Below are 230,686 nucleotides of genomic sequence, written 5' to 3' on the forward strand. Positions count from 1 at the left end.
ATGGCAGATAAAGAGAGTGAAAACAAGGCGTTACTCGAGCCTTTTCTGTCGGTGACAAAAAATAGCGGTGAAGTTATTCAACTCCACCCCAATAAAAATAACACCGTACAACCGGTCGCTTTAATGCGCTTGGGTCTGTTTGTTCCTACATTGAAGTCCACCGCGCGCGGTAAATCAGGCGCGATGGCATCGACCGATGCAACGAAAGAGCTGAAGAACCTTTCTTTAGTGAAATCGGAAGGCTATGAAAAAATTACCATTACCGGCGCAAGGCTGGACATGGATAATGATTTCAAAACCTGGGCCGGTATTATTCAGTCTTTCTCGCGTTATCCCTCAAAGGGCGACACCGTGACGCTGCCGTTTATCGATTTCGTTAAAATGTGCGGGATCCCTTCGGCAAACTCTTCGGCTGCGCTACGTAAGCGCTTAGATGCCTCTCTGCGACGCATTGCGACCAATACGTTGTCCTTTGAAGGTAATGGCAAAGCCTATCACACTCACCTTGTGCAATCGGCGTATTACGATCGTGAAAAGGATCTGGTGCGCATCCAGGCCGATCCAAAGTTATTCGAGCTCTATAATTTCGACCATAAAGTGTTACTGCAGCTGCGAGCCATTTCGCGTTTGAAGCGTAAAGAATCGGCTCAGGCGCTGTATACCTATCTCGAAAGTTTGCCAACGAATCCGGCGCCCATCTCTCTGGCGCGTTTGCGCATGCGTTTAAACCTGGGCTCGAAAACCACCACGCAAAACCACGTGGTGCGACGTGCGATGGAGCAGCTCAAAGAGATCGGCTATCTCGACTATTCGGAAGTGAAACGCGGCCGCTCAGTGTTCTTCATCATCCACAGCAGGACGCCAAAACTCGACGGCATCAGCAATCTTGAAAGTATCGATTCGCTGGAAGATATCGAGTTTGAAGAGTGATCTTGCCCGTTCACTGTAATAAGTAATCCCCTTCAAGCTGTGTCACTTTTTGAGCAAAAGTGACACATGCTCTTCCGCTAACATTCACTGCAATCAGCTGTCCTCGCGTCATTCACTGTAATCAGCAGCGTTCACTGTAATCAGAAGCCTTCTGCTTTTGCCATGTCTTCTGAGATGTCTTCAACGGCGTTGTGCCCTTTCTAAGCTACTTTTAAAGATAGTGAGTACTTACAAGGGCGGTGATGCAGTACTCAAATTCCTTTTTTCACTGCCTTTCTACTGATCGTAGTGAACGTTTGTTCGAGCGCTCGCTTTCACTGATTACAGTGAATGCTAATCACAGCGCTGCATGCTGAATACAGTGAACGATCAAATGCAACTTCATGATTTATAATTATTAACAAAACCTGTTCTAACGTAATTCACTGTAATCAGCAGTTTGACTGTGAATACAGCCAGTAAAAGTGACAGGGTTGGTCACTATGCTGATTACAGTGAACGTTTGGTCTGTCTTCTCACTACAGTGAACTGTAACGAGAGACGTTCGTACTGACGCTCATATGCCGCTTGAATAACATGTCACGCTGTCACTGATTACAGTGAACGTTTCCAACTCGTCCCCTACCCTGCCAAGTTTGGAGCATGAAACAAACTCGCTCAGCGCATCGTTTTTTACTGAATACAGTGAACGTTGGGCGTTTAAATCAACAGCGCACTTTTACTGATTACAGTGAATGTTGTTGACGACATTCTGGATATTTCGCTGTATCGCACATGGCGATTCCGGGCATATCAGCTTGTAGGCAAATAACACTCCACTGATTACAGTGAACGTTCTGTATAGCGTCATAACTTTTACTGATTACAGTGAATGTTATCTCGGTCTGGCCAAATTGACTTACTGATTACAGTGAACGTTTTATCGCAGTGCGACAACGTCTACTGATTACAGTGAATCTTTGCCGATGAAGAGTACAAGGCTTTTACTGATTACAGTGAACGTTTGGCGTTATGTGAAAACGTCGCGAGGGTTTGCTGATTACAGTGAACATCTCACCAGCATGGCACTTATCGTTGCTCTCTCGCCTATTTTTACTTCCAGGCATCATCTACTGATTACAGTGATTCTTCAGCCATCGCTCGCTGATTACAGTGAACCTTTTACTGATTGCAGTGAATGTTAGTCATCGACGCATTTTTGCTAGCTGATTACAGTGAACGTTCAAGCAATTTCAGCCGCCACAACCCTTCTCCTTTCTCTACTTAAAGCATACAGAATACAAATCAGCTACTGACTACAGTGAATCTTTGCCCCAATAAACAATAAATCAGCCGTTCAATATTGAACAAAAAACCAATATAGCTAAATTACGAACGCTGATTACAGTGAATGTTTGCGTTAAACCGCTCTTAATCAAGGTGTTTTCACATAACTTATTGTTCCTGAGCAGAAGAGATATATTTGCCTCGTGTGCTGGATTTATGTATAAAGTCATAAATCCTACATGTGTGGAGCAAGTATGGCTAACGATGAGAAGCAAGTTCTGAAGGTCGCACAACGTTCAGAAAGAATGCTGATGAGCCTGACTGAACAGATTCAGGCGCAGAAAGAAGAATTGCGGGAAAACACGTTCTATCAGGTTTACGCTAAAGCGGCGTTAGCCAAACTGCCCAAATTGACGCGTGCGAGCGTGGATTACGCTGTCAACGAAATGGAAGAAAATGGTTATCCGTTCGATAAGCGTGCAGCGGGCAGCTCAACCAAGTATGCGATGTCGATCCAGAATATCATCGATATCTATCACCATCGCGGTGTGCCCAAGTACCGCGATCGCCACCATGAAGCCTTTAGCATCTTTGTTGGCAACCTCAAAGGCGGCGTTTCGAAAACGGTCTCTACCGTTTCGCTGGCACACGCATTACGTGCGCATCCGCATCTGCTATTTGAAGATCTGCGTATTCTGGTCATCGATCTGGACCCGCAATCTTCCGCCACCATGTTCCTGAACCATCAACGTTCAGTGGGATTAGTGGAAGCGACCGCCGCACAAGCGATGCTACAGAACGTCAGCCGCGAAGAGTTGCTCAACGAGTTTATCGTTTCCTCGATTATTCCGGGCGTCGATGTGCTGCCGGCGTCAATTGATGACGCCTTTATTGCCTCGCGTTGGGAAGAGCTGTGTGCTGCTCACCTGCCCGATCAAAACATCCACGCGGTGCTGTATGACAATGTAGTGGCCAAGCTGAAGAAAGATTATGACTTTATCTTTATCGACAGCGGCCCGCATCTTGATGCCTTCCTGAAGAATGCCATTGCAGCTTCAGACTTACTAATGACGCCAGTGCCGCCCGCGCAGGTGGATTTCCACTCCACGCTGAAATACCTGACGCGTTTGCCGGAGTTGATTGGCATCATTGAAGAATCGGGCGCAGCCTGCCGTTTGCAGGGCAACATTGGCTTTATGTCTAAACTGTCGAATAAAGCGGATCACAAGCTGTGTCACAGCCTGGCGAAAGAGATTTTTGGCGGCGATATGCTTGATGCTGCGTTGCCGCGTCTGGATGGCTTTGAGCGCTGTGGAGAGTCGTTTGACACGGTTATCTCAGCCAATCCATCAACCTACGTGGGCAGCACCGAAGCCTTAAAGAATGCGCGTTCAGCGGCGGAAGATTTCGCGAAAGCCGTATTTGATCGCATTGAATTCATTCGCCTGAACTGAGGTTACTATGAGCGCAAAAAGAATCACTATTGGCCGAACCTTCAGCCAGACACCATTGCAGACTGAAGAAAGCGCCGATGGCCATTCTCAGACATTTATTCTGGCGACGGGTAAACGCGCCCTGTTCACGCTGGAGCACATCCCGGCGAAGGAAATTGAAGAGAAAACCTTCGTTAAGATGGAAACCAATGGCCGCGATCAGTCTGGACTGACGCCAGAATCGCTGCGCGACATCATTCGCACCATCAAATTGCAGCAGTTTTTCCCGGCGATTGGCGTAAAGCGTGACGACCGCATTGAGATTCTCGATGGTTCACGTCGTCGTGCAGCGGCTCTGCACTGCAAAACTGGGCTTGATGTGTTGGTCACAGACGTGGCTATCTCGGCGGAAGAAGCGCGTCGTTTAGCCCAGGATATTCAGACCGCGCGCGAGCACAATCTGCGTGAAGTGGGCATGCGCCTGCTATCGCTTAAAGAGAGTGGATTGTCGCAGAAAGAGATTGCGCAAAGCGAAGGCTTATCGCAGGCCAAGGTAACGCGTGCATTGCAAGCGGCGAGCGTGCCGCTCGAACTGGTGACGCTGTTCCCGAATCATTCTGAGCTGACCTATCCAGATTATAAATCGCTGTTGCAGGCGTATGAGAAACTGCAGGAAACCGGACAAACGGTTGATGCCCTGATCGATACTATCGGTATGGATGTTGATACCGTATGCGCGCGCGATGGATTGGCGGAAGACGAAGTGAAGAATGGCATTCTGCGTTTAGTGCGTAACGGCAGCCAGACGCTGATTCAGTCACCGGCGAAAGACAAAACCGTGGCGACGCCATTGTGGAGTTTCGCCGATAAAGATCGTTTTGCGCGTAAGAAAACGCGCGGACGCATGTTCAGCTACGAGTTCAATCGCCAGTCAAAAGAGTTGCAGGAAGAGCTGGATAAGGTGATTAACGAGACGCTAAACAAGTATCTTAATCAGTAAGTGAAATGCCGCCTCCGGGCGGTTTTTTTATGCCCTTCTCAATGCCTCGCCAGTGCCATTTCATCGCTAACTGTATGAAATATCGATTGTCGCTGCGGAAATTTCAGCCTGAAATCGCCACAGTTTCAGCCAGCAGCCCAAAGGTATTCGTTAATAAATCACCAATACCGATTAACTAACTGCAGCCAAATTAACCAGCTGTGCGCTAAAGCGGCAACATCCAGTCACAGCAGAAATACCGTCAATCCACCGAGTGAAATTTCATCTGCTCGCCTATGTGATTTCATGTCTAGTTATATGAAATGTAAGGAGTTTTAGCTAAAATTTCAGGCTGAAATCGCCAATTAAGCCTGAGGTTTCAGCCATCATCAAAAGTCCCTAAGCGAGATTAGCCAGATGATATTCAATGATTTATCCACAGAAAACGTGGATAACTTTCAAGACTCACCTTACTCAATTAACGTTAAAGCTGATGAAAATTGCCAGACCGCATCCCGCACGCGCACCGGTTTATTAATCAGCCCCAACGCATAAAATCGATCGGCGATGGTCTGCTGCTCTTTGATCACTTCGAAGGCCATCGCACGCGTTTTGTGGCTGCGACGAGTCAAGGCACGTTCTACTGATGCGATTTCCAAACCAAGCTCCTGAGCCAATAACATAGACGCTTCGTGGCGATGGCTATCGATGAACAAACCCGTTTGCTGCAAACTTTCCACCAGCTGTCTGAGGATGTCATGGTGCTGTTCAACGTAATCACGCCGCGCCAGATAGAACTGATGATTACGTACGCGCCCTTCACCATTAACCAAAACCCGCAGCTCGGGATTGCTCTCTGCAGCGCTGAGCAACGGATCCCACATCATCCAGGCATCAACCGAAAGATAATCACTGGCGGTGAGCGGATATTTCGGCGGCGTATACACCACTTTGAGTTCATCCAGACCAATGCCCGCTTCTTCCAGTAACTGCAGCAGTAGCCAGTGAACGTTCGAGCCTTTATTAACCGATATGCGCTTACCGCGCAGATCGTTGATGGTGCGAATATCGCTGTCATGCGGCACCACAATGCCAACGCTGCTCGGCGCTGGCGGCTCCCAGGCAATATAAGTCACCGCATTGCCGCTCGCCTGAGCGAAGATCGGGGGTACTTCACCGGTCGTACCAAAGTCAATTTCGTTGTTTTGCAGCGCATACAGCAGCTGTGGCCCGGCGGGAAACTCGCTCCACAACACGCTAATGCCTCGCTGAGCGAAACAGTGTTCGAGGCTTTGACGAGCTTTTAACACCCCGAGATTGCCAAACTTCTGATAGCCAATGCGCAGCTCACGCTCCTGCGTCCCGTGCACATTGGATGTCGATGCAGTTACCGGCGCTTTGCGCCTTCCTTTAATCATTCCCTGATTCGCCAGATGCGTGCGCAATGTGTGGCGGCTGATACCTAATAGCGCCGCAGCCTGGGTTTGATTGTGATCTGTCATCGATAGCGCATTGCTAATGAGGCTGCTGATAACGCGATCAAACAGTTGTTGCGGCTGACTGGTTAGCTGCTGCTGAAGAAAACTGTCGAGCGTTGAATCGTTTGACTCGTTAAAGCCATGTTCACTGTAACCAGCAAGTCGCAACTGTGCGGGCGTCAGCGTCTCTTCGCGGCTCAGCAATACGGCGTTATGTAGCGTGTTCTCCAGTTCACGGATATTGCCCGGCCAGCTGTATTCGCGCAGCGCTTCAAGCGCATCAGCAGAAAGACGCCGTGCCGGGCGCCCTAAACGTCGTGCGTAGAGGGCGAGGAAATGTTGCGCCAGCAACGGAATGTCTTCACGGCGCTGACGCAGCGGCGGTAATGGCACCACCGCAATATTCAGCCGATAGAACAGATCTTCGCGAAAGCGTCGTTCTCGAATCGCCTGCGCCAAATCCACATGCGTAGCCGCGATAACCCGCACATCCACCTTGATCGCTTTACGCGAGCCCACGCGCGTAATCTCACGCTCCTGCAGCACACGCAGCAATTTAACCTGCAGTGAAGGACTGAGCTCGCCAATCTCATCCAGCAGCAAGGTGCCGCCTTGCGCTGATTCAAACCAGCCGGGATGTGACTGCGTCGCGCCGGTAAAAGCGCCTTTCTCATGGCCGAACAATTCGGCTTCAGCCAGGCTTTCCGTCAGTGCGCCGCAGTTGACCGCGAGGAAAGGGCCGTGACGCCGTTGGCTGTGATGATGCAGATAGCGCGCCACCACCTCTTTACCTGTACCGGTTTCGCCGACAATCAGAACGGTGGCATCCGTGGGCGCGAATTTATCCAGCAGCGATTGAAACGCCAGAGAAGCGGGATCGACTAAGCGCGGTGAATCGGTGTGGTTATAGGTGGTTAACATGGTATTGAGTCCTGTAACGAGCATATCGTTAACCTAAATGCTCACGCTGACTATTAACACCATATAAAAAGCATAAGCAGTTGCATATGCAGCAATAGCTGTTGCGCCAGAGTCGCAAATGCAACTGTTTTGGTTGACGGCGACAAGGCTAACCGCCTGAAATACGGCGATTCGCGCCAGTTAACAACCTGGCACGCTTTCTGCTAACAGCTATATAACCAAATAAGCAGTTCAAAATGATCATTTTTTAATAAGGTTATATAGGAAAAGCATAATGGCCGATTCCGCGAACGATAAAATTAATGTCTTCTGGTTTTTACCGACGCACGGTGATGGACGCTACCTCGGCACCACGCAAGGCGGACGCCCGGTTGATTTACCCTACTTACAGCAAGTGGCGCTCGCCGCCGACAATCTTGGCTTCTATGGCGTGTTAATTCCTACCGGCAAAAGCTGCGAAGATTCCTGGCTGGTGGCCTCCGCGTTAGCGCCGATCACCAAACGTCTGCGCTATTTAGTGGCGGTGCGACCTGGCCTGCAGCCGCCAACGCTGGCAGCCCGCATGGCGACCACGCTTGATCGTCTATCTGAAGGGCGTTTATTGATTAACGTGGTGACCGGCGGCGATCCGATTGAGAACAAAGGCGACGGCATTTTTCTCAACCACAGTGAACGTTATGAAGTCACCAAAGAGTTCCTCGACGTCTATAGCCGCCTGATGCGCGGGGAGAAAGTGGATTACGAAGGCAAACACATTCACGTCGAAGGCGCGGAAGTGCTGTTCCCGCCGGTGCAGGAAAAGGGTCCGCCGCTCTATTTTGGTGGTTCATCTGAGGCGGCGATTGATGTAGCAGCGGAACAGATCGATACCTATCTCACCTGGGGCGAGCCGCCAGCGCAGGTTGCTGAGAAGCTGGAAGTGGTGCGCGCACGTGCAGAGCAGCGCGGACGTAAACTGGAATATGGCATTCGTTTGCATGTGATTGTGCGCGAGACCGAAGAAGAAGCCAAAGCGGCGGCAGATAAGTTGATTGGTCATCTTGATGAAGAAACCATCGCGCAGGCGCAGAAAATCTTTGCGCGTATGGATTCTGCCGGTCAGGCGCGTATGAGCGCGTTGCACAACGGCTCGCGTGACAACCTCTATATCTCGCCAAATCTGTGGGCGGGCGTGGGTCTGGTGCGCGGTGGCGCGGGCACTGCGCTGGTCGGCAGCCCGGAGCAGGTGGCTGAGCGTATCCGCGAATATCAGGCGCTGGGCGTCACCAACTTCATTCTGTCCGGTTATCCGCATCTGGAAGAAGCGCATCGCGTGGCCGAATTGCTATTACCGCTGCTACCGCTGGCTAATGCGCAGCAGCAGCGTGAGCGCACCATTAACACTGGCCCGTTTGGTGAAACCATTGGTGGCGATAAGCGTCCGTCAAAACAGACGAGCGCCAGCTAATGCAGGAGAAGGCAATGGCACGGGTAATCATTGTTGGCGGTGGCTTTAGCGGCACAGCGTTGGCGATTCATCTCGCACGAACCTCATCGAGCAGATTACTGATTACAGTGGTCGAACCGCGCGCCAGTCTCGGCGGCGGCGTTGCCTATTCCACGCAGGAGCCGGCGCACCGCATCAACGTGCCCGCTTCGCGCATGCAGTTAAGCGGGGAAGAGCAGGGCGCGTTTGACCGCTGGTATCGCCAACAGCCGGAATGTTCACTGGATTCAGTAGCACACTGCGACGATGGCGCGGTCTATCCGCAGCGCAGCCTGTTCGGTCGCTATCTGGCAGAACAGTTTGCGCAAGCTGCGCAGGCGTATCCGCACATCACGCTGCGCCACGTTCAGGCCAGCGCCGTGGCCTGGGAAGGCGAGCAGCTGTTGCTCAGCAACGGCGAAACGCTGCAAGGTGATGTGCTGGCGTTAGCGATCAGTCATCCGCCGCCATCATTGCCGCGTGCGCTGCAACCGTTATCGGCGCATCCGGCGCTGATTGCCAATCCGTGGCAGCACGGCGTACTGGACGCCATCAATCCTCAATCCGCGGTGGCGATTATCGGCACCGGTTTGAGTATGGCGGACGTGGTGGCTTCATTGGGCACCCGACAGCATCGTGGCCCGTTAATCGCCTTCTCGCGCCGTGGACAGCTTTCACGCGATAACCTGAGCGGTGAGTGGTCTGAATGGACGTTAGCACCACAGCAAGCGTCCAGCACACGTCTGTGGCTGCGACATATCCGCGCCGAGGTTGCGCGTGCCGCTGAACAGGATTTGCCGTGGCAGCGCGTGCTCGATCAGGTGCGCGTGCAAGGTCAGGATATCTGGCAATCGCTGCCGCTGCGCGAGCAGCAACGTTTTGTCCGTCATTTGCGCTCGTGGTGGGATGTGCATCGCTATCGCATCGCGCCGCAGGTGTCAGCGGTGATCAGCGCACGTCGTCAGCAGGGCAGTTTGAAGTTGCTGGCCGCGCGCCTTAGCGAAATCTCTGATGTCGGCAACCAGCTGGACATCACGCTACGCACGCGCGATGGCGGCAGCCAAACCCATCGCCTCGATCATCTGATTGTCACCACTGGTCCCGGCCATGAAGCCTTAACCGCCAGCCAGCCGCTGCTGCAGTCGCTCAGCCAGCAAGGGCTAATCCGCGCTGACCTGCTCGGTTTTGGTATTGATGTCAACAGCCAGTCGCACACGCTTAATGTTACCGGTCAGCCCAATGCGCGACTGTTTGTCGTCGGTCCCGCTGCGCGTGCGCGCTTCGGTGAACTGATGGGATTGCCGCAGGTTGCCGATCACGCCGCCGCTGTGGCGCAGCATATTTTACAAGAACTGCAAATCGCTCCCGCCGAGCGATGTCCCCCTTCAGCGCTTTAATCTCTCAACATCCTAAAAATTAACTGACGAACGCCGGGTCGTAACACGATCACGGCCTCGCTATGGAGATTGCTATGCCATCGCAACGTGAAATTCGCTTGAACGCATTTGATATGAACTGTGTCGGACACCAGTCGCCGGGCCTGTGGGCGCATCCGCGTGACCGTTCCTGGCAATACAAAGATCTGGAGTATTGGGTCGATTTGGCGCGCCTGCTGGAGCGCGGCAAATTTGACGGCCTGTTTATCGCCGACGTGCTCGGCGTTTACGACGTACTGAACGGCAACGGCGATGCGGCGATCCGCCAGGCGACGCAGGTGCCGGTCAATGATCCGCTAGCGCTGATTACGCCAATGGCGCTGGTTACCGAACACCTCGGCTTTGGTCTCACGGCGTCGCTGTCGTTTGAGCATCCGTATCCGTTTGCGCGCCGCTTATCCACGCTCGATCACCTGACCAAAGGTCGCATCGGCTGGAACATCGTCACCTCATATCTGGAGAGCGGGGCGCGCAACATTGGGCATAAAACCCAAACCGATCACGACAGCCGCTACGATTACGCCGACGAGTATCTGCAAGTGGTGTACAAGCTGCTGGAAGGCAGCTGGGAACAGGATGCAGTATTGCGTGACCGCGAACGCCGTATCTTCAGCGACCCGCGTAAAATCCATCCCATCAATCATCAGGGCACCTTCTTCAACGTGCCGGGCATTCACCTGTGCGAACCCTCACCGCAGCGCACGCCGGTGCTGTATCAGGCAGGCGCATCGAGTCGTGGCAAACAGTTTGCCGCAGAACATGCCGAATGCGTGTTTGTTGCCGCGCCGTCGAAAGTGCTGCTGAAGAAAACTGTCGCCGATATTCGCCGCCGCGCGGCAGAAGCGGGGCGCGATCCTTACAGCATCAAAATCTTCAATCTGCAAACCGTGATTGTTGGCGAAACCGATCTGGCGGCGCAGGCGAAATGGAAAGAGTACACCGGCTGGGTCAGCTACGAAGGCGCGCTGGCGCTGGTATCGGGCTGGACCGGCATCGACTTCGGCCAGTATCAGCCGGATCAGGTGCTGAAATATATCCACACCAACGCCATCCAATCGGCGGTCGAAACCTTCTCCACCGCCGATCCCGATCGTCAGTGGACGGTTAAAGCGCTGGCGGATTGGGTTGGCATCGGCGGTTTTGGTCCGCTGATTGTCGGCAGCGCGGAAACCGTCGCGGATGAGTTGCAAAGCTGGGTTGAAGAGACCGACGTAGATGGCTTCAACTTCGCCTACGCACTGACGCATGAAACCTTTGAAGATGTGGTGGAGTTGCTGATCCCGGAGCTGCAAAAGCGCGGCGTCTATAAAAAAGAGTACGCGCAGGGCACGTTGCGCGAAAAGTTATTCGCCGCCGGCCCGCAGCTGCAAGCACCGCATCCGGGCGCGGGCTATCGCGTTAAATCCTCCACGCCGCAGGAGGTCTTATGATCGAAATAGATCAGCTCAGCAAACACTATCGCGCGCCCGACGGCCGCATCACCGAGGTGCTGAAATCCATCAGCCTGCAAGTACCGCAAGCCAACATCACCGCGGTAGTTGGGCCGAGCGGCGCGGGTAAATCGACGCTGGCGAAGTGCATCAGCCTGCTGGAGCAACCGAGCGCCGGCAGCATCCGCGTTAACGGCAACGATCTTTCTCGTCTGGATGGCGAAGCGCTGCGTCAGGCGCGTCGCTCAATTGGTACCGTGTTCCAGTCTTCCGCGCTGCTGCAACGCAAAACCGCGTGGGAGAATATCGCCTTGCCGCTGCACTATCTTGGCGTAGTGGATCGCGATATCGCCGCGCGCGTGGGCGAACTGCTCGATAGCGTCGGCCTCAGCCACAAAGCCAAAGCCTATCCGGGCCAGCTTTCCGGTGGTCAGCGGCAGCGTATTGGTATCGCGCGTGCGCTGGCATTGCGCCCGTCGGTGTTGCTGGCAGATGAAGCCACTTCAGGGCTCGATCCCGAAGCCACCGTCACCGTGCTCGACCTGCTGAAAAAACTGCGTGATGACTACAAGCTGGCGATTGTGCTGATCACCCATGAAATGGACGCGGTGCGTCAGGCGGCAGATGCGGTAGCGGAAATTCGCGACGGCCAAATCGTGCAGTACGGCGTGGTGAAAGAGCTGCTGGCGCAACCCGATTCGCTATTGGGGCAGCGCCTGTTCCCGCTGGCGGCGCAGGCGGGCGATGCCGAACTGGTGTTGCAGCTCAGCTATCGCACCGATGTGCCGGTTGTCAGCGACTGGATTTCGCGCCTCAGCCAGCAGTTTGGTTTGCGTATTGATCTGCTCGGCGCGCACGTTGAGCAGGTGAATGGTCTGCAAGCTGGCCGCCTGAGGGTGGGCATTCACTATCAGCAGGAACGCGTGCCGCTGGCGCGTTTGCTATCGCAGCTGGAACAGTTGGGCTTAGTTGCCAGCGTTTCGGGCAGCGTGTTGCCATTGCGGGAGGCGGTATGAGCATATCAGTGATAAGTCAGGATACGCCGTGGCCAGAAATCCCGGCGCTGATGCTGCCCGCTCTGGGCGAAACCGCGTTGATGGTGGCGATCGTGATGCTGTTCGTGGTCACCTTCGGCGGCATCGTCGGCGTGGTGCTGTTCAACACCTCCGTGCGCGGTCTGTTTCCCCATCGCGGTATCAATCGGGTGCTGAGTTGGATTGTCAACATGGGGCGTTCGCTGCCGTTTCTGGTGCTGATGGCGGCCATCATTCCGTTCACCTTCTGGCTTACCGGCACCACCATCGGCATTCCTGCCGCCGTTGTGCCGATGATCGCCGCGGGTATTCCGTTCTTTGGCCGTTTGGTGGACAACGCGCTGCGTGAGCTGCCCGGTGAAGTCACGGCGGTGGGCTTGGTGTGCGGCGGTTCGCGCTGGCAGATCATCCGCTCGGCACAACTTAGCGAAGCGCTGCCGGCGATTGTGGCGGCAGTGACGCTCAACCTGATCTCAATGATTGAGTACTCCGCCATTGCCGGCACCATCGGCGCGGGCGGTATCGGCTATCTGGCGGTGGTGTACGGTTATCAGCGCTTCGATAACCACATCATGATCGCCACCATCGTGGTGCTGATCGCCTTAATTCAAACCATTCAATTTCTCGGCGACCGTTTGGTCACCGCATTACGCCATCCTCAGGGGACATCGTTATGACAACACAAGATTTCGAGCTGCGTAAAACCCGCCGCTGGCCGTGGCTGTTACTGATTATAGTGGTCGTTTTACTTGCAGCAGGCGGCTGGTTCTGGCGCAGCCAACAGGCGCAGGCGGTGGTCTTTGGCACCACGCTGAAGGTGCATTTTGAACCGGCGATGGCGGGCGAGCAGAAGCTGATTGAATACGTTGGCGAGCACATCGCGCCCGATTACGGCCTAAAGCTGGAGGCGGTTGGCATGCAGGATCCGGTGCAAGCCGACCGCGCGGTAGCGGAAGGGCAGTATGCCGCCACCGTATATCAGCATCAGTGGTGGCTAAAGCAAGTGGTGGATGCCAACGTTTTTGCGCTCACCTCAACGCTGCCGCTGTTCCAGTGGGCGTTTGGCATCTACTCCGATCGCTACACATCGGTGGCGGATCTGCCGCAGGGCGCGACCATCGTGGTGCCGGATGATGGCGCCAATCAGGGCCAGGCATTATGGTTGCTGGCGCGTCAGGGTTTAATCACGCTCGATCCCAACGTCGAGCCGCGCACGGCCAAACTGAAGAACATTGTCGGCAATCCGCACGGTTTCGTGTTTAAAGAGCTCGATTTGCTGACCATGCCGCGTGCGCTCAACTCGGTGGATGCGGCGATTGGTTACGTCTCGCAATTTGATGCCGGTAAAGTGCCGCGCGAAAAAGGCATTCTCTTCCCGCCTGCGCCGCGCACTTTCGCCTCACAGCTGGTGATTGGCACGCCTTATCTGGACCAGGAAAACATCGAGAAGCTGAAAAAAGCCTTCTCCGATCCGCGCGTCCAGCAGTGGTTGAAGACCACCGACGATCCGCTGGTAAAAGGCGTGTTGGTGCCGGTCTCAGCCGAATAAATTGTTGTTGTTTGAACACCCGGACGCGTCAGGCGCGCCCGGGTTTTTGTGTTGGCTAAAAACCATTTATCTAATTGATTTTAATGTAAATTAATATCAAGAATTGTTGTTTTGGCGCAGCCAGAAAAACGCTTATAACAACCTCACCTGCACTACAAAACAACAACGTGAGGCGTTATGAGTTCTCTTCCTTTAGAAAACACCATTCCGGTTTCCGAACCGGTACGTTCGGTCAGTGATGTGGCAAGGCTGATCAACACTCGCACCAAAAATGACAACTACGCGCGCATGATTGTGTTCCTCGCGCTCGGCGGCGTGTTCCTCGACGCCTACGATCTCACCACGCTGTCGTACGGCATCGATGATGTGGTGCGTGAGTTTCAGCTCTCGCCACTGCTCACCGGCTTAGTCACTTCCTCAATTATGGTTGGCACCATCGTCGGCAATCTGGTGGGCGGCTGGCTGACGGATAAATATGGCCGCTATTCGGTGTTCATGGCCGACATGCTGTTCTTTGTGGTTTCAGCGATTGCGGCGGGGTTAGCGCCGAATGTCTGGGTGCTGATTGGCGCGCGCTTCCTGATGGGCGTGGGCGTCGGCATCGATTTGCCGGTGGCGATGTCATATCTGGCGGAGTTCTCCAAATTCGCTGGTAAAGGCAACAAGGCATCCCGACTCGCAGCCTGGTGCCCGATGTGGTACGCCGCCTCAACGCTGTGCTTCCTGCTGATCTTCGCGCTCTACTTCCTGCTGCCGAAAGAGCATCTTGACTGGCTGTGGCGCGCGTCGCTGCTGTTCGGTGCGGTGCCGGCGCTGCTAATCATCGCGGTGCGCAGCAAATTCATGAACGAATCGCCACTGTGGGCGGCGAATCAGGGCGACCTGAAATCCGCGGTGCGCATTCTGCGTGATTCCTACGGCATTCACGCGCACGAAGCGGAACACGAAGCGCCGCCGGCTGCTGCGGCACCGAAAGTGAGTTTCCGCGTGCTGTTTGAGAAGCCGTGGCGCGAACGCACCATCGTCGCGGGTGTGATGAACATCTGTATCTCGTTTGAATACACCGCCATTGCTTTCTTCCTGCCGTCGATTCTGGCGCAGTTCCTCGGCGCGGGCGTGTTTGAAACCATCTCGGCATCGCTGGGACTCAACGCGCTGTTCGCCTTTACCGGCGGCCTGCTTGGCATGCGTCTGGCGTGGAAATATCCGTCGCGCCACGTCGCGATTGCTGGCTTTGCCCTGCAATTCTTTGCGCTGATCGCGCTGGCGTTAATTGGTCATCCGCAAGCCATCGCCGGAATCGTCTTTGCAGTTTTGATGCTCGGCTTGTGGCTGTTTGCCGAGGGCTTCGGGCCGGGCGCGCAGCTGATGGTCTATCCAGCGCTTTCCTATCCAACCTCAATTCGCGCCACCGGCGTGGGCTTTAGCCGCGCGCTTTCCGGCATCGGTAGCGCGTTAGCGCTGTTCATCCTGCCGCTTCTGCAGGCCGCGCTCGGCACCAACATGTTTTGGGTGGTTTCGCTGGCAGCGATCATCCCGATCTTCTTCCTGCTGGCGGTGCGCCACGAGCCCACGCTGCATGACATCGACGATCTTTCACCTCAGGAGTCACCATGAGCTTATTGGCAACAGGCACCGATTATGAGGCGCTGGCGGCGCACTTCCGGCCGATCTTCGCGCGCATCGCTGAAGGAACGGTGGCGCGCGAGCGGGAACGTACTTTGCCGCATCAACCGATTAGCTGGCTGAAAGAGGCGGGATTCGGCACGGTGCGTATTCCGCAAGAGAAGGGCGGTTGGGGCGCATCGCTACCGCAGCTGTTCCAGCTGTTAACCGAGCTGGCAGAGGCCGACTCGAATCTGCCGCAGGCGCTGCGCGCGCATTTTGCTTTTGTCGAAGATCGATTGAATCAGCCGGATAGCGCGGAACGCGATCGCTGGTTTGGCCGTTTTATTGATGGCGAGCTGGTGGGCAGCGGCTGGACGGAAATTGGCACGGTAAAACTCGGCGATGTCATCACGCGCGTCACGCCAAACGAAAGCGGCTGGACGCTGAGCGGTGAAAAGTTCTACAGCACCGGCACGCTGTTCGCCGACTGGATTGATGTCTATGCGCGCCGCAATGACAATCAGGGCGACGTTATCGCTCTGGTGAACACTCACCAACCCGGGGTGACGCGTGAGGACGACTGGGACGGCTTTGGCCAGCGCTTAACCGGCAGCGGCACCACGCGTTTCGCTAACGCCCATGTCGAGCAGGAACACGTCTACGATTTCGCCACCCGCTTCCGTTATCAAACCGCCTTCTATCAGCATGTCTTGCTGGCCACGCTGGCGGGAATCGGTCGTGCGGTGGCGCGCGATGGTGCGCAGGCGGTGGCGGCGCGAAATCGGGTTTACAGTCACGGCAACGGCGGTGTTGCGCGTCAGGATGCGCAGATTCTGCAGGTGATCGGTGAAATCACCAGCCTGGCGTTTGCGGTGGAAGCCACGGTGATCCGCGCGACACATTCACTGCAATCAGCATATGTTGCCCACGTCAGCAACGATGAAGCGCAAATTGCCGCCGCGAATGTGCTGGCCGAAGCAGAAGCGGGGCAGGCGCAGGTGATTGCCAGCGAATGGGTGACGCGCGCCGCCACCGAGCTGTTTAACGCATTGGGCGCATCAGATACGCGCGTCAGCAAAGCGCTGGATCGTCACTGGCGCAACGCGCGCACCCTGTCGTCACATAATCCGGTGGTGTACAAAGCGCGTGATATCGGCGACTGGAAAGTGAATGGCACCGCACCCACCAGTGTGTGGCAGATTGGCAGCGGAGAGGGCTGATAAAACCCGGTGCGCATAAATGCGCACCCTACAAATGCTCGAATCGTAGGGTCATTCCATCATGGAGTGACCCCGTTCCCGTAGACATTCACTGTCCTCACGACGAGGCCTTTTCGAAGGCCTCTGGACTGACGCCTCCCAGGTGGCTGTGGCGTCGTGTCCGGTTGTAGAACACTTCGATATAATCAAAGATATCAGCCCGGGCCATGTCCCGGGTTTTATAGATCCGCTTTCTGATACGCTCTTTTTTTAGCGAACTGAAGAAGGATTCTGCCACTGCATTATCCCAGCAGTTGCCGCGTCGGCTCATGCTGGGTGACAGGTTATTAGCTTGGCAGAAACGTCGCCAGTCATCGCTGCCATACTGGCTTCCCTGGTCGCTGTGTACGATAACGGTTTCCTCAGGCCTTCGTCGCCAGACGGCCATCAGGAGAGCATCTAGCGCCAGTTCGCGCGACAGTGAGGGTTTCATTGACCAACCCACCACATTGCGGGCAAACAGGTCTATCACCACGGCCAGATACAGCCAGCCCTGCCAGGTCCGTATGTAGGTAATATCCGTTACCCAGACCTGGTTCGGTTTAACGACTGTGAACTCCCGCTGTACCCGGTTAGGAGCAATGACTGACGGACGTCCCCGTGCTCCTCGCGGGATTTTATAGCCATGTACGGCCTTGATTCTGTTCTGCCGCATAATTTTCGCTACCCTGTTTTTACTGCATACCTCTCCGATTTCTCGCAGGTCACTGTGGACCCGTCGGTATCCATAAACGCCGCCACTCAGGGTATAAGAGTCGCGGATAAGCGTCAGCAGCCGCTGATTATCCTCCTCTCCGGCTGATACCGGGCAGTGGAGCCAGACGTAAAAACCGGAACGGGCAACCTTCAGAACCCGACACATTAGTGTGATCGACCAGACCTGACGGTGATCGTTAATGAAGCGGTACTTTAGTCGGGCTCCCTTGCAAAGTACCGCGCCGCCTTTTTCAGGATATCCCGCTCCTCCTCAGTTCGCTTGAGCTGCGCTTTCAACCGGAGGATCTCCGTCCGGGCATCCAGCAGATCCTGCGCCTGGTGCCCGCTAGCATCAGGTTTTATAGAGCGGATCCATTTATAAAGGCTGTGTTGCGAGACGCCCAAGCGTTCAGAAACGTCGGCGACGGAATAGCCCCGCTCCGTGATCTGGCGGACGGCTTCTTCTTTAAACTCAGGGGTAAATCGTGGTGTGCCCATAGACTCCTCCTATGCTCAAAATATAGGGCAGATTTGTCTATGGGCTCGGGGTCACTCCATCAATGTCAGATTATGGTCCAACATTTGGGGTGCAGTTCATGAATGGCGAGCATAACTTACAAACCCATTAAATCATCACGTTACATCACTATGTGAACCACAATCCAAAATTCAAAACTGTTCAATATTAAGCCAAAATTTACATTCGTGATCGCTGATTTATTAATTATGATTGGTCCTGTTTTTTTAAATGGATATCAGTAACAGGGAGCAACAGAATGCAATCAGCTAGCTTTCAAACGGGTATTTTTGGTTCACATAGCACCTGTCCCCACGGCATACAAACCTTCATTAGTGAGATGATTCTCTACACATTCTGAAAAAACTAACTGTTTAAATGATCCGAGATTCAACGCGGATATTCGTTGAGATATCCCCAACTTGGGGATATTGTATCTCTTGGTTGGGGACAGGTACAAACATGCACGCGACATTTATTGAGCTGTCCAGCTTTCAGAAGTACCGGGTGGAATACCTGAGCGATGATCAGTTTAGGCTTTTCCAGAATATGTTGATGGCCGACCCTGAAAAGGGCGACGTGATCCCAGATACGGGCGGCCTGCGTAAAGTCCGGTTCAGGGATGAGCGTCGAAACAAGGGCACAAGAGGCGGCATTAGGGTTATCTATTACTGGACGAACGAAAAAGGCCAGTTCATCCTGTTTACCATTTACGATAAGGATCAACGCGACGATCTGACCAAACAGCAGCGCGACGCCTTGGGTTCGGCGCTGAACGTGATTAAAAAGGGGCTGAGACATGACTGAACGCGATATTTTTAGTGAGCTGATGACGGGAATGCAGGAGCTGAAAGATCATAAGGACGGAAAAATCACGCTCAAGACCTACAAGGTCAGCAAGCGCGCGCCCGTCACCATCGCGCCACAGGAGCTGCGTGATGTACGCGAAAAACTTAACCTTTCTCAGGCCGTTTTTGCGCACTACCTTCACACAGGTGAAACCACCTATCAAAACTGGGAGCAAGGCAGGTCCAGGCCTAACGCCCAGGCTGTTTTGCTTATACGCATGGTTCAGCAGAATCCTGAAACCCTGAAAACGCTCGCACAGCTTTAACACACGCGGTTGGTACTCATCGTACCGTCAAAGTTTGAACCTATTGCACGAGGCAAAAAAGCGTTTGAATAATGACTACCATTACGAATAAAAGATAAATCCGGGCCAATAGTCAGGCCCGGATTTATTTATTTTTACTTCTTATCCAGCGACCAGGTCGCGCTGCGCACATCCACTTTCACCGGCAACAGTCCCACGCGCGTAAAGGTATCCGCTAACGCCTGCTGCTCATCAAACACCTGCGGCGACATGCGTGACGCGCCGTAAGGCAGACGTTTAATGGTGGTTTGCCAGATGGCTTTATCCAGGCCGGTTGATTTCGACAGAATCGCTGCCGCATCATCCGGATTCTTGTTGGCCCAATCGCTGAGCTTGCTCAACTCATCGACAACCTGTTTCGCAGTATCAGGATGACCTTCCGCGAACGGACGGCTGGCGAGATAGAAGGTGTAATGTGGCACTAATCCTTCCGCATTGCGGATTTCACGCGCACCGGCATTGGCTTCCACTTCGGCAAGGTATGGATCCCAAATCACCCATGCATCAATCGCGCCTTTCTGGAAAGCCGCGCGTGCATCGGCGGGCGGCAGATACACCGGCGTCACATCTTTGTAGTTAAGCCCCGCATCTTCCAGCGCTTTTACCAGCAGATAGTTAACGTCAGAGCCTTTGTTCAGACCGACACGTTTACCTTTCAAATCCGCTACGCTTTTAATGGCAGAATCTTTTGGCACCACGATGGCTTCGGTTTTTGGGTTAGCCGGTGAATGCCCAAGATAGATCAAATCGGCTTTCGCTGCCTGGGCGAAGGCAGGCGGCGCATCGCCGGTTGCCGCCAAATCAATGCTGCCAACGTTTAAGCCTTCCAGCATCTGCGGGCCCGCCGGGAACTCCACCCAGCGGATAGCGATGCCTTCCTTCTTAAAGGTTTCATCCAGCGTGCCGCGATATTTCAGCAGGGCAAAGATGTTGGCTTTTTGATAGCCGATGGTTACGGTTTCTGGGTTAGCGGCAAAAGCGTGCGTGGAGAGCAGGCTAACGCTGAGAGCTAAAGCGCTCAGGACAGGAAGTTTTGCTTTCATGATGATTCTCACGTGGTTTTTTTGCCACCTTAGCAAAGCCCTTATATAACCAATAAATAACTAATTTCGATCGCTTATAACTATTATCTATGTGATCTGGATCATTCACTGTAATCAGCAAACGCGTCCGCCATTTCCATAGATGCCCATATAATTAGCACGGTAATAATTTGTATAACAAATCAAAATGCCATTGCCAAATGCTTCTGTCAGGATAAGCCATTCCGCTGCCTGCATAAGGTTTTACCCGTTCTATGAAGTGGTTTTCACGAAGCGCAATGCTGTTCTCTGCCAAAACCTGTCTTGCTGCCTTTCTGGCTTTTTACATTGCTCTGGAACTCAATCTCGATAAACCGGCCTGGTCACTGACTACAGTGTACGTTGCCTCGCAGCTCTATTCGGGATCGACGGTATCGAAATCGGTTTTCCGTTTCTTCGGCACCCTGCTGGGCGGCTTGTTTACGCTACTGATCTACCCCGCCACGGTGCAGGATCCGCTGCTGTTCAGCCTGTGCATCTCCCTTTGGGTCGCGGTTTGTCTCTATCTTTCGCTGCACGACCGCACGCCGAAAAGCTATGTGTTTATGCTGGCGGGCTACAGCGCGGCGATCATGGGTTTTCCCGATGTGGTGTCGCCCTCGGCCATCACCTACACGGTGATCTCGCGTGTTGAGGAGATCACTGTCGCTATCGTCTGCAGCAGCCTGGTGCATCGCCTGCTGTGGCCGTTCTCGATGCGCAATCTGTTAGAGCAGAGCGTGAACCTGTGGTATCAGAACGCGCGCAAGCTGTGCAGCGAACTGGTCACGGCGATGCCCGCTGAGAAGTCGGTGGAGCGCGAAGATATCCTGATTCAGATGGCCAACTATCCGCTTAACGTCGAAACGCTCATCACGCACTGCGTGTATGAAGGCGATGCCGCGCGGCGTCTGGTGCGCTTAGTCAGCGTGCAGTATCAGCATCTCTCCTATTTCATCCCCACGCTGACGGCAATCGAATCGCGCCTCAATTTGCTGGCGCAGCATCAAATCCGTTTCCCCGACTTTATCGCTGAGGTGTTTCAGCAATTTTTGCTGTGGCTAAATGGTGAAGATCAGCTGCCGGTGCGCGACCAGCTCAGCAACGCGCAAGATCAGCTGAAACGGGCGTGGCAACAGGGCAGGCTCAACAGCGAAGAGAGCATTTTGCTGAGCGGATTGCTGGAGCGCTTACTCAATTTTGTGCGCATCGTTGATGCCTACCAAAGCGTGAGCGAGCGCGTCAGTGAATGGACGCCCGCGGTCAAAGCCGGAAAAATGGCGCGCGCGCACAAACACGTCGATAAGGGTTTGTTGCTGTTGTCGTCGTTTACCGCGTTTATTGCCACCTTCGTTACCTGCGTATTTTGGATCGGCAGCGGCTGGGTGGATGGTGCCACCGCACCAATGATGGCGGCGGTGCTGTGCTCCTTCTTTGCCGGCATGGACAGCCCGATTGCGCCGATGAAGCTGTTCCTGAAAGGGGTGCTGATTTCTGTGGTGATCAGCCTGCTGTATATCACCTTGCTGATTCCGCAGGCGGTGACCTTCGAAGCGCTGGTGATTTGCCTTGCGCCGGGCTTGTTGGCGCTGGGATTGGTTATCGCCAATCCGTCAACCAACCTGATTGGTCTGATTGTCGCCACGCAGATTCCCGGGCTGATTGGCATGAGCCACAACTTCAAGCCCGATCTACAGCTTATAGTGAACGCTATTCTTTCGACGCTGGTGGGCATTACCTTCGCGGTGGTGATCACGGCGCTGATCCGCAACAAGCGCCCGTCGTGGACCGCCAAACGCGCGGTGCGCAAAGGTATCCGCGAGCTGCTGCAGTTTATCGCCACGGTGCGCCTCAACAGCGTCACGCTGACCGCGCGTCAGCAGTTTGTTTCGCGCACGCTGGATAAGGTCAACATTATTCTGCCGCGTAAGCGTGTCGATCCGGTGCCAGAGTTGGTCTCCGGCGGCAATCTGATTGCCGAAGCCTGGCTGGGCGCAAACTGCTACGACTATTACACGCGTCATCGTGAACTGCTGCTGGCGCATCACATCGAAAGCGCGGCGATGTTCCATGAGCTGAGCCAGTTTCTTAAGCGTCGGTTAAAATCGCTGCAAACCGCGCCGCAGCCGGAATTGTTAGCGGAATTGAATACGTTGTTGTTGCGGCTGGAAGCGGCAGCGTTGCAGGAGAACACGCTGTTTGCGCCAATGTTCCACCTGTTCAATATTCGCTTATCGTTGTTTCCTGCAGCGCGCTGGCCGGAAAACCATTACAGTGCTGAGCAGCATGTTTAAAACGGAGTTAAGCAGATGAAAATGATCGGTTTGATTGGCGGGATGAGCTGGGAATCCACCGCGCTCTATTACCGTATTATCAATGAGCAGGTGAAGCAGCAGCTGGGCGGTTTGCACTCCGCGCGCAGCCTGATGTACAGCGTCGATTTCCATGAAATCGAAAAGCTACAGGTGGCAGGCGAGTGGCAAAAAGCCGGCGAGATCCTGGCAGAAGCGGCGCTCAGTCTGGAAAAGGGCGGCGCGGATTTTATTGTGCTCTGTACCAATACCATGCACAAAGTCGCGCAGCAGATCACTGATGCGGTCCGCATTCCGCTGCTGCATATCGCCGATGCCACCGCACAACGCATTCGTCAGGCGGGCGTAAAAAAAGTCGGCTTGCTAGCAACGGCGTTCACCATGGAACAGGAATTCTACAAAGGCCGACTTAATCAGTCGGAGATCGACGTTTTGGTTCCCGATGCAGCCGGTCGTAAAGTGGTGCACGACATCATTTATCAGGAACTCTGTCTTGGCGTGATCCGCGATGAATCTCGTGCGCAATACCGCAAGATTATTGCTGAGCTGGTGGAGCAGGGCGCAGAAGCGATCATTCTCGGCTGCACCGAAATCACCTTACTGGTAAAAGCGGAAGATGCCAGCGTGCCGCTGTTCGATACGACCTTGATCCACGCAGAAGACGCCGTAAAACTCGCACTCGGGTAATTACGACCAGGTGCGCAAATTTGCGCACCTAAACCTATTTATGAGGTGCGCTTTAACTTGCGCGCCAACACCTGCAACTGCTGCGCAATCTCCGCCACATCCACCTCATCTTGCTGCGGCGTCGCCGTGGTTTCCCGCAACACTAACTCGGTTTCCAGCGTCTTCTCTGCCACATCGCCGCCTTCCAGCTGCGCCAGCAAGCGATCAACGCTTACCGCGCCCAACTGCTGCAAATCCTGACGCACGGTGGTTAATGGCGGCTGATACCACGCGCTTTCCGCGGTATCGTCGTAGCCAATCAGCGAAATCTCCGCCGGGATCTTCACGCCGTGCTGATGCAGCGCGCGCATCGCGCCGAGCGCCATTTGATCGTTAGCCACCAGCAGCGCTTGCGGCAGAGTGTTGGGCAACTGCGCCTGCAGCGCCTGATAACCCGATGCCGCGCTCCAGTCACCGCTCAGCACGCAGAATGGCTTGAGCTGGTGCGCCGCCAGCGCCTGTTGCCACGCGGCATAACGCGCGCGCGCCGAGGCAGAACTTTCCGGTCCATTTAACACGCCAATCTGGCGATGGCCGAGCGCCACCAGATGATCAACCGCCTGCTGCGCACCGGATTCGCTCTGATACTGGCATTGCGCCACTTCAGCACTGCGCTCCACATCGAGAAACAGCACCGGCTTGTTGTCGCACTGTTGCTGAATCTGCGCAGCCTGCGCCGCATCGAGCGGCAGGTTAATGAGTAGCGCATCCACGCGCTGCGCCAGCAGTTCATTCACTGTATCCTGCGGCGCATTATCGGGATTCGCCATGGCGATCACCAGATGATAACCCTGCGCCGCCGCCCGTTGCTGAATCGCCGAAGCGATCTGCGCGGGCGCCATCAAGGCTAAATCGCTGGTGGCGAGACCCAGCGTGCGGGTGTTTTTGCCCGCCAGCTGCTGCGCCACGCGATTCGGCACATAGTTGAGCTGCTGCATCGCGGCTTCTACTTTGGCGCGGGTGCGCGGCGAAACCTGCTCGGAATGGTTGAGGACGCGGGAAACGGTTTGATAAGAAACCCCAGCCAGATGAGCAACATCGTCGAGGGTTACGGAGCGCGCAGTCATGAATCTCTCCTGAAGATTGAGCTGCGAGTGTAGCAAATTTTTCCCTGCCGACACGCACTTAAGCCGCTACACTGCCAAAGGTAAAAAGAGGAGAACCGGATGCAGCTCAATAACCATCAGATTCAGGATATCAACACCCTGGCGGCCTGGCTGGCGCTGGATCAGATGCCACAAGATGGCACGCTCGACATCGATTTAGCCATTCTCGCTGGTCACGCGGTCCTGCCGAACGTGGAAGCGGTGATTGCCGTGGCGAAAAAGTATCAGCTGCCGTTATTGATCAGCGGCGGCACCGGTCACTCAACCTCGCTGCTGGTGGAGATGCTTGCCGCACATCCGCTGTATCGCCAAATCGACAGCAAAGGCAAAAGCGAAGCCGAGTTGCTGGGCGATGTCGCCCGCGTATTTGCCGCGCTGCCGGACGATTTGCTGCTGCTGGAAACCGCATCACGCAACTGCGGGGAAAACGCCGCCTTCAGCCAAAAGCTGCTGGATGAGCACAGCTGGCAGCCGCAGCGCGTGCTGCTGGTGCAGGATCCGCTGATGCAGCGTCGCACCTGGGAAACCTTCCGCTATCAATGGCGCGATCGTGCGGATGCACCGGAATTTATCAGCTGGCCGGTATTTGTGCCGCAGGTGATGATGGACGCGGGCATGCTGCGCATCATCGGCGCGCCGCCGCAAGGATTGTGGTCGATGGAGCGTTTTCTGTCGCTGCTGATGGGTGAAATCCAGCGCCTGCGCGACGATGAAAACGGCTACGGGCCGCGCGGAAAAGGTTTTCTTGGCCACGTCGAGGTGCCAGAAGCGGTGGAAGCCGGTTGGCAACGCCTGAAGCAGTTGCCCGGCGTGCAGTCACGGTTGTGATGTTTCGGTCGCCATGAATGGCGACCAACGTTATCGGTTCTGCACATACACCTGCAAATTGACATACACCGCGTTTAGCAACGGCGTCACTACGCCGCTGCGTGCGCCGCGCACCAGCAGATCGCCAATCACCTGATCGGCCTCAATCTCAAAGCCCTGGGTTAAATCGCGGTACATCGACGAGGTCATCGCCGCTTGAGGATTGTTCAGCGTCTCATAAATCTTCGCCGTCACCGCCGGACGCTGCTGATAACCTTCCGCACTCAGCACCGCCAACACTTCGCCAAAAACGCCTTGCAGCAGCGCTTCGCCACCTTTTGACGTCAGCACCTGTTGCGTATTGCCACGCGCGATACAACACACCGCACCCAGTGTGCTGAGCAGCAACCATTTTTCCCACAGCTCGCTGATGATGTTGTCGGCAAACACCGTATCAAACTGCGCCGCACGCAGCGCTTCATCCACGCGCTGCAAACGCGCATCGTTGTGACCGTCCAGCGCGCCGTAATAGAGAATATGCAGCGGTGTCATCTGCATCACTTCGCCATTTTCTCCCAGCGTGGCGTTGATTTTGCACAAACCGCCAATCACCTTGTCGCCAAAGCGCGCGCGCAGCGTATCGAAATGGCGCATGCCGTTGAGGATCGGCATGATCAGCGTGTCCGGACCGACGGCGGGCGCGATGTCACTCATCGCCTGATCCAGCGCGAAGCTTTTCACCGTCAAGATAATCAGATCGTAATGGCCATCAAGCGAACCGGCCTGCGCCAGCTGCGGCTGAATCACTTCGCTGCCGCCGGGGGTTTTCAGCACCAGACCGGTTTGCTGCAACTGTTGAAAACGGCGCTCGCGCACCAGAAAAGTCACATCACGTCCTGCTTGCGCCAGACGCGCACCAAAATAGCCGCCGGTGGCGCCGGCGCCGACTACCAGAATACGCATGGTCAATTTTCCCGTTGAGAGTGAAAGTCTTACCTTAAAGTGACCGGCGACGGCTTTCCAGCCCGTAAATGCTGAATCACCTGCAAGTTTTTAACGATGTTTAAAAAAGGCTCAAACTGTTCGTATTTACTCGTACAATAGGTTTAGGCTGTTGCGCAGCGGCGGGCAATGGTGCGCGCCGCAGAACGAGTCGAATGACTAAGGACGCATCATGCCCCGAACCCTCCCCATCGAACGTTATCGCAACATCGGCATCTCCGCGCACATCGATGCCGGTAAAACCACCACCACCGAGCGCATCCTGTTTTACACCGGAATGAGCCACAAGTTAGGTGAAGTGCACGATGGCGCGGCAACCACTGACTGGATGGCGCAGGAGCAGGAGCGTGGGATCACCATTACCTCGGCGGCGGTGAGCTGCTTCTGGCCAGGGATGGACGGCAGCTTTACGCCGCACCGTATCAACATCATCGATACGCCCGGACACGTCGATTTCACCATTGAAGTTGAGCGCTCAATGCGCGTACTCGATGGCGCGGTGATGGTGTATGACGCGGTTGGCGGCGTGCAGCCGCAGTCTGAAACCGTGTGGCGCCAGGCCAACAAATATCATGTGCCGCGCATCGCCTTCGTCAATAAAATGGACCGTCAGGGCGCGGACTTCTTCCGCGTGGTGCAGATGATGAAAGATCGCCTGCACGCCAATCCGGTGCCGATTGTCATTCCCATCGGCGCGGAAGAGCACTTTAGCGGCGTGGTCGATCTTAACAAAATGCGCGCTATTTACTGGGACGACGCCAGCCAGGGCATGAGCTTTAGCTATGCGCCGATTCCTGATGAGTTGCAGGCACTCGCTGCTGAGTGGCGCGAGAACATGGTGGCAGCGGCGGCAGAAGCCAGCGAAGCACTGATGGATCGTTATCTGGAGCAGGGCGATCTCAGTGAAGAGGAGGTGGTTGCCGGATTGCGTCAGCGCACCTTGCTCGGTGAAATCCAGCCGATGCTGTGCGGCAGCGCGTTCAAAAACAAAGGCGTGCAGCGCATGCTCGACGCGGTGATTGAGCTTATGCCTTCGCCGCTCGACGTACCGGCGGTGAGCGGCGTCAACGAGCAGGGCGAACACGATGAACGTCATGCGGATGACAGCGAGCCGTTCTCGGCGCTGGCGTTCAAGCTGATGAGCGATCCCTACGTGGGTCAGCTGACTTTCGTGCGCGTCTATTCCGGCGTGCTGCGTAAAGGCGACAGCGTGTGGAACGCGGTGAAAGGGCGCAAAGAGCGTATCGGTCGCATCGTACAGATGCAGGCCAATGACCGTATTGAGATCGAAGAGATTCGTGCCGGCGATATCGCCGCCTGCGTGGGTTTGAAAGAGGTCACCACCGGCGAAACGCTGTGCGATCCCCATGCGGTGATCACACTTGAGCGCATGGAGTTTCCTGATCCGGTGATTTCGCTGTCGATTGAGCCGAAAACCAAGAGCGATCAGGAGAAAATGGGCCTGGCGCTGCAGCGGCTGGCGGCCGAAGATCCGTCGTTCCGTCTGCACACCGATGAGGAATCGGGCCAGACGATTATCTCCGGCATGGGCGAGCTGCATCTGGAGATTATCGTGGATCGCATGAAGCGCGAGTTTGGCGTGGAAGCCAACATCGGTCGGCCGCAGGTTACCTATCGCGAAACCATTCGCAAAACGGTGCGCGAGGTGGAAGGCAAGTTTGTGCGCCAGTCGGGCGGTAAAGGTCAGTACGGCCATGTGGTGCTGACGCTGGAACCGCAGCAGGCGGGTGGCGGATTTGCCTTTGAAGACGCCACCAAAGGCGGCGTGGTGCCGCGCGAGTTCATTCCTTCGGTGGAGAAGGGGATTCGTGAAGCGCTGAACAGCGGCGTGCTGGCTGGTTATCCGGTGGTGGACATCAAAGCCACGCTGACGTTTGGTTCGTACCACGATGTCGATTCATCGGAAATGGCATTCCGTATGGCGGCGATCTTTGGCTTTAAAGCCGCCGCGAAACTGGCCGATCCGGTGATCCTCGAACCGCTGATGCAGGTGGAAGTGGAAACGCCGGAAGAGTATGCCGGTGGCGTGATGGGCGATTTGTCGGCGCGGCGCGGTACGCTGCAAGGCATGGATGAACGCTTTGGTGCGCGCATTATTCGCGCCGAAGTGCCGCTGTCCGAGATGTTTGGCTACGCCACCACGCTGCGATCGATGTCGCAAGGCCGCGCCACCTACAGCATGGAGTTTGCGCACTATGCGGAAGCACCCCGCAACGTGGCTGAAAGCATCATCGCCGCGCGCGCCTAAGCTTTAGTGTGAAATCAGACCGGGCACAGAGGTAACACTTTGTACCCGGCCTACTTTTAAATCGACCTGTCGACCGCGTGAGTCATTTAGCACCAAAAATGGACAGTTAATTTCCGCCAGGAAGCCGATAGTATTCGCAGAATCAGGAATATTTATCGGAAATTAATCATGGATGTCATTTATCTTGATCAGTCTTGCTATCACCAGCAGGGTTTAATTGCGCTGCTGGAACATTCAAGTATCACTTGCTGTAATACGCTTCGAGAAATGAAGACGCTGATGCTTGACAGGGAAAAAACCGCCACTCTTTCACCGATCATTATTTTTGATCTGCCAGAAAACTTCCGCACGGCGCTGGCTCAGATAGATTATCTGACCAGACTGAAAATCACCTTGAACGCGACGCTGATTTTCTTTTCGGATTCAGTGAAAAACAAGATTAACTACAGCAGTCATGCCATCGCAGCCGATTGTTTTATCGATAAAAAATCTTCAACCGGTACCATTAGTACTAAGCTGGCAATGATGCTGTGCCAACACAAAATCGACCAGCTAATGACGACTCCCGGATTAAATAATCATTTAACCAGGAAAGAGTTTAACTTTCTGCGATGCTTATTCACTTACGAATCGATTGAAGATGTGGCGAAAATAACCGGAATAAATAAAAAAACGCTCTATAGCCATCAGAATAAAATCGTTAAAAAACTCAATCTGAAAAACAGCCTGCATCTCTACCAGCGTTTTACTAATAACTTTTAAACCACCAATCGATTGCCTAATGCTGATAATATAATAATCGCATCAAATCATTGCACATTCCTTAGCGGCGCGATTTATCGCGCAATAAATTGCGCCGCTACAGTGTGTGCGCTCGGTAATTGCAGTTTTTATAACATCACCGTCCGCGCCATTATTGCGTCGTCGGGGTATAAATAATTCTCAACGTCCCCTGATAACGGCCCGCTGTTTTTGACGATAACGTGAAGGCGGGTGTAACAAGCTGCATCGGCGCAGGAACGCACAGCACTGAATTGCTCTGTCCCGGTAACACCACCCGTCGCAACACACCTCTGTTGGTGCCACTCCAGATAATCTCACTGCCGTTCTCAACCACCTGACGCGCTTTGGTCAGCGGGTTGATTACTTCAATCGCATAATCGAGGCGATTTTGCGCCAGAGTTTTATCCGCGCCTGTGCGATATAGCGAAAACAACCCTGTTCCCCGGCCGGGCGCGGCTGCACCTTCGTCCTGAAACAACAGGCTAACCCGGTTGCTGTCAGAATTATTGCCGTCGTACAGGCACATATCCAGCGAACGGCTGCCGCTGACGGTGGTAGTGGCGCGCCCACCGGGGAAGGTTTTTAAACCGAGATCCACAGTGGCGGCCGCATTGCCAAACTCCGGCAGATAGATCTGCTGGTTGCCGTAATCTGTCACCTTAAAGGTCATGTTGGCGATCCAGTCACCCATTTTCGTCACATTGGTACAACCCACGTTTACGTTTTGGGAATTCCCGGTGCAGGACGTCACTGGCCACTGCATCAGCGACATTTTCAGCGTCGCGCTCCAGGTGCCCGCCGATGGGAATTTACTCAGCTCGGAAGAGGGAAGATAGGCAGAATAATCGGTGCCATCGCCACGTGGCGTGACGGCCCCGCCAAAGGCATTCATCGGCACCAGATTGGTCGCCACCACCACATTATTCAGCGAGCGTCTTTTGGTGAGATAGACATTCAGTACCAACGTCTGTTTGGTGCTGCTTTCGGTAAACAACAGCGGCACGGGATAGGGTGACGGCGACGCTTCCAGCCAGACAGGTAATGTCAGGCAGGCACCATATTGATTGCTGGTGCGCGACTGGCAAACCAGCGTATTGCGGCCCCATTTTGGTGCGTCATTGGTATCATAACCGCCATTTTCATTGGTCCAGATCGGCAATTGCGCCGGTACTGACATGCGGTCAAAGGTTACGGCAACGCTGGTATTGCGCCCTGAAGGCGTGAGCATGGCGGCCTGCACCTGCATGCCCGCGATGAGGGCCAATAGCGTCAACGCGCTAATAACTCTACTTTTCATTTAAAATCCCTATTGTTGTTCCGGCGAAGACGACGTGGTGCGTGCCAGCGGAACCTCATCCGCCTGGCGGGTGACAATCAGCATTTTTGCCCGTTGCTGCACATCCTGCGGCACTGAAGCCAGCTCGATGGGTTTGCAGTCGCTGTCGCCGACATAGCGCACTACGTCATGGGTGCTTTTCACCTTCATTTCACAGCGGTACATCTGCATGCCGCGCACCATGTACAGATTTTTTATGCGGTGATCGGTCTCAGCGCTGAATCCGCCCTGGCCTAAACCGGACCAGCTGGCGACATTCAGCGGCGTGGCACCTTCCAGTGGACGCTGTTGGTTGATCATCAGCCTGCCAAGCCAGGTGTAGCGCGAAACAATATTCACTTTGCTCACCAGCATGCGGCCCGGCGCGATAAACAGCGTGCGTCGTCCGGCACCCTGGGTGATTTCACTGCGCATACCGTCGGTGGATTCGATGGAATCGTTGATGCTGATCGCGCTCTGGGTGTAAGCCGGTACGCTGAATAAAGTGCGGCCGGTGCCATGCAGGCTGGCGCTGCCCGCGCCATCAACGGAGACATCCACGCGTGTGTCGCGGCTTTCATCGCTGCTTGCCACATGTACGCCCACCGCCGCCCCGGGCAGGCCGTTGCCCCATTTGCCCCAATAGAGGCCGGAACGCGCTACCGCCAATGAGGAGTTGTAGCTGCCGCTGCTGCTGAAGCGCTGAGCGGATGAACCGGACGACGCAGAGCTGAATGCCAGGCTGCCGCTGCCGTATTCGCCCGCAGTTTTGCCGTAAACGGAAGCATTCAGAGTATTTTCCTGATTACCGTTGAGGTTCACGCCGATCTCCTGCTGATTCTGCGCATCGAAATACCAGTTTTGCGCCACGTTATAGCCAACCTGATCCTTGTTGTTGCGATCGGTTTGGTAGGTCATGCCGAGCGAACTGTAGCTCGAACGTGAATCGATGGTTGGCGTGCTGACGCGCGAGAGTGAGACGGAAAGGAAGCCACCGTTGTCGCGCTGAGTTCCGCTGCTGCTGGTGCGGGTAAAGAGATTGGCGCTGGTATTAATATTGAGTCCGTTGACGCTGAAGCCGCGCCCCAGGCCAGCCTGCCAGGTGGTAGTCTGCGTTTTACTGTAGATGTTGCGGCGCGCCCACTGCGGCACGACGCCGTTATCATCCCACTGCACCGGAAGCACATTGCGGCCCTCGTTCTTGCTGGCGCTATAACCGGCATTCAGATACCAGCTTTTTACCGGCACGCTGAACATCAGGCTGCTGCTCTGGTAACACCCGCTGAAACCGTACTGCCCACCGTTGTTGCTATAGCAATCCTGCGCATACAGGGCGCTGCGGTAGAAACTGAGGGAAAATCCGTCATTATAAGCGACCTGCTGGATATTGCCGCGTGAGCCTTCGCTGCCTTTCAGGTAGCTAAAGCGGGTGGTGAGGATGCCGTCGAGCAGCGGATTATCAAATCCGTGGCTCCAGTCGAGTGCGCTTTCGATAAAGCGGTTGCGGTTGGTCACGGCGACACCGCCGGTCAGCGCAGCGTCTTGCATCACAGGCACTTTGATGCCCGCCTGCATCACACGGCGATCGGCACCCGATTGCGATGCAGCGCCGTTGCCCTGCATCTCGCGATCGGGAATGGAGCCGCCTTGCACAAACCATTCAATGTTCTGGCTGGTGGCATTACCGGTGCGGCTAAAAGGAACCTGTTGGGTACGCGACAACTGATTATCTTCATAGATACGTAGCGTCACGCTGTAGCTACCATTGGGAAAGGCGCTGGTATCAAGATTTTGCGTGCCGGCATTGAGGTAAAAGGTGCCAAGCAGTTGCTGCCCGCGATAAGCATCAATACGCGACGGGCGCGTAATAAAGACAGTGACCGGCGTGCCTTGCGCCGCCTGTGCGCGGTTCATCCAGGCGAGCGTCGAACCGACGCGCGCACCTTCGATGGTGCTGAGCGGCAGTTGGCTTAAGGTAATGTTGCCGCCGGCGTTGCTGAAGATATCGCGCGAATCCATGCGTCCGGCCTGCACATAATAGCGTTTGCCGAGATCGCGGCGCAGAAACACGTTGTTAAAACGCACTTCCTGATGACTTTGCTGCCGGTATTTTTGCGCCAGATAGTCCCAGTCAATTCCGGCATAGCTGTTTTCAGTGAATCCTAGCGCGCCCGCCCCCTGCAGCGATAACGTCTGGTCATCGCGGTTGGTGACGAAGTTAATATTCTGCTGATGAATAAACGCCGCTTCCGTTTCGGCGGTCTGCTGGTAGTAGGGCGATGCGTTGTCAGCCGCAAGCGGCACAAATTCCGGGCCGAGAAACAGCGCCACTTTGGCATTATTTTCGTCATAGATCAGCGCGAGGGAATCGGTCTCCAGATAGTCACAGCCCGCTGCGCCGCCGTTGCTGCTGCATGCCTTATTACCGTTGCGTGCCAAAGGTTCACTGATGAGATGGTCTAAGCGCTTTTCCTGCTGCGGATCCTTTTGATAATGCTGCATCACCGCCCGCGCAACCTGATGCGGTTTCAAGAACCTGACGCTATCCAGCGAAACAGAAGCTTCAAACAAGCCAAGCGATTGCCCGTAAACAGAAAGGTTGACCCACAGCGTCTGGCCGGTGACCAGCGATTCGAAACCAGGCGGAACCTGCGTGGCAGCACGAGGAGCGAGAGAAGGGATCAGGGTAATGAAAGAGGCTATTAAAGCGACGTGAATATTGACCTTCATTACAGCATCCTGCTGAAAAAGAATAATAAGGGGGCCGAGCGGCCCCCCGAAATAATTGATCAGTCAATGCCGACAAATTAGCTCTGCGTGGTGGCCTGTGTAATTAACAGGCTCACTACGCCGGTATAGGTGCCGGTTGCCAGCACGCCCGGCGTGGTCTGCGAAATTTTCAGTGGCAATACTGACGAACCGTTTGCGGTGCCCGCCGGGAACAGCGAGGCGTAAGTCAGGGCCGTGTTCGTGGTGGTGATCGGTTTTAAATCCGCACCCAGCGTGACGGTCAAAGGTACCGCTGTACCGGTAACGGTATTGTTAAGCTGAGCGGCACTCACCAGCGCAACGTTGATATTGGCAGTTTGCGAGTTCGACCAGATTTTGGTGTCCAGAGAATAGGTAGATAAACCACGGCCCGGAATATATTGCATATTAATGGTGCCGGGTAATGCGGTTCCGTCCGCCTGCGTCATATCCACCGTCGAATCAACATTCGCATTCACCGTAATATCTTTCTGCACCGCCTGTGCATTAAATACAGCCGTTAACGCAGCAGCGATGACTAGTGGTTTGATTAATTTTTGCATTTGTAGCTCCGTGAAAATCCTTGTACTGGCCGTAAATGACCGTCTCATGGGTAATGAACTGCTTTATAACAAACAGGTTGTTATTCCTTTAATACGTGTTGATCAGTGTCCGATAACGTACTCGGCGATATTCCGCGTATTGAGATCAACATGTTTTATTCTGACTTCCTGAGCAGCAGCTAATTCTGCCGAACTCCAGGCTTTAAAACGCAATGTCTCATCCGGATAAACCGTGGCGTGTTCTTTTTTCCACTGACAGCTGCTGCTGCTATGTTGTTTTGAGCAAACCGCGACCTCACGAATCACTACGCGAACCGTGCCAGCGTTTTTGACTTCGCCTGATGCTGATTGCGTGAGCGATAATCTGGCATTACGCGGCGGAATATGTACCAGCACGCCCCAGACTAAATTGATGCCGACCTGGTTGCTGATGTTATTATTCTGCGGCGATTTATCTTTCAATTCATCCGGGGCAGCCACGGCCTCGAAGTAAACGCGCCAGGCAGTTTCTTTTTCTGGCGGTTGTAATGAAATTAGCCGAATAATGCGTTGTGAACCGGAAGCCAGCGCGAATTTATCCGGGGTGGCGATAAGCGATGGCGAAACGGCATCTTCAACCAATATTTCTTTTTCAAAAGGTGTTGCAGGGCGCTCAATTCGCTTGATGCTGACGCGAATAAACTGCGCTTCACCGCTTTGCGATAATGTCTGCACCTGTGCCGCACCCTGATTATTTAGGGTGACTTCCATCGGATAGACACTCATATTCGCCCATGCCGCTGGCATGGAAATAAAACCCATGATAATCAGTGGGTAAGCGAGTTTTTTCACCAGAGTGTTATGGTTTAAAATAGCCATTGAAAGGCCGTGGCGCAGTGTCTTATGCGGTGAGTCGTCCATGATAAATCCTTATAAATTCCATCAAAAATCTGTCGGATATTCCCTGTATGAATCGGCTTAGCTATAAACCAGTCTCACTTAACCAAGTGGAATAACCGTGCGTTAAGAAAGTTCTCATAGGGGCTTTGTTAAGTCACTGTCCATTTTTGTGGTTAATTTTTTTAAGCCGTGCTACAAAGGGAATACTTGAGGAAATATCGCGACCTAACTTAATGAAATAATTGTAAAAACAAAGATCAATTTTCAGGCTTAGAAATGGGCATGTCAGCTCAGAATAAATCAAGCTTTACATAAAATAGTCTATTGATGGTAAGATCGTGCCCAGAAGGGCAAAAAGACCCATGTTAATCTTAAAATATTAACCTCAGAAATAATACCTCCATAAAGCATCATAAACCGCCTCTCAACAGGATTTAAATAAATCCGGGAGCATGAGGGTGATTTTTTAAAAAATTTTATAATTGATAACCAGGCACACCACACAGCAATATGAAAAGCAAACAGCAACTCACAGCATTAATTCACCAACGCGCAGCCGAGATTAAGTCAAATGACAACATCTCATTAGTTATGCAGAAGCATTACAAACTATTGTTCAGACTGTATCTGACTAAGCCGCTCTATTTTAAAGTCATTTTCAAAGCTAATCGCTTTATTATTGGCTCGGCCATCATGGCGTACGCCTTCACCTCAGCAAACCCAACGCTGCGTGATGTTAAAGACTTTTGTAAAAAAACCGGTCTGATTAGCGACAACACTATTGATTCCTTTCTGCTCTTTATTCGGGTAGGTGGGCGTATGGAAGTTAAAAAGGACGCGCAGGATAAACGAAAGTTAACCTACACGGTGACCCGCAAAGCGCTGGATGAAACGCGGGCTTTAATTAATACCATGATGATTCCTTACGGTATGTTGTACGACGATTTCGATGTTTCGGCTTGCCTGAAAATGGAAAACTTTCATGCCGAATACTTCAAAAAATACGCTGAAATCACGCTCAAGCATGTTTACTTGTTCGATATGGTGCCAGAGAGTAAAGCCTTCATTTTCAGGGATGCCGGGCACATGCTGTTGATGGATCTGTACATCGAGAGTCTGCAACAAAAAACCACTGTTATTGAGTACAACTACCTGAAAGCGTCAGTAAAATGTGGGGTTTCGCGTTCGCACATCAAACGCTGCCTGCAGGACGCTGAAGCAGCCGGGTTGCTGACGCTGAACAAAACCAGTAATACGCTCATTTTGCATCTCTCCTTTATGCACATGGCGCTGGATTATTTTGCGGTTTATATGGCCATGGTCGAGTACGGATTACGCGGTTTATCGGGTGTGCCTCCACTACCGGCGAGCCTGTCACGATAATCTGTTTTTTTGCTGATTAGTGATTTGCCAAATTCAACAAATCGATTGCCACTATTGTCGTTTTACATTTTTCCCTGTTCCTCAACGTGGAATATGGCCCGACGCAGGATGTGAAAGTGCGCCAGGCGTTGCTGCAAGGTCTGGATATCGATCCGCTGCTGAAGTCGGTGTATCGCGGCGAACGCACCCGCGCGTGGGGCATCACGTCGCCCATCGATCCGCTTTACAACAAAGAGCTGGAGGGCAAATACGGCAACAATCCGGATGCGGCCAATACCCTGCTGGATGAAGCAGGATGGAAAAACCGCGATGGCGAAGGCTTCCGCACCAAAGATGGCCAGCGTCTGCGCATTGAGCTGATTCAGGCACAGGCAACGGTGCGCGACCAGCGCGATGTGCTGCTGCAGGCGATTCAGGCGCAGGCGCGTCAGCGTCTTGGCGTGGATCTCAAGCTGAACTACGTTGATTCTGGTACTTATGCCGATGTGCGTAAAAGCGGTAAGTTCGGCACCATCGCCAACTCCAACACGCCAACCGATGGCGTGGATATCGAAAACCACTATCGTCCGATCGCTCAGGGCGGCGCAATTAACTATAGCCGCGTCAACGATGAGAAGATCAATGGCTTGCTGGATAAAGCCGCCAGCACGCTGGATCTTAAGAAACGCCGCGATTTCTACAGCCAACTGCAGCAGGTCGCATTACCGCAACTGGCATTGGCAGTGCCGCTCTACGAACCGGAAGATCAGTTAGCCACCGCCAGCTACGTGCACGGCTACGGTTTCCGCAGCTATAAGCAGATGCCAGAAAGCGTTTACGATGTGTGGGTAACTAAACCGTAATATCGCCCGTTCGGTCACCGTAGGGTCGCCACAAATGGCGTAATGCTTGTCAGTTAAGCCAACGACGAGTGCGCAGACCGGGACCACTTTTGGTCCGGCGGTCCTCGCGCCGCTAGCGCGGTACCTTCACTTTGCTCGTCTGCCTGACGGACCAGCGGAGACGGGACGTCCTGTCCCGGCTCCGCCTTTCGCCCGCGTCCTGCGGGCTCTCCTGGCTTCCTCGCTGCGTTCAGCGCTGCGGATTGCCTGCCCAAAAGTGGCCCCGGCCTGCTTAAACTTCTGTGCGTGTTTTTAGAAAGGGCACATTTGCTAAAGGCGCTGGCGCGTCTGCTGCGGCAAAAGGGCTATCCGCAGCGCTGAGGCTTTTACGTTGGGCCAGGAGCCTCACGCAGGGATGCGTGAGGCAGTTCGGGGCCGGCCAGGACGGCCGATCCGCGAACGGTCCGTTTGGCACAACGTTGAAGCCGAAGGTACCGCGTAAGCGGCGCGAGGACGGCCCGTGACGCAGCAGATGTGTCAGAGCCTGCTACCTGTTCAAAGCAAAATGCTTGCTTAACTGACAGTCATTACTCCATTAATGGCGACCCTACGAGAGTTTTATTTCCGTGGGCATTATTGCATCGCAATAAAATACCATTTCCCATATTCAACAAATCGATTGCCGTTATTCTCGGTTTACTTTAATCCGCCGGATTTTAATACTTTCGGCAGGATTGAATAAGGAAATGGTCACCATGTGTCAGCTAATTGAAGTTGCCAAGCCCGACGATGCGGAAGAAATATTTGCGCTATTGCAACGCGCCTATGCTGCGCTGGTGGCGCTGGATGTGCATTTCACCATTTCACAGGGCAACGTCGAGCAGGTGCGCCGCGTCATCGAGCAGGAAACCGTGCTGGTGCTACGCAAATGGAAACGCGCGGTGGCGACCGTCACGGTGCGTTTTCCGTGGCAGCAGGATGAACATGCGCCTTCGTCGCTGCCGTTTATCCACTGGTTCGCCGTCGACCCTGATTACAAAGGACAGGGCTACGGCCGCGACATCATCACCTACGCGGAAGAAACCCTGCTGAAAGAGACGCTGAAAGCGCCGGGCGTCTATCTCGCCACCGCCATCAAGCATCCATGGCTGAGCGAACTCTATCTGCGTCGCGGTTATCAACCGTTCCATCACCGTACCAATCCATTAGGCGAAGCGCTGGTGTTTCTGAAAAAGGAATTCAACCCGCCAGCCTTTCAACCCATCGCCAAAATCGCCTGAATAACTAAAAAAGCACCTGCAACCACCAAGGATCTTATGAAAGCGAATTCAATCACTCTCGCGCTGGGTGTGACCTGCCTGCTGGGAAGCGCATCTCTTTTTGCCGCTGAGCAACCGCGCAGCGGCGGCAGCTTAACCTTCGGCGTCGAAACTGAACCCGTGCCGTTTAACCCGCAGCTAAATGGGCAATCCAAAGCGGAAGTGACGCTGCGTAACGTGTGGGAATCGCTGCTGGCGCGTCGAACCGACGGCAGTTTCGTACCCTGGCTGGCAGAAAGTTATGAGGTCAGTCCGGACGGCAAAGTGTATCGCTTTAGCCTGCGCCGCGACGTCACCTTTTCCAACGGCGAGAAGCTGGATGCCAATGCGGTGGCCGAGAATTTCCGCCATGTGCAGGATGCAAAGTATTGCGCCGGCAGCAGCATCTGCGCGTTGGGCGCGAGAATTGCCAGCGTGGCGACGCCAGACGATCACACCGTCACCATCACGCTGAAGCAGGGCTATTCGCCGTTCCTGTCGTTCGCCGCCAAATTGCAGATTCTGGCACCGGCCAGCTGGAACTCGCCGCAGCTGAAAGCCGGTGGCAAAGAGATTGCGGGCACCGGGCCGTTTATTATCGAGAGCTACGAAAAAGGCCAGCAGGTGACATTCGTACGCAACCCGCACTACAACTGGGCGCCCGCCACCGCTAAGCATCAAGGCCCGGCCTATCTGGAACGCGTGACCTATCGCTTCCTGCCGGAATCCTCGGTGCGAACCGGCGCGCTGCTGTCCGGGCAGCTGGACGCGATTGAAGGGATTTCTGGCAATGACGCCGGTGAATTCAAAGACAATCCCGACTTCACTTATCAGCACGCGCTGAATACCGGCACGCCGTATTCACTGTTCCTTAATGTGGAATACGGCCCGACGCAGGATGTGAACGTGCGTCAGGCGTTACTACAAGGGCTGGATATCGATCCGCTGCTGAAGTCGGTGTATCGCGGCGAACGCACCCGCGCGTGGGGTATTACTTCGCCGGTCGATCCGCTCTACAACAACGATCTCGAAGGTCAGTATGGTAACAATCCCGCTGTCGCCAACCAGCTGCTGGATGAAGCGGGCTGGCAAACGCGCGACAGCGACGGTTTCCGCACCAAAGACGGCCAGCGCCTGAGCATTGAAGTGATTCAGGCGCAGGCAACGGTGCGCGACCAACGCGATGTGCTGCTGCAGGCGATTCAGGCGCAGGCGCGCCAGCGTCTCGGCGTGGAGATCAAACTGCGCTACGTCGATTCTGGCACCTACACCGAGGTGCGCAACACCGGCCACTTCGGCTCGATTGCTAATTCGAATACCGAAACCGACGGCATCGATATCGAAAACCACTATCGCCCGGTAAAAGCTGGCGGGCCGATTAACTACAGCCGCGTCAACAGCCCGCAAATCAACGGCTGGCTCGATCAGGCGGCAGCGACGCTGGATATTAATCAGCGCCGTAAATTCTACAGCCAGCTGCAGCAATACGCGCTGCGACAGCAGGCGCTGGCGATCCCGCTGTATGAACCAGAAGACCAGATCGCCACCGCCAGCTACGTGCACGGTGCCGGTTTCCGCAGTTTTAAACAGATGCCGGAGAACGCGTACGACATCTGGATCAGCGACCACTAACAGGAGGCGAAGATGAGTCTGGAAAGCATTGTCACCCGCACGCCACGCGCGCGTCGGCCATCGGTGTGGCGCAGCGACCTGACACGCCGCATCGTCAGCCGCCTGCTGGGCGGCGTTCTGGTGCTGTGGGCGGCGGTTTCGCTGGCCTTTCTCGGCGTGCATCTGGCGCCGGGCGATATCGTCAGCCTGCTGATCGGTGAGCAGTTGCGTACGCCAGCCATTGAGGCGGCGATCCGCGCCGAATGGGGCCTGAACGAACCGCTGTGGTGGCAATATCTGCACTATATGTGGCGCGTGCTGCACGGCGATTTTGGCCGTTCTTACATGCTCAACACTGAAGTCAGCCATCTGCTGGCCACGCAGCTGTGGCCCACCATCAAACTGACGCTGGCGGCGCTGCTGGTCAGCATTATTTTTGCGGTGGTGATTGCCGTCGGCACCGCGCATCGTCGCATTGGTCGCCGCGTGGCTAACGGTGTCGAGCTGCTGCTGGCCTCCACGCCCTCTTTCTGGATGGGCATCGTGCTGCTGTTTATTTTCAGCTTCACGCTGCGCTGGTTCCCGGTGGCGGGCGATCGCTCGCTATCGTCGCTGGTGCTACCGGCGCTGGCGCTCGGTCTGGCGCAGGGCGCGGTGATCGCTCAACTGCTGCGCCGCGAGCTGGAGCGCGCGCTGGATGCGCCATTCACCCTCACGCTGCGCGCATGGGGCGTGGGGGAAACCACCCTTCGTCTGCGCCACGCGCTGCGTCATGCGGCGCTGCCTGCCGTCACGTTAACCGGCTGGCTGGTGGGCGGATTGCTGAGCGGCGCGGTGATTACTGAACAGGTATTTGGTCGTCCCGGCCTTGGCAAACTGACCGTCGATGCGGTGCTGGCGCAGGATCTGCCGGTGGTGCTGGCGGTAGCGATTCTCTCGGCACTAATCTACGTGGTAATGAGCACCCTGGTTGACATCCTGTCGCTGTGGATTGATCCGCGTCTGCGCGGGGAGAGCAAATCATGATTGCCGTGCTGCAACGCTTTCCGGTTACGCTGCCCGCCGCGGTGTGGGCAGCGATTCTGTTTCTCATTGTATTGGCTATCGCGGTGATCGCGCCGCAGTGGCTGGCGCACAGCGATCCGCTGCTGGCCGATCCGGTTAACGCGCAGCTGCCGCCGTCGGCGCAGCATTGGTTAGGCACCGATCAGCTGGGACGCGATCTGCTGACGCGCGTGATCTACGGCAGCCGCTATTCGCTACTGATCAGCGTGGCGGCGATGGCGCTGGCGGTGGTGTTTGGCACTTTGCTGGGATTGGTGGCGGCGCTGGCGCGTGGCGTGGTTGATGAGCTGTTGAGCCGCGCGGTGGATGTGATTTCCGCCTTTCCCGATCTGCTGCTAGCGCTGATGCTGATCGCCTTTACCGGGCCCGGCACCAACAACCTGATTATCGCGCTCGGCGTTGCGTCGGTGCCGCGTTTTGCCCGCGTGGTGCGGGCACAAACCTACAGCGTGATGACCTCCGGCTACGTTGAGCAGGCGCGTACCTTTGGCCTGTCACGCTTCACGCTGATCACGCGCCACATTTTGCCGCACGCCATTGCGCAGGTGCCGGCGCTGGCCACGCTGGGGCTCGGCACCGCGATTATCGGTACCGCCGGACTGAGTTTCCTCGGCATGGGGCCGCAGCCACCGACCGCCGAATGGGGCCTGATGCTGGCGGAAGGACGCAATTATCTGCGTAACGCATGGTGGATCGCCGTGTGGCCGGGCGTGTTTATCACGCTGACGGTGATTGCGGTGAATACGCTGGGTCGTTACTGGCAGGCACGTTTTGAAGGACGATCCGCATGAGCCAGCCGTTTATTGATATCCAGAATCTCTCGATTCGTTTCGGGCCGCAGCAGGTGGTGAAAAACCTCAACCTGCAGGTCGCGGCGGGCGAATCCGTGGCGCTGGTCGGGGAATCCGGTTCCGGCAAAACCCTGACCGCGCGCAGCCTGCTTGGCCTGCTGCCGGAGGGCGCAGTATTAACCGCCGACCGTTTCACCATCGACGGGCGCGATATGCGCCACGCCAGCCGCAGCGACTGGCGCGCGCTGCGCGGTCGCCGCATTGGCTATGTGTTGCAGGACGCGTTGGTGTCGCTCGATCCGCTGCGCCGCATTGGTCAGCAGCTGAGTGATGCCCTTAGCGCCGCCGGTCATCGCAACAATTTGCAGGACAAAAGCCTCGCACTGCTGAAGGCGGCGGGCATTCACGATGCCGAAAGCCGCCTCGAACGCTATCCGCATCAGCTCTCGGGCGGCCAGCGCCAGCGTGCGTTAATTGCTACCGCGCTGGCCGGTACGCCAACCTTATTGATCGCCGATGAACCGACCACCGCGCTGGATATGACGGTGCAGCGCCAGATTCTGCAACTGCTGGCGCAGCGCCGCCGCGACGGCCATGGCCTGCTGCTGATCAGCCACGATTTGGCGGTGGTGGCGGAACTGGCGGATCGCGTGCTGGTGATGCGCGATGGCGAAGTGGTGGAGCAGGGCAACAGCGGCCCGCTGCTCCATCGTCCGCAACACGCCTGGACGCAGCGCCTGCTGCGCGCGGTGCCAACGCCCGCCACGCGCGGTCTGCGCCTGAGCGCGGCTGAACCGACGCCGCTGCCGCCGCGCCCGACACCCAGCAGCGCACCGTTGCTGGAAGGCATCGGCCTGCATAAAGCCTATGGCGATCGCCTGGTGCTCAACGACATCAACTTCACGCTGCACGCCGGAGAGACGCTTGGCGTGGTCGGCGAATCCGGCTCCGGCAAAACCTCGCTGGTGAAAGTGGTGATGGGCTTAACCGAACCGGACAGCGGCACGCTGCTGCTGGAAGGTGAGCGCTGGGATCGTCTGCCGGAGAAAGCGCGCCGCGCCCGGCGTGCGCGTTTGCAGCTGATCGCGCAGGACCCGTTCAGCTCATTCGATCCGCGCTACACGGTGGAGAAAATTATCGGCGAAAGCCTCGACAGCGCCGGAATTTACGGCGATGCGCGCCGTCAGCGCGTGCGTCAACTGCTGGATGAAGTGCAGCTCGGCGACCGCTTCCTGCAGCGCTATCCGCAACAGCTGTCCGGCGGCCAGCGTCAGCGCGTGGCGATTGCGCGCGCCTTTGCACCGAATCCGGCGCTGCTGGTGGCCGATGAACCGGTCAGCGCGCTCGATGTATCGGTGCAGGCGCAGGTGCTGGATCTGCTGGCCGATATGCAGGCCGAACACGGCACCGCGCTGCTGTTTATCTCTCACGATCTCGGCGTGATCCAGCATCTGGCGGATCGCGTGCTGGTGATGCAGAACGGGCAAGTGGTGGAGAGCGGGGCGCTGCAGCAAGTGTTCGCCGCGCCGCAGCATCCGTGGACGCAAAAACTGTTACAGGCGCTGCCGGTCATCCCTGACTGGCAGCCCGCGAACGCATACTAAGGAGAGCAGAATGAGTCAGACACAACGCCAGCTGCGGCTGGGCGCGATTATTCAGGGCGTATCCGGCAACATGTCGGCATGGCGTCATCCCGATGCGGTGGCGGATGCCAGCATTAACATCGATTACGTGCTTGATCTGGCGCGTAAAGCTGAGCAGGCGAAGATCGATTTCCTGTTTGTCGCCGATGGCTTGTACATCACGCCACAGTCGATTCCGCACTTCCTCAACCGTTTTGAGCCGATCACCTTACTGTCGGCGCTGTCGCTGGTGACCCAAAAAATCGGTCTGGTCGCTACGCTTTCTACCTCCTACAGCGAGCCGTTTACCGTGGCGCGCCAGTTCGCCAGCCTCGATCATCTGAGCGGCGGTCGCGTCGGCTGGAACGTGGTGACGTCGCCACTGGAAGGATCGGCGAAAAACTTCTCGCGCGGCAGCCATCCAGAACACGACGAACGTTACCGCGTTGCCAGCGAGTATTTGCAGGTGGTGAAAGGGCTGTGGGATTCGTGGGAAGGCGATGCCTTTGTGCGCGACAAACAGAGCGGAGAATTCTTCGCCGCCGACAAGCTGCATACGCTAAATCATAAAGGACACTACTTCTCGGTGCAGGGACCGCTCAACGTCGGTCGCTCGCCGCAGGGCCGCCCGATTGTGTTCCAGGCGGGCGCGTCGGAAGCGGGCAAAGCCTTTGCCGCCGAAGCCGCCGATGCCATTTATACGCGCCAGGAAACGCTGGAGCAGGCGCGCGAGTTTCGTGAAGACGTGCGCCGCCGGCTGGTGGCACGCGGGCGCGATGCCGATGATATCCGTGTGTTCCAGGGCATCAGCGTGATTATTGGCGAAACGGAACAGGATGCCGAGCGCCGCTATCAGCAAACCGCCGAGTTGGTGACCATCGATAAAGCGCTGGAGTATCTTGGTCGCTACTTCGAACATCACGATTTCAGCCAGTATGCGCTGGATGAAGCTTTTCCGGACATTGGCGAGCTGGGCAGCAACAGCTTCCGCAGCACCACCGACAAGATCAAACAGAACGCGCGCGAACGTGGCTTAACGCTGCGCCAGGCGGCACTGGAAGAAGCGACGCCGCGTCCGACTTTCCTGGGTACGGCGCAGCAGGTTGCCGAAGGGCTGGCAAACTGGTTCCTGCAGGGCGCAACCGACGGTTTTATCGTGCGTGGCGGTACGCCAACGGCGTTTGATGATTTTGTGGCGCAGGTGATTCCGCTGTTGCAGGCGCGGGGTATTTATCGCAAAGAGTATGAAGGCGAGACGCTGCGTGAAAATCTCGGCTTGCCCGAACCCGAGAATCAGTTTGCGGCGCAGCGGCACAGGGTCGAAGTGGCTTAAAGGTCAAATGAACGCGATGAATCGCGCCGCTACGAATATGTGCGCTTTATGTGTACGGTAATCAATCACCGCACATTCCGTAGCGGCGCAATTTATCGCGCAATGTTGAACATCACAACGCCGTCACGCCCAGCGCGGTGGCGCGATCTTTCCACTCCCGCACTTCGTCATAAAACGCCCGATCGCTCACGCTGAATCCACTAATCAAACTTTCCGCTAACAGATCCTGATAACGCTTATCGCTGGTCAGTTCGCTCAACGCACTGCGCAATTTCTCAAGGGTTGCTGCATCGGTTTTGGCTGACGTAATCAGCGGCAGCGCGGCGCACAGCGGTGTTTCGCCGATGATCTCCAGCCCCGCCAGCTCCTGCGGGAAATTGCGGCGCAGCAGCGCCCAGGTGATGCAATCAATCGCCGCGATATCCGCCTCGCCCGCGCGCAACGCCGCCAGCGACTGACGATGGCTGCCGCTGAAGCGGGTTGCGCTGAAGAATTTCCCGTCCTGCGCCAGCGGCGCAATCACGTAGCGCAGCGAGTTGAAACCGGAGTGGGAATCGTTGCTGTTGCACACCGCGCGCCGTCCACGGAAATCGCTCAGCGTCAGGTTCTCATCTGCGCTGCGCACTACCAGCCAGCTGCGATAGCGCTGGCCGTCGCAGCCCTGGGCGCTGGAGAGGAAGGTGCCAACCAGCTGCACATCGGGCAGCAGCTCCACCAACGGATAACCACAGGTTTGGCTCAGCAGCAGCTGGTCATCGCGCCAGTGCGGCAGTAAATCCTGCGGCCAGCTAACTTCAGCTGGCACGCCGCGTTGTTGCAGCAGCGTTGTTAGCGCTGAGGTCAGGCCGAGAGTCGCCTGATGGTTGATGTCGTACATCGGTAACGAAAGAGTGGGCATCCTGTGCATCCTTTTGCGTACCCGGATGGGCATTAACCTCGACCGATTTGCGCCAGAAGCGGGTTATCCATTCGCCATAACCGGCGACGCGAAAACCGTGGTTACGCTGGTGATAACCATCGCGATACAGCAAATAGACTTTGCGTAATCCGTACCACGGCAAACCGGGCAGATCGTGATGTACAGAATGGTAGTTGAGATTGAGGAACAGCAAACGCCATGGCAACGCGGCTTCGTTATTGACCGAGCGCGCCAGCGGCTCCTCGTCGGCACGATGCTCGTAGAAGGATCGTACTTTGGTCAGCATCAGCGCCGGATAACTCACCGTCAGCACCAACCACAGCGGCGAGAAGCCATGCAGCGTCATCCAGTAAAACAGCACGCTCAGTAAGGTGAGATGAATAATCCACATCGCCATCGCTGGTTTATCGCGCTGGATAAAGGCATACACCAATGTTTTGAGGGTCGCGCCCATATCCAGCAGCGGACCGATCAGTAAACGTCCGGGAAAGGTGTTGCGCAGATGAATCACCTGCTGCTGCCACGGCTTGAGTTGCGCCCAGCGCGCCGGCGAAAGGTAGTAGGTTTCCGGATCTTCATCGGGATCGGTCAGCGTGTGGTTGCGGTGATGCGCCAGATGCGAGTCGCGGTATAAGCCATACGGATACCACACCGCCAGCGGCAGCGTGCCGAACAGCTGGTTGAAACGGGGAAAACGCGTCGGGTGGCCGTGAATCAACTCGTGCTGCAGCGACATATACCAGGTGGTAAACAGGATCAGCAGTAGCGTGCTCAGCGCTAATCCCAACGTTTGCCAATAGACAACGCTGGCGAACCAACCGCCGTACACCGCCACCATCAATAGCCATGTTGGCAATTCGCTGCGCCACAACCAGCTGCGCGCCAGTTGATGCACCACTTCACGCTGTTGCGCACTGAGATAGGCGGATGTCCCTTTACTCATGGTGAAGCCGAACCTGTAAACAGTAATTAGGCTTTTGACGATGATTGATCACCGTGATGAACACAAAGAATCTCTTTTTCTTAGTTATGCAAAAAAGTTGATGAAGCGCGCGAAATCTATTGGCTATCAGTCACCTCGTCTGTGGCGTAACCTTGCTGCATTGAAAACGTTCGAGCCGGCGCGGCTCACGAGGAGAATTTCAGCATGAAAAAGATTGGCTTCTTATCTTTTGGTCACTGGACCCCATCATCACAATCCGCTACCCGTTCGGCGCAGGACGTACTTCTGCAATCGATTGATTTAGCAGTGGCCGCCGAAGAGTTGGGTGCCGATGGCGCTTACTTCCGCGTGCACCACTTTGCGCGTCAGTTGAGCTCACCGTTCCCGCTGCTGGCGGCGGTCGGTGCGCGCACCAAAAAGATTGAAATTGGTACCGGCGTGATCGACATGCGCTACGAAAACCCGCTGTATATGGCGGAAGATGCCGGTGCGGCGGATCTGATTTCTAACGGTCGTCTGCAGCTCGGCCTGAGCCGTGGCTCGCCGGAGCAGGTTATCGAAGGCTATCGCTACTTTGGCTTTGATCCGCAAAACGGTGAGAGCGATGCCGATATGGGCCGTCGCCATACCGAGGAACTGTTGGAAGTGCTGCGCGGTGAAGGTTTTGCTAAACCCAATCCGCAGCCGATGTTCCCCAATCCACCGGGCTTGCTGCGTCCTGAGCCGTTCTCGGCCGGTTTGCGTGAGCGTATCTGGTGGGGTTCTGGCTCCAACGCGACATCTATCTGGGCGGCGCAGCAGGGCATGAACCTGCAAAGCTCCACCCTGAAAGATGATGAAACCGGCGAACCGTTCCACGTGCAGCAGGCGAAGCAGATTCGTGCTTATCGTCAGGCGTGGGAAGCGGCGGGCCATCAGCGTACGCCACGTGTTTCGGTGAGCCGCAGCATTTTTGCGCTGACCAATGACACCGACCGCGCGTACTTTGGTCGCAGTGGACAGGATCGGGATTCGGTGGGTTTCCTCGACGAGAAAACCCGCGCCATCTTTGGTCGCAGTTATGCCGCCGAGCCGGATCAGTTAATCAAACAGCTGGCGCAGGACGAAGGGATTGCCGAAGCGGATACGCTGTTGCTGACTATACCGAATCAGTTAGGCGTGGATTACTGTGCGCACGTGATTGAGAGCATTTTGACCCACGTTGCACCGGAGTTGGGTTGGCGTTGATGTAATAAATTGCGTCGCTACAACAGATGCACCATTCAGTAGCGGCGCGATTTATCGCGCAATAAATTGCCCCGCTACGAACACCGACTAATTACCCATCAAAATGCTGTTTCCAGTGAATCTGTGACGCAATAATCATCATCCACCAGCGGCAGATAGCGCCATTTATCAAAGGCGGTACAAGGATGCGAAATACCGCAGCCGACCCAATCGCCCACCTGCAGCGGCTCATTCTCCGGCAATAACAGGTAAGCATGCTGATCGTTCACATCACTGATACGCAAATGCGTCGCCGCGCGTGGGGCGCTGCCATCGGCGTTGCGGATCCACAGCGGATTGGGCAGATCCTGATCGAACGGGACATCGCGGCGGCCAAAATCTACGAATGCCAGGCCCGGCTCCGGACGCGACAACACGCGGCCCCAAATCTCCAGCGCGGCAGCAAAATGATGCGTTGCGCCCGGCTGAGCAAAGGGTGCGATGCGTGCATAGAGTCCGCTGTCGTGCGCCATATAGGCGCCGGAGCGGATCAGCGGCGTCACCGGCAGCGGCAGTTTCGCCGCGGTGAAGCACGCTGTCACCACATCAAACCAGGCGCCGCCACCGGCGCTGAGGATGATGTGATCGCTGGCAAACAGCTGCTTTTCCGCCAGCAATTCAGCGGTAGCGATCATCATCTGGCAGTAATCTTTCACGCGCTGAATGCCGCTTTCATCGCGGCCTGCACCGAGCGCGCCTTCATAACCGGCCACGCCCACCAGCTTGAGCGCCGGGCAGGCGGCGATCGCTTCGGCAATCGCCAGCGCATCTTGCTGAGAACGACAACCGGTGCGGCCGCCGCTGACAGACATCTCCAGCAGCACCGAAATCTGGCTGTCGCCGAGGTTCTCCGCCAACAGCTTCACGCCTTGCAGCGAATCGACGTAGCACAGAAAGCCATGATCGGGATGCTGCTGCTGCCATTGCGCAATCCAGCGAATACCCGCCGGATCGACCAACTCGTTGGCGAGAAACACATTGCGGATACCGAACTGACGCAGCGCGCGCACCTGCGCGGGCGTGGCGGCACCCAAACCCCACGCGCCGCCTGCGCTAATCGCGCGGCGCAGAACGGCAGGCGACATCGAGGTTTTCCCGTGCGCGGCCAGCATCACGCCGTTTTCGCGGCAGAAGTCTGCCAGCTGGCGCAGATTGTTCTCCAGCGCCGACTGTTTCATGATCATCAGCGGCGAAAACACCTGATCGCTGTTCAGCACCGCCGTGCCGAGAGCCAGCGGCGACTCGCCGGCTCCGGCAACCGATTTAAAACGTGGCGCGGTTTGCTGCGCATCCAGTAATCCATCCGCCTGCAGCGGAAAGCGAATCGACATAGATCCTCCTGTTAGTGCTCAAGTACGCGCGATAAAAACTGCTGCGTGCGCGGGTTCTGTGGATTGACGAAAATCTGCTCGGGCGAACCTTGTTCGGCAATCACGCCCTGATCCATAAACACCACGCGGTCAGCGGTTTTGCGCGCGAAGCCCATTTCGTGTGTCACCACCACCATCGTCATGCCTTCACGCGCCAGGCTGCGCATCACTTCCATGACTTCGCCTACCAGTTCTGGGTCCAGCGCCGAGGTAGCTTCATCGAAGAACATGATTTTCGGTTCTACCGCCAGCGCACGGGCAATCGCCACGCGCTGCTGCTGACCACCGGAAAGCTGCGCCGGATAGTAATGCGCGCGCTCGGCCAGTCCGACGCGCGTCAGCGCCGCCATGCCGCGTTTATTGGCTTCGGCTTCCGACAGCTTTTGCGCTTTGATCAGCGCCAGCGTGACGTTGCCGAGCGCGGTTTTGTGCGGGAACAGGTTGAACTGCTGGAACACCATGCCAACGTGACCGCAGATTTCGCTGGCGCGCTTGCGTTGGTGCAGCGGCACGTCGTTGACCCACACTTCACCGCCGTCGGCCACTTCCAGCCCGCTCATGATGCGCAGCACGGTACTTTTGCCAGAGCCGGATGCGCCAATCATCACCAGCACTTCGCCCGGTGAAACATCCAGGCTGATCTCTTTCAGCACCTGGGTTGCGCCAAATGATTTGGTTATCCGGCTTAAGGTAATCGCGGATTTGCTCATGAGATTTGGCTCCTGGTTTGATGATGTTGAACCCAACGGGAAAGCGGGAAGCAGACGGCGAAGTAGAGCAGGGCGACCAGACCGTAAACCACCACCGGCTGACCGATGCGATCGACAATCGCCTGGCCCTGATGCATCAGTTCGGACATGCCGATCATGCTGACGATCGAGGTGTCTTTGATCAGGGAAAGATACTGGCCCGCTAGCGGCGGCAGCACGATGCCGCGCGTTTGCGGCAGGATCACGTTCATAAAGGTCTGACGCTTCGACAGGCCCAAAATCCATGACACTTCCCACTGGCCTTTTGGCACCGCTTCGATGCCGGCGCGGAACACTTCCGCGATATACGCGCCCTGATAGATGCTCAGGCCAAGAATACCGGCGGCAAACAGGTTGATGTCATAGCCGAAATAGGCGACGCCGAAGTAGATGAACATCAGCGTGATCAGCACCGGCGTGCCGCGAAACAGCTCGGTGTAGATCACCGCAATCTGCTTCAGAACGGGCAAGCGGCTGGTGCGCAACACCGCCGCCAGCAAGCCCAGCAGCGTGCTGCCAATGATCGCGGCCACCGACAGCAGCAGCGTGATACCGAGCCCTTTTAGCAGAATCGGTAACGAACTAATGATTAACTCGTTCATAGCGCGTTCTCACGTTTCACTGGATTAGTCAGCCATTTTCTTGCCCACCACCAGGCGGACTTTTTTACCGGGGTCACCAGCGGCGGGTGGAACATGCGCCGTCCTGCCATCGTTCCCAGCCAGGAGAACAGGTTGCTCAGCACCAGATAGACCAGGGCAACGACGCTAAATGTCTGGATATAAAGAAGCGTGCGCGCATTAATCACTGTGGCGGTGCCGGTCAGTTCAGGCAGCGCAATCGCTGACAGCAAAGAGGTGCCGAGCAGCAGCTGAATCAGGTTGTTGATAATGGCGGGCCACACCGCGCGCGCCGCCTGCGGCAGCACCACGGTGAGAAACACCTGACGACGGGGAATGCCCAGCACCCATGCGGCTTCAAGCTGGCCTTTCGGCACCGATTGAATGCCTGCGCGGAAGGTTTCGGACAGGTAGGCACCGACGTTAATCCCTAGCGCCAGCACGCCAGCGGTAAAGGCGCTCATGGTGATGCCGAGCGATGGCAGACCAAAGAAGAGGATGAAGATCTGCAGCAGCACCGGCGTGTTGCGGATGAACTCAACGTAGCAGTGACTGATCCAGCGCAGCGGGGCCAGCGGCGACGCTTTCGCCAGCGCCGAGAGCAAACCGAGCGCCACCGCCAGCGCAAACGCCAGCAATGTCACTTGCAAGGTGAGCCACGCGGCGGCAAGAAAAGTGTCGGCGTAGCGCCACAGGGTTAGCCATTGATAACTCATGGTTCTGCTCCTTCGGGCGGCGCAGCAGCAGTTGCCGCGCCGCGTGGGGATCAATATTGCGGATTCAGCGGATAACGCGGTTTGTTGCCGAACCATTTCTGATACAGCTGGGCGTTTTCACCGGAGGCGTTAATTTCAAACAGGAATTCGTTGAGGTAGTTGGTCCAGACCTGATCGCCTTGCTTCACGCCAAAGGCGTTGTATTCCAGCGGCACCAGCGCTTCATTGGTCACGGTTAACGTTGGGTCGAGCTTGGCCTGATAGGCGAGGAAGTTGTTATCCTCGATCATCGCATCAGCTTGGCCCTGTTTCACCGCGAGGATGGCAGCCTGCGATGAGTCGTACTCCTGAATCTTCACGTCAATGCCCAGGTTGCGCACTTCGTCACCGTTGGTCGAGCCTTTCACCGTGGCGATGGTTTTGCCGCCCATATCGTGTGCGGACTGGATGCCGCTGTTCTTGCGCACCAGCATCGCTTCACTCGCCACCACATACGGGTTGGTGAAGCCGATCTCTTTGGCGCGTTCCAGATTGCGGGTGAAGTTGCAGAACACCACATCCACTTTATTGGTTTGCAGATTAGGAATGCGGTTGGCGCTGGTGGTGTTGACCATTTCCAGTTTCACGCCCATCTCTTTGGCCAGCGCTTTGGCGAGATCAACATCGTAGCCGTCCGGGTTACCGTCTTTATCGTAAAAACCGAACGGGGCGAAACTCAGGCAGTCACCGACGCGCAGCGTGCCACGTTGCAACACGGTCTGCAGCGCTGATTGCGGCGCGGCGCCCGCTTCATTTTTCTCTTCGGTTGGCGTACAGCCCGCCAGCGTCAGTAATACCAGCGCGCCGGCTAGCGCGTTGAGGCTCACTTTTAGCGATGTTGTCTTCATTGTTATGCTCTCTTTAGAAATTTTGACGAGACGGTGTAATACCGTTATTTCACAGCAAAATAGAAAGGCATCAATTAATAACAGGCTGTCCTGGTGTGGGCGGAGAAAGTAAAAGTTCGCCAGCCTGTTTTAACCGTAATATTTATTTACGATCGGCGCGGAAGCATTTCATATCGACTTCGACTTTGCAGTCGACGACTAAATCCTGCACGCTACAAATACGCGCCGGGGGATTTCCGCTAAATATCTCACTGAATACTTTATTAAATGAACTGAAATAACGCGCATCAGTCAATACCGCCGTGACATGCACCACATCCTCGACGCGATAACCGGCTTCGCGCATGATGGTGAGACAGTTTTCGAACGCCAGCTGCGTCTGTTCGATGATGCCACCTTCCACCACTTCACCGTCGCGCATCGGCGTTTGGCCGGAGATGTAGAGCCAGCCATCGGCTTCAACCGCGCGGGCAAACGGCAGTTTCTGCCCGCCGGTACCGGTTCCGCCTTCTACGCCATAACGTTTAATCGTCATCCCTTTCTGCTCCTGTTGCAGCGAAAATCTGCTTACTGTGTTGTCTGATATACCAGACTGCTATCTGCAATACTGGATAGGGCAAGATTTGCACAGGAAATTTTCTTTTGCAATATGTGCACAGCGATTTAATTTTTTGTGATGTCGTCGGGATCGCAAAATAAAATTAACTTTTATCTGTGTTTATATTGGAGTGTGATCTTTATCGTAGTTTTATAAACGTTGAGTGAGCGTATTGCGCCATAATGAGGCACCAAAATTGATCGTGCTAATTAATGGCAGGTAATTAATATTTATTTAATCCGGGATGGGTAAAAGCCGATGCGCGGTGTATCATGCCCTTCTTTCATTGCCTTTAGCTGTTGTACCCATGCCATCAAGGAGTGAGTTTATGCCGGACGAAAAATCCTCGCGGGCGCGCGGAGTTGACCGGGTTATTGAAATCTTTCGGCAGTTGCACAGCGCACGTCAGCCGATGTCGATGCGCGCGTTGATCGACGCCACCGGCGCACCCCGTTCCAGCATCTATGAATTAGTCAGCCTGCTAAGTGAAGCCGGTTTGGTGGAGCTGGATGCCGAAGGCGCAGTGTTCTTTGGCCGTGAGATGCACTATTACGGTGCGGATTATATGGCGCATAACGATCTGATCCGTCGGGCGCATCAACTCATGGTGGAGATTGTGGCGCGCCACGGTGAAACCGTGCAGCTCTGCATGCTGGAGGGCAACAAATACACCGTGGTGCTTTCTGAGAGCAATGCGCATCCGTTCAAAATCACTTCGGATATCGGCGTGCGTGTGCCGATTACCTGGACCGCGACCGGGCGTTTGCTGCTGAGTAACTGGTCGGACAGCGCGATTCTGGATCTGATCCCGGAAGAGGATTATCGCCTCGCCAGCGGCCAGATCCTCGATAAGCAGGCGTTTCTTGATGAAATTCATCACGCTGGAAAACTCGGTTACTACATGACGGAAGGATTATCTGAAAGCTTCACCTGCTGTATGGCGGCGCCGATCCGTTCACGCAGCGGTCAGGCGGTGGCGGCAATCTGTTTTATGGTCAGCCGCGATACGCCGCAGGAGCGTCGCCAGATGCTGCTGCAGGAACTGATCACTTCCGGACAAAAACTCTCTGATTTCACCTAACATCATCCGCATAAAACTCTGTTACAACTGATTGAAGTGGCGTTTATTCTCGCCACTTAAGGTTGTGTTAAGGTAATTGATAATAATAACTATTCTTTTTACCACGGAGTTTTGGCATGAAAACGCGCCTGCTTTTGGCAATGGGATTACTGGCTTCAACGGCGGCGGCTGCCTCCACGTATCCGCTGACCGTCACCGATATGGACGGCAACACGCAAACCATCAACAAAGAGCCGCAGCACATCATATTGCAGGATGGGCGCGACATTCTTACGCTGGCGCTGCTGGATCGCGACGATCCGTTTAAGCGCGTGGTGGCGTGGAATAATCTGCCGAAAAAGCAGGACACGCAAACCTGGGATGTACTGAAAGGGCGCTGGCCGGAAGCGACGAAAATCGTCGATATGGGTTTTAACGATCAGGGCCAGGTCAATCTCGAAAGCGTGCTGGCGCAGAAACCTGATTTGATGATTGCGCAACTGCGCGCCAAACCGGCGTTACAGCAATCGGGCGTGCTCAGCACCTTGCAAAATCTGCATATCCCGGTGGTGTTCCTGGATTATGAACTGCATCCCGCGCAGAACACCGCGCCGAGCGTGACGCTGCTTGGTAAAGTGCTGAACCGCGAAAGCCAGGCCAGGGCTTATACCGATTTCTATCAGCAGAAATTCGCGCGCATCACCCAAGGCGTGGCGCAAGTAAAAGAGAAGCCAACGGTGTTTATCGAGCCGATAGCCGGGAATAGCGACAACTGCTGCTTTACGCACAGCCACAATGGCTGGGGCGGATTGGTGGAAGCGGTAGGCGGCAAAAATATCGGCTCTGAACTGCTGCCGGGCAATGCCGGATTTGTGGCGCTGGAAAAAATCATCGCCATGAAACCGGATGTCTACATCATGACCGGATCGAAACGTCCAAACGCCAATGTGTTGCCGTTTGGTTATGGCGTGCAGCCGGAAGAAGTGAAAGCCACCTTCCAGACGCTGCTGAAGCGCACCGGCCTGGCGCAGATCGAGCCGGTGAAACAGGGCCGCGTGTATGGCGTTTACCACCACTTCTATAATCATCCGTACAACATCATCGGCATGGAAATTCTGGCGAAAGATCTCTATCCGCAGCAGTTTGCCGATCTCAAACCGAACGCGGATTTCCGCACCATCGTTAAAAATTTCACCACGTTGCCGGATAACGCCATCGATTTGAGTTATCCCGACAACCAGTAATCGCAGGTTTTCCCCGTTCGCCGTAAGGTCGCCATTCATGGCGACCAATCCGCTCCATCAACATTCCTCAATGACAACGTTAATTGTTATGTTATAACATAACTAAAAACACCATTGCGCGTATGCCTATACGTCTTGTGAACCTTGTCATTCAGAGGAGTTGCTATGTCAGCATTAACCCAAAATCAGGATGGTTTCAAAAAACTTCCCGTCACCGTGCTTTCCGGCTTTCTCGGCGCAGGTAAAACCACGCTGCTCAATCATATTCTCAATAACCGCGAAGGCCGTCGTGTGGCGGTGATCGTCAATGATATGTCGGAAGTGAATATCGATGCCGCGCTGGTGCGCGAGGGCGGGGCAGAGCTGTCGCGCACCGACGAAAAGCTGGTGGAAATGAGTAACGGCTGCATCTGCTGCACATTGCGTGAAGATTTGCTGCTGGAGGTCAATCGTCTGGCGAAAGATGGTCGCTTCGATAATTTGGTGATCGAATCGACCGGCATTTCTGAACCGTTGCCGGTGGCGGAGACCTTCACCTTCGCCGATGAAGAGGGGCAGAGTCTGTCTGAAGTTGCCTCGCTCGACACCATGGTGACGGTGGTCGATGGCTTTAACTTCCTGCGTGACTATGAATCGAATGAGAGCATTCAGTCGCGCGGAGAATCATTGGGTGCTGAGGATGAGCGCACGGTGGTGGATTTGCTGGTCGATCAAATCGAGTTCTGTGATGTACTGATTCTTAACAAAACCGACCTGATTAACGAGACGGAAAAAGCGCGGCTGATGGCGATCCTGACGTCGCTCAATCCGCGCGCCAACATTATCACCTCTGAATTCGGCAAAGTGGGATTGGAGCAGGTGCTCAACACCGGTTTGTTTGATTTTGACGCCGCCGCGCAGGCGCCGGGCTGGCTGCAGGAGTTGCGTGGAGAACACACGCCCGAGACCGAAGAGTACGGCATTCGTAACTTCGTGTTCCGCGCGCGTCGTCCATTCCATCCGATGCGCTTTGCTCACTTCATTGAAAATGAGATGCACGGCGTGGTGCGTTCCAAAGGCTACTTCTGGCTCGCCAGCCGTCCGCGTCATGCCGGTTCATGGTCGCAGGCAGGCGGCGTATCGCGTCAGGGTTTAGCCGGCCTGTGGTGGGCCAGCGTGCCAAAAGATCGCTGGCCGGAAGATGCGGATAACCTTGGCTACATCTTAGAGAACTGGGTTGACGGCAGCGGCGACGCGCGACAGGAACTGGTGTTTATCGGCATAGAAATGGATGAAAACGCGCTGCGAAGCAAACTGGAAGAGGCACTGTTAACCGATCAGGAAATGGCGCTCGGACCCGATAACTGGGTGGAATTCCCCGACCCGTTCCAGCCATGGTTCAACTGATTAGTCAGGTCGCCATTCCTGGCGACCTTCATAATTACACATTCCCAACCCACATCGACACCTCAACCCCATCGTTAAACGGCAGCGACATAAAACCACGATTACTGTGCACCAGCTCCAGATACTCCGGGCTGAAGTCGGCATCGTCGGCAACAATCAGCGCGCCGGGACGCAAAAACGGCTGCACCAACGTAACAATCTCCGGGTAAATCGCTTTTGCACCGTCCAGCACCAGCATATCGATGGTGGCCGGTAGATCGCGGCTCAATGTCTGCAACGCATCGCCCACGCGCACCTCAATCAAATCGCTGACGCCGGCATCGGCGAAATGGTTACGGGCTAACGCCACTTTCCCCGGTTCAAACTCGCAGGTGATGATGTTACCGCCGCCGTTATCGCGCAGCGCCGCCGCCAGATGCAGCGTGGAAATGCCGAATGAGGTGCCAAATTCAACGATGCTTTGGGCATTGCTGCTGCGCGCCAGCATATACAGCAACTTGCCGGTTTCACGCGATACCGCTAACGGCACCTCTTTTAGATGTCCATAAAGTTCCAGGTAATCGGTTTTGCTGTGTAGCAGGCGATGTTGCTCGGCGTCAGTCATGGTTCTGAAGGCATTATTGGTTGGATGCGCCATATTATCGGCCAGCTCAAACAGGTAATTCAGCAGCGGCGCCAGTGGCGCAGAGGTTAAGGTATTCATGTTGTTCTCCGTGCAGACAAATGGATTTTGCTGTGCCAACAGAATACGATGAATCATTCGCATTTCACTATTCGTGTTCAGGAGATGATAGTGACTGAGCCACGTAACATTAAGATTTCAGAGAGAAAAAGACCCAGGCAGGCGCGTTCCAGCGAGCTGGTTTCCGCCATTTTGCAGGCGGCTACTCAGGTTTTGGAGCTGGAAGGCGCCGCGCGTTTCACCACGGCGCGGGTGGCGGAACGCGCGGGCGTCAGTATTGGATCGCTGTATCAATATTTTCCCAATAAGGCAGCTATTCTTTTCCGATTACAAAGCGAAGAATGGCTACGCACTAGCGATTTGTTAGGTGCGATTCTGCGCAATACCGCCAACACGCCGCGTCAACGACTGCACGATCTCACACTGGCGTTTTTGCATTCGGAATGTGAAGAGGCGGCGATGCGCACCGCGCTGAATGACGCCGCACCTTTGTATCGTGATGCGCCGGAAGTGCAGGAAGCGCGCGCAGCGGGTGAAAATGTCATCAGCGATTTTCTGCGTGAAGTATTACCGCTCTCGGAGGAAAGTGAACGATCGCGCGCCGCAGATTTATTGAACAGTACGCTGGGCAATGTTGGGAAACATTTTTCCGAATCGCCGCGCACGCCAGCTGAGATTCAGGCTTACGCGCAAGAGATGGCGGCGATGTTTTGTGCCTGGATCAGGGAAAAAGGCGCCGATTTACAGTAAAAGATGGACTGGAAATCTCTGAAAGCGGTTAACAAACTCATTATTCACATTCTCAATAATCCACACCGCGAGTAAGCTTAACAAAACCTTTATAGAGCCGAATGAGCAAACGGGAGAGCAAAATGGCAGTGAAGATGATTGCGGTGGATATGGATGGCACTTTTCTCGATGACAACAAACAATACAATGCGCAGCGCTTTGCGCGTCAGTATGCGTTGCTGAAAGAGAAGGGCATTCGTTTCGTGGTCGCCAGCGGCAATCAGTATTATCAGTTGCTGCGCTACTTTCCTGATATCAAAGACGAGATCGCTTTTGTTGCGGAAAACGGCGCCTGGGTTTCTGACAGCAATGAAGAGATCTTCTGCGGCGAACTGGCGCAGGAGCGCGTGCATCAAATTCTTGACATCCTCGCCAAAGAGCCGGACATCAGCACCGTGGTCTGTGGCCGCAACGGCGCGTACGTGCACACCTCAATGTCCGACGAAGTGATTGCCATGTTGGCGAATCACTATCATCGTCTGGAAAAGCGCGACAATCTCTACGATATCGACGACACCATCTTTAAGTTCTCGCTGAATCTGGCGCATGAAGGCGTTGATGCCTTGATGGAACGTCTGCACGCTGAGTTGGGCGCGATTGAAAACATCATGCATCCGGTTTCCAGTGGTTTTGGGTTTGTGGATTTGATCATTCCCGGCTGCCACAAAGCGCATGGCATCGCGCTGCTGCAGGAAAAATGGGGCATCGATGATTGTGAAGTGGTGGCGATAGGCGACAGCGCCAATGACATCGAAATGCTGCGTCAGGCGTGCTATAGCTTCTCAATGGCGAACGCCGCCGCGCCAGTCAGCGCCGTGTCGCGTTACAGAACCGAAAGCAACAATGACGAAGGCGCGCTTAACGTGATCGCCCGCATTCTGGCGCGCGAAGTGCCGTTTGGCTGATGTTATTGATGCGGAGCGTCATTGCAGGCAATGACGCTCAAGCAGAATGGTAGTTGTTAATTCATCTCACTTACTAGTACCCGTCATATACCTCATTGAGAAAGGGTTATAACGCATAAACCCGCCTGATTTGTCAAAAGTGACCAATGTTGTCGCTCTAATCTTTCCTTTATATATAAGACAATAAAGTATTATTGGAGTTGAATCCGAAATTTACTGATAAAATAAAAGCATTATAATGCAATGGTTTGAGGGCTTTTTTACCTTCAACACATCTTGCGATAACTTCACTTGTCTTATAAATGGGTAGGAAAATTCCCTCGAATTAACTTATTACTCTGTTTTTATAAGTTCATCCAGTTGAAAAAATAATGATTACAATTGAAAGGCAATTTAATACTCGATGCTGACTCGATTAACTGAGTGTTTTTTTCTTTTAATTTAAAAGTAATTAAATAATGGTTACAGCTTTAATTATGCTTTGATAAGCTGAGATTAACTTTTAGATCGCAGAGGATTGATTTTAATCTTAAGAGGATATCTTTATTCAATCTTATGCATTAATATTCAACGCAAGGAGTGCACGAGTTATGTCATCTCCATTTAACTTTATAATAAGAATTCGTGTTTATATGTTTTTCATCCTTCTTTGCTTTATTGGAGGCACAACATGGGCATTGCAAAAGCTTGGGCTAAATAATAGCCTTCCATTGTGGTCAGCAGGGATGCGGTTTTTGATTGCAAGTGTAATTATTATTTTTTATTTGATTTTAAGTAAAAGAATTTATATTAATTACGCCGTTTTCAGTCTTGCTGCAGCTAACGGCCTGTTTTATTTTTCGATTCCATTTGGAACAGTTTATTGGGCATCAACATATATACCTAGTGGATTGGTAGCTGTTTTAGCTTCTGGAATTAGCGTATATGCACTGCTTCTAAACCATTTCTTACGCGGAAAGCCAGCAACTGGAAGGCAATTATCAGGTGTTTTCTTTGCCATCATAGGTGTATGTGTGGTTTTTGGTGAAGGAGCATCTTTACCGGGCAATGAAAAAAGTATAATTGCTATGTTAGCAGTGTTAGGAGCTATGGGGAGTTCAGCCGCTATAACGCTCAAAGTTCAAAAGCATATTAAAACTCTTCCACTTCTTAATTTTGTTGCATTTTCCATGCTGAGTGGTGGTTTTTTACTCTTGATTACGAGCTTAATAATTGAAAGTGGTAACCGTTTCTTTTATGGGGAGAGCTTAGGAGCGCTCCTTTATTTAGCAGTAATAGGATCAGTATTAGGATTTACGCTTAATATTACTTTGCTTAAACATTGGCATATTTCTAAAGCTACATCTCATTTATTCATCTCCCCAGTTATTGCATTGTATATGGGCTTCATACTTCTTGATGAAAATATTACCACGACTGTGATTATAGGCACCGCGGTTGTTGTTCTCGGAGTAATGTTAATCGTTTTGCCAAAACGCGAAAAGGAAACTCTTAATGTCAACTCTACAAAAAAACCTGGCCATAATCTGTCAGAATAGAAAGCTACCATTTGTGTTTGAAGAAGCTAAGGCAATGGGTGTCGAAATTACATTTTTTTATAACGATAATGAGTCTCCACCGCCGGAAATTCCCGGTGTTGTGAGAAGCATTGCTTTACCATTGTTTGAAGATGAAGATAAAGCACTAAATATAGTCATGTTAGAAAATAAAGTGCGCCGAATTGATGGTGTTTTAACACTATTTGAACCGGCGTTAGATTTCGCCGCTAAAATTGCTAACAGGTTGGGATTACCTTTCTTACCTGAATTCGTAGTAGAGCAATGTAGAAACAAAAATATGACTCGGCGCGTTCTGTATGATAACGGATTAAATACACCCTCCTTTATCGAAATAAAAGAAGAAAAATACCCAGACATTGACCAAATTAAATTTCCGCTTGTAGTGAAGCCTACTAATGGCTTTTCCAGTCAGGGTGTTACCCGAGCTAACAACCCTGATGAATTGAGAAATGCTATTGATAAAGTATGGGAAATTAACCGCACGCAATTGAAAGATTTCATCTATGACAAGGGTGGTGTTTTACTTGAGTCATTTATCGATGGGCCGGAGTTCGCAATCGAAACATTTTCGCATCGTGGTGAGGTGACAGTGCTCTCAATCGGCGATAAAGGTAATGGCAAAGGTCCATACTTTGAAGAAGGTGTTTATATCGCACCTGCTGATATTGATGAGAAACTGCGAGATGAAATCGTAGATGAAGTTAGACGTGCAGTTAAGGCGCTAGGAATTAATGAGGGACCAGCACATGTGGAACTGCGTATTGACCAAAAGCAAGTGCCTTTTGTTATAGAAGTCGCACCACGCGTGGGTGGATCCGGAATATCACATTATATTGTGAAAGCAAGCACGGATATAAACTTCCTGCAGTTGGTTATTTGCCACGCTTTGGGTATGGAATTTTCCCAAAAAATGGGGGCATTAGTAAAACCGATATCTACTGCCGGAAATTATATTATTCCTGTGCAGGGGGATGGAATCTTTGTCGAGATTGATGGATTAGCAAATGCCCGTGAGAAATCTGAGGTGGAATATGTTTTTGAATTTATGGAGCCTGGGCATAAAGTTCTTCCATACCCTCATTTTTCAGGTTACCCAGGATTTATTTTAACACGTCATACTGACCATGAAGCTTGTGAATCTTTTTATAACGATTTGCAAAAAAATCTAAAAATAAAATATTTATAGATTCCATAGTTAAGGAGAATGATATGGATCATAAAATAATAATTCACACTTTGGGGCTAGAAGGAACTAATTGTGAGAAAGCAGGTTATCTTTGGCTGGAAAGTAAGAAGGTTTATGGTGATGCTCAGCTTTATTCAACTCTTGAGGATGCTCTCATTGAAGTCAGGAAGAATTCACATGATCTATTATTAGGATGTGCCGTCTATCCAGACTTACATAAAATTGTATTTGAGAACTTAGACTTTTTAGAAATTCAGGATAGTTTTGTAATGCCAACATGGAACATGGTATTAGCAAAAAATCATCGTAGTTCGTCAAATATGGAACAATTTACAATTGTTTGTCATCCAGCGCCATCCCATCTCGCGTATACATACAGCCAGGATGTTCGTTTTGTATCAAGTAATGTACAGGCAGCGCTGGAGTGTGTTAGTGGGAAGGCTTCCGCGTGTATAACAACATTAAAAGCTGCACAAGATAATAATTTAAAGGTCATTCAAGACTTTGGTGAAGTGCCAATGTGTTTCACTCTTCATGGTCATAGACGCTAAGGAGTATTTTTATGGAATGGGTTAAGGATAAGGTTATTATTGAATTATGTCCTCGAATACATGAGTTCAATAAATTGCAAAGTGCTACAGGCGCGGTAGTATGTAACATAGATAAAGCTGAGTATTTGCTGGATGAAATTATAGGTTTGGCTGGTGAGATATTGTCTGCTCTGAAGCAATCCGATTATGCCCTACAATTGAATACCGACCTTCGTGAATGGAAAAGAGCTGGATTAAATACTGTACCATGTTTTAAACGGTCATTAGATAGCTATGAACCACCTGTAGATGGCGGCAAAACTTTTTACCTGGCTACAATCATTACACCTAATAGTCATAAAGAAAAAGGATATTGGCTGGAGTGCTTTTTGGCTCAACGAAAACAACCCGATGTCTTGCTGCCAATTATGTCTGATTTACCACATCCACAAAATGTCAGCCAAACAATGCACCTGATTGCTTCGTCTTCTGGTTTCAGTGTTGGACACTGCTTAGTCTTCTTTCCAGAAAACGTTAAAACAAAAAATAGGGTTGTTAAACAACATTTTGCGATGTTCTTTTTTAATAAATTTCATGCTATCTATCAAAAAGACACATTGCGTAGAGTAGAATCATTATTGGAGTTTGAAGGGAAATCATCTCATTTACTAAGCGCAGAAAATTGCTATGCAGCGCGCTCGGCATGGGGATACTTGCACGACTATTATCACCACTGCGGACCCCGTCCTTTTAATACAAATATTCACGTTAAAATGAATTTTGGGTAGGTGTTTTAGAAGAAATAAAAGTTGATTGCCAAACCATTATTAGAGTGCAACAGCAGCACTATCCTTGGTGGCGAGAAGTGACCGAGTTTATTTTATTTGAGAGGTTGGTCCGTTACCCTGCTCAACACGATGCGACGAGTAATTTTGATGCGGCAACTGGGGTTTTATTGTTCTCCTGGCTTAAACGCCGAGGGCACGGTATTAGCATTTGCGATTCTTCTGGCAAAGCTATAATGGATTTTGAAAAGTGTTTGACTGGCTTGCATGCCCTTGTTAAGGAAATAGAAGGGCTTGAAGAGATCGAGGATGATGCAACTTACAAGCAAGAAGTTGAAAGTTTTGTAATGAATGAACTGGAGCCAGGTAATCTGAATGATCGATATATTATCCCTGATGATTATCTTATTCATGATATGAATATGAAAGTTAACATACCAATTCTCTTTTTTTAACCACCCTATATTTTTGAAATTTTTGATAATTAAAGTAGACATAAGCGCACCAATCAAGGTGCGCTACTCATTCTTTTAAACCTTATGCAAAGTACCCGCCTTCACGCATATCCTGCAATAACCCTGGCCCGCTCGGCTGCCAGTTAAACGTCTGACGCGTCCACGCGCTGGATGACGGATTATCAGTAGACGCGAAAAATGCCATCCAGCCTAACCACGCTTTTGCTTCTTCCAGCGTCAGGCTTTTCACCGGCAGTGATAATCCGGTGCTGATGGTTTCGGCAATCTGCCGGAATGGCACCCCTTCTTCCTGCACTGCATGCAGAATCGCGCCCGGCTCAGCTTTTTCAGCCGCGAGGCAAAACAGTTCAGCGGCATCATCGCGATGCACCGCGGGCCAGCGATTCTCACCCTCGCCGACATACACCGCTGCGCCTTTTTCCTTCGCCATATTGATGATCATCGGAATAAATCCGTGATCGCCTGCGCCATGTACGGTTGGCGGTAAACGCACCAGCGCCACGCGCACACCGCTGTCGGCCAGCGCCAGCGCGGCGACGTTGGAGTTGGAACGTGGATGCGCCCCCGCTGCCGGTTGAATCTGTTCGGTGGCGAGACGTCCCGGCGATACCAGCGCGGTGCCGGTGGTGACAATCAGCGGGCGATCTGAACCTGCCAATACGTCACCCATCGCCAGAATCGCGCGTTGGTCGACCTCGGCGGCATGATCCATGCGGCTGAAATCATGAATATATCCTGCGTGGATCACGCCATCGCTCTGTTCGACCGCCTTACGCAGGCCGTCGAGATCTTGCAGATCGCCGCGAATTACCTGCACACCTTGTTGCTGAAGTTTTTCTGCGGAAACTTCGCTGCGCGCCAGACCTTGCACCTGATAACCGCGCGCCTGCAGTTTTTTTACAATGGCGGAACCGATAAAGCCGCTCGCCCCGGTCACAAAAATTCGCATATTGGTGCTCCACTTTTTCAAAGTTGAAGCACTATCATAAAAGTCTGCAACGCGACGAAAAGTCGTGAGCTTATACAGGTATACGCACTAACAGGGTAAAGGTATGACTTCCCAAGATGATAACCAGCTCGGCAACTATCTGCGTGAACGTCGCCAGCGGCTGGATGCGGCGAAACTTGGTTACACCTTACTTCGTCGCCGCACGCCGGGCCTGCGCCGGGAAGAAGTGGCGGTGCGCGCGTGTGTCAGCACTACCTGGTATACGTGGCTGGAGCAGGGCAGAGGCGGCGCGCCATCGGAAGAAGTATTGGAACGCTTAGCCCGCGCATTAGAGCTGAGCGCCGCCGAGCGCGATCATCTGTTTTTGCTGGCGCAAAATCGTCTGCCTGGCGTGACATGGCAGGCGGGCGTGGATGTTTCGCCATCGCTGCAGCGCGTGCTCGACAGCATGGAGAACACGCCAGCGCTGGTCAAAACCGCAGAGTGGCAAGTGGTGGCGTGGAACCGTGCGGCAACCAAAGTGTTTGTCGATTACGCTGAACTGCCGCCTGCGCAGCGCAATATCCTGCTGATGATGTTTCGTAACGAGGAGATGAAAAAGCGTCTGCCGGACTGGCATAAAGTGACACGCGGCATGGTGGCCAACTTTCGCGCAGATGTGGCGCGCACCGGCGCCAGCGAGCATGTGCGCGCGCTGGTGGAGGAGCTGTGCGAGATGAGCGACACCTTCCGCCAGCTGTGGCAATCACAGGAAGTGAGTCAGCATGGCGAAGGTATTAAACAGCTGTGGCTGCCGGACGAAGGCGTGCTTGAGCTGGAATACAGCACCTTTGCGGTTGAAGGTAAACCGGGTTTGAGCCTGGTGGTGTTTAATCCGCGTCAGCAGCACGATCGGGAATGTGTGGCGCGGCTGATGGCGCGTCCGTAGCGGCGCGAAAGTGGGCTTCCATCTCATCCAGCGCCGCCTGATTCTCCAGCCCCCATTGATACATCTGCTCGATCGGTGCCGCGAACGTCATGCCGAGCGGTGTTAGGCGATAATCGACTTTCGGCGGCACCACATCATAAACGTGACGCGCAATCAGCCCGCGCTGCTCCAGCTCTTTCAACGTCTGAAACAGCATCTTCTTCGAAATTCCCTGCAGGCTGCGCTGCAGCTCGCCGGTGCGCGCGCGATGGTTAGGCCAATGATAGAGCGCATGCAGAACCATGCTGCTCCATTTCACCGAAAACAGATCCATTAACCGTCGCGGCGGCGAATCCGCATAAAAAAACAGTTTACCGTCTACCATCGCGGGCATAGTTCTCGTCTCCTGAATGGTTACCAAAAGGTAACTACTATCAATTTTGCACCATGTTCACTATAGTCTGCCGCCTTCAGCTAGCCAAAGCCAACTCATTTCGGAGGCCCTATGAAAATCAATGCATTAGTCGCGCACGACGCGGCACAACCGCTCTCTTCAGGCCAGATTGCATTGCGACCGCTGCAACAGCAGGATGTCAAAATTGAAATTCTGTATTGCGGTGTGTGCCATTCGGATCTGCACATGGCCCGTAACGAATGGGCGGTCAGCCGCTATCCGCTGGTGCCGGGACATGAAATTGTCGGACGCGTTGTTGAAACCGGCGCGGACGTAACGAATTTCAAAGCCGGCGATGTGGTTGGCGTCGGCGTGATGGTCGATTCCTGCCGCGAATGCCATTTCTGTCAGCAGCAAGAAGAGCAGTATTGTGAATCCGGCTTTGTGGCGACCTATAACGGCATCGACAAATACACCGGCGACAGCACGTGGGGCGGCTATGCGCAGAATGTGGTGGTCGATCAGCACTTTGTGGTGTCCGTACCGCAAACCTTGCCACTGGCTGGCGTTGCACCGCTGCTGTGTGCAGGCGTTACCGTATGGTCGCCGCTGCGTCACTTTAACGTAAAAGCCGGCGATAAAGTCGGCGTAGTCGGTTTGGGCGGATTAGGGCATATGGCAGTTAAGCTGGCAAGCGCAATGGGCGCGGAAGTCACGCTTTTCACCACTTCACCCGGCAAAGGTGAAGATGCGCTGCGCTTGGGTGCGACGCGCGTGGTGGTTTCACGTGACGCCGGGCAGATGGCCGCCGCGCAAACTTCACTGGATTTCATCGTAGACTGCGTCTCGGCTCCGCACGATCTCGATCCTTACCTTGCCACGCTGAAAACCAACGGTCGCCTGGTGCTGGTGGGTATCCCGGAGCAACCGCACCAGTCTCCAAATGTGACGCCGATGGTAAATCGTCGTTTGAGCATTAGCGGCTCATCAATTGGCAGCATTCAGGAAACTCAGGAGATGCTGGATTTCTGCGGCAAGCACAATATCACTGCTGATATTGAAGTGATTGCCGGTCAAGAGATCGAAACAGCCTTCGCGCGCATGTTGAAGGGCGATGTTAAGTATCGTTTCGTTATCGATATGCAAGCGACACGCTGGTAAAGCGTTATTGCCCGCACGTTGTGGCGGGCGATTTCATACTGAAATCGCCTGGGTAAACAAACTCATGCTATTGATATCATTCATTTTAAGTCCCTAATTCGCAGTGTTAGCTCGCCAGAAAAAAAATGGCTCTTATAGTTACAACATACTTTTAGAAAACTACGTAACAACTCGCGGGTTTAACTCTTTTGCGGCCTGCCAGTCGGACAGCAAAATCTGACTTCTACATGCCCAACTGGGGCAATCCATCCGTTCACAACTCACCGCATCAATCATTTCCGCGTACATGGAAAAGTCACTTCCGCTAAAAAACGAATTTCACCTATCTTATTGAAAATAGGTCTTTATTTTTGTGGCATGTAAATTGCTACATTTGGGGCCAATTTTTTAATCGATATCAAACCCATGAAAAAAATCATCACCTTCGGAACCTTCGATGTGTTCCATGTTGGGCACTTACATATCTTACAGCGAGCAAAAACGCTGGGTGACTGGTTAACCGTCGGGGTCTCTTCGGACGCCTTAAACTTCCATAAAAAAGGGCGCAACCCGGTTTACGATGAAAGCGACAGAATGTCGATTATCGCGGGTATTAAATATGTCGATGAAGTGTTTCTTGAAGAATCGCTGGAATTGAAGGCTGACTATATAAAAAAATACAACGCCAATACGCTGGTAATGGGTGATGACTGGAAAGGGAAGTTTGATAAGTTTTCTTCACTGGCTGAAGTCATTTATCTTGAGCGCACGCCTAGTATCTCCACCACGTCTTTAATCGAAATAATAAAGAAGCGCTAATGCCATCAGCCCGCATACAAGGCTATTTTATCGCATCAGCGATAACCTGCGCTGCACGCTCATCGGCTTTGCCGTCATTTAATGCATTGCAATACTCGGATTTTAAAGGGATTTAGTGAACGCGCGGAAATGTTATTTCCATTTGCGGAAAAGATGATGCCTAACATTAATACAGCAATCGTTACGTTCCATGTCGTCGCGGCACGTCACATCCTGCAATCACTTTTTGCACCATCCTGAATAAACATTTCCCGCAACGCTCCGATAACTCCCTTACAAACCATACAAAAATAATTAACGCAGGAGCAGGGAAGATGGGGCTGGTATCCCGATTACGTAATGTGCGCATCACGCGTAAACTGTCGGCAGGATTCGGCATCGTGCTGTTGTTAGTGGCGCTGGCAACCGGATTAAGCGTGCAGCGCTTTAACGCCATTCATGACATCTATCAGAAAACCAACCTGATTTATGACATCAACATTGAAGTGTTCCAGGCCAAAATTAACCGCCTCAAATATCTGTATGGCGATGACAAATCCGGCCAGGTGATGGCAAATTACGTCACGCATGCGCAGCAACTCACCAGCGATGCCAAGCAGCTTTCATGGTCGGAAGGTGCCAGAGCGCGGGTGGATGAACTGGGAACGCACCTCGGCAGTTTCCAGAACAGCATTGGCGCGATGAAGCAAGCCACGCAACAACTCAATAGCCTGCGCTCGCAACTTGATGTTTTAAGCCAGCAAGACATGACTTCGCGCTACACCCAACTGATTCGCACTCCTGTTACTAATCCTGAACTTACCAATCAAATTTACCAGCAGCTGTTCGCTATCAGCAATGTGCGCGAAGAAGCCTGGGCGCTGCGTTTTAACGTCAGCGATGCGCTGCGTAAAACGCTGGAGAATCATTTCCAGCATGCGGATCAAGGCATGAAAGCGCTGCTGGCGCAGTTGCCGCCGGAACAGCAGGGCGAATTCACCGCACTGTGGCAGGACACCGAGAAATTCAAAAACCTGAGTCTGCAAGCGGCGGATGCCTATGGTCAGCTACGTGCGGCGGAAGACACCGTCAAAGTGGCGGGCGACAAGAGCAGTGCAGCGATCAAACAGGTCATTACCATCGTTAAAGCGCGTAACGATGAACTGGCCAACGGCTCGGCGGCAATTTCTCTGCTGATTGGTGGTCTGGCGATTTTGTTCGGCGTGCTGGTGGCGTGGTACATCATTCGTCAGATCACGCGTCCGGTATTCCATAACCTGGAACTGGCGGAGCGCATTGCCAATGGCGATCTCAGCTCGCAGTTTGCCACCGATCGGCATGATGAACTCGGCAAGCTGACTTCGGCGATGGGACGCATGAACGAACGGCTGCGCAGCATGATCGGCGATGTGCTGAGCAGCGTTAGCAGTGTATCGCAGGCGGCCAGCGCTATTAATCAAGGCAATCTCGATTTGTCTTCACGCACCGAACAACAAGCGGCGGCGGTGGTGGAAACCGCTGCCAGCATGGAGCAACTCACCGCCACGGTGAAAAACAACGCCGCCAATGCGCGACAGGCGAGTCAGATTGCGGCGGAAGCCTCGTACAACGCCAATAAAGGCGGCATCGCGGTGCGTGATGTGGTGAACACCATGGGCGAAATTTCTGACAGCTCGAAGAAGATTGCCGATATCACCGCCGTGATTAACAGCATCGCGTTCCAGACCAACATCCTCGCGTTGAACGCGGCGGTAGAAGCCGCGCGTGCCGGCGAGCAGGGACGCGGTTTTGCCGTGGTCGCCAGCGAAGTGCGCAATCTGGCACAACGCAGCGCCGGGGCGGCGAAAGACATCGAACAGTTGATCAATGAATCGGTCGGACGCATCAGCAATGGCCATCAGCAGGTGGCGCGCGCCGGTGAAACCATGGATCAGATTCTCGGCAGCATTGCGCGTGTGAATCAAATTATGGAAGAGATTTCCGCCGCGTCGGATGAACAGAGCCGCGGCATCGAGCAAATAGCCCATGCGGTCGGCGAGCTGGATACCACCACGCAGCAGAACGCCACGCTGGTGAGCGCCTCTTCGCACTCGGCGAACTCCCTGGAAGAGCAGGCGCTGATGCTGGAGCGATTGGTGTCGCAGTTCCGCCTACAAGGTGCTACACGTTAGAAAAACAGCGTGGAAGTAGCTCCAGATTTACTTCCACGGTCTTTCTTTGGGTCAGCTTGCAATACTTTTTTGCGGCCGCAGAAATGCAAGGTAAATATTCTTAAAATAAAGCGATCTGCCGCCGATATTTCCCGTTAAACTGCAATTCTTGTCGTCCTGATACTTTCCCTGCATGAACTACTACTCACCTGACGATAGCCATTTGAAGCGGCGCTCCCAACGCTTCGTCCGCCGCATGTTTATCATGCGTCAGCTCGGCACGATTTTATGTTTTTTCCCGATTCTCTCAGTACTGATGGAGCGGGATCGTGGCCTGGCTTTTAGCGCCCTGTTATTTGTGAATGCGTTTCTCTGGCCGTGGCTGGCTTATCAGCGCGCGCTGCGGGCCGAAGATTCCACCGCTACCGAGCGGCACAACTTAACCCTTGATGCCGCCTTTGGTGGCATTTGGGTAGCGCTGATGGCGCTGAGTCCGCTACCTTCCTTTGTCATCATGGCGGTGCTAGCCTCGGACCGCTATGCAGCGGGCGGTGCTGCCCAGTTGATTGCAGCGATGCAGGCATTTCTCTGCGCCTTTGTGCTGGTATGGCTGGTAGATGGCGCAGGCGTTGATTTGGCGTTCAGCACGCGAACCGTCTGGCTGAGCCTGCCGCTGGCAACCTGCTACATGCTGGTACTCAGCGTCACCTCGTACAATCTCACCTGGCAACTGCGCAAACGCAACCGCGAGCTGGAGCGCATTGCGCTGATGGATCCCGGTCTGGGGATTCCCAATCGTCGCTTGTTTGAACGTCGGCTGGAGAGCGAATTTCTCAGCACGCGTCGTGGCGACAGCGCTGGCTATTTACTGCTCATAGACCTCGATTATTTCAAATCGGTAAACGATACCTGGGGCCACGAAGCGGGGGATTTCCTGCTGGCGGAAATTTCATCGCTGCTGCGAAATCATGTGGGATTGCAGGATATTCCAGCGCGTTTTGGCGGCGATGAGCTAGGCGTGATTGTGCATCATGCCAGCGACGAATCGGTGGTGGCGCTGGCCCAACGTTTGCAGGAAAAGATTGCGCAGGTGCGTTTACCGGTATCGGCGGAGTTTCGTTGTTCGGTAAGTATAGGTATTGCATCGGCAGCGCATGCAGAATCCATACGTCACTGGTTGCGGCATGCCGATGAAGCGCTGTATGAGGTGAAACGCGCCGGACGCAACGGCGTACGCTTGTGGCAACCGTCGCTGGCCGGCGCGGCCTGAATTACACGAACTCGGGTTCGCAGTTCACTGGGAAGTTAAGCGAGTTAGCTATAAAGCAGGCTTCGTGGGCCTGATGATGCAGTTCACGCGCGCGGTCCGCATCCGCCGGATCGCGCAGCGCAATGCGCGGTTTCAACGTTATGTTGGTAAACCGACCGCGCGTGCCCTCAATCATTGTCCCTTCCGCTGCATCTTCATAAGCTTCCACCACAATTCCGGCGTCAGAACACAAATGCAGATACCACAATTTGTGGCATGCCGAGGCCGAAGCCAGCAATAACTCTTCCGGATTCCAGCGCGTCGCATCCCCGCGAAACGCTGGATCGGCGCTCAGCGCTATCGTCTCTTTGCCAGCGGCAATCAGCTCCGCGTTACGACCGTAAGCGGTATAAGATGCGGTGCCGTTGCCGCGGTTGCCGGTCCAGCGCACCGTGACCTGATAATGGTGTTCTTTTGCTGCCATTACTGATGCTCCTTTTAAAATAAACATGACATCAGCAGACTATCAGGAATTGCTGCTACAACGCCTGCGATCGGTGATATCGATTTTCATGAAAGGAAAGGGGCCGTGTAATTTGTTTATAGCGAAAGCTGTTAGGTAAACTTAAGGAATCGGATAACGTTTAAGGGAAAATTTACCATGTTAGAGACAAACCGCCTGATCCTCCGACAATGGCAGCAAACAGACTTACAACCCTTTGCCGAACTCAATGCCGATCCCGAAGTGATGAAGTATTTCCCGAAAACGCTGAGTCGTCAGGAAAGCGACAACGTCGTTGCAAGATTTAAGGCGATGATTGTTGCAAACCAGGGTTGGGGTTTTTGGGCCGTTGAGATGAAAGCCACCGGCGAATTTGTCGGCAGCGTGGGTTTTGCACAGCAGCCAGATCGCTTCGATTTTTCTCCCTGCACGGAAATTGGCTGGCGTATCAATAAAAAGTTCTGGGGGCAGGGAATCGCCAAAGAGGCCGCCCAGGCATCGTTGGCTTACGCGTTTAATGTTTTGCATCTTCCCGAGGTCGTTTCGTTCACCAGTACTCATAACACGCCATCTGAGAAGCTGATGCAGCGATTGGGGATGCAGAAACAAACTATCTTTCTCCATCCCGCGTTACCTGTCGATCACGCGCTAGCTGAGCATGTGCTGTATAAGATTTTCAACAACAACTTCATTGACTCGCCTCTCTAAACCCGGCATCAGTCAGTGTCGCCCGCACATGAGGAAGACTCTGCGGATAATTTTGCTGAATAAACTCAATCATCTTTTCCCGCACGTAACAGCGTAAATCAAAGGCGGTGGGGGAATTCTGCGCCGTCATTAATAATCTGATGGTCATGGTTTTGTCAGTGGTATCCGTAACCTGAAGCACCTGAGTTTGTTGATCCCAGAGTTTAGTTTCACTGAGGACTTTTTCAAAATGCTTACGCAGAGGATCTAATGGCATCGAATAATCGAGGTAAAGAAAAACAGAGCCTAATATTTGGGCGTTATTGCGCGTCCAGTTCTGGAAGGCATTTTCGGTAAAGTAGGTGATGGGCAAAACTAAACGACGCAGATCCCAAATACGCACCACAACATAAGTCAGGTTGATCTCTTCAATCCAGCCCCATTCATTTTCCACCACTACAGCATCATCAATTTTTATCGGTTGGGTAAAGGCGATCTGAATCCCGGCGAATAGATTAACCAGCGATTTCTGCAGGGCAAAGCCAATGATTATACCGGCAACGCCGGCACCAGCGAGAATGGTGGTGCCGAATTTTCGCACGCCAGGGAAACTGAGCAAAATTAGCGAAAGACACAATGTCACCAGTACGACAATCGCGACTTTTTTCACATACATTATCTGCGTGCGAATTTTTCGCGCACGAAGGTTATTCGAAAGATTGATGTCATAGCGAATAAATAGCATATCCTGCGCCACATTGATCAATCGAATAAGCACCGAGCAGAAGGATAAGATAATGAATATATTAACGGTGGTGGTAATAAAGCTCAGGGAGCCTGGCTGGATATTAACATAACTAAGTCCAGCACTAATTAACAGTAAAGGGATAAACAGAAACAGCGATCCGCGCAGATGCTTTTCCAGTGACTTGAACAGTTTTCTATCACGTTTTTGCCAGTAGCGAATAAATCTAAGGAGGATAAATCGCGCCAGAAATCCTATTGCGAGTGAGAGAGTGACAAGCAAAACAGCAGGCACCCATGTTGGAGCACCAGATAACTCATCAAATAATAATGGCATTACTTTCCCTTTTATTAAGCCAACAACCGTGGTTGTCAGATAAGTCAAAAAATTCAGTAACCATTCTGTTATCGGTTATCTGCAGATTATTTATTCATGCTTATCAGTATAGACGCTGTGGCAGGCTTGGTTGTCAGGGGATGGGTGGCGTATGCATCGGTCGCCACCAATGGCGACCCTTAGGCAGTTTGGCGAGGTTTGTGTAGGGTGCGCAGTGATGCGCACCTGTTACGAAAGGAAGTAAATCAATCACTTTGAAACTACAACTTTAGCTGGCTGCCTAAAATAGCATCGGCTTCCTGCAGTGTCACATCGAGTCCCGCAGAGGGCGTAAATGTCAATTCGCCAAAAATAACCTTACCGTTGAGAAGGTAGAAGTCAGCACGAACAAATTTAAAATCAGCGGCCAGTTTAACCGCGTACTCTTTCATGTTATTGAAACCTTCCGGCATCTTTGGATAGCTGTTGGTATTGATTAATTCAACAGTATCTTCAAAGGGAAGCGGATGCCAGTTCATATCAAAATAATAGAATTTCGGTGTGCCTTTCTCTCGCTGCATGCACACCATTACCGCATAAGGTTTTCCATTGAAACAGTAGAATTTATAATCCTCTGGGAATCCACCACGTTCATTCTCAATGTATTTTTCGCATAAGATTTTGCGGTCAATTTTCTTATACTGCGGCTCAATGAAATGGGAGGAGAAATCCTGCTTCAACCATTTACTGAGTTGCTTGTTGGTTTTTTCAATGTCCAGCGATGCTTTGCTATCACAGATTATGTTGTAACCTGCGCCATGGTTACACTTAAGTGCGAATTTATTGGGTAATGCGCGGTAGTCAATATCCATTGGGTCATCATACACGCCGTAGAGTTCATTCAGGATTTCACCACACCCTTTCGCTATCACATACTCCCGAACCTTATACTTGTCCGCGCACAAGGTATAAATATCGCCATTTAACTCATTGAATTTGAGCCACTGAATTTTTTCATTGAAATTGATTGGATTGGTTAAGTTCAGCTTTTTCTTGAACTTAATATAGTAATGTGTTTTAGCGCAAAATTCTGGGTACATATATGCGCTGATTTTTAACGCTGATTTGACTGTGTGTTTTATCATTTTCATTAAAATTATCTCAGTTTGAAAATGTTAAGATGCATTTTGATGATTGTTTTATTTCTGAAGAAGTAATTGAGTAAAGTGCAAGACATAATCTCAACGATCAAAAAACAGTATGCGGCCCCATTAATGCCGAAGGAATTAATCATTAGCCATGAAAGCGGTATGGTTAAGACACAACATAAAAACATCTTTTTAGCCAGGTAACTGTATCCGGACTCTTTGATCATATAGCGATAACAAATTGTACCTAATGCAGAGAACATAGTGCCGATGATAATGATGGGAATGATACTCACGGAATCCATATACTTATCGCCATACAATAAATGGATGAAGTATTCACCAAAAAAGTAGAATCCAGCTAACGCTATAAGCGAACACAAGATGACAATTCGGTTGATTTTAATGAGTAGCATTTCAACGGTGATTTGATCTTTTTCACTGTATATCTTTGAGAAGAAGCTTGTTATTAATGCCAATACGATAAATGACCAGGCACCTCCTATGGTTAACGCGACGCTATACACGCCCAGATTTGAGTAAGAAAGGATTTTTGCCAAAAAAATGCTCGATATCTGCGTATAGATGTCAGCCGATAGACTCGATAAAATCAGCGCACCGCCGGTGAATAACATATGACGGTTATACATTCCGGCGCCTTTACGATTCTCATTTATTTTTGTGGTGTAGTTAAAATAGATAAGACGCAGGAAATAAGGTATGAGCGGGATGATAATAATAGGAATGGTGAAGTAGTTCACGGGCATTTTGAAGTATGAAATAGAGAATCGAATCAACAAGGCAACAGATAAGCCGATCACATTGGTGATAGTGTTTATTTTTGATTTTAATTGCGTGTTGTTGTAGATGGAAAAGAAGTCCATCACAATGTAGTAAGTGGCAATACAGTTTGCCACACCAAATAGAAACACAATGATGTCAGTGAAGAAGTAGAGGTAGATCAACACCGCGCTTGATGACAGGAGAAAGAAAAATCGCCGTTGATTTTGTGTGTGTATCGCTAATGCGATCCCAGACTTACTCTTTTCACTCATGCGTTTAAAGATGATGTTCTGACCGCCAAACCACGATAGCGTTTGCACAAATATAAACAGAGAAGTTGAAATGTTTATTTTGCCATAGTCTTCAGGGCCAACGTATTTTGCCATCAGCGCATTAATATATATTAGCCCGATGATATTGACTGACTTTTCTAACATGATCCATATTGAGTTAGAGTACATTGCATGTCTCTCATCTACAGAGCTGTGTTGATAGCGTTAAGGACTGTTTATAAGCCATCCGCAAAAAATGAAGCTTTCTTCTATATGCATTAATGTTGTGTATTATTGCGAAATATTCATATAAAAAATACCCAATATTACTGTTTATTCTGCAGGCTAAATTAATTGGTTGACAGTGTGGCTGCTGATATCCAATTAGTGAAGGTTTTTTTTATTAATCAGATTAATGACGTGCGTTTTCAAATATTGAGTCCATTATTTAATCGTGTTCGACTCTATATATTGTGATGATGATCATGATTTTCTTTAACGGGGCTAATTACCGAGAGCACACAGTGTAGCGGCGCAATTCATTGCGCGATTATGCACTATTTCATGGGGCTGATTTCTGACCACGTCAGTACCGCTGTGGCTTACAGCCTGCCGCTGCTGTGCTTTGTCGTGGTGCTGGCCTATGCATTGAGGCAGCGCAGACATTCATAATGCGGTGAGTGGCTTGAGGGGCGATTCTGCGGAATCGCCTTACGAGTGAACGTTAAAGTAATGCGTGCAAATGCCGATAAGCCTTTCAGGCTTTTAAAAGCTGTTTTTGTACTCAATATTCGTATTAATCAGGAGAGCAAGATGGATGTATCACAAATTACATCACTGGCTACCGGCCTTGATAACATGGAACTGGCTAATAAAATAAGCACGTTAGTACTGAAGAAGACGTTAGATAATCAGCAATCGATGGCGAGCGGCATTCTGGATTCGATTCCTCAGTTGCCTGCAAACCCTGCAATTGGGCGCAACATTAATACCACTGCCTGAAGTCAGCATTAACGGTTTTATGGAGTGATGTCGATCTGGTATCACTCCCCAAATGATTAAATAGTGTTGGCATGTTATTAGCGGAAGAAATTACAGGGTGAAGGTGTCGATCACATATCCTGTTCGCGCAGTATTTTGCCGACATTTCCGCCCGGATGGACGTTGAGCAGCCGCTGCTGATCGAAGCCGTTACGCAGCATGATGTTACAGCACAGCGCATCGAACACCGCCAGCACCAGCATGATAGAAGTGGTAGCCAGCATATTGAGCGGGTCGATCTCCCTCTGGATATGCGTTTTCACTACCAGCGTAGCGGCGTCGGCAATCGCTGAGTCCAGGTTTTCCGTCACGCTGATGATAGCAACGCCTTTGGTTTTAAGCGTCGGCAGCAGGCGCGTTAGTTCTTCAGAATTACCGCCTCGTGAAATCAGGATCATCAGGTCGTTGTTGCGCATAAATCCCAGGTCACCGTGGGCTGCATCGGTAGCGTTGAGGTACACTGCCGGCTGCTCGACGCACGCCAGCATATGGGCGATTTTCCGCGCGGCAATTCCCGAGGTGCCAACACCGGTCACAACAATTTTACCGTGACATCCGGTAACCAGCATCAGGAGCTGGTGCCAGGTTTCGGCATCAAGATTACGTTGTAACGCCAGTAATTCCTCGCTATAGGTCTGCCAGGCCTGACATGCCTGAGTAAATTCTTCTTCCGCATTCATTCGGTTTTCCCCTGCATCAGGTCACGATATTTCATGCTGTCGTGATACATCTCGTGGAATACGCGGTATTTACGATCGTAATACTCTTTGATTTTGTTGGTCTGTGGTGTGATGGTTTTACCAATGCGGCTCATTGCAGCCATGGCTTCCGGCAGCGAATCATAGACACCCGCTGCAACGGTGCCCATCATGGCGCTGCCGAGCAACATCGCTTCACTCTCTTCCGGCAACAGCATTGCGCAGCCTGTCGCGTTGGAATGCTCCTGCACAAAAATCGGGTTTTTAGTGCCACCACCACTCGCCATCATGGTATCAATGCAATAACCACTCTGGTTCATGGTTTCAATAATATGACGAGTGCCGAGCGCCAGCGCCTGAATGGTGGCGAGATAATGCAGCGCCATGTCTTCCGGCGTGCGAGACAATTTCAGGCCAGTCAACGTGCCCGTGAGTGTTGGATTAGCACGCGGTGAGCGGTTGCCGTGGAAATAGGGCAACATATGAATGTCTTTGGTCAGGAACGCGATATTTTCTGGCTCACCCGCCATGTTGCGCAAAATACCATTCAGAATTTCATAAATCGTTTTGCCGCTGTCTTTGCCCTGTTTGAGTAAATCCTGATAACACGGGTGTGAATGAATGACATGATCAATTAACGCGCCGGTAGTCGATTGTCCGCCTTCATTCAGCCAGTAATCCGGCAGAATCGCCGAATAATATGGCCCCCAGATCCCACCGATATAGCGCGCGCTACGCGACATCGCCATATGAGCGGTGGACGTTCCGCCAATCAGCGCGATGCGATTATCGAAATCCGCTGATTCGCCGGATACGCCGCTGGCACCCAGAATGCCGAGGCTACCCGCGTGGGCATCAATAATGGAGACGCTGACCGCCGTACCGGCAATCAACCCCATTTCTGCAGCGGCGCGCTGAGTTAATCCATGCCCCAGCGGCTCACCCATGGTTTTTACTTCACTGCCGATTTTTGACGCGTTGTTTTCCAGCAAATCTTCCAGACCGATCTGGCGGAAATAGCTCGAGTCCCAGCGGTCTTCGTGACCGATATACGTCCATTTGCAGACGGTAGAGCACAACGAACGCGTGGTGTCCTGCGTGGCCCGCCAGGTAAGAAAATCAGGTAGGTCGAACAGATGCCCGACATTGCTCCAGGTCGTCGGCATGTGTTGCTTCAGCCACAGCAGTTTTGGCGTCTGCATTTCTGGTGAGATGATTCCGCCGACAAATTCCAGCACGCGGTGGCCGGTGGCATTGATGCGTTCTGCCTGCGTGATAGCACGGTGATCCATCCATACAATAATGTTCTGCTCGCTTCGCCCGGACGGGCTGACGGTCAGCGGTTTACCTTCTTTATCCAGCACCACCAGCGAACAAGTCGCGTCAAAACCAATGCCTTTCACCTGAATAGGATTGATATCTGCCTGATTAACCGCGTCTTTTACGGCGTTACAGACGGATTGCCAAATCTCATCGGAAGACTGTTCGACGAAATCGGCTTTCGGGCGGTACAACGTGATCTCACGGCTGGCCTGGCCGACCATGCGGCCGGTCATATCGAAGACGCCTGCGCGGGCGCTGCCGGTTCCTACGTCTATTCCAATAAAGTATGTCGCCATGTTTTTTCCCTTCGTAAAAATCTTTCGCTTATGATTTTCTGTTTTGCAGAGCGATAAACAGGATCAGAACGCAACCCCACAGCGCCATGGTCAGATAACTGCTAACGCCCATCAGGTTAAGGCCGCTCTCGAGCATTTGCAGGACGATCAACGCCAGTACCAGTCCGATGACCCGGCCAAACCCGCCGTCGGGATTAATTCCACCGAGTACAGAAGCCAGAATGGTCACCAGCAAATAGGAGTCGCCATAGCCTGCTTTGGCCGAGTTGAATTTGGACATCATCAGCAGTGCCGCGCCCCATCCGAGCAGCGCGGAAAGCATATACACCGCGAGGGTAACTTTGTGGGTGTTAACACCACTGAACCGCGTGGCCTGTTCGTTAGAACCCATCAGATAGAGGCTGCGTCCCAGCGTGGTATGTTCCAGTAACACCCACAACAGCAGCGCCACCAGCAGGAATAACAGCAGCGCAACCGGAATGCCGAGCAGGCTGCCGTTGCTGAGATATTGAATGGCTGCCGGGAAGCCGGAAATCACAGCACCATTGGTTAGCAGAATATTCAGCCCGCCAATCAGCGTCATGGTACCGAGGGTCGCCAGAATCGGCGAAACACCGATATAGGCGATCAGTACGCCATTGAGCGCGCCAATGAGCACGGCGACCACCAGACCCGCGAGCATCGCCAGCGCGAAATATTCTGGCTGGTTCGGGTGCGCCACCAGAATGGCCGCCATCGCCAGCGAACAGGCATTGGCTCCGGCAATGACCGAAAGATTGATACCGCCGGTGAGCATGGTGATACCCATCCCCAGCGCCAGCATGCCCAGAATCGGTAACTGAGAGGAGATCGACTGGAAATTGCCGACGCTGTAAAAACTGCCGCCCAGCGTGAACGAGAACAGCACGGCAACGGCGACGATGATCAGTAACTGCAAGCGGATGATGCGATCGCCAGGAAAGAAGCGGTTTAAGGTTGTCATGTCACATTCCCTTTGCCAGTTTGCGTTTTTCATTCCACGCGGTGCTGCTGATGCTGACCAGAATGATCACGCCGCTGAAAACCTGATGCCAGTAAGATGAAATGCTCAGCAAGGTCATACCATTTTGCAGGAAGGCCAGCAGCATTACCCCCAGAATGGTGCCTGTCAGCGAGCCACGGCCGCCGGTCATGCTGGTGCCGCCTAATACCACCGCCGCCAGCACCGTCAGCTCATAACCCAGCAGGGAATTAGGCGCGACAGACTGGGTGATTTGCGCCTGAACCACGGCCGCTATACCCGCCAGCAATCCCATAAATCCGTATACATAAAAATGCAGTCGCAGGATGTTCAGGCCGAGACGCGACGCAGCGTCACGGTTGCTGCCCATGGCATAAATCTGGCGCCCCACGCGTGTGCGGTTCATCAACACGCCGGTGGCGATGATCACGCCCAGCAAGCTAAGCAGCGGCAGTGTCAGGCCATAGTCGTAACCGTCGGCGGCGGTAAAGGAGAACCAATTAATACCGTTCATAAACCAGTCGGGAAACCCGTATAACCAGGTGCCATTGGTGACATACACCAGCAGACCGTAAAACAGGTTTAACGTGGCAATGGTGATAATGATGGCCGGAACGCGCAGCCAGTACACCAGAAAACCGTTGACCAGCCCGAGCAGCAACCCGCTGCCCATCGACAGGGCAAATGCCAGTGGAAAGCTACCGCCGTGATGGATGATGTAACTGGCCATCACGTACTGACCGATTGAGGTGATGGCCGGGAAGGAGATGTCGATGCCTCCGGCAATTAACACCACAAACAGTCCACAGGCCAGAATGGCAAGAATGGCGTAGCTGGTGGCGACGTCAGTCAGGTTACCCAGGGTCATAAATTCACTGGTGCCGACGCTTAAGCCAATCACCAGCAGCAGAACCAGTAATCCCAGCCAGAACTCGTGCTGGGAAAACAGTTTCAACAGAGATTTATTATCCATTAATCACCTCCGCAATCTGCGCTTCGCTGCTTTGGTGCGGCGCGAATTCCGCTACCAGTTCGCCTTTGCGCATCACCAGCACGCGATGACTGTTGTAATACGCTTCCGGAATTTCATCGCAAATCATCAGCACCGCCATGCCAGATTCCGCCAAATCGCGTGCGATGCGATAAATTCCCTCTTTGTTGGCAATATCTACGCCGACGGTCGGCGAATCGAGGATCAGAATATGGGGTTGTGTTGCTACCCATTTGGCGATGGCGATACGTTGTGCGTTACCGCCAGAAAGGGTTTTAACGGGTAACTGGCTATCCGAAACTTTGATGTTCAAATCGCGGATTAGGTCTCTTACCACCGCTGCGGCTTTCTGATGGTCCATTAATCCTGCGCCGGTGTGCAGCTTGTCGAAAATGGACACCAGCGTGTTGTCATAAATGGATTGTTCCATGATCAGACCCTGCGTCAGACGGTCTTCTGACACATAAGCAATGCCGTGACGGATGGCGTCGCGGTTACTGTGGAATTGCACCACATTGCCGTTAACGCGGATTTCTCCGCTATCTGGTTGGCTCATGCCGAACAGGCTCAGACAGAGTTCCGTCCGGCCCGAACCGAGCAGGCCAATAATCGAGGTGATTTCACCCTGGCGCAGCGCCAGTGAAATATTCTGATACTGACCTTTGCGGCTTAGTTGGCTGACTTCAAGGAGTGGCGTTACGTTAGCTGGCGCACGATGCGGCAGATGACTGTAGGTAAAACGTTGTCCGGTCATCAGGAATGCCAGTTCATTACTGTCGAGTTCGCTGGCCGGATAGGTGCCAACCAGTTTGCCGTCGCGCATCACGCTGATGCGATCGGCCACTTCCATCACCTCATCAAGACGGTGGCTGACAAACACCACGCAGATACCGGCGGATTTGAGCTCATTCACCACGCGCAATAGACCATTCACTTCAGTACGAGTCAGCGATGCGGTCGGTTCATCCATAATCACTAAACTGGCGTCAGCGGCGATAGCGCGGCATATGGCGACTAATTGGCGATCGGCGATCGACAGCTTTTCGACTTTACGATCCGGATCCAGAGAGACGCCGACCCGTTGCATCGCTGCCATCGCTTTTTGGCGCATTGCCTCGCGATGTACCCAAAAATCTCCGCCGGGTAAATAACAGTGAATGGCAATATTTTCGGCTACCGACAGATTGGGAAATAAAGACAAATCCTGATAAATAACCTGAATGCCGTAATACGAAGAGAGCTGCGGCGTCAGAGTATGAAATAGTTTTCCGTCCAGCGTAATGGCCGCGCCTTTTTCCGGCTGATAAACACCAGAAATGACTTTAATGATGGTACTTTTGCCACAGCCATTTTGACCAGCAAGGCAATGCACTTCGCCTTTATTTAACGTCAGGCTGACATTGTCTAATGCTAGTACGCCGGGAAATTTTTTGCTGATTCTTTCAATGCTGATAAAGGCCTCATAAGGGGCAGGGGACGTATTAAGCGTATTCATCACCGATCCTTAAGCATATCCTTTATAATTCCAGTGGGCCTTGGCTGCACATTTTCGACCTAATCAATGGGTTATCTTTACGCATTGGCCGCTTTGCCCTGCTGGAATTATTTAGGGTATAAATTTTCATGTCTGAGTCGAGATCTAAATACGGCACAACATACAACGCCGTATTTATTTCTCTTAGCCTGGTGTGGCGCTGGAGATAATCTGTCTCCGGAAAATACCTGAATTAAAAAGCCTGATCAGAATCCAAGTGATTTCGCATTCTCTGGTGTCACTTCCAGAATTTTATTAAAGCGAATGACTTTTTTATCCATATCTACGTCAGCTTTTCCCAGCCCTTCGATAGTCAGATCTTTGGTGACTTCTTTACCCTGCAATAGCTGATCAGCAACCGTTACTAAGGCATAGCCGGCATCTTTCGGATCCCACAGCAGCGCTTTCTTAATATCACCGCGCATTAAATACGGAGCAGCTTGAGCGGGCATAGCGATACCAACAACGGCGATTTTATTTTTAGCGCGTTTCTGTTGAACCGCCTGACCCGCACCAATCGGGCCGAGCGAACCGAAACCGATAATCCCTTTCAGGTCGGGATAGGTCTTCATTAAATCCAATGTGGTGGAGTACGACTTATCAATATTTTCCGCCACCGGCAGGCGAGACGTTACTTCATGCATATCCGGGTACTTTTCTTTCTGATATTTGATCGCAGCATCCGCCCACGCGTTATGCAGCGGCACAGTCAGGGATCCGACATAAATGGCGTACCCTCCTTTGCTACCCATATCTTTTGCCAGTTCGTCCATATTGGCTTCAGCATATTTCTGGCTGTCGATGGTTTCGATATCCCATTGACCAATTTGCTGGTCCGGCGATTCATGGGTTAATACCACGATGCCCTGGTCACGCGCTTTCTTTAATACCGGCTCCAATACTTTGGCATCGTTTGGTACCACGATGATGGCGTCGACTTTTTTAGCAATCAAATCTTCAATCACTTTGACCTGCTGGGCCGGGTCTGGAGTGGAGCCGCCGACTTGATAAGCGTTGACATCCAGTTTTTGCGCGGCTTCTTTCACGCCGACTTCCATGCGGGTAAACCATGGAATGCCGGTGACTTTGGCGACCACGGCAATATCGTAAGGCTTAGCGGCGAAAGAGGGTGTTGTGAATAACATGCATGCTGAAACCACACATGCACTGACTAATGCGAGGTTAAATTTCATTGCGATACCTTTCTTATGATGTTTTGCAGTAGGGAGCGGACGGTTGGTATTCAATTCACACTCAGAGATTAACTGAAGGAGACACCGGTTTTCGCATGATTGTGATCAAAATGTGAACAATGCCCAGTTTTGTTAAATTTAAAGGTTAATTGTGTTAATAAAAAGTAAATAAACACTCCTCCCTTTCCCGGCATCCCGAATTTCAGAGGTGATGGGGTGTTTCTATTAACAATTTATTTCCAATAAAGTAACAAAAGAGAAATATTTGACCGCGTCGTATCTTTCTTGCAGCGAAGAAGGCGGTGCCAAAAATTTTATTTGCACGGAATGTGAACAGCAGCGCATTCCTGGCGATTTTAAGATTCCGAAAACGACGTTTCCCGACCGCCGTCATTTTCATCCTCACCGGATATGAGCCTTGTCACAAAATACGTATGACGTTTTTAGCCCTCAAAAAGTAACGCTAAGAAGTGAGGGGCTGTTAAAGGCCCGTTGCAGCTTGTTAATGAATTTGCTAACGCAGATTAATGCAGTAAACGCATCAACTCATGAGTTTATTGCGCTTATATAGTTTGTTTTGCTCATCCAGTCTGCAGAAGCAGGCGCTGTAAAAGCGCTAATGACAAACTGGAGATAAACATGCATTCCTCTAACCTACCCATGACGGCCCGAACCCGATGCAGTGCGATACTGCGGGTGACTTCTGGCAACTTTCTGGAACAATTCGATTTTTTCCTTTTCGGGTTTTATGCCACTTATATCGCCCATACTTTCTTTCCGGCCAGCAGTGAATTTGCTTCGCTGATGATGACCTTTGCGGTCTTTGGCGCAGGGTTTTTAATGCGTCCGGTCGGCGCGATTGTGCTGGGCGCGTATATTGATAAAGTCGGCAGACGTAAAGGGCTCATTGTTACCTTGTCGATCATGGCGGCGGGGACCTTCCTGATTGTTCTCATTCCGTCTTATCAAACGATTGGGCTCTGGGCACCCTTTTTAGTGCTGTGTGGTCGCTTATTGCAAGGCTTCTCAGCGGGCGCAGAGTTAGGCGGCGTATCCGTTTATCTGGCAGAAATTGCCACGCCCGGCCGTAAAGGTTTTTACACCAGCTGGCAATCTGGCAGCCAGCAAGTGGCCATTATGGTGGCAGCGGCCATGGGCTTCGCGCTAAATGCGGCTATGGAAGAAAGCACCCTTCGCGAGTGGGGATGGCGTTTGCCTTTCCTGTTCGGCTGCCTGATTGTTCCGTTCATTTTTGTTCTGCGCCGTAAACTGGAAGAGACCGAAGCGTTCACTGCTCGCCGCAACCACCTGGCGATGCGTGACGTGTTTAAAACGCTGTTAGCAAACTGGCAGGTGGTTATCGCCGGAATGTTGATGGTCGCCATGACCACCACCGCGTTTTATCTGATCACCGTATATGCCCCTACCTTTGGTAAAAAGGTGCTGATGCTGAGCGCTTCTGACAGCCTGCTGGTGACTCTGCTGGTAGCGGTATCAAACTTCTTCTGGCTACCGGTTGGGGGAGCCCTGTCAGACCGCTATGGCCGTAAGCCTGTATTGGTGACCATGGCGATGCTGGCGCTGATGACTGCTTATCCGGCACTTAACCTGCTTGCTGAAGCACCCAGCTTTTCCATGATGCTGACAGTGCTGTTGTGGCTCTCCTTCCTTTACGGTCTGTATAACGGCGCCATGATCCCGGCATTAACAGAGATTATGCCGGTAGAAGTGCGAGTTGCAGGCTTCTCTCTGGCCTACAGTCTGGCTACGGCTATTTTCGGTGGATTTACGCCAGTCATTTCAACTGCACTGATTGAGTACACCGGCGATAAAGCTTCACCCGGCTACTGGATGAGCTTTGCTGCGATTTGTGCATTACTGGCCACCCTCTATTTATACCGTCGCAGCGCGTTATCACTTCAAACCGCTGGTTAGTTCAGGAATAACATCATGCAAAAAATACATCGTTCACTTCTCATTACGCTGTTAGTGAGTTCCGTTAGTTTTTCAGCGGCGGCCAAAGATGTCACCGTTATGATTTCGGGCGGATTTAAAGCGGCGCTGGAAAAACTGGCCCCACAATTTGAAGCAAAAAGCGGCGACAAGATCATCTTGATCTCAGGTCCCTCGATGGGGAGAACGCCTCAGGCGATTCCAGCGCGCCTGGCACGCGGGGAGAAGGCGGATGTGGTGATTATGGTCGGTGATGCGCTGAAAAACCTGGAGAAGGATAACTGGCTTCAGCCGGGTTCGCGCGTTGAGCTAGCCGACTCTTCAATTGGTATGGTCGTCAAAGAAGGTGAGCCTAAACTAAATATTAAAACGGATGCAGATCTGCGTAATGCCCTTTTGCAGGCCAAATCTATTGCTTATTCTGACAGTGCCAGCGGCCGCTATGTCAGCAGCCAACTGTTTAAAAAACTGGGTATAGAAGACCAGGTAAAAACAAAAGCGCATAGGATAGAGCGCATTCCGGTGGCATCCGAAGTGGCTAAAGGCAATTATGCCGTCGGTTTCCAACAAGTGAGTGAATTGCTACCTGTGCCGGGCGTCACCTTTGTGGGTGAACTGCCTGAAGATGTGCAATACGTTACCCGTTTTGCCGGTGCGGTGACCGCCAAAGCAACAAACGGGCAGGAGGGCAAAGCGTTACTCAACTTCCTCTCTTCGGCTGAGGCGCAAGATACTGTGCGCGCTACCGGATTGCGATCGGTGACGGCTGAACGGCCGGTTAAACAACACGATACTGTTCAGTGATCAACTTCTCTAACTCAGCTGCAATGTAGGATTGCATACGGCCACTGCGCCTGATCAGGCCAACCGTACGCTTTACCACCGGCTCAGTGAGTGAAAGGTGTGTGAGTACTGAATGCTCTGACATCGGCATTGACATAGCGGGTACGGCAGCCATGCCGATACCCGCTTCAACCATACCTAGCATGGTGGTCACATGACGGGTTTCGCAGATACTGGGGCGCTCAGGAACGATGTGATCCAGCATCTTATCAAGTAGATGGCGGTTACCGGAGGTCTTATCCAGCTCAATGTAATCCTGCTGATAAAACTCTCGCCAGGTCAGGTTTTTTTTATTGGCTAATGGATGATCCCGCCTGCAGGCCGCCACGTAGACATCGCTCGTCAAGGGTATAAATTCGATAGTGGTTTGCAGATCTCTGGCAAAACAGATGCCAAAGTCTGCCTGACCACTGGCCACTGCTTCAATGACGTTTCCAGCGCTACTATCAATGATTTTCACACGCACCCGTGGATAGCGTGTCTGGAAACGGCGGATAACATCGGGCATAAAATAGTAGGCTGCCGAGGGCACAGTGGCAACGGTGACCAGCCCTACACGATCCTGACTCACCTTATTAATATCCGCTAATACCAGTTCAACATTCGCCAGCAGCTGATCTGAGCGTTCAGCAAAGGTCCGTCCATACAGTGTCAACGTGACACGCCGGGTCGTTCTGTCGAACAACTTGATCCCTAACGCGGATTCCAGCTTTTCAATCCTACGACTCAACGCTGACTGAGAAAGGCAGATGGACTCAGCGGCAAGACGAAAATTACTGTATTCAACCAGCGCACGGAAGGCATAAAGATCGTTAAGGTCAAAGTTTACAGGCATAGCAGCAGACAGTCCTTTGGAGCCAGCGGGTGTTCAAAGGGGCAATGATAGCCACATTATTGATTACGGTAACCACGTCTTACCTACAAATGTTATTACTTCTTATGTTGGCAAATAATTTTGCCATGAAATGGTCATTATTTCCCCACCAGCATTTCTGGCAGCGTGCTGCGTTGTCGGAACCACGCGGCAAAAAAGCCGACGATAATGCAAAACTCGGCAATATCTCCGCCGTAATACATCCACTGCGCAGCCTGCTGAATTTCTCCAGCGCTGGCTAAGGTTCCACGTGGATATCCGAAGCCGTACATCAACTTCGCAAGAATAGCGTGAGCGGCCGTAGCAAAAAAAATTGCCGCCAGACGCACAGTTCTTGATGGACGGTGAGGCGCGGGATCGGGCCCGGCAACAGACCAGGTAAACAGGTAGCCGGAGAGGACAAAATGCAGATGAAGGAAAATAAACAGGGCAGGAATGGCCATGCTCAACGCATATAACGGAGTGAGATAAAGAAGATACATCCCGCCAATATCCAGCGAAGCAGCGGTAAATGGATGGATTAAAAAGCGTATCGGGCGGGTGCGGAGAATAGTCATCATAGCGCGCGCCCACCGTGCGGATAGAGTGCGTAATATCAGTGAGCCGGGCGCCCCAAATACCAATCCGAGAGGTCCAAACATACCAAGTAACAGATGCTGCAACATATGACCGCGTAAGTCATGATGCGCCCAGTTAGCCAAAGGCGGCAGCATGGATGCCACGATCATGACGATGCCGGCGGTGAAGCTGGCCATGCGCCAGGCGCTCCAGTGGGCAACCCGGCATAAACGGACAGCGGCGATCAAATAAAAAAAGAGGATGACAGCAGGAGCTATGACCAAAAGAATAAATAGCGCGACTGAATGAGGCATCGCCGCAGGATACATCATGGGATCCACGGATCAAACTTCCGTTTTAGCGGATAGAGCAGACCGCGCGTGACGATAAATCAGCAACCCTGCCACCAATAACAGCACAGCAGACAGATTCCAGATAAGGTCATAAAGCAGCACGTTATCAACATAGCGGATCTGATGCAGCCTGAGCAGCTTGTGATCAACAATCCCATCAAACAGTTGAAAAGCCCCCAAACCCACAATGAATCCTCCCCATGCTGCCGTGCGGTTGAGTTTTCCACGGCTTCGCAGGTCCGCAAACATGAAAAAACCAAGCACGAAAAGAATCAGCTCGCCTGCGTGCAATAATCCATCTGAAAGCAGGCTAAACGCGGGTGTGCCCCAGTCAAAGAAGTGATGCCAGGCCAGAATCTGATGAAATACCACTTCATCAATTGCCGCCATCATACCGATTCCCAGTGGAAGGGTGGCTATGAATGAACGTTTCAGATCGGGTTGAGGACTGGAATTCAAAGTTGGCACTACGTTCTCCGGGTAAAAGTTAAATTTCACTTAAGAAGCGTAGATGATAATTCCCGCAGCCCGGCCGGTTTACGCCAGCGTTATGTCGGGCAGGGCGCACGACATGACCAAAAGCGGTTTTCCAGAGATTTCGCTGAGATTGTGATGAGAGCAATCAGGCCTTGAAGCGATGAGAATTTGTGACCAAAATATCCGCTGGTCACTCATCATTTACATTAGCTCACCGAGCAAAGTTGAAATATGGCAGAGAAAAAAACTACCGCCGCCACGCGTGGGCCTTCCGACCATACCATCCGCGATCAGATTGTGGCTGCCGCCATGGAGTACTTTAGCCATTACGGCTTTGAGAAAACCACCGTATCCGATCTCGCGCGATCAATCGGCTTCTCCAAAGCCTACATTTACAAGTTTTTTGGTTCTAAGCAGGAAATCGGTGAAGTCATCTGCGCCAATTGCCTTACGGATATCACGGAAAGGCTGAACGCTGCGCTGGAGCAGTCACCTTCCGCCACGGGAAAAATAAAGCAGCTGTTTCAGACGCTTGCTGTGGCAGGCTGCGAGCTGTTTTTCCGCGAGCGTCGGCTGTATGACATTGCCGCCGCTTCCTCGCGTGAGCACTGGCCTGCTGCTGTGCAATATGAGGATTCCCTGCGTGAAATCGTGCTCGCCATCCTGCGCGCAGGACGCACTGCCGGGGAATTTGAGCGTAAAACGCCGCTGGATGAAACGGCCGCTGCCGTCTATCTGGTACTCAGACCTCTTGCCGATCCACTGCAACTGCAATCCTCACTTGATACGGCCAGAGAAGATGCAAGCCAATTGGCTGCATTAGTACTTAGAAGTCTCGCTCCGTAGTTTGTGACCATTGACATAATTGGTCACTAGTCAGAGAATGGCGTCCTCATACTTCCCTTGAGTAAGGTAACCCATGCTCCGGCATCTCCCTTTGTTGTCCGTCATCTGCCTGCTGCCGGTCATTCTGACTGGTTGCGGCGAACCTTCATCAGCCTCTGACGATCCGCGCTCCCGGCCGCCACTCATCAGGACGGCGACCGTCGAGCCTGCGGCGGGTCAATCTCGCGTTTTTACCGGCATTGTGGCCGCACGTTTTCAGAGCGACCTTGGTTTTCGCGTGTCGGGCAAGGTGCTTGAGCGTCTGGTTGATAAGGGGCAAAGCGTCAAACGCGGCCAGCTGCTGATGAGGCTCGATCCCGCTGATCTCGCGCTGCAGGTCCGCGCTGCGGAGGGTGCGGTAAACGCCGCCCAGGCACGCGCGCGCCAGACCGGCGATGATGAGAAACGCTATCGTGGATTGGTGGGTTCTGGCGCGGTCTCTGCATCCTCTTACAGTCAAATTCGTGCAGCGGCAGATGCAGCGCGTGCCGATCTGAGCGCCGCGCAGGCGCAGGCACGCGTGGCGCTCAACGCCTCGCAATATGCCGTATTAAGTGCTGATGCCGATGGCGTGGTGGTGGATACGTTGGCCGACCCAGGTCAGGTGGTTAGCGCCGGTCAAACGGTTGTGCGCCTCGCCCGCGCCGGTCAGCGTGAGGCGATGGTCAGTCTGCCGGAGACATTGCGCCCGCAGGTGGGATCGCCGGCCACAGCCATCCTGTATGGCAGTGGGATCGAGAATGATGCCAGGCTGCGCGAGTTGTCAGACTCGGCGGATGCAGCAACCCGCACCTACGAAGCACGCTATGTGCTAAGCGGTGCCGCAGCCAGTGCTCCACTGGGTTCAACCGTAACCCTGCGTATCCCGGAATCTGTGGCGACGCCAGAATCCTGGTCAGTACCGCTCAGTGCGGTTTGGGATGCGGGACGCGGTGCTGGCGTCTGGCTGGTGGAAGGCAAACCCGCCAAAGTCACCTGGCGGGCCGTGACGCTGCTCGGCATCAGCGACGACAGTGCGCGCGTGTCGGGTCCGCTTCAGAGCGGGGAACAGGTGGCCGCGCTGGGCGCACACCTGCTGCATGAAGGTGAAGCCGTCCGCATCGGAACGCCTGGGTCGCAAGGAGCCACGCCATGAGCCACAATCGCTTTAACCTCTCGGCGCTGGCGGTGCGTGAACGATCGGTCACGCTGTTCCTGATCATTCTCGTTACGGTCGCTGGCGTAGTGGCTTTTCTTGGTCTGGGAAGAGCGGAAGATCCCCCGTTTACCGTCAAGCAGCTGACGGTGATCACCGCCTGGCCTGGCGCCACCGCGCAGGAGATGCAGGATCAGGTGGCTGAGCCGCTGGAGAAGCGGCTGCAGGAGCTGAAGTGGTATGACCGCACCGAGACCTATACTCGTCCCGGAATGGCATACACCATGCTTTCCCTGCAGGACAGCACGCCGCCATCTGAAGTGCAGGAGCAGTTTTACCAGGCACGCAAAAAGCTCAGCGATGAGGCGCGCAACCTGCCGGCAGGTGTGATCGGGCCGATGGTTAACGATGAATTCTCGGATGTGGTTTTTGCCCTCTATGCACTGAAAGCAAAGGGTGAACCGCAGCGATTTCTGTCACGCGATGCCGAAAAACTCCGCCAGCAGCTGCTACACGTTGCGGGCGTAAAAAAAGTCACCATTACCGGCGAGCAGGCAGAACGTATTTATGTCTCCTTTTCCAGCGATCGCCTCGCTACGCTGGGCATTACACCGGAACAGATATTTAACGCCCTGAACGGGCAAAATGCCCTGTCACCCGCCGGTTCGATACAAACGCGCGGGCCCGAGGTGTTTATCCGCCTCGACGGTGCGCTGGATACGCTCGAAAAAATCCGCAACACGCCGGTCGTCTCCGGTAATCACACGCTACGGCTTGTCGACGTGGCCAAGGTCGAACGTGGCTATGTCGATCCGCCCGATTTTCTCATCCGTAATGAGGGTGAACCTGCACTGATGTTGAGCGTGGTAATGAGGGAAGGCTGGAACGGTCTTGAGCTGGGTAAGGCGCTGGAACAAGAGGTCCGAAATATAAATAGCGACATGCCGCTGGGCATGACGCTCACCAACGTTTCCGACCAGGCGGTTAACATCAGTTCGGCTGTCGATGAGTTCATGGTGAAGTTCTTCGTGGCTTTGCTGGTGGTGATGGTGGTGTGCTTTGTTAGCATGGGCTGGCGCGTTGGCATCGTGGTTGCTGCCGCGGTTCCGCTGACGCTTGCCGTAGTATTTGTGGTGATGGCCGCCACGGGAAAAAACTTTGACCGCATCACGCTGGGTTCACTCATCCTCGCACTGGGTTTACTGGTTGATGACGCCATCATTGCGATAGAAATGATGGTGGTGAAAATGGAAGAGGGCTATGACCGCATCAAAGCATCGGCCTACGCCTGGAGCCATACAGCCGCGCCGATGCTGGCCGGCACGCTGGTAACCGCGATCGGCTTCATGCCCAACGGCTTTGCGCAGTCCACCGCCGGTGAATACACCAGCAATATGTTCTGGATCGTGGGGATTGCCCTGATTGCCTCGTGGGTGGTGGCAGTATTGTTTACCCCTTATCTGGGCGTGAAGATGCTGCCCGACATCAAGCCGGTTGTCGGTGGCCACGCGGCAATCTATAACACCCGCCACTACAATCGCTTTAGACGACTGCTAACCAAAGTCATCGCGCATAAGTGGTGGGTGGCAGGCGCGGTGATTAGCTGCTTTGTGCTGGCGATCATTGGCATGGGGCTGGTGAAAAAACAGTTCTTCCCGACCTCCGATCGTCCTGAGGTGCTGGTTGAAGTGCAAATGCCTTATGGCACTTCAATAGAGCAGACCAGCCAGACCACGGCGCGAATTGAGCACTGGCTGAAAAAGCAAAAAGAAACCCGCACCGTAACCGCATATATCGGGCAGGGCGCGCCGCGTTTCTATCTGGCGATGGCCCCGGAATTGCCGGATCCCTCTTTTGCCAAAATCGTGGTGCTGACCAACGGCGAGCACGATCGCGATGCGCTGAAGCAGCGTCTGCGAGAAGCGGCAGCAGATGGGCTCGCGCCTGAAGCGCAGGTGCGCGTCACGCAGCTGGTTTTCGGTCCCTATTCGCCTTATCCGGTTGCTTACCGGGTGATGGGTCCCGATCCAGACGTACTGCGCCAGCTGGCCGCGAAAGTGAAAGTACTGATGCAGGCCAGCCCGATGATGCGCACCGTCAACACCGACTGGGGTTCACGTGTGCCGGTAATGCATTTCAGGCTGGATCAGGATCGGCTGCAGGCGATGGGGCTAACGCCTGCCGGAGCGGCTCGTCAACTGCAGTTCCTGCTGAGCGGGGCATCGATCACGGCGATTCGTGAAGATATCCGATCTGTGGAAGTGGTTGGTCGTGCAGCCGGAGAGGTGCGCCTAGATCCCGCGCGCCTTGACGCTTTGACGCTAGCCGGAGCCGATGGGCAGCGCATTCCACTCTCGCAACTCGGTGAAATCGACATCCGCATGGAAGATCCGCTGCTGCGTCGCCGCGACAGAACGCCAACCATAACGGTGCGCGGCGATATTGCTGACGGATTGCAGCCACCGGATGTCTCAAGCGCGTTGAGCCGGGAACTTCAGCCATTAATCGCGTCACTGCCGCCGGGGTACCGTATTGAACAGGCGGGCTCGATTGAGGAGTCGGGTAAAGCGACCAAAGCGATGCTGCCGCTGTTCCCAATTATGATTGCCCTGACGCTGCTGATCATCATCCTGCAGGTGCGTTCCATGGCAGCGATGGTGATGGTTTTTCTGACCGCGCCGCTCGGGCTGGTGGGCGTTGTGCCCATGCTGTTGCTATTCCAGCAGCCCTTTGGCATCAATGCACTGGTTGGGCTGATCGCGCTGTCAGGGATTCTGATGCGTAATACGCTGATCCTGATTGGACAAATCCATCAGAATGAGCGGGAAGGCCACGATCCTTTCAAGGCTATCGTTGAGGCAACGGTGCAGCGCGCCCGGCCGGTTCTGCTGACAGCGCTAGCGGCGATTCTGGCATTTATTCCACTGACGCACTCCGTGTTCTGGGGCACGCTGGCTTACACGCTAATTGGCGGGACGCTGGGCGGCACCATTATGACGCTGGTGTTTTTACCGGCGATGTATGCCATCTGGTTCCGTGTCAGGTAGGCTATTGATGTAAAAAAATCCCCGCCTGGAGCGGGGAAGGAAGTATGAACAATATGCAAAGACTCTCGCACGCTGTGCGTGCTGTGTGTAACCTTCGTACCAAGTATGAAGCGATAAAAGAGTAGTAGCAGTATTTAACGCCTGCAACTCAGGTCCACAAATAAAAATGAAAAGGCTTGGGGACGAGGCCTTTATCACTTCAATCATCACCGCAATGGTTTGATGAACAGCCCTGAAAACCCTGCCTGGCTTCGTTTATCCTCGTCAGTAAAACCCGAGCGTTACTTATCAACGTGGTCTTTTAAAAATGAGAAATCGATTAATAAATGGCATTTATTTGGAATGGCCAAATAAAAATTATCAATATTCTTGATGATTGAGTTCATAAATAACCGAAGCGGTTTCATTTTGATAAAGATGCAATTTAAATGACTGTAATAGGAGCTAAAATAAAAAAATATAACCCGTGCATTTTTTTTAATCTCCTATAAATTGACCCAGCGGTACTCTCCGCACGTAACGAATGATGCTTTGCATCGCCTCTGAAAGCGTTAGAGATTTCCACTTTCAGAGGTCATTTTTTTCCTGCCATAAAAGTCTATTCCTTTTTACTTGCCCTGTCTCATATTAAATATTCATCAATTCACGCCAATAAAGCTGTACAACATTGCGATCATTGTATAAGTTTACTTCATGACGATCTGATTAAAATATGAACACGTGAGGTTTCCTTGCAGCAGAACCCGGGTAGATGCCATTCAGTAAATGATATTGCAGCGTTTTTCAGCCGCAACTCTCTCTCTTCTCAACACTAAATGTTGAACAGAGAGTGATATGAAAAATCACCATGAACAAAAGTTGAGTGATCTTCTCATCGGCGAGGCGGTAATAGCATTGCTGCGCGAAAAGGCCGGCATCTCGCGACGTGCGCTCCTCTCGAAGCTTGAATGCATGCTGAAAGCCGAAAAGGATGAAGAACGCGCGCGCGCAATACTTCTCGCTATGCAGGATGTGAAGAAAGAAATCGCCGAGAGTGAATCCCCTAAAGTTGGAGACCGGGAGCACATGGCAAATTTTGATATAGATAAATTCGGTAATGACGACTCAACCCGACATTAACGCCGGCTAAGGGCTTAAGTGCGTGGGAGAGAGACAAAAATGCGCAACTCAGTAAGGATATTTTATGCAGCAGAATACTATCGAGTCAGACCTGCAGAGTTATTTACACAGCACCGGTGACCAATATGCAGAGGAAAAAGAAGTCATTGGTATCATCGTAAAGTCATTGATCGCAGAGAGAGGAAGAGTGACGAACAAGGCCATCATTATGAGTCTGATAGCGGAGCTGGAGAGTGCGACAGATATTGAGCAACTCGATGTGCTGCGCAACTGCCTTGAAATCGTTGTAGGCCGCACGCCTAATGATGATGATTAATAAAACCAATCTATTCTATTTGCCTAGCAGCGGGGAGAGTTTTGTAAATTCCCCCGCTTTTCTGACCGCTACATCCATATTAAAAATACTGATCCTCATGTCCCTGAGACTTTACTCACCAGTAAAAAAATGCCCAACGTTCTTCTTCACCCGGAGTAAAGCCCACCACCATTTTTAACGCGTTGAGTAACGCGTCAAGTTGCAGCGGGTCAGTGGTGTTTTCAATTTCCGAGATGAAGTACAAAATAATGGTGCTATTGGAGACACTCTTACCCTGACTCTCTAGCGTCTGTATGGCGGAGTCAATCAGTGTCTTCTCCGCAGAAAGGTTGTCACCTGCGTTCTGGAGATAGTCAGTAATGTCTATTTCGCGGGACGTTTGCTGTGCGCTTTGTTGCATTTTCTCTCCTTGTGATCAGATATTTCTGCGGCAACGTTTGAAAGATATTTACGCTATTGCGTTGGGTCTTGGCTAAACAAACCCAGGGTTTCAGGGCTATTTACCCAGTTAAAAGTCATTCAAAACTAAATTTAGCGCATATTTCTGTTATGGCACGCCTTTCATGGATAAAAATCCATTAATGAGCGGTTTAAAGCCTGAATCCCTTCGACGGGATCGTGACTGGCTTATCTCGCCAACAGATAAAAACTTAGCGATCGAACAGCATGCCGATTAATGTCTGATAATGGCGTTCTTCTTCTTGAGTGGCTGCGACTTCGAGACGTCTTAACAGTTTAGTGCAGATAGCCTTACGATTAAGGTTCTTGCCTGCCCGCAGGATTTCGACAACAATTTGACCTAGCGTTTCTTGCTGAGTTGGCGCGCTTGCTTTGCTAAAATAATGTGCAATATCGCTGGCTGTATCGGGAAATTTAGAAACACTCTGACGCATGCGAACCTCGTAAAAGTTGGGATAGTCGATTCTGTCTGAACATAAAGTTAGACAATCTTTTAAAACTTGTACAGGATTAATTTATCTGTACAGATTTTCTTTTTAAGAAAATGATGCTTATCCTTTTTATTCAGGTAGTTATGTTTGGTTGTGAGATCAGCTGTCGGGTTCTGGTTGTTGAAGATAAGGGTAAATTTGTACAAAGAGAGAGGGGGCGATTAACTGGAGGAGGGGGTATTGAAAGGTTCAGGGAATGAAGTCTGTTTAACTCACTTACTTATCGACATAATGCGGAGCGCCCTGAGGCGCATCCTTAACCTGAATCAACGTTAGTCACCCATTAACGATCATTGTTGATAGCGCGTAAATGTCTGGATGCTGAAAGCCAACGTAGCTCTTCGCGGTTTCGTGGGGAGGTTTCGACAAAGGCTTTTAGCCAGCGTCTGGCGTCGGCTATCTGAGCAAGTCTATTGTCGCTGGCATCGCCTTCGGCCATGGTGCCCAACTCAATGATAAGGGAGTGAATGTTGATTTCCTTCTGACTCACAGCAAGATTAATCACTGCCTCGCCAATAATGATATGGCCTTGTTCTTCGTCATGAAATAACACTGCGTTTCCTCCAATATTTTCGATTACCGTAGGAATAGTGTAGTAACAAACTTCCTTAAGGTCTTTAAGATTGTTTAGAGATTACGGTTTATCAAATTTTGCATGTAAACGTTGCTGCTCAACTTGCTGATAATTATCTTAAATTATGCCAGATGTAAACGCATTGCTTGATGATAAAGAAAAGTCTCAAATTTCGAGGGAAAATAATGAAATCGTTTTCAAGACAAAACTTGCCTCAATTAATGAAGATTTTGATACGTAATTTGGGAATGGGAAATGAATATTGCCAAATGACCGGTGGGGATTAATTAAGGAAGGGGAGAGTGTCGTCCCTGACATTTTCTCCAGCCGGTACACGTTAAACGCGACCGTTGAGGTCATCTTCGTCGTCGTCTTCCGGCCAGAGCCGGACTACGTCCTTAGGCGTCAGTTCGTTTCGTCGTTCAAGCCTGCAAGCGTTTGCAGGTATGGCACGTTATGGACAGCGCGATCGGGCTCTTCGAAACTCTTCAGCCATTTTGTGGCTTCAGAAATATCAGACAACCTTGCCTTGCTGCCGCCTGCATTTGCCATATGTTCCAGTTCGTCAATCAGCGATTGTACGCTGACAACTCTCTGTCCCAAGGCAATACTCAGTGCCGCTTCGCCAATAATGACGTAGCCTTTCCCGTCGTGTTGAAAAGACATTAACCATCCTCCATTTTCACGTTTATGACAACCTCGACTTAAACTGTAGGCGCTGTTACGGATTTAGCTAAAGGTTAATTCCTAAAAGTCATGAAATCTAAGATTTATATATTTTCTAAGTGACTATTCACTGCCGTTATCAGGTGCTAATGCAGGGTGATATTATGTGCAATTTTGCATGAAAGAGGTTTAATGTTAATGGTGTTAAGCGCTTCTCAATGATGGATATTAACTCGCTGAAATAATGGGAAGGCACTACAAAAAGGGCTGATATATTTAATTCTAAAGTAATCCGTGAACAGCTGTATAAATATGAAAGCGCAAGGATGCAATAAAACCCTTTGCAGGTAACAATATTTTTTTCGTTACATTTACGGATAGCCAGCTTATTACGCGGAAATTGGCGGACACCAGCTGCATATTATGCACCGCGCTGTTATATCTGGAGCCCCACCCAGCCATAGCGTATCCACAAGACGTGCGTCTATAGAACTTTCAGGGATTACACGATGTACAGTTGGCCCGAGTAGCAACTGATAACCATAGACGGATGTGTTCAGTGCTCAGTCAGAGTGATGATTTTCCACTAGCCGGTCTAATGGAATGCGGCAGAAAAGTGTCCGCAGAATTGTTGCCTAAAGGGCATTCAGCAGTTTGTAGATCTCATTGACAACCTGCAGGGTTGCGTGTTCGATCATCCCTTCATTACGGCATAAAACCCAGCCGTGTTTAGCAACGGCTCGCTCGAACGACTGAGTACAAGCGACATGATCTTCCAGCTTATGCATCACCGTACTACTTAACCCGCGCGTTCTGGCCGCAGCCCTTGCCCATGAAATTTCAGGCGCAGTAACAACCCCGACATGCAGGTCCGGCGCTTGCACGTTTCGATCAATGTTTAACTGTAAAATCTCAGCAAATGGAACCATCCGGCGAAACGCGGCATCCGACGGGTACCAGCGATCCATCAAAATGATGCTATCCGGTGGCTGTTTAGTCAGCACATGTTGGGAAATCCATGCACGGCTATCAGCAAAGCGCGCACAAACTTCCCACTCTAAATCCATGCAGGGATTTCTGGCCAGCCTGTTCACCAGAGCCATTGTTTCTCTCCTGAAGGGATCGCTTTTTTTCTCGCAAAGCCGGATTACCTTGATGTTATCTGACCTGAGTACTTTCGTAATGGCTTCCAACAGCGTGGTTTTGCCAACCCCTTTGGGCCCATCCAGAGAAACAAACAGCGGACGGCTCATAGTCGAAATGACGGGTGATGTAGCGTTTGTGTGAAATTCAAATCGGGCAAAAGCATCCTATTTCCTTCTTATTAACCGGTGTCCACTTTCTACGTCCGGTGAAGCTACCAATTCCGCTGGCGAGCATTTTATTCACTACGCAAACCTTAGTCACACCAAATTTCAGGCAATAAAAAACCCGCACGAGGCGGGTTTTTTTATTATCAGCGGTGCTTATCTGCTCAGACTATTGTCTTCATCGCTATTGTAAGCGTTGCTAATAATGAGCGCGGCTTACAGCGGAGTAACGTTACCCGCTGCTGGGCCTTTGGCGCCATTTTCAATGGTGAAGGAAACTTGCTGACCTTCATCAAGAGTTTTGTAGTTGTCGCTCTGGATGGCAGAGAAATGGACGAAAACATCCTTGCTGCCATCGTTAGGAGTGATAAAGCCAAAACCTTTATCAGAGTTAAACCATTTTACTAAACCAGTCATTTTGTTAGACATAGATAATTCCTTAATTGATGAGCCACTTGTAGCGGCGAAAATTGGCCTGAAGTGAAAGATTTACTTATTGGGCACTTAGGAGGAGGCTCTCGAAGAAGGATATCTAGGGATAACACTTGAACTGAGGACTGCTTTACTAAAACTGCTTTCATAAGGTCTGTGTTCCAAACCGATGACGCATTAAGACATAGCGATAATAATTTAGCAACGAATATGTTTATTTATTTTAACCATTTAAAGACCTGGACGGCTGAACGGCCGGTTACGCTTCATCTTTGGCTCCGCTTTGCCGCGCCCATTATTACCAGGTGGTTTGTTATCTGCGTGGTGATGCTACTTATAGCAATAACAAGCAACTATAATCTTACCGGTTAAGTGACTTGATCTGCTTTATAAGCACGTCAGCTTTTCCACTCCTTTTCGCGGCGGTGAATTTTAGAGGCATACATGATGCGAACTCTTCAGGCGGCCTGGTTGCTTACTCTGGCCCTGTTTGTCTGTCCCGCCTCGGCGGCCAACACGATCAGCGATGGCTGGGAATGGCTCAAGCAGGACGTTTCACAAACCTGGCAGGAACCGCAGTATTACGATCTCTATCTGCCTTTCATCAGCTGGCATGCCCGTTTTGCTTACGATAAAGATAAAACCGATAACTACAATGAAACGCCATGGGGCGGCGGGTTGGGCGTCTCGCGCATCAATGAAGACGGTAACTGGAGCGCGCTCTACGCGATGGCGTTTAAAGATTCCCATAACGAATGGCAGCCGATCATTGGTTATGGCTGGGAGAAAGGCTGGTATCTGGATCAATCGCGTGATTTTCGTCTCGGACTTGGGCTAACCGCCGGTATCACCGCGCGCGATGACTTCGCCAATTACGTGCCGCTGCCTATCGTGCTGCCGCTGTTCTCCGCTGGTTATAAACGTTTCAACGTGCAGTTCACCTATATTCCCGGCACTTACAATAACGGTAACGTGCTGTTTGCCTGGGTTCGCTATGCCTTCTGATTCCGCCAACGCGTTGCATAAAGATCGCATCAGCAAAGTGCTCAAGCGCGTAGCGTTAGGCTTGCTGGTTTTGCTGGTGATGTTCCTGGTGATCCGTGGTTATCAATCCGAACAGGGACCGCCGCTGCATCGCTGGCATACGTGGTCGGCGGATGAAATGTCGGTGGATGAGATTGATCGCGCCAGCTTCGCGGATTATCTGACGCGTGAAGCAGCGATTTTCCACGACATGAAGCTCAACGTGACCGACCAGCTCAGTGACGATGAGAAAACGGCGCTCAACCGCTTTAATGCGCAAAGCCCGGTTTATCCGGCGCGATTCGACACCGACTGGAATCGCTCTTATATCCTCGAGCCGGAAGGAAAAGCGAAAGGTGCGGTGGTGCTGCTGCATGGATTAACCGATTCGCCGTACAGCATGCGCTATCTGGCGCAGGCGTATCAGCAGAAGGGTTTTGTGGCGGTAGTGCCGCGGCTGCCGGGACACGGCACGGCGCCCGGTTCACTCACCAGGGTTGACTGGCAAATGTGGATGGCGGCAACCCGCTTAGCGGTGCGCGAAGCGACACGCCTGGCGGGCAGCAACGTACCTTTGCATCTGGTTGGATACTCGAACGGCGGCGCGCTGGCGGTGAAATACAGCCTCGATACGTTGCAAAATAACGCGCTGCGCAAGCCGCAACAGCTGGTATTGCTGTCGCCGATGATTGGCGTCACCGCCTATGCGCGGTTTGCTGGCTTAGCCGGTTGGCCCGCCATCATCCCCGGCTTCGCCAAAGCGGCGTGGCTGAGCATCATCCCCGAATACAATCCTTTCAAGTACAACTCGTTCCCGGTGCGCGCGGCGCGGCAATCGTGGCTGCTGACTCAGGCGATGCAGGATCAGCTGCTGCATGTGATTCGCGGCGGCAGCATGTCGGCGTTTCCTCCGGTGCTGACCTTCCAGTCAGTGCTGGATTCCACCGTCAGCACCCGCGCGGTGGTCAATGCGTTCTATCGCTATCTGCCGGATAACGGCAGTGAACTGGTGATGTTCGACGTCAACCAGGCGGCGAACTTGCGCGCGCTGTTCAGGCCCGCGCTCTACTCAGCGGTCAATAATTTGTTGCCGCCTGCGCCGCGCCGCTATGCCTCAACGGTCATCACCAACGCGTCACCGACCACCTATCAAACCGTGGCGCGCATTACAGCGGCGGATCAAACGAAAGAAATCGTGCGTTCGATGCATGAAGCGTGGCCGCAGGATACCTATTCGTTGTCGCACATTGCCGTGCCGTTCCCACTCAGCGACTCGCTGTATGGCCGCGAGCCAACGGAAAAGAATCGTTATGGCATTAGCTTTGGCACCATCTCGCTGCGCGGTGAAACCGCCAGCCTGATCGTTGGGCTGGATACGCTGATGCGCAACACCTCCAATCCGTTTTTCGATTACATGATGTTGCAAATCAAGGGGCGCATTGACTGCAGCAGTCAGAGCAATCTGCCGGCCTGCATCAAAGGGTTATGACTTTTTTCAGCCAGCCGCTGGCGAGGATCACTCTGGAGAGCAGCACCGAAGCGGCAAAGGTCACGGCAATCAGCGTCAGCTTAGTCGCCAGCGAGGTGATGGGAATCAGCGCGGTGAGCAGATGGAAAACCGAGTAGTGAAGAATATAGACGCCGGTCATAGTTTTGCTGATGGTCGCCAGAATGGTCTCTTTAACCGCCACATTGCGGCGAAAGCGCACCTGACTGGCGGCAATCACCAGCACCACCACCAGCAGATAAATCTGCGAGCCGGTGAGAATAAAGGCGTTGCGATCGGCTTTGAATAGCGCGAAGAAGAAGTGCTGCTCATAAAACCAGGTAAACAGATAGATAAAGGGCAGGGCGATCACCGCACCGCGCGCCACTTTTTTGCGCTCCATCCAGTCATTAATCAGCGGATCGCACAACAGCTGGCCGGTTAAGTAAAACAGCAGCCAGGTCCAGAGCCGATACTGCGGTTCAAGCCGGAACAGCGGGTCGTCCGGATGCAGCACCGCCAGCAAATCGTAGCCATATGAGAACGCCAGCAACGCAAACACCAGCGCAACGAACGCGCGTCGATGCTGGCTAAGCCAGATCATCAGCGGGTGAAAGCTGTAGATGATAATGAACGAGAAGATGAACCACGGCTGGATCAGATAGCCGCGCTGATACGGTTCCCACAGGTAATAGACCGTCATCCAGAACAGAAACACGATCACCAGATTGCGAATCTTGCCTATCTGCCAGTTAACATCCTGGTCGGAACGGGCATCCATAATCCCGGCGACGACAAAAAACAGCGGCGTGGCGATAGTGGAGATAAAGGTCAGAAACGCTAGAATCCAGTGATAATCGTAATCGTAGCGATCCCAGGTGTTGTACACGGTGAAAAATGTCACCGCCGTCATACATCCCAGCGTTTTAATCACGTTGAGGCCGGTCACATTCATGATGCGCTAGCCACCGTTTGGCGATGGAAACAGGCGTAAATCACCGGCAGCACCAGCAGCGTTAGCACCGTGGCAAAACCCAGACCAAACATAATCACCACCGCCATGCTCTGGAAGAACACATCGCGCAATAGCGGCGCCAGCCCGAGCACGGTGGTGAAGGCGGTCAGCAGAATAGGGCGCAGACGCGAGGTGGCGGCGTAGATGATCGCGTCAGCCTGCGGCTTTACAAGTTTCTGCTGTTCAATCTCTTCGACCAGCACGATGCCATTGCGAATCAACATACCGCTCAGACTCAGCAGGCCGATTAACGCCATGAAGCCAAACGGAATTCCGGTGATCAAAAAGCCCGGCGTCACGCCAATCAGCGCCAGCGGCACCGTCAGCCAAATGGCGACGGCGTTTTTCAGCGAGCTAAACATCAGCACGGTGATCACAAACATCACCAGATAACCCAGCGGCAGCGAGGTAAACACGCCTTGCTGCGCTTCACTGGAACTCTCCGCATCGCCACCCCACTCAATGCTGTAGCCGTGCGGCAGCGAGATTTGCTCAATCTGCGGCTTCACGCGCGCCACAATATCGCCGGACGTATCGTTGCTGAGCGGATTGGGATCGGTCTGCACGGTGAGTACGCGGCTGCGATCGCGGCGCAGAATCAGCGGATCTTCCCATTGCAGCGTAAAACCGCTCACCACGTTGCTGAGCGGGATGTAATGCTGCTGGCTCTGGCTCCACACCAGCACGTTATTGAGATGATTGGCGTCCTGCCGCTCGCTGACCGGTGGCCGCACGATAACCGGCAGCAGGTCAGCACCTTCCCGATACAGCCCAACGCGGCTGCCGGTGAAATTCATCTCCAGCGCGTTATCCACCTCCTGCTTATCGACGCCCAGCTCGCGACCCAGCGCCAGATTAAACTGCGGACGAATAACTTTGCTGCGGTTTTGCCAGTCGTTGCGCACGCTGACGGTGGCGGGATCGGCGGTGAGGATGTCGCCGACCTGGCTGGCGATCAGGCGCATTCTGTCGGGATCGGGACCTTTGATACGCACCTCAATTGCGCTACCGCCCGAAGGACCAAACATCACCCGTTTGGTGCTGGCATTGACCTGCGGATACTGGCGAGCGATGTAGGCATCAATACGGTGTGATAGCGCGCCGATATTACGCTGATCGTCCATGCGCACCATGATTTGCGCATAATTGCTGTACTGACGCTGCCCGTTATAAGTGAGGATAAAGCGCATGCTGCCCTGGCCAATGGTGGTGACGGTAGAAACTACGCCTTGCTGCCCGGTAATCGATTTTTCAACGTCGCTGGCCATCTGCTCGGTGGCGTTGATATCGGTGCCGTACGGCAGCCAGAGATCGACAAAGAAGATCGGCGTATTGGCTGAAGGGAAGAAGTTTTGTCGTACCGATCCAAAGCCCCAAATCGCCAGCGCCAGCAGCACCGCCATCAGCGAAAGCGTGAGGGTTTTTTGCCTGAGCAACACCAGCAACATGCGCTGATAAAAGCGATAAAAACCGCCGTCATAAGGTGAAACTTCAGCCGCACCTTTAGTAGGTTCCTGTGTTTTAAACAGCCACCATTTGATCAGCACTGGCGTGATGGTAAGCGCCGAGAACCAACTTAGCAGCAGGGAAATCAGCAATACCTGGAACAGCGATTTGCAGTACTCGCCGGTGGAATCCTGCGAAAGACCAATCGGCGCAAACGCCAGAATGGCGATTATCGTCGCGCCCAGCAGCGGGAAGGCGGTGCGGCGAATCACAAAGTTGATGGTGTTCATCAGCGGCGATTTTTGCTGACGCGCGATTAACACACCTTCGACAATCACAATCGCATTATCCACCAGCATGCTCAGCGCAATAATCAGCGCGCCCAGCGAAATGCGCTGCAACTCAATGCCGCACAGATACATGATCAGCAGCGTGCCCAGCACATTGAGCGCCAGAGACAACGCGATGATAATGCCGCTGCGCACCCCCATAAAGATCAGCAGCACGCCGACGACAATCGCCAGCGCCATCAGGAAGTTGGTAATAAAGCCATTCACCGAGTGCGCCACTTCGGCGGCCTGATCGTAAAACACATTGATCTGAATGCCCGCCGGTTTTTCTGCCGACATCTGCTGCAGTTTGGCCTCCAGCGCGCGCCCGACATCAATCACATTCACACCGGGAATAAACGAAATTCCCATGGTGACCGCCGGACGTCCGCTGGCGTGGTAAATGCTGGAGGGCGATTCACTCAGCCCACGCGACAGCGAGGCGATATCGCGCAATCGGGTGGTGGCGTGATCGCCCGGCGGGCTGACCAGCAAGTCGCCCAACTCTTCGATGTTCTGAAACTCGCCGGTTGGATGCAGACGGATCGATTCCGTGCCGGCTTTGATGTCGCCCGCATTGGAGACCACGTTGAGTCGACTTAGCACGCTGGCGAGCTGCGGCAGCGTAATGCCGCGCGCGGCCATCATCGTTAAGGAGACATCGATATTAATTTGCTGTGGGATCACGCCGCCCAGCGCCACCTTGCCAACGCCCGGCACCAGCACCAGCTCACGCCGTAGCTGCTCCGCGTACTGCACCAGCTCCGGGTTGCTGAAGTTGTCGCCAGAAATAGCGAAGAAGAAACCAAACACATCGCCAAAATCATCGTTAACGAACGGCGCGGCCACGCCAGGAGGAAAGAAACGCGCCGCATCGCCGACTCTGCGCCGCAGTTCGTCCCAGATTTGCGGCAACGCGTTGGAGTGATAACGCGAGTCAATGTTGACGGTAATCTGCGACAGGCCGTTGGAAGAGATGGAGCTGACATTGTCCAGATAGGGCAACTGCTGCAGCGCATTCTCCAGTGGCAAGGTGACTTCCTCTTCCACCTGCTGGGCAGACGCGCCGGGATAGTGGGTGACAACCACCGCGGTCTTAATGGTAAAAGCCGGATCTTCGAGACGGCCAATATTGAGCAGAGCAAAAATGCCGCCGACGCCCAGTAACAGAATCGCCAGCCAGACGCGGACCGGATTGTCGATAAACTGCCGGGAGATATCCATTACAGCCCCCGCTCACGCGTCCAGATGCGTACCGGTTGTTGAGCATGCAGCTCGTTGACGCCAGCGGCGACCACGCGTTCACCGGCGTGCAGCCCGGCGGTAATCACCACGCCACGATCGGTTACTTCGCCCACGCTGACTTTGCGATCTTCTAACGTCAGCTGATCGCCGCTGCCTTGCACCACCTAGACATGCGGCTCGTTGCGCTGGCTGTTATCGGGATTAAACACCGCTTCCACCGGCACCACTAACGATTCGCGATTCACGTTGGCGGGTAGATTGGCGAGGTTAATCGTCACCGTGCCACTGACGCCGCCCACCGCCGGGAAATCGGCCGGGCGCGGCATAGTTAAAATAATCTGCCACGTCAGCGAGTTGCTGTTACTGCTGCCGGTGTGCTCTTTGTACTCGGCCTGGAATTCGCGATCCGGCAATGAGTTGATGCGCACCACCGGGCGATAGGTCAGGTTGCGCATATCCAGCGCGGTAAACAGGTTTTCCGGCACGCTGAATACCACGTCGAGCAGATCGTTGCGGGTCAAGGTGGCGATGGTTTGTCCGGCGGCGACTACCTGATGATTGCGCACGTTAACCACGGCGGCCACACCGCTGAATGGCGCGGTTAGCGTCATCTGGCTTAACTCTTCACGGGCAATTTGCAGCGCGGCATTGGCCGCATCGCGGTTGGCGCGCTGCACGTCCATGTCTGCCTGCGAAATCGCCTGGCGGCCGGAGAGCGTCTGGAAGCGGGCAAATTGCCGCTGGGCGAGGGTGGCGGCGGTCTGGCGCTCATTAACGCGCTGCTGCGCTTCCCGCGCCGTAAGTCTGGCGATGAGCTGGCCCTGCTCGATGCGGTTGCCCTGGCGAATATCCAGCGATTCAATCTGTCCTGCACGTTTGAACGACAAATCGGTGGAGTCGCCGGATTCAATGCGCGCCGGGAAGATACGTTGCTGAGATTCGCCGGACGCCACAACTTCAACGACTTTCACCATGCGTGGCGGTGGCGTGACTTCCTGTGTTTTTTGGTCGCAACCCGTTGTTAAAAATATAACAATGGCAGTCAGCGTAATATAACGAGTCACTGTTTTATCCTCAGCAACAACGAATCCATTGTTGGCAATAATGTGAGTGGATAATTTAATTACCAAGCATAGAGACAACCGCGTAGGTGAATAGTCCTACGGCGGAGCAGGTAACGATCGCAATGACAACATAAAGACTCAGTCGGAGCAGGCTATAACCATACATCGTTGCCTCCATTAACCATGACCACAGAAAAACTGCGCCATCGCCTTAAAAGGTGAGAAGTATTAACAGGATGTTTTTGTTATCGATGAGCATAGACGCAGATGTCAAAAAAAGTAAAGCCTGATAGCTTGTAATATTTTTGATGAAATTAACCAGATTTAAATCCATTAAAAATGATTTTTCTGGATATTCAATCCGTAATATCGATATAAAATATCAGTGTAAAGTAACCTGGATATTGGCTTTAAATTACCCAGCCTTATGAATTATCACACTATATTTTTATTATTCTCCGCGATCGGATAAGTCTGATGAGATAAATGATTTCCGCCTCGCGACTTTTATTGAGAAATGAATGCGTTGAATATCCCTGTGCTACGTTTATAGCGTTCATTTTACAAAATGCTTTCAATTTCGTATAGAAAATAGGGCTGCTCCATTGCCGCTGAGCAGCCATTAACTACATATTTTTCAATCTGAAACGGACCGCTTCTTCCACCGGATAAGTCAGGTCTGATCTTTTCGTTCAATGGCGACTTGTTAAATACGGGATATCACCGCCTTGATTTCCGAAATAGGATTTGAGGAGAAAGCGATGAATACTGCTAAACCGGAAAGTACCTATTATCAACTTTCTGTCGATGAAACGCTGGCCAGTACGCAAAGTTCCACCGAGGGAATCAGTAGTGCTGAAGCGGCGGCGCGCCTAACACAGTACGGGGAAAATGCCCTGCCACAGAAACCCGGCAAGCCGGTTTGGCTGCGATTTCTCGCTCACTTCAACGATGTGCTGATCTACGTTTTACTGGCCGCCGCGTTGCTGACTGCCGTCATGGGACACTGGGTTGATACGCTGGTGATTCTCGGCGTGGCGGTGGTGAATGCCCTGATTGGCCACATTCAGGAGAGCAACGCGGAAAAATCCCTGCAAAGTATCCGCAATATGCTCTCCAGCGAAACGGTGGTGATCCGTGCGGGTAATCACGAGACGCTGCCCACCACCGCGTTGGTGCCAGGTGATGTGGTGGTGATCCGCGCCGGCGACCGCATCCCGGCGGATCTGCGCGTTATTGAGGCGCACAACCTGCGCGTTGAAGAAGCGATTCTGACGGGCGAATCCACCGTGGTTGAGAAGGGCACGGACGCGCTCATCGGCGAGTTGCCGCTGGGCGATCGTACCAATCTGCTGTTCTCCGGCACCACCGTCAGTTCGGGCGGCGGCAAAGGGCTGGTGGTCGCTACCGGTGGCGCCACGGAACTTGGGCACATCAACCAGATGATGTCCGATATCGAAAAGCACCGCACGCCGCTGCTGGTGCAGATGGATAAACTCGGTAAAGCCATTTTCCTGATCATCCTGGCGATGATGGCCGCGCTGTTTGTCTTCAGTTTGCTGTTCCGCGATATGCCGGTTTCAGAGCTGATGCTGTCTCTGATTAGCCTTGCGGTGGCATCGGTTCCCGAAGGATTACCGGCGATTATCTCGATCATTCTGTCGCTTGGCGTACAAACCATGGCGAAGCAGCAGGCGATCATCCGCAAGCTGCCTACCGTGGAAACGCTGGGCGCGATGACGGTGATTTGCTCAGATAAAACCGGCACGCTGACCATGAATGAAATGACGGTGAAAGCGATTATCACCGCCGATCAGATTTACCGCGTTGATGGCGTGAGCTATGAACCGGTGGGCGCCATCCATAAAGCAGATGACGCTGTGCCGGTAAAAGTGGCGCAAGGCTCGATCCTCGAGCGCTATCTGCGCACCATCGATCTGTGTAACGACAGCCAGCTGATTAAAGACGAAAACGGACTGTGGAAAATCACCGGTGGCCCGACGGAAGGCGCACTTAAAGTGCTGGCCGCCAAAGGACATCTGCCTTCAGTCACCACCGAACTGCGCAATAAAATCCCCTTTGATTCGCAATACAAATACATGTCGACGCACTATCTGATTGGCGATGAAGAGTGCGTGCTGCTGACCGGCGCGCCGGACGTTCTGTTCAGACATTGTCAGCAGCAGCAAACAGAGGCCGGATTGCAGCCGATCGATCTGCCGTGGTGGGAAGCCAAAATTGAGGAGTATGCGCGCGAAGGATTACGCATGGTGGCGGCGGCCTGGAAACCGGCCACGCCAGGACAAACTGAGCTGACGCATCAGGATTTGCATCAGGGCATGATTTTGCTCGGCATCGCCGGGATGATGGATCCACCGCGACCGGAAGCCATCACCGCGATTGGCGACTGCCTGCAAGCCGGCATTCGCGTCAAAATGATCACCGGCGACCATCCGCAAACTGCGATGAGTATTGGGCAGATGCTGGGAATCGGTAACGCCAGCACCGCCATCACCGGACGCGAGCTGGAAGTGATGGATGACCAACAATTGAGTGAGGCGGCGCAGGCGTACGACATCTTTGCCCGTACCAGCCCGGAAGATAAATTCCGTCTGGTGCAGGCGCTGCAAAGCAAAAAAGAGGTGGTCGGGATGACCGGCGATGGCGTTAACGATGCGCCCGCGCTGAAGCAGGCGGATGTCGGTATCGCCATGGGGATTAAAGGCACCGAAGTAACTAAAGAAGCTGCCGATATGGTGCTGACGGACGATAACTTCGCCACCATCGCCAGCGCGGTGCGGGAAGGGCGCCGTGTCTATGACAACCTGAAAAAGACCATTTTGTTCATCATGCCGACCAACCTGGCGCAGGGCTTGCTGATCATCATTGCCTTGCTGGCCGGTAACCTCATTCCGCTGACCCCGGTGCTGATTCTGTGGATGAACATGGCGACTTCCGCCACGCTCTCCTTCGGCCTGGCGTTTGAAGCGGGTGAGCAAAATATCATGCGTCGTCCGCCGCGCGATCCCAAACTGCATGTGATGGATGGTTTCGCCATCTGGCGCGTGATTTTTGTCGGTTCGATGATCGCCATCAGCGCCTTCGTTCTGGAAGCCTGGCTGCAACCGCGCGGCTATTCACCGGAATTTATTCGTACCGTGTTATTACAAACGCTGGTAACGGCGCAGTGGTTTTATATGCTGAACTGTCGTGTTTCCGACGGCTTCTCATTGAGCAAAGGTTTGCTGATGAATAAAGGCATCTGGATCGTCAGCGGCGTGCTGTTAGTTCTGCAATTGCTGATTATCTACGCGCCCTTTATGCAGCTGCTGTTTGGTACCACCGCGCTACCGTTACGTTACTGGATTATTACCTTGATCATTGGCTTCGTGATGTTTTTAATTGTCGAAATCGAAAAGCCATTAACGCGGAGATTCAGAATCAATTAATAGCGCGTGACATTCAGGCCGGTTCTCTTACGGCCTGAATGTTTTTCGTCACTTGACCTCAAACAAGGCCCAGCGCACAGGTTTTTCTCTATAATACATTTTGTATAGGATGAAGGATCTTAATAATGGGACTGAACGAATTTCCTTTATGGTCAAGGCTTTTGCGCGTACTGATAATTCTCGCCACGTTGACCATAATTCTCACCGGTATCTATCTGGCATCGGCATTAATTAATCAGGTGATGCTGTCATTGTTTCTGGCGATTATGCTCGATCCGTTAATCAGTCGGCTCGAAAGAAAACGCGTGCCGCGTCTGCTGTCATCGCTGCTGGTGATTGTGCTGCTGTTATTGGTGATTGTGTTCACCATCATCAAACTCACCGTATTAACCCCCGATTTAATCCAGCTGAGCCGTCAGGCACCGCAGCTACTGGCCGAACGCTTCGAGCCGGTGACGCAGACGTTTAGTCATTTGGGCCTGGTTTTAACGCCCAACGACATGCTGGCGTTTGTTGATGCGGGTGCGGTGGTGCGCTTTGTCACGGGTTTTCTCACGCAAATACCCAGCATTCTTTCCTGGTGGCTGATGGTATTTCTGATGCTGTTTTTCATGCTGTATGAAATGAGAAATTTAAAAATCCTGCTACGTAAACAGGCCGAAGGGAAATATCAGCGCTATTACGTGGCGCTTGAAGAGGGCGTGCAAAGCGTTATCGTTTATGCTCAGGTTAAAACCCTGACCAGTATTGTCGGCGGCATTATTGTCTGGGCGGGTGCACATCTTCTTGGCTTGAAGTTCGCCTTTTTCTGGGGTGTGTTGATGTTTGTCTTCAACTATATTCCGGTGCTGGGTTCATTCATGGCGGCCATCCCGCCAGTGCTGCAAAGTTATATGCTGTACGATATCCAAACCGCATTGGTGGTCGCACTGTTCTTCGTGGCGTTAAATTTAATCCTGAGTTCAGTCATTGAGCCGTTATTATTGGGCAAACGATTGAATATGGCGCTTACGACACAGCTGCTGGCGTTTCTTATCTGGCAATCCTTGTTGGGCATCATCGGTGCGATTCTTGCAATTCCGCTGACGTTTATGTTGAAAAAAATATTATTAGCGAGCGCTGGGAATGAAAAGCAGGGAGAGCATTTAACAAACCTGTCGCCATAAATGGCGATTCGCTTGTTATTTTCTCAATGGTGAGTGCGCAGGCCGGCCGGGGCTTCAGTGCGTGTGGTTGAAAACGGCTACATTGTGAGAGGCGCTGGCGCGTCTGCTGCGGCGAAAGGGCTATCCGCAGCGCTGAGGCTTTTACGTTGGGCCAGGAGCCTCACGCATGGATGCGTGAGGCAGTTCGGGGCCGGCCAGGACGGCCGATCCCCGAACGGTCCGTCGGCACAACGTGGAAGCCGAAGGCACCGCGCTAGCGGCGCGAGGACGGCCCGTGACGCAGCAGATGCGTCAGTGCCCACACGGATAATACGGACTCAAGGCAAAATTTCACGCTCAAGACTTTCTACCCCGATAAAAGTTTTGATACAGCACCGGCAACACCAGCAGCGTCAGTACCGTGGCGAATCCCAAACCGAAAATGATCACCACCGCCATGCTCTGGAAAAACACATCGCGCAGCAGCGGTAGCAGGCCGAGCACGGTGGTAAAGGCGGTGAGCAGAATCGGGCGCAGGCGCGACGTTGCGGCATCGAGAATCGCTTGCTGTAACGGCTGATGCCGCGCCAGCCGGTGCGTTTCCTCAACCAGCACGATACCGTTACGAATTAACATGCCTGACAAACTCAGCAAACCAATCAACGCCATAAAGCCAAACGGAATGCCGGTGAGCAGGAAGCCGCAGGTGACGCCAATCAGCGCCAGCGGCACGGTAATCCAGATCGCCAGCGCATCGCGCAGCGAGTTAAACATCAGCACGGTAATCACAAACATCGCGAGGAAACCTAACGGCAGCGAGCCAAGCAGGCCGCTTTGGGCATCGCGCGAACTCTCCAACTCGCCACCCCATTCCAGATGATAGCCGGCGGGCAACTTCAGCTGATCGATGGCCGGCTGCACGCGCGCCACAATCTCTGCGGCGGTGCGGCCGCTGGCGGGATCGGGATCGGTTTGCACCGTCAAGACGCGCATGCGGTCGCGGCGCATTATCAGCGGATCTTCCCATTCCAGCTGGAAATCGCTCACCAGATTGGCCAGCGGCACATAACGCTGCTGCGCCTGACTCCACACCTGAATATTGCCAAGATGGTCGATATTCTGCCGCTCCAGCTCGGAAGTCTGCAGCATGATCGGCATCAGCCGCGAGCCTTCGCGCAGCAAACCGACGCTATCACCGGTGAAGTTGATACGCAGCGCGCGGTCGATATCGCGCTTGTCCACGCCCAGCTCCTGACCGCGCAGCGGTGAATACTGCGGACGAATCACTTTACTGCGCGCCTGCCAGTCATGACGCGGCGGAAACGCGCTGCCTTCGGCGAGGAAAATGTCGTCAATCTGGCTGGCAATCTGCCGCAGCGTAATGGGATCGGGGCCGGTAATCCGCAGCGCAATGGCGCTGTCGCTGGCACTGCCGAAATTGATGCGTTTGATGCGCTCTGTCACTTGTGGGAAGTGCTCGCCGATGTGCTGCTCGGTGTGCTGCGCCAGCATTTCTAGCTGCCTGGCGTCCTGCACGCGCACCATGATCTGCGCATAATTGCTGTACTGACGCGTTGCATCGTAAGTCAGCGTAAAGCGCATCGCGCCCTGACCAATGGTTGTCACGGTACTGCTGACGCCCGGCTGCTGGTTGATCCAGCCTTCAATCTCGCGCGCGGTTTGTGCGGTGTAATGGATGTCGGTGCCATACGGCAGCCACAGATCGGTGAAGAAAATCGGCGTATTGGAGGCGGGGAAGAAGTTCTGCTTCACGTAGCCGAAGCCATAGATCGAGGCGGCCAGGCACGCGGCCATCAGCACTAAAGTAGTGATGCGGAAGCGCAGCAGCATGGTGAGCACGCGGCGATACAGGCGAAACACCACGCCCTGATACGGCTGCGCGCGCTCTTTGCTGATTGCCTGGCGACCATCCATCCACTGCACGAACACCGGCGTCAGCGTCAGCGCGGTGATCCAGCTGAGCAGCAGAGAAATCAGCAGCACCTGGAACAGCGATTTACAGTATTCGCCGGTGGAATCCTGCGATAAACCAATTGGCGCGAAGGCGATGATGGCGATCACCGTGGCGCCGAGCAGCGGCAGCGCGCTGCGTTTCACCATCTGCATCATCGCCTGTTGCAACGGCTTGCCGCGCTGGCGATCGACCTTGATGCCTTCAACCACCACGATGGCGTTATCCACCAGCATGCTGAGGGAGATAATCAGCGCACCCAGCGACACGCGCTGCAGCTCAAGCTTGAACAGATACATGATCAGCAGCGTGCCCAGCACATTGAGCGCCAGCGAGGCGGCGATCACCATACCGCTGCGGACGCCCATAAACAGCAGCAGCGTGCCCACCACAATCGCCAGCGCCATCAGAAAGTTATTGATGAAACCATCCACCGACTGCTTCACTTCCTGCGCCTGGTTATAAAACACGTTCAGATCGATGCCGAGCGGTTTGGCCTGCTGATGCTGCTGAATTTTGGCGCTTAACGCATCGCCGACATCAATCACGTTGACGCCAGGCGCAAAGGAGACGCCCATCGCCAGCGCGGCGTTGCCGTTGGCGTGATAGAGATTGCCCGGCCGTTCGGTAACGCCATAGCTGAGCGTGGCGATATCGCGCAGCAACACTTGCTGGCTGCTGCCGGGCGCAGAGATTGGCAGCGCACCGATCTCATCCAGTGAGTGAAACTCGCCAGTCGGATGGAAACGAATCGCTTCATTGCCGAGGCGAATCTGGCCCGCATCGGAGACGGCATTGACGCTGTTGAGCAAAGCGGCCACGCGCTGTGGCGTCACGCCCAGCGCCACCATCTTCTGGCTGGAGAGCGTGATATTCACCTGCTCCTGCTCAATACCGGCAATCGCCACTTTCGCCACGCCCGGCACCAGATTCAGCTCACGCCGCAATTGATCGGCGTAGGTGCGCAGCTCGCTGTTGGTGAAGTTCTCGCCGGAAAGGGTAAAGAAGTAGCCGTAGACATCACCAAAGTCGTCATTCACTAGCGGCGCGCTGACGCCGGGTGGAAACTGGCGCGTGGCATCGTCAACGCGGCGACGCAATTCATCCCACACCTGTGGCAAGTCGTCGGCGCGATAGTGGCTATGAATCGTAACGGTGATCTGCGACAAACCGTTGCTGGAGATCGAACTGACGTTGTCGAGCGATGGCAAGCGCTGCAAGGCGTTCTCCAGCGGCAGCGTGACTTCCTCTTCCACCTGCTGGGCCGACGCGCCAGGATAGTGCGTCACAATCACCGCCGATTTAATGGTGAAAAGCGGATCTTCCAGACGACCGATATTGAGCAGCGCAAAAATGCCGCCCACGCCCAGCAGCAGGATCACCAGCCAACTGCGAATCGGGTATTTGAGAAACGGTTCCAGCAGGCGCATCACAGACCTCGCTCGCGTGCCCACAGGCGCACCGCCTGACCATCACGCAGATCGCTGACGCCCGCGACCACAATGCGATCGCCCACTTGCAGGCCGGAGAGAATTTCGATGCCCTGCGCATTGAGTTTTCCCACCACCACCGGCTGCTGCTGAACGTTAAGCACATCACCTTCACCGCTGATCAGCCACACGTAAGGCTGATTCGGCAGGCTGTGATCCGGGTTAAACACCGCGTTGGCCGGCACGCGCAGTAGCGGCGTGCCGTCGGAAGTGGGCAGGTTATGCATCTGCACTTTCACCGTGCCGCTCAGTCCGCTGACCTGCGGTAAATCCGTCGGACGCGGCATCGTCAGCACTACTTGCCAGGTTAGCGTGGCAGCATCAGCTTCTGCGCGATGCTCTTTATATGCCGCGCGAAACGTGCGGCCCGGCAGCGCATTCAGACTGATCTCTGGCTGATAACTCACGTTTTGCACGTCAAGGCTGGTGAACAGGTTTTCCGGCACGCTGAAAATCACATCCAGTACATCGTTGCGGCTGATCACCGCCACCGTTTGTCCGGCGGTAACCACCTGATGATTTTGTGAGGCCACGCTGGTGACGATGCCGTCGAACGGTGCGCGCAAGGTGTGATAATCCAGCTCCTCTTTGGCGATGTTGAGCGCCACGGCGGCGGAGTCGCGGTTCGCCTTTTGCACATCCATGTCTGCCTGCGAAACCGCACTGCGCGTGGCCAGCGCACTGAAGCGCTGATACTGACGATCCGCCAGCTGGAATGTGTTCTGCTGATCGTTGACGCGCAGCTGCGCATCGGTATCGATCAGCCGGCCAATCACCTCGCCAGCCTTAACATGGCTGCCTTCACGCACCTGCAACTGCGCCAGCCGCCCGGTACGCTTAAACGCCAATTCGGTGTAATCGCCCGCCGAAATACGCGCTGGAAATACCCTGACTTTCTCTGTGGTATTTTCCGTCAGCGTTAGCGCTTTAATTACGCGCGGTGCGCTGAGTTCATCACCGCTTTTATTGTCACAACCGATCAAAACCAAACAAATTACAAGTGCACCCAGCACTGGCCAATTATTCATGCCCCTGCCTCAATAAGAATGAAAGGGCGGGAATATGCCATTGCCTGAAAGAGAGAATAATGACCCTCCGCAAAGTAAGGGTCATTAGGTGGAAACAATTATGTGCGTTTAAGGTTGGTTTAATTTAGCGATGTCTGGCGAAATCAATTATGCCACCATGCGCGAAACCACATGATAAGAGAGTAAGCCGATGGCGGTAGCTGATGATACCGCAATGATAATAAAGGAAATGATCATCGGTATTGTCAGGTTGTGTAATTTATTCATAATAATTCCCCCTATGATTAATACATTTCGAGATGAAACTAAAATTAATATGTGTCATGTGTCTTTCTATTTGCTTTTAAATAATAACATTACGCAATCAGTGCTATCACTATTAGCATCACACTTCTGAATCAGTAAAAACATGACCACGGTCAGTATGCTTCGGGAAAATATAATTAAAATGTGGTTTTTATTTTCGCACGCTTTTTTATTTTCAATTCAATGTCACGGGGTTAATTATGACCGTTATTCCTATTCAGCCAAAACGTCCGGAAGCATCCGCGCGTCCCTATTATCAGCAGGATAACGCCGCCGTATTTAAAGCCATCAACAGCTCACCCGCGGGGTTGAGCAGCACCGACGCACAGCAACGACTGGACGCCGACGGGCCGAACGTGCTGCCGCAAAAGGCGGAAAAATCACTGCTGATGCGTTTTCTGGCGCATTTCAAAGATGTACTGATCTACATCCTGCTGGCTGCGGCGGTGATCACCGCGGTGATGGGCCATTGGGTGGATACCTTTGTGATTCTCGGCGTGGCGGTGATCAACGCCCTGATCGGCTTCATTCAGGAAAGCAACGCCGAAAAGTCGTTGAAAAGCATCCAGAACATGATGTCGAGCGATGCCATGGTGCTGCGCGATGGCCAGCAGATCACCGTCGCTACGCAGCATCTGGTGGTCGGCGATGTGGTAATGCTGCGCCCAGGCGATAAGATCCCGGCGGATTTGCGGCTGTTCGAGGTACATAACTTGCGTGTCGAAGAGGCGATTCTGACCGGCGAATCCACGGTGGTATCAAAGAACACCGTGGCACTTGAAGGTGAAAAAGGGCTCGGCGATCGCCTGAATCTGGCCTATTCCGGCACCACCGTCAGTTCAGGTACCGCGCTGGGCGTGGTGATCGCCACCGGCGGCGACACCGAGCTGGGCCACATCAATGCGATGATCTGCGCGATTGAAGAGGCGAAAACCCCGCTGCTGGTGCAGATCGACAAACTCGGAAAAGCCATCTTCGGCATCATCATGTTGATGATGGCGGCGCTGTTTGTGTTTGGTTATCTGCTGCGCGACATCGCGGTGACGGAGCTGCTGCTGTCGGTGATCAGCCTCGCGGTAGCGGCGGTGCCGGAAGGTCTACCGGCGATTATTTCGATCATTCTGTCGCTTGGCGTGCAGTCGATGGCACGCAATCACGCCATCATTCGCAAGCTGCCGACGGTCGAAACGCTCGGTGCCATGACGGTGATCTGCTCGGATAAAACCGGCACGCTGACCATGAACGAGATGACGGTGAAAGCGGTGGTGCTGGCGAACAGCCAGTGGCGCATCAGCGGCAACAGCTATGAACCCAAAGGCGAATTCACCCTTGAAGCGGGCCAGCAGAGCGATGCGCTGATGCAGGGCTTCCTGCAGGTGGTGGATATCTGTAACGAAAGCCAGCTGCGTCAGGATGCCCACGGCAACTGGGGCATTGTGGGTGGCCCAACCGAAGGTGCGCTGAAAGTGCTGGCCGCCAAGGCGGGCATTCACAGTGACAAGGTGCAGATTCTGAGCAAGCTGCCGTTTGACTCGGCCTACAAATACATGGCGGTGAGCTGCCTGATTGATGGCAAACCGTGCCTGCTGATGACCGGTGCGCCCGATGTGTTGCTGTCGCTGTGTCAACAGCAGCAGGGTGCTACCGATGCGGAAGTGATTGATCGCGAATATTGGGAAGCGGCGATCACCACCTACGCCAGCGAAGGGTTGCGCACGGTTGCCGCCGCGTGGCGCTGGCTGCCGGAAGCGCAGCACCACATCGATCATGAGGATTTACGCAACGGCATGAAGATGCTGGGCCTGGCGTGCATGATGGATCCGCCGCGTCCTGAAGCCATCACCGCGATTCGCGACTGCCAGCAGGCGGGAATTCGCGTGAAGATGATCACCGGCGATCACCCGGAAACCGCGATGGCGATTGGCCAGATGCTGGGCATTGGTAACAGCGATTCTGCCATCACCGGTTACCAGCTGGAGCACATGGATGATGCCGAGTTGGGCGTGGCTGCGCGTAAATACGACATTTTTGCCCGTACCAGCCCCGAGCATAAGCTGCGTCTGGTGAAAGCGCTGGAGAGCAGCGGTGAGATCGTCGGCATGACAGGTGATGGCGTCAATGATGCGCCCGCGCTGAAGCAGGCCAACGTCGGCATCGCGATGGGCATCAAAGGCACCGAAGTGACCAAAGAGGCGGCGGATATGATCCTCGCCGACGACAACTTCGCCACCATCGCAGCTGCAGTGAAAGAGGGCCGACGCGTCTACGATAACCTGAAGAAAACCATTCTGTTTATCATGCCGACCAACCTCGCGCAGGGATTGCTGATCATCATTGCGATTCTGATGGGCAACCTGCTGCCGCTGACGCCAGTACAGATTCTGTGGATGAACATGGCGACCTCGGCAACGCTGTCGTTTGGTCTGGCATTTGAACCGGCAGAGCGCAACATCATGCGCCGCCCGCCGCGTAACGCACGCAGCCCGGTGATGGACGCTTACGCCATCTGGCGCGTGATCTTCGTCGGCCTGCTGATTTCGATTAGCGCCTTTGTGCTGGAAGCCTGGCTCCAGCCGCGCGGCTACACGCCGGAGTTCATCCGCACTGTGCTGCTGCAGATGCTGGTCACCGCGCAGTGGGTTTATATGCTGAACTGTCGCAACAGCAACGGATTCTCGCTGGATGCCGGCTTGCTGAAAAACCGTGGCATCTGGCTGGTCACCGTGGTGCTTATCGCGCTGCAGGCGATGATTATCTATGTTCCATTGATGAATACGCTGTTTGGCACCGCGCCGCTGCCGTTCAAATACTGGCTGATTTCGCTGGCGGTGAGCGCCGGGATCTTTGTGCTGGTGGAGATAGAGAAGCGCCTGACACGCGGCTGGCGCCTGGCACGTTAACGTATGTTGGCTGGCGCAATGCCAGCCAACACTTTTTCATTCAGCGGAAGACGCTGATTCACGCTGCATCACCAGACTGAGCGCAGCGGGCAATACCGTCAGCGTCATCAGCGTTCCCACCAGCAATCCACCAATGATGGCGTAGGCCATCGGCCCCCAAAACACCTGATGTGAGATGGGAATCATGCCTAAAATCGCGGCGCAGGCGGTGAGAAGAATCGGGCGGGCACGATGCTCAGCCGCTTGGCTTACCGCATCATTGCGCGACATGCCAGCACGCAGATTGCTATCGGCTTCCATGATCAGGATCACCGCGTTGCGGATGATCATGCCAGCCAGCGCAATCATACCGAGCAGCGCGACAAATCCCATCGGCGTGCCGCTGGGCAGCATCGCCAGAACAATGCCAGGCAGTCCAAAAGGCGCCATCGCCAATGCCAGCAACATGCGCGATACGCGTTGCAGCTGCACCATCAGCAGTATCAGCATGACAAACAACGTCACCGGCAAAACGGCAAACACTGAGCCGTTACCTTTATCCGATTCGGCAACCGTGCCCTCTTCATCAAGGGTGTAACCCGGCGCTAATCCGGCACGCAGCTGCTGGACATCTGCGCTGAGCTGCGCGGATGTGGTCTCCGCTTGCATGCCCGCCGCCACATCAGTTTGTACCACCACATAGGGAAAACCCTGGCGACGCCACATCACCGGATCCTGCAATCCCCACTGCAGTGCCGCAACCTGGCCGATGGCAATCTTCGCGCCTGACACGGTGGTCAGTTTCAGCGCAGCGAGGCTCGTTAAGTCCAGCCGGTCAGCATCGTTGGCGCGCAACAGCACATCAACCAGCCGGTTATGATCTCTCACGGTAGTCACGCTTTGACCGGACCATACGCGGTTCAGCAGCTGCGCGATATCCTGTGAAGAGACGCCAGCCGCGCGGGCTGCAGTCTGGTTCACCACAAAGGTGATGACGCGTTCCGGCTCGCCCGCTGTCAGGTTTACGCTGCGCGTCGCGCGGGATTGCCCGAGGATGCTGGCCAGCTTTTCCGCATACTGTTTCACCCGCTCGTAGTGCGGCCCGCTGATGCGATAGCGGATCGGCCAGCCAACCGGCGGCCCCAGTTCCAGCGGCGATACGCGCGTCACCACATCGCTGAAATCGCCTGCCAGCAGGCGATCGAGTTCAGCTTTCAACCGATCCCTCGCCGCCAGATTTTTGGCTACCACGACCAGCTGGGCGATGTTTTCATCATCGTTTAGCACATCCATCGGCAGATAAAAACGCACGGTGCCGCTGCCGCTATAGGAGGAGAAATGGTCGATATTGGTGTTGCCGCTGAGTTTCGCTTCGAGCTGTTCTACCACGCTTAACGTGCGCGCCTGCGAGGCATTTGCGGGCAGCGTGAGGCTGACCAGCAGCTCCGGGCGATCGGATGCCGGGAAAAACTCGCCCTGCAGGTGGCTCATGCCCCAGATGGCGAGCAGCAGCGATGCGCCCGCCAGGCCGAGCGTCAAACCCCGATGGCGTAACACCTGTGAAACCAGACGGCGATAGAGGCGCAGCAACCAACCGGGTTCAGCGTGCGATTTATCTGGCCTTGATGACAGGATCCAGCTGCCGGTCAGCGGAGAGAACAGCACCGCAACGACCCATGAACTGAGCAGCGAGATCAGCACCACCACAAACAGCGAGTAGCAATACTCCCCCGCGCCGGACGCGGCGAAGCCGACGGGAATGAAACCGGCAATCATCACCAGCGTGCCGGTGAGCATCGGAAATGCGGTGGTTTCAAAGGCTACGGTAGCGGCGCGCCAGCGGGAATCACCGGCTTCGAGTCGGGCGACCATGGTCTCCACCGCGATCATCGCGTCATCCACCAACAACCCCAGCGCGATGATCAGCGCGCCAAGTGAAATGCGTTGCAGCCCAATGCCCGCCAGCATCATGCCGGTAAAGGTCATCGCCAGCACCAGAGGAATCGCCGCCGCCACAACTAAACCGGCACGCAGCCCGAGCGAGACGAAAGAGACGGCCAACACAATAACGATGGCTTCCCCGAGCACCCGCACAAATCCGCTGACCGCGTCGCTGACCACCCGGGACTGATCCGCCACTTTCGTTACCTCAATTCCGTGCGGCAGTTGGCTGGCAATCAGCGACATTTTGTCCGTTAACGCGTGGCCAAAATCCAGCATATTGCCGGTCGGCGCCATGGAGATCGCCAGCCCAATCGCTGGCTTACCGTTGACGCGATAGAGCGGCGTTGGCGGTTCCGCCGCCACACGCGTCAGCGTGACGATATCGGTCAGGGGAATGTAGCGATCGTTGATGTGCAGCGTCACGGCGCGCAGGCTTTGTTCCGAGTTGAAGGCACCGCTGACGCGCAGCGCGATGTTATCGCTGTTGGTGCGAATGACGCCTGTGGGTGACAAGGCATTCTGCGCCTGCAAGGCATCGGTGACCTGTTGCAGGCTCAGGCCCATTCCCGCGAGCTTGCGCGGAGAGAAGCTCGCCACAATCTGCTGCTCCTGCACGCCGAGCAACGTAATTTTGCCGACATCCGGTAAGCTCATCAGCCGATCGCGAATCGACTCAACGCGATCGCGTAGTTCACGCGTGCTAAATCCTTCAGCAGTAAAACCGTAAATCGTGCCAAAAGTATCGTCAAAATCATCATTGACCGCCGGTGCCGCAACGCCCGCAGGCAGCGCGGAGCTGACATCCTGCATTTTCTTGCGTACCTGATACCAGATGTCCTGCACTTTGCCGGGCGGCGTGCTGTCGCGCAGATTGACAAAGATAACGGTTTTGCCGGGATGCGTTTCGCTCTGCACGTAATCCAGATAGGGCACTTCCTGCAGCTTTTTCTCCAGCGGTTCAGTCAGCAGTTGCACCGTATCGTCGAGATCGGCACCGGGCCACTGCGCGGAGACCACGGCGGTTTTGATGGTAAAGGCGGGATCTTCGTTGCGCGGCAGCGCCTGATAGCTGAGCACGCCAGCGCCAAGGATCATCAGCATCAGAAAAGCCATCAGCTGTTGATGAGCCAGCGCCCAGGCGGAAAGGTTGAATTTATCGCGAGCGGAAGGTTCACTCATGGCTGCTCATCTCCCCGCGTAACCGCTTCGCCATCGCGCAGTGTGCTGACGCCTGCGGTGACCACGCTTTCGCCTGCCGTGAGACCACTGGCGATATAGACTTCGCTGGCGGTGAAGCGGGAAATCACCACCGTGCGGCGTGTGACCTTGCCGTGCTGCGCATCCAGCACAAACACCGCCGGCTTGTCCGCCAGGCGCGTCAGCACGGATGCAGGAAGGATAAAGGTGCGGGGATCGCTCTCCGGTAGTGCAACGCTGACGCTGGCGCCCAACAGCATCGCTGGCGGTGGATCGTCTAGCGTTAATCGAACCCGCCAGGTCCGCGTTTGCGGGTCGGCCTGCGGGCTGATATCGCGCAGATGCGCCTGCGCGGTGATCGCCGGTGAAGAGAGCAGAGTTACGCGAAAGGTATCGCTGGGGAGCGAGGAAAATGCTGCCGGGAAAGGCACATCCAGAACCACATCCCGCCGCGCACCGCTTGCCAGTGACATCACCGTTTGACCGGTGCTCACGACCTGTCCGGCAGAGGCGCTGACGGCGGTGATCACGCCGCTAAAAGGAGCCGTCAGCTGCGTCCAGCGTAGATTTTCCTGCGCGCTGTTGAGTGCGGCTTCGCTGCTTTGCAGGTGCGCCGCAGCGGATTGCCAATCGGATTGCGCGCTGTCGAGCTGCGCCCGTGCAATCGCACCGGAAGGCATCAACTGTTTCATACGATGTAGATTCAGCGCCGCAACGCGTTCAGCTGCCCGCGCGCTGTCGGTGTCCGCCATCGCGCTGCGTAACGCATTGGCGGTAGTACTGCTCTCTAACGTTGCCAGCACCTGACCGGCGTCAACACGATCGCCCACTTCGGCAGGGCGCGTCAGAATCCGCCCATCCAGCCTGAAACCCAATGATGTTTCGTCGTGGGCATGAATATCGCCGGTCATCTGCACCTGTTGCCCTTGCAGGGCGGGCTTCACGGTGATGAATTTTACCGGTCGGGGAGGCGCGGGTGGTAAGGGATCGCGTGGCCCGCAGGCAGTCAGCGACAAGGCGATGACCACCATGCAGGGCAACAATGGCAGTAACGTTATCAGGCGTTGTGCATCGATAAGATGGTCGGCGGCCTGTTTGACCAGGCCGGTGAAAGAGTCAGTCATGGCGCCACTCCGTACAAGGATTTGGCGCCATTAAAACGGCGAACTGTCGAGATTCGTTGTACGGCGAGTCAAGATCCTGTCAAGAGCGCTTAAAACGGTGCCGGACTGACGTCCGGCAGGAAAATCGCCAGGCTGAGGCCGCCCTCTTTGGGTAGTTTGGCGCTGATCCTGCCGCCGTGCGCCGCGCAGATGGCGCGAGCGATCGACAAGCCTAGCCCGCTGCCGCCTGAGTGGCGCGCGCGCGAGGATTCACCGCGCGTGAAGCGTTCAAACATCTCGGGCAGAAACTCAGGTGCCACGCCGGGGCCATCATCCCTGAATTCGATGCTGCAGCCTCCCGGCACTGCGCGGGCGGTAATATGCAAATGGCCCGCAGGCTTGCCATAGCGCAACGCATTTTCAATTAACACGCTAAACACCTGACCCAGGCGGAAGGGATCGGCGCGGCAGGTGAGCGTGCTGTCTGCTGCCACGCTGATGATCATGCCGCTGGCTTCGGCTTGCGGTCGCACCCAGGCCACGCGCTCCCGCGCCAGTTCTCCGGGGTTGATCTCATGCAGATCCAACTTGAGTTGTCCGGCGTCGGCCAGCGACAGCAGGTGGAGCTCATCGATCAGTCGGCTCATGTGGCGCAGCTGTTTCATGATCATCTCCAGCTGCTGAGGTTCGGGCTGAAACACGCCATCCAGCAGACCTTGTAACCGGCCAATGGCGGCCGTCAGCGGCGAACGGAGTTCGTGTGCCAGCGCCACGTGCGAGGCGCGCAGTTCACGATCGTAGAGCGCCAGCTGCTGGCTCATGCGATTAAAGTCGTGTGCGAAGTGCAACAGCTCCGCCGGCGCGCTTTTTACAATGGTGGCGGCGGAACCAAACTGCCCTTCGGATACCCGATCAGCGGTTTTTTTCAGGTGGCTAAACTGCAACGCCAGCGGGCGGGCGTTGCGCAGAACGGTGAAGGCAACAAACGGCGTAATGATGAAAATCAGGATGATCACCATCAGCCAGTCAGCGGCACCCACCGAAGGATCGGAGTAGCGCACGCCCCAGCGTTCATCAACGATCTCGTGGAAGCGCGGCAGATTGGTTTGCGGATGCGCACGCAGCGTCAGAAATTCCTGGCGCATCGCCGGCGGCATATGGTGGATGATCCACAGGTTTTGCAGCGCAAAGCGCAGGAACATAATCCCGGCGACGGCAATCACCGTGACGATGGCCAGCGTCAAAATGCGCACGCAGATCCAGCGCCATAGCGTTTGAGGAGGTGACTTTTTCATGGCTGTCTGAACCTGTAACCCACGCCGCGCACGTTGAGTAATATCTCGGATAGACCGGCGTTTTCGAGCTTCTTACGCAGGTTATAGACGTGGGTGTCGATCACCCTTTCCAGCGCCTCGCTTTCAGGCATGCAGGTTTCGATCAGATAGTGACGGCTGAGTGCGCGTACCGGCGCTCGCATCAGGGTCACCAGCAGGGAAAATTCGGTTGGCGTGAGTTCAACGCGTGTTGGCTGTTGCTCTGGCTGCGCGACCATTGCAGTCATCGCGGCGGTATTGACCTCAAGCGCCTGCCAGCGCAGCACTTCATCCTCCGCAACGGCCGCCCGGCTGCGGCGCAGCACCGCCTGCACGCGCGCGACCACTTCGCCCGGATGATAGGGTTTCACCACGTAGTCATCCGCGCCTAAGCGCAGCGCGCCGATTCTGTCGGGCGTGTCGGTCATCGCGGTAATCATAATCACCGGCGTGTCCGCGCGGCGTCGCACGGCAGCCAGCACCTCGGTGCCGTTCATGCCGGGCAACATGATGTCGAGCAGAATGAGATCGGGTTTCCACTTCTCAACGCGCTCAAGTCCGCTATGCCCATCGCCGGCAATCTCCACGGCGTATCCTTCACGTAGCAGATAGGCTTCCACCACGTCTGCCGCGTCTGCATCATCCTCAATAACCAATACTCGTCTGTTGTTCATGGCTCACCTTGACAGTTTCTTCATAAATCCCTGGCACGTTATTGACAATGCTTCGGGATACTCCAATCCGTGACGCAACGCCCGGGCAAGGGGCTAAACAGATGGGTAACTGAGGTGACACGATGATAACGAGAAAAAAAGCGCTGTACAGTGGCTGTTTGTTACTGGTCAGTATCAGTACCAGCAGCCGCGCTGATGACAGCGCAGCGCAGGATGGCGTGATGATTGGCGTGGGCGCGCAGACCACGCCGACATACAGCGGCGCAGATAAGCAACGCTGGCAAGCGGTGCCGATGTTGCAGGCCAGAAAAGGTGCCTTTTTCGTCGATTCGCAAAAGGGGATCGGCTACGATCTGCAAAGCGACAGCGGCCTGTATCTGGAGCATTCGCTGGGATATGGTCTGGGCAGGGCAGACAAGGATTCCGACTGGCGCGACGGTTCTGACAAGCTGCGTGGCATGGGCACAATAAATGCCACGCTCAACACCGCTATTGCGGCCGGTTGGGCGGTCTCGCCGTGGCTGGTCCTCGAAGCGAAAGCCGTGCTGCCGCTGACAGACAGTCAGGGCGTGAATTATCGCACCTCGGTAACGTTAATTCCGCTGCAAAGCCAGCAGGATAGCCTTTCCTTGCAGACGTCCGCGCTATTTGGGGATGCGCGTTACATGCAAACCTGGTACGGCGTCAGTGCGCGTCAAAGCGTGAAAAGTGGCTATGCGACTTACTCACCGGCAGCGGGATTTTATGGGGTAGAAACCGACCTGACATGGAGTCATCAGTTTACCCAGCATTGGGGCGGCGCGTTAAGTGCAGGCTACACGTGGCTGGACGATCACGCGGCGGACAGTCCCATCGTGTTCAGGCAGAATCAGCTGACCGCAACAGCGGCGGTGACCTATACGTTTTAAGATTTGAATGGCGTTTAAGCCCGCACCGCTGTAAGGAAATCCACTACAGCGGGCGGCTTGAGTGAGAAAGATTATTTATGCGGAACTTCAGAAATCTCTTTCACGTCACTTTTATTGATTTGCTGCTTCACGCCATTGGCATCGACGTAACCCAGCAGGCCGGTTTCAGCATCCTGTGGTTTGCCATCGGTGACGATGGTGCGTCCATCATTGGTGTGGATGGCGTACGAGGTACGCGTACATCCGGTTAAAGCGGACAGGGCAATAAGCGCAGTAATAGAAAGCAAAATTGATTTTTTCATTAGTCTCTCCAGGCTGTAAAAAGGATATTAATTATCCAGTTCGCTCATGTTGGTAATCTTGTCGCGATTGATCTGCTCAGTTTTACCGGTTTGCGCATCCTTGTAAGAAACAAGGCCCGTGTCACTGTCGATTTGCGGCTTACCAGACGTCACAATCGTGCGTCCGTCGGTAGTCTTAATCGCCTGATTTGAAGAACAAGCGGTTAATGTCATTGCCATAAAAGTGCCAAGAAATGCCGTTGCCAGTACTGTTTTTTTCATCGTGATGAGTTCCTTTCAGTGGAATAAGTTTTAACTACCTAAATAGCTTAGAACATTTTCCCGAAACAGCCAGAAACCCGGCGCATCTGCGCTGTTTAACCCGACTCAGATGGCGGTTCATGCCGCACGCTTAGCGGATCTCATTCACGTACATAAAGTGTTCGGTACTAAAACGGTGGTGCGCCAAAATTACCGGCAGGGCACTTTGGTCAAATGACACTTCATCAATCACCATCACGGCGTGCGGCAAACTCAGCTCCAGCAGCGCCGCATCCTCTTCATTCGCCAGCGTAGCGGTAATTTGTTCACGCACGGCGGCGACGCGCAGGTCGTAGCGCTCAAACAAATAGCGATAAAGCAGCGGCGGTAACTGATCGGCGGGTGGGAAATCGGCCAAACGCGCCGAGGGCAGCACCAGCGTTTCATGCATCGCGGCGATGCCCTTCACGCGACGCAAACGCTTCAGCCGGATCACTTCATCGCCCTGACCAATTTGCAGTTTCTCTGCTTCGTCGGCGCTGGCATGACTCAGTTGATAATCCAGTAATCGGGTATCGGATTGCAGCAATCCGCCGGTTTTATCGTGCAGGCGAAAATACTGGAAAAAGTGGCTGAGATTGTGCAGCGGCGCCCAGCCGGTTACCACGGTGCCGGTTTTGCGGCGTCGCATCAGCATGCCTTCCGTGGTCAGCGCCGCCAGCGCTTTGCGCACGGTGCCCACCGACACACCAAACTTCGCCGCCAGGCTATTTTCACTCGGCAAAATCGTGCCTGCGGGCAGTTCACCTTGCAGGATCGATTCGCTGATATGGCGCTTGACCACTTCATACAGCGGCGCACCTTCACCTTCGCTGAGTCTGGCGAAAGGTTGAGCGTGGTTCGCGTCATAGTTTTTTTGCATGTTTCCGATTACCGATTGACCTCAGTCGTTGAATTGCATTATCTATAAACTATATAGAAATACAACAGACGATAATCCTATGACGCAAAATCCACGTTTTAACAACGCATTAGCGATGATTGCTCATGACGGCGCGCAAATGACGGATGACCTAAAACAGATGCTGGAAGTCGATACCTGCTTCCCGCCGGGCAACGGTTATGGCGCATTTGCTGACCTGATGACGCACTTGTTAGCACCGCTGGATTTTCACTTTGCGCGCGTCTCCGTGCCGGAACATTTATGGCAGGCACCGGACGGTAGCGCGTACGGTGAACGTGTCAATTTGCTGGCATCGCTTGATGCTGGTGCCGCTGAAAACTGCAATCTCTATTTCCACACCGATACCGTTCCCGCCGGCGATGGCTGGCGTTTTCCAGCGCTCACGCTGACCGCAGCGGAAGGCAAGCTGTTTGGGCGCGGCGCGGCAGACATGAAAGGCACCATTGTTGCCGCGATGGCGGCAGTGCGCGCGGCACAGGCGGCGGCCATCCCGCTGCGTTTTAATCCGGTTTTTCTGCTGTGTAGCGATGAAGAGGGCGGCTTGTATCCCGGCATTCGTTATCTGGCGGAACAACAGCTTTTCTCCGGTCACCTGCTCAGCTTCAACGGCGGCGCGGTACCGCGCATTTGGGCCGGTTGCTTTGGCAGCATCGATCTCAAAGTGATTATCACCGGACGTTCGGCGCACTCCGGCGATCCGGTTAACGGCATTAATGCTATTGAAGCGGCGCTGCCAATGATGAACGCGCTTTATCAGCTGAAGCTCGAAGTGGAACAACGCACCTCGGCGATGCCTTCTCCGCCGCACTATCACGGCAAACCGTTGACGTCGCTGCTAACGCTGGCCGCTGCGCAGGGCGGCAGCAAAGGATCAACCATTCCGGAACGGTTTGAGCTGCTGATTAACCGCCGCTACGCGCCGGAAGAGCGCTTTGACGCGGTGTGGCAGGAGCTGACGCACTGTGTGGAAAGTGCGATGCGCGACAGCACCGCGCTCGACGTCACGCTGCAAATGATTGGTCATCTGGCGCCGGTCGCTAATCCAGACGGTCCGCACTGGCCGCGCTGGCAGGCGGCGCTGAGTCAGGGTTTTGGCTTCCAACCCAGCGAGTTCAAACCCTGGGGATCGTCCACCAGTTCCGATATGGGCTGGGTCCAGCAAGCCGGGATTCAGGAGATTTTACTCGGCGGCCTCGCCCGTCCTGACAACCGCATTCATGCCGCCGATGAGTACACCACGCTGGCAGATGTGATCGCACTTTCGCAGTCCATTCTGGCGTATCTCGCCGATGATTTTCAGCCAACCCAGGGTAATTAACTAATCACGAGGAAGAGAAGATGTGCGCAATGAAAGGGTTAAACCGCAGACAGTTTATCGCCAGTTCTACCGCTCTGACGGGCGCAGCGATGCTGCCCTGGTCGTTCTCGGCCCATGCCGCGCAGGTGGCGAGCGCCACGCCGGGCGGCACGGCGCGTAAAGGCGGCGTGCTGCTCATCAGCGTTGATCAAGCCGTCGGCGTGTTAAATCCACATCAGGTGCGCGTCAACCCGGAATATCTGGTAGCGGAACTGCTGTACAGCGGCTTAACGCGTCTGACGCAGGAGATGAAAGCCGAAGCCGATTTGGCGCAATCCTGGCAGGCCAGCGCCGATCTTAAACAGTGGACGTTTACCCTGCGCCCGAACCTGAAGTTCAGCGACGGTTCCGCGCTGACTTCCGCCGATGTGGTCGCCAGCCTGCAGGCGCTGCTTGATCCGAAAAATGCCTCGCCAGCGCTGCATAACATTGGGCCGATTAACGCCGTCAGCGCGCCAGATACCAACACGGTTTTGATTGAAACCGATGCGCCTTACGCCGATTTGCCGGTGATGCTGGCTTATCCGGATGCGAAAATCATCCCCGCCAGTATCGCGCAAGGCCAGTATGACAAGCTGAGCAAAGCCTCGTTCGGTGCCGGCCCTTTCCAGCTGGTCTCCTACGATCCAGAACGCAAAATTGTGGTGAAGCGCAATCCGCATTACTACGATCCGGCGCGTCCCTATCTGGATGGCGTAGAAGTGGTGGTCTATCCCGATGGCATCGCGGAGAGCTCCGCGCTGATCTCCGGTGACACCGATCTGATGCTCAGCGCGCAGTCGAGCGAGTTCGCGCGCCTGTCCAAATCTTCCGGCGTGCTGCCGCTGCGCGTGGCCTCCGGCCAGTTCCTCAATGTGAACATGGGCTGCGACCAAAAACCGTTTAATGATGTGCGGGTACGTCAGGCGCTGGCACTGTGCGTTGATCGTCAGGCGTCGGTGGATTTCGTGGCGGATGGCCTGGGTTCACCGGGCAACGACACGCCGATTAACGGCGCGTATCCGTTCTTCGCCAACCTGGCGAAAAAAGCGGTGGATTACAGCAAAGCCAAAGCGCTGCTGGCGGAGGCCGGTTATCCCAACGGTATCGATTTAACACTCATCGCTTCCGACAAACCGGCCACCCGCACGCAGCTGGGCATCGCCCTGCGCGAGATGGCGAAACAGGGCGGTTTCCGCATCAACGTGCAGACCATGGCGCACAGCACCTATCTCGATCAGGTGTGGAAGAAGGGCAACTTCTACGTTGGCTTCTACAACATGCAGCCGACGCCAGACGCGGTGTTCTCGCTGCTCTACACCTCAACCGCATCGTGGAATGAAACGCGCTGGAACAACGCGGAGTTTGATAAAGCGGTAAGTGCGGCGCGTGAAACCCGTGATGAAGCACAGCGCACCACGCTGTATGGCAAAGCGCAGCAGCTGATGCATGACGAAGTGCCATCGGTGATCCCGACCTTCTTCGATCTGCTCGCCGCCAGCCGCGATTATGTCGGCGGATATCATCTGCATCCGCGCGGTGCGGTATTCCGTCTTGACCATATCTGGTTAACCGACAAAGCGCCGAAGCGCGCAGCGTAAGGAGCGAACGTGACAGCAAGTTATCTGCTCAAACGCCTTCTGCTGATGGTTTACACCTTGTTAGTGGTGTCGCTGCTGGTTTTTGGCATCACGCAACTGTTACCGGCCGATGCGGCTGTCACCTTGCTGGGACAAAACGCCACGCCGGAAGCGCTAGCGGCGGTGCGTGAACGTCTGGGGCTGGATGCCCCAGCATGGCAGCAATATTGGCATTGGCTGACGCAGGCGCTGCAGGGCAACTTTGGCGTATCGATGCGCAATGGCCTTGAAGTGGCGCCGACGCTGCTGACGGCATTATCACGCTCGCTGCTGCTGGCGGTGTGCGCCTTAATTCTGATGCTGATTATCGCGATTCCCCTCGGCATCTGGGCGGCGGTGCGCCGTGGCAAAACCGCCGATGTGCTGGTGAGTGTCATCTCCTATATCGGCATCTCCTTCCCGGAGTTCGTCACCGCCACGCTGGTGCTGCTGCTGTTTGCTGATGTCTGGCAGATTTTGCCCGCCACCGGCTATGTGCCGCTCAGTGAGAACGTCGTCAGCGGGATCCAGCACCTGATTCTACCTTCGGTGACCGTGGCGCTGATTCTGGTGGCGCACGTCTCGCGCATGGTGCGCTCAGAAATGGTCGATGTGTTGCATACCGATTACATCCGCGCCGCGTGGCTAAAAGGCTTATCGCGTCGCCGCATTCTCTGGCGACATGCGCTGCGCAACGGCTTGTTGCCGACCATCACCATTGTGGCGCTGGATGTTGGTTACCTGCTGGGCGGCATTGTGGTGGTGGAGGAGATCTTCGCCATTCCCGGCATTGGCCGCGAACTGATTGTCGCCGTGCAGGCGCGCGATCTGCCCACCATTCAGGCTGGCGTGATGATTCTCGCCGCGACCTATTCAGTGGTGAACTTCCTGGCTGATTTGGCCTATGTCACTCTCGATAAGCGGATCTCCTATGCCTGATATGTTGAAACGTTTGCTGCGTTCACCGCAGGGTGCCGCTGGCGTGCTGATTATCTTGCTGGCGCTGCTGATGGTGGTGGGCGGTGCCCACGTCGCGCCTTTTGACCCCGAATCGATCTCCATCCTGACGCGCTATAAGCCGCCCAGCGCGGAACACTGGTTTGGTACCGATCAGATGGGCCGCGACATCTTCAGCCGCGTAATGGTGGGCGCACGCTCAACCATTCTACTGTCGCTGCTGGCGACCGCGCTGGCGATGGTAATCGGTTCGGTGCTCGGTACCGCCAGCGCCTATCTGGGCGGCAAATTTGATGAGTTCATGATGCGCACCATGGATGCGGTGATGGCGATTCCCAGCCTGCTGTTTGCGTTGCTGATTGTCAGCACGCTTGGGCAGAGCAGCATGAACGCGGTGCTGGCGATCACTATCGCCTTTGTGCCGGGCATGGTGCGCATCTCGCGCAGCGTGGCGTTGGCCGCCCGCCAGCAGGATTACATCAACGCCGCCATCGCGCGCGGCGAAGCCGGGCACTACATCATTCTGCGAGAAATGCTGCCGAATATTCTGGCGCCGATCATCGTGGAAGCCACCATTCGCGTCGCCTTCGCCATCATGCTGTTTGCCACCCTGAGTTTTCTGGGGCTGGGCGCGCAGCCGCCAGAGCCAGAATGGGGATTGATGGTCTCTGAAGCGCGCGCTTACTTCTTTAATGCGCCGTGGATGATGATGATTCCGGGCTTCGCCATCGCATTGGTCGCCATTGGGTTTAATTTACTGGGTGACGGGCTGCGTGATGTGCTCAACCCAAGGAGCCACTGATGAGTGACAAGCTTACACCGGTGCTGTCGGTGGAAAATTACAGTCTCGATTACGCGTTAGCCAAAGGACATGCGCTACCGGTACTGTGTGACATCAACCTGCAGGTGATGCCCGGCGAAGTGTTGGGGCTGGTGGGCGAATCGGGTTCCGGCAAAACCACGCTCGGCTGGGCGATCATGCGCTGGCTGGCGGGCAATGCGCGCGAGCTGCAGGGCGATATTCGTCTCAACGGCGAGAGCCTGCTGACTTTACCCGCGGCCAAACTGACAGCGCTGCGCGGTGCCAAACTCGGCATGATTTTTCAGGATCCCAGCGCCTCGCTCAATCCCACGCTGACATTGGGTGAGCAGGTCACCGAAGTGTTACGCCGCCATCGCGGTTTATCGGCGCGTGAAGCGCAGGAGATGGGCGAATCGCTGCTGCACGACGTTGAACTTAAAAATCCGGCGCGCATGATGCGCCGCTATCCGCATCAGGTGTCGGGTGGCGAGAAGCAGCGCATCCTGATCGCCACCGCGTTTGCCTGCCAGCCGGACTGCATGATTTTTGATGAGCCAACCACCGCGCTGGATGTGATCAGCTCGGCGCAAATCCTCGATCTGTACGAGCGTTTGCGCGAAGAGACCGGCGTTGCGTCGCTCTACATCTCGCACGATCTGGCGTTGGTGGCCAAAGTGGCTAATCGCGTCTGTGTGCTGGAACAGGGACGCATTGTCGAACAGGCCGACACGCGCAGCCTGTTTAACGCGCCGCAAAACGCCTATACGCGCAAGCTGATTGAGGCGGTACCCAATCCGCAGCACCGGCTGGTGCAGGACGCGCCCGGCAACCAACCGTTACTCGGCCTGAAGCAGCTGACCATCGATTACGGCAAACAAGGTTTTCTTGATCGTCTACTGAAGCGTGAAGGCAATACCACGCGCGCCGCCAATGCGGTTGCGCTCACCGTGCATCAGGGAGAAATTCTCGGCGTGGTTGGTGAATCGGGTTCCGGCAAATCCTCGCTCGGTAAAGCCATTACCGGCCTGGTGCCGTTCAGCGGCGAGCTCGACTTTTGTGGCTACGCGCTGCATGGCCGGGCGCAAATGGATAAAGAGTATCGCCGCCGCGTGCAGATGATTTTCCAGCATCCTGATGCCTCGCTGAATCCGCGCATGACCATTGGCGAAATCATCGCACGGCCACTGCGGTTGTATGGTTTACCCGCAGGTGAAACCGAAGCGCAGGCGGTCGCGCGCCTGCTGCAGGAAGTGCGTTTGCCGGCGGAGTTTGCGCAGCGTTATCCGCATGCATTGTCGGGCGGCCAGAAGCAGCGCGTCGCAATCGCCCGTGCCTTTGCCAATCCGCCGGATTTGGTGATTTGTGACGAGATCACCGCCGCGCTCGACGTCTCGGTGCAGGCCACCATTATCGAGCTGCTGCTGGAACTGCGCCGCCGATACGGCACCGCGTATCTGTTTATCACCCACGATCTCAACCTGATTCGCCAAATCGCCCATCGTGTCGCCGTGATGTATCGCGGTGACGTGGTGGAAGTGCTGCCCGGCGACAACATGACGGCGCTGGCGCAACATCCTTATACCCGTGCACTGCTTGATGCGGTGCATATTCCCGACTTATCCAAGTCCGTTGCATGACGAGAGAAACATGAAGCCTGAACAGTTGATTCATCATATCGATCGCGATTTTTGCCTCTCATTCCTGGCAAAAATGGTGCAGCACAAAAGCTACAGCGCCACCGATGGCGAGCGTGAATTGGCGAAATACATGGCCGCGCAGATGGCGCAGCTGGGCCTGGAAACCGAACTGCAGAACGTGTCCGGCAACAGGCTGAATGCCATTGGACGATTGGCAGGCAGCGGCGGCGGCAAAAGCCTGCTGTTCAACGGGCATCTGGATACCAATCCAGTCACCGAAGGCTGGACCGTCGATCCCTGGGAAGGAAAAATCGACGAACAGTTTATCTACGGTATCGGCGTTTCGAACATGAAAGCGGGTGATGCCGCCTATTTTTGCGCGTTAAAAACGTTGATTGATGCCGGTATAAAGCTAAAAGGCGATGTGATTTTGACCTACGTGGTGGGCGAGTTACAGGGCGGCATTGGTACGCTGGCGGCGATTGAGCAAGGCGTGCGCGCCGACTACTTCATCAATGCCGAACCCACCGATCTGCAAGCGCTGACCATGCACGCCGGTTCGCTGATGTTTACTATTGAGCTCACCGGCGATACGCGCCATCTGTCAAAACGGGAAGAAGCGGTGGATGCGATCAGCGCTGCCGTCGAGCTGATTCCGCAGATTAACGGCATGACCTTTAGCGGCGCGAAAACCGCTGAGCATCGCAAGATTAATCGTGGGCATATCGGTACCGTGCATGGCGCGTTAGGCCGCGATCTGGAAGAGTGGCGACCGCCGCAGGTGGCTGACTTTGTGCGCTTAAAAGGCTCGGCACGTTTCGCGCCAGGACAAACGGTGGAAGGTGTGCTCGCCGATCTGCAGGCGCTGCTGAATACCTTATGCCAACGCTATCCGGGCCTGAAAGCTGAACTTTATGATGATGGCATCCGTGATAAACCCACCATGTTACCGTTCGAAGTGTCACCGAAGTCCGCCATCGTCAAAGCGGTGAATCGCGGCTGGAAAACCGTGCGCGGCACCGAACAGCCCACCGGCGTGATCACGCCACCGGCGTTCTTCGGCACCGATGCGGCACATCTCTATCAGCATGCGGGCATGGAAGGGATCGTCTGTGGGCCAGGCGGCAAATACAACACCATGCCGGATGAGCGCGTTGAAATCAGTGAATTCCTCGATATGGTGCGCATCTATCTGCTGGCCATTCTGGAGATTTGCCAGCCGGTTGAGGCCGCGTAATTCAGGTTTAAGCGCTGATGAGAGCTGATAGGATTTAGCCTGACGCAGGACGTTGAACTGAATGATTTATCAGTAACCGTTCTCGCATTACGTTTCGATATGAAATAGGCCACGACGGAGAACATCGCGAGCTATGCCATTTACCGCGAGGCGCATTAAATGGCGTGGTTCTGATGCTTACCAATATTCGGGTTTAACCGCAGGTTTTTTATGCGTCGCAACCCGAACAGGAAACTGGCATGCATCAAGCTCTTCATTAGTGATTGTTCTGCGTATCCAGTGACTGTGATTCTGCAGTGAACCCGGAACACCACGTACGTTGCCCTGGCGGTGCGGCAAAATGATCCCGATACGAATGTCGGGAAAATCTTCGCGAATCGCCTTAAGTGCTGGCGTCATGTCGGTGTCAGCCGATACTAACACCAGCTGCGCGATCCTCTCTTCTATTGGCAACGTCTGCTGTTTAGCAAACAAACGATACATACTGATGGCAATATTCACGTCGGTTTCTTTCTCTTCCAGCTCCCAGATATCTACCTTATCCAGACGTGATGCGGGTAGTTTTTTACTAATGAAACGTGGAGCCCGAGCGTGCTCAAGTCGATGACGTCCGGTGAAGATATTTATTCCGGTCGTTTTCAGCGCGCGAATATAAGTATCCTGAGCGTGTCGGGATTCAATACCGCGTGTGGCGAGGTGGGGAATAACCGAGGAGGTATAATAATTTATTGTTTCAATTATGGCAGTCGGATCCTGTACCCGGCATATATGCGACAGCAGCAATGACAAGTTGAGCCATTTATAAGGCGTACCTGCAAGGAGTCCATAAAATACATTGTATCCATCAATGAATATTGCAGTACGCACTCTTATCCTTCCTTAAGATACGAAAAAACCGGCCTGAGCCGGTTTTTTCACCCTAACGGCCAGTGAACTGAATCGCTGCGTACAGGGTTGAGTTGTGTGGCTAACTTATCAGCATTACTGGCTAAACTCAAGTTGCTCAAGGTGAAATCTAAGCCATAAAGTTTGTAAAATTAGGCTCTTCTTTCGGCTTCAGCAATAGTGCTGCAGTATTTAACTTTGAAAAATCAGGAGATATGCGAATGGTCTTGCTTCAGATTAATGGTAATTCTAATTAAAAGTAACGAGTGCAAATGAAATTTTAAAATATCCATTAACCTGAATTGCTAATTTAAATAACTATCTCAACTGACTATCCTTACTTCCGCGGCGGTTATAACCGCTGATCGCCGCCTGTTTTTTATCGATCTTGCTCTGGCAATTCACGCAGTAACGCACGCCAGCCAATGCTGCGCGACGCGCTTCCGGGATCGGTTCGCCGCACTCGTCGCAAAATTCAGCACTTTCACCGTGCCCAAGATTTTCACGCGCGCGGGCCACCGCATCATCTACCGTGGCATCAATTTGTTTGTGTACCGCACCGTCTTCTGACCAACCGCCAGCCATACTTCACCTCCGCAAATACTCATGCTCTGAGTATAAGACATGACGTGATTTGTGCCGGGCAGCTCAAATTTTCACGCGTATTTAACATGGTTGACACATCATCGCGCGCCATCCTAGACTGCGGCTTGTTCCAAGGGGTGCTCTGTTAAGGGGCTGAGATTCTACCGGCTGGCGTGTATGCGCGGGCAACGTAGTGACCCTCCGAACCTGATCCGGCTAATACCGGCGTAGGGATGCGGAACCGCAGGGCGATATCGCGCCCTGATTCCCTCTTTGTGCTTTGTAGCGGACAGTTCGCGCTCTTCAGGCGTTGCCTGAGAGTCTCTGCGCAATCGCAAAGGTGGCGACGCACATGAACGAAACACACATCATCCAGGCTCTGCTGACATTCCTGCAGCGCGAAGATAGCTCAGACGACGATTTCAACCAGCTGGCCCTCGAAATCTTCGCTTATCAGTTCGCACACAATTCCCCTTATCGCCGCTTCGCCACTCAGCGCGGACGCACGCCGCTGACGGTGAAAAACTGGCGCAACATTCCCGCCATCCCGATTAATGCCTTCAAAGATCTGACGCTCAGCTGCCGTCCCACCGAGCAAATTACCGAGATCTTTATGACTAGCGGCACCACCGGCACGGTAAAAGGGCGCAGTTACCATTCGACGCTGGAGGTGTGGAAAAAATCGATGCTGCTCAACTTCCGCCGTCGCTTTATGGCGGGCCGCGATCGCATCCGCATGGGCATTTTGTTCCCGGATACCGTGGCGATGCCGAACTCCTCGCTGGCGACCTATCTTGATTTGGCGATGAAGGAGTGTGGCACGCCGGACAGTGAAGTGATGGTGGGCGAACATGGCCTCGAAACCAGTCGTCTGTTCAGTGCGCTGGAACAGGCCGAAGCAGGTGGCGAACCCTACGCGTTGCTGGGCGCCAGTTACAGCTTTGTGCCTCTGCTGGATGACATGCAGCGCCAAAAACGCCGCTTCGCGCTGCCGGCAGGCAGTCGCATTCTCGATACCGGCGGTTTCAAAGGCCAGTCGCGCGAGATGGGCGCGGAAGAATTCTACGCTTCGCTCTCTCATGCCTTCGGCATTCCGCGTTCCCACTGCATCAACATGTACGGCATGACGGAAATCAGCACGCAGTTTTACGACGCGGGCAATGAGCTCTGCCCGCCGGTGAAATTCGGGCCGCACTGGATCCGCACGCGTGTGGTCAATCCGCTCACCGGTGATGATGTGCCGGACGGCGAAGTTGGTTTACTGGTGCATCACGATCTGGCGCATTTCAACTCGGTGTCCGCCTTGTTAACGGAAGATGCAGGCGTGAGGGTGCCCGGTGGATTCCATCTGCTGGGACGCGCGACCGGCGCTGATGCCAAAGGCTGTTCGCTGACCATGGAAGCGTTTCTCGCCAGCGCGCAGGCACAGTCGTGAAAGAAATTGCCGGACATCTGCCGGGCCTCTCCGCTGACGAAGTGCATTGGCACACGCTGAGTTTCAATCATCGTGGCGAAAGCCTCGAGGTTTGCGTTCCGCAACTTGATGACGCGCAGATAAAGGCGCTCGCAACGCGCATCCGCACCAACGCCCGCGCTTATCTCCAGCAGCTGAGCGTGGCGCAGATCATGGGCATCATTGATGAAGCGGTGGCGCGACTGCTCGATCGTCATCATCCACTGCGCATCAAGGCCGAAAAGCTGCTGCCCATCGTCACCGGTTACGATGCCGAGATGGTGCGGCTTGGCCTTACCGGCTGTCTGAAAACCTTTCGTCAACCGCAGTTAAAGCGCTTTCTGGCGGAGGATTTCGCCGATCCGCAGATGCTCGACGATTTCCAGCCGCGCCCCAAAGGCGGCTTTACGCGCGCATTTGGCCCGCAATTGTTAATGCATATCTGGGCGGGCAACGTGCCGGGCTTGCCGCTGTGGAGTTTGATCTGTGGTCTGCTGGTTAAGGCGGGCACCATCGGTAAACTGCCGGGCAATGAGCCGCTGATGGCAAGCTGGTTCGCGCAGTTGCTGGCGGAGATCGATCCAAAACTGGGCGAATGTATCGCGGTGGTGTGGTGGAAAGGCGGCGATGCGCAAACCGAACTAACGTGGCTGCGTCAGCCCGATGCGCTGGTGGCTTATGGCGGAAATTCAACGCTGGCGGCGATCCAACAGCGTTTGCCGGTTACCACGCGCTTTCTGCCGCACGGCCACAAAATCAGCTTCGGAATGGTGGCGCGTTCGGCGCTGAATGTACGGCAAGGCGCGGAGCTGGCGCGCCGCGTGGCTTACGACGTGATGCGTTACGACCAGGCCGGTTGCTACTCGCCGCAGATGTTGTTTGTCGAGCGCGGCGGCAAGGTGTCGCCGGATGAGTTCGCCAGCTATATCGCCCATGAACTCGCCGCGCTGGCGCACAAACATCCGCGCCGTCCGCTGGCGAGCGAAGAGATCAATAGCATTGCCGCGTGGCGTAATGGCGAGGAGATTCGCGCGCTGGGCGGCGATCGCAGGCTTTACGGCGAGGCGGCAGACGATTGGGCAGTGGTGAGCGTTGATCATGCGGAGCCTTTATCGCCGGCGGCATTGGGCCGTACGTTGAAAGTGGTGTGCGTGGATGCGCTGGAGGAGGTGGTCGATTTGGTGGCGCCGCAGCGGCATTTTCTGCAAACCGCAGGCGTGGCGGCCACGCCGCAGGCGTTGTTCGGCATTTCGGCTCTGCTCGGGCAAGTGGGCGTTACGCGCATCGCGGCGTTCGGCAATATGACCTCGCCGGAAGCGGGCTGGCATCACGATGGACGTTTTAGTTTGCTCGATCTGGTGACCATCACGGAGATCGAGCAGGGCGCAGAAGCGACCGCCGAGCGTTACGCACCGTATGCGGAGTGACGCGGTAACAGATCGCACATACCGTAGCGGCTAATTTATTGCGCATCAATCAGCTGTGCGCGATAAATCGCGCCGCTACAGATTTTGCGTGACCATATCAACCTGGAGCCAAAATGAAATTCTCTAACCAAACAGTTCTTGTAACCGGCGCAAGCCGCGGCATTGGTGCGGCGATCGCTAAAGCCTTCGCCGCTGAGGGCGCATTTGTGGTGGTGAACTATCTGCGCAATGAAGCTGCTGCTGCGGGCGTGGTTGAGGAGTGCCGCGCATTGGGCGGCGACGCGCTGGCGATTGCCGCCGACGTCATCTGTGAGCAGCAGGTCAACGCCATGATGGAGCAGATCGTCAACGCCACCGGCCGCCTCGATGCGGTAATCAACAACGCTTTCGCACCCTACGTTTTCGACACTGAAAATCGTTCACGTTTCTGGGAAGCGTCGTGGTCAGGCTATCAGTCGCAGTTCGATGGCGCGGTAAAAGCCGCCTATAACGTCTGCCAGGCGGCGCTGCCGTTAATGCGCGCGCGCGTGCGCGGCAGTATCGTTAATCTCACCAGCGATCTGGTGGCGCGTCCTTCAGTGCCTTACCACGATTACATCACCGCGAAAGCGGCGCTAACCGGCTTTAGCCGCACGCTGGCGACGGAGCTGGGCCCGCTGGGGATCCGCGTAAACTGCGTGGCGCCCGGTCTGGTGTATCCCACCGATGCCAGCCAGGCAACGCGCGAAGCGGTGCGCGATTCTCTCACCGCGCAAACCCCGCTGCGGCGCATCGCGCGACCGGAAGATGTTACCGGCCCGGTGCTGTTTCTCGCCACCGACTGGAGCGAATTTGTTACCGGGCAAACGTTGTACATTGATGGCGGATTAGTGATGAATTGATCCGTACGGTCGCCATTCATGGCGATCGGTTTAATCCTGCGCAAGCAAATAGCTATCCAACCTGATCAACGCGATCACATATTTCGGCAACGCCTCCAGCAGCGATGGCAGATGGATTGTCTCGTCGGCACCGTGCGGCAATCCATGGCCTTCGGGTAAAAAATCGGGCGTGTTTGCTGCGGTTTTCCGGTAACCGGGCCCAAAGGTGATGGCGTTTGGCAGCTTCTTCGAATGGGTCACGCCGCCCATCGCGTAAGGGCGATCGTCATTGCCGGTGGTGTCATTCCACACTTGCTGCAGCAGCGAAATCACCGGATGTGAGGCCGGCAGGAAGAACGGAGCCACGTCGCGCCAGCCGGGATCGAGCGTAATGGTAGTAGCGGCTAACTGCTGCTGCAGCATCTCGACGATCTGCTCGCCGCGCCACGAAACCGGATAACGGATATCGCAGTCAATGCTCAGCGTGTCGGCGCGATGGCTGTACCACACGCCCGCGTTCAGCGTCAGTTTGCCGGACTCCGCATCTTCCAGCCCCAATCCGGCGCTCTCGCCATACGGCGACGCAAACAGCTGTACCAGCGTTTCCGCCAGCTGACGTTCGTGATCGCCCAATAGCTCCAGCTCAATCAGTGCGGTGAGCAGCACCTGCGTGGCATTCAGCGTGCCGTCGGGGAAGGCGGCATGCCCGCCGTTGCCGCGCACTTTCAGGGTGAAAGCGCCATCGTTTTCCGGCTTGATCGACACATAGGTCGCGGCAATGCCCTGCAGTAGCGCCAGCTTTTCACTAACCGCATGCTGATCGGCCTGCGCAATTCGCACGCTGGCGAAATCCGGCACGCTATTGCTGGCCGATCCGGCAACAATATCCGCCAGCACGCCCGACTCGGCGACATTCAGGGTAAAACTGAGTTGCCCTTTCTGCGCATTGTTCACCGGGAACATGCCATCGGTGACAATCGAATAATCGGGCACCGGACCGTTCTCCGCGAACCACGCCATATCGGCCATGTTGGTCTCTTCCGCCAGGCCATAAACGATGCGCAGATTGTGATGCAGCGGAATTTTCAGATCGCGCATCAGCTTTAACAGATAGAAATTGAGCACGCCGGGCCCTTTGTTATCCGCCACGCCGCGACCAATCACAAAATCGCCGTGCTGCGTTAGCGCAAAGGGCGGAAAGGTCCAGTTGTCGCCCGCTGGCACCACATCCAGATGGTTGATCAGCCCGATGTCGCGCGCGTGCTCGCCATAAATCACCGAACCGGCGTAGCCCTGATGCTGTTCGGTTTTGAAACCGGCCTGCTCGGCCTGATCTAACACCTGCTGCAAGATTTGCGCGCACTCGGGGCCAAACGGCGCGCCTGGCGCTGCGCGGTCGGCGCGACTGATGCTGGGAATAGCAATCCATTCGGCCAAATCATTGGTTAATGCGGCGCGGTGCTCCGCGATCCATTGCTGGATCTGCGGCAACAGCGCGCTTTCCTGAGGTGATAACGACGCGGACATAAGGCTTCTCCTTCAATTTATGCACAACATAAAACATTCCACCGCGTCGGCTTAGACGCGTTTGCGCGAACCATTGCTACCACGCAGCTAAGCGCCACTTCATGCGCATTCCTGCAAAGCTTAGCTATTTTTGTTGCTCGTATTGCATGGCAAAGCAACGGAGATTAACGCCCTACGACGCTAAGTCACCAGTAATGCAGGAGAATTAAGGTGGATAACAGCCCCGCAGCCGGAGCGACAGTCGGCGTGGATGTCGGAGGAACCTTTACCGATTTTGTTTTATTTGATCCGCAACGCCAGCAACGCTTTTTCCATAAACAGCCCAGCACGCCCGCCGATCCCGCTCTGGCGGTAAGTGACGGGCTGCGCGCCGTGCTGCTGAAAAGCGGTTTGCCCGCCAGCGCGCTATCGCTGGTGTTGCACGGCACCACGCTGGGCCTCAACGCCATTATCCAGCGGCGCGGCGCGGATATCGCGCTGGTGATCAGCGCCGGTTTCCGCGATGTGCTGGAGATCGCGCGTGCGCGTATGCCGTCCTCCTTTGATTTTCATGCCGACCGCGAGCCGCCTTTTTTACCGCGTCAGCGCGTGCTGGAGATCCCGGCGCGGTTTAGTCCCGCCGGTGAAGTGACGCAGTGGCCAACTGAGGCCGAACTGGCGATGGTGGCATCCGAGGTTCTGCAACTCAAGGTAAGCGCGGTGGCGCTGGTGACCATCAACGGTTATGCCAATCCCACGCGTGAAGCGGAACTGGCAAGCGCGCTGGCCGCAAAGTTAGGCGCTGTGCCGGTGCTCTCTTCGGCGCAGCTGTGGCCGGAGATTCGTGAATATGAACGCACGCTGGTGGCCGGGCTGAACGCCTATATTCAGCCGCTGATGCAGCGCTACTTTAACCGGCTAGGCGATTTACTGGCGCAGCAGGCGATTGACGTTCCCTTATTGATCACCGCGTCCAACGGCGGCGTGCTGCCGCTGGACGCCGCGCATCAGCGCCCGGTGGACACGCTGCTCTCCGGACCGGCATCCGGCGTGATTGCTGCGGCGCATCTGGCGTCCGGAACGGGCTTTGTCTCCTTTGATATGGGCGGCACCAGCAGCGATATCTCGCTGTCGCAGCAGGGCGAAATCGAACGCGTTAACCGCACCGAGATTGGCGGCCTGCCGCTGATTCTGCCGGTGGTGGGCGTATCGGCGATTGGTGCCGGCGGCGGCTCCATCGTGCATGTCGATGGTTTCGGCATTCTCAAGGTTGGCCCAGAAAGTGCGGGCGCGGATCCGGGCCCGGTAGCCTATCAGCGCGGCGGCACGCAACCCACTCTCACCGATTGCTATCTGGTGAGCGGCATCTTATCCGCCGACGCGGCGTTGGCGGGCACCATCACGCTGGATCACGCCGCCGCACTTCGCGCACTCAGCGAATTGGGCGAAACGTTAGGTTTGGCGGCCGAACAGGTGGCAAGCGGCGCTATCGCAGTAGCCACCGCGCAGATGGCGACCGAACTGAACAAAGCGCTGGCGCAGCGCGGATTGACCGCCGATGGCTTGACGCTGATTCCCTTTGGCGGTGCGGGCCCGACCCACGCCAACTTCTTTGCCGAAGAGGCGGGCATCAACCGCATTCTGGTGCCGCTGCGTCCCGGCACGTTCTGCGCCGAGGGCGCGATCAGCGCTGATATCCGCCGCGACTTTGTGCGCAGCCTGCGCATCAACGTTACAGCGGAGAGCTACGGCAAAATCGCCGCCACCGTTGCGGAGCTGCATCAGCTGGCGCAAAAGTGGTTTGCCGAACAGGCCAGCCGCCTCAGCGAGCGCGCCCATTATCGGGTGGAAGCGGATATGCGCTATGCCGGGCAGGCCTACGAACTCAGCGTCACTCTCGGCAGCCCGGCAAGCATCACGCATCAACAACTGCTGGAACATTTTCAGCAGCTGCATCAGCAGCGTTATGGCTTTAACACGCCTGACGCGGCCATTGAACTCACCACGCTGCGCCTGTCACTGAATGCCGCGTTGCCGCGCCCAACCGACAAACCTTTTAACGCAGACGTTGAGATTGATGAGCCAGTTTCGCGCCCACTTTATCTGCGCGGCGGCTGGGTGAATGCGCGCATCTGGCAACGTGTGAACATCGGTAAGCAGAGCCACATTCACGGCCCGGCGGTGATCGAACAAGACGATACCACCACGCTGATCTTGCCTGGCTGGTCGGCGTGCACCGATAGCAGCGGCAATCTGTTGATTGCGCGTGTAACGGGAGACGCAGCATGAAACTGGATGCCATCACCCTCGAAATCCTCAACCAAAAACTCACCGCGCTCACCGAAGAGATGTGCCACATCCTGCAGCGCACCGGACGCACGCTGTACGTCAAGGAAACCGCCGATTTTTGCTGCGCGGTGGCTGATCTACAAGGCCGCTTCTTTGCCTATCCGAAAGGTATTGGCGTTTCCGGTTTTGTCGGGCTGAACGCGCTAACCGCGATTCAGGCGGTCGGCGAGGTCGCGCCCGGCGATGTGATTCTGACTAACGATCCCTGGCGCTCGCGCGGGCTGGCGACGCATCTGCCAGATTTGCAGGTGCTGGCGCCGTGGTTCGTCGATGGCGAACTGGTGGCGTGGGGCTGGGCTTTTTTACACGCCTCCGACGTTGGCGGGCGCGTGCCGAGCAGCATCTCGCCGACCAACAGCGATATTTATCAGGAAGGGCTGCAAATTCCGCCGGTCAAGCTGGTGCGTGCGGGTGAACTCAATCGTGATGTGATGAACATTCTCACCGCCAACAGCCGCACGCCGGATGCGATTGCTGGCGACATTCAGGCGATGCTGGCCGCGCTCAATGCCGGTCGCGATCGCCTGAATCGCATCGTGGCGCAGCATGGCGTTACGGAAGTGGTGCAGGCGCAGCAGGATTTGCAGGCATATTCGGCCATTCGCGCGCGCCAGGTGCTGCGCCGCATTCCCGACGGCGTTTATCAGTTTGAAGATTACCTCGATGACGCCGCAGGCAGCGGCTTGCCGGTGCGGCTCGCCATCACCGCCACCTTTAACGATGGCAACGTGCATCTCGATTTCACCGGCAGCGATGCGCAGGTGGCGGCGGCGATCAACATTCCCAGCCACGGCGATCCACATGCGTGGCTGACGCTGCGCATTTTGGCGCTGGTGTGCACGCTGGACAAAGGCGTGCCGCTGAATGCCGGTTTACTCGCGCCGGTGACGCTGTTTGCGCCCGCCGGATCGCTGGTCAATCCGCACTATCCGGCGGCAGTTGGCGTACGCCATGCGGCGGCGGTACGCGTGAATGATCTGCTGAACGGTTTGCTGGGACAGCCGTTGCCGGACGTAATGCCCGCCGCCAGCGGTGGCACCATCATTCCGCTGGTGATCGCCGAAGTGGCGCGCAATGGCCGCGAGCAGAATGTGCAGGTGATCGAACCGATGGTCGGTGGTGGCGGGGCGCGCTGCGGGCGCGATGGCATCGACGGCCGCGACAACAGCATCTCGAATCTGGCGAACAATCCGGTGGAGATGGTGGAAGCGGAAACCCATATCGAAATCCGCCAGTACGCGCTGCGCCCCGGTTCTGCCGGCGCAGGACAATGGCGTGGCGGCATGGGCCAGCAGATTCGCGTGCGCATTCTGCAAAATGACAGCACGCTGCTGGCGCGCGGCATGGAGCGCATGCTGTTCCAGCCGTGGGGCGTGCAGGGCGGCCAGCCGGGGGAATCGACCAGGCTGACGCTTAATCCTGATGTCGCGGGCGGTCAACCGCTCGGCAAGATCGATCTGCTGAGCGTCAACGCCGGTGACGAAGTGCTGCTGCAAACGCCCGGCGGCGGCGGTTGGGGCGATCCCTTCAAGCGCGATGCGCTGGCGGTGCAAAACGATGTCGATAACCATTTGCTGAGCCACGCCGACGCGGCGCAGCACTATGGCGTGGTGTTTACCGATCACGGCATTGATGCCGCGGCCACCGCCGCCTTGCGCAGCCAACCGCGTGCGGCGTCATCTTCCTTCGGCGCGGCGCGCGAGAACTGGCAAACGCTGTTTGAGGGCGATGTGCTGACGCGGCTCAATCAGCTGCTTTATCCACTCAGTCCGGCCGAACGTCAGCGCCATCGCTCTGCGGTGTTTGCCGCCGCGTTAGCGCAGTTACCGGCAGATTTTCCCCGTTCAACTTCTCCAGATATCGCGACGGCGCGCCAGGCGTTTGTCGCTGCGCTGCGCGCGCTGGAGAGTGAACTTTCAGCGTCAATTACCTCAATACCAGGAGATGGCCATGCGCCAGTTAAATAACAAAAAAATCCTGCTCACCGCGCTGGTGGGCATGTTGATCAGCGGTGCGGCGAGCGCGGCTGAAACCACAGACTCGGTGATCGTTGGCGTTTACGGCGGTGACTGGGAGAAAAATATCCGCGCGTCCGGTCTGGAGCAGTTTGCCAAAGATAATCACCTGAAGCTGACCGTAGTGCCGGGCGCGGATGCCGAATGGTTTGCCAAGTTGCGTGCCGCCAAAGGCCGTCGTTCGCCGTATGACGTGGTGGTGTTCCAGCCCGATACCGTGCAGCGCGCGCAGGCGGCGGGCTTGCTGCAGCCGCTGGATGCCAAAGATATTCCCAACCTGAATAATCTGTATAAGAGCGTGCAGTCGCGCTTTGTTTATGACAATCAAACCTACGCTGCCGCCTTCAGCCTCGGCCAGCTTGGCCTCGCTTATCGCAGCGATCTGGTGAAAACCCCGCCGAAAAGCTGGCTCGACTTGTGGAATCCGGAATACAAAGGCCACGTAGCGATTTCATCGCCGACCTACGCCGCCGGTTTGCAGTTCTTCGCGGGCTTAGTACACGCGTTGGGCGGCGAACTCAATCAGCCTGCCGCCGTGGATAAAGTCTTCACCAAACTGGCGGAACTGCGCGGCAACGCGGTGGCGTTCCCGGATAGTCCGGGCGCGATTCAAACCCTGCTGGAGCGTGGCGATGCGTGGGTGGTGCCGTACTGGGATGGCCGCGTGTTTGCGCTCAAGCAGCAAGGCATGAAAGTCGATTTCGTCTATCCATCCGATGGCCCGGTTGTCGGTGCCGCGAACTGGGTGATTCCAAAGGGCGCGCCGAACCTCGCCAACGCCTATAAAGTGGTTAACGCCATGTCTGCGCCTGACGTGCAGAAAGCCTTCTCGGATAAATCACTGTATGGCATGACCAACAAAGACGTGCAGTACAGTGACAACCTGAAGAAGCAGGTGAAAGTGGGCGAAGAGGCCTACAGCAAACTGATTTGGATTGATTACAGCACCGCCACGCCGCAGTTGGCGGACTGGACGCGTCGCTGGAGCCAGGCGCTGGGTGGTGCCAAATGAGTTCAGTCGTCATTGACGGCGTAGCGCGGCAGTTTGATAACCATCGCGCGCTGAATGACGTCAGCATCACCATCGAGCAGGGCGAGTTTTTCTCCCTGCTCGGGCCGAGCGGCTGCGGCAAAACCACGCTGCTGAATATCATCGCCGGATTTTTGTCGCCGAATAACGGGCGCGTGTTGATTGGTGGCAAGGATGTCACCGCGCTGCCGCCGTATCAGCGCCACATCGGCATGGTGTTCCAGAACTACGCGCTGTTTCCGCATCTGAGCGTGGGCGATAACGTCGCGTTCGGGCTGAAGGTGCGCAAAGTATCGCGCAGCGAACAGCAGCGTCGTGTCACCGAAGCGCTAAAGCAGGTGCGACTGGAAGGGCTGGCGCAGCGCATGCCGCATCAGCTTTCCGGCGGACAGCAGCAGCGCGTAGCGATTGCGCGCGCGCTGGCGATTGAACCGCAGGTGCTGCTATTGGATGAACCGCTGTCGAACCTCGATGCGCGCCTGCGCAAGGAGATGCAGGACGAACTGCGCGCGTTGCAGCAGCGCGTCGGCATCACCACGGTGCTGGTGACGCACGATCAGGAAGAGGCGCTGACGCTGTCGGATCGCATTGGCATTCTCGGCCAGGGCGAGCTGCAGCAGATTGGCGCGCCCGCCGCGCTCTATCGCCAACCGGCGAATCGCTTTGTCGCTGAGTTTGTCGGACAGGCCAATCTGTTCCATGCCTCTGCGCACAACGGACTTTACCAGGCGCGCGATCACTTTGTTGTCGCCGGATCAGCGCTGCAACTCAGCGCCGCGCAACCGGCAAGTGCCTCATCGTTGCTGATTGTGCGCCCTGAGCGCGTGCAGTTCTCCAGCGAGCCGCAGCAATTTACCAGCAACGGCAGCGCCGCCAGTGTGAAAGAAGTGAGTTTTGCCGGTGCGACCTTGCGGCTGGTGTGCCAGTTGCCGGGCGGCGGCGAGATCCGCGTGCAGCCCGCAGAAGCGCACTTTTCACAGCTGCCCGCGCCGGACGATCGCTGCTATCTGCACTGGCAAGCGGCGGATGTCATCGTGCTGCCCGCGCAGGAGCGCGCCTGATGAAGATCGCCACGCGTAATCTGTTTCCCTGGCTGCTGCTGACGCCATCGCTACTTTTTCTGCTGCTGTTTTTGCTGGTGCCGCTGCTGCTGCTGTTCGACCAAAGCCTGACCAACGTTGATAGCCTGCTCAATCCGCTGCCCGGTTACAGCCTGGCGCAATATGTGACGGTGTTTGCCGATCCGCAATATCTGCACGCGCTCTGGACCACGCTGTGGGTGTCGTTGCTCTCCGCCGCGATTACCGTGCTGCTGGCGTGGCCGGCGGCGTGGCTGCTGGTGACGACGCAGCGGCGCGGCTGGCGCACGCTGCTGTATGTGATCCTGATTTCTCCGCTGCTCACCAGCGTGGTGATCCGCACCTTCGCGTGGATTGTGCTGCTGGCGCAGAATGGTTTGATCAATGGCTTTCTGCTGTTCACCGGCCTGATTCCGCAGCCGCTGAGTCTATTGTGGAACATGAATGCGGTGATCATCGCTTATGTGCAGGTGATGCTGCCGTTTGCCGTACTGCCGCTGATTACCTCGCTGAATGAAATCGCGCCCTCGCTGCGATTGGCGGCGATGAGTCTGGGTGCTACGCCCGCGATGACCTTCCGCCGCGTGGTGCTGCCTTTGACGCTGCCCGGCATGCTAACCGGTTTCATCATCGTCTTTTCCCTCGCGGCGGGCAGCTACATCACGCCGTTGCTGATTGGTGGGCGCTTACAGCCGCTGCTGCCGATCGCCATTTATCAGCAGGCGATGCAGATCGCTAACCTGCCGCTGGCGGCGGCGCTGTCATTGACGTTGCTGGTGATGACCTTGATTGTCGCCGGGATTGCGGGCGCGTTCCTGAAACGCTGGGAGAAGAAAAATCATGGATAACACGCAAAGCCTGGCACAGCGCCTGACGCAGTTCGGCGTGACGCTGGCGGGCATCGTGATTTACGCCTTTTTAGCGCTGCCGGTGCTGGTAATTGTGCTCTCGGCGTTTAGCCCGGAACCGTATCCGCAGTTTCCGCCGCAGGGATTCTCGCTGCGCTGGTTTAGCGCGCTTTTACAGGATGACGGTTGGATCGCGTCGCTGTGGATCAGCGCCTTGCTGCTGGTGATCGTCACGCCAATCACCGTGGTGCTGGGTACGTTTGCCGCCTGGTCGCTGGCGCGGCTGGAGTTCCGCTATCGCGAAGCCTTGCAGGCGTTTATTCTGTCGCCGCTGATGATTCCGCAAGTGGTGCTGGGTATTGCGTTGCTCTATGTGCTGACGGCGGCGGGTATCGCCGGGATGATCAGCGGGCTGGTGATTGGCCATGTGGTGGTGGCGCTACCGTATGTGGTGCGCACCGTTAGCGTGAGCCTGGCGGCAATGGATAAGCGGCTCGAAGCGGTATCGATGAGTTTGGGCGCGGGGCGCTGGTATACGTTTCGCCACGTCACGCTGCCGCTCATTAAGCCCGGCATTCTGGCCGGTGCGGTATTTGCGGCGGTGACCTCGTTTGGTGAAGTCTCCGTGAGCCTGTTTCTCAGCGCGCCAGACACCATCACCGTGCCGGTTCGGGTATTTAATTACGTCGATCAGACTTTCGATCCTACGGTGAATGCGATTTCGGTGATCTTTATTATCTTCGCGGTGCTGATTTTAATGGTGATTGAGAAAACGATTGGGCTGGTGAAGTTGAGTTAGATTGTTCGGTTATCGCCGCCGTGATGGGGAAATAATGGGATCGTTGCGTGATAATAATGGATATTGCGTTTACGAGTCTTTCTCAGAAAATTCTTTAGTTAAACGAGTAAACCGCACTGGTAAGTGCGGTTTTTTTATGAATACGGATCACAACTGGCTAAATTTTCGCTTCACTGAATTTTATTATTCCCCTATGGTTTGCATGGTTAACAGGATTAACTATAGGGATATATATGTACCACAGTGATGCGGTCGTACGGCAGCTTCAGGCGCAAAGGATTCTGGCAGAAAAGCTCGACAACGCCGTTTCCGGCGTTATTGACGCAGTTTCCGATCAGGTCAGTAAGATCAATAAAGGGGCGACCCGGCTTTCATTTTATGCATCGTGCTTTACTGATGAATACATGGACGTCTGTAAAAATCAGATGCTGGAAGATAATCGTTTTAGAAAAGCAGTCGTACGGTTAATAAAAGACAGAGATATTGTTTTTTCACTGTTGCAAACTTACATAGACTATCAGCTTGAAGGCAGGTCTTACCGCCAACTCGAAGCAATTAAAATGCATCTGATGCGAGCCAATATTCACATCGCAGCCAGCACACTCACTACTCGCGCATTTGGTGCTGGAGCGGCTATGGCTGTCGTTATGGGGATGAATATAACGCTTCCTGTTGGCCGTAATGTTGGTACTGCAGTTGGCGCGGCAGCGTCAGTATTGGGGATTTATGCCATAGTTCAAAACGCAGCAGACAGCGCAAAGCGCTTGCAAATAATGCACCCTCCTTTTTACCACGCATTGTATATGCGAGAACTCGAAATGATGTATTTCCTTATTGAACCTTCATTCATGCGGGCTGGTGCGCTAAAAAATCAATGGCTTTCAGATTACGAAGTCGCTGAAGTATTGATGAAGTTAGTGGGGAAATGATGAAAAAATTTTTAAAGCAATGGTTAATATCAGAATCAAAGTTCCTGATCTGCACATACGTGCCGATAGTATTAACAATACTTTTTGCGTTGCTACAAATCTACTTTTTCCCAGATAGCAGTATGTTAGGTGTAGGGATATTTTATCTGTGCTCTCTGTCATTTGTTATCTACAAATGTCGTTGAATTAAGTTTGAAGTATGTTTGTTTAGGTGCCTATTTTTCAGGCTAAACATATGTTCTTGATTGTGAATTTAAGACTCTTAGAGAAATAGCATATGTTCAATATAATTAGGTGTAAATGCTCGTCAGACTTGTATACGAGTAGGTTGGAGTAAAACTATGAGAGGGTTTTTAAATCGGTGGTTGGTAACGCAATTGCAATTTCTATTACGCATATACGTTCCCGTTTTATGTGCGCTCGTGTTTGGTATGTTGAAATTTTATTTCTATCCCGAGAGTGGGATGATGAGTGTATGGATAGTTTACCTGTGCGCGTATATTTTTGTTGTTTATAAATGTCGAAAACTTTAAAGGATTAAATATGTCAACTCCAGCACATCTCTGGTTAGAAGATGAAAGCGGTTCGCCAATTGTGGGTTCGTGCATGATGCCGACCAGACTCGGTTCAATAGAGCTCAATTCGGTCATGCATAATATTACCATCCCGGTGGATCCGCACACGGGAAGGCTTACGGCCACAAGGATTCATGCACCGATATCCGTTCAAAAGGAGTTTGATAGAACAACACCGCTACTGTTTCGTGCATTGTGTCAGGCCAGAACGCTGAAATCTGCGACCATCAAGATGTACCGAATTAACGAAGCGGGTATTGAGGTTGAGTATTTTAATATCCAACTGGATAACGTCAAAATCTCCAGCATTTCACCGGCTCTGCTGCCAAACGGCCAGACCAGCACGCATCTGGAAAATATTGAGCTACGATATGAAACGATCACATGGAAATACGTGGACGGAAATATTGTGTTTAAGGATGGATGGAATGAGAGGATGATTGCTTAGCTTTTGGCTAAGATTGCTGACGCTGAGGGTTAGAAATACATGAACAAACTAGTATTGCTCAAAGACGATATAACCAAAGTACCAGTGGAAGCCATTGTGAACGCCGCCAACACTTCCTTGCTGGGCGGCGGCGGAGTTGATGGCGCCATCCATCGTGCGGGCGGGCCGGCGATTTTGGCTGAGTGTCAGCAAATCAGGAATCGACAAGGTGGCTGTAAAGTCGGAGATGCAGTGATCACCACGGCGGGTGATTTGCCAGCTAAATATGTCATTCACACCGTTGGCCCACACTGGCATGACGGGCAACATGACGAAGAAACGCTGTTGAAAAATGCCTATCTGAGCTGTTTTAAACTGGTAAAAGAATACGGCATTCAAACCGTTTCGTTTCCCAATATCAGTACTGGCATATATAGGTTTCCTAAACAGTTGGCGGCTGAGATCGCATTAGGTGTGATTAATCAGTGTTTGCGTGAGAACTCCAATATCGAGCAAGTTAATTTGGTCTGTTTTGATGAGGGAAATTACGACTTGTATTTAAAAATATTGCCTCAATATAGCTCTGAATAGTTCCACTCAGAAAAGGAGAATAATGATGCTAATGGAGTCTATTTTAACCGTATTCTAAAGTCAGATCAGCATAAATCAAGCGGCATTTACTAATAATGTTTTAAAATATTGACTGAGTCGCACGATAAACATCCGCACGCAAATAACAGCATATTTTCGGATAGGTTAGACAAGCTAGACTGATTTACTATCGCCGCTATAGTTTGGAAATAATGGGATTAGTTAACCTGCACTTACTTCTTTATCTTCCATAAGCAAGGGCAGGTCGATACAACAAGCATTTGCAGAACATCAGTTCTGCCAAGGATCGCGTATGAAACAACCCTAGAGGATACAAGTAATTTGCACAATAAACCCCCTAGTTAATTAATCGCATTTTTGTTGAAATGTATGCGTTAGCTACTTTATCTCCGACCTCAGTAAGTATAATAGAGCTAAACTCTTCAACTCCACCTATGGCATTCATCCTATCTATAAAAGGATGTATGATTAAAGCATCCTTTTCTTTGTTGATGTTTAAACCGGTCCTTTTCATTATTATTTGTTCAATTGTGATTTTCTCAAATGGAGACTTCCTTATACATCCCAGAGATAATGGTATGTGGAAATTAGTATTCTTTATATCTCCGTCGGGAAAGATTTCAATAATTTCCCTGTTATATTTATCTATGTATAATTTATTTATTTCGTCTTTACTGCGCACGATCTCACCATGAAAAAAATAGTAATCATCATTTTCATGGTAATCTTCTTGTCTTGCAGGGTCGAGTGGCAAATATCCCCTCGTCGGGCTCAGACCGAATTTTACTATGTTTAAAGAGAAACGAACCAAAGCCAGCGCTTTGATCTGCCTGCAGTTCATTTTTGATGCCGCTTCAATTGCCATATCTAATTCAGAGAGCTCATCAAAGTCATCTGAATCGGTATTTATCTTATTTACGACCAAGTTGATTAATGTGTCTTTTTCTGCCCTTTCTGGTGATTTTGCATAAGCTTTTGCAGATTCAAAAATTGAATATTGAATGTCTGGATTGGGTAGTTTTGTGTTAATTAATTCATTGCTCGTTTTTTGTATTTCTAACTCTTTTATCAAGTCGTCGATATAAATTTTTATTGATTCTTTAACCTGATGTTTAGCTTGTTCTTGGAATTTAGGAAGACTGTCATATAAAATCCCCTTAACAATTACCTCTACTGTTTTTGTATCGATGTTAGTATTTGTTATGTTGGTGATATTCCCATCACCTTTCGTATTCACTGTGTTGGAGTTGTCGCCAGAGGATATCCCGTTATTAAACATTAATTGTCTCTCTTTACTTTTGTTTCGTTTTGATTACCGTTAATTATTATGTTAGTGCTATTTTTCCCACCCGATATTCCCATAGGGTTCTTTTTTGCTTTTATCTCCATGTATGAAGTAAATGCCACAAGGACTGCGGATACGCCACCAATTATGTAGTATAAATTGGTAGGCGTCTGAAGATACATATAGATAGAGTAAATTAAAGATATAATACTAACTAAGAGTATTAACAATCTAAAAAAGTGAATCATAGTGTGCTCTTAATAGTTTTGGTTTGTGAAAAGCCAATAATACGCTCTCTGTAACACTTTCTCAAAGCTTGTAAAAAAAATCTATATCAGTTATGACTTTAACATCCAGTGATGTGGAAACCAACATTAAGCACAATAAGTGCTTATCATAGCTTTGACTGACCACCCATCTTACCTAGGGGTAGTTTAGTAGTTAAGACCGAAAATAACGGCGAATTCTCAAACTCAAACGGCCCTTTGGGCATTTCTGAACGCTAGCTCGTCAAGCGATCTCGTAATCTACTATCCCTAGAATTGATGCTTGAGCCTATGAACACTCCTCACAATAAATTATAACGTTTTCACTTATGTTTTTTTATAGCATTACGGAAAACGTCCGCCATAGGTGTATCAATACTCCTCATAGCCTTGTCTATTTTTTCCTCAATGGAGATTTTTTTCTTCTTTTTTGTCTTGATGATACAATCTATGTTTTTTTCTTTTGCCTTTTTAGGTGTCGATTTTTTCTTGTTCCATCTAGACTTATTATGTATTGACGAAAGGTATTCCGGCGTTGATTTGATCATCTCCATCGCCTTTATCTTATCGACAAACAAAACAAGAAAGGATGAAGTTGCGGCACTTTCCTGTTCAGATATCACGAGGAATATTCTTTCTCCGTTTTTTATAATAGTATGATTTTTCTTGAAAAGGATGCCTGGTTTTGTATCATTTAAATATAAAAGTTGTTGAATGTTTTGGCTGTCAGCAATCATATAGTGAATGCTGATTGTATTTTTAATAAGACCAGAAATCAGAATTGAGCTTACTTCATCCCCCTCTTTTATTATTGTTAATTGCGATATGGATATTAAGAACTCATCAACCTCCAGTTTGGTTTGAAAGTTGTTAGTAACACTATCACCCTGATAATTTCTTAGGAGCTGAATGCTTTTTGAGATCTTATTTAGGAGTATAAACATACCGAATGAATTTGATCGCGCACTATCAATCCTCTCTCCTGAATCGGAAAGGTAACTTTTAACACTTAAACTACTTTCATCAAGGAAATATTTACGATAACTAGCAGGCTCTAGCGAATACTGTATGACCGGGATGTCGTTTTCAATAACTTCTGCATCTATATCGTCACTTGATTTTACTATAATACGTACATAACTACTAGTTGGTTTTGAAACTGAATTATCCGTAGCGGTAGTAATTTCATAATAACTATGCCATATCTTTTTTCCTGTTGTGAGTTGTATTCTTCTTTTGTTTTCATCTGCGAAAATTATTAGTTTATAACAATCTTCAAGTGTTAAATTCATTTTTGCGAAGATGGATTCTTCAAAAGAAAATCTGATTTTAATCCCATCTAAGTATCCTTGTATTCGAATTCCGCCACTACTTGTTTTAACGCATCTATCAATTATTACTGGTTTCCATTCTGCTGTAATTGACACAGTGTTCTTATCGTGAAAAGTAAGGTCGCCGGTGTAACATGGATGAATTGGCCAAGGTGGACCAAGTGAGTCAAACAAAACGCGAGAACCATTGGAATTTTCATAATAAAAGACATCTTTCCCGCATTTTTGGCAGATAGCATTAGGTATGGTAAAAGATCTGATAGTATCGAATCGGTCTTTGTTAACTGAATGTCTTGGGGTTTTTTGCTGCTGAGAGGCCCAGTGTTCAGATTCCTTAGCCTCGTCAACAATGAGAGGCACAACTCTTCCGCCTATTCTTCGAAATATGGTAACGCTCATAACAATTTGCTCCCTGCTTGTTATAACCTTATTTATCAATATGTTAATTGTTAATTTGTTGGAGGAGGACCTTCAAGACTATTATCATTGTTAGAGAGGTAATTGTCTCGAGACCAACTTTACCTAAACTAGCAAGCAACCCACACAGCATTATGATTTAGTTATCGTCATAAACAACAAAATCTTTAATCTAAGAAAGCCGAGGATAATAATTTTTGGTGTTTATTAACATAATAATCATGTTGAAAATTTCCAGTTATACAAATTTCAATTTGGACACTGAAAATGTTTTAGCCTTCACATTCCTCCGCGAATGGAATTATAGAAGCTTCATAGGAGTTAAAGCAAAGTTATACCACGCTGACCATCGTTCATTTCTTCATCCCCTTAAAGCTAGATTCCCATTGATTCCAACACTATTAAAAAACCTTTTACTAAGTATCCTTCTTATTAAAGATCTCTTTAATACCATCAGCGACACGAGAACAACGCGGGTGCGAAGCCACTTTTACGAACGCTATGTAGCACTCCTGCGCGACGACCAATAACTCTCACACCCCGTAAAAAAAAGCGGCCCTAAGGCCGCCAAAACCCTCAACTGCAGTGAACATTGAGGAAGGAGGATAATAAACGGGTTAGCCTTTCACGCCACCAGCCGTCAGGCCGCTGACCAGCCAGCGTTGGGCCAGCAGGAACACCAGCGTAATTGGAATTGCAGAGAGCACCGCCGCCGCGGCAAAGTCGCCCCACAGATAGTTTTGCGGGTTCAAATATTGCTGCATGCCGACTGCCAGCGTGTAGCTGTTCACATCACGCAGCAGCAGTGAGGCGACCGGCACTTCAGTAACCGCAGCGATAAATGCCAGAATAAACACCACCGCCAGAATCGGCACCGAGAGCGGCAACAGCACCAGCCGGAACGCCTGCCACGGCGTGGCGCCATCCAGCGCGGCGGCTTCTTCCAGCGATCCATCGATGGTTTCGAAATAGCCTTTTATGGTCCAGACGTGAAGGGCGATGCCGCCGAGATAGGCAAAGATCACGCCGCCATGCGTATTCAGGCCGATAAATGGCAGATATTGTCCCAGGCGATCAAACAGCGCATAGAGCGCCACCAGCGACAGCACCGCTGGGAACATCTGGAAAATCAGCATGCCTTTAAGCAGCGTGGCGCGCCCGGCAAAACGCATGCGCGCAAAGGCATACGCGCAGGTGGTGGAAAGCGCCACAATGCCAATCGCGCTGATGGCGGCGATTTTCACCGAGTTCCACAACCACAGCAGCACCGGGAAGGGCGGCGGCGTCACGCGGCCATCGGCGTGCTCCACGCTGAAACCTAACGCCAGCTGCCAGTGTTCCCAGGAAATCTGCTCCGGGATCAGCGAGCCGGTGGCGAAGTTACCGGCGCGCAGTGAGATAGCGAACACCATCAGCAGCGGAAACAGAATTCCCGCAATAAACGTCAGCAACAGCAGATGCGTCATCAACAGACGCAGCTTTTGCGATTTGGGTTGCACCATAGCCATAACGTCTCCTTAATCGAATTTCATCCGCACGGCTTTAAGATTGATCACCGCCAGCGCGCCTACCAGCAGGAAGATCAGCGTGGCAATCGCCGCCGCCAGACCAAAGTCCTGTCCGCCGCCACCTTCAAACGCAATGCGCCAGGTGTAATTGACCAGCAAATCGGTGTAACCCGCTGGCGTGGTAGTGCCGATACGATCCGGTCCGCCGTTGGTTAGCAGCTGCACCAGCACAAAGTTATTAAAGTTAAAGGCAAAGCTGGCGATCATCAGCGGCATCAGCGGCTTTAACAGCAGCGGCAGGGTAATCAGGAAGAAGTTCTGCAGCGGCCCGGCACCGTCCATCGCCGAGGCTTCATAGAGATCGTCCGGAATCGCTTTCAGCAGCCCCATGCAGAGAATCATCATGTAGGGATAACCCAGCCAGGTATTCACGATGACCAGCATGGTGCGCGCCAGCGTCGGATCGCTGAACCACGCGGGCTGAAAGCCAAACAGCGCTTTCAGCATCACGTTGATTTCACCGAAGCTCTGGTTAAACAAGCCTTTGAAGATCAATATCGAGATAAACGCCGGCACGGCGTAGGGCAAAATCAGCATCACGCGATATACCGCTTTGCCTTTCAGTGCTTCCCATTGCACCAGGCAAGCCAGCACCATGCCGACCGCCAGGGTGAGAATTACCGTCACAAACGAAAACAGCAGCGTCCAGCCAAAAATCGCCAGAAACGGTTTTTGAATCCCTTCATCGGTAAACACGCGAATGAAATTCTTCCAGCCGGTATTCACCGTGAAGCCCGGACTCAGCGCTTCGCCGCTGCTGTTCTGATAGAAACCGCTTTCACGATTGGCCTGATACAGCGCGCCGCTTTGTTGATTTTTCAGGTCGCCGTTGGCTTGCAGTACATACAACGGGCGCGTGCCGGAGAACTGCCGCAGCGAGCTCATCACCACCAGACGACCATCCGGCAGTTCGGCCTGAATCTGGTTTAGCGCCTGGCGGTTGGTGGTGACGATGCGCAGCGTGGCGCGTTCACCCGGTGGTGGCGAGGCGCTGGTGAGTTTCAGCTTTTGCGCTCCGCCAAAGGCAAACGCAGGTGAAACGAAGGTTTGTCCGTTGGCCGCTTCGGTCAGCACCAGCTGCCAGCGATCGCCCGCCGGGATCAGCGAGAAGTTCAGCGCCGAACCATCCTGATACTGACGGCTCAGCAACACCTGTTGCGCACGTTCCAGCGTCAGCTGGTTGGTGCTGCTGTAGTTGGTAAAGGCAATCGCCACGGTACAGGCGAGCGGAAACAGTACGAACAGCGCCATGCCGGCGAGTCCGGGATAGACATAGCGCCAGGCGTAAGCGCGACGATTGGCATAAATCCAGATGCCGACGGCACTGATAATCAGCGTCATCAGCGCAAACAGATATTCACCTTTTGCATACATCAGCACGAGCAGATAGCCGACCAGCAGACAGCAGATACCGAGAAAAAGAGCCTTCAGCACGGCGCTGAACCGTGCTGTTTTCGGTTTTCCTGACATGATGCGGTTTTCCTTAACAGCCAGTAACGAGCCGGATTGCGCCGGCTCTGGTAGAGAGGATTACTTGTTGAGTCGTGCCTGCGCATCTTTCAGCGCCGCATCGACGCTTTGACGTCCGCTCAGCGCATTCAGCGTGGCGGTGCGCATCGCGTACCAGAAGGCAGCCATCTGCGGAATGTTTGGCATGATATCGCCGTTGCGCGCGTTGGTCATGGTGGCGGCAATGCGCTCATCTTTTTCCAGCGTCTGCTGGAACGATTTCAGCGCCACCGCGCCGAGCGGTTTGTCTTTGTTGACCGCATCAAGACCGGCGTCGGTCAGCAGGTAATTTTCCAGGAACTCTTTGGCCAGCTCTTTATTCGGGCTGGCGGCATTGATGCCGGCACTCAGCACGCCGACGAAGGTTTTGGAGTTTTTGCCATGCAGCGTGGGCAGCAGCGTGACGCCGTAGTTGATTTTGCTCTTATCGATGTTGCTCCACGCCCACGGCCCGTTAATGGTCATGGCGGTTTGCCCCTTGTTAAAGGCGGCTTCGGCGATGGAGTAATCGGTATCGGCATTCAGCGTTTTGGCCTTCACCTGATCGACCAGGAAGCTCATGCCCGCTTTGGCCCCCGCGTTATCCACGCCGGTATCTTTTACGTCGTAGCGGCCATCATTGAGCTTAAAGGCATAAGCGCCGCCCGCCGCCAGCAGCGGCCAGGTGAAGTACGGCTCCTGCAGGTTAAACATCATGGCGCTCTTGCCCTGCGCGCGCATTTTCTTATCAATGGCGGCAATCTCTTCCCAGCTTTTTGGCGGCTCAGGCAGCAGATCTTTGTTGTAGATCAGGGATAACGACTCAACCGAAATCGGATAACCGATCAGCTTGCCGTTGAAGCGCACCGCGTCCCAGGTGAAGGGGAAGATTTTCTCCTGGAAGCGCGCGTCTGGCGAAATCTCCGCTAACAAGCCTGACTGCGCATAGCCGCCAAAGCGATCGTGCGCCCAGAAGATGATGTCCGGGCCGTCGCCGGTGGCGGCCACCTGCGGATACTTCTCTTCCATTTTGTCCGGATGCTCAACCGTCACTTTGATGCCGGTTTCCTGCTCAAACTTTTTACCCACTTCAGCCAGGCCGTTGTAGCCCTTGTCGCCGTTGATCCAGATGACCAGCTTTCCCTCTTCAATCTTTGCAACGGCAGAGGCTGAAAACAGCACGGCCGTCAGGGCGGAAAGGGCAAGAATGCGTGCACCGGTTTTCATTGTCATAACTCCATCCTGTTAGCGGAAACGGAAATCGTTTTACCTGCCACATTGTGAGTATCTGCCGCCGCTTCTCATCCTCCCCGGCTCTACGCCTGCTTATCACCTGATGTGATCTGCGTTGCAAAACCACCCGGTTATCCCGGGCTGGCGCACACAATCGTCGCTCTGCTCTGCGTCATAGCTCACAAAAATGGTTGCCTGCCGCGTTTTATCAGACAGGTCTGCAAGATCTCCTCCTCCCGTCTCCTCCCCCACGCAGACGCCGTGCGGTGGAGGATGTCGGCGGTTATCTCCTTGCCCATAGTGGTCGCCGGGGTCTGTCCGCCGACTTGCGGACAAGGAATAGCAAGCTGAGAGGAAAGCATCATGTCGAGCGTTACGTTGCGCAGTGTCTCCAAGGTGTGGGGCGAAACCGAGGTGTCGAAAAACATCAGCCTTGAGATCGCTGAAGGCGAGTTCGTGGTTTTTGTCGGACCTTCAGGCTGCGGCAAATCGACGCTGCTGCGCATGATTGCCGGTCTGGAAACCATCACCAGCGGCGATCTGTTTATTGGCGACAAACGCATGAATGAGGTGCCGCCCGCCGAGCGCGGCATCGGCATGGTGTTTCAGTCCTACGCGTTGTATCCCCACCTTTCGGTGGCTGAGAACATGTCGTTCGGCCTGAAGCTGGCCGGCACGCGCAAAGCGGAGATTCAGCAGCGGGTCAATCAGGTGGCGGAAGTGCTGCAGCTGGCGCATCTGCTGGATCGCCGTCCGAAAGCGTTATCGGGTGGTCAGCGTCAGCGCGTGGCGATTGGCCGTACGCTGGTGGCGGAACCGCAGGTGTTTTTACTTGATGAGCCGCTCTCCAACCTTGATGCGGCGCTGCGCGTGCAAATGCGCATCGAGATCTCACGCCTGCATAAGCGTTTGAAGCGCACCATGATTTACGTCACCCACGATCAGACCGAAGCGATGACGCTGGCCGATAAGATCGTGGTGCTGGATGGCGGCCACGTTGCCCAGGTCGGCAAGCCGCTCGAGCTGTATCACTATCCCGCCAATCGTTTTGTTGCTGGTTTTATCGGCTCACCGCGCATGAATTTCTTACCGGTAAAAGTAACCGCCACCGCCATCGATCAGGTTCAGGTGCGTTTACCCAATACCCAGCTGGTGTGGCTGCCGGTCGACAGCGCCGGTGTGCAGGTGGGCAGCAACATGTCGTTAGGCATTCGTCCCGAACATCTGCTCTCCAGCGATATCGCTGACGTCACCCTCGAAGGCGAGGTGACGGTGGTGGAGCAGCTGGGACACGAAACGCAAATTCACATCCAGATTCCCGCCATTCGTCAAAGCCTGGTTTATCGCCAGGAGGACGTCGTGCTGGTAGAAGAGGGCGCCCTGATGGGCATCGGCCTGCCGCCAGAGCGTTGCCATCTTTTCCGTGAAGATGGTAGCGCCTGTCGCCGGCTACATCAGGAACCCGGTATTTAGCCCTGCAAAACAATAAAAGCAATGACCTCAGGAGATAGAAAATGTTAACTCTGCGCAAACTCCCTATCGCGGTTGCTATCGCGGCAGGCACGCTCGCTGCCCCGTCGATGGCAGTCGATTTTACCGGCTATGCCCGTTCCGGCATCGGCTGGACCGGCAGCGGCGGGGAACAGCAATGTTTTCAGGCCACCGGCGCTCAAAGTAAATACCGTCTGGGCAACGAATGTGAAACCTACGCTGAGCTGAAGCTGGGCCAGGAAGTGTGGAAAGAGGGCGATAAGAGCTTCTATTTCGATACCAACGTCGCCTATTCGGTTTCTCAGCAGAATGACTGGGAAGCGACCTCGCCCGCGTTCCGCGAAGCCAACGTCAAGGGCAAAAACCTGATCGACGCGCTGCCGGGTTCCACCATCTGGGCCGGTAAGCGTTTCTACCAGCGTCATGACGTGCATATGATCGACTTCTACTACTGGGATATTTCCGGTCCTGGTGCCGGTCTGGAAGATGTCGATCTCGGCTTCGGCAAACTCTCCTTTGCCGCCACGCGCTCCTCCGAAGCGGGCGGTTCTTACACCTTCTCTAGCGATCAGATCCGTGATTACGCCACCAGCACCGCCAACGACGTGTTTGATGTGCGCCTCGCAGGTCTTGAAACCAACCCGAACGGCGTGCTGGAGCTGGGCGTCGATTATGGCCGCGCCAACGCGCGTGACGGTTATCGCCTGGAAGATAACGCCTCCAAAGATGGCTGGATGTTCACCGCCGAACACACGCAGAGCATGCTGAAGGGCTACAACAAATTCGTGCTGCAGTACGCCACCGATGCGTTGACTTCACAGGGTAAAGGGCTGCCGCAGGGCACCAACATCAACAACAGCGGCAGCATGTATCGCGTACTCGATCACGGTGCGATCAGCCTCGCCGATCGCTGGGATCTGATGTATGTCGCCATGTACCAGAACACCGATCTCGATAACAACCGTGGTACCGAGTGGTACACCGTGGGCGTGCGCCCCATGTACAAATGGACGCCAATCATGAGCACGCTGCTTGAAGTGGGCTACGACAACGTGAAGTCGCAGCAGGTTAACGAGCGCAACGGCCAGTACAAAGTGACGCTGGCGCAACAGTGGCAGGCGGGCGATAGCATCTGGTCGCGTCCGGCGCTGCGTCTGTTCGCGACCTACGCCAAGTGGGATGAGAAATGGGGCTACAGCAAAGACAGCTCAGGTGATTTGACCTCCTTTGCTTCTAACGACAGCAGCGGCAACGGCATTCTGACCAACAGCCGTGGCAACGACGATGAGGTGACATTCGGGGCGCAGATGGAGATTTGGTGGTAATGCTCCCGCATGTGGCTTAACTGAGACAATCTCTTTTCGGCGCGGTGCGCCATTGCCTGGTTCGCGCCGCCGCCTGACAGTTTTTTGAGGTTATACAATGAGAATGAAAAAAACGGTTTTTGCGCTCTGCCTGAGCGCCGCGCTGCTGGCCGGCCAAAGTTTACCGGCGCTCGCGGATGTCAATCTGGTGCCACAGGATCTCTCTGCCGCGCCCGCATTCCCCGCCGCCAGCCTGCAAACGCTGAGCTGGCTGCCGGTCGATACCTCCCGCACGCAGGTCACCACGCTGAGCGAGAGCCACAGCAACCTGAATGCAGCGGGCGTGACGGGTTCGGTGGCGGCCTACAGCTTGCCAGCCAATATCGGTGAACTCACCATTACGCTGAGCAGTGAAGTGAAACAAAATCAGGTGTTCGCACCGAATGTGCTGGTGCTGGATGAGAACATGCGTCCGGCGGCCTGGTTCCCGGCGCGCTTTTTCACCTATCAGCAGCCGGGCGTGATGGCGGCTGATCGGCTGGAAGGTGTGATGAAACTGACGCCTGCGCTGGGTCAGCAAAAGATCTATCTGCTGGTATTCACCACCGAGAAGGATTTGACCGAAACCACCACGTTATTGGATCCGGCGAAAGCCTATGCACGCGGTACCGGCAATGCGGTGCCGGATATTCCCGATCCGATTGCGCAGCACAGCCGCGATGGCACCTTGAAACTGAAAGTGAAAACCAGTTCAGGTTCATCCATTTTGGTTGGGCCGCTGTTTGGATCATCGAGTCCTGCGCCGGTAACGGTGGGCAATACGCAGCCGGTTGCGCCGGCGACTTATCGTGCTGCCCCGGTTTCGGATGCAAAACCTAAACCGATCATGACGGATACCGAAGGTTACTTTAATCAGAACATCCGCGAGGCGGTTGAGAAGGGCAATATCGATAAGGCGTTGAAGCTGCTGGACGAGGCCGAGCGTTTAGGCTCCACGTCGGCCAGACAGGTGTTTATCAGCAGTGTTAAAGGCAAGGGGTAATCCGCCCCGGCAGTGCTGATTTGTCCCATCTGGTGCGCTTCGGCGCACCTTTTTTATTGGGAGCCAAAGTTCGTAGCGGCGCAATTTATTGCGCAATGCTGTGTCGGAGCACGAAAGTCAAAACAACGCGATGAATCGCGCCGCTACGGATGTGTGCGTTTTTAAGATCGCCTTCCATGGCGACCGCTGTGAATTATTTCACTTTCCGCCGGCGTTGATCGATATCCGCCAACAACGCATTGATCTGCGGGTCGTTAAACATCGCCTCCAGCGAAGCGCTGAGTTTGCGGCGCCAGTTGGGATATTGGCGGGTGGTGCCGGGAATATTCACTGGGGAAGCCATATCCAGCCACTCTTCGGGTTGCAGGCCCAGCAGCGCGCTATTGCTGTCGGCCAGATAACGCTGCATCGCCGCACTTAACGCGCGATCCATCACCTGCGGTTCGGCCTGTTCGGGCAAGCAATTGCTGCGTTGCAGGCTCTTAAACAGCGCGCGGCGCGCGGCTAAGCGTGACTTACTCAGACCGGCAAGAATTTGCTTATCAGGATAAAGCCCCAACTCGCTGCCCAGCCGTAAATCATCGCTTTGCCACCAGCCGCGCAGGGTCGGCATATCGTGGGTGGTGGCGACCGCCATCGCCTGACGTGGCCAGCGGGCGGGGGCGCGAAAGGCCACTTTGGACGTCTGCTCAAAATAGAGCACTTTGTAGGAGTAAACGCCCGCCTGGTAGAGCTTGCCGATGATCTTCTCCGGCACCGTACCCAAATCCTCACCAATCACCATGCAGTGATGACGCTGGCTCTCCAGCGCCAGAATCGCCAGCAGATCGTCGATGGGATAATGCACATACGCGCCTTCGGCCGCGCTTTCGCCCTGCGGGATCCACCACAGTCGCAGCAGCGCCATCACGTGATCGATGCGCAGCGCGCCGCAGTCGTGCATGTTGGCGCGCAGCAGATCAATCCATGGCTGGTAGGCGCGCGCCTGCATAATCTGCGGATCCATAGGCGGCAATCCCCAGTTCTGGCCCAGCGGGCCGAGGATATCCGGCGGCGCGCCGACGCTGGCCTGCAAGCAGTAAAGCTCGCGATCGCTCCAGGTTTCCGCGCCGCCCTGCGCCACGCCCACGGCCAAATCGCGGTATAAGCCAATCGGCATCGCCTGCTGCTGGCACACCGCCCAGCAATCAGCAAACTGGCGCGCGGCCAGCCATTGCAGCCACAGATAAAAGCGCACGTCATAGGTGTGTTCGATGCGGAATGCCCGCACCGCTGCGCTCTCGGGCGACTGCAACGCCGCAGGCCAGGTTGTCCAGTTGTAGCGCTGAGGATCTTCGGCGATCTGCGCAGCGTGCAGCGCATCAAACACGCCCTGATGCAGCAGACTTTCACCGCCTTGCTGCATAAAGCTTTCAAAGGCGACAACCAGGCCATCATCCCCACCGCGCTGCCTGAACTGCTGCCAGGCGAAACGCAGCGCCTCTAGCTTGAGGTGAGTAACCGCTGAATAATCAACCCACTCAGCGTCCCGCGCCGCCTGTAGCGCCTGCTGCGTACTGTCCGCCTGCCACCAGCGCTGGGCCTCTTCACTCAGCGTAAAATCCTCAACGGCGGCGACATCGATATACAGCATATTGAGCCAGCGCCGCGACGAAGGGCTGTAAGGGCTGGCGCTTTCCGGCGTTGCCGGGAACAGCGCATGCAGCGGGTTCAGCCCAATACAGGCACCGCCGCGCTGCGCGACCTCGACCAGCATCTGCTTTAAGTCGCTAAAGTCACCGATTCCCCAGTTGTTAGCCGATCGCAGCGTATACAGCTGAATGCAGGCGCCCCACAGCGATTGCCCTTGCTGGATGGCTGGCGGCTCGTAACAGCGCACGGGCGCGACAATAATCCGACAGTGAAATGCCTGCTGCTGGGCGCTAAAGCTTAGCTGGTAATAACCCAAAGGCAGCGCAGGCAAAGCGATCGGTTGGTTGGCGATAGCGCGCCCTTGCCAGCGTTCGCCCTGTTCCGCGATCAGCTGCCATTCGCCTGCCATGCCGGGCGCAGGCAGCACAATCTCCGCCTGTTCTTCCTGTACGATCAATACCGGCGGTAGCGGCGAAGCGTGCGGTTGCGCGGGATGCATCGCCGCCAGCAAACGCTGGCGGGTACCGGCAGAAACCGACTGCAGCTGGCCGTGGGCGTCAATGTATTCGCTGGCGATTTCGGCGGTTGGCGTCATGGTGCTGTTCATCGCGCGGCCTGCCAGATGCGTTGCTGATAGTCGCGGATGGCGCGATCGGCGCTGAACATGCCGCAGCGCGCGGTGTTGAGAATCGCGGCGCGCGTCCAACCATGCTGATCGGCCCACAAGGTTTCTGCCTGCGCCTGCGCGTTGAGGTAGTGACGAAAATCGGCCAGCACCAGATAAGGATCGCCGCCTTTGGCGCTCAGGCTGTGCAGCAGCGGCTCGAACGCGGTGACGTCGCCGTCGCTAAAGGTGCCGTCTTCTAACGCTTTCAATACCCGATCCAGCTGCGCATCTTTTTTGCGCCACGCGTCAGGCGAGTAACCTTCTGCTTGCAACGCGCTGACCTGATCAACGGTATGACCAAAGATAAAGATATTGTCGCGCCCAACCTGTTCGGCGATCTCCACATTGGCGCCATCCAGCGTGCCGATGGTTAAGGCGCCGTTCAGCGCCAGCTTCATGTTGCCGGTGCCGGATGCCTCTTTGCCGGCGGTAGAAATCTGCTCGGAGAGATCCGCCGCTGGAATCAGCCGCTCGGCAACCGTAACGTTGTAATCAGGCACAAACACCACTTTCAGGCGATCGCCAATGCGCGGATCGTTGTTGATGGTGGCCGCCACTTTGTTAATCGCATAGATGATGTTTTTGGCCAGCACGTAACCCGGCGCGGCTTTGGCACCAAACAGCACCACGCGCGGCGTCAGGTTGGCCTGCGGATCGCTCACCAGCGTTTGCCACAGCGCGATAATGTGCAGTAGCGCCAGATGCTGACGCTTGTACTCGTGCAGGCGCTTGATCTGTACATCAAACATCGCCTCTGGATTCACCTGGATGCCGGTGCGTTCTACGATCCATTGCGTCAGCGCAACCTTGTTCTGCTGCTTGATGGCGCGATACTGCGCCTGGAATGCGGCGTGATCGGCGTAGGTTTCTAACGCTTTCAGCTGATCGAGATCGGTGATCCACGGCTGATCGAGGGTTTGGCTAATCAACGCCGCCAGCGCCGGATTGCACTGATTAATCCAGCGGCGCGGCGTGATGCCGTTGGTGACGTTATGGAATTTCTCCGGCCACAGCGCGTGATATTCCGGGAACAGATCTTTCACCACCAGCTGCGAGTGCAGCGCCGCCACACCGTTCACCGCAAAGCCGCTGGTGACGCAGAGATTGGCCATGCGCAGCTGGTTATTGTGAACCAGCGCCAGTTTCGCCCAGGTCACTTCGTCGCCCGGCCAGCGCGCTTCCACCTGCTTCTTCAACTGAGCATTGAGTTGGGTAACGATCAGCATGTGGCGCGGCAGCAGGGCGCGCACCATGCGCACATCCCAGCACTCCAGCGCTTCAGGCATCAAGGTGTGATTGGTGTACGCAAAGGTGCGCTGGGTAATGTGCCACGCTTCGTCCCAGCTCAGCGCGTATTCATCCAGCAGCAGGCGCATCAGCTCGGGGATCGCCAGCGTGGGATGGGTATCGTTGAGCTGAATCACCTCATAATCCGGCAAGCTGGCAATGCTGCGTCCGGCGCGCTGATGACGGCGCAGAATATCCGCCAGCGAGCAAGCGCACTGGAAATATTGCTGCATCAGGCGCAACTTTTTGCCGTTGTCGTGGTTGTCGTTGGGGTAGAGCACTTTGGTGAGTTTTTCAGCCTCGATGCCCGGCTGCTCGGCGCGCAGAAAATCCCCGTTATTGAAGCGCTGCAGATTAAACGGCTGCGCATGTTTCGCCTGCCACAAGCGCAGCGGCTGAGTGACGCCATTCTGATAACCGACCACCGGCAGATCCCAGGCTTCGCCGAGAATTTGCACCGCCGGCTCCCAGCGCGCAACGCCATTATGGGTGCTGACTTTGCCGCCGAGATGCACCGGCACAGTTAACGCCGCGTTGTGGTTAAACCACGGATAGCTGTCGCGCTGCCAGTCATCCGGCATCTCCTGCTGCGCACCATCAACAAAGTGCTGGCGGAACAGACCGTACTGATAATTGAGTCCGTAGCCGGTGGCGGGTTGTCCCACGGTTGCCATCGAATCGAGAAAACAGGCGGCGAGCCGGCCCAAACCGCCGTTGCCCAGCGCCGGATCGGTTTCACACGCTTCCACGTCGCTCAGCGTGATATTCCACTCGGCCAGCGCCTCGTTCACCTCGTCATACCAGCCAAGGTTGAGCAGATTGTTGCCGGTGAGACGACCAATCAAAAACTCCATCGAGATGTAGTTAACGTGACGCTGCGGCGTGGCCGCAGGCGGCGCAGGCATCTCCGCCAGCATGTCGGCCAGTGCGCCACTCAGCGCCTGCCACCATTGGTTTGGCGTCATCTCTTGTGCATCGTGCAGACCAAAACGTTGCCATTGTCGGGTTAGCGCGTGTTTAAAACGGGTGCGATCAAATTTCATAATCAGTCCTGTCAGGGCGGAGGTGAATGTGCTTCATTCTGCGCGTCAGCCATGACGCGCTCCTCCTCCTGCACCAAATTCAGCGGGGAGGATGAGCGGGGAGGAGAGGCTGAGGGAAATCTTAAAGTGTGACAGGAATGTGATAACCGTCGCTTTTGTTAAGACTGCTTAATGGGTTAGCTTGCATTAGGTAAACGAATATCTGAACGTATGTGACTATTAATTACGAAGCGTAAAATAATGATGCGCCACGTTTAGGGAGAAGCGTTTACCGATGTTAATACCCTCCAAACTTAGCCGACCGGTCCGCCTTGAGAACACGGTTGCGCGCGAGCGCCTGATGCAAAAACTCGGCGCGGCGGGCAATTACCGTTTGGTGTTGGTGACCAGTCCGGCGGGATATGGCAAAACCACGCTGATCTCGCAATGGGCGGCGGGGAAAGCCAATCTGGGCTGGTATTCACTGGATGAGGGCGACAATCAGCCTGAACGCTTCGTCGATTACCTCATCGCGGCTCTGCAGCAGGCAACGCAGGGCGGCTGCGCCTCGAGCGAAGCGCTGGCGCAGAAACGGCAGTACATCAATCTGAACGCGCTATTCGCCCAGTTGTTCAGTGAACTGGCGGCGTGGCAGCAACCGATTTGGCTGATCATCGATGATTACCATCACATCACTAATCCCGCGATTCACGACGCAATGCGCTTCTTTTTACGTAACCAGCCGGAAAATGTGACGCTGATTTTGCTGTCGCGCAATCTGCCGCAGCTCGGCATTGCTAACCTGCGCGTGCGCGAACAGCTGATTGAGTTAGGCAGCCAGCAACTGGCGTTTACCCATCACGAAGCCAAACAGTTTTTTGATTGCCGCCTGACAACGCCGCTGGAATCGGAAGAGAGCGGGCGTCTGTGCGATGACGTGGCGGGTTGGGCGACGGCGCTGCAGCTGATCGCGCTCTCGACGCGTCAGGGCGCGAGCTCCGCTCAGGATTCCGCGCGCCGTCTTTCCGGCATTAACGCCAGCCATCTGGCGGATTATCTGGTTGAGGAGGTGCTGAATAACGTGGATAGCGCCACACGACATTTCTTACTGAAAAGCGCGCTGCTGCGATCGATGAACGATACGCTGATCGCCTGCGTAACCGGCGAAGAACAAGGGCAGATGCGGCTGGAAGAGATTGAGCGTCAGGGCCTGTTTTTGCAGCGCATGGATAACTCGGGCGAGTGGTTTAGCTATCATCCGCTGTTTGGCAGTTTTTTGCGTCAGCGCTGTCAGTGGGAACTGGCGGCGGAACTGCCTGCGCTGCATCGCGCGGCGGCTGAAAGCTGGATGCGGCTGGGTTTCCCTGGCGAAGCAATCCATCATGCGCTGGCGGCTGGTGATGCGTTGATGCTGCGCGACGTGCTGCTGCAATACGCCTGGACGCTGTTTAATCAGAGCGAACTCACGCTACTGGAAGATTCTCTCAAGGCGCTGCCGTGGGAAATTCTGCTGGAAAATCCAAAGTTAGTGCTGTTACAGGCGTGGCTGATGCAAAGCCAGCACCGGTTTTCCGAGGTGAGCAGTTTGCTGATGCGCTTTGAGCACTCCTGCAGCGAACAGATTGATGATGTGCTGCGCGGCGAATTCAACGCGCTGCTGGCGCAGGTTTCGATAAATGACGGTAACGCAGAAGAAGCCGAGCGGCTGGCGTTGCTGGCGCTCGATGCGCTGCCGGAAAGCCGTCAATACAGCTGCATCGTGGCGACGTCGGTATTGGGCGAAGTGATGCACTGCAAAGGCGAGCTGAGCAGTTCGCTGAAGCTGATGCGCCAGACCGAGCAGATGGCGCGCCGCGAGGAAGCGTGGAATTACGCGTTGTGGAGTCTGATTCAGCAGAGTGAGATTCTCTTTGCGCAGGGTTTTTTACAGTCCGCATATGAGATACAGGAGCGGGCATTTGTGCTGGTGAAAGAGCAGCATCTGACGCAGTTCCCGATGCACGAATTCCTGCTGCGAATTCGCGCGCAACTGTTATGGGCGTGGGGCCGACTCGACGAAGCAGAACAGGCGGCGCGCGAAGGGATAAAAGTGCTGAAAGGCTATCAGCCGCAGCAGCAGATTCAGTGCCTCGGTTTGCTGGTGCAGTGTTCGCTGGCGCGCGGCAATCTAGATAATGCCCGCAGCCACCTGAGTCGGCTGGAGAATCTGCTTAACAACGGATCGCTGCATAGCGACTGGATCGCCAATGCCGATAAGGTGAGGGTGATTTTTTGGCAGATGACCGGCGACAGCCAAAGCGCCAGTAGCTGGATGCGCCAGACGGCGAAACCGGAGTTTGCCAACAATCATTTCCTGCAAGGTCAGTGGCGCAATGTTGCGCGCGCGCAGATCTTGCTGGGAAATATGAGCCAGGCCGAAGTGGTGCTGGATGAGCTGAATGATAATGCGCGCGCGCTCAATCTGATGAGCGACATGAATCGCAATCTGCTGCTGTTAAATCAAATTTACTGGCAAACCCAGCGCAAAGCGGAAGCGCAGCAGGCGCTGACCGAAGCATTAAAACTGGCGCGTAGCACCGGTTTCGTCAGCCATTTTGTGATTGAAGGTGAAGCGATGGCGCAGCAGCTGCGTCAGCTGATTCAGCTCAACACGCTGAATGAACTCGATAATCATCGCGCCAGACGCATTCTCAGCGAGATTAATAAATATCATCGCCATAAGTTTGCCCATTTTGACGAGGGCTTTGTTAGCCGCCTGATTAATCATCCCGATGTGCCGGAGCTGATCCGCACCAGCCCGCTAACCCAACGTGAATGGCAGGTTTTGGGGCTGATCTATTCGGGATACAGCAACGACCAGATTGCTGGCGAGCTGGATGTCGCTGCTACCACCATCAAAACGCATATCCGCAATCTGTACCAAAAATTGGGCGTAACGCACCGCGCGGAAGCGATGAATCAGGCGCAGTCGATGCTGCGGATGATGGGGTATGTTTAAGGCGGACAGCGGCTCGCGGTTCAGACATATTCCAGAAAATAATGTCCCTCTGAAGGGGAGCGGATATATGCAAACCCAGACACGCCCAAGTGCATACCTGCAATCAATAGGTTTTCTCGTGAAGCGCGCTCAAGAATTGCTCTTCGTGTTTGCTCTGCCTGGTCAGGATCGTAATCAAAGGCGATTGAAACTTGCGGATGGGCAATTTGAATATGCGGATAATGCGTAATATCACCCCAAATCAGTAATTTTTCATCGCGGGAATCTATCAGGTAGCCGCTGTGACCAGGCGTATGTCCCGGTAGGCTGACTGCGGTGATATCTTCAGCAATCGCTGTTTCTTCCGTAAATCGAACAGTTGAATAAGCTTCGAACGTGCGACGAAACAGCGAACCATTCATCAGTGCGCGTTCACTCAGGCTAGTTAATTTTTCATTATCCAGCCAGAAGTTTGCTTCTGCTTTGCTAATGTAGAGTGCTGCATTTCGGTAAGCGGGTCGCCCATTCTCACCCAGCAGACCGCCAATATGATCGGGATGCGCGTGGGTCAACAACACAGTATCAACCTCGTCAGGCATGATGCCGGATAAAAGGAGGTTTCGTCTTAATTCTCCACCGATATGATTGAGGTTTCCCATACCCGAATCGATCAATATTATTCGTCCCGCTCCACGGATGAGATAGCTATTAATTTGGATATCATCCGCTGCTTTTATTCCGGCGTGTTGCTGTATATTTACCGCTGCTTCAGGTTCTATTCCAGATAACAGACTCAGGCTGGCTTTCATCACGCCATCATTAAGCGCAGTGACCTTATAATTGCCGATATCCCTTGTGCTGAATACGTTCGTCAAAATTACCTCGTCAAATGTAGATAATAAAAATAGAAGATGACTCTGTTTGCTTAATTAAACGTCGCATTACTTAAGATGTTGCGGCAATATTTATTGTGTGGCTATCATCATTCTCGACTGAGTTGTGACCGGAAAAGTTATGGACATTAAGTTATTGCGCTCTTTTGCTCTCGTCGCCGAACTCGAGCACATCGGTCAGGCAGCTGAGAAATTGCATATTTCAGCATCCCCTTTGAGCCGCCAAATTCAGCAACTGGAAGATGAGTTAGGTGTGGCACTTTTTCATCGGGAAAAGAAACGCCTCTATCTCAGCGCCGAGGGCAAGCAGTTCCTGACAGAAGTGAAGGCATTGCTTTTGCACCATGATCGTCTGAATGGACTGGGTAAAAGTTTGAAGAATGGTCAGTCGGGCAGGCTTGATATTGGCTATGTCGAAGCGGCCATTCACTCACTTCTGCTTCCTGAAAGCCTTGCCCGGTTAAATTGCTCGTCAAAAGTTGATATACAGCTCCATGCCTTACGCTCACAGGCACAAATCGATGCGCTAGCGAATCATGCGCTGGATCTGGCACTGGTTTATAACGAGCCGGAAGAGGATGACTGTTTTGCCTTTCAAAGCGTGTTAGTTGAGCCGGTGGTGCTGGCTATGCCAATAGAACAGGCAATTAGGGATCCCAAACCTGAGCAGTTACACATGAAGCGCTGGATCGCCGATAAGCAAAGTCTAAACACGGCAGTGTCCAACCGCTTGCTTGAGGTGTGTGAAGGGAGTGGGTTTACGCCTGATATTCGGCTTGAGGTTAGCGGACCACTGGCGGCGCTCTCCTGTGTTGAAGCAGGGCTGGGATTTACCTTTATTCAGCGAAGTCTTGCGCGGCTTGCTTCGTCGTCGGTCATTGTTGTTGAAGTCCCCTGGCTGGCGCTGTATGTGAATCTCTATGCGGTATGGCGGAGAAATGAGGCCAAACCGCTGGTCAGCCGCTTACTGACGGCACTGAGGGAACACGTTCCCTCTTGATGTTAATGTGATAGCCACTCTTCGCGGGTCAATTCCCACAATTCATAATCGAGAACACCCGCGACATACTCTTTTTTGCCAGTTTCAATCAGACGCATGCCGGATTTACGTGAGATCTTCACTGAGCCTGTATTCACCGCCGCTTTTGGCACACGTAATACTTCGCGACCCAGCGTTTTAAACCAGAAATCATTCACGGCGTTGCACGCTTCACTCATATAGCCACGTTGCTGCCACTCAGGTACCAGCCAAAATCCGCGGTTATCATTTTCTGCATCGCGCAGTTCGATCAGACCAATCAATTCCTCAGGCTTCTCCTGACGTCTGATACTCCAGCACCAACCTCGACCTTCCTTAACGGCGGGCAACACCACGTTATCAACGTAATTCTGTGCGGCACCTTCAGGATAAGGCCAGGGCACGGCAGCATTGAGATAACGCACTATCTCCCAGCGCGGAAAGGCGATTTGCATCGCCTGCCCATCACCGCTTTCCAGGGGCTTCAGGATTAATCGTTGCGTTTTGATTTCTGGCGTCATAGTTCCTCCATTTTAGCACGTCATCGTCAATTAAGGATTGTCCCTGTTATCCAGCCGTAATTGCATGAATGTCAGATCCAGCCAGCGGTGAAATTTCGTTCCTACCTGATGAATCTGTCCGGCGTCGGTAAATCCTAACTTACGATGTAACGCGATTGAAAGTGTGTTTTCAGACTCAATACCCGCCACCATCACGTGTTTTCCCTGCGTGGTTGCGTACTTGATAAGTGACTGCATTAAGGCTAATCCAATACCTTTCCCCTGAGCGGCATTATGGACATAGACCGAATGTTCGACCGTATAACGGTATCCATCCCAGGGACGCCAGTCACCATAGGAAGCGTAACCGAGCGCGATATCCTCTTCATTTACAGCGACCAGAACCGGGAATCCTGCTGATTGCCGATCCAAGAGCCATTTGATTCGGTTTGCAATATCTACCGTTTTATCGTTCCAGATGGCTGTGCTGTTCAGCACTGCATCGTTATAAATATCCGTGATTACTGGTGCATCTTTTTCAACTGCCGAACGTATGCTCACCATAGACACCTCGCTTGTATGCCACTAAAGTAGACCCTCCGTACACTATCTTATATATCTACTATGTCAGACGAAAAATCCACTAAAGAAGATGATTTAAACGCGCGAATTGGCAAAAAAGTGAAAGCTGAAAGGGAAAAGCGCAGTTGGTCACTGACCGAATTGGCTGAGCAGTCTGGCGTTTCACGGGCGATGATCCATAAAATTGAACGTGGCGAAAGCAGTCCTACGGCGACGTTGCTGGCACGTTTGGCGGGTTCGTTTGATATGAGCATGTCGCAATTGATCGCGTTGAGCGAAGTGCAGACTGGCACATTACTGAAACAGCATCAGCAACCGATTTGGCAGGATCCTGAGACGGGATATATCCGACGACATGTTTCGCCAGGGCAAATACCGCTCGATCTTGTCAGCATAGAATTGCCGCCCGGCGTTAGCGTGCCGATGCCGGTAATTTCCTATCTGTCGCGCCGTCAGCTTATCTGGATTTTAGAGGGCGAACTGAGTTTTCATGAAGGCGAAAAAATCTTTGAAATGCAGACGGGTGATTGTCTTGAACTGGGTGATCCCGCCGACTGTATTTTCAGGAATGACGCGGAACAACCTTGTCGCTATGCGGTGATAGTACTCAAATAAGGTCAGCAGCAGTTGAACATCCATGTTTAATGGACCTAAAACTGCCGCCTGGATTGTGCTTTAATGCGCGCACCAGTTCCTGAGCGAATTAATTCCGCCATCTGGTGAGGTAAAGCCAGCGCAGCCTAATATCGAGTCGAATAACTTCTCATGGAATACCGGCGTTTTGTTGTTCTGCAGTTGCTGCAGTTTGGCAAATGACGCTTTGTTATTACTGTCACTTAAAAACTTATCGGATGCCCAAACCATAATTGGCACCGTGCGCTGCGCCATCGGCGCATGATCGCGTGGCGTGCCGTGGAAATGCAGATTGTCGGAAATCGATTCTCCGTGATCGGAGGCATAAAACACGATGGCATTTTTATCTTTCAGGCTATCGAAAGTCTGCTTGAGGAAATAATCGGTATACAAAAGACTATTATCGTAGGAGTTGATCATCTCCTGCGTGCTACAGGCATCATCAATACCCTGACATTCCGGCTTATAACGTGCAAACGCGCGTGGATAGCGTTCGGTATACATATAATGTGAACCTTTGGTGTGAAGAATTACAATATGTTTACCCTGCGGATGGCGCTGAATTGAGTCCTGTAATTCATTAATTAACGCCATATCATCCACCGGCTTACCGACATTACGCTTCTCCGCCTGAATAGATTCGCGCATTGAATAACTGTCGGCCATGACTTTGTTATAGAACCAGGCTTCGCTCTGCATGGAATAGAGATCTTCCGAGAAACCTTGTTTCTTCATCACTGTGAAAACATTCATCTCTTTCAGGGTGCGCTGCGGAGCTTCTGAGGCACCGCCTTCTCTGACAAACATACAGCGCAGCGAAAGCTTGGTTGAGGTATCACAGGAATAACCCTGCAAGTGAACGAGGTTTTTCTCGTGATCGAGATAAGGTGTGTTGTCGCGATCGTAACCGTATAAACCCATATGATCGCGGCGGGCACTTTCACCAATCACAAACACGATATACAAGTTATCCGCATTTTTCGGTGGGACGTATTTAAAGTGTTCAGCGGGATCGTATAGATTACGGTTGTCTTCAGCCTGACTGAATGAACTGTATGCCAGCAAGCCAACGCCCGATAACCAGTTAGATGGTGAATAAGTACCGGCCACAATGCCGCCGTAGCTGGCCATCATGCGGTTATTTTTCTTGTCCTGTTCATCCTGCATCTTGCCCATTAAATTCAACGGTAACCAGCAACCTAATGCGGCAATCACAATGGCGATGGTTTTATAAGACCAGTAACGCTTTTTGCTGATATTCGAAACGGGTTTACTGCGCATTCCGCGCCAGATTAGCCATAGCGGAATGACGTTGATAATTACCATCCACAGCACAAAGTGCCAGCCAACGGATTCCTTAGAGAGATCCAGTGAATCGGTGGCTAAAACGGCGGCGATGATTCCATAACCAATATCAATATTAAAGAAAATCATGTAATAACTGGCCGCGCTGGAGAAAATCACCAGCATGGTCATTAATACGCGCGACAGATATTTTCCGGTTAATGAGGTTAACAACGTTAACAGCATCACCAAACAAAATGCAGCGATGACCTCAGTCACTAATGAAAGGGTATTATCAAACTGCAGTTGCGTATAGCGGCGGATAAAAATCGGAATATTAAGCAGTACGCCGATATAGAGCGAAATAAACGCCGGTAGATAAAACTGTTTAACCCAACCCTTTATAAACATGTGTTCCCCGTTCTTATAATAAACAACTCAATCACTTGCCTGAAAATTGACAACCTTTAGTGAGAGGGTGGATTTGGGTAACAGTTCAATCGTTGCTGGGCCTAAAGTATGTTATAATGTAACAATCAGATTCAGGCGCTAATTCCTCGTTTAGGGCTCATCCAACCGTCTTACCCGCAGATTTCTAATCAATGCAGTGAAAATCCTCACTCGATATATGCATTAATCTCACCATTACACCTGGCATGCGTGATCACCAGAATAAGTATTATTGGATAAACTTAATGAATGACTGCCTATTTGTGTTAAGGAGAAATTTCATGATTTTTAAAATTGAATAAACAGGAAATTAATATTTTTATAATAAGTCAGGAACTTTCTGATTGTTAAGGTGATATTCTGCACAAAAGTGCTTACACAAAACTTACAATCAATTTCGCTTAAGTCTTATTATGATGGCAAAAACAGGGATGTCGCTGGCGCTGTGCGTCGGTATGATCACAACTTCTGCATTGGCGGCGCCGTTAAATCCTGGCGACCGTGATTATATTCAGAACCAGCAACAGCAACGTTTGCAAAATGACCAGCAGCAGCGTGATGCGTTGTGGAGTGCTATCGCGCCGCAGAGCACGCCAGCAGCGGATTCCGGTCAGGCCGGTCCCTGCTTTCCGGTGCAGCATATCGCTATTCGCAACGCCACGCTGATTTCTGTTAGTCAGCAGCAATCGCTGGCCGCTCCTTATATTCATCGTTGCCTGAACTTAACCGAAATTAATTCGCTGGTGCATGCCATTTCTGACTGGTATATGCAGCGCGGCTATATCACCAGCCGGGCGTTTTTAATTGAACAGGATTTATCGCAGGGTGAGTTAATTATTCCGGTGCTGGAAGGGAAGCTGGACGCCATTCGTCTCGACGGCCAGCATCCGCGTTCATTACAGATGGCGTTTCCGGGTCTGGAAGGCAAGGTGCTTAACCTGCGCGATATTGAGCAGGGCATGGAGCAGATTAACCGCGTGCGCGCAACACCGGTACAGATTGAAATACAGCCGTCGCCTAAAACCGGTTATTCCGTGGTTAACCTTACGGCTACGCCGGAACCCCCGCTCAGCGCATCGCTGGGGTTTGATAACAGCGGACAGAAAAGCACCGGCGTTGGCCAGCTCAACGCCTCGCTGACGGGAAACAATCTGCTGGGACTGGCCGACCGCTGGTTTATCAGCGGCGGACGCAGCAGCGCCTTCAGCGACTGGCGTGATGCGCAGAACCTGCAGGCGGGCGTCAGCGTGCCGTACGGCTACGGCCTGCTCGACTACAGCTACAGCTGGAGCAACTATCACAGCAGCTTCGTTAACAACGGCTTTACCTGGCTGAGCAACGGCGACAACGTGTCGCACCGGCTTAACGGTTCGTGGGTGTTGTTCCGCAACGGCGACATCAAAACCGGCGTGCAGCTCGGCCTGAATCACTACTCCAGCCACAACTATCTCAACCATACCCTGTTGCAGAGCAGCAGCCGCAAAATCACCAGCGCGCAGCTGGGGCTCAATCACACGCAAAAAATACTCGGCGGCGTCGCCACGCTCAACCCGACTTTTAGCCGCGGCATGCCGTGGTTTGATGCCGAAGATGACGCGGGAAAAACCGGCGACCTGCCCAAAGCGCAGTTCCGCAAGTGGAGCATCAGCGGCAGCTTCCAGCGCCCGCTGGCTGACAAACTGTGGCTGCTGAGCAGCATTTACGGCCAGTGGTCGCCCGATCGGCTGTACGGCAGCGAACGCCTGACGCTGGGTGGCGAAAGCTCGGTGCGCGGTTTTAAGGAGCAGTATCTCTCCGGAGATGCCGGTGGCTATCTGCGCAACGAGCTGAGCTACAGCCTGTTCACGCTGCCCGTTTTGGGTGACGTCAGCGCGCTGGCGGCCATCGACGGCGGCTGGTTAAAAAGCGACGCGCAGAACCGCGAGTCCACCGGTACCTTGTGGGGCAGCGCGCTAGGTCTCAGCACGCGCGGCCGCCACTTTTACACCCAATACACTGTCGGCATTCCGCTTAGCTATCCCGGCCATCTCCAGCCGGATCACGTCAGCATTTACGCCCGCGTCGGGCTGGTTTTCTAAGAGGCAAAGATTATGGACGATCGTCAACCCGTTTCCCTCGCCCGTCGCGCGCTGAGTTACCTGATTTGCTATCTGGTGGCGGTCCAGCCGATGCTGCCTGCTGTCGCCGCGCAAATCACGCCGGTAACGCCGGACACGAAAATGGATGCCGCCGGTAACGGCGTGCCGGTGGTGAACATCGCCACGCCCAACGGCGCCGGGATTTCGCATAACCAGTACCAGCAGTACAACGTTGGCAAAGAAGGGTTAATTCTCAATAACGCCACCGGCCAGCTTACCCAGACGCAGCTGGGCGGCCTGATCCAGAACAACCCCAACCTGAAAGCCGGACACGAAGCGCAGGCGATCATCAACGAAGTCGTTGGCGCCAACCGTTCGCAGTTGCAGGGCTACACCGAAGTGGCGGGTAAAGCCGCTAACGTGATGGTGGCCAACCCGTACGGCATTACCTGTAACGGCTGCGGCTTTATCAACACGCCGAACGTCACGCTGACCACCGGTAAGCCGCAGCTGGATGCCAACGGCAATCTGGCCGCGCTGGAGGTGACGAAAGGGTCGGTGATCGTCGAAGGTCAGGGACTGGACGGCATCAACGCCGATGCGGTGTCGATCGTTGCGCGCGCAACGGAGATCAACGCCGGGATCCATGCGAAAGATCTTTCGGTGACGTTGGGGGCTAATCGTGTCGGTGCGGATGGTTCCGTCACGCCGATTGCCGGTGAAGGCGCTGCGCCGTCGGTGGCGGTGGATACCGGCGCGCTCGGCGGCATGTATGCCAATCGTATTCACCTGGTGTCGAGCGAGAAGGGCGTTGGCGTAAACCTCGGCAACCTGGTGGCAAAACAGGGTGATATTCAGCTCGATGCAAGCGGCAAACTGACGCTGAATAACAGCCTGAGCAGCGGCGCGCTGACGGCGAATGCTGAATCAGTGACGCTTGGTGGGGAAAACAAAGCGTCCGGACAGGTCACGCTCAGTGCACAGCAGGATGCAACGCTCAACAAAGGGACGCTGGTCAGCGACGCCGGAGTAAGCGTCACGGCGAAAGGGAATCTCATCGCCAGTGGCGCCAGCATCACAGCAGGGCGCGATATTCAGCTTAGTGGTGCAACCGTTGTCACGGACAGCAATGCCGTCGCGAAAGCCGGTAACGATATCCGATTGCAGGCGCAGGACCGGCTCAGCAACAGCGGCCAGCTGACGGCCGGAAAAAACCTCAACATCTCGGCCAAACAACTCGATAACAGCGGCATGCTGGCCGGTAACACCACCGGCATCACTACAAGCAGCCTGCAGAATGGTAAGGGCGCGGCCATTTCCGGCGCAGAGAATCTCACCCTCAACAGCGACAGCCTGCTGAATCAGGGCGTATTGTCAGCGCCGGTGCTCTCAATCAGCAGCGTGCAAACCGACAACAGCGGGCTGATTCAGGGCAGCAAAGCGCTGACCTACAGCGGCAACCGCCTGAACAATCTGGCGGGCGGCACCCTGAGTTCGGACAACAGCTTTGCACTCAATCTGCCGCAGCTGAGTAACAGCGGACTCATCACCAGCAAGGCAGGGCTGACGCTGAGTGGCGACGCGCTTAGCAACAGCGGAGAAATCAACGCCGCCAGCCTGTTTGCCTCAAACGCGCAGCTGAACAATCAGCAGGGCGGCCTGCTGCTCGCGGATAACAACCTCAGTCTTCAAAACGCTGCGCTGACCAATGACGGTCAAATCGCCGCAGCGACAATTCATGTTGATGCCAGTTTGCTGAACAACAGCGGCACGTTGCAGGGCAAACAATCGCTGCAGGCCAGCGGCAAGGCGATAACCAGCAGCGGCACGTTACTGAGTGACGGCAAATTAACCATTGCAGCATACTCGCTCACTAACCGTGGCCAGCTGCAGGGACAACAGCTGGCGGTGACGGCGGGCCGCTGGAATAACAGCGGCAACGCGTTGAGTGCGGGTGATGGCGTACTTAACGCCGCAACGCTTGATAACAGCGGCAAAATTCTCGGTCAGCAGAGCTTACAGCTCAAAGCAGATTCGGTTGATAACAGCGGCTGGCTGCTGGCGCAGGCGCTCACGCTTCAGGGAGACTTAGTTAACAGCGGGCTGATTCAGGGCAGTGATGCGCTGACCGTGACGGGTAATAAACTCAGTAATAAGACCAGTGGCCAGTTACTGAGTGCCGGCAAGCTGACTGCTCAGGCTGACGGCCTGGATAACCAGGGCAGCATTCAGGCCGACACGCTTGATATGCGGTTGCAAAGCTGGCAGAACGCCGGCAGCGCCCAGGCGACCACGCAGTTCCTTGGCACCCTGGGCGGCGCGCTGGATAACAGCGGCACGCTGCTGAGCCAGAACGATTTTGCCCTCATCAGCAACGACATTTCTAACAGCGGTACGCTGGCGGCCAACCGCCTCAGCATCACGGCCCCTCAGCTGACCAACGCCGGGCTGCTGCAGGGTAACCGCTCGCTCTCACTGAACAGCGCGAATATCACCAACGCCGCCAGCGGCCAGCTTATCAGCGGCGGTTCGCTTACGCTTTCTCCGGTACAGCTGACCAATGCGGGCCTGTTACAGGTGGCAGATGACTTCAGCATCAACGGCCGTAACCTCACCAACAGCGGACGCATCACCGCCACTAACCTGAAAGCAGAGCTGAGCGGCACGCTGAATAACAGCGGGCAGGGTGTTCTGCTTGCACAGCGCCAGGCGGATATTCAGGCGAGCACGCTGAATAACAGTGGTTCGATTGCGGCACAGCAGTTGAACGTTTCAGGTGATGTGCTGAAGAATCAAAGCCTGCTCCAGGGTGACAATGGACTCAGCGCGGATTTCAGGCAGTTCAGCAACCTGAGCGCGGGGCAGCTACTGAGCGACGGTATTCTTGCACTGAAGGGCACAACAGCGGATAACGCCGGTGTGTTGCAGGGCAACAGCATTGACTATCAGTTTGGCTCACTGACCAACAGTGGCACCGTTTACGGAATTGACTTACTGAAAGGTCAGTCTGACGGGCTGCTGGATAACCGTGGCAGCCTGACTGCGGGCGGCAACGCCAGCCTGACGGCGGGTAACCTGCAAAACAGCGGTAAAGTGCTGGCCGATCGTCTGGTGCTGCGCGGAAACAGCCTTAGCAACAGTGGCTTATGGCAGGGGACATCCTCGCTGGATGCACAATCGAGCGGCGCTTTAACACAGGCGGCTGGCGGCAAAACGCTTTCCGGCGGCGAGCTGCTGCTGAACGCTGCTGACCTCAACACGTCAGGCACAATCCAGGGCGACAATGCACAAATCAGCGCGGGTGACTGGCAGAATCAGGGCTCGCTGCTGGGCACCGCAGGCGTGTCAGCGGACGTTGCGGGTGAGCTGCGCAACAGCGGTGAAATCCTGTCGCAGGGCACGACACAGGTCAGCGCGCAGAACCTGAACAACAGCGGCTCGCTGCTGGCGGATAAAGCGATGACGCTGAGTGGCGATGCGCTGAATAACAGCGGCAGCGTGCAGGGCGAAACGCTGGCGATTACCCCGGCCAGCGTGACCAATCAGGGCAGTCTGATTGGCCTGCAATCGCTGACTATCAGTCCGGCGCAGGCCCGCGTTTTCCGCATGCTGGCGGTACAGTCGCAGCCCGCACGTGAATTAATCAACAATGCTGGCGGTCAGTTGCTGACGCAGGGCACGTTGAACATTGCCGGGGATGTCATCACCAACAACGGCAGCTGGCAGGGACAACAAATCCTGCTGAACGCCACCCGCCTTGCCAACAACGGTGCTATCAAGAGTGCTGGCGATCTGACGCTCAACCTCAGCGATGGGCTGACGTCCTCCACTGGCAGCAAAATCACGGCGAACGGCAATGCCGCGCTCAACGCGCTCAGCTTCACCAATCAGGGACAGTGGATTGCCGGAAACCTGACCCTTAACGGCACTACGCTGAGCAACGATGGAGAAATCTCCGGCGTTAACGGACTGACAGCGGTAATCGGCGGAACGCTGACCCAGCAGCAAAACGGCGCACTGTTATCGGGTGGCAAACTGGATCTTCAGGCTGCGGCGTTAAGCAATGGCGGCCGCATTCAGGGCGGCGATCTGACGGTCAACACCGGAACACTGACTAACAACGGGCGGTTGCAGGGCGATAATAGCCTGTTGCTGAACACCAGCGGCCGCATCACCAACAACAATAGCGGGACGCTGATAAGCCAGAGTGGGCTGACGCTTGTCACGCCAGAGCTGTATAACTTCGGCCTGATTCAGGGGGCAACCAACCGCATTACCGCCAGCAGCAGCGCGACCAACAGTGGCAAATTGCTGTCTGCGGGTGAGCTCACGCTCACCACGCCTCAACTCGTCAACAGCGGCTGGTTGCAGGCAGCGCAGCTGACGCTGAATGCTGCCAACGCCAGCAACAGCGGCACATTGCTGGCCGATCAGCAGGGAACCTTAACCGGCTCGCAACTGCTGAATCAGGGAACTGCGCAGGGCGGCACGCTGGCGGTCAATTATGACCAGCTTAATAACAGCGGCACGCTGCTGGGTGTCAATCAGCTTAACGTTAAAGCCAGCCAGGTAACGCAGCAGGCAGCAGGAAAGCTGTTCAGCGGTGGCAATCTGCTGCTGGAGAGCACCGGTTTTGATCATCTGGGCCAGGTGGTAGCGCTGGGCGATGCCACGCTGAAACTCATCAACAGCTTTACCGCACGCAATACGCTGGCTGCGGGTAATCGCCTGACGGTAACCAGCAACGGTGCGATTGAGAACCAGGGCACGTTGCAGGGGCAGGCACTGACGTTGAGTGCAGGCGGCGATCTGACGAACAACGGCCAGCTCACAACCGGAACCGGCGACAGCAGCCTGAGGGGTCAGCGCATAAACATGAACAGCGCTGGCACGCTGCAGGGTGGCGGCAACATTACGCTGGCCAGCCGCAGCGACGTAGCACTCAACGGCTTCACCGGCACGCGCGGCAGCCTCAGCATTTCCTCGCCAGGCAGCATTGTGAATACGGCGTTACTTTACGCCGGGCAGAATCTCTACCTGTACGCTAACAGCATTCAAAATCAGCGTGGCGATATGCTGGCAGGCAACAGTCTGTGGATGCAGCGCGATGCGGCTGGGAATGCTAATGGTGAGGTGATCAATACTTCGGGAACCATTGAGTCTCAGAATGGTGATATTACGATTAGGACTGGACATCTGCTGAATCAGAGAGACGGATATCAGGTCACGGAGGAAACGCATCAGTATTTTGACGGCAGCGCTGCTTACATCGATTTGCCCTTTTCTACGTTCGATCCAACGCAGTACACCTTAACCAAAGAAGTTAGCTGCGGCGGAGGGCGAAATGATAGCTGCCATACGAGCTATCCGTTAACCCTTAATGAGGATCAGCATCAGCAAAAGGTACTAATCGGAGAGAAAATTGTAGGCGCGACTGCCAGTGGAGGAGCAGCAAGAATCTCAGCAGGTCGCGATATAATGGCCAGCGCTACAACGCTTGATAATGTAGCCAGTGATATTCTGGCCGGGAGGAACGCTTTCTTATCTGGTGATAGTCTGAACAATAGCTCCTCTGCGACAGGACGTTATCAGACCTGGCAAACATATGATTGTGGCGCCACAAGGTTCACCAGCTGCAGCCAAAATGTCAAAGATGGGAAAATTTCTAACGCCTCCTCTTTCCGTTTTGGCTTTATAGGCCAACCAGAATATGTCTCGATAGAAGACGGATATAGCTATCGTGCCGTCATTCAGGCAGGCGGCAACGTTAACGCCAGCTTCAGCGGTGATATCAGCAATACCTCCACCACTTCCAACGCCGGCTGGACAGGCACCACTGTCAATGCGCCTGCATTAAATCAGCTCGCCGCAATCGGCCTGCTGGCAGCTCAGCAGCGTCAGCAGCTCGCCGCCACAGATAATGTGGCGATCAACTCTCCTGAATGGCGCGACCAGCTGCAAAATGCTCTGCAGCAGATCAACGGCGGCACGTCGCTGCAAAACGCACAGCCTGAAACCGTTGGACTCTCAAACCAGAGTGGCAAACAACAGGGCAATGCAAACCTTGGCAAGGCCGCTCAACTGGCGTCAGGCAGCGCAGTAAAACCATCGGCTCTGGGCAGCTATGGTGCTTCAGCGGTGGATACCAGCGCCTATCCGTTACCCAACAGTGACAATGGTTACTTCGTCCCGGGTGACAGCAGCAGTCCCTATCTCATCACCGTTAACCCGAAATTAAACGGTCTGGGGCAGCTGGACGCCAGCCTGTTTGGCGATCTCAATCAGTTGCTGGGTAAACAGCCTGGCAGCGCACCACAGGAAAGCCGTCAGCAGTATACCGACGTGAACACTTTCCTCGGCTCCTCCTATCTGCTGGACAAGCTAAACCTCAAGCCTGACAACGATTACCGATTCCTTGGCGATGCGGCATTTGATACGCGTTACGTCAGCAACACCGTTCTTAATCAGACCGGCAGCCGCTATCTGAATGGCGTGGGTTCCGATCTGGACCAGATGCGTTACCTGATGGATAACGCCGCCGCGTCACAGCAGTCTTTAGGCCTGCAGTTTGGCGTGTCGCTTACCGCGGATCAGGTTGCTTCACTGGATAAGAGCATCATCTGGTGGGAAGCCACCTCGGTGAATGGTCAGACGGTGATGGTGCCGAAAGTGTACCTGTCCGAAAAAGATACGGCGATGAACAACGGCAGCGTGATTGCCGGAAACAACGTGACGCTCTCCGGCGGTAACATCTCCAATAGCGCCAGTAGTATCGTGGCGCAGAACGCTGTCAGCGCAGACAGCCAGAACACTATCGACAACCTTAAAGCCGGGCTGATTAAAGCCGGAGGCGACCTGAATCTCAGCGCGCTGAATAGCATTAATAACGTCAGCTCGACAATCAGCGGTAAAAAGGTGGCGCTGGAAAGCGTTAACGGTGACATCAACAACACCACCATCAGCTCACAATGGACGATCGGCGGCAGCGGGCCTGTGCAGGCAAGTAAGACACTGCTTGGCCAGACGGCAGCGATTACGTCACTGGATGTGCTCAGCCTGAAGTCCGGCAACGATATCAACATCACCGGTGCCTCACTGAATGCAGGTGGCGATCTGCTGCTCAATGCCTGGCACGACCTCAGTCTCAACAGCATTGAGTCTAGCGAAAGCCGCAAAATCGGCAATAAGGAAACCCACAGCTCCGGTGCCGAGCGCACGACCGTCTCCAGCGGCGGCAACATGACGCTGGTAGCCGGGCAGGATATTACCAGCCAGGCAGCAGCCCTGGCAGCGGAAGGCGATATTGGTCTGCAGGCGGGGCGTGATATCAATCTGAATGCAGTTGAAAGCCGCTCCGGAGACAGTGAACGCGGCAGTAAAAAAACGGTTATCAACGAAGCAGTGCGCCAGCAGGGAACTGAAATTACCAGTGGCGGCAATCTCTCTCTGGCCGCAGGTCGCGATATCACCAGCAAAGCGAGTGATTTAACTGCCGATCAGGATCTGGCTTTAAAGGCTGGCCGTGATGTGAACATCTCTACGGCGACCGAAAGCGATTATGCCTATAGAGAAGAAACCAAAACCAAAAAAGGGTTCCTGAAGAAAACCACCACCCATACCATTCAGGAAGACAGCGTCACCCGTGAAAAGGCCTCACAGCTGAGCGGTAATATTGTGTCTGTGATTGCCGGAAATGACCTGACCATACAGGGTTCTTCCATCGCGGGTGACAAAGGCGTCGCACTCAGTGCAGGCAATGACCTTAACATTGTCACCGCCACCAACACCGAATCTAGTTACAGCCTGAAAGAGGTGAAAAAAAGCGGCCTGATGGGCGGCGGACTCGGGCTCAGCTACGGCAAGCAGTCGGCTAAGAGCGAACGCAACGGCGAGCAGGTTACGCAGAGCGATGCGCGCAGTTTGGTGGGAGCAGGCAACGGTGCGGTGAGCCTGACGGCAGGCAACAACGCACTGATTAAGGGCAGCGACTTGGTGGCGGGCGGCCAGAATGGCGACATCAGCGTGACGGCGAAGAACATCGCCATCGTAGCCGGACAGGATCAGGTGAGCGAAACCGCGAAGCAGGAGTCGAAGAGCAGCGGGTTTGGCCTGAGCCTCAACCTAGGGCCGCTGGACACGGTGCGCAACCTTCGCGACATCATGAACAACACCAGTTCGGTGTACGATCAGGTCAAGCAGATTGGTAACGAGTTTGGGGCCAGCGCGGTGGATTCACCTGCGCCAGGTTTGACCTATGGCCGTTCAGGCAGCAAAGCCAGCCAGAACAGCGAGAGCGTTTATCAGAGCGGTAGCACGCTTAATGCCTCCGGCAATCTGACTCTGAAAGCCCGCGGTAATGCGGATGCAGCAACCGGCAACATTCTGGTCCAGGGCAGCAGTCTCAATGCCAGTGGCAAAGCCACGCTGGATGCCACACGTGATATCGATATCACTACCGCCGCCGACACCCAGAAGGCGGCAACTAGCAGTAGCAGCAAGAGCTGGTCGGTCACCACGTCTGCTTCATTAGGTGCACTGACGCGCAGCGGCGGCGGTTCGCCGAACAACGGCTCGGCGGGCACCAACTACGGCTCGAAAAACAGCCAGATGAGCGGTGACACCAGCATTCTCTCGCAGCACACCTCATCAATCACCGCCGGCAGCGTTGACGTTACCAGCCATAAAGGTGATATCTCGATAACCGGCTCAACGCTGACCGGCACTACCGGCGTCTCGCTGAAGGCGAAGCAGGGTAACGTCAGCGTCGTCGCGGGCGAAGATCGCCAGCAGACGTCGGCCAGCGGCTCGGATCACGCCATTGGCGATCTGGGCGGCGACGGCTACAGCGGCACGGTGGGCGTGGGCCATAACAGCTGGAAAAACGCGAGCTCAGGCACGCAGCAGAACACCGTACGCAGCGGTATCGTCAGTACGCTGGGTGACGTGACGGTTAATGCGGCTAAAGACGTTAACCTGCAGGGCGCAGACATCTATGCCCGAAACGCACTGAACGTTAACGGCGAAAACATCAACCTCGACCCGGCGAAAGATACGCACGACGCCAGCAGCACCAGTAAATCCTCGCAGTATGGCATCACCGCTCAGGTATCCGGCTATGGTGTGAGCATGGCGCAGGCGGCTGACAAGGTGGCTCAGTCGCACAAACAGAGTGACGATCCACGCCTGCAGGCTATTTATGCCGCGCAGGCTGCCATGACCGCGCTGTCGGCATATACCCAGAACACTGCCGCCGTCAAAGTCACGGTTAGCGCCACCGCTGGCAGCAGTCATCAGTCAGTAGAGCAGAGCAGCACGCAGCAGAGCGGCAGCGTGCTGAAGGCCGGTGGTGACGTAGCGGTCACGGCGAAGCAGGATATCACCGGTGAAGGCGTCAAAATCAGCGGTGATAACGTCTCGCTGAGCGCGGGCCGGGATATCGACCTGAACAGCGCCGTGGACAACAGCAGCCAGCAATCGAGCAGCGGCGGCAGCAAGTATGGCGTCGGCGTGGGCTTCGGCCTTGGTGGCAGCCAGAATGGCTTCTCCATCGAGCTGGCCGCCAGCCAAAACAGCGCAAACGGCAACGGCAGCAGCATCACGCATCACAATAGTGAAGTGAGCGCAGCAGGCGATCTGACGGTGAAAGCCGGTCAGGACGTGACACTGAACGGCGCGAACCTCAACGGTAATCACGTCGACCTCAATGCGGGTCGCAACCTGGAAATTGCCAGCCAGCAGGATCGTGCGAGCTACGACAGCCACCAGAGCGCTTCCGGCTTCAGCGCCAGCATCTGTGTACCGCCAATCTGTGCAGGCGTACCGGTGCAGGGCAGCGCCAGCATGAGCGGCAGCAAGATCTACAACGATTTTGATTCTGTACAGCAGCAAAGCGGCATCAGCGCGGGTGACGGTGGCTATAACATCTACGTCGGCAACCACACACAGCTGGATGGCGCGGTTATTGCTTCCTCCGCAACGCCAGATAAAAACCATCTCAGCACCGGTACGCTCGGCTGGACGGATATTGAAAACCACGCCAACTCAGGCGCCAACGGCTACAGCGTCGCCGTCAGCGGCAGCATGGGTAAAACCACCACGCCGGCGTCTGACAGCTTCATCAAAAATATTCCAAAATCTGGGCAGGCACAGCCTTCGGGCGGCAACTCGCTGCCAATAGGTACGCTGCAGCAGACGAAAGATCGCGCCAGTTCGACGACCTACAGCGCCATTTCACCTGGCACCATCGAGATCCGTAATCCGGATGCGCAGAAGCAGGACGTGGCGCAAATCAGCCGCGACACTGCCGCAGCGGAGAATGCGCTGAAGGATAAATTTGATGCGCAAAAGATGGAAGACAGTCTTGCTATCCAGCGCGAAATGGCGGTGCTGGGGCAGCAGGCCATTCAGCAGACATTCGACGCGCTGAAGAAGCAGGAGAAGGAGCAGGAGAGAAACAAGCTTAAAACCGATGCCGCGTTCAACGGGCTTTCAGAAGAGGAACAGAAAAAAGCGCTCGACAAGATCGATAAGAACGTCGAAGAGAAGTACGGCATCGGATCAGACCTGCAGATTGCAGCACAGGCAATCAGCGGACTGTTTGCCGGTCTGGCGGGAGGTAACGTCAGCGGCGCGGTCGCGGCAGGCGCAGCTCCGCTACTTGCACAGATGGTCAAGCAGGTGTCGCAGGGGAACGAGCCAATGCGCATCCTGCTACACACGCTGGCGTCAGGGTTGATTGCTAAAGCGCAGGGCGGTAGCTCCATGGGCGGTGCGGCAGGAGGCCTGACGGCCGGATTGCTCAGCTACAACGACGCACTCAGCCATCTGTTATACGGCAAGGGTGCATCAGAATTGTCAGCTGATGAGAAGATGCTGGTTGCTAACATTGTCACGCTGGCGGGCGCAGTAGCTGGCGGGGCTGTTGATGGAAGTGTCGGAGCAGGTAGCGGCGCATCTGCGGGCAGGACAGAGGTGGAGAATAATACGCTAAGTCTTAAGCAGAACCAGTCGCGCGCTCAGGAGATGGTGCATTGCCAAGGCAACTCCGACTGTGAAAATAATGTCATTAAAAAGTATAAGAAGTTAAATGATGAACAACATCAGAGTGTTATTGGATGCACAGGCGTACAGGATTGTGTCAACAAAGCTAATGAAGTTAGCCAGTTAATGACGGATTATGCGAATCGTACAAACGAGTTAATGGAAAAATCCCGTCTTAATGACAAGCTAAGTGCAGAAGAACAGTACGAACTTTCAATCCTTCAGGTTACTTCAATTCAGCTGGAAGCGGATAGGTTGGCTGCTATTCACAATGCATTGATGTCGGGGGACTCTCCAGAAGCGAAGCAGCTTGCTATAAACTCTCTGGTTCAGGCTGCTGGAACCAGTGCTGCGGGGATTGCGGCAGGAGTTGGAAAGAATGGAAAAGGCGGGGCATCGGGATCCGATATTGAAACAACTGGGAAAACAAGCGGCGCAGAGAATGCAGCCACCTATGCGAAGCTGAAAGATGACTTGATACAGCAAAACCTGAACAATATTGCGATGCAGGATCCGAGGCTGGCAGCAGTCGTCAAAGGTGATAATGGCAAGCTAAACTACGGAGTTGGTTCAGGAACAGCTATAGAAGCTGATCAATTAGGTAAAATTTGGGCTGGTGATGGTGCAAGACTCACCAGTGATGGGTCTGGATTAATGAGTGCTGATAGAACTCGTGTATATCGTTTTCCTGCCTCAAAAGAAAATAGTGCATATTCAACGACTGGTACTCAGGCTAATTTTGAAACTTACAAAATAGACCCGACGACTGGAGAAAGGAGTAAGATTGGTAATGGTCATCTTGATATAGAATAGGAAATAAAAATGAAGGCTATTTTGAAAAGTATTTCAAATGACGATTTTGAATTGGATAATTTTCATCCGGAAAATGAGCAGTGTTTTTCTCTCCGGTTGTTACTGCGTATTGGAGGTGAAGATAGCTCTGGGGCAGACAACTTTGATCTCCATATATGCACCCCGGAATGGCTCTGCAAGCACCTCTGGCTTCCGGAACTGATACGGCATACGCTTCTGGTACGTAAATACGATCTGGATGAAATTAAAAAAAACATCACAGGCTATATCGATCGGTGTGAAGGCAATGACTGGATGGAGATAGCACAAAAGCTCTCTCACTTTTTTGCTTGGGAATATGAAGACTATCAGTCTTAAATAAAATATCTCGAGGAATCGCGTCAAGATCGTTTTACCAGCCACTTACTCATTAGTAAGCCGGATAATCACTTATCGGAACGGTGAATATCCAAGGCAGCTGGCCGGTGGTAAATGGCCGCGAGCCAGAGCAGCGTTAAAGGCAACGGCAGCAGCGTTACCCACCACAACAGCGAAGTGACGGCAGCGGGCGACCTGACGGTGAAAGCGGGTCAGGGCGTCACGCTCAACGGCGCCAACCTGAACGGCAACCACTTGGACCTGGATGCAGGGCGCAATCTGGAGATTGCCAGCCAGCAGGTTCGTGCGAGCTACGACAGCCACCAGAGCGCTTCCGGCTTCAGCGCCAGCATCTGTGTACCGCCAATCTGTGCAGGCGTACCGGTTCAGGGCAGCGCCAGCATGAGCGGCAGCAAGATCTACAACGATTTTGATTCTGTACAGCAGCAGAGCGGCATCAGCGCGGGTGACGGTGGCTTCAACATTTACGTCGGCAACCACACGCAGATGGATGGCGCGGTTATTGCTTTATCCGCAACGCCGGATAAAAACCATCTCAGCACCGGCACGCTCGGCTGGACGGATATTGAAAACCACGCCAACTCAGGCGCCAACGGCTTCAGCGTCGCCGTCAGCGGCAGCATGGGTAAACCACCACGCCGGCGTCTGACAGCTTCATCAAAAATATTCCAAAATTTGGGCAGGCACAGCCTTCGGGTGGCAACTCGCTGCCTGTGGCCACGCTGCAGCAGACAAAGGACCGCGCAAGTTCGAGGACTTACAGCGCCATCTCACCTGGCACCATCGAGATCCGCAGTCCAAAGCGAATGAGAGGGGTGAACTGCAGACGGAGTATGCTAACCGTCTAAATGCTCTGGGAGAAAAAGCCAGGGAAAATGGTGGCTTGGATACGGAAGACCGGCAAGAATGGATATACCTTAATGGTGTCCTACCCTCGCTGGAAGCTGATAGATCGGCAGCTATTAAGAATGCACTGGCATCAGGTGAATCGGCTGAAGCGAAACAGCTTGCCATAAATGAACTGGCTCAGGTGGTCGGGACAAGTGCAGCGGGGATTGCTGCAAGGATTGGTAAAATAAAGGTGGTTCTCAGGCAACGAATAAGAATGAAACTATTCTTCAGGCTGAGAAAAACTGGGAAACTGCCCGTAATAAAGCCATTGATATCGTGGGTAATTTAGGACCCGACTCCAAACCAGTTATTGGCCGACTGGAACTTAGTGCCGGAAATGGCAAAGTGATTGGGCGCCAATCAAATGATGGCAAAGTCGGTTTGCGAGTTGATTACGATCCTGATAAAGGAACGCATATTAATATTTGGGATTACTCTCTTGGTAAAGGTCCAGGTAAAGGAGTTAAACAAGTGATTCCCTTTGAAGGTAATGAAAAATCTTTTGAAACCATACTTAAACAGTTGAATAGGTAGTGTTAAAAATGACTATGTTTGATGAGTGCAGAGAAGCCCTGGGTTCGAGCTTTTACATGGTTCAGAAAGATAGTGAGAAAGAAGCGATTAACATTTTTCATGTCTTTCCTTTAGTAGGAGGGAGCATTTCATGGACTGAAATTGAGCATGTGGATTTATTTGAACCACATGAGATTTTGAATTTTTCAGGCTTGGCTGAAGATATGGTTTATGTTTTGGCAGATGATGCTAGCATTCCCCTATTCGCAACTAAGATTTCGTCTTTCATTGAAAATATATATGATGTCATTTCACTTTCACCAAGGATTTTCATTTTTAATGATAAAATAATTATTCAACCACTTTTCCCTGATGATAAAATTAGACTCGGATTTAAAAAAACATCATCATTGGATAATCTACATCTCTAAATATAAAGGGTTTTTTAATGGATTTGGCGGCTGACCATAAAAAAATTCATGACTTATTATTTAATGGTGAAGTCGATATTGCTGTATTCGTCTTAGATGGAAAACATTACTATGTAATTGATAGTAAAGACAATTACTGTATAGATGTCAGACCAGAATATGATGCTTATATTCAGAATGGATGGTTGAAACCTGAACAACTTGATGATGCGTTAAACTCATTCAGTGGAGGGATCCCCTTGCTTGATAAAAATAATTTTTTTGAGTACATAAAAATAGCTGATGTAAAGTGCTTCACAAAATCATGGATGCATGCTTTTTTTATACACAATAAAACTAAAGAGGATTTATGTTCGTTCTATTCATATGTTGAAAATTTTCTTTCAACCTCTAATGAAAAAGTTAGCCTTGAGTGGGATACATGGAGATTACGGCTACCCAAATTTTACATAAATTTTGATAAGAAAATTTATCAACATACTGATTGGGATAGAGATCATGAAAATCTGGTGCCATCGAATTGGAGCTTTCAAAAAAACAATATGTTTGGACTGCTCGTTCCCGATAAAGAGCAATATTGGATTATTGACGGAATGAATTTCTGGAAATTAAAAATGTAAAGACATCATGTCTCGTTCAAACGTAAAAATAAGTTTTCGATATTCAGAAAATTAATAATAAAAGCTATGGGGATCGCCTCAATAGCACTGTGAGTGCCGCACCACCAATGGATTAAACAATTGGAAAAAAATCAAAGTGATCCGAATTCATCACGGTTACAAATAGTTATAATAATGCCCAAGTGCTACCCAGAGAGCAAAATCGGCAGAAATTAAATAAAGTGTAAGCTAATTATTATTAAATTTGTAATCAAATAAGCAGCAATTAAACCGCTCCCGCCGTACCTTCAAAAAACGTCACCAGCAATTGCCATAAATGCTGCGCGGCGGGCGTGAAGCGGTGATCGGCGCTGCGTAATAAGTGGCATTGGCTTTCACGGGCGATGCGATGGTGAATCGGCACGGCGACTAAGTTCTTAGCGATGAGGTCGTCTTTAACCACTTTGGCGGTCATAAACGCGATGCCCATGCCGGCCTGGCTTAAGGCGATGGCGCTGGAAAACAGATTACAGCTATAAGCCGGGCTGAATATAAATCCTTCCTGACTGAACATGGCATTCATATAACTTTGAATGCCAAAATTTTTGTCCATGCCAATTAATGAATAATTGACCAGTTCGGCCACCTCAATTTGCGGGAATTCCGCGATGGGGTGTTGGCTGTGCACCACTGCGCAGATGGGTCCGCGGTGAAAACTCAAACACTTCAGGCCAGGCGGACCAATCGGGCCAAAACCCACCGCCATATCAACGTCGCCTTTGGCAATCAGCGAAACGGTGGTTTGCATATCGCCCGACAGGATATCGATAAACACGTCCGGATAAGTTTGCGAAAACGGCTGTAACACATGCCTTACAACTTCATCCACCATGCCCTGCCCGACGCGTAATTTGATTGAGCCGCCGCGCTTATGGCGCAGATCTTTTAACTGACGATCCAACTGGCTGCGCCGTTGATGGGTGTGCGCGTAATCTTCAGCCAATAACTTTCCAGCTTCGGTCAGAACCACATTACGGCCACGTCGCTCTAACAGCGGCAATTGCATCTCCCGCGCCAGTTGCGATAACTGACGGCTGATGGCGGCGGGATCAACATCCAGGGCTTCCGCCGCGCGACGAATACCGCCGTAATTGCCCACTTCATACAGATACCTTATGGATTTTTCTGGATAGAGCAGCATCGCCATAGGTTTTTCTTATCCGTTGATCTGAGGTCAACAATAATAGCCTTTTATCTCCATTTTTTAAGCGCATTTTTATCTCCATACTCGAAGATTCACTATGCGAGGGCAGTACAAATGAAAACTATAAAAAATTACCTGCAACAACATGCCGATGAAATTCTTCTGGATATCAAGGAATTGGTCGCGGCGGAATCTCCATCAATGAACAAGGCCGCCGTGGATCGTTGTGGCGAAGTCTTACAAGCGCTGTTTGCCAAACGTTTGGGCGTGGTAGCAGAGATTGATGAGCAACCGCATTACGGCAATCACCTGAAATTCACGCTGGGAAGCGGTGACGAGCAAACCGTGTTACTCGGGCATTTCGATACCGTTTGGGATGAAGGCGAGTTGGTAATGCGTGAAGAAGACGGCAAGCTTTACGGCCCCGGCGTGTTGGATATGAAGGCCGGTCTGGTGCAGGCCATCTGGGCGGTGCGCGCGTTGCAACAACACGATTTACTGGCGGGTAAACGCATCGTGTTTCTCTGCGGCAGCGATGAAGAAGTGGGCAGCCCAAGCTCCAGCGCCTGGTTATCGCAGCACGCTTTGGGATCGGCGCAAGTGCTGGTGGTTGAGCCTGCGGTGGCGGGATCCGGCGCACTGAAAACAGCGCGCAAAGGTACCGGACAATATGAAATCACCCTCAACGGATTAGCGGCGCACGCCGGGAACAATCCCGAAGAGGGCATCAGCGCGGTACAAGAAATGGCGCATCAGATCATGTTCTTGCACAGCTTAAACGCGCCGGAGCGCGGCACCACCGTCAACGTGGGAATCGCGCGTGGCGGCAACCGCATCAATGTGGTGGCGGATAAAGCGGTGTTAGGCATTGATACACGCGTTACCAGCGAAGCAGAAGCCAAGCGCATCCACGCCGAAATCAGCCAGATCACGCCACATTTAGCCGGCATCACGCTGGATATTAGCGGCGCACAATCACGTCCGCCAATGCGTCAAACACCGGAATCGTTACTGCTGATGGAACGTGCGCAGCAGGTTGCCTTACAGCTTGGTTTCGAGGTGGAAGGCAAAGCGGTTGGCGGCGGCAGCGACGGCAATTTCACTGCTGCGTTGGGCATTCCAACCTTGGATGGTTTGGGCGCAACCGGCGCAGGTATTCATGCACGTCATGAACATATCATTATTGCCGATATTGCTCCGCGCGCGGCGTTGGTGGCGGGATTGATCCTCGGAGGTGATGCGCATGTCTCAGGTTAATGTTGAGAAAAATACACTGCGGCAACCGCCAGCAGCGAAAACCGAGCAAAGTCCTTATCTGCTGCTGTTTATTATTTTGGTGCTGGCGGCGGTGGCAACCTGGATTATTCCGGCGGGCAAGTTTGACCATGAAACCCGCAATGGCATCACTTTTGCCATCAAGGGAAGTTTGCATGAAGTCGCGCGTTCGGGCGTTTATCCCGGCGAAATCTTCATGGCGATTGTGCAAGGGGTGATCAAAGCCGCGCCGATCATTTTCCTGATTCTGTTTACCGGCGGGTTATTAGCCGTTATCGAATCGACCGGTGCTATTGCCACGGCGCTTAATTCACTGTCGCGCAGTACCAAAATAAGCGATACGCGCATTATCATCATTTTTGGTGTGATATTCGCCATTCTCGGCACCACCGGCGTGGTGCAAAACTCGGTAGTGGCGTTTGTGCCGATTGGTTTATTAGTGGCGCGATCGTTGGGTTTATCGCCAATGATTGGTATGGCGCTGGTGTATTTAACCTGTGCGGCGGGTTTTAACGTTGCGGTATTAGGTCCAGCTACCACCGGATTAACCCAACATCTGGCGCAGTTACCGCTGTTTTCCGGCATGTTGTTGCGCGGCATCACCTGTTTATTGTTCGTGTTAACGGTGATGACCTATTTGATTATCTCGGTGAAACGCGCGCGAAATAATGGTGAAGTGCGAATAGAACAAACTGCGCAGAATGACGAATCATTGGCGATTACTGGTCGGCATAAACTGATTTTGATCACCTGCGCCGCAACGCTGATTGTATTTATGATTGGCACGGTGCAATTACATTGGGCCACCAATGAAATGTCGGCGATGTTTATTATTCTGTCGATTATGGTCGGCATGATGGGTCGCATGTCGGGTTCTGCCATTGCCAACACCTTCCTTACGGGTTGCTCGCAATTGGTAAAAGGCGGCTTCATTGTGGGTATGGCTGGCGCGATTTCCGTGGTGTTGCAACAGGGCAATATTCTTGATCCGATTGTTGGCTTCCTGTCTGATTTACTAGCACCGGTTCATCCCGCCATTGCGGCGGTGGGCATGTTCATTAGCGCGGCGTTGATGCATTTCGGTATTTCATCCGGTTCCGGTGAATCCGCTTTGCTGATCCCGATCTTCTCGCCGCTCGGCGATAACCTCGGTTTAACCCGTCAGGTGACGGTGCAAACGGTGTTGCTGGGTGAAGGTATCGTCAACTCCATCAGCCCAACTTCTGGCGTGTTAATGGCAGCCTTGGCCACCGCCAATATCTCTTTCAGCAAATGGATTAAATTCGTTGCGCCGGTAGTGGCGATTTGGCTTGCCATTTGTGTTGTCACCTTATTAATTGGTGTGGCGATCAACTGGGGACCATTCTAATAAATCGGAAGAAGCCACTTAATGGTGGCTTCTTATTTTTATATTGTTGTTAACACAATCAACACCCTTTCCGCTATTTCAGTCCCACGATTAATTGTATTCACTCCCCGCCATTTTCTTAAAGTTATCTAATCATCGCTATTTGGCTTAAGTCGCGCTGGAACTGTTCCGCGTAAAGTGATGTTATTGCCGCGTCGCAGAATTTCTTTACGTTCAATTACACAAATTAATAATAGCCAAACCCATTGCTGGCGATCTCATTACGCATCGCGGCAGCGTTGCATGCTTCTCTGGAGTGAACGATGATGTTTCGATTGCATCCGCTGTTTATTAGTCTTATTACCGCTTACGGTGTGTTTAATCCGGCTTCGCCAGTTTGGGCGGCGACGCTTCAGCCTTTTACGCCGGAATTAAATGACAACCGTGCCGGCGTGTTTTGTATTTGCAATGGCTCGACTCAAACTTTAAGTGGCAATCAGCGGTTTGCGCCCGGTCAGGACGGCGGTGGCACCATATTCATCGGAGAATTGCTCAGCAGCGGCAGAATTATTTCGTATTCCTGGCAAGATTCAGGTCGCGTCGATCTGGGCGCGCAGAATTATGTGATTAACGTGCCAGACGCCAATGGCAGCGGCAGTAATAGCGTTCAGGTATATAACTCCGCCGCGATTAGCGCCATTGAAACCAATACCTTGCCAAATTTTTATAACGTTAATAATGGGCAATATATCAACGCGCGCGTTGCGCAGGTCAGCAATGGCACTATCAATGTTGATATCGGGCAGAATGGCGCTGCGACCACCGCCAGCACCAACGGCTGGTCGATGGCGGCGAAACAGAGCGAATTGTTTACTGCCAGCGGCAGCGGCACCATGAACTGGAATTCCGCTAATCGCATCTCATTTTTCGGTTCCTACACGCCTTATACCTATCAACTGGGGCAATGGTTCGACAATGTGGTCTCCTGGCGCGGCGCGTTTAGCGTCACCACGCTGGACAATGCCACCACTTCATTCAACGTTTCCAACGTCAGCAGCTTGCAGAGTTACAACACTTGGCTGATTGAGCAATTGCAAAACGGCAATCTGGCCGCCGATAGCTACAGCAGCGAGTTTAATAAAGCGCTCTCCTTGCGCAGCGATGTCATCGCCTATGTGATCGATGCCGATGAATACTACGACGAAGTGACGCAGCCGATTGGCGAACGCATTGTGTTAAGCGCTGATGGCCCCAATGCCAGGGCAACCATTGGTAGCAGCGGCATACTGGAAGTGGTAAATGCCAGCAGCGCGGCGATGCGCGCCAGCAAAGGCGCGACGGCGGTGATTGACGGCAAACTGGCCAGCGTTGGCAGCAACGCACTGGAACTGTTGAACGGTAGCACCGGCATTAACAACGGCGTCATAAACAGCGGCTTTTTCAATAATGCCGATGGCAACGGCGTCGATGCCTCGACCGTTGGTGCGGGTGGCACCGGCGTGTATGCCAACGGTGGCAGCCGCTTCACCAATAATGGCGTGATCAATACCGCGATTAACAGCACCGGCATCCGTCTCGAGGATGCCAGCGGTGCGAATAACGACACCATCAATGTTAAAGGCAAGGGCGCGACGGGCGTTGCCGTTTCGGGCAGCCAGGCCAATTTTGCCCAGAACGGCAAAATCAATTTGTACGGCGAAAATGCGGTTGGTGTTGATGTGCGCGATGACGCCAGATTAACCATCAGCGATGCCAGTTCACTGCAATTTTCCGCGCCGAATCAAACCGGTTATCAAGCCACCAACTATGCGCACATCGATAGCAACGGCGGCAGTTATGATGTCTCCACGCCAGGTTCGGCGCTGTATCGCCTGAGTGATGGCGTGATCTTTAATCCGGTGGTGGCTGCCGACGTGACGTTGAGCGGTGCCAACACACGCGGCATTGTCGCTTCAGGTGCCGGTTCACGACTTTACGGCACCACCTTGTACGGCACCGACAGCTATTACGTTAACGGCGAAGGGGCGATTGCGGTTCAGAGCTCGGAGGGTGCAGACGTGACCATCACCAACCCGATTGAGCTGAACGGCAACAATACCATTGCGGGCACCGGGCAAGGTGGATTCTTCGCCAACGTGGCGCCGATCACCGGCAACGGAACCAATGCCACTGCCTTTGATATCAGCGATGGTGTGATCTATCAGTCCACGCCGCGTGGCACCATCAATCTTACCGGGCCAAACAGCATCGGTGTGCGTATTCGCGGCGGCGGAAATATCTTTGATGGATCCAGCACCAACATAGCCTTGGGTATCGCGCTGGATACCGCCGAAGGCAATACCGTTTATTGGACCGATCACAGCGGATTGAGTGCGGGCGGCATTGCTGCGGTGCGCGTTGGCAATAATGGCGGGCTAACGATTAATGGTGATACTGCCGGGCCGAATTTTTACTACAGCACCATCAATGCCAATGCGGGCGCAGACACCATCTTGCTGGATAAAGGCGCAGCATTGTTAACCGCCAGCAACATCGGACTGTACAATTCTGGCGGCGGCACTGTGCTCAACAACCGCGCGGAAACCAGCAATATTTCGTTGCAAGATGTCGGGATGAACACCGATGGCGGCACGTTAATTCGCTCCGCGACCTCATTCGATCCCAACGGTTATATGCTGGGTACCGTGAGTGGTGCAGGCGCGACAGGTTTTGTGTTTAGCAAAGAAGATGGTTCTACCACCAGCAACGATTTGATCATCCCACAAGGTTACAGCTTCTTTGTCTATGGCCCGGCAACCGGCGTGCGCGCCAACACCACCGGGCGGGTGATCTCCAACGGTAACATCATCGTTAACAGTTCCGATGGCGGCTCGGCGATTGTCACCAGCACCGCCAGCGAGGTGATCAACCGCGGCACCATCGTTTCGCTCAGCCTGGTTTCGCCAATTATCGATCTGCGTGGCGGCAACTCCGTATTTATCAATGAAGGCAACGTCACCGCGCCTTACCCGGAAACGGTAGTGGTCGCGGGTGGCGCCACCAATGACCAGATCGCGCTGGTCGATGGCAACGTGGTGGGCGATGTGAACACCGGCAACGGCACCGACGTGGTCGAACTCACCGGCGGAACCATTGACGGCAGCGTGACGATGGGAACCGGTGTTAACAATGTGGCTTCGATCGCCAACGTCAGTCTGGCAAACACGCGTCACATCACTACCGCAGGCGGCAGCGGCAGCACGCTGAACTTTAGTGAGATTAACGCGCGCGGGGGTTCGTTCAGCAACGATGATCTGGCGCGCGGCGTTAACCTCGGCGCAGGCTGGAGCACCATCAACTTCTACAACACGCAATTTACCCTTACCGATAATCTCAAGCTGGCGCACAGCACCATCAACGTGGATAGCGGCTCAACGCTGTTTGTCGACGATCAGGTCAATCCGGTTTTGTCGGGCGAGACTGACGATTCGCTGGTGGTGAATAACGCCGGTACGTTGGATCTCACCAACGGCAGCGGCGCGGCGGGCAACACGTTGACCATCAACGGTGATTTGGCGTCGGCGGGCGGCAAGCTGGCGTTGCGGACGCAGGGCGCGCAAAGCGACACTTTACGCGTTAACGGCAACGTGACTGGCACTACCTTTATCAATAATGTGCTGAGTGCTGCCACGCTGGCGGATAGCAATCGAGATGGCGTGATCTCCGCCAATGAAGGCGTTTCTCTGGTGCAGGTTGCTGGTAGCGCCAGCGCCAATAGCTTTGCGCTGCAGCGGGGTTATGTCGCTGCAGGGCCGTGGCAATACGGGCTTTATAGCTTTGCTCCTGCGAATGGCAATTCAACCTGGGATTATCGTCTGGCCAATAACTACATTTGTAAAGATGGTTCCCTGTGTCAGCCGCAGACAGCAGGAAGCGGCGCGCTGCGCCCGGCGGTCATTCCACAGCTTCCTTCGTACATTTCGGCGCCGGTCGGATTGGCGTATTACACCCTGGCAACCATTGGTGATTTGCATCAACGCCTGGGCGAATTGCGGCAGAATCCAGACGGATCAGCGGAAATGTTCATCCGTTATTCCGGCTCCAACCAGAAGTACAAAACTAACCTTGATACGGCGCATTACGGTTACGACTTTGACCTCGATTACAGCGCGGTGCAGTTCGGCGGCAACCTACTGCGGTTGGACGGCGAACAAGATAGTCTGCGCGGCGGCCTGGCTTACACGCGCGGCAATGCGCGCATCCGACCGAACGCAGCGGATGGTTACAGCTCAACAGATTTCGACAGCGACAGCCTGGCGATTTACGGCACCTGGCAGCGCGCAAGTGGCTTCTATCTGGATGGCGCGCTTTCACTCGATTGGCATCGTGGCGACACCGATATCGCCCGACAAAAAGAGGTGGCGAAGTTGAAAGGCAAAGGCTGGACCGCATCGCTGGAGAGTGGTTATCCGTTTCAGTTGGCGAACGGCATTCGTCTTGAGCCGCAAGCGCAACTGCTGCATCTGCATTTGAAGTTGGATGACTTCACCGACGACGATCAAACCCAAGTCTCTTACGACGATTATGACCAAACCATTGGCCGCGTCGGCGCACGTCTGGCACGGACCTGGAACGATAGCGGCAGCGGGCAATATACGCCGTATCTGCGCACTAACTACTATCGCGGTTGGGGCGGCACGGCGAAAGTGGATGTTGGTGCCAGTAACAGCGAGGTTAGCGATAACTTCAACAGCGGCAAGTTCGGCCAGATGTGGGATGCCGGCATCGGCGGCAATGCGGCTTTCACCAACAATGTCTCGCTGTATGCCGAAGCCAATTACCGCAAAGAGATCGACGGCAACGGCGTGCAAGGCTGGAATTACAACGCGGGCGTACGCTGGGTGTTTTGATAAAACGGTTACCCTCACAAGCCCGCCGGTTTAGTTGACGGCGGGCTTTTTTACCTGTTACGAACGCAGTAAAATTGACAACCTACCAATGGTAAGTTACTACTAGTAGCTTACTCATAACGGAGGTTGTCGCTATGCATGCTCTGATCGTTACTGCTCATCCGGACCAACATTCACACACGCACCACATCGTCTCGCAGGTGGCACAAGGAATTGCTGCTGGTGGCCACAGCTATGAAATTGCCGATCTGGCGGCGGAGCAGTTCGATCCGCGCTTCAATCAGGCCGATTTCGATCAGTTCAAAAGTGGTGCGCCATCGCCGACAGATGTGTTGGCGGAACAGCAACGCCTGGATCGCGCCGATGCATTGATTCTGGTTTATCCCATCTATTGGTGGTCGTTTCCGGCGCAGCTGAAAGGCTGGATCGATCGCGTTTTCACCCAAGGTTGGGCGTACGATGATGATGGCCAAACTGTGGTGAAAAAGCTCGGCCATTTGCAGGTGCATTTGCTGGCGCTGGGCGCGGCGAGCCAGCGCACCTATGTGCGTCGGGGCTATTTCAGCAGCATGCGCACGCAGATCGATGAGGGGATTTTTGGCTATTGCGGCGCGCCGGTGGTGACCAGCGAATTGCTGCTGCCAACCGATGAACATTATCCCCACGCGCATTACACGCTGGCAAACCAACTCGGACAGCGACTTTTTGACGTGAAGGAAATGGCATGAATCAACCCACTCGCCAGCGCATGTCACATCAGGCACGTCGTCAGCAACTAATTGGCGTGGCGTGGAATCTGGTGCGCGAGCAGGGCAGCGATGCGCTGACGTTAGGACGCGTGGGGGAAGAAGCGGGCGTCAGTAAACCGGTGGTCTACGATCATTTTGGTACGCGCCACGGTCTGCTCGCGGCGCTGTATGAAGATTTTGATCTGCGCCAGAACGCGATTATCGAGGCGGCGATGCATGCTGCCGGTGCCAGCCTTGCCGAGCGGGCTAATGTGGTGGCGTCGAGTTACGTCGATTGCGTGTTAACGCAGGGACGTGAAATTCCCGATGTGCTGTCGGCGCTCGATAGCACGCCGGAACTGGCGGAAGTGAAACGTAAATATCAGCTCGATTTCATTGAAAAATTCCGCAGCTGGTTTGCGGAGGCAACGTTGCCGCAAGCCAGCATGTGGGGAATGTTAGGCGCCGCCGATGCGATTTCCCATGCGGTGGTGTGCGGTGACATCAGCCAGCAGCAAGGATTAGCCGAACTTCAGGCGCTGATTCTGGCGCTGGTGGAACGTCACCAGTAACCTTTTATCCAGCCAACAGGAACAACAGATGTCATTACGCGAGATTGATAGCGATTGCTGGCAACAACTGGAAACCGGCGCAAGCGATCCCGATGCCGGTTTTCACTTCTTAACGCTCGCGTCGGTTGATCAACAGGGCAAGCCGCAGGCAAGGACGCTGGTGCTGCGCGCGGTTGACCGCGTCAAACGCACGCTGGAGTTGCACACCGATATGCGTAGCCCGAAATGGCAGGCGTTGGCGGTTAATTCAGACGTTACGGTTCTGGGATACAGCGCAAAAACGCAGCTGCGGTTGCAGGGAAAGGTCGAGCTGCACGCCGCGCACAGCTCAGTAGCTGAAGCGGCGTGGCAACGATTATCACGCCGTACGCAGCAAACCTATGCTGGCGCTGCGCCGGGAAGTGACATTGACCACCAATCCAATGATGTCGCTAACGCCGAGGATAATTTTGGCGTGTTGCTAATCCGAATTACCCAACTGGATTGGTGCCTGCTGGCGCGGGAAGATAATCAAAGAGCGTTGCTGAATTACACCGACGACGGCGCGCTAGTCAGCAGCAAATGGGTGCATCCGTAGCGCGCCAAAGCGCACCACCAGTTTCTCGCCCAGCGGCGGCATCAGTAAGGTTGGTAAAGTGTAAGCCAGCAGCGCCAAACCGGTTGCCATGCTGCTGTAGCCAAGGCCGCTTTGATAATAGACCGGCAAATAAATCATCAGCGGCCAGAAGCTGAAGTTCATGCCAATCGAGCCCATCAATGCCCCGGAAAAGGCGCGGATACGGAACACGGAGAAATCAAACATCGGATGTGGATGGCGCTTCTCAATCCATACAAACAGCAGCGCGCTCAGTAGTGTAACCAGCAAAATCAGTTGTGCCGCGACGCTGTTCCAGCCGAGGCTGCTGCCCTGCGTAATGAGATAGGTGGCGCCGACCACGCTGAGCGATAAGGTAATCAGGCCGCTGAGATCGAGCTTTTGGGCTTCAGCATCGCGCGATTCCACCACATTTTTCAGCGCGAGGATCAGCGTCAGCAACGCGATAAATCCATGTACCAGAAACACCCATTGCCAGCTAAACCAGGCGACCAGTATGCCGCCGATGATCGGCCCGAATCCCAGCCCAAAGCCAAAGGTAATGCCCCACGCGGCGAACGCACGGCTACGCGCTTTGCCCTGCGGAAACTGGAACGACAGAATAGCAATCAGGCAGGTTAACATCGCGCCACCGCTTAATCCTTGCAGCAAACGTCCGACAATCAGCCACAGCGCATTGCCCGCCAGTCCGCACATCACCGATGTCACGCCGAAGGCGATAATGCTGATGATGAAGATGCGCTTGCGTCCATAAGTGTCGGCCAGCGTGCCGGTTGCCATTAACACCGCGGTGCAGGCCAGCGTATAGGCGTTCATGATCCACTGCAATTCGCGGAAGCTGGCGTGCATCTCCCTTTCCAGCACCGGCAAAATCACCGGTACGCTGGATATCTCCAGTCCCGACATCAATGCGGCCAGACAAACCGCCATCAGCGCCAACATGTTCTTCATACTCAATCCCTGCGATACGTTAAGAGCGTGCCAGCATGAAAGATTGGCGTGCGAGTGGAAATCTGCCTGCATGCCATATATCGTCAAGATCGTGCCAATTTCTCCGGTGACCTTTAATGCAAATGATTGCTCCGCTTCATGGCCATTCGCCTGCACCGTTCAACCGCCGACTGGTTTTGCTGGCGTATGAATGTCTGTGTACCTTTGAGTTCGGCATCGCCGTTGAGGCTTTCGGGCGTGCCGACGAAGTGTTCGGCCAGCCTTTATACGATTTGAGCGTGGCGTCGGTGGAAGAGGGCGTATTCGGCGCGCAAGGTGGCGTGCGGCTGGTGGTCGACGGCGGACTTGAGCTGCTGGAAGAGGCGGGCACTATCGTGATTCCCGGCTGGCGCAGCGTACATGAACCGGCATCGGATCAACTTATCGCCGCGTTACAAAAAGCCCATCGCAACGGCACGCGTATTGTTTCGATCTGTGCAGGCAGTTTCGTGTTGGGCGCTGCCGGATTGCTAAATGGTAAGCGCGCGACCGCACACTGGAACAGCACCGAGATTCTGGCGCAACGCTTCCCGCAGGTGCAGGTTGAGCACGGTATGATTTATGTTGATGAGGGCAGCATCATTACGTCAGCGGGTGGCGCAGCGGGCGTGGATTTGTGCCTGCATCTGATCCGCCGTGATTATGGTATTGAAGTGGCAAACCGCACCGCGCGCCGCATGGTGACGCCGCCGCTGCGCGAAGGCAATCAGGCGCAGTTGGTTCAGCAGCCGGTGCCGCAGCGTGCGGCAAAAAATCTTTCGCCGTTACTTGATGATTTGCGTAATCACCTCAATACGCCGCTGGTGATTGACCAACTCGCCAGGCAAGCTGGCATGAGCCGCCGCACCTTTTTACGCCGTTTCCATGACGCTACCGGCACCACGCCGGGAGAATGGATGTTAAGCGTGCGGCTGGAAAAAGCTTGCGCACTGCTGGAGAGCGGCAAGCTGAGCATTGATCAGGTTGCTGAACAGGCGGGATTTGGATCGCCAGAAACCTTACGTCATCACTTCAGACAGCGGCTCAACACTACGCCGACTCATTGGCGCAAGTCATTTAGTGAAAGAGGGATAACACAGTAGTTTCCGTGGGTCGCCATTAATGGCGACCGTTTTACATTTAATTCCCGCGATAAGTCGAATAACCAAACGGGCTCAACAGCAGCGGAATATGGTAGTGCTCGCCGGTGGTTTCCATATTGAACTCGACCGGAATTTCCGGGAAGAAGGTTTTCTGGTTGTTCATTTTGTAATAGTCACCGGTTTTAAACACCACGCGATAGCTGCCTGCGCTGGCGGTTTTATCTTCCGGGAATAGCGCGCTAATCCTGCCGTTGCTGTCGGTTTTGCCGCTGGCTAATTTCACCCAGTTATTATTCTGTTTCTGATCGAGTTCAACCTCAATACCCGCTGTCGGCGAGCCTGTTTGCAGGTTCAAAACATGTACGCTGAGCGGATTTTTTGGTGCTGCCGGTTGTGCTGCTCCCGCTGACAGGCTGGTCGCGATCAGGATGGCGCTGGCTGAGGTAAAGAGAGTTTTCATTAAAATATCCTTTTTGAGCAGGTGAATGTGCTGCAATCCTGGATGCTTCGACAACAAAATCATAATTGATAAGACTAAATGTGAAATTTCTGAGATCTGACGAGCAATCGACCAAGTGCTGACATCTTAGCTAGCGGGCATTGATGCAAACCTGGTTGCCATGAAGGGCGAGCATACGGAATGCAGGTGATTGTTGTCGTCACTCCCTCAGTGCAAATGACGGTTAGTTAAATTACCAGCGAGCGGCAGCTACGCTAATCCACCTCCGATTATTCTGAGTCATCTGTCAGAATTCTTCTCTAAAAGTTGTACCAGTTTAAGTAACATGTACATATATAATTTTGAGTCAGGCATTTATTATTAGCTTGCAAATGTAATTTTGTGGTTAATAAGCGAAGGGTAAAGCCTGGATAAGCGAAGCGGTAAATAAATTGAAGTTGATCAAGAAATAATCGATTATACGGATTTTTAGCTGGAAATAACCCTCCTGACATGGATAAATCTGTATTTAAGCGAAGCGTAAATACAGTATCAGGAGAGTGTTGTGCAGAAGTAAAATGATGTTAGATGTTTATTCTTTTGGGAAGAATGTTATTTGCGTCGGCTGATTTTCCCTCCTTTTCTTCCTGCTTCAATGGCGCGCTCCGGGTCGTTTTTGAAGTTACCGCTGCTAGCCTGACCGCCTTTGCGCCCGGCTTCAGCCGCGCGTTCCTTGTTCTCTGCGAAGTTGCCTGCACCACCACGACGTTGCGGCTTTTTTTCTTCCTCATCGGGTAGCTTCTTAGCGTCCGTCATTGGTTCTCCTCTTTTTTAAATACCAACATGATGCAAAATAAATGTAGTGCCATTTTTTCCAGTTTCAAGCCTGGGTTTCTCGTAAGTCTTAATTCTAAGAGGCTTGCTTATGTTACTTCCAGTTAAATTTTCACTTCTCTCTAAATGTAACTACCATTAGTTACGTGCTTAAGATTTTTAACATTAAAAAGAAAGCTTCTCTAGCCAGATAATAAGCGAAGCGGTAGGCACATTTACTTATAACCTCAATCGCAATTCTTGCGCACATTACTTGCAGCTTGACGCTTGCTTGCTACGTTTAATTAATCTTCTTGTTTAGCCTAAATTAACGCTTCGCTTATTTTGCTCAATTAGCCTAAATGAGCTGATGTCATACCCATCAGGCAGCTAACTGTCGATGTTCTTCTCACTACCGGAGCAAATTGATGACCAAGGAATTTGTATATCTGGATTGGTTGCGCGATGCGCATGCGATGGAAAAACATGCAGAGCCTTTGCTGCAGGCAGCTACGCTGCGGCTGGAGGAGTTCCCGCTGTTGCAGGCACGTATGAAGCAATATGCACAACAAACCGCTGAACAGCAGCAGTGGGTGAAAGACGTTTTGAAACGCTACGACAGTAACTGGTCAGCGCTGAAAGACGCGTTAGGACGATTGTCGATCGTTGGGCAAGCCGCGAGTGATATGTTGCGCAATGAAGAGGGCGTGCGCATTGCGGTGAGCAGCTACGTGTTCTGTAACTATAAAGTAGCAACGTACACCGCATTACTGGCCGCAGCGCAGCAGGCGGCGGACAGCAAAGGCATTAAGACTTTCCAGCTGATCCTGCAACATGAAATCCAGATGGCAGATTGGCTTCTTCATCAGCTGCCGGACGTGGCGAACGAGGCCATTTTGCATAGCGCGGTAGCCGCAGTCTGACGGATAACTATAAGTGGTCGGCAGCCTTGCTCTGCTGACCGCTCAATTTGGCTTGCAGGTTAAACGCTACAGAGAAACTAACTGTTTTCCCTTAGTCAAATTGCTGCAAATAATAAAATCAGGATCATTCTTTGCTATTTGTTAGCCTGGCGAGAACCTTTATTCTAAATTAAGTAAAAAAAACAGGCTTAGAATTTTATGTTATTTCCTATCAGTAAATGTAACTGATCAATGAAATCGATTTCAGCAAAATAACACTCCGCGTCTGATATTTGAAATGTGACCCTATCAATCATCGTCTCTAATGTTAATGAAATTGCTGACGATAACAGCAGAGATGCTGCCGATTAACGCCCGTAGCCTCTTCTGTTTTTTAAAACAACATTATTGTCTTCACTACTTTTCAATCAAAATCATTGAGGTTTCTAAATGGACGTAGTTCAAAGATTTTCACGTAATGTAAAGTTGCGAACCAAACTTACAATATCCTCTATGCTCAATATCGCGATGCTACTTTTAGTGGCGTTACTCGGATTAAATTCGCTGTTCTTAGCGGAGACCGGCGTTAATGGCATGATGAAAGACGATTACCCGACTATTGCATTGGGCAACCGATTAATTGATGAGATCAACGTAACGGTGCAGCAGCAGGCGCTGCTGCTGAGCCCGATTGATGCGCAACGCCGGACAACGATTCAGAGCAATCTACAGGATGCCTCGAAGAAAATTACCGAAACCTATAAGCAGTTAAATAAGCTGGCTACCGATGATGAATCAATCGCATTTCTCAAGCGCGTGGAAGTGAGGCGAGCAGAGTTCCTTAAAGAGCGAAATGTATTCTTCGATTTAGTGAATAGTGATGTGACAAAAGCAGTGAATTTCTATTTTTCTACGCTTGCCTTAGCGCAAAGAAATTATATCGATGAAGTTGAGGGGTTTATTACCCTGCAAGAGCAGCAAATGGATGGATCCTATAATAATTTTATGGCGTCATACGGCAAAACGAAAATTTCCATGCTGATTATTTTTGTGGTGGCTATTTTACTTTCAGCATTTATTGGCTGGATTATTATCCGCTCGATTACCGTGCCATTGAAAAAAGTGATCGCCTTTCTTGGTCGAGTGGCGGATGGCGATCTCAGTTCTGATTTTCATGAACAGCGAAAGGATGAAATGGGGCAGTTAATTAACGCCATCCAGCAGATGCAGGAAAAGATGTCGGATATTGTCAGCCATATTCGCATTAGCGCAGAACAGATTTCCGGCGGCGCCAGCGAAATCATGTCGGGCACCAACGATCTCGCGGCGCGTACGGAAGAGCAGGCCAGCTCGGTAGAGCAAACGGCGGCCTCGGTGGAGGAGTTCAGTGCCACCGTTAGCAACACGCGTAATAATACCCACGTTGCCGCCGATCTCTCCGCTAAGGCGGAAACCACGGTAGGACGTAATGCCAGCATGATGGACAACGTCGCCAGCAAAATGGCCGAAATCAATGATTCTGCCAGCCGCATGGCGGAGATCATCAACCTGATCGATTCCATTGCTTTCCAGACCAATATTCTGGCGCTCAATGCTGCGGTAGAAGCCGCACGCGCGGGTGAACATGGTCGCGGTTTTGCCGTGGTGGCGCAGGAAGTCCGCGCGCTGGCGCAGAAAACCGCCACCTCATCGCATGAGATCCGTAATTTGATTGAGGAGTCGTCCACGCGTATTGCCGATGGGCGCGATATGGTGACGGATGCCAATAAATTGATGAACGGCATGATGTCCAACGTGGCTGAGATGAAAGAGTTGCTGGTGCAGATCAATCAGGCCAGCAGCGAGCAGGCCGACGGCATCAGCCAAATCAACACCGCGATTAGCCAGATTGATATCACTACGCAGCAGAATGCGTCGCTGGTGGAACAATCGCTGGCGGCGTCGGCGATGCTGAGCGAGCAGGCAGCGAATATGGTGAATAGCGTAAGCGTGTTTACGCTGCGTCAAACCGCTTAATGCGAGGGTGATCCAGAACGGCATATGCGTTCTGGATCTTTTTTTAAATTGCCGGATATTCGCCGGTACCTTCTGGCCACGGCGTCAACAAATCAAAGCCGGTTTCGGTCACGGCGATGGTGTGTTCCCACTGCGCTGACAGCGAGCGGTCTTTGGTGACCACCGTCCAGCCATCGGACAGTACACTGGTGCCGGCTTTACCCGCGTTGATCATCGGTTCGATAGTGAAAATCATGCCCGCCTGTAACGCCAATCCCGTGCCTGGCGTGCCGTAATGCAGAATCTGCGGATCGCCGTGATACACCTCGCCAACGCCGTGACCGCAATATTCGCGCACCACCGAGAAACCGGCTTTTTCCGCTACCTGCTGAATGGCCGCCCCGATATCGCCTAAGGCCGCGCCCGGTTTTACCACTTTGATACCTGCCACCATCGATTCGTAGGTGATATCCACCAAACGTTTGGCGCGCACCGACGGCTGGCCAACGTAATACATGCGGCTGGTGTCGCCGTACCAGCTATCTTTAATGATGCCGACGTCTATGTTGACGATGTCGCCATCCTTGAGCTTTTTCTCGCCCGGAATGCCGTGGCACACTACGTGATTCACTGACGTACAGGTCGTTTTGCTGTAACCGTGATAGCCAATATTTGCTGGCACCACTTTTAGCTCGTTTACCACGTAATCATGACAAATCGCGTCCAGTTCATCGGTGGTGACGCCCGGTTTAACGTACGGAGTGATGATCTCCAGCACTTTAGCGGCGGCGTGTCCAGCGGCACGCGCCAGTTCGATCTCTTCAGCGGTGTGCAGTTTGATGCTCATTACGCGATTCCCTGCGAGGTGAATAAAGGATGGTCGAGCAGTTGCGCTAAATCCGCGCCGCTGTCGCGTTCAACGCGCATCAGCAAGCGCGTCAATTCCTGATGATTGAGTGACGGATAAATTTCGGCCAGCATGCCGATCTTCATCCAGTGTTCCGCCTGCGCGTTGATGGAACGGCTCATCGCCGTGCTGGCGATGCGCAGATTCTCATGCATTAAGTCAGAGATTTTTACGATGCCCATGGTGCAACCTATATATGAATCGTATGTGATATGTATATAGGTTACCGTTTTAGGCTGGGATATGCAAAAAGGGGGTGAAGCCAATCCATGGCGGACAAAATCCTAAGGCGCCTTACTCAGACTTCGTTGGAGGACGACGACTTATTTTGCCTCCTTTCCTTCCCGCTTCAACGGCGCGTTCAGGATCGTTTCTGAAGTTGCCTCCACTGGCTTTGCCTCCCGCTCTGCCAGCTTCTTTCGCACGTTCTGGATCGTTGGCAAAATTCCCTGCGCCGCCTCTGTAGCTCTGTTTGTTCATAGGAAGACCTCTTATCAATGTTCCGTTAGATTTGAGGACTAGCTAGTCACGCTGCAATTTTAGTTCGCCGTTGCGTTAAAGCCAGGCCGTAAACGCCGATCATTGAAAATGATCATTAAGCGCGATGAAATTTGTCGAATTAATAGTGACCTTCGTCACATTTTACAATTCCTGACTATACTTCTGCCTTTTGGGTTTCAACCTTTGCGCTACAAGGCGCGTTCAATATGCAGGGAATAGGAATGGACACATCGCAGCAAAACAGTGACGACGATTCAGCGCTAAGTAATCTCACCGTTAAACAGCGCATCTTCTTTGTGGTACTCGTAGCGACAATGGGTGCGCTGGCTTTTGGTTATGACACCGGGATTATCTCGGGTGCCTTGCCGTTTATGACCTTGCCGCCTGATCAGGGCGGTCTTGACCTCACACCGTTCACTGAAGGTTTAGTCACTTCATCCCTGATCTTCGGTGCCGCGCTGGGTGCTTTCCTTAGTGGTTATTTCTCCGATCGCTTTGGCCGACGCATTACGCTGCGTTCTCTGGCGCTGATTTTTGTGCTGGGCGCGATTGGTACCGCCTTAGCGCCAAACCTGCACGTAATGGTGGCGATGCGTTTTCTGCTGGGGATTGCGGTGGGTGGCGGTTCCTCAACCGTACCGGTGTTTATTGCCGAAATTGCCGGGCCAAAACGGCGTGCGCCGCTGGTGAGCCGCAACGAGCTGATGATTGTTTCCGGTCAGCTGCTGGCTTATGTGGTCAGCGCGGTGATGAGTTTCACGCTTAACGATCCGCATCTGTGGCGTTATATGCTGGCGATGGCGATGATTCCTGGCGCGTTGCTGTTTATCGGCACCTTCTTTGTGCCAGCGTCGCCACACTGGATGGTGGCAGAAGGGCGCATCAAAGAAGCGAGCCGTATCCTGCACAAACTGCGTGAAACGCCGCGCGAAGTGAAAAAGGAGATGACGGAGATGCGCCATCACGCTAAAGCGGCGCGTCAGGGGCCGTCAGCGCGTGAACTGCTGCAAGAGAAATGGATTCTTCGCTTGTTACTGGTGGGCGCGGGGCTCGGCATTGTTATCCAGTTCACCGGCGTGAATGCCTTTATGTACTACACACCCGTGATTCTGAAAACCACCGGCATGGGCACCAACGCCTCGATTGCGGCGACCATCGGTAACGGCATTGTTTCGGTGCTGGCGACCATGGTGGGCATCAAAGCAGTGGGACGTTTTGGTCGTCGTACCATGCTGATGACCGGTTTGTCGGTAGTGATCGCCATGCAGCTGGCACTGGGCTGCGTGCTGCTGTTGATGCCACAGGACATGACGCAAAGCATCTTCGCGCTGGCGGCGATCCTGGTGTTCCTGTTCTTTATGCAGATGTGCATTTCGCCGGTTTACTGGTTGCTGATGTCGGAGCTGTTCCCGATGAAAGTGCGCGGCGTGCTGACCGGCGCTGCGGTTTCGTTCCAGTGGATCTGTAACGCGGCGGTGGCGTTTGCCTTCCCGCCGCTGCTCTCCGCCACCGGCAATGGCGCGTTCTTTATCTTTGCAGCCATCAACGTCGGCTCGCTGATCTTCGTAATCACTATGCTGCCGGAGACCAAAGGCAAATCGCTCGAGCAGATCGAAAATGAGATGCGCGAGCGGTTCAGCGAGCAAGAGCAGGATCAGCAAACCGCGTAGCGGCGCTTGAGAATTCCTGGTCACGGGAGGAAGATACGCATCTTTCACCGGGCCAGGATTTCCCATGCTAATCACCGCCGAGAACACGCGCACCTTCAATACCGACATTCGTCTGGCCTGCACGCTGGCCGCCGTTGCGGGCGCACTTAACACCGCAGCGTTTGAAACGGTCGGCTTCTTCTCGGCGAACATGACCGGCAATGTCTCCTCACTTTCCGACCATCTGGCCAAAGCTAATCTGCACGTCGGCCTGTTTTTTCTTCTCATCGTGCTGCTGTTTATCGCCGGATCTTCTGTCTCAACGCTGATAATCAACTCCGGCAGACGGCGCCAGATTCGCGGCATCTACGCCATCAACATCCTGATTGAAGGCATCGCTTTGCTGCTGCTCGGCGTGATTGAAAGCTGGTTTCGCTTTAGCGGCTCTGGCGTGTTGCTGGTGCTGAGCCTGAGTTTTTTGATGGGATTGCAAAACGCCGTTGTGACGCGCATCTCCAACGCCCGCGTGCGCACCACGCACGTTTCTGGCACCGCGACCGATATCGGCATTGAGCTGGCGATGCTGTTTGATGTGCTGCGCCGCAAAGAATCCCCCAAAGATGCGCCGCTCTACATTGAGCGGCTTAAGCTGCATTTTTACACCGTGCTGGCGTTTTTGGCCGGCGGTGTGTTGGGGATTTGGCTGCTGCAGTGGATGAGTTATCTGCTGCTGATGGTGATCGGTGCGCTGCTCAGCGTGCTGGCTTTAGCGGCACTGAAACGGATCTGATCGGTGAGCAGCTTCACAGTTTTCCGCATCGTTCGCTAAAACTGCTTGCCACTTTTTCCGCGCTGTTAGCATGATAGCGCCCGTTAAGGATTGTTACTGTTCGGCAGGCAAAACCTGAGACGCGCCCTTTTTCAGTTGAAGAGGGCGCGTCTCAGGTTTTTTTTTGCGCGAAATTCAGGGCATGAGTTTAGGGCATTGTTCAGGAGAAAGAGTGATGCAATATCAGGAACTGGCGGATGACATCGTTACCGGTGTTGGCGGCAAAGAGAACATCATCAGCGTGATGCACTGCGCCACGCGCTTACGCTTCAAACTAAAAAACAGTCAAAAAGCGCAAACTGCGGCGTTAAAAGACAATCCTGGCGTGATCATGGTGGTGGAGAGCGGCGGCCAATATCAGGTGGTGATTGGCAATCAGGTGGCGGAAGTGTATCGCGAACTCACGTCACGTCACGGGCTGGATAATCAGAGCGAGGCTGCAGATAACGCTGCACCGCAAGGCTTATTTGCACGCTTTATCGATCTGGTTTCCGGCATCTTCACCCCCTTTATCGGCGTGATGATCGCCACCGGCATCATCAAAGGGTTGCTGGCGTTGGCGTTGGTGCTCGGCGTGATGAGTGCCGACAGCGGCAGCTACAAAGTGCTGTTTGTTGCCAGCGACGGTTTGTTCTACTTCTTGCCGATATTGCTCGGCTACAGCGCCGGTAAAAAATTTGGCGGTAATCCGTTTGTCAGCATGGCGATTGCCGCTGCGCTGGTGCATCCAATGATTCTCGAAGTGCTGCAACAGCAGCAGCAGGGCAATGCGCTGACCTTCATTGGCATCCCGCTCGAAGTGCTGAACTACAGCTCGTCGGTGATTCCGATTATTTTCGCGGCCTGGGTTTCCAGCCTGATTGAACGCTGGGTGCATCCGCGTTCGCCCAGCGCGGTGCGTAACTTCACTACGCCGTTGTGCTGCCTGCTGATCACCGTGCCGCTGACGTTTCTGGCGATTGGTCCGGCGGCGACCTGGCTGAGCCGCATGTTGGCCGAAGGTTATCTGTGGATTTACAGCCTGAGCCCATTGATTGCGGGTGCGGTGATGGGCGCGATTTGGCAAGTGTGCGTGATTTTCGGTCTGCACTGGGGTTTAGTGCCGATCATGCTGAACAACCTCGCCAACTTTGGTCACGACACGCTACTGCCCTTGCTGATGCCTGCGGTGCTGGGCCAGGCGGGCGCCACGCTTGGTATTTTCCTGCGCACCCGCGAAGCGAAACTTAAAGCGATGGCGGGATCGGCCTTTACCGCTAGCATCTTCGGCATCACCGAGCCGGCGGTATATGGCGTGACGCTACCGCGTCGTCGTCCGTTTATCTTCGGCTGCATCGGTGGCGCCTTGGGCGCGGCGATCCTTGGCTTCTGGCACACCACCATTTACTCCTTTGGTTTCCCGAGTGTCTTCACCTTTATTCAGGTGGTGCCAAACAGCGGCATTGATGCCAGCGTGCTGGCGGCATTTGCCGGTGCGGCGGTGGCGCTGATCTTCGCTTGCGTCAGCACCTATCTGTTCGGTCTGACCGAGCTCGCAACCGAAGCGGTTGCGCCGCCGGCAGAGGTTGCTCCGCCCACCAGCCTGACGCGCCGCGAAAGCGTGGTCAGTCCGATGGCGGGCGATGTCATTCCGCTCGATCAGGTTAAAGATGAAACTTTTGCCAGCGGATTGCTCGGTAAAGGCGCGGCGATTATCCCGCAGCGGGGCCGCGTGGTATCGCCGATCGATGGCGTGGTGTCGTCAATGTTCCGCACCGGCCATGCGATTGGCCTGACATCGGCGCAGGGTGCAGAAGTGTTGATCCACGTTGGCCTCGATACCGTGAAGCTCGATGGACACTATTTCTCTCCGAAAGTAGTGAACGATCAGCCGGTCAAGGTGGGCGATTTGCTGCTGGAGTTCGATCTCGATGCGATTAAAGCCGCAGGCTTTGACCTCACTACGCCAGTGCTGGTGAGTAATAGCGATGACTTTGTGGATGTGTTAACCCTGAGCCGCACGGCCGTGAGCGAAGGCGCTCCGTTGTTGGCCGTGCTGAAATAATAGAGGAGTAAACAGATGACTAAACGTTTCCCGGACGGATTTTTATGGGGCGGCGCCGTTGCCGCAAACCAGGTTGAAGGCGCGTATCAGGAAGGCGGCAAAGGTTTATCAACCTCCGACCTGCAACCCAAGGGCATATTTGGTGCACGCGTCGAGCGCAGCGATGACGATTTTGGCATCAAGGATACCGCCATCGATTTCTATAACCGCTTCCCGGAGGACATCAAACTGTTCGCCGAAATGGGCTTTACCGTGCTGCGTACCTCGATTGCCTGGACGCGCATCTTCCCGCAGGGCGATGAAGCGGAACCCAATGAAGCGGGATTAGCCTATTACGATCGCCTGTTCGATGAGATGGCGAAATACAACATCACGCCGCTGGTGACGCTGTCACATTACGAAATGCCGTACGGCTTGATCAAAAAGTACGGTGGCTGGGGCAATCGCATCACCATTGATTGCTTTGAACGCTATGCGCGCGCGGTGTTCACCCGCTTCCAGCACAAGGTGAAGCTGTGGCTGACCTTTAATGAGATCAACATGTCGCTGCACGCGCCGTTCACCGGCGTAGGTCTGGCGGAAGAGAGCGATCAGCAGGCAATCTATCAGGCGATTCATCATCAGCTGGTGGCGAGCGGGCGCGCGGTGAAAGCCTGCCATGAAATCGTTAAGGACGGCAAAATCGGTAACATGCTGCTGGGCGCGCTGCTCTATCCGCTGAGCTGCCGTCCGGCGGACGTGCTGGAAACCTTGCAACAGAACCGCGAATGGCTGTTCTTTGGCGATGTACAGGTGCGCGGCGCGTATCCGGCCTATATGAAGCGCTTCTTCGCCGATCGTAACATCAGCATTGAGATCACCGATGCCGATAAGCATGACCTGCAAAACACCGTCGATTACATCTCCTTCAGCTACTACATGACCGGCTGCGTTACCACTAACGAAGAGGAGAACCAGAAAGCGCGCGGCAACATTCTCTCGATGGTGCCGAACCCACATCTGCCGAGTTCCGATTGGGGTTGGCAGATCGACCCTGAAGGGTTGCGCATTCTGCTTAACATCCTCTATGACCGCTATCAGAAGCCATTGTTCATCGTAGAAAACGGGCTTGGTGCCAAAGATGTGGTGGAAGCGGACGGGCAAATTAACGACGATTACCGTATTCAGTATCTCAACGATCATCTGGTGCAGGTGCGTGAAGCGATTGAAGATGGCGTCGAGGTATTGGGTTATACCTGCTGGGGGCCGATTGATTTGGTCAGCGCGTCAAAAGCCGAGTTCTCCAAGCGTTACGGCTTTATCTACGTTGATCGCGATGACGCGGGTAACGGCACGCTGGCGCGTTCACGTAAGAAGAGTTTCTTCTGGTATCAGGACGTGATTCGTAGCCATGGTGCAGCGTTGAAATAAGTGAGTTGAATGAAGGGTGCGCAATCATGCGCACCTGGTTTACGCCTCGTCCGCATCATCCTGCAACGCCAGCGTCTCTTTGCGTACCCGCTCAATATGAATGGTGAGAAACATGCGTTCCTCGCTGGAGAGCTGATACAGGTATTTCTGCTGAATATGCTGGTCAATCTTCACTGCACATTGATAGGCGAGCGGATATTTGTCGCGCACCACATCATGTAAAGATTCATCCTCGCTCCACACGCCGCGTTTGCCTAACATGCGCTGTGCAAAGAACTTCAGATGGTTGACGAAACGGTTGTAGCTCAGGCTCTCTGTGCGGTAATCCAGCTGCTGGCGATACTTCACGATATGCAGGATTTCCTGCATAAATTGCGTGATGTGAGAAACATCGGCGAAATCATTGCCGAGCTGCGCATTCACCAGATGCAGGGCGATAAATCCGGCTTCATCTTCAGGTAACTTCACGCCAAGCCGCTGGCGAATCAGCGCCAGCGCTTCGATACCGAGGGAAAACTCTTTCGGATAGAGCGTTTTGATCTCCCACTTCAACACGTTGCGAATCGGGATACCTTGCTGGTGGCGCTCAATCGCAAAATGGCAGTGATCGCACAGTGCGATGGAGAGGCTTTCATGCAGCGGCTGGCCCAGTTGCTGACGCGCATTGGCAATAATCAGTTCGCTGGTGGTGATCACCTCGAGCGGGATATCCGACAGCAGTTCGCTGAGTCGGCCCGTTAAGGTGTCGCTTTGCAGCGCAAACACTTTTTCGATCTGCTGTGCATCCAGTTCGTCGCCAACGCGCTTCTGAAACGCCAAACCGCGTCCCATCACCACCTGTTCTTTGCCGTTGTCGCCCAGCACCACCGCGACATTATTGTTGAGGATTTTCGCGATTTTCATTTTTATCTGCCCTGAAAATAAAAAACCTGACCCACCGGAAGGACGGCGTGTCAGGTTTTGCCTGCGCTGAACGCAGTAACAATCTCGCCAGATCATAATCGGCTCTGCTTTCCCGACAAGCAGAGCGACAGTTAAATGTGAAACGCATCATATTTCCAGCGCAATGAATCAGATGCGTTGATGGCGCAATTTAATGAATGTAAGGATAGCGTAAGGAAATGATCAGATTTCTATAAAGTTTGCGTTAAGGCTGCCGATAGTACCGTAACGTTAAATTAACAGGAGTTGCGTACATGACTGGGATTTCAACATTAGGCGTCGGTTCAGGACTGGGTTTAAGCACCATTCTCGACAAACTGACCGCGGCAGAAAAACAATCGCTGGCACCGATTTCCAAACAACAATCCGCTGCGACCGCGAAGTTGTCCGCCTACGGCACCCTTAAAACCGCGATTCAGACCTTCCAGACGGCAAACAATAAATTAAACGATGCCGCGCTTTATACTTCGACGACCACAGCATCCAGTTCCAGTGCGTTTAGCGCCGATTCCAACGGCAATGCGCTGGCGGGAAAATACACCATCAGCGTGCAGAAGCTGGCGCAATCCCAGACGCTAACCAGCGAGACGAAAACCGATATCAAAGCGGCGATAGGTAGCGATGCCGCGTCCAGAACCCTGAAATTTGTTAACGCGGAAGGTAAAGAGAAAAGCATTACGCTAACCAAAGATCAGACTTCGCTTTCGGCGATTCGTGACACCATCAACAAATCTGACGTTGGCGTTACTGCAAGCCTGATTAAGGTCTCCGCCACGGAATACCGTTTGTCGCTGACATCATCGGCATCCGGCACCGCCAATGCGGTGAAATCGCTGAGCGTGACCGGCGATGATACCTTGCAGGATTTTATCGGCTTTGATGCATCAGATGCGGCCAGCAGCGGCATGGCGCAAAGCGTCGAGGCGCAGAATGCCAAGCTGACCGTAAACAATGTGGCGATTGAGAGCAGCAGCAACGTTATCACCGACGCGGTGGAAGGCATCACGCTGAAGCTTAACGATGAAACCAGCGGCAACCAAACGCTGACGGTGAGCAGCGATACCAACAAGGCGAAAACCGCCATTACCGATTGGGTGAATGCCTATAACTCGCTGCAGGATACGATGGCGAGTTTGACTAAATACACGCCAGTGGATGCGGGTAAAGATCCGGACGGGAAGAATGGAGCGCTACTCGGTGATGGCACGCTGCGTAATATTCAGGTGCAACTGAAAAGTATTCTGGCCAACAGCTCGGGTTCAGGTGTTTATAAAACGCTATCTCAGGCGGGCATTACTACCGATCCCACTAACGGCCAACTTAAGCTGGATGCCACCAAACTGACCACCAGCTTGCAAGTGAAACCAGAAGCGATTCGGGACATGTTTGTCGGTGATGGCAAAAAAACCGGTGTTTCGACGGTGCTGAACACCACATTCACCGCATTTCTTAGCAGTAAAGGTGTGTTGCAGGGCGCGACGGATTCCATCAGTAAAAAACTGAATACGCTAACCGATCAGTACAATACCGCCAGCAAACGTATTGATGACACGATTGCGCGGTATAAAAAGCAGTTCACCAATCTGGATAAGATGGTCAGCGTGCTGAATAACACCAGCAACTATCTCACCGAGCAGTTCAGCAATAGTACAAAGACCAATAAGTAAGCGTAACGCGATCGCCATAAATGGCGATCGCTATTTCTGAAACTAGCCTTACTTTTTCTTATTCAGCATGGCCTTCAAATCGGCAAAAGGATTATAGGTGGCTTCACCAACATCCTTCTGCGCATCTTCACCTGCCACAACACGTGTGCCGTACTGATCCGCTTCGGTGTATTTCGAGTGCTCGTGATCGTGACAATAGAGGCACAACAACTCCCAGTTACTGCCATCTTCTGGGTTATTGGTATGGTCGTGATCGATATGGTGAACGGTTAATTCGCGCAGGTTGGAATAAACAAATTCACGCGAGCAGCGGCCGCATACCCACGGATAGATTTTTAATGCTTTCTCACGATAGCCGCTTTCCAGCCGCGAGTAGTTTTTAGGGATCAGAGCCATTGCCGACGTTGCCTGTTTGAAAGAGATAAAGCGACATGTTATCTGCACATCCCGCAGCTGCCAATGATGTTTATCATTCCTGAGCATCCGTTCTAAAAAAACCGCCTACACTAGTTTGTAACTACGCGGAAATAAAAGGCCGCCCGACCCCGTTCGATGGAAATTCACTCATAAAATGATGCCCGTTAATGATTCTCCGTCGGTAAGCCGGATGCAACGTATTGCTTTGACTATGATGGTGGCATTGCTGGCCACGATCCCTCTATGGACCAACAAAATTTATTATCGGGATGATCTTTACCGGATATTAGATGGGGATAGATCAACATGGCTAAGTAACGGGAGGCCGGGCACCTGGTTATTACAATCCCTGATCTCTTTTGGTGATACGGTCAGCGATATTTCTCCGCTTAATTTACTGCTCGGATTGCTGGCGCTAAGTATTGCTGCGGTATTTTTCACGGAAAGATTGAGAATTCCGCTTGCGGGTTTCTGGTCATTTCTCCCACCGCTATTTATCATTCTTAATCCCTTTCTGACGCAGGGAATGCTCTATACCTATGACAGTCTCACCATACTTCTGTCATTTGCAGGCGCAATGCTGGCAAGCATGGTTAATCGCGCAAAGCCTTTTCAGGAGATCGTTTACACGGCGCTGATATTATTGCTGATTCAGACACTCTATCAGCCTGGGCTCAATGTCTATATTGCCTGCGTAGCCTTGCTGGTCGTCTCTCGACTGGTAAATGATCAATCTAGCTGGAAGTGGCTGTGCGGGAAAATAGTGGCGCTGGGCATTGCCATCCTGGTTTATAAACTCGCGATGAAATATTTATTGCCGGTGAAGATCGACTGGTACAGCATGAAACACAGCAAGTTGTTATCACTGAACTCCGATTCTCTGCAAGTACTTATCAACACTATTAAAGCGTTCAGTGACCTTTTTCTCAGCGCCTATCCGCGCGGCATGATGGTATTTATAGGGCTGCTTATGCTCATAATGTTTTCAGGCCTTATTTTGATGGTTCGAAACTTAAAACAGCAGCAGAAGTTGACGCTAAGTGCGGTCTTATTGCTGTTCAGTGCGGGATTGATCGTCATCATCGCCATCCCCGGACTTTCATTGGCCTTAGCCACGCCGTTATTTGCACCGCGTATGCTGGGCGCATGCAGCATTACTTTCCTGTTCTGTTTCTATGTAGCCGTTTATTCATTACCTGCAATAAGAAGCTGGCTGGCGGGATTGAGTGCGATATTGCTGTTTTATCATCTGGTGGTGATGCTGGTCACTTTTAACACTGTAGTTAACGATCAACGATATCAAATGGAGGTGATGAATCAGATCAAAATCACGCTTTCTGCTCCCGCTGCCCAATCGATTGATTCACTCGCCTTTATTGGGCAGTTGAATGATGCTCCAGAAGTACAAACCAATATTCGTAACTTCCCCATCATCGATCATATCCGCATGAAAATGTTGGGTGAGTCTGAACCGTGGATATGGCTGGCGCTGATCAAACATGTAGGTTTGAGATTGAAAGCGGTGAAAGCAACGGATGAAATGAGAGTAATTAAACCGCGTCAGGTTCTGGCGCAGGGACCCGATTATGACGCCTTTCAGGATGGGCAAACGATGGTGATTGATTTTAGAAAATCGGGTGGGCAGATTAATAAACTTTAATTCAACGGCTCAGTCCGGTTGCGGGTGGGTAATAATCCCGGACTGAGCTTTTATCTGATGTTATTTATTCAACAGTTCTTTGCGAACAATTTCTGCACCTGCACTCAATGCATCTAGCTTGCCTCTTGCCACACCGCGTGGCAGAGGAATCATGCCGCAGTTGGTGCAAGGGTAGAGTTTATCAGCATCAACAAACTGCAGGGCTTTACGCAGCGTTGCTGCAACTTCTTCTGGCGTTTCAATGGTATTGCTTGCCACGTCAATGGCACCAACCATCACTTTTTTGCCGCGAATCAGTTCCATCAACTCCATCGGCACATGCGAGTTTTGACACTCCAGTGAGATGATATCGATATTCGACTTTTGCAGTTTAGGGAATATCTCTTCATATTGACGCCATTCTGTGCCCAGCGTCTTTTTCCAGTCGGTATTCGCTTTGATGCCATAGCCGTAGCAAATATGCACTGCGGTTTCGCATTTCAGCCCTTCAATGGCTCTTTCTAAGGTTGCGATACCCCAATCATTCACTTCGTCGAAAAAGACGTTAAATGCCGGCTCATCAAACTGAATAATATCGACGCCCACCGCTTCTAACTCTTTCGCTTCTTCATTGAGAATTTTAGCGAATTCCCATGCCAGTTTTTCGCGGCTTTTATAGTGGTTGTCATAAAGCGTGTCGATCATGGTCATTGGACCCGGCAGCGCCCATTTAATGGGACGATCAGTTTGCTGACGTAAAAACTTTGCATCTTCAACAAATACTGATTTTTGACGACTCACCGGACCCACAACGGTCGGCACACTGGCATCATAACGATCGCGGATTTTAACGATCTCGCGCTTCTCAAAATCTACGCCGTTGAGATGTTCAATAAAGGTGGTGACGAAGTGCTGGCGGGTTTGCTCGCCGTCACTGACGATATCAATTCCTGCCTGCAGTTGATCGTCCAGGCACAAACGCAGCGCATCTTGTTTGCCGTCGGTTAATTCCTGATCTTGCAATTTCCACGGTGACCACAACGTTTCCGGCTGAGCCAGCCACGATGGTTTCGGTAAACTACCAGCAGTGGAAGTCGGTAATAATTTTTTCATAGCAGGTGACCTTATATTTTTATCGGTAATCAAAGAACGGGAGTAAACCATTGCTCAAGAAGAGTTTGATATGGCTTGATGAAGCGCTCTTCCGTGAACTTTCCTTGTTCAATAGCCAGATGGCTACGTTCTTCTCGATCATAAACAATTCGCGTTAAAGAATAATCCTGATGGCTCAGGCTTGGCTGATAGTGTCTACCAGCTGCAGAATTCGCATTGTAAATCTCAGGGCGGTAGATCTTCTGGAACGTCTCCATGGTGCTGATGGTGCTAATCAGCTCAAGATTGGTGTAATCACTGAGTAAATCGCCATGGAAATAGAAGGCCAGAGGCGCAGCACTGTTTGCCGGCATAAAATAGCGTGCCCGCAGGCCCATTTTGCCGAAGTATTCGTCAGTCAGAGAAAGTTCATCCTGCTGATATTCAATGCCCAATACCGGATGTTCATTACCGGTGCGGTAATAGGTATTTTTACTGGATACGCTCAGGCAAATAACCGGCGCTTTATTGAAATTCGCTTTGTAAGCTTCTGAGTTAACGAAATGCTTGAAGATGTTGCCATGCAGATCGCCAAAATTATCTGGCGTGCGGAATTCAGTATGGTTCTTGTTGTGCTCAGACAATAAAACGCTGAAATCATAATCACGCACGTAAGAAGAGAAGTTATTTCCAACAATCCCTTCAATGCGTTCGTTGGTTTTTTTATCAACGATATTGGTTTTCAATATTTCGATCACCGGGAAGGTGCTGTTGTTGCCCTCAGCACCCAGATTCAGCTCAGCAGAAATAATCTCTAGCTCAACCGCGTAACGATCGCTTTTAGGGTTGTCCCAATGCGCCAGTGAATTGAAACGGTTATCAATCATCACTAAGGCGTTGCGCAGGTTCTCCTGACGCTTCTCACCACGCGCCAAATTGGCAAAATTGGTGGTGATGCGTGTATTGCCAGAAGGGTTGTAATTTTCGTCGAAACGAAGGCTCTTAACAGTAAAAGTAAAGGCGTTGTTCATTTTAGTCTGCTATCCCGGTTACCAATATAAAGCCTTGCTGTCGCTGAATTTCAGGATTTCCCAATGCTTTTGCAGGGTACTTTCATTCAGCAGGCTTGATATTATTTTAAGTTATTAACAATGGTACTTTTATGCCTGAGTCACTGGTTGAAAAAAAGTGATTTAATTTCATCGAACATGAAGGAATTTCATGATGAGGAGAGGAGGATGAACGGCGCTCACTGTAGCCAGCCTGTTCAACCTGGCAGAGGCTCTACAATTAAAGGTATACTCTTCCACAAATTTTTAACCGGTTAAGACATGACAATGGCAAAACTCACCTTACAAGAGCAGCTGCTGAAAGCAGGCTTAGTCAGCAGCAAAAAAATGGACAAGGTCCAGAGAACCGCTAAGAAATCACGCGTTCAGGCTCGTGAGGCCAGAGAAGCGGTGGAAGAGAACAAAAAGGCTCAGCTTGAGCGTGATAAGCAGTTGAGCGAACAGCAAAAGCAAGCGGCGTTATCGAAAGAGTACAAAGCGCAGGTCAAGCAGCTGATTGAAATGAACAAAATCGATATCTCTAAAGGCAATATTGGTTTTAATTTCACCGACAATAATCTGATTAAAAAAATCGACGTCGATAAGCAAACGCAGACACAACTGATTAATGGCCGATTGGCGATTGCGCGCCTGGCCGTCGATAGCAAAGGCGAGAGCCAATACGCGATTATTCCCGCCAGCGTCGCCGATAAAATTGCACAGCGTGATGCGAACAGCATCGTGTTGAATAGTGCATTGAGTCAGGAAGCTCAGGATGAAGACGATCCGTACGCTGATTTCAAAGTGCCTGATGATTTAATGTGGTAAGCACAACGCCGGTTGCGTTGTCAGAACGGGCAGGCACACCGGGCGTTTAGGCACTCGCCGCTGACCGGATGAACAAACTTCAACTCGCTGGCGTGTAACATCAGACGCGGGATGTGTTCGGTCCCCGCCAGCATAAGACCGCCATACAGGTCGCAACCCAAAATCGGATGGCCCAACAGCTGGCAGTGGATACGCAGCTGGTGGGTGCGTCCAGTCTCTGGCGTAAGTTCCACCCGCGTTAATGGCATGAACGTCCTATCTTCCATTAGGTGATGAGTGCGCTCAATTACCCGATAGCGTGAGCGAGCTGGCTTACCATTGATTGGGCAAATTGACATCAATGGAAATAGCGTCGGATCTTTGGCAATCGGCGCGTCAATCACACCTTCGTCGTCATGCAGATGCCCGCACAACAGTGCACGATAAATCTTGGTCACGCTGCGCTGGCTAAACTGCTGGCAAATTGCGGCATTGATCGCCTTATTGCGGGCAATCACCATTAACCCTGATGTGCCGAAATCCAGACGATGCACCAGCGTGCAGCCGGGGAAAAGCTTCACTAACCGATGATGCACAGAATCGAGATTGCGCGGATTCTTCCCCGACAGGCTGAGCAGACCAGCTGGTTTATTGATCAGCAGCAGATGATCGTCCTGGTAGAGAATCTCAATCTCTTCAAGACATTGCGGGGCAATAAAGGTATCGATAATCGTAGACATCAGGCTGCCCGGCTGGCGAAGGGATGCGGATAATAGCGAATTTTGCGGCAACTGGCGAATCCGGGCATGTGTCTATTCGCTCAGGCGAAATTTATCGTCCAGACTTAAAGCAAAGACGTGGTCTGCGCAGGCAATGTGCTTTACACTGCGCGCTGAAAAAACTGAGTAGATAACGATTAGGTAGGCGGCAATGGCGATGAACGGAACGATCACAACCTGGTTTCAGGATAAAGGTTTTGGATTTATCAAAGATGAAAATGGCGATAACCGCTATTTCCATGTGATTAAGGTCGCTAACCCTGAGCTGATTAAGAAAGACGCGGCGGTGACCTTTGAACCCACCACCAATAACAAAGGTTTGTCCGCGTATGCGGTGAAGGTCTCACCTGAGAGCAAATACATCTATATTGCCGGCGAGCGCCTGAAGCTCACCTCGATCAAATCTTATGTGGTTTACAGCGAAGACGTGCCGGTTGAAACGCGCATCGATAAAGAGAATACCGTGCTGTCGGTAGGTATTCTGATGAATAGCATCAAGCCGAAAACAGACGTTAAGCCGGATGAAACGCGCTCACTGAAAAAACTGGCGGTAACCACCTTTCAGGGAACGACTTTGATTTTCACGGCAGATGAAATTGATATTGATGCCACGGTGAAAATGCTTAAGGTGTGAAGATATTCTGATTAATTCTCAGCGGAAATCCTCACGCAGGATTTCCGCATTGATTATGCCGTTGGCCTTTCGTTCCATGCATCGTTGAATTGAATGTTTCCATCAACATATTTCCACGTGATCTTCGCATAACGCAGCGCAATGCTTTCCATATGCCCGGTTCCTGGACAATTACGCGTGTCATGCATGATCGGCGATATCGATATGACCTTTACGTCTTCCATTAATATGTTGAAGTACTCTTCTTCCTGACCGGCATCGCTGATGCGGTACCATTTGAGTTCCGCAGCTTTCAGCGTCTGGCCTGTGGCGACTGCCTTGTAAAGATAAGGGGAGGCAGAATCAATTTCCTTCTCGAACTGAAACGGAGCATGTTGCCTGGTACCAGTCAGCTTGCCGGAGCTGTTATCCGTGGGAATACTGAGATTATGGTGAATACCTCTCAGCTCGATACTCCCTTCTCGGTTCATCACATCAGAACCACCACGAATTACAGCACCGCCATCATCTTTAATCCACATATGAACTGGAACTGCCATGTCAATTCTCCTTGTATTATTTATATAACCAACAGCCTGCTTTAGCGGACTCTATTAACATTCCTATCGTAAAGTCGGGAACCTGAACTGGAATAGTTTTCTTAAAAGGATTCCAGGAAAATGGGATGTCTGGGTAATAAACTTTGATATCGAAACCAGCGGGGTCAACGTTAAATTTCGTAAAATACTCTTTCATTAACTCCTCAACCTCATACTCATCAATACTCAGATCGGTATCGAGATCAGTCTCATGGGTAAGAATCACTTTTCTAATGTTGAACAAATAGGTTCCGGCATACGGCCGAATGAAATCATATATTTGCTGTTCGATATTACTTACCATATTTTATCTGCTTCTGAGACAATAAAGTTGTAGTCCCTGATTGTACAGTAAACTATTTGGGATATATCGGCAGCGAGTATAATGACACCGAGTAGTGGAACGGTTCGCCCCACAAAAGTGCCAATATTCCTTACATAGATTTTCCTTGCAGTCCATGGGGTATAACCCCCTAACCATGTTGGAAGTTCAATCCCATAAGGGAATTTAGCTTTCTTGAATACGGCTCGTGAAGCCTTAGAGGCATAGGAAGTTCCTTTCGTGGTATTACCACCAATCTTCCCTCTCGTTGATAAGTTATTTCTACCTGAAACGATAGCCGCAACAGCTGAAAAATCAGCAACACCCAGTCCATATTGTTCGACAACCTTTTCACAAAAAATCATAAAAAGGAGTTCACTGCTCGTTAGATTCGAACGTCCAGCATAGAAGTACGTCCCATTAAGCTGCTCAACCGTATCCATAATCATCCTCCCTGAATTACAGGCGGCCAGATTACAACGTGATGAACGCTATTTTTTGTTCAAAAGAGAGGAGTGGAACCACTAATAGCGGGTTAACTATTGGAGAGTTTAGGGAGATTATGGCAGCGTTTGCCTGGCAAAGGCCGCGTGGTCGCCATGATTGGCGACCCAGCGTTTTCGTAGGGTGCACATTTTTGCGCACCGGCTAAATCAGCTTAAAAACTCTGCCAATCCGCATCATTCACCACCGCAACGCGCGAGGGTTTAACGAATGAAGCCGTACGCACCACAGCCTGCTTTTGCTGAACTTCGCCAGCCGCCGCGACATGGAATTTACCCACCAGTTGATTCAAATTCCCGGCCTGCTCCTGCAGCGATTGCGAAGCGGCAGAGGCTTCTTGCACCAGCGCGGCGTTCTGCTGCGTAACGTCGTCCATCTGATTCACCGCTTGCTGCACCTGCACGATGCCCTGACTCTGCTCGACTGCGGCAGCGGCAATCTCTTCCACCAACTGACTTACCTGATGAATGGCATCGTTCATCACGCTCATATTACGGCCTACGTCGCTGGCCTGCGCAGCACCGGCTTCGGTCAGACGATGTGACTCTTCGATCAGCGTTTTGATTTCGTGCGCGGCGGTGGTTGAACGTTGCGACAAGTTGCGCACTTCACCGGCGACTACGGCGAAGCCTTTGCCGTGTTCACCGGCACGTGCGGCTTCAACGGCAGCGTTCAGCGCCAGAATGTTGGTCTGGAAGGCGATGCCTTCAATGATCGAGACGATTTCCGTCACTTTGCGCGAGCTACCACGAATGTTATCCATGGTTGAAAGCATGGTGGTCAGTGATGTGCTGCTCTTCTCCGACAATCCGCTGGCGTTAGCGGCAAGCTGACTGGCCTGGCGCGTGTTATCCGCGGTTTGACGCACGGTTTCACTCAGCTCGGTCATGCTGGCCGCGGTCTGCTCCAGCGATGCCGCCTGTTGCTCGGTGCGTGATGAGAGATCTTCATTGCCCGCGGAAATCTGTACCGATGCGCTGCTCACTGATTGTGACGCCTGACGCACCGAGGAGAGCGCGCCTGATACGCGATCCATCAGGACGTTAAACGAGTGCGCCATGTTGCCCACTTCATCACGACGGCTCTCATCTGCTTTCAGCGTCAAATCGAGGTTTTCGCTGGCAGTCATCATCACTTTGCCCGCAGCAGACAAGCTGCGACGGATACGCAATACGGTGAACAGCGACAGCACGCCAAAAATCAGCACGGTGGCGATAACGCCGGTGATGGTCGTCCATAACACCGAGTGGAACGTGCTGCGGTTGGTGGCGCGCAGTTCATCGCCAATGGCGATATTCAGCTGCAGCTGTTTTTGATAATCGCTAATCAGCTGGCGAATGGCGGCTCCGATACCTGTTTGTCCATCAATCAGATTGAGGCTGATATCATTTTGATGCGCACGCGAGGCGGTGATAAACGGCGCCAGTGCGGCGGTGACGTGCTGAATATTGGCATAAGCGACTTCGGTCAAGCGCTTATCTTCATCGCTGGAGATATCGTGCGCCATGTAGTAATCGGTCTGCGCCTTCAAATCCGCCAGCTGTTTCTGGATCTCGTCCTCAATAGCCGGCATTTTGCTGTCGTCGGTCTGGCTTTTGTGTTTGTAGAGCGTTAACGCCAACTGGTTACTGCCATCAATCAGTTTCCCCAGATCTTTGATCGAGGGAATCGCATTGGCCTGTACATATTCAAAGCGATCCTGAAAACCAGAGAGTAAGGAAATGGCGAGTATCGCTTGCAGGATGATGGCGCCAAACAGTATGGAAAAGGTGGCAAACAGACGTTGAGAGATGTTCATTTTATTATCCTTAATCTTAAAGCGTCCCGGCAAAAGCCGCGTAGGGAAGAGGGCAGATTAATAACCATCGGCAGATTGAGGAAATTAGTTAATTTTTTTATTCAGGGTTTAAGTCTTCAACTGGTTATCACGCTAATTTTTAACATTTTTGCCGGATACCAGCGCTGTATTGCATTGAATAAGTAAAGGACTACAAAACTCCGCGCTCCCTCCGATATTGCCTTACAGACCCGCTCTCTATCATTTCGGAAATCGTGAAAGTTTCTGAACTTAGAGAGAGTAAAGTCCCATGAATAAAATATTCCGCGTGATTTGGCATGCTGCAACGCAGCGTTATGTGGTGGCCTCTGAGCTGGCCAAAGGCAAAGTTAAATCCCAATCTTCGGGTAATGCGATGGGCAGTGCAGCGCGGAAAACAGCGGTGCTCTCTGGCCTGGCGATGGCTGTCGCTGTCACATTACCTGTCAGCAACGTATTCGCCGCGGCGATTATCGCCAACGGTGCAATCTTAAACTACGACGGACAGGATATCGTCTCGACCGCAAACAACAGTGAAAGCGGGCGCGGCTTGAGCGCATCGAATAAGGGTTCGATCACCTTTACCAACGGTTCGCTGACCACCAGCGGCACCGCCGGTGTGGGTGCGATGGCAAATACGGGCGCAACCATCACGCTGAAGAACACTGAAATTAAGACCTCGGGGTCCTCTGCGCAGGGCATGATGTCGCAAAACAACAGCAACATTAATGCGGATGGCG

The 230,686-nt window shown here is 53.5% G+C and carries 184 protein-coding genes, 5 pseudogenes and 1 riboswitch (1 of these 190 cut by a window edge); of the genes and pseudogenes, 108 read left to right on the forward strand and 81 right to left on the reverse strand.

All coding sequences use genetic code 11. From position 1 onward, the window contains the following. From P6287_RS19735 to P6287_RS19745, 3 genes are all read left to right on the forward strand, one after another. Complete coding sequence (locus P6287_RS19735; protein ID WP_007886110.1) at positions 1-930, forward strand: RepB family plasmid replication initiator protein; 930 nt, start codon at positions 1-3, stop codon at positions 928-930. A 1,520-nt stretch (positions 931-2,450) separates the two neighbouring features. Further along, the gene (locus P6287_RS19740) at positions 2,451-3,650 is read left to right on the forward strand and encodes an AAA family ATPase (protein WP_008109176.1); all 1,200 of its coding nucleotides are present in this window, start codon (positions 2,451-2,453) and stop codon (positions 3,648-3,650) included. 7 nt (positions 3,651-3,657) lie between these two features. Continuing rightward, positions 3,658-4,629 carry a ParB family protein gene (locus P6287_RS19745; protein ID WP_110867047.1) on the forward strand — a complete coding sequence of 324 codons (972 nt, stop codon included), beginning with the start codon at positions 3,658-3,660 and terminating at the stop codon, positions 4,627-4,629. Between the two features lie 449 nt (positions 4,630-5,078). On the opposite strand, the gene P6287_RS19750 is transcribed toward P6287_RS19745, so the two are convergent. Beyond that, positions 5,079-7,007 carry a sigma-54-dependent Fis family transcriptional regulator gene (locus P6287_RS19750; protein WP_277975154.1) on the reverse strand — a complete coding sequence of 643 codons (1,929 nt, stop codon included), beginning with the start codon at positions 7,005-7,007 and terminating at the stop codon, positions 5,079-5,081. A 274-nt stretch (positions 7,008-7,281) separates the two neighbouring features. Between P6287_RS19750 and ssuD the strand changes: the two genes are divergently transcribed. The 8 genes from ssuD to P6287_RS19790 all read left to right on the forward strand — a co-directional run bounded on the left by ssuD (position 7,282) and on the right by P6287_RS19790 (position 16,749). Next, on the forward strand, positions 7,282-8,454 hold the full coding sequence (gene ssuD / locus P6287_RS19755) for an FMNH2-dependent alkanesulfonate monooxygenase (protein WP_101761167.1): 1,173 nt from the start codon (positions 7,282-7,284) through the stop codon (positions 8,452-8,454). Then, positions 8,454-9,869 carry an FAD/NAD(P)-binding protein gene (locus P6287_RS19760; protein ID WP_277975155.1) on the forward strand — a complete coding sequence of 472 codons (1,416 nt, stop codon included), beginning with the start codon at positions 8,454-8,456 and terminating at the stop codon, positions 9,867-9,869. Before ssuD ends, P6287_RS19760 begins: the two co-directional genes overlap by 1 nt. Before the next feature lie 74 nt (positions 9,870-9,943). Continuing rightward, positions 9,944-11,338 carry an LLM class flavin-dependent oxidoreductase gene (locus P6287_RS19765; RefSeq protein WP_277975156.1) on the forward strand — a complete coding sequence of 465 codons (1,395 nt, stop codon included), beginning with the start codon at positions 9,944-9,946 and terminating at the stop codon, positions 11,336-11,338. Further along, positions 11,335-12,354, forward strand: coding sequence for a methionine ABC transporter ATP-binding protein (locus P6287_RS19770; protein ID WP_277975157.1), 1,020 nt, complete (start codon positions 11,335-11,337; stop codon positions 12,352-12,354). Before P6287_RS19765 ends, P6287_RS19770 begins: the two co-directional genes overlap by 4 nt. Then, the gene (locus P6287_RS19775) at positions 12,351-13,049 is read left to right on the forward strand and encodes a methionine ABC transporter permease (RefSeq protein WP_277975158.1); all 699 of its coding nucleotides are present in this window, start codon (positions 12,351-12,353) and stop codon (positions 13,047-13,049) included. The genes P6287_RS19770 and P6287_RS19775 overlap by 4 nt, the downstream gene beginning before the upstream one ends. Then, positions 13,046-13,921 carry a MetQ/NlpA family ABC transporter substrate-binding protein gene (locus P6287_RS19780; protein WP_277975159.1) on the forward strand — a complete coding sequence of 292 codons (876 nt, stop codon included), beginning with the start codon at positions 13,046-13,048 and terminating at the stop codon, positions 13,919-13,921. Before P6287_RS19775 ends, P6287_RS19780 begins: the two co-directional genes overlap by 4 nt. A gap of 177 nt (positions 13,922-14,098) precedes the next feature. Further along, positions 14,099-15,538: an MFS transporter gene (locus P6287_RS19785; RefSeq protein ID WP_271460188.1), complete on the forward strand. Its 1,440-nt coding sequence runs from the start codon at positions 14,099-14,101 to the stop codon at positions 15,536-15,538. Next, positions 15,535-16,749, forward strand: a complete 1,215-nt coding sequence (locus P6287_RS19790; RefSeq protein WP_277975160.1) for an acyl-CoA dehydrogenase family protein — start codon at positions 15,535-15,537, stop codon at positions 16,747-16,749. The genes P6287_RS19785 and P6287_RS19790 overlap by 4 nt, the downstream gene beginning before the upstream one ends. 97 nt (positions 16,750-16,846) lie before the next feature. Here P6287_RS19790 and P6287_RS19795 read toward each other — a convergent pair. Then, a protein-coding gene (locus P6287_RS19795; RefSeq protein WP_277975161.1) for an IS3 family transposase occupies positions 16,847-17,982 on the reverse strand; the annotation gives its coding sequence in 2 pieces (ribosomal slippage) (positions 16,847-17,727 and positions 17,727-17,982; 1,137 coding nt in all). 481 nt (positions 17,983-18,463) lie between these two features. Between P6287_RS19795 and P6287_RS19800 the strand changes: the two genes are divergently transcribed. Together P6287_RS19800 and P6287_RS19805 are read left to right on the forward strand one after the other, a co-directional pair. Then, entirely contained in the window at positions 18,464-18,808 is a 345-nt protein-coding gene (locus tag P6287_RS19800) for a toxin (protein ID WP_137387145.1), read from the forward strand. Then, on the forward strand, positions 18,801-19,115 hold the full coding sequence (locus P6287_RS19805) for a type II toxin-antitoxin system MqsA family antitoxin (protein ID WP_210080109.1): 315 nt from the start codon (positions 18,801-18,803) through the stop codon (positions 19,113-19,115). The genes P6287_RS19800 and P6287_RS19805 overlap by 8 nt, the downstream gene beginning before the upstream one ends. A 134-nt stretch (positions 19,116-19,249) precedes the next feature. On the opposite strand, the gene P6287_RS19810 is transcribed toward P6287_RS19805, so the two are convergent. Further along, positions 19,250-20,197, reverse strand: coding sequence for a sulfonate ABC transporter substrate-binding protein (locus P6287_RS19810; protein WP_277975162.1), 948 nt, complete (start codon positions 20,195-20,197; stop codon positions 19,250-19,252). A 254-nt stretch (positions 20,198-20,451) separates the two neighbouring features. Here P6287_RS19810 and P6287_RS19815 point away from each other — a divergent pair, with 254 nt between their 5' ends. Together P6287_RS19815 and P6287_RS19820 are read left to right on the forward strand one after the other, a co-directional pair. Then, positions 20,452-22,509, forward strand: coding sequence for an FUSC family protein (locus P6287_RS19815; protein ID WP_277975163.1), 2,058 nt, complete (start codon positions 20,452-20,454; stop codon positions 22,507-22,509). A gap of 15 nt (positions 22,510-22,524) precedes the next feature. Then, a complete protein-coding gene (locus P6287_RS19820; protein WP_192414671.1) occupies positions 22,525-23,214 on the forward strand; it encodes an aspartate/glutamate racemase family protein in 690 nt (229 codons plus the stop codon). A 38-nt stretch (positions 23,215-23,252) separates the two neighbouring features. Here the strand turns inward: P6287_RS19820 and P6287_RS19825 are convergent, their stop codons facing one another. Next, positions 23,253-24,320 carry a LacI family DNA-binding transcriptional regulator gene (locus P6287_RS19825; RefSeq protein WP_277975164.1) on the reverse strand — a complete coding sequence of 356 codons (1,068 nt, stop codon included), beginning with the start codon at positions 24,318-24,320 and terminating at the stop codon, positions 23,253-23,255. Between the two features lie 99 nt (positions 24,321-24,419). Between P6287_RS19825 and P6287_RS19830 the strand changes: the two genes are divergently transcribed. Further along, a complete protein-coding gene (locus P6287_RS19830; RefSeq protein ID WP_137387139.1) occupies positions 24,420-25,187 on the forward strand; it encodes a YdcF family protein in 768 nt (255 codons plus the stop codon). A 30-nt stretch (positions 25,188-25,217) separates the two neighbouring features. On the opposite strand, the gene P6287_RS19835 is transcribed toward P6287_RS19830, so the two are convergent. Next, on the reverse strand, positions 25,218-26,129 hold the full coding sequence (locus tag P6287_RS19835) for a ketopantoate reductase family protein (protein WP_192414667.1): 912 nt from the start codon (positions 26,127-26,129) through the stop codon (positions 25,218-25,220). Between the two features lie 211 nt (positions 26,130-26,340). On the opposite strand from P6287_RS19835, the gene fusA reads away from it, so the two are divergent. Further along, on the forward strand, positions 26,341-28,437 hold the full coding sequence (gene fusA / locus P6287_RS19840; RefSeq protein WP_277975165.1) for an elongation factor G: 2,097 nt from the start codon (positions 26,341-26,343) through the stop codon (positions 28,435-28,437). A gap of 168 nt (positions 28,438-28,605) precedes the next feature. Then, complete coding sequence (locus P6287_RS19845; RefSeq protein ID WP_210080120.1) at positions 28,606-29,199, forward strand: LuxR C-terminal-related transcriptional regulator; 594 nt, start codon at positions 28,606-28,608, stop codon at positions 29,197-29,199. 151 nt (positions 29,200-29,350) lie between these two features. On the opposite strand, the gene P6287_RS19850 is transcribed toward P6287_RS19845, so the two are convergent. The 4 genes from P6287_RS19850 to P6287_RS19865 all read right to left on the reverse strand — a co-directional run bounded on the left by P6287_RS19850 (position 29,351) and on the right by P6287_RS19865 (position 34,746). Next, entirely contained in the window at positions 29,351-30,517 is a 1,167-nt protein-coding gene (locus tag P6287_RS19850) for a CfaE/CblD family pilus tip adhesin (RefSeq protein WP_277975166.1), read from the reverse strand. A gap of 9 nt (positions 30,518-30,526) precedes the next feature. Next, positions 30,527-33,265 (reverse strand): TcfC E-set like domain-containing protein, encoded by a 2,739-nt coding sequence (locus P6287_RS19855; protein ID WP_277975167.1) that lies wholly within the window; start codon positions 33,263-33,265, stop codon positions 30,527-30,529. A 77-nt stretch (positions 33,266-33,342) separates the two neighbouring features. Further along, on the reverse strand, positions 33,343-33,846 hold the full coding sequence (locus P6287_RS19860) for a CS1 type fimbrial major subunit (protein WP_192235365.1): 504 nt from the start codon (positions 33,844-33,846) through the stop codon (positions 33,343-33,345). Positions 33,847-33,948: 102 nt separating this feature from the next. After that, on the reverse strand, positions 33,949-34,746 hold the full coding sequence (locus P6287_RS19865) for a fimbrial protein (RefSeq protein ID WP_277975168.1): 798 nt from the start codon (positions 34,744-34,746) through the stop codon (positions 33,949-33,951). Positions 34,747-35,235: 489 nt separating this feature from the next. Here P6287_RS19865 and P6287_RS19870 point away from each other — a divergent pair, with 489 nt between their 5' ends. The 8 genes and pseudogenes from P6287_RS19870 (at position 35,236) to P6287_RS19905 (ending at position 44,649) form a co-directional block, all read left to right on the forward strand. Next, positions 35,236-36,108, forward strand: coding sequence for a hypothetical protein (locus P6287_RS19870; protein WP_277975169.1), 873 nt, complete (start codon positions 35,236-35,238; stop codon positions 36,106-36,108). Positions 36,109-36,176: 68 nt separating this feature from the next. Continuing rightward, a pseudogene (locus tag P6287_RS19875) lies at positions 36,177-36,950 on the forward strand (ABC transporter substrate-binding protein); the annotation flags it as partial. Between the two features lie 734 nt (positions 36,951-37,684). Further along, a complete protein-coding gene (locus P6287_RS19880) occupies positions 37,685-38,209 on the forward strand; it encodes a GNAT family N-acetyltransferase (RefSeq protein ID WP_277975170.1) in 525 nt (174 codons plus the stop codon). A 36-nt stretch (positions 38,210-38,245) separates the two neighbouring features. After that, on the forward strand, positions 38,246-39,859 hold the full coding sequence (locus P6287_RS19885) for an ABC transporter substrate-binding protein (RefSeq protein ID WP_277975171.1): 1,614 nt from the start codon (positions 38,246-38,248) through the stop codon (positions 39,857-39,859). A 12-nt stretch (positions 39,860-39,871) separates the two neighbouring features. Then, the gene (locus P6287_RS19890; protein ID WP_192235352.1) at positions 39,872-40,864 is read left to right on the forward strand and encodes an ABC transporter permease; all 993 of its coding nucleotides are present in this window, start codon (positions 39,872-39,874) and stop codon (positions 40,862-40,864) included. Further along, positions 40,861-41,694 (forward strand): ABC transporter permease, encoded by an 834-nt coding sequence (locus P6287_RS19895; protein ID WP_277975172.1) that lies wholly within the window; start codon positions 40,861-40,863, stop codon positions 41,692-41,694. Before P6287_RS19890 ends, P6287_RS19895 begins: the two co-directional genes overlap by 4 nt. Beyond that, positions 41,691-43,298, forward strand: coding sequence for an ABC transporter ATP-binding protein (locus P6287_RS19900; protein WP_192414647.1), 1,608 nt, complete (start codon positions 41,691-41,693; stop codon positions 43,296-43,298). Before P6287_RS19895 ends, P6287_RS19900 begins: the two co-directional genes overlap by 4 nt. Positions 43,299-43,308: 10 nt before the next feature. Next, positions 43,309-44,649 carry an LLM class flavin-dependent oxidoreductase gene (locus P6287_RS19905; protein WP_277975173.1) on the forward strand — a complete coding sequence of 447 codons (1,341 nt, stop codon included), beginning with the start codon at positions 43,309-43,311 and terminating at the stop codon, positions 44,647-44,649. Positions 44,650-44,761: 112 nt separating this feature from the next. On the opposite strand, the gene P6287_RS19910 is transcribed toward P6287_RS19905, so the two are convergent. Together P6287_RS19910 and P6287_RS19915 are read right to left on the reverse strand one after the other, a co-directional pair. Then, on the reverse strand, positions 44,762-45,556 hold the full coding sequence (locus P6287_RS19910) for a PhnD/SsuA/transferrin family substrate-binding protein (RefSeq protein ID WP_277975174.1): 795 nt from the start codon (positions 45,554-45,556) through the stop codon (positions 44,762-44,764). Next, complete coding sequence (locus P6287_RS19915) at positions 45,444-46,511, reverse strand: fatty acid desaturase (protein ID WP_277975175.1); 1,068 nt, start codon at positions 46,509-46,511, stop codon at positions 45,444-45,446. The genes P6287_RS19910 and P6287_RS19915 overlap by 113 nt, the downstream gene beginning before the upstream one ends. Positions 46,512-46,715: 204 nt before the next feature. Here P6287_RS19915 and P6287_RS19920 point away from each other — a divergent pair, with 204 nt between their 5' ends. Beyond that, a complete protein-coding gene (locus P6287_RS19920; protein WP_192414639.1) occupies positions 46,716-47,738 on the forward strand; it encodes an LLM class flavin-dependent oxidoreductase in 1,023 nt (340 codons plus the stop codon). A 98-nt stretch (positions 47,739-47,836) separates the two neighbouring features. On the opposite strand, the gene P6287_RS19925 is transcribed toward P6287_RS19920, so the two are convergent. From P6287_RS19925 to P6287_RS19950, 6 genes are all read right to left on the reverse strand, one after another. Beyond that, a complete protein-coding gene (locus tag P6287_RS19925) occupies positions 47,837-49,108 on the reverse strand; it encodes an alanine racemase (RefSeq protein WP_277975176.1) in 1,272 nt (423 codons plus the stop codon). An 11-nt stretch (positions 49,109-49,119) separates the two neighbouring features. Next, positions 49,120-49,857: an amino acid ABC transporter ATP-binding protein gene (locus P6287_RS19930; RefSeq protein ID WP_277975177.1), complete on the reverse strand. Its 738-nt coding sequence runs from the start codon at positions 49,855-49,857 to the stop codon at positions 49,120-49,122. Then, positions 49,854-50,498: an amino acid ABC transporter permease gene (locus P6287_RS19935; RefSeq protein ID WP_137387122.1), complete on the reverse strand. Its 645-nt coding sequence runs from the start codon at positions 50,496-50,498 to the stop codon at positions 49,854-49,856. The genes P6287_RS19930 and P6287_RS19935 overlap by 4 nt, the downstream gene beginning before the upstream one ends. Further along, positions 50,495-51,232 carry an amino acid ABC transporter permease gene (locus P6287_RS19940; protein ID WP_277975178.1) on the reverse strand — a complete coding sequence of 246 codons (738 nt, stop codon included), beginning with the start codon at positions 51,230-51,232 and terminating at the stop codon, positions 50,495-50,497. Before P6287_RS19940 ends, P6287_RS19935 begins: the two co-directional genes overlap by 4 nt. Positions 51,233-51,282: 50 nt before the next feature. After that, on the reverse strand, positions 51,283-52,119 hold the full coding sequence (locus P6287_RS19945; RefSeq protein ID WP_277975179.1) for a transporter substrate-binding domain-containing protein: 837 nt from the start codon (positions 52,117-52,119) through the stop codon (positions 51,283-51,285). A 142-nt stretch (positions 52,120-52,261) separates the two neighbouring features. After that, complete coding sequence (locus P6287_RS19950) at positions 52,262-52,654, reverse strand: RidA family protein (protein ID WP_008109150.1); 393 nt, start codon at positions 52,652-52,654, stop codon at positions 52,262-52,264. 391 nt (positions 52,655-53,045) lie between these two features. Here P6287_RS19950 and P6287_RS19955 point away from each other — a divergent pair, with 391 nt between their 5' ends. The 3 genes from P6287_RS19955 to zigA all read left to right on the forward strand — a co-directional run bounded on the left by P6287_RS19955 (position 53,046) and on the right by zigA (position 56,407). After that, positions 53,046-53,798 (forward strand): IclR family transcriptional regulator, encoded by a 753-nt coding sequence (locus P6287_RS19955; RefSeq protein WP_277975180.1) that lies wholly within the window; start codon positions 53,046-53,048, stop codon positions 53,796-53,798. Between the two features lie 116 nt (positions 53,799-53,914). Next, positions 53,915-55,021 (forward strand): ABC transporter substrate-binding protein, encoded by a 1,107-nt coding sequence (locus P6287_RS19960; protein WP_192414628.1) that lies wholly within the window; start codon positions 53,915-53,917, stop codon positions 55,019-55,021. Positions 55,022-55,186: 165 nt separating this feature from the next. Next, entirely contained in the window at positions 55,187-56,407 is a 1,221-nt protein-coding gene (gene zigA, locus P6287_RS19965; RefSeq protein ID WP_192414626.1) for a zinc metallochaperone GTPase ZigA, read from the forward strand. A 34-nt stretch (positions 56,408-56,441) separates the two neighbouring features. On the opposite strand, the gene P6287_RS19970 is transcribed toward zigA, so the two are convergent. Continuing rightward, on the reverse strand, positions 56,442-57,110 hold the full coding sequence (locus tag P6287_RS19970; RefSeq protein ID WP_192414624.1) for an O-methyltransferase: 669 nt from the start codon (positions 57,108-57,110) through the stop codon (positions 56,442-56,444). An 84-nt stretch (positions 57,111-57,194) separates the two neighbouring features. Between P6287_RS19970 and P6287_RS19975 the strand changes: the two genes are divergently transcribed. The 7 genes and pseudogenes from P6287_RS19975 to P6287_RS20005 form a co-directional block, all read left to right on the forward strand. After that, a complete protein-coding gene (locus P6287_RS19975) occupies positions 57,195-57,839 on the forward strand; it encodes a TetR family transcriptional regulator (RefSeq protein ID WP_277975356.1) in 645 nt (214 codons plus the stop codon). 122 nt (positions 57,840-57,961) lie between these two features. Next, positions 57,962-58,783: a Cof-type HAD-IIB family hydrolase gene (locus P6287_RS19980; protein ID WP_101761208.1), complete on the forward strand. Its 822-nt coding sequence runs from the start codon at positions 57,962-57,964 to the stop codon at positions 58,781-58,783. Between the two features lie 590 nt (positions 58,784-59,373). Beyond that, a complete protein-coding gene (locus P6287_RS19985; protein ID WP_277975181.1) occupies positions 59,374-60,321 on the forward strand; it encodes an EamA family transporter in 948 nt (315 codons plus the stop codon). After that, complete coding sequence (locus P6287_RS19990; protein ID WP_277975182.1) at positions 60,278-61,528, forward strand: ATP-grasp domain-containing protein; 1,251 nt, start codon at positions 60,278-60,280, stop codon at positions 61,526-61,528. The genes P6287_RS19985 and P6287_RS19990 overlap by 44 nt, the downstream gene beginning before the upstream one ends. A 23-nt stretch (positions 61,529-61,551) precedes the next feature. Next, the gene (locus P6287_RS19995) at positions 61,552-62,079 is read left to right on the forward strand and encodes a hypothetical protein (RefSeq protein ID WP_277975183.1); all 528 of its coding nucleotides are present in this window, start codon (positions 61,552-61,554) and stop codon (positions 62,077-62,079) included. A gap of 11 nt (positions 62,080-62,090) precedes the next feature. Beyond that, a complete protein-coding gene (locus tag P6287_RS20000) occupies positions 62,091-62,846 on the forward strand; it encodes a DUF6421 family protein (RefSeq protein ID WP_277975184.1) in 756 nt (251 codons plus the stop codon). 11 nt (positions 62,847-62,857) lie between these two features. Beyond that, positions 62,858-63,298 (forward strand): annotated as a pseudogene (locus P6287_RS20005) (DUF6421 family protein); the annotation flags it as partial. A gap of 82 nt (positions 63,299-63,380) precedes the next feature. On the opposite strand, the gene P6287_RS20010 reads toward P6287_RS20005, so the two are convergent. Then, positions 63,381-64,268 (reverse strand): SDR family oxidoreductase, encoded by an 888-nt coding sequence (locus P6287_RS20010; RefSeq protein ID WP_277975186.1) that lies wholly within the window; start codon positions 64,266-64,268, stop codon positions 63,381-63,383. Between the two features lie 103 nt (positions 64,269-64,371). On the opposite strand from P6287_RS20010, the gene P6287_RS20015 reads away from it, so the two are divergent. Continuing rightward, the gene (locus tag P6287_RS20015) at positions 64,372-65,196 is read left to right on the forward strand and encodes a helix-turn-helix transcriptional regulator (RefSeq protein ID WP_192414612.1); all 825 of its coding nucleotides are present in this window, start codon (positions 64,372-64,374) and stop codon (positions 65,194-65,196) included. Here the strand turns inward: P6287_RS20015 and P6287_RS20020 are convergent. Next, positions 65,138-65,569, reverse strand: coding sequence for a helix-turn-helix domain-containing protein (locus P6287_RS20020; protein WP_192414610.1), 432 nt, complete (start codon positions 65,567-65,569; stop codon positions 65,138-65,140). The genes P6287_RS20015 and P6287_RS20020 overlap by 59 nt on opposite strands. 111 nt (positions 65,570-65,680) lie before the next feature. On the opposite strand from P6287_RS20020, the gene P6287_RS20025 reads away from it, so the two are divergent. From P6287_RS20025 to P6287_RS20040, 4 genes are all read left to right on the forward strand, one after another. Next, positions 65,681-66,730, forward strand: coding sequence for an NAD(P)-dependent alcohol dehydrogenase (locus tag P6287_RS20025; RefSeq protein WP_192414608.1), 1,050 nt, complete (start codon positions 65,681-65,683; stop codon positions 66,728-66,730). A 405-nt stretch (positions 66,731-67,135) separates the two neighbouring features. Next, positions 67,136-67,528, forward strand: a complete 393-nt coding sequence (locus tag P6287_RS20030; RefSeq protein WP_277975187.1) for an adenylyltransferase/cytidyltransferase family protein — start codon at positions 67,136-67,138, stop codon at positions 67,526-67,528. A gap of 314 nt (positions 67,529-67,842) precedes the next feature. Continuing rightward, on the forward strand, positions 67,843-69,678 hold the full coding sequence (locus P6287_RS20035; protein ID WP_277975188.1) for a methyl-accepting chemotaxis protein: 1,836 nt from the start codon (positions 67,843-67,845) through the stop codon (positions 69,676-69,678). A 172-nt stretch (positions 69,679-69,850) separates the two neighbouring features. Continuing rightward, on the forward strand, positions 69,851-70,927 hold the full coding sequence (locus tag P6287_RS20040) for a diguanylate cyclase (RefSeq protein ID WP_277975189.1): 1,077 nt from the start codon (positions 69,851-69,853) through the stop codon (positions 70,925-70,927). Between the two features lies 1 nt (position 70,928). On the opposite strand, the gene P6287_RS20045 is transcribed toward P6287_RS20040, so the two are convergent. Then, positions 70,929-71,390 carry an OsmC family protein gene (locus P6287_RS20045; protein WP_277975190.1) on the reverse strand — a complete coding sequence of 154 codons (462 nt, stop codon included), beginning with the start codon at positions 71,388-71,390 and terminating at the stop codon, positions 70,929-70,931. A gap of 177 nt (positions 71,391-71,567) precedes the next feature. On the opposite strand from P6287_RS20045, the gene P6287_RS20050 reads away from it, so the two are divergent. Then, positions 71,568-72,116 carry a GNAT family N-acetyltransferase gene (locus tag P6287_RS20050; protein WP_277975191.1) on the forward strand — a complete coding sequence of 183 codons (549 nt, stop codon included), beginning with the start codon at positions 71,568-71,570 and terminating at the stop codon, positions 72,114-72,116. Here the strand turns inward: P6287_RS20050 and P6287_RS20055 are convergent. The 3 genes from P6287_RS20055 to P6287_RS20065 all read right to left on the reverse strand — a co-directional run bounded on the left by P6287_RS20055 (position 72,097) and on the right by P6287_RS20065 (position 75,547). Beyond that, positions 72,097-73,176 (reverse strand): mechanosensitive ion channel domain-containing protein, encoded by a 1,080-nt coding sequence (locus P6287_RS20055; RefSeq protein WP_137387105.1) that lies wholly within the window; start codon positions 73,174-73,176, stop codon positions 72,097-72,099. The genes P6287_RS20050 and P6287_RS20055 overlap by 20 nt on opposite strands. Before the next feature lie 260 nt (positions 73,177-73,436). Beyond that, the gene (locus P6287_RS20060; RefSeq protein ID WP_277975192.1) at positions 73,437-74,306 is read right to left on the reverse strand and encodes an ATP-grasp fold amidoligase family protein; all 870 of its coding nucleotides are present in this window, start codon (positions 74,304-74,306) and stop codon (positions 73,437-73,439) included. Positions 74,307-74,311: 5 nt separating this feature from the next. Then, positions 74,312-75,547, reverse strand: a complete 1,236-nt coding sequence (locus tag P6287_RS20065) for an oligosaccharide flippase family protein (protein ID WP_192414595.1) — start codon at positions 75,545-75,547, stop codon at positions 74,312-74,314. A gap of 357 nt (positions 75,548-75,904) precedes the next feature. On the opposite strand from P6287_RS20065, the pseudogene P6287_RS20070 reads away from it, so the two are divergent. Further along, positions 75,905-76,030 (forward strand): annotated as a pseudogene (locus P6287_RS20070) (glucose/galactose MFS transporter); the annotation flags it as partial. A gap of 141 nt (positions 76,031-76,171) precedes the next feature. Then, entirely contained in the window at positions 76,172-76,360 is a 189-nt protein-coding gene (locus P6287_RS20075) for a YjfB family protein (RefSeq protein ID WP_110867097.1), read from the forward strand. Between the two features lie 110 nt (positions 76,361-76,470). Here P6287_RS20075 and P6287_RS20080 read toward each other — a convergent pair whose 3' ends face one another. The 6 genes from P6287_RS20080 to P6287_RS20105 form a co-directional block, all read right to left on the reverse strand. Continuing rightward, a complete protein-coding gene (locus P6287_RS20080; RefSeq protein WP_110867098.1) occupies positions 76,471-77,079 on the reverse strand; it encodes an SIS domain-containing protein in 609 nt (202 codons plus the stop codon). Further along, on the reverse strand, positions 77,076-78,716 hold the full coding sequence (locus tag P6287_RS20085) for an FGGY-family carbohydrate kinase (RefSeq protein WP_277975193.1): 1,641 nt from the start codon (positions 78,714-78,716) through the stop codon (positions 77,076-77,078). Before P6287_RS20085 ends, P6287_RS20080 begins: the two co-directional genes overlap by 4 nt. Positions 78,717-78,744: 28 nt before the next feature. Next, positions 78,745-79,698: an ABC transporter permease gene (locus P6287_RS20090; RefSeq protein WP_277975194.1), complete on the reverse strand. Its 954-nt coding sequence runs from the start codon at positions 79,696-79,698 to the stop codon at positions 78,745-78,747. A gap of 1 nt (position 79,699) precedes the next feature. Continuing rightward, a complete protein-coding gene (locus tag P6287_RS20095; RefSeq protein ID WP_192414589.1) occupies positions 79,700-80,689 on the reverse strand; it encodes an ABC transporter permease in 990 nt (329 codons plus the stop codon). Further along, a complete protein-coding gene (locus tag P6287_RS20100; RefSeq protein ID WP_277975195.1) occupies positions 80,682-82,202 on the reverse strand; it encodes a sugar ABC transporter ATP-binding protein in 1,521 nt (506 codons plus the stop codon). The genes P6287_RS20095 and P6287_RS20100 overlap by 8 nt, the downstream gene beginning before the upstream one ends. A gap of 245 nt (positions 82,203-82,447) precedes the next feature. Then, the gene (locus P6287_RS20105; protein WP_192235288.1) at positions 82,448-83,434 is read right to left on the reverse strand and encodes an autoinducer 2 ABC transporter substrate-binding protein; all 987 of its coding nucleotides are present in this window, start codon (positions 83,432-83,434) and stop codon (positions 82,448-82,450) included. A 639-nt stretch (positions 83,435-84,073) separates the two neighbouring features. On the opposite strand from P6287_RS20105, the gene P6287_RS20110 reads away from it, so the two are divergent. Both P6287_RS20110 and P6287_RS20115 read left to right on the forward strand, forming a co-directional pair. Further along, positions 84,074-85,369, forward strand: a complete 1,296-nt coding sequence (locus P6287_RS20110; protein WP_192235286.1) for an MFS transporter — start codon at positions 84,074-84,076, stop codon at positions 85,367-85,369. 15 nt (positions 85,370-85,384) lie between these two features. Next, complete coding sequence (locus tag P6287_RS20115; RefSeq protein ID WP_277975196.1) at positions 85,385-86,191, forward strand: substrate-binding domain-containing protein; 807 nt, start codon at positions 85,385-85,387, stop codon at positions 86,189-86,191. Here P6287_RS20115 and P6287_RS20120 read toward each other — a convergent pair. The 3 genes from P6287_RS20120 to P6287_RS20130 form a co-directional block, all read right to left on the reverse strand. After that, a complete protein-coding gene (locus tag P6287_RS20120; protein WP_110867105.1) occupies positions 86,166-87,065 on the reverse strand; it encodes a LysR family transcriptional regulator in 900 nt (299 codons plus the stop codon). The two genes, P6287_RS20115 and P6287_RS20120, sit on opposite strands and share 26 nt — an antisense overlap. 137 nt (positions 87,066-87,202) lie before the next feature. Next, positions 87,203-87,994, reverse strand: a complete 792-nt coding sequence (locus P6287_RS20125) for a cytochrome c oxidase assembly protein (RefSeq protein WP_277975197.1) — start codon at positions 87,992-87,994, stop codon at positions 87,203-87,205. A 12-nt stretch (positions 87,995-88,006) separates the two neighbouring features. Continuing rightward, on the reverse strand, positions 88,007-88,474 hold the full coding sequence (locus P6287_RS20130) for a DUF2243 domain-containing protein (protein ID WP_277975357.1): 468 nt from the start codon (positions 88,472-88,474) through the stop codon (positions 88,007-88,009). 249 nt (positions 88,475-88,723) lie between these two features. On the opposite strand from P6287_RS20130, the gene P6287_RS20135 reads away from it, so the two are divergent. The 5 genes from P6287_RS20135 to P6287_RS20155 all read left to right on the forward strand — a co-directional run bounded on the left by P6287_RS20135 (position 88,724) and on the right by P6287_RS20155 (position 94,994). Further along, the gene (locus tag P6287_RS20135) at positions 88,724-89,338 is read left to right on the forward strand and encodes a TetR/AcrR family transcriptional regulator (protein WP_277975198.1); all 615 of its coding nucleotides are present in this window, start codon (positions 88,724-88,726) and stop codon (positions 89,336-89,338) included. 73 nt (positions 89,339-89,411) lie between these two features. Then, entirely contained in the window at positions 89,412-90,512 is a 1,101-nt protein-coding gene (locus P6287_RS20140; RefSeq protein WP_277975199.1) for an efflux RND transporter periplasmic adaptor subunit, read from the forward strand. Beyond that, positions 90,509-93,559 carry an efflux RND transporter permease subunit gene (locus tag P6287_RS20145; protein ID WP_277975200.1) on the forward strand — a complete coding sequence of 1,017 codons (3,051 nt, stop codon included), beginning with the start codon at positions 90,509-90,511 and terminating at the stop codon, positions 93,557-93,559. Before P6287_RS20140 ends, P6287_RS20145 begins: the two co-directional genes overlap by 4 nt. An 834-nt stretch (positions 93,560-94,393) precedes the next feature. Then, positions 94,394-94,678: a hypothetical protein gene (locus P6287_RS20150; RefSeq protein ID WP_110867110.1), complete on the forward strand. Its 285-nt coding sequence runs from the start codon at positions 94,394-94,396 to the stop codon at positions 94,676-94,678. Positions 94,679-94,742: 64 nt separating this feature from the next. Beyond that, a complete protein-coding gene (locus tag P6287_RS20155; protein ID WP_192235274.1) occupies positions 94,743-94,994 on the forward strand; it encodes a biofilm development regulator YmgB/AriR family protein in 252 nt (83 codons plus the stop codon). A gap of 115 nt (positions 94,995-95,109) precedes the next feature. Here P6287_RS20155 and P6287_RS20160 read toward each other — a convergent pair whose 3' ends face one another. From P6287_RS20160 to cspA, 6 genes are all read right to left on the reverse strand, one after another. Continuing rightward, positions 95,110-95,394: a biofilm development regulator YmgB/AriR family protein gene (locus tag P6287_RS20160; RefSeq protein WP_277975201.1), complete on the reverse strand. Its 285-nt coding sequence runs from the start codon at positions 95,392-95,394 to the stop codon at positions 95,110-95,112. Positions 95,395-95,644: 250 nt separating this feature from the next. Further along, positions 95,645-95,887, reverse strand: coding sequence for a regulatory protein YcgZ (gene ycgZ / locus P6287_RS20165; protein ID WP_101761241.1), 243 nt, complete (start codon positions 95,885-95,887; stop codon positions 95,645-95,647). Positions 95,888-96,227: 340 nt separating this feature from the next. Beyond that, positions 96,228-96,497 (reverse strand): hypothetical protein, encoded by a 270-nt coding sequence (locus tag P6287_RS20170; protein ID WP_101761242.1) that lies wholly within the window; start codon positions 96,495-96,497, stop codon positions 96,228-96,230. Between the two features lie 426 nt (positions 96,498-96,923). Next, positions 96,924-97,184 carry a hypothetical protein gene (locus tag P6287_RS20175; RefSeq protein WP_192235272.1) on the reverse strand — a complete coding sequence of 87 codons (261 nt, stop codon included), beginning with the start codon at positions 97,182-97,184 and terminating at the stop codon, positions 96,924-96,926. 635 nt (positions 97,185-97,819) lie between these two features. Further along, complete coding sequence (locus P6287_RS20180) at positions 97,820-98,437, reverse strand: dTMP kinase (RefSeq protein ID WP_277975202.1); 618 nt, start codon at positions 98,435-98,437, stop codon at positions 97,820-97,822. Between the two features lie 273 nt (positions 98,438-98,710). Continuing rightward, positions 98,711-98,923 carry an RNA chaperone/antiterminator CspA gene (gene cspA / locus P6287_RS20185; RefSeq protein WP_007885867.1) on the reverse strand — a complete coding sequence of 71 codons (213 nt, stop codon included), beginning with the start codon at positions 98,921-98,923 and terminating at the stop codon, positions 98,711-98,713. A 447-nt stretch (positions 98,924-99,370) separates the two neighbouring features. Here cspA and pagP point away from each other — a divergent pair, with 447 nt between their 5' ends. Further along, positions 99,371-99,931, forward strand: coding sequence for a lipid IV(A) palmitoyltransferase PagP (gene pagP / locus P6287_RS20190; protein WP_217547861.1), 561 nt, complete (start codon positions 99,371-99,373; stop codon positions 99,929-99,931). Then, positions 99,921-101,438: an alpha/beta hydrolase gene (locus P6287_RS20195; protein WP_277975203.1), complete on the forward strand. Its 1,518-nt coding sequence runs from the start codon at positions 99,921-99,923 to the stop codon at positions 101,436-101,438. Before pagP ends, P6287_RS20195 begins: the two co-directional genes overlap by 11 nt. Here the strand turns inward: P6287_RS20195 and P6287_RS20200 are convergent. The 3 genes and pseudogenes from P6287_RS20200 to P6287_RS20210 form a co-directional block, all read right to left on the reverse strand. After that, positions 101,425-102,390 carry an acyltransferase family protein gene (locus P6287_RS20200; protein WP_277975204.1) on the reverse strand — a complete coding sequence of 322 codons (966 nt, stop codon included), beginning with the start codon at positions 102,388-102,390 and terminating at the stop codon, positions 101,425-101,427. The two genes, P6287_RS20195 and P6287_RS20200, sit on opposite strands and share 14 nt — an antisense overlap. After that, positions 102,387-105,449 (reverse strand): efflux RND transporter permease subunit, encoded by a 3,063-nt coding sequence (locus P6287_RS20205; RefSeq protein ID WP_277975205.1) that lies wholly within the window; start codon positions 105,447-105,449, stop codon positions 102,387-102,389. Before P6287_RS20205 ends, P6287_RS20200 begins: the two co-directional genes overlap by 4 nt. Next, a pseudogene (locus P6287_RS20210) lies at positions 105,449-106,534 on the reverse strand (efflux RND transporter periplasmic adaptor subunit). The gene P6287_RS20205 and the pseudogene P6287_RS20210 overlap by 1 nt, the downstream one beginning before the upstream one ends. 761 nt (positions 106,535-107,295) lie before the next feature. Between P6287_RS20210 and P6287_RS20215 the strand changes: the two are divergent. Together P6287_RS20215 and P6287_RS20220 are read left to right on the forward strand one after the other, a co-directional pair. Continuing rightward, positions 107,296-109,983 carry a cation-transporting P-type ATPase gene (locus P6287_RS20215; RefSeq protein WP_110867122.1) on the forward strand — a complete coding sequence of 896 codons (2,688 nt, stop codon included), beginning with the start codon at positions 107,296-107,298 and terminating at the stop codon, positions 109,981-109,983. Between the two features lie 125 nt (positions 109,984-110,108). After that, positions 110,109-111,149 (forward strand): AI-2E family transporter, encoded by a 1,041-nt coding sequence (locus P6287_RS20220; RefSeq protein WP_277975206.1) that lies wholly within the window; start codon positions 110,109-110,111, stop codon positions 111,147-111,149. A 336-nt stretch (positions 111,150-111,485) separates the two neighbouring features. Here P6287_RS20220 and P6287_RS20225 read toward each other — a convergent pair whose 3' ends face one another. Together P6287_RS20225 and P6287_RS20230 are read right to left on the reverse strand one after the other, a co-directional pair. After that, the gene (locus P6287_RS20225) at positions 111,486-114,530 is read right to left on the reverse strand and encodes an efflux RND transporter permease subunit (protein ID WP_277975207.1); all 3,045 of its coding nucleotides are present in this window, start codon (positions 114,528-114,530) and stop codon (positions 111,486-111,488) included. Beyond that, positions 114,530-115,618, reverse strand: a complete 1,089-nt coding sequence (locus P6287_RS20230) for an efflux RND transporter periplasmic adaptor subunit (protein WP_277975208.1) — start codon at positions 115,616-115,618, stop codon at positions 114,530-114,532. Before P6287_RS20230 ends, P6287_RS20225 begins: the two co-directional genes overlap by 1 nt. A 506-nt stretch (positions 115,619-116,124) precedes the next feature. Here P6287_RS20230 and P6287_RS20235 point away from each other — a divergent pair. Next, positions 116,125-118,824 carry a cation-transporting P-type ATPase gene (locus P6287_RS20235; RefSeq protein ID WP_277975209.1) on the forward strand — a complete coding sequence of 900 codons (2,700 nt, stop codon included), beginning with the start codon at positions 116,125-116,127 and terminating at the stop codon, positions 118,822-118,824. Positions 118,825-118,860: 36 nt separating this feature from the next. Here the strand turns inward: P6287_RS20235 and P6287_RS20240 are convergent, their stop codons facing one another. The 4 genes from P6287_RS20240 to P6287_RS20255 all read right to left on the reverse strand — a co-directional run bounded on the left by P6287_RS20240 (position 118,861) and on the right by P6287_RS20255 (position 125,034). Continuing rightward, positions 118,861-121,926 carry an efflux RND transporter permease subunit gene (locus P6287_RS20240; protein WP_277975210.1) on the reverse strand — a complete coding sequence of 1,022 codons (3,066 nt, stop codon included), beginning with the start codon at positions 121,924-121,926 and terminating at the stop codon, positions 118,861-118,863. Next, positions 121,923-123,068 carry an efflux RND transporter periplasmic adaptor subunit gene (locus P6287_RS20245; protein ID WP_277975211.1) on the reverse strand — a complete coding sequence of 382 codons (1,146 nt, stop codon included), beginning with the start codon at positions 123,066-123,068 and terminating at the stop codon, positions 121,923-121,925. The genes P6287_RS20240 and P6287_RS20245 overlap by 4 nt, the downstream gene beginning before the upstream one ends. An 89-nt stretch (positions 123,069-123,157) precedes the next feature. Further along, positions 123,158-124,342, reverse strand: a complete 1,185-nt coding sequence (locus P6287_RS20250; protein WP_277975212.1) for an ATP-binding protein — start codon at positions 124,340-124,342, stop codon at positions 123,158-123,160. Beyond that, positions 124,339-125,034, reverse strand: coding sequence for a response regulator transcription factor (locus tag P6287_RS20255; RefSeq protein WP_277975213.1), 696 nt, complete (start codon positions 125,032-125,034; stop codon positions 124,339-124,341). Before P6287_RS20255 ends, P6287_RS20250 begins: the two co-directional genes overlap by 4 nt. Before the next feature lie 122 nt (positions 125,035-125,156). Between P6287_RS20255 and P6287_RS20260 the strand changes: the two genes are divergently transcribed. Continuing rightward, positions 125,157-125,942, forward strand: a complete 786-nt coding sequence (locus P6287_RS20260) for a MipA/OmpV family protein (RefSeq protein ID WP_277975214.1) — start codon at positions 125,157-125,159, stop codon at positions 125,940-125,942. Positions 125,943-126,013: 71 nt separating this feature from the next. On the opposite strand, the gene P6287_RS20265 is transcribed toward P6287_RS20260, so the two are convergent. The 3 genes from P6287_RS20265 to P6287_RS20275 all read right to left on the reverse strand — a co-directional run bounded on the left by P6287_RS20265 (position 126,014) and on the right by P6287_RS20275 (position 127,406). Then, the gene (locus P6287_RS20265) at positions 126,014-126,244 is read right to left on the reverse strand and encodes a YgdI/YgdR family lipoprotein (protein ID WP_222184172.1); all 231 of its coding nucleotides are present in this window, start codon (positions 126,242-126,244) and stop codon (positions 126,014-126,016) included. Between the two features lie 27 nt (positions 126,245-126,271). Continuing rightward, complete coding sequence (locus P6287_RS20270; protein ID WP_007885913.1) at positions 126,272-126,505, reverse strand: YgdI/YgdR family lipoprotein; 234 nt, start codon at positions 126,503-126,505, stop codon at positions 126,272-126,274. A 130-nt stretch (positions 126,506-126,635) separates the two neighbouring features. Then, complete coding sequence (locus tag P6287_RS20275) at positions 126,636-127,406, reverse strand: GntR family transcriptional regulator (RefSeq protein WP_277975215.1); 771 nt, start codon at positions 127,404-127,406, stop codon at positions 126,636-126,638. Positions 127,407-127,485: 79 nt separating this feature from the next. Between P6287_RS20275 and P6287_RS20280 the strand changes: the two genes are divergently transcribed. From P6287_RS20280 to P6287_RS20305, 6 genes are read left to right on the forward strand one after another with little or no spacing between them, the layout of a single operon-like run. Further along, positions 127,486-128,766 carry a M20/M25/M40 family metallo-hydrolase gene (locus P6287_RS20280; protein WP_277975216.1) on the forward strand — a complete coding sequence of 427 codons (1,281 nt, stop codon included), beginning with the start codon at positions 127,486-127,488 and terminating at the stop codon, positions 128,764-128,766. A gap of 20 nt (positions 128,767-128,786) precedes the next feature. Next, a complete protein-coding gene (locus P6287_RS20285) occupies positions 128,787-130,385 on the forward strand; it encodes an ABC transporter substrate-binding protein (protein WP_277975217.1) in 1,599 nt (532 codons plus the stop codon). Positions 130,386-130,394: 9 nt separating this feature from the next. Next, a complete protein-coding gene (locus P6287_RS20290) occupies positions 130,395-131,342 on the forward strand; it encodes an ABC transporter permease (protein WP_110867133.1) in 948 nt (315 codons plus the stop codon). Next, a complete protein-coding gene (locus tag P6287_RS20295; RefSeq protein ID WP_277975218.1) occupies positions 131,335-132,162 on the forward strand; it encodes an ABC transporter permease in 828 nt (275 codons plus the stop codon). Before P6287_RS20290 ends, P6287_RS20295 begins: the two co-directional genes overlap by 8 nt. Beyond that, on the forward strand, positions 132,162-133,799 hold the full coding sequence (locus tag P6287_RS20300; protein WP_277975219.1) for an ABC transporter ATP-binding protein: 1,638 nt from the start codon (positions 132,162-132,164) through the stop codon (positions 133,797-133,799). Before P6287_RS20295 ends, P6287_RS20300 begins: the two co-directional genes overlap by 1 nt. A 10-nt stretch (positions 133,800-133,809) precedes the next feature. Continuing rightward, positions 133,810-135,036 (forward strand): M20/M25/M40 family metallo-hydrolase, encoded by a 1,227-nt coding sequence (locus P6287_RS20305; RefSeq protein WP_277975220.1) that lies wholly within the window; start codon positions 133,810-133,812, stop codon positions 135,034-135,036. Between the two features lie 177 nt (positions 135,037-135,213). On the opposite strand, the gene P6287_RS20310 is transcribed toward P6287_RS20305, so the two are convergent. Together P6287_RS20310 and P6287_RS20315 are read right to left on the reverse strand one after the other, a co-directional pair. Continuing rightward, the gene (locus tag P6287_RS20310) at positions 135,214-135,903 is read right to left on the reverse strand and encodes an NYN domain-containing protein (protein ID WP_137387070.1); all 690 of its coding nucleotides are present in this window, start codon (positions 135,901-135,903) and stop codon (positions 135,214-135,216) included. Positions 135,904-136,239: 336 nt separating this feature from the next. Beyond that, positions 136,240-136,506 (reverse strand): DksA/TraR family C4-type zinc finger protein, encoded by a 267-nt coding sequence (locus P6287_RS20315; RefSeq protein ID WP_008110643.1) that lies wholly within the window; start codon positions 136,504-136,506, stop codon positions 136,240-136,242. A gap of 123 nt (positions 136,507-136,629) precedes the next feature. Beyond that, a riboswitch (TPP riboswitch) is annotated at positions 136,630-136,757 on the forward strand. Between the two features lie 101 nt (positions 136,758-136,858). Between P6287_RS20315 and P6287_RS20320 the strand changes: the two genes are divergently transcribed. The 3 genes from P6287_RS20320 to P6287_RS20330 all read left to right on the forward strand — a co-directional run bounded on the left by P6287_RS20320 (position 136,859) and on the right by P6287_RS20330 (position 140,267). Continuing rightward, positions 136,859-137,941, forward strand: a complete 1,083-nt coding sequence (locus P6287_RS20320) for a long-chain fatty acid--CoA ligase (protein WP_277975221.1) — start codon at positions 136,859-136,861, stop codon at positions 137,939-137,941. Next, the gene (locus tag P6287_RS20325) at positions 137,938-139,386 is read left to right on the forward strand and encodes an acyl-CoA reductase (RefSeq protein ID WP_277975222.1); all 1,449 of its coding nucleotides are present in this window, start codon (positions 137,938-137,940) and stop codon (positions 139,384-139,386) included. Before P6287_RS20320 ends, P6287_RS20325 begins: the two co-directional genes overlap by 4 nt. 113 nt (positions 139,387-139,499) lie before the next feature. Then, entirely contained in the window at positions 139,500-140,267 is a 768-nt protein-coding gene (locus P6287_RS20330; RefSeq protein WP_277975223.1) for an SDR family oxidoreductase, read from the forward strand. A gap of 30 nt (positions 140,268-140,297) precedes the next feature. Here the strand turns inward: P6287_RS20330 and P6287_RS20335 are convergent, their stop codons facing one another. Then, positions 140,298-141,773, reverse strand: a complete 1,476-nt coding sequence (locus P6287_RS20335) for a Sapep family Mn(2+)-dependent dipeptidase (protein ID WP_277975224.1) — start codon at positions 141,771-141,773, stop codon at positions 140,298-140,300. Positions 141,774-141,983: 210 nt separating this feature from the next. Between P6287_RS20335 and P6287_RS20340 the strand changes: the two genes are divergently transcribed. The 9 genes from P6287_RS20340 (at position 141,984) to P6287_RS20380 (ending at position 152,394) form a co-directional block, all read left to right on the forward strand. Next, positions 141,984-144,041 (forward strand): hydantoinase/oxoprolinase family protein, encoded by a 2,058-nt coding sequence (locus P6287_RS20340; protein WP_277975225.1) that lies wholly within the window; start codon positions 141,984-141,986, stop codon positions 144,039-144,041. Then, complete coding sequence (locus P6287_RS20345) at positions 144,038-146,068, forward strand: hydantoinase B/oxoprolinase family protein (RefSeq protein ID WP_277975226.1); 2,031 nt, start codon at positions 144,038-144,040, stop codon at positions 146,066-146,068. Before P6287_RS20340 ends, P6287_RS20345 begins: the two co-directional genes overlap by 4 nt. Beyond that, positions 146,052-147,128, forward strand: a complete 1,077-nt coding sequence (locus P6287_RS20350) for an ABC transporter substrate-binding protein (RefSeq protein WP_277975227.1) — start codon at positions 146,052-146,054, stop codon at positions 147,126-147,128. The genes P6287_RS20345 and P6287_RS20350 overlap by 17 nt, the downstream gene beginning before the upstream one ends. Beyond that, positions 147,125-148,207: an ABC transporter ATP-binding protein gene (locus tag P6287_RS20355; protein ID WP_277975228.1), complete on the forward strand. Its 1,083-nt coding sequence runs from the start codon at positions 147,125-147,127 to the stop codon at positions 148,205-148,207. Before P6287_RS20350 ends, P6287_RS20355 begins: the two co-directional genes overlap by 4 nt. After that, positions 148,207-149,073: an ABC transporter permease gene (locus P6287_RS20360; protein WP_277975229.1), complete on the forward strand. Its 867-nt coding sequence runs from the start codon at positions 148,207-148,209 to the stop codon at positions 149,071-149,073. Before P6287_RS20355 ends, P6287_RS20360 begins: the two co-directional genes overlap by 1 nt. Continuing rightward, positions 149,066-149,872, forward strand: a complete 807-nt coding sequence (locus tag P6287_RS20365; protein ID WP_217547923.1) for an ABC transporter permease — start codon at positions 149,066-149,068, stop codon at positions 149,870-149,872. The genes P6287_RS20360 and P6287_RS20365 overlap by 8 nt, the downstream gene beginning before the upstream one ends. 233 nt (positions 149,873-150,105) lie before the next feature. Then, entirely contained in the window at positions 150,106-150,801 is a 696-nt protein-coding gene (locus tag P6287_RS20370) for a hypothetical protein (protein WP_277975230.1), read from the forward strand. A 543-nt stretch (positions 150,802-151,344) separates the two neighbouring features. Continuing rightward, the gene (gene tssD / locus P6287_RS20375; RefSeq protein ID WP_277975231.1) at positions 151,345-151,824 is read left to right on the forward strand and encodes a type VI secretion system tube protein TssD; all 480 of its coding nucleotides are present in this window, start codon (positions 151,345-151,347) and stop codon (positions 151,822-151,824) included. 39 nt (positions 151,825-151,863) lie between these two features. After that, positions 151,864-152,394, forward strand: coding sequence for an O-acetyl-ADP-ribose deacetylase (locus P6287_RS20380; protein WP_277975232.1), 531 nt, complete (start codon positions 151,864-151,866; stop codon positions 152,392-152,394). Positions 152,395-152,752: 358 nt separating this feature from the next. Here P6287_RS20380 and P6287_RS20385 read toward each other — a convergent pair whose 3' ends face one another. The 5 genes from P6287_RS20385 to malE all read right to left on the reverse strand — a co-directional run bounded on the left by P6287_RS20385 (position 152,753) and on the right by malE (position 160,003). Further along, a complete protein-coding gene (locus P6287_RS20385) occupies positions 152,753-153,694 on the reverse strand; it encodes an LPO_1073/Vpar_1526 family protein (RefSeq protein ID WP_277975233.1) in 942 nt (313 codons plus the stop codon). A 595-nt stretch (positions 153,695-154,289) separates the two neighbouring features. Further along, on the reverse strand, positions 154,290-155,696 hold the full coding sequence (locus P6287_RS20390) for a hypothetical protein (protein ID WP_277975234.1): 1,407 nt from the start codon (positions 155,694-155,696) through the stop codon (positions 154,290-154,292). Positions 155,697-156,331: 635 nt separating this feature from the next. After that, complete coding sequence (gene malG / locus P6287_RS20395) at positions 156,332-157,222, reverse strand: maltose ABC transporter permease MalG (protein WP_101761284.1); 891 nt, start codon at positions 157,220-157,222, stop codon at positions 156,332-156,334. Between the two features lie 9 nt (positions 157,223-157,231). Further along, entirely contained in the window at positions 157,232-158,752 is a 1,521-nt protein-coding gene (gene malF, locus P6287_RS20400; RefSeq protein ID WP_277975235.1) for a maltose ABC transporter permease MalF, read from the reverse strand. 60 nt (positions 158,753-158,812) lie between these two features. After that, positions 158,813-160,003 carry a maltose/maltodextrin ABC transporter substrate-binding protein MalE gene (gene malE / locus P6287_RS20405; RefSeq protein ID WP_192235192.1) on the reverse strand — a complete coding sequence of 397 codons (1,191 nt, stop codon included), beginning with the start codon at positions 160,001-160,003 and terminating at the stop codon, positions 158,813-158,815. 363 nt (positions 160,004-160,366) lie between these two features. Here malE and malK point away from each other — a divergent pair, with 363 nt between their 5' ends. From malK to malM, 3 genes are all read left to right on the forward strand, one after another. Further along, positions 160,367-161,476: a maltose/maltodextrin ABC transporter ATP-binding protein MalK gene (malK, locus tag P6287_RS20410; protein ID WP_277975236.1), complete on the forward strand. Its 1,110-nt coding sequence runs from the start codon at positions 160,367-160,369 to the stop codon at positions 161,474-161,476. A 41-nt stretch (positions 161,477-161,517) separates the two neighbouring features. After that, positions 161,518-162,819, forward strand: a complete 1,302-nt coding sequence (locus P6287_RS20415) for a maltoporin (protein WP_137387053.1) — start codon at positions 161,518-161,520, stop codon at positions 162,817-162,819. 97 nt (positions 162,820-162,916) lie between these two features. After that, the gene (gene malM, locus P6287_RS20420; RefSeq protein WP_277975237.1) at positions 162,917-163,840 is read left to right on the forward strand and encodes a maltose operon protein MalM; all 924 of its coding nucleotides are present in this window, start codon (positions 162,917-162,919) and stop codon (positions 163,838-163,840) included. Between the two features lie 193 nt (positions 163,841-164,033). Here the strand turns inward: malM and malQ are convergent, their stop codons facing one another. Both malQ and malP read right to left on the reverse strand, forming a co-directional pair. Beyond that, positions 164,034-166,079 (reverse strand): 4-alpha-glucanotransferase, encoded by a 2,046-nt coding sequence (malQ, locus tag P6287_RS20425; RefSeq protein WP_277975238.1) that lies wholly within the window; start codon positions 166,077-166,079, stop codon positions 164,034-164,036. Next, positions 166,076-168,469: a maltodextrin phosphorylase gene (gene malP, locus P6287_RS20430; RefSeq protein WP_277975239.1), complete on the reverse strand. Its 2,394-nt coding sequence runs from the start codon at positions 168,467-168,469 to the stop codon at positions 166,076-166,078. The genes malQ and malP overlap by 4 nt, the downstream gene beginning before the upstream one ends. 274 nt (positions 168,470-168,743) lie before the next feature. On the opposite strand from malP, the gene malT reads away from it, so the two are divergent. Beyond that, positions 168,744-171,446, forward strand: coding sequence for an HTH-type transcriptional regulator MalT (malT, locus tag P6287_RS20435; protein ID WP_277975240.1), 2,703 nt, complete (start codon positions 168,744-168,746; stop codon positions 171,444-171,446). A gap of 20 nt (positions 171,447-171,466) precedes the next feature. Here the strand turns inward: malT and P6287_RS20440 are convergent, their stop codons facing one another. Next, the gene (locus P6287_RS20440) at positions 171,467-172,303 is read right to left on the reverse strand and encodes an MBL fold metallo-hydrolase (RefSeq protein WP_277975336.1); all 837 of its coding nucleotides are present in this window, start codon (positions 172,301-172,303) and stop codon (positions 171,467-171,469) included. A gap of 136 nt (positions 172,304-172,439) precedes the next feature. Between P6287_RS20440 and P6287_RS20445 the strand changes: the two genes are divergently transcribed. After that, positions 172,440-173,318 carry a LysR family transcriptional regulator gene (locus P6287_RS20445; RefSeq protein ID WP_277975241.1) on the forward strand — a complete coding sequence of 293 codons (879 nt, stop codon included), beginning with the start codon at positions 172,440-172,442 and terminating at the stop codon, positions 173,316-173,318. 2 nt (positions 173,319-173,320) lie between these two features. On the opposite strand, the gene P6287_RS20450 is transcribed toward P6287_RS20445, so the two are convergent. Both P6287_RS20450 and P6287_RS20455 read right to left on the reverse strand, forming a co-directional pair. Next, on the reverse strand, positions 173,321-173,857 hold the full coding sequence (locus tag P6287_RS20450; protein WP_222184242.1) for a GNAT family N-acetyltransferase: 537 nt from the start codon (positions 173,855-173,857) through the stop codon (positions 173,321-173,323). Positions 173,858-173,887: 30 nt separating this feature from the next. Continuing rightward, a complete protein-coding gene (locus P6287_RS20455; RefSeq protein ID WP_277975337.1) occupies positions 173,888-174,397 on the reverse strand; it encodes a GNAT family N-acetyltransferase in 510 nt (169 codons plus the stop codon). A gap of 63 nt (positions 174,398-174,460) precedes the next feature. On the opposite strand from P6287_RS20455, the gene P6287_RS20460 reads away from it, so the two are divergent. Beyond that, positions 174,461-175,033, forward strand: coding sequence for an XRE family transcriptional regulator (locus P6287_RS20460; RefSeq protein ID WP_277975242.1), 573 nt, complete (start codon positions 174,461-174,463; stop codon positions 175,031-175,033). A 60-nt stretch (positions 175,034-175,093) separates the two neighbouring features. On the opposite strand, the gene eptB is transcribed toward P6287_RS20460, so the two are convergent. Beyond that, positions 175,094-176,746 carry a kdo(2)-lipid A phosphoethanolamine 7''-transferase gene (gene eptB / locus P6287_RS20465; protein ID WP_277975243.1) on the reverse strand — a complete coding sequence of 551 codons (1,653 nt, stop codon included), beginning with the start codon at positions 176,744-176,746 and terminating at the stop codon, positions 175,094-175,096. A gap of 452 nt (positions 176,747-177,198) precedes the next feature. Between eptB and P6287_RS20470 the strand changes: the two genes are divergently transcribed. From P6287_RS20470 to P6287_RS20505, 8 genes are all read left to right on the forward strand, one after another. Beyond that, entirely contained in the window at positions 177,199-178,863 is a 1,665-nt protein-coding gene (locus P6287_RS20470) for a ShlB/FhaC/HecB family hemolysin secretion/activation protein (RefSeq protein WP_277975244.1), read from the forward strand. Positions 178,864-178,875: 12 nt separating this feature from the next. Further along, positions 178,876-190,716 (forward strand): hemagglutinin repeat-containing protein, encoded by an 11,841-nt coding sequence (locus tag P6287_RS20475; RefSeq protein WP_277975245.1) that lies wholly within the window; start codon positions 178,876-178,878, stop codon positions 190,714-190,716. 9 nt (positions 190,717-190,725) lie between these two features. After that, positions 190,726-191,073: an immunity 8 family protein gene (locus P6287_RS20480; protein ID WP_277975246.1), complete on the forward strand. Its 348-nt coding sequence runs from the start codon at positions 190,726-190,728 to the stop codon at positions 191,071-191,073. A gap of 114 nt (positions 191,074-191,187) precedes the next feature. Beyond that, on the forward strand, positions 191,188-191,904 hold the full coding sequence (locus tag P6287_RS20485) for a hemagglutinin repeat-containing protein (protein ID WP_277975247.1): 717 nt from the start codon (positions 191,188-191,190) through the stop codon (positions 191,902-191,904). 73 nt (positions 191,905-191,977) lie between these two features. After that, positions 191,978-192,274 (forward strand): hypothetical protein, encoded by a 297-nt coding sequence (locus P6287_RS20490; RefSeq protein ID WP_277975248.1) that lies wholly within the window; start codon positions 191,978-191,980, stop codon positions 192,272-192,274. Beyond that, positions 192,262-192,519 (forward strand): hypothetical protein, encoded by a 258-nt coding sequence (locus tag P6287_RS20495; RefSeq protein WP_277975249.1) that lies wholly within the window; start codon positions 192,262-192,264, stop codon positions 192,517-192,519. Before P6287_RS20490 ends, P6287_RS20495 begins: the two co-directional genes overlap by 13 nt. A gap of 8 nt (positions 192,520-192,527) precedes the next feature. Continuing rightward, positions 192,528-192,929, forward strand: coding sequence for a hypothetical protein (locus tag P6287_RS20500; protein WP_277975250.1), 402 nt, complete (start codon positions 192,528-192,530; stop codon positions 192,927-192,929). A 17-nt stretch (positions 192,930-192,946) separates the two neighbouring features. Further along, entirely contained in the window at positions 192,947-193,549 is a 603-nt protein-coding gene (locus tag P6287_RS20505) for a hypothetical protein (RefSeq protein WP_277975251.1), read from the forward strand. A gap of 265 nt (positions 193,550-193,814) precedes the next feature. Here P6287_RS20505 and P6287_RS20510 read toward each other — a convergent pair whose 3' ends face one another. After that, the gene (locus P6287_RS20510) at positions 193,815-194,735 is read right to left on the reverse strand and encodes a LysR family transcriptional regulator (RefSeq protein WP_277975252.1); all 921 of its coding nucleotides are present in this window, start codon (positions 194,733-194,735) and stop codon (positions 193,815-193,817) included. Between the two features lie 111 nt (positions 194,736-194,846). Here P6287_RS20510 and P6287_RS20515 point away from each other — a divergent pair, with 111 nt between their 5' ends. From P6287_RS20515 to P6287_RS20540, 6 genes are all read left to right on the forward strand, one after another. Beyond that, the gene (locus P6287_RS20515) at positions 194,847-195,989 is read left to right on the forward strand and encodes a M20 family metallopeptidase (protein WP_277975253.1); all 1,143 of its coding nucleotides are present in this window, start codon (positions 194,847-194,849) and stop codon (positions 195,987-195,989) included. After that, positions 195,976-197,376 carry a YfcC family protein gene (locus P6287_RS20520; RefSeq protein WP_192414478.1) on the forward strand — a complete coding sequence of 467 codons (1,401 nt, stop codon included), beginning with the start codon at positions 195,976-195,978 and terminating at the stop codon, positions 197,374-197,376. Before P6287_RS20515 ends, P6287_RS20520 begins: the two co-directional genes overlap by 14 nt. 302 nt (positions 197,377-197,678) lie before the next feature. Further along, positions 197,679-202,244 (forward strand): autotransporter outer membrane beta-barrel domain-containing protein, encoded by a 4,566-nt coding sequence (locus P6287_RS20525; RefSeq protein WP_277975254.1) that lies wholly within the window; start codon positions 197,679-197,681, stop codon positions 202,242-202,244. 134 nt (positions 202,245-202,378) lie between these two features. Next, positions 202,379-202,972, forward strand: a complete 594-nt coding sequence (locus P6287_RS20530; protein WP_192414477.1) for an NAD(P)H-dependent oxidoreductase — start codon at positions 202,379-202,381, stop codon at positions 202,970-202,972. Continuing rightward, positions 202,969-203,544, forward strand: a complete 576-nt coding sequence (locus tag P6287_RS20535) for a TetR/AcrR family transcriptional regulator (RefSeq protein WP_192414474.1) — start codon at positions 202,969-202,971, stop codon at positions 203,542-203,544. The genes P6287_RS20530 and P6287_RS20535 overlap by 4 nt, the downstream gene beginning before the upstream one ends. Positions 203,545-203,572: 28 nt before the next feature. Further along, positions 203,573-204,121 (forward strand): pyridoxamine 5'-phosphate oxidase family protein, encoded by a 549-nt coding sequence (locus P6287_RS20540; protein WP_192414472.1) that lies wholly within the window; start codon positions 203,573-203,575, stop codon positions 204,119-204,121. Here P6287_RS20540 and P6287_RS20545 read toward each other — a convergent pair. Then, positions 204,113-205,090, reverse strand: a pseudogene (locus P6287_RS20545) (MFS transporter); the annotation flags it as partial. The gene P6287_RS20540 and the pseudogene P6287_RS20545 sit on opposite strands and share 9 nt — an antisense overlap. A 116-nt stretch (positions 205,091-205,206) precedes the next feature. Between P6287_RS20545 and ftrA the strand changes: the two are divergent. After that, positions 205,207-206,211 carry a transcriptional regulator FtrA gene (ftrA, locus tag P6287_RS20550; RefSeq protein ID WP_192414470.1) on the forward strand — a complete coding sequence of 335 codons (1,005 nt, stop codon included), beginning with the start codon at positions 205,207-205,209 and terminating at the stop codon, positions 206,209-206,211. Positions 206,212-206,248: 37 nt separating this feature from the next. Here ftrA and uraH read toward each other — a convergent pair whose 3' ends face one another. Together uraH and P6287_RS20560 are read right to left on the reverse strand one after the other, a co-directional pair. Continuing rightward, a complete protein-coding gene (gene uraH, locus P6287_RS20555) occupies positions 206,249-206,671 on the reverse strand; it encodes a hydroxyisourate hydrolase (RefSeq protein ID WP_192412768.1) in 423 nt (140 codons plus the stop codon). Between the two features lie 591 nt (positions 206,672-207,262). Further along, positions 207,263-207,466, reverse strand: coding sequence for a general stress protein (locus P6287_RS20560; protein ID WP_064740224.1), 204 nt, complete (start codon positions 207,464-207,466; stop codon positions 207,263-207,265). Positions 207,467-207,891: 425 nt separating this feature from the next. On the opposite strand from P6287_RS20560, the gene P6287_RS20565 reads away from it, so the two are divergent. Both P6287_RS20565 and P6287_RS20570 read left to right on the forward strand, forming a co-directional pair. Further along, complete coding sequence (locus tag P6287_RS20565; RefSeq protein WP_222183016.1) at positions 207,892-208,386, forward strand: DUF892 family protein; 495 nt, start codon at positions 207,892-207,894, stop codon at positions 208,384-208,386. 429 nt (positions 208,387-208,815) lie between these two features. Beyond that, a complete protein-coding gene (locus P6287_RS20570) occupies positions 208,816-210,381 on the forward strand; it encodes a methyl-accepting chemotaxis protein (RefSeq protein ID WP_277975255.1) in 1,566 nt (521 codons plus the stop codon). A 43-nt stretch (positions 210,382-210,424) separates the two neighbouring features. Here the strand turns inward: P6287_RS20570 and map are convergent, their stop codons facing one another. The 3 genes from map to P6287_RS20585 form a co-directional block, all read right to left on the reverse strand. Then, positions 210,425-211,207, reverse strand: a complete 783-nt coding sequence (gene map / locus P6287_RS20575; RefSeq protein ID WP_277975256.1) for a type I methionyl aminopeptidase — start codon at positions 211,205-211,207, stop codon at positions 210,425-210,427. Next, complete coding sequence (locus P6287_RS20580; RefSeq protein ID WP_008106304.1) at positions 211,207-211,449, reverse strand: ParD-like family protein; 243 nt, start codon at positions 211,447-211,449, stop codon at positions 211,207-211,209. The genes map and P6287_RS20580 overlap by 1 nt, the downstream gene beginning before the upstream one ends. Before the next feature lie 112 nt (positions 211,450-211,561). Then, complete coding sequence (locus P6287_RS20585) at positions 211,562-211,747, reverse strand: general stress protein (protein ID WP_176972698.1); 186 nt, start codon at positions 211,745-211,747, stop codon at positions 211,562-211,564. 242 nt (positions 211,748-211,989) lie between these two features. Here P6287_RS20585 and P6287_RS20590 point away from each other — a divergent pair, with 242 nt between their 5' ends. The 4 genes from P6287_RS20590 to ascB all read left to right on the forward strand — a co-directional run bounded on the left by P6287_RS20590 (position 211,990) and on the right by ascB (position 217,700). After that, the gene (locus P6287_RS20590; RefSeq protein WP_277975257.1) at positions 211,990-213,438 is read left to right on the forward strand and encodes a sugar porter family MFS transporter; all 1,449 of its coding nucleotides are present in this window, start codon (positions 211,990-211,992) and stop codon (positions 213,436-213,438) included. A gap of 64 nt (positions 213,439-213,502) precedes the next feature. Beyond that, the gene (locus P6287_RS20595; protein WP_192412774.1) at positions 213,503-214,207 is read left to right on the forward strand and encodes a YoaK family protein; all 705 of its coding nucleotides are present in this window, start codon (positions 213,503-213,505) and stop codon (positions 214,205-214,207) included. A 214-nt stretch (positions 214,208-214,421) separates the two neighbouring features. Next, the gene (bglF, locus tag P6287_RS20600; RefSeq protein WP_277975258.1) at positions 214,422-216,290 is read left to right on the forward strand and encodes a PTS beta-glucoside transporter subunit IIABC; all 1,869 of its coding nucleotides are present in this window, start codon (positions 214,422-214,424) and stop codon (positions 216,288-216,290) included. 15 nt (positions 216,291-216,305) lie between these two features. Continuing rightward, positions 216,306-217,700: a 6-phospho-beta-glucosidase gene (gene ascB, locus P6287_RS20605; RefSeq protein WP_277975259.1), complete on the forward strand. Its 1,395-nt coding sequence runs from the start codon at positions 216,306-216,308 to the stop codon at positions 217,698-217,700. A gap of 39 nt (positions 217,701-217,739) precedes the next feature. On the opposite strand, the gene P6287_RS20610 is transcribed toward ascB, so the two are convergent. Continuing rightward, complete coding sequence (locus tag P6287_RS20610) at positions 217,740-218,603, reverse strand: PRD domain-containing protein (protein ID WP_277975260.1); 864 nt, start codon at positions 218,601-218,603, stop codon at positions 217,740-217,742. Positions 218,604-218,896: 293 nt separating this feature from the next. On the opposite strand from P6287_RS20610, the gene fliD reads away from it, so the two are divergent. Next, the gene (gene fliD, locus P6287_RS20615) at positions 218,897-220,309 is read left to right on the forward strand and encodes a flagellar filament capping protein FliD (RefSeq protein ID WP_110867167.1); all 1,413 of its coding nucleotides are present in this window, start codon (positions 218,897-218,899) and stop codon (positions 220,307-220,309) included. A 48-nt stretch (positions 220,310-220,357) separates the two neighbouring features. Here fliD and yajD read toward each other — a convergent pair whose 3' ends face one another. Further along, positions 220,358-220,705: an HNH nuclease YajD gene (yajD, locus tag P6287_RS20620; RefSeq protein ID WP_101761311.1), complete on the reverse strand. Its 348-nt coding sequence runs from the start codon at positions 220,703-220,705 to the stop codon at positions 220,358-220,360. 211 nt (positions 220,706-220,916) lie between these two features. Between yajD and P6287_RS20625 the strand changes: the two genes are divergently transcribed. Then, complete coding sequence (locus tag P6287_RS20625) at positions 220,917-222,386, forward strand: glucosyltransferase domain-containing protein (protein WP_277975261.1); 1,470 nt, start codon at positions 220,917-220,919, stop codon at positions 222,384-222,386. A gap of 60 nt (positions 222,387-222,446) precedes the next feature. Here P6287_RS20625 and P6287_RS20630 read toward each other — a convergent pair whose 3' ends face one another. Both P6287_RS20630 and P6287_RS20635 read right to left on the reverse strand, forming a co-directional pair. After that, a complete protein-coding gene (locus tag P6287_RS20630; protein WP_277975262.1) occupies positions 222,447-223,478 on the reverse strand; it encodes a methionine synthase in 1,032 nt (343 codons plus the stop codon). A 29-nt stretch (positions 223,479-223,507) separates the two neighbouring features. Further along, positions 223,508-224,488, reverse strand: coding sequence for a DUF1852 domain-containing protein (locus tag P6287_RS20635; RefSeq protein ID WP_110867169.1), 981 nt, complete (start codon positions 224,486-224,488; stop codon positions 223,508-223,510). A gap of 306 nt (positions 224,489-224,794) precedes the next feature. Between P6287_RS20635 and P6287_RS20640 the strand changes: the two genes are divergently transcribed. Then, on the forward strand, positions 224,795-225,334 hold the full coding sequence (locus tag P6287_RS20640) for a DUF2058 domain-containing protein (RefSeq protein ID WP_101761315.1): 540 nt from the start codon (positions 224,795-224,797) through the stop codon (positions 225,332-225,334). A gap of 20 nt (positions 225,335-225,354) precedes the next feature. Here P6287_RS20640 and P6287_RS20645 read toward each other — a convergent pair whose 3' ends face one another. Then, positions 225,355-226,053: an RluA family pseudouridine synthase gene (locus P6287_RS20645; protein WP_277975263.1), complete on the reverse strand. Its 699-nt coding sequence runs from the start codon at positions 226,051-226,053 to the stop codon at positions 225,355-225,357. A gap of 190 nt (positions 226,054-226,243) precedes the next feature. On the opposite strand from P6287_RS20645, the gene P6287_RS20650 reads away from it, so the two are divergent. Further along, positions 226,244-226,726 (forward strand): cold shock domain-containing protein, encoded by a 483-nt coding sequence (locus tag P6287_RS20650; protein ID WP_101761317.1) that lies wholly within the window; start codon positions 226,244-226,246, stop codon positions 226,724-226,726. A gap of 53 nt (positions 226,727-226,779) precedes the next feature. On the opposite strand, the gene P6287_RS20655 is transcribed toward P6287_RS20650, so the two are convergent. From P6287_RS20655 to P6287_RS20670, 4 genes are all read right to left on the reverse strand, one after another. Continuing rightward, on the reverse strand, positions 226,780-227,265 hold the full coding sequence (locus tag P6287_RS20655) for an Hcp family type VI secretion system effector (RefSeq protein ID WP_277975264.1): 486 nt from the start codon (positions 227,263-227,265) through the stop codon (positions 226,780-226,782). Positions 227,266-227,281: 16 nt separating this feature from the next. Further along, the gene (locus P6287_RS20660; RefSeq protein WP_210080203.1) at positions 227,282-227,608 is read right to left on the reverse strand and encodes a DUF1493 family protein; all 327 of its coding nucleotides are present in this window, start codon (positions 227,606-227,608) and stop codon (positions 227,282-227,284) included. Continuing rightward, positions 227,602-228,069, reverse strand: a complete 468-nt coding sequence (locus P6287_RS20665) for an STM2901 family protein (RefSeq protein WP_210080204.1) — start codon at positions 228,067-228,069, stop codon at positions 227,602-227,604. The genes P6287_RS20660 and P6287_RS20665 overlap by 7 nt, the downstream gene beginning before the upstream one ends. 215 nt (positions 228,070-228,284) lie before the next feature. Further along, a complete protein-coding gene (locus P6287_RS20670) occupies positions 228,285-229,928 on the reverse strand; it encodes a methyl-accepting chemotaxis protein (RefSeq protein ID WP_277975265.1) in 1,644 nt (547 codons plus the stop codon). Positions 229,929-230,217: 289 nt separating this feature from the next. Here P6287_RS20670 and P6287_RS20675 point away from each other — a divergent pair, with 289 nt between their 5' ends. Then, on the forward strand, positions 230,218-230,686 hold the 5' end (the start) of the coding sequence (locus P6287_RS20675; protein WP_277975266.1) for an autotransporter outer membrane beta-barrel domain-containing protein. It continues 2,828 nt past the right edge of the window; only the first 469 of its 3,297 coding nucleotides appear in the window; its start codon is at positions 230,218-230,220; its stop codon lies off the right edge, out of view.

Origin of the sequence: Pantoea sp. X85 (genome assembly GCF_029623675.1) — a bacterium.
Lineage (GTDB): Bacteria > Pseudomonadota > Gammaproteobacteria > Enterobacterales > Enterobacteriaceae > Pantoea > Pantoea leporis.

Bases quoted from the DNA above. Each gene is read 5' to 3' on its own strand.
- P6287_RS19735 (WP_007886110.1), top strand. From the start codon at position 1: ATGGCAGATAAAGAGAGTGAAAACAAGGCGTTACTCGAGCCTTTTCTG.
- P6287_RS19740 (WP_008109176.1), top strand. From the start codon at position 2,451: ATGGCTAACGATGAGAAGCAAGTTCTGAAGGTCGCACAACGTTCAGAA.
- P6287_RS19745 (WP_110867047.1), top strand. From the start codon at position 3,658: ATGAGCGCAAAAAGAATCACTATTGGCCGAACCTTCAGCCAGACACCA.
- P6287_RS19750 (WP_277975154.1), bottom strand. From the start codon at position 7,007: ATGTTAACCACCTATAACCACACCGATTCACCGCGCTTAGTCGATCCC.
- ssuD (WP_101761167.1), top strand. From the start codon at position 7,282: ATGGCCGATTCCGCGAACGATAAAATTAATGTCTTCTGGTTTTTACCG.
- P6287_RS19760 (WP_277975155.1), top strand. From the start codon at position 8,454: ATGCAGGAGAAGGCAATGGCACGGGTAATCATTGTTGGCGGTGGCTTT.
- P6287_RS19765 (WP_277975156.1), top strand. From the start codon at position 9,944: ATGCCATCGCAACGTGAAATTCGCTTGAACGCATTTGATATGAACTGT.
- P6287_RS19770 (WP_277975157.1), top strand. From the start codon at position 11,335: ATGATCGAAATAGATCAGCTCAGCAAACACTATCGCGCGCCCGACGGC.
- P6287_RS19775 (WP_277975158.1), top strand. From the start codon at position 12,351: ATGAGCATATCAGTGATAAGTCAGGATACGCCGTGGCCAGAAATCCCG.
- P6287_RS19780 (WP_277975159.1), top strand. From the start codon at position 13,046: ATGACAACACAAGATTTCGAGCTGCGTAAAACCCGCCGCTGGCCGTGG.
- P6287_RS19785 (WP_271460188.1), top strand. From the start codon at position 14,099: ATGAGTTCTCTTCCTTTAGAAAACACCATTCCGGTTTCCGAACCGGTA.
- P6287_RS19790 (WP_277975160.1), top strand. From the start codon at position 15,535: ATGAGCTTATTGGCAACAGGCACCGATTATGAGGCGCTGGCGGCGCAC.
- P6287_RS19800 (WP_137387145.1), top strand. From the start codon at position 18,464: ATGCACGCGACATTTATTGAGCTGTCCAGCTTTCAGAAGTACCGGGTG.
- P6287_RS19805 (WP_210080109.1), top strand. From the start codon at position 18,801: ATGACTGAACGCGATATTTTTAGTGAGCTGATGACGGGAATGCAGGAG.
- P6287_RS19810 (WP_277975162.1), bottom strand. From the start codon at position 20,197: ATGAAAGCAAAACTTCCTGTCCTGAGCGCTTTAGCTCTCAGCGTTAGC.
- P6287_RS19815 (WP_277975163.1), top strand. From the start codon at position 20,452: ATGAAGTGGTTTTCACGAAGCGCAATGCTGTTCTCTGCCAAAACCTGT.
- P6287_RS19820 (WP_192414671.1), top strand. From the start codon at position 22,525: ATGAAAATGATCGGTTTGATTGGCGGGATGAGCTGGGAATCCACCGCG.
- P6287_RS19825 (WP_277975164.1), bottom strand. From the start codon at position 24,320: ATGACTGCGCGCTCCGTAACCCTCGACGATGTTGCTCATCTGGCTGGG.
- P6287_RS19830 (WP_137387139.1), top strand. From the start codon at position 24,420: ATGCAGCTCAATAACCATCAGATTCAGGATATCAACACCCTGGCGGCC.
- P6287_RS19835 (WP_192414667.1), bottom strand. From the start codon at position 26,129: ATGCGTATTCTGGTAGTCGGCGCCGGCGCCACCGGCGGCTATTTTGGT.
- fusA (WP_277975165.1), top strand. From the start codon at position 26,341: ATGCCCCGAACCCTCCCCATCGAACGTTATCGCAACATCGGCATCTCC.
- P6287_RS19845 (WP_210080120.1), top strand. From the start codon at position 28,606: ATGGATGTCATTTATCTTGATCAGTCTTGCTATCACCAGCAGGGTTTA.
- P6287_RS19850 (WP_277975166.1), bottom strand. From the start codon at position 30,517: ATGAAAAGTAGAGTTATTAGCGCGTTGACGCTATTGGCCCTCATCGCG.
- P6287_RS19855 (WP_277975167.1), bottom strand. From the start codon at position 33,265: ATGAAGGTCAATATTCACGTCGCTTTAATAGCCTCTTTCATTACCCTG.
- P6287_RS19860 (WP_192235365.1), bottom strand. From the start codon at position 33,846: ATGCAAAAATTAATCAAACCACTAGTCATCGCTGCTGCGTTAACGGCT.
- P6287_RS19865 (WP_277975168.1), bottom strand. From the start codon at position 34,746: ATGGACGACTCACCGCATAAGACACTGCGCCACGGCCTTTCAATGGCT.
- P6287_RS19870 (WP_277975169.1), top strand. From the start codon at position 35,236: ATGAAAAGCAAACAGCAACTCACAGCATTAATTCACCAACGCGCAGCC.
- P6287_RS19880 (WP_277975170.1), top strand. From the start codon at position 37,685: ATGTGTCAGCTAATTGAAGTTGCCAAGCCCGACGATGCGGAAGAAATA.
- P6287_RS19885 (WP_277975171.1), top strand. From the start codon at position 38,246: ATGAAAGCGAATTCAATCACTCTCGCGCTGGGTGTGACCTGCCTGCTG.
- P6287_RS19890 (WP_192235352.1), top strand. From the start codon at position 39,872: ATGAGTCTGGAAAGCATTGTCACCCGCACGCCACGCGCGCGTCGGCCA.
- P6287_RS19895 (WP_277975172.1), top strand. From the start codon at position 40,861: ATGATTGCCGTGCTGCAACGCTTTCCGGTTACGCTGCCCGCCGCGGTG.
- P6287_RS19900 (WP_192414647.1), top strand. From the start codon at position 41,691: ATGAGCCAGCCGTTTATTGATATCCAGAATCTCTCGATTCGTTTCGGG.
- P6287_RS19905 (WP_277975173.1), top strand. From the start codon at position 43,309: ATGAGTCAGACACAACGCCAGCTGCGGCTGGGCGCGATTATTCAGGGC.
- P6287_RS19910 (WP_277975174.1), bottom strand. From the start codon at position 45,556: ATGCACAGGATGCCCACTCTTTCGTTACCGATGTACGACATCAACCAT.
- P6287_RS19915 (WP_277975175.1), bottom strand. From the start codon at position 46,511: ATGAGTAAAGGGACATCCGCCTATCTCAGTGCGCAACAGCGTGAAGTG.
- P6287_RS19920 (WP_192414639.1), top strand. From the start codon at position 46,716: ATGAAAAAGATTGGCTTCTTATCTTTTGGTCACTGGACCCCATCATCA.
- P6287_RS19925 (WP_277975176.1), bottom strand. From the start codon at position 49,108: ATGTCGATTCGCTTTCCGCTGCAGGCGGATGGATTACTGGATGCGCAG.
- P6287_RS19930 (WP_277975177.1), bottom strand. From the start codon at position 49,857: ATGAGCAAATCCGCGATTACCTTAAGCCGGATAACCAAATCATTTGGC.
- P6287_RS19935 (WP_137387122.1), bottom strand. From the start codon at position 50,498: ATGAACGAGTTAATCATTAGTTCGTTACCGATTCTGCTAAAAGGGCTC.
- P6287_RS19940 (WP_277975178.1), bottom strand. From the start codon at position 51,232: ATGAGTTATCAATGGCTAACCCTGTGGCGCTACGCCGACACTTTTCTT.
- P6287_RS19945 (WP_277975179.1), bottom strand. From the start codon at position 52,119: ATGAAGACAACATCGCTAAAAGTGAGCCTCAACGCGCTAGCCGGCGCG.
- P6287_RS19950 (WP_008109150.1), bottom strand. From the start codon at position 52,654: ATGACGATTAAACGTTATGGCGTAGAAGGCGGAACCGGTACCGGCGGG.
- P6287_RS19955 (WP_277975180.1), top strand. From the start codon at position 53,046: ATGCCGGACGAAAAATCCTCGCGGGCGCGCGGAGTTGACCGGGTTATT.
- P6287_RS19960 (WP_192414628.1), top strand. From the start codon at position 53,915: ATGAAAACGCGCCTGCTTTTGGCAATGGGATTACTGGCTTCAACGGCG.
- zigA (WP_192414626.1), top strand. From the start codon at position 55,187: ATGTCAGCATTAACCCAAAATCAGGATGGTTTCAAAAAACTTCCCGTC.
- P6287_RS19970 (WP_192414624.1), bottom strand. From the start codon at position 57,110: ATGAATACCTTAACCTCTGCGCCACTGGCGCCGCTGCTGAATTACCTG.
- P6287_RS19975 (WP_277975356.1), top strand. From the start codon at position 57,195: ATGATAGTGACTGAGCCACGTAACATTAAGATTTCAGAGAGAAAAAGA.
- P6287_RS19980 (WP_101761208.1), top strand. From the start codon at position 57,962: ATGGCAGTGAAGATGATTGCGGTGGATATGGATGGCACTTTTCTCGAT.
- P6287_RS19985 (WP_277975181.1), top strand. From the start codon at position 59,374: ATGTCATCTCCATTTAACTTTATAATAAGAATTCGTGTTTATATGTTT.
- P6287_RS19990 (WP_277975182.1), top strand. From the start codon at position 60,278: ATGTCAACTCTACAAAAAAACCTGGCCATAATCTGTCAGAATAGAAAG.
- P6287_RS19995 (WP_277975183.1), top strand. From the start codon at position 61,552: ATGGATCATAAAATAATAATTCACACTTTGGGGCTAGAAGGAACTAAT.
- P6287_RS20000 (WP_277975184.1), top strand. From the start codon at position 62,091: ATGGAATGGGTTAAGGATAAGGTTATTATTGAATTATGTCCTCGAATA.
- P6287_RS20010 (WP_277975186.1), bottom strand. From the start codon at position 64,268: ATGCGAATTTTTGTGACCGGGGCGAGCGGCTTTATCGGTTCCGCCATT.
- P6287_RS20015 (WP_192414612.1), top strand. From the start codon at position 64,372: ATGACTTCCCAAGATGATAACCAGCTCGGCAACTATCTGCGTGAACGT.
- P6287_RS20020 (WP_192414610.1), bottom strand. From the start codon at position 65,569: ATGCCCGCGATGGTAGACGGTAAACTGTTTTTTTATGCGGATTCGCCG.
- P6287_RS20025 (WP_192414608.1), top strand. From the start codon at position 65,681: ATGAAAATCAATGCATTAGTCGCGCACGACGCGGCACAACCGCTCTCT.
- P6287_RS20030 (WP_277975187.1), top strand. From the start codon at position 67,136: ATGAAAAAAATCATCACCTTCGGAACCTTCGATGTGTTCCATGTTGGG.
- P6287_RS20035 (WP_277975188.1), top strand. From the start codon at position 67,843: ATGGGGCTGGTATCCCGATTACGTAATGTGCGCATCACGCGTAAACTG.
- P6287_RS20040 (WP_277975189.1), top strand. From the start codon at position 69,851: ATGAACTACTACTCACCTGACGATAGCCATTTGAAGCGGCGCTCCCAA.
- P6287_RS20045 (WP_277975190.1), bottom strand. From the start codon at position 71,390: ATGGCAGCAAAAGAACACCATTATCAGGTCACGGTGCGCTGGACCGGC.
- P6287_RS20050 (WP_277975191.1), top strand. From the start codon at position 71,568: ATGTTAGAGACAAACCGCCTGATCCTCCGACAATGGCAGCAAACAGAC.
- P6287_RS20055 (WP_137387105.1), bottom strand. From the start codon at position 73,176: ATGCCATTATTATTTGATGAGTTATCTGGTGCTCCAACATGGGTGCCT.
- P6287_RS20060 (WP_277975192.1), bottom strand. From the start codon at position 74,306: ATGAAAATGATAAAACACACAGTCAAATCAGCGTTAAAAATCAGCGCA.
- P6287_RS20065 (WP_192414595.1), bottom strand. From the start codon at position 75,547: ATGTACTCTAACTCAATATGGATCATGTTAGAAAAGTCAGTCAATATC.
- P6287_RS20075 (WP_110867097.1), top strand. From the start codon at position 76,172: ATGGATGTATCACAAATTACATCACTGGCTACCGGCCTTGATAACATG.
- P6287_RS20080 (WP_110867098.1), bottom strand. From the start codon at position 77,079: ATGAATGCGGAAGAAGAATTTACTCAGGCATGTCAGGCCTGGCAGACC.
- P6287_RS20085 (WP_277975193.1), bottom strand. From the start codon at position 78,716: ATGGCGACATACTTTATTGGAATAGACGTAGGAACCGGCAGCGCCCGC.
- P6287_RS20090 (WP_277975194.1), bottom strand. From the start codon at position 79,698: ATGACAACCTTAAACCGCTTCTTTCCTGGCGATCGCATCATCCGCTTG.
- P6287_RS20095 (WP_192414589.1), bottom strand. From the start codon at position 80,689: ATGGATAATAAATCTCTGTTGAAACTGTTTTCCCAGCACGAGTTCTGG.
- P6287_RS20100 (WP_277975195.1), bottom strand. From the start codon at position 82,202: ATGAATACGCTTAATACGTCCCCTGCCCCTTATGAGGCCTTTATCAGC.
- P6287_RS20105 (WP_192235288.1), bottom strand. From the start codon at position 83,434: ATGAAATTTAACCTCGCATTAGTCAGTGCATGTGTGGTTTCAGCATGC.
- P6287_RS20110 (WP_192235286.1), top strand. From the start codon at position 84,074: ATGCATTCCTCTAACCTACCCATGACGGCCCGAACCCGATGCAGTGCG.
- P6287_RS20115 (WP_277975196.1), top strand. From the start codon at position 85,385: ATGCAAAAAATACATCGTTCACTTCTCATTACGCTGTTAGTGAGTTCC.
- P6287_RS20120 (WP_110867105.1), bottom strand. From the start codon at position 87,065: ATGCCTGTAAACTTTGACCTTAACGATCTTTATGCCTTCCGTGCGCTG.
- P6287_RS20125 (WP_277975197.1), bottom strand. From the start codon at position 87,994: ATGATGTATCCTGCGGCGATGCCTCATTCAGTCGCGCTATTTATTCTT.
- P6287_RS20135 (WP_277975198.1), top strand. From the start codon at position 88,724: ATGGCAGAGAAAAAAACTACCGCCGCCACGCGTGGGCCTTCCGACCAT.
- P6287_RS20140 (WP_277975199.1), top strand. From the start codon at position 89,412: ATGCTCCGGCATCTCCCTTTGTTGTCCGTCATCTGCCTGCTGCCGGTC.
- P6287_RS20145 (WP_277975200.1), top strand. From the start codon at position 90,509: ATGAGCCACAATCGCTTTAACCTCTCGGCGCTGGCGGTGCGTGAACGA.
- P6287_RS20150 (WP_110867110.1), top strand. From the start codon at position 94,394: ATGAAAAATCACCATGAACAAAAGTTGAGTGATCTTCTCATCGGCGAG.
- P6287_RS20155 (WP_192235274.1), top strand. From the start codon at position 94,743: ATGCAGCAGAATACTATCGAGTCAGACCTGCAGAGTTATTTACACAGC.
- P6287_RS20160 (WP_277975201.1), bottom strand. From the start codon at position 95,394: ATGCAACAAAGCGCACAGCAAACGTCCCGCGAAATAGACATTACTGAC.
- ycgZ (WP_101761241.1), bottom strand. From the start codon at position 95,887: ATGCGTCAGAGTGTTTCTAAATTTCCCGATACAGCCAGCGATATTGCA.
- P6287_RS20175 (WP_192235272.1), bottom strand. From the start codon at position 97,184: ATGTCTTTTCAACACGACGGGAAAGGCTACGTCATTATTGGCGAAGCG.
- P6287_RS20180 (WP_277975202.1), bottom strand. From the start codon at position 98,437: ATGAGCCGTCCGCTGTTTGTTTCTCTGGATGGGCCCAAAGGGGTTGGC.
- cspA (WP_007885867.1), bottom strand. From the start codon at position 98,923: ATGTCTAACAAAATGACTGGTTTAGTAAAATGGTTTAACTCTGATAAA.
- pagP (WP_217547861.1), top strand. From the start codon at position 99,371: ATGATGCGAACTCTTCAGGCGGCCTGGTTGCTTACTCTGGCCCTGTTT.
- P6287_RS20195 (WP_277975203.1), top strand. From the start codon at position 99,921: ATGCCTTCTGATTCCGCCAACGCGTTGCATAAAGATCGCATCAGCAAA.
- P6287_RS20200 (WP_277975204.1), bottom strand. From the start codon at position 102,390: ATGAATGTGACCGGCCTCAACGTGATTAAAACGCTGGGATGTATGACG.
- P6287_RS20205 (WP_277975205.1), bottom strand. From the start codon at position 105,449: ATGGATATCTCCCGGCAGTTTATCGACAATCCGGTCCGCGTCTGGCTG.
- P6287_RS20215 (WP_110867122.1), top strand. From the start codon at position 107,296: ATGAATACTGCTAAACCGGAAAGTACCTATTATCAACTTTCTGTCGAT.
- P6287_RS20220 (WP_277975206.1), top strand. From the start codon at position 110,109: ATGGGACTGAACGAATTTCCTTTATGGTCAAGGCTTTTGCGCGTACTG.
- P6287_RS20225 (WP_277975207.1), bottom strand. From the start codon at position 114,530: ATGCGCCTGCTGGAACCGTTTCTCAAATACCCGATTCGCAGTTGGCTG.
- P6287_RS20230 (WP_277975208.1), bottom strand. From the start codon at position 115,618: ATGAATAATTGGCCAGTGCTGGGTGCACTTGTAATTTGTTTGGTTTTG.
- P6287_RS20235 (WP_277975209.1), top strand. From the start codon at position 116,125: ATGACCGTTATTCCTATTCAGCCAAAACGTCCGGAAGCATCCGCGCGT.
- P6287_RS20240 (WP_277975210.1), bottom strand. From the start codon at position 121,926: ATGAGTGAACCTTCCGCTCGCGATAAATTCAACCTTTCCGCCTGGGCG.
- P6287_RS20245 (WP_277975211.1), bottom strand. From the start codon at position 123,068: ATGACTGACTCTTTCACCGGCCTGGTCAAACAGGCCGCCGACCATCTT.
- P6287_RS20250 (WP_277975212.1), bottom strand. From the start codon at position 124,342: ATGAAAAAGTCACCTCCTCAAACGCTATGGCGCTGGATCTGCGTGCGC.
- P6287_RS20255 (WP_277975213.1), bottom strand. From the start codon at position 125,034: ATGAACAACAGACGAGTATTGGTTATTGAGGATGATGCAGACGCGGCA.
- P6287_RS20260 (WP_277975214.1), top strand. From the start codon at position 125,157: ATGATAACGAGAAAAAAAGCGCTGTACAGTGGCTGTTTGTTACTGGTC.
- P6287_RS20265 (WP_222184172.1), bottom strand. From the start codon at position 126,244: ATGAAAAAATCAATTTTGCTTTCTATTACTGCGCTTATTGCCCTGTCC.
- P6287_RS20270 (WP_007885913.1), bottom strand. From the start codon at position 126,505: ATGAAAAAAACAGTACTGGCAACGGCATTTCTTGGCACTTTTATGGCA.
- P6287_RS20275 (WP_277975215.1), bottom strand. From the start codon at position 127,406: ATGCAAAAAAACTATGACGCGAACCACGCTCAACCTTTCGCCAGACTC.
- P6287_RS20280 (WP_277975216.1), top strand. From the start codon at position 127,486: ATGACGCAAAATCCACGTTTTAACAACGCATTAGCGATGATTGCTCAT.
- P6287_RS20285 (WP_277975217.1), top strand. From the start codon at position 128,787: ATGTGCGCAATGAAAGGGTTAAACCGCAGACAGTTTATCGCCAGTTCT.
- P6287_RS20295 (WP_277975218.1), top strand. From the start codon at position 131,335: ATGCCTGATATGTTGAAACGTTTGCTGCGTTCACCGCAGGGTGCCGCT.
- P6287_RS20300 (WP_277975219.1), top strand. From the start codon at position 132,162: ATGAGTGACAAGCTTACACCGGTGCTGTCGGTGGAAAATTACAGTCTC.
- P6287_RS20305 (WP_277975220.1), top strand. From the start codon at position 133,810: ATGAAGCCTGAACAGTTGATTCATCATATCGATCGCGATTTTTGCCTC.
- P6287_RS20315 (WP_008110643.1), bottom strand. From the start codon at position 136,506: ATGGCTGGCGGTTGGTCAGAAGACGGTGCGGTACACAAACAAATTGAT.
- P6287_RS20320 (WP_277975221.1), top strand. From the start codon at position 136,859: ATGAACGAAACACACATCATCCAGGCTCTGCTGACATTCCTGCAGCGC.
- P6287_RS20330 (WP_277975223.1), top strand. From the start codon at position 139,500: ATGAAATTCTCTAACCAAACAGTTCTTGTAACCGGCGCAAGCCGCGGC.
- P6287_RS20335 (WP_277975224.1), bottom strand. From the start codon at position 141,773: ATGTCCGCGTCGTTATCACCTCAGGAAAGCGCGCTGTTGCCGCAGATC.
- P6287_RS20345 (WP_277975226.1), top strand. From the start codon at position 144,038: ATGAAACTGGATGCCATCACCCTCGAAATCCTCAACCAAAAACTCACC.
- P6287_RS20350 (WP_277975227.1), top strand. From the start codon at position 146,052: ATGCGCCAGTTAAATAACAAAAAAATCCTGCTCACCGCGCTGGTGGGC.
- P6287_RS20355 (WP_277975228.1), top strand. From the start codon at position 147,125: ATGAGTTCAGTCGTCATTGACGGCGTAGCGCGGCAGTTTGATAACCAT.
- P6287_RS20360 (WP_277975229.1), top strand. From the start codon at position 148,207: ATGAAGATCGCCACGCGTAATCTGTTTCCCTGGCTGCTGCTGACGCCA.
- P6287_RS20365 (WP_217547923.1), top strand. From the start codon at position 149,066: ATGGATAACACGCAAAGCCTGGCACAGCGCCTGACGCAGTTCGGCGTG.
- P6287_RS20370 (WP_277975230.1), top strand. From the start codon at position 150,106: ATGTACCACAGTGATGCGGTCGTACGGCAGCTTCAGGCGCAAAGGATT.
- tssD (WP_277975231.1), top strand. From the start codon at position 151,345: ATGTCAACTCCAGCACATCTCTGGTTAGAAGATGAAAGCGGTTCGCCA.
- P6287_RS20380 (WP_277975232.1), top strand. From the start codon at position 151,864: ATGAACAAACTAGTATTGCTCAAAGACGATATAACCAAAGTACCAGTG.
- P6287_RS20385 (WP_277975233.1), bottom strand. From the start codon at position 153,694: ATGTTTAATAACGGGATATCCTCTGGCGACAACTCCAACACAGTGAAT.
- P6287_RS20390 (WP_277975234.1), bottom strand. From the start codon at position 155,696: ATGAGCGTTACCATATTTCGAAGAATAGGCGGAAGAGTTGTGCCTCTC.
- malG (WP_101761284.1), bottom strand. From the start codon at position 157,222: ATGGCTATGGTGCAACCCAAATCGCAAAAGCTGCGTCTGTTGATGACG.
- malF (WP_277975235.1), bottom strand. From the start codon at position 158,752: ATGTCAGGAAAACCGAAAACAGCACGGTTCAGCGCCGTGCTGAAGGCT.
- malE (WP_192235192.1), bottom strand. From the start codon at position 160,003: ATGACAATGAAAACCGGTGCACGCATTCTTGCCCTTTCCGCCCTGACG.
- malK (WP_277975236.1), top strand. From the start codon at position 160,367: ATGTCGAGCGTTACGTTGCGCAGTGTCTCCAAGGTGTGGGGCGAAACC.
- P6287_RS20415 (WP_137387053.1), top strand. From the start codon at position 161,518: ATGTTAACTCTGCGCAAACTCCCTATCGCGGTTGCTATCGCGGCAGGC.
- malM (WP_277975237.1), top strand. From the start codon at position 162,917: ATGAGAATGAAAAAAACGGTTTTTGCGCTCTGCCTGAGCGCCGCGCTG.
- malQ (WP_277975238.1), bottom strand. From the start codon at position 166,079: ATGAACAGCACCATGACGCCAACCGCCGAAATCGCCAGCGAATACATT.
- malP (WP_277975239.1), bottom strand. From the start codon at position 168,469: ATGAAATTTGATCGCACCCGTTTTAAACACGCGCTAACCCGACAATGG.
- malT (WP_277975240.1), top strand. From the start codon at position 168,744: ATGTTAATACCCTCCAAACTTAGCCGACCGGTCCGCCTTGAGAACACG.
- P6287_RS20445 (WP_277975241.1), top strand. From the start codon at position 172,440: ATGGACATTAAGTTATTGCGCTCTTTTGCTCTCGTCGCCGAACTCGAG.
- P6287_RS20450 (WP_222184242.1), bottom strand. From the start codon at position 173,857: ATGACGCCAGAAATCAAAACGCAACGATTAATCCTGAAGCCCCTGGAA.
- P6287_RS20460 (WP_277975242.1), top strand. From the start codon at position 174,461: ATGTCAGACGAAAAATCCACTAAAGAAGATGATTTAAACGCGCGAATT.
- eptB (WP_277975243.1), bottom strand. From the start codon at position 176,746: ATGTTTATAAAGGGTTGGGTTAAACAGTTTTATCTACCGGCGTTTATT.
- P6287_RS20470 (WP_277975244.1), top strand. From the start codon at position 177,199: ATGATGGCAAAAACAGGGATGTCGCTGGCGCTGTGCGTCGGTATGATC.
- P6287_RS20475 (WP_277975245.1), top strand. From the start codon at position 178,876: ATGGACGATCGTCAACCCGTTTCCCTCGCCCGTCGCGCGCTGAGTTAC.
- P6287_RS20480 (WP_277975246.1), top strand. From the start codon at position 190,726: ATGAAGGCTATTTTGAAAAGTATTTCAAATGACGATTTTGAATTGGAT.
- P6287_RS20485 (WP_277975247.1), top strand. From the start codon at position 191,188: ATGGCCGCGAGCCAGAGCAGCGTTAAAGGCAACGGCAGCAGCGTTACC.
- P6287_RS20500 (WP_277975250.1), top strand. From the start codon at position 192,528: ATGACTATGTTTGATGAGTGCAGAGAAGCCCTGGGTTCGAGCTTTTAC.
- P6287_RS20505 (WP_277975251.1), top strand. From the start codon at position 192,947: ATGGATTTGGCGGCTGACCATAAAAAAATTCATGACTTATTATTTAAT.
- P6287_RS20510 (WP_277975252.1), bottom strand. From the start codon at position 194,735: ATGGCGATGCTGCTCTATCCAGAAAAATCCATAAGGTATCTGTATGAA.
- P6287_RS20515 (WP_277975253.1), top strand. From the start codon at position 194,847: ATGAAAACTATAAAAAATTACCTGCAACAACATGCCGATGAAATTCTT.
- P6287_RS20520 (WP_192414478.1), top strand. From the start codon at position 195,976: ATGTCTCAGGTTAATGTTGAGAAAAATACACTGCGGCAACCGCCAGCA.
- P6287_RS20525 (WP_277975254.1), top strand. From the start codon at position 197,679: ATGATGTTTCGATTGCATCCGCTGTTTATTAGTCTTATTACCGCTTAC.
- P6287_RS20530 (WP_192414477.1), top strand. From the start codon at position 202,379: ATGCATGCTCTGATCGTTACTGCTCATCCGGACCAACATTCACACACG.
- P6287_RS20535 (WP_192414474.1), top strand. From the start codon at position 202,969: ATGAATCAACCCACTCGCCAGCGCATGTCACATCAGGCACGTCGTCAG.
- P6287_RS20540 (WP_192414472.1), top strand. From the start codon at position 203,573: ATGTCATTACGCGAGATTGATAGCGATTGCTGGCAACAACTGGAAACC.
- ftrA (WP_192414470.1), top strand. From the start codon at position 205,207: ATGCAAATGATTGCTCCGCTTCATGGCCATTCGCCTGCACCGTTCAAC.
- uraH (WP_192412768.1), bottom strand. From the start codon at position 206,671: ATGAAAACTCTCTTTACCTCAGCCAGCGCCATCCTGATCGCGACCAGC.
- P6287_RS20560 (WP_064740224.1), bottom strand. From the start codon at position 207,466: ATGACGGACGCTAAGAAGCTACCCGATGAGGAAGAAAAAAAGCCGCAA.
- P6287_RS20565 (WP_222183016.1), top strand. From the start codon at position 207,892: ATGACCAAGGAATTTGTATATCTGGATTGGTTGCGCGATGCGCATGCG.
- P6287_RS20570 (WP_277975255.1), top strand. From the start codon at position 208,816: ATGGACGTAGTTCAAAGATTTTCACGTAATGTAAAGTTGCGAACCAAA.
- map (WP_277975256.1), bottom strand. From the start codon at position 211,207: ATGAGCATCAAACTGCACACCGCTGAAGAGATCGAACTGGCGCGTGCC.
- P6287_RS20580 (WP_008106304.1), bottom strand. From the start codon at position 211,449: ATGGGCATCGTAAAAATCTCTGACTTAATGCATGAGAATCTGCGCATC.
- P6287_RS20585 (WP_176972698.1), bottom strand. From the start codon at position 211,747: ATGAACAAACAGAGCTACAGAGGCGGCGCAGGGAATTTTGCCAACGAT.
- P6287_RS20590 (WP_277975257.1), top strand. From the start codon at position 211,990: ATGGACACATCGCAGCAAAACAGTGACGACGATTCAGCGCTAAGTAAT.
- P6287_RS20595 (WP_192412774.1), top strand. From the start codon at position 213,503: ATGCTAATCACCGCCGAGAACACGCGCACCTTCAATACCGACATTCGT.
- bglF (WP_277975258.1), top strand. From the start codon at position 214,422: ATGCAATATCAGGAACTGGCGGATGACATCGTTACCGGTGTTGGCGGC.
- ascB (WP_277975259.1), top strand. From the start codon at position 216,306: ATGACTAAACGTTTCCCGGACGGATTTTTATGGGGCGGCGCCGTTGCC.
- P6287_RS20610 (WP_277975260.1), bottom strand. From the start codon at position 218,603: ATGAAAATCGCGAAAATCCTCAACAATAATGTCGCGGTGGTGCTGGGC.
- fliD (WP_110867167.1), top strand. From the start codon at position 218,897: ATGACTGGGATTTCAACATTAGGCGTCGGTTCAGGACTGGGTTTAAGC.
- yajD (WP_101761311.1), bottom strand. From the start codon at position 220,705: ATGGCTCTGATCCCTAAAAACTACTCGCGGCTGGAAAGCGGCTATCGT.
- P6287_RS20625 (WP_277975261.1), top strand. From the start codon at position 220,917: ATGCAACGTATTGCTTTGACTATGATGGTGGCATTGCTGGCCACGATC.
- P6287_RS20630 (WP_277975262.1), bottom strand. From the start codon at position 223,478: ATGAAAAAATTATTACCGACTTCCACTGCTGGTAGTTTACCGAAACCA.
- P6287_RS20635 (WP_110867169.1), bottom strand. From the start codon at position 224,488: ATGAACAACGCCTTTACTTTTACTGTTAAGAGCCTTCGTTTCGACGAA.
- P6287_RS20640 (WP_101761315.1), top strand. From the start codon at position 224,795: ATGGCAAAACTCACCTTACAAGAGCAGCTGCTGAAAGCAGGCTTAGTC.
- P6287_RS20645 (WP_277975263.1), bottom strand. From the start codon at position 226,053: ATGTCTACGATTATCGATACCTTTATTGCCCCGCAATGTCTTGAAGAG.
- P6287_RS20650 (WP_101761317.1), top strand. From the start codon at position 226,244: ATGGCGATGAACGGAACGATCACAACCTGGTTTCAGGATAAAGGTTTT.
- P6287_RS20655 (WP_277975264.1), bottom strand. From the start codon at position 227,265: ATGGCAGTTCCAGTTCATATGTGGATTAAAGATGATGGCGGTGCTGTA.
- P6287_RS20660 (WP_210080203.1), bottom strand. From the start codon at position 227,608: ATGGTAAGTAATATCGAACAGCAAATATATGATTTCATTCGGCCGTAT.
- P6287_RS20665 (WP_210080204.1), bottom strand. From the start codon at position 228,069: ATGGATACGGTTGAGCAGCTTAATGGGACGTACTTCTATGCTGGACGT.
- P6287_RS20670 (WP_277975265.1), bottom strand. From the start codon at position 229,928: ATGAACATCTCTCAACGTCTGTTTGCCACCTTTTCCATACTGTTTGGC.